The sequence below is a fragment of the Pseudomonas sp. 2848 genome, from assembly GCF_003253945.1.
In the GTDB taxonomy this organism is placed as follows: Bacteria; Pseudomonadota; Gammaproteobacteria; order Pseudomonadales; family Pseudomonadaceae; genus Aquipseudomonas.
In genome coordinates, this window is sequence record NZ_QKZD01000010.1 from 1 (window position 1) to 222,664 (window position 222,664).

Consider the following 222,664-nt stretch of genomic DNA (forward strand, 5'->3'; position numbering starts at 1 on the left):
GTACGCCCCATCCTGGGGCGCAGCGCTCGACGGCCATCCATGGCCGTCGCCCCACTACGCAAGAACTCCACTCGGCCTCCTGAAGTCGCAATTGGCGGCGCCTGGACTATTGCGCGCTTAGAAGCAAGAGCAAGAGCAAGAGCAAGAGCAAGAGCAAGAGCAAGAGCAAGAGCAAGAGCAAGAGCAAGAGCAAGAGCAAGAGCAAGAAGTGCGAAGTTAGTTGTTTTAACATTAGTTATGTATTGGCTGTTCCGACCCTTTCTCGGGGCAAGCCCGCTCCTACAGGGTTGTATATAAAGGCGACTATTGCGTGGGAGCGGGCTTGCCCCGCGATGCGATCTAGAGATTAATTAAGTTTAAACTAGCGACAGCTGCGTCAGTGCAGGCGCCGCCCGTAACTTCGCGACTTCAGGAGGCCGAACGCAGGCCTTGCGGAGGGAGGTGACGGGCATGGATGCCCGCCAAGCGCTGGGGCCCAGGATGGGCCCTGCAGCGCGGTCCTCCCGGGAGGAAGGCCGGAGTGAGGGAACCCCGGAGCGAAGCGCAGGGGCCGTATGAATGGAGCGAGCGGCTTTGCCTACTTTGGCCAAGACCAAAGTAGGCCGCCGTAAGGGCGGAAAGGTGAATAAGCGTCGCCATCGCAAATGAATGCGCATACAACTTTCAAAACTAGCCACCCAACTAAAACCAGCAATCAGCAATCAGCAATCAGGCAGGCAAAACCGGTTCTGGCATCCCCAACCGCCGCGCCACATACAAATCAATCAGATACCGAGCAATCGACCGCCCCGCCGGCAAAGGCGGCAACGCATGCACATTGAACCACCGCGCATCCTCGATCTCATCCGCCTGCATGACAATCTCCCCCCCAGCATACTCAGCATGAAACCCCAGCATGATCGAATGCGGAAACGGCCAGCACTGGCTGCCGACGTACTGGATGTTCTTCACCTCGACCGCCACCTCCTCACGCACCTCGCGCACCAGGCAGTCCTCGGCCGACTCCCCCGGCTCAGCGAAGCCCGCCAGGGTACTGTAGACCCCACTGACGAAACGCGGCGAACGGGCCAGCAGCACCTCGTCCCCCCGAGTGATCAGCACGATCATGCTCGGTGAAATCCGCGGATAGCTGCGCAGGTCGCACGGCTGGCAATACATCGCCCGCTCCCAGCGGATCTGCGCCATCGGCTGGCCACAGCTGCCGCAAAAACGGTGCTCGCGGGCCCAGGTGCCGATCTGCGCGGCATAACCAAGTACCTTGTACGTATCGAAATCGCCTTCGAGCATGAAGCGGCGCAGCCCCTGCCAGCCACACCCCGGCACTTCGCTGGCGCTGCGTAGCTCCAGCAGGAACACCGGCTCGCCGTCCAGGTGTCCGATGCCATGCTCGCACAACACGTCCAGGTCCTGGCGCTTGAGCCAGTCGCGAGGGAACAACGCGCCGTTGGCGTCCATCAGGAACCCGTCCGGGCTGCGGGCGACGGCCAGTCCGCCGGAAATCTGCGGGTCGAGTACTGCGGTTGTCCAGCGTGCTGACATGGTTTCGGGTCCCTAGATGGCGCCCGCCACTGTCAGTCAGTCGGCGAACGTCGGTTGCTGTTTGCTCATGTGGGCGGCCATGGCCACGCGCAGGTCTTCGGACTGCAGCATGGCGGCGTTCCAGGTGGCGATGTACTCCAGGCCATCGTCGATGCGATGGTCGCGCATGTAGCTGATCATCTCCTTGGTGCCGGCCACGGCGATCGGTGATTTTGCGGCGATCTCGCGGGCGATGGCAAAGACCCCGTCGAGCAGCGCCGCCTGGTCATCATAGACGCGGTTGACCAGGCCGATGCGCAACGCTTCCTGGGCGTCGACCATACGGCCGGTGTAGGCCAGCTCACGCATGATGCCGTCACCGATGATCCGCGGCAAACGTTGCAGGGTGCCGACATCGGCGGCCATGCCCATGTCGATCTCCTTGATCGAGAACTGCGCATCACCGGCGCAGTAGCGCATGTCGCAGGCCGAGACCAGGTCGATGGCGCCACCGATGCAGTAGCCCTGGATCGCCGCCAGCACCGGCTTGCGGCAGTTGTCCACGGCGTTGAACGAGCCCTGCAGGCGCAGGATGGTGCGACGCATCATCCGAGCATTGCGGCCGACGTCCTTGCCCAGTTGCTGGGCCAGCGCGGCCAGCATCATCAGGTCGATACCGGAGGAGAAATGCTTGCCGGCGCCGCTGAGTACCACCACCCGCACCGCGTCGGTGTCGTCGATCCACTGGAAGATCTGGACCAGCTCCTCCCAGAAGGCGGCGTTCATCGCGTTGATCTTTTCCGGGCGGTTGATCTGCACGTGGGCGATGTGGTCGGTCAGTTCGACCTTGAACGCGGTGTATTCGGTCACGGACGGCACTCCTGTGGGGAAAGGATTCACAACGGCGGATCTTAGCGCACCCGCAAGGCGGTGCATGTGCCAAAAGCCGGACTGGACAACTTGCACCCTGACGCACGATGCGGCACCGTGCGCCACTGCTGAATCAAAAGGATACAAATTCATGTCCCGTTCCCTGACCGGCGCCCTCGCCCACAGCTTCCTGGGCCAGTCGCCGCGTTGGTACAAGGCCGTCATCTGCCTGTTCCTGCTGCTCAATCCCTTGCTGCTGGCAACCCTCGGTCCGGTGGTCACCGGCTGGGTGCTGGTGATCCAGTTCATCTTCACCTTAGGGATGGCACTCAAATGCTACCCGTTGATGCCCGGTGGCCTGCTGCTGGTCGAGGCGCTGCTGCTGCGCTTGACCACGCCCGAAGCCCTGTACGAGGAGTTGCAGCACAACTTCCCGGTGATCCTGCTGCTGATGTTCATGGTCGCCGGCATCCATTTCATGAAGGAACTGCTGCTGTACCTGTTTTCGCGGATCCTGCTCGGCGTGCGCTCCAAGGCCATGCTGAGCCTGCTGTTCTGCGTGTTGTCGGCGTTCCTCTCGGCGTTCCTCGATGCCCTGACCGTGACCGCGGTGATCATCAGCGCCGCGGTGGGCTTCTATGCCGTCTACCACCGGGTCGCCTCGGGCGCCAATCCTCGGGAGGAATCGGCGCTGGACAGCGACCATCAGGTCGAGCAGTTGCACCGCGAAGACCTCGAGCAGTTCCGCGCCTTCCTGCGCAGCCTGCTGATGCATGGCGCGGTGGGCACGGCGCTGGGTGGCGTGTGCACCTTGGTGGGCGAACCGCAGAACCTGCTGATCGGCCATGAAATGGGCTGGCATTTCGCCGACTTCTTCCTCAAGGTCGCGCCGGTGTCGATGCCGGTGCTGGCGGCGGGCCTGGTGACCTGCGTGCTGCTGGAGAAGCTGCGGCTGTTCGGCTACGGCACGCTGATGCCCGAGCGCGTGCGCCAGGTGCTGGCCAGCTACGCCGCCGAGGACGATGCCCCCCGCACCCAGGCGCAACGGGTGGCGCTGGTGGTACAGGGTCTGGCCGCGCTGATCCTGATCGTCTGCCTTGGCCTGCACATCGCCGAGGTGGGCCTGATCGGCCTGCTGGTCATCGTGTTGATCACCGCCTTCACCGGCATCACCGACGAGCATCGTCTGGGCCGTGCGTTCCAGGATGCCATGCCGTTCACCTCGCTGCTGGTGGTGTTCTTCGCCGTGGTCGCGGTGATCCACCAGCAGCAACTGTTCAGCCCGCTGATCGCCTGGGTGCTGGCGCTGCCCAGCGAGCAGCAGCCGGGCATGCTGTACCTGGCCAACGGCCTGCTCTCGGCAATCAGCGACAACGTGTTCGTCGCCACCATCTACATCACCGAGGTCAAGCAGGCGTTCGTCAATGGCGCGATGAGCCGCGAGCATTTCGAGACCCTGGCGGTGGCGATCAACACCGGCACCAACCTGCCCAGCGTGGCCACGCCCAATGGCCAGGCGGCGTTCCTGTTCCTGCTGACCTCGGCAATCGCACCGCTGATTCGCCTGTCGTATGGGCGCATGGTGTGGATGGCGCTGCCCTATACCGTGGTCATGGGCGGCCTGGGCTGGTGGGCGGTGACCTACTGGCTGTAATCGGACCATCTATAGGAGCGGCTTTAGCCGCGATCACCCGCAAAGCGGGTGCCAGATACAGCGGTGCCTGCATCGCGGCTGAAGCCGCTCCTACAGATGACCGCGTATCCCGCACCTGCTTTCTCTCCTCCTGTGCCCCCATCCGTCGAACCTGACTATCGTTCAGCACTGCTGTCGATTCTCGCCAACCCCGTTCGACTATCCAGCACACACCCGAGGAGGTTCACCCCATGCGCAAGCTCATCGTCGCCGCCTTCGTCACCCTCGACGGCGTCATGCAGGCCCCTGGCGGGCCGGAAGAAGACACCAGCGGCGGCTTCACCTTTGGTGGCTGGATCCCGCCCCTGGCCGACGAGGCCTTCGGCCAGGCCATGCAGACCTTGTTCAGCCAACCGTTCGAACTGCTGCTGGGGCGACGCACCTACGATATCTTCGCCGGGTTCTGGCCAAAGGTCGGGCCCGAGGCGCCGGACCGGCCCTTGGCCGACCTGTTCAATGGCGTGGCCAAGCATGTCGCCACGCACCATCCCGAATCCATCGACTGGCAAAACAGTCACCCGTTGGGCGCTGACGTGCCGGGCGCTGTCCGCGCCCTCAAACAAAAGGATGGCCCGACGCTGCTGACCCAAGGCAGCGGCGAACTGGTACGCCAACTACTGGCGGCCGGCCTGGTGGATGAGCTGCGGTTGCTGATCCACCCCTTGCTGCTTGGTCGTGGCAAGCGCCTGTTCGGTGACGATGCCCAGGCCGCGGCCTTCACATTGGTGGAGTCAAGCAGCACGCCCAAGGGCGTATTGCTCGCCCACTACGTGCGCAGCGGCGAGGTGCAAACGGGATCGTTCTGACCAGTCAGTCGAGCAGGCGCTTGAAGGCGCTGGCGAGGCCTGCGTCCGTTTTCCCCGGCGCCTTGTTATCATCCAGGCCCAACCGGGAGGGAACCCATGCTCGCCATACGCCGCGCCAGCCGTCACGACGCGCTGGACACGTACGCCATCCGCCGCCAGGCGATCCTGTGGCAGTGCACCGAAGCCTACGATGCCACCCTGGCCCAGGCCTGGGCCGACGTACCGTTCACCGAAGGCTACGCGGCCCTGGTCGCCGAGCATTACCACCTCGTCTGCATCGACGACACGATCGTCGCCACCGGCATGCTCGACCTGCACAGCGGTGAACTGGGTGCCCTGTTCGTGCTGCCGGCATTCATGGGCCGTGGCATCGCCCGGGCGATGGTCGAACACCTCGAAGGCATCGCCAGGGCCGAAGGTCTGGAGGCGGTCAACCTGGACTCGACCTTGAACGCAGCGGCGTTCTACCGCCGCTGCGGCTACATCGGCGATGCGCTGTCGGTCTACCAGTCACCATTCGGCCTCGAACTGTCCTGCATCCCCATGCGCAAGGTGCTGGCCGGGGTATAAGATCAAAGCCCCCTGCGCCCCGGAGACTCGCCCCATGCTACCCACCGCCACCTCCCAGCACAGTGCCCGTCGGGTCCGCTTGCAGGCCCTGCGCGGCCGGGTCGGCCTGGGGCTGGTGGCCGGATTGTCGGTGCTGGCCGGCATGACCGACGCCATCGGCCTGCTGGCGTTGGGCGACTTCGTATCATTCATGAGCGGCAACACCACGCGCCTGGCGGTGGCCATCAGCCAGGCGGACCTGGCGCTGATGCTGCGCCTGGCCCTGGCGATCCTCAGTTTCGTGCTGGGCAACACCCTGGGTGTATTGCTGGCCCGCCGCTTGCGCCGCCGCGCCGCGCCCTTGCTGCTGATCACCGCCAGCCTGCTGGCGTTTGCCGCAGCGTGGCCTGCGCCCACCACATTGCCCGCGTTGATCGCGGCCACCCTGGCCATGGGCATGCTCAATGCCGTGGTCGAACAGGTGAACGGCCTGCCGATCGGCCTGACCTACGTCACCGGCGCGCTGTCGCGTTTCGGCCGTGGCCTGGGGCGTTGGTTGCTGGGTGAGCGGCGCCATGGCTGGCGGGTACAGCTGGTGCCCTGGAGCGGCATGCTGCTGGGTGCCGCGCTCGGGGCCTGGCTGCAGCAACGGCTGGGCTTGCAGGCGCTGGTGGCCAGTTGCGCCCTGGCCTGCTTGCTGGCGCTGGTGACGGTGTTCATCCCGCGTGCCTGGCAACTGGGCTACATGCCGCGTTGAGGGCCACGAGCATTCCTTGAACGGCAGGCGCGCAGGCGTCGATAGTCACTATCGAGCACAGCGATTTCCATCGTGCCACTGTGGCCAATAACCTGGGTTCATCGATCCGACAGCCCACGGTATCATCCCGATGAACACCACCGCCCGCCTCCTCCTCGCCACCCTGGCCATCGCCGTGCTGGGCGGTTGCGCCAGCCATCCTGAGCTACGCCCCTACAGCGCCGAGGAAGCCCGTCAGCTGCAACTCGAGGCATTGCAACGCCAGGGTCTGAGCCAGGAAGAGTACGAGCGCCGCAAACTGGCCGTGTTGCGCGCCGATCACCAGCAAGCCGTGACCGACGCCGCCAGGGCCACGACCGCGATCAGCGGTTGACCTCGACCTCTTCCAGGAACGCCAGCAGGTGCTCGTTGAACGACACCGGTGCTTCCTCCATGACGAAGTGTCCGCAACCCGGCAGGATCACCCCGCGCACCGAGTCGGCATGCCCCTGCAGCGTACGCAGCGGCGCATCGCCCGTGGCGTGCTCGGCACCGATCGCCAGTACCGGCATGGGCAGCGGATGCCTGGCCCGCTCGCGGTTCTGCCTGATGGTCTCGGGAATCGCCCGGTAATAGGCGAAGCCCGCCCGCATCCCGCCCGGCGAGGCGTAGGCACGGATATAGACATCCGCCGCCACCGCATGCCGATGGATCGCCCATCGGTCGAACATGAAGTTGAGGTAGCCCTCCTCACGTCCGGCGATCAGGAACTCCGGCAGATCGCGTACCTGGTTGAACAGGAAGTGCCAAAGGAAGATGTTGTCCTGCGGCGCCACGAAGATCGACGGCGCCTCGGCAAGCCCCGGGATCACCGCCTCGGCCACCGTCAGCGAGCGCACCGCCTGTGGCCAATCACTGGCCAGGGCATAGGCCACCCACATGCCCACATCGTGACCGACCAGGTGATAGCGCTCATGCCCCAGATGGGTCATCGCGGCATGCAGCACAGCGGCGACGCTGCCGGTGTCGTAGCCCTGCTCGGGGCGGTCCGAGTCCCCCAGGCCCGGCGGGTCGATGGCGATGGCACGGAACCCGCGCGCGGCCAGGATCGGCAGCACATGGCGCCAGGCGTACCAGGTCTGTGGCCAGCCCGGGACCAGCAGCACCGGTTCGCCCGCGCCGGCCACGACACAGTGGATGCGCTGTCCCTGTACCTGCACATAGACATGCTCGAAGGCGTCAGCCAAAGACTCGATGGCCAGGTTCATACCCGAGCCCCCGTGTCGATGCCCAGCATGCGCTGGATCTGATGGGCGTCGATCGGTGCGCCGGCGAAATCGTCGAACACCTGGTCCGTGACCCGGATGATATGGCGGTTGATGAACTCGACGCCTTCACGGGCACCGTCCTCCTGATGCTTCAGGCAGCATTCCCACTCCAGGGTTGCCCACCCCGCGAAGTCGTACTGCGCCAGCCGCGAGAAGATGGCCTTGAAGTCCACCTGCCCGTCACCCAACGAACGGAAGCGCCCGGCACGTTCGGCCCAATCGCTGTAGCCGCCATACACGCCCTGCCGACCGCTCGGGTTGAACTCGGCGTCCTTGACGTGAAACATGCGGATCAGTGGGTGATAGAGGTCCAGATAGGCCAGGTAGTCGAGTTGCTGCAGCACGAAATGGCTGGGGTCGAAGAGAATGCGGCAACGCACGTGCTCACCCACCAGGGCATGGAAACGTTCGAAGCTGGTGCCGTCATGCAGGTCCTCGGCCGGGTGGATCTCGAAGCACAGGTTGACGCCCTGTTCGTCACAGCAGTCGAGTATCGGCAGCCAGCGCCGCGCCAGCTCTTCGAAGGCAGCCTCGACCAGGCCCTGGGGACGCTGCGGGAACGGGAACAGGTAGGGCCAGGCCAGCGAGCCGGAAAAGGTCCCCATTTCCTCCAGGCCCAGGTTGCGGCTGGCCCGAGCCGCCAGTGTCATCTGCTCGGTCGCCCAGGCGGTGCGTTCTGCCGGCCGCCCGGCCAGCGCGGCCGGGGCGAAGGCGTCGCACATCGAGTCGTAGGCCGGATGGACCGCGACCAATTGGCCGATCATGTGGGTGGTCAGCTCGCTGACCTGCAAGCCGTGCTCGGCCAGCCGCCCCTTGACCTCATCGCAGTAGCCGGTGCTCTGCGCGGCCAGTTCCAGGTCGAACAACCGGGCGTCCCAGGCCGGGACCTGCAACCCCTTGAAGCCCAACTCTCCCGCCCACTCGGCGATCCTGTCGAGGCTGTCGAACGGTGGCTTGTCGGCGCTGAACTGCGCGAGGTGCAGACTGGGGCCTTTGAGTGTTCGCATGATGTCATCCTATTGTTTGTTGATCGACAAACAATAGGATCGAATGGCGCTGCCCGTCAATCGCAAATTGGCTAGAATGCACGTTTCACGTAATCAGGCAGGCGAGCGATGGCAGGGCGACCTCGGGAATTCGACAAGCAACAAGCGCTGCGCAAGGCGATGCGGCTGTTCTGGGAACATGGCTACGAGGGCACCTCGATGTCGGCCCTGGTGTCCGCCCTGGGCATCGCCTCCGCGCGCATCTACGCGGCCTTCGGCAGCAAGCAGCAACTGTTCGAGGAAGCCGTGGCCCTGTACGAGTCGACCGAAGGCGGCTTCGCCGACCGCGCCCTGGCCCTGCCGGATATCCACCAGGCCCTGGCACGGATGCTCGAGGACGCCATCAGCACCTACACCCGCGCCAACGAGCCCAGGGGCTGCCTGGTGGTCAGCGCCGCCAGCGGCGTGGCACCGGACAACCTGGCCGTCCAGCAGTGGTTGTCCGGGCACCGCCGGCAGCGTACCGAGTCGATCATCGAGCGCCTGCGCCAAGCCCGTGACCAGGGGCAGTTGCCGGCCGACACGCAGGCCGAGGCCCTCGGCCACTTCTATGCCACCTTCCTCCACGGTATCTCCGTGCAGGCCCGCGACGGCGTGCCCGGAGAGGACCTGCGCAGCGCCAGCCGCCTAGCACTGACGCTGTTGCCGAGCCGGCAACCTTGACCTTATCGCCGCCCCGGCAAAGCTGTTAGCCTTGCCCTGTTCAGGTCACCACGGACAGCCCATGGCCAACCACAAGATCGAGATCCGCCGGCGCAACGTCGAAAAGATCCTGCAAGCCGCCGAGCAGGTGTTCGCCGACAAGGGCTACGCCGCCACCTCCATGGGCGATATCGCCGAACGGGCGCAACTGCCGCGCTCCAACCTGCACTACTACTTCAGCACCAAGGACGACCTGTACCGCGCCGTGTTGCAGGACCTGCTGGACGTCTGGAAACAGGATGCCCTGTGCTTCGAGCACTTCGACGACCCGCGGGTGGTGCTGACCAGCTACATCCGCGCCAAGATGGGCCATTCGCGCTCGCGGCCGCTGGGCTCGAAGATCTGGGCCGAGGAGATCCTCCACGGCGCCCCGCTGCTGGGCCCCAGCTTGGACGAAATCCTGGTGCCGTGGGCGCAGCTCAAGCAGGCGAAGATCCGCAGTTGGGTCGACGACGGGCGCATCCTGCCGGTGGAACCATCGGCGCTGCTGTACATGATCTGGGCGGCGACCCAGCACTACGCCGACTTCGGTTTCCAGGTCACCCTGCTCAATGACGGTGAGCCGCTGTCGGACATGGCGTTCGAGCAAGCGGTGCAGACCGTGACCGGCGTCATCCTGCGCGGCATCGGCCTGGAGCCGTGAGCAGCGCCCTTAGCGCCCCAGGTGCTCGCACAGAAAATCGATGAACACCCGGGCCTTGTGCGGCACATGGCTGCTGTTCGGGTACACCACGCTGATCGGCTGCCTCGGCAGGCTGTAGTCCGGCAATACCCGCCGCAGGGTGCCGTCGGCCAGGTCCTGTTCGACCAGCCAGGCCGGCAGCACCGCTACGCCCAGGGCGGCGCAGGCCATTGCCCGAATGGCGTGGGACGCATTGGACTGGTAGGCCGCCCGGCCGACAACGCTTGCACTCCCCGCCTGCGCGCTGTGCAAGGTCCAAGCGGTCGGGCTCTGCAGGTTGCTGTTGGCAATCCAGGGTGTATCCGCCAGTTCCTCGGGCCGTTCAATGGCATGGCGAGCAAGAAAGGCCGGAGCAGCCACCAGCACAATGTCGTACTCGGCCAGCTGGCGACTGCGCAGGTTCGAGTCCGGCAACGCGCCAAGGCGCACCACCAGGTCGAGCCGCTCGGCAATCAGGTCGTTCAGCGACGAGTCGGTATCGTAGCTGAGCGACAACGCCGGGTAGCGCTCGGCGAACAGCGGGATCAGCGGCAGGATGAAGCGCTCGCCGTACTCCCCGGTGGTGCTGATGCGCAGCTTGCCCGATAGGCCGTTGTGCCGGCGCAGTACATTGGCGAAGGCGCCTTCGACATCGCTGACGATCACCTTGAAATCTTCATAGAAACTTTGGCCGGTTTCGGTTGGGGCGATAGCACGGGTGCTGCGCGCCAGCAGCGTCACCCCCAGGGCCTGCTCCAGCGCCTTGACGTGCTGGCTGGCCATGGCTTTGCTGATGCCGAGAAAGTCCGCCGCCTTGGTGAAAGAGCCGAAATCGACCACCGCCAGAAACGTCTGCACCCGGTTGAGCTGGGTGTGGAGGGCCGTGCGCGGCATTGTTCACTTCCATCAAACAGAGTTTCAAGGGTAGCGACATCGACAGGGCCAGTCCACGACACCTACTCTGCGCGTCGAAAAGGAGTGGCAATGACGTACCGGTATCGCGTGGCAACGATCTTCCTGATGGGGTTCTTCATCGACTGCATCAACCTGTTCATGCCGACCGTGGCGTTGCCACGGATCGCCGCCGAGTTCGCCATTGGCAACGCCAGCAGCGCCTGGGTCGGCAATGCCTACATGCTCGGGCTGACCCTGGCCGTGCCGGTGAGCACCTGGCTGGCCAATCGCTGGGGCGCGCGGCGGCTGTTGAGCGCAGCCATGCTGACGTTCAGCGTGGCGGTTTGGGGCTGCGGCGAGGCGCAGAGCTTTGCCGCGTTGATTGCCTGGCGCCTGGTTCAGGGCATGGCCGGTGGCTTGCTGATCCCCGTCGGGCAGGCGCTGACCTTCGAACGCTTCAAGGGCCCGGAGCGCGCCCGCGTGTCCACTCTGGTGATGGCGGTGGCGCTGCTGGCGCCGGCGCTGTCACCCACCCTTGGCGGGTTGATCGTCGACCATGGCCGCTGGCCGTGGGTCTTCCACAGCAACATTCCGCTGGCCCTGCTGACGGCGGCGCTGGCCTGGGCCTGGCTTGACCAGGCACCGGCTCCGACAGCGCCACGCCCGGACTTCAAGGGATTGCTGCTGGTCAGCGCCGCCCTCGCCTGCCTGCTGCTGGGCCTGTCGCTGTATGGTGCCGGCCATGGCGCCCTACTGGCCATCGCCTGCCTGCTGGCGGGTGTGTCCTGCGCCTTGCTGTACCGCGCCCATTACCAACGCGCTGCGGCAGGCATCGTCGAGCTGAAGCTGCTCGCCAGCCCCCGCCTGCGAGTCTCGATGCAGGTCTACCATGCGATCCCCGGGGTGTTCACCGGGGTCAACCTGTTGAACATCTTCTATCTGCAGGATGTGCTGCAGCTGAGCGCCCAGGCCACCGGCCTGTTCATGCTGCTCTACGCCGCCGGGGCCTTCGCCGCCATGTTGCTGGCCGGCCGCCTGTACAACCGCGTCGGTGCCGCCCGCCTGTTGCTGCTCGGCATGCTCCTGCACAGCCTGGGTATCTGCCTGCTGGTCATGGTCGATACCCCGACGGACAACGCCGTACTGATGGCGGCCTACGGCCTCATGGGCATCGGCGGCGGCATCGGTGCCAATACCGCCCAGACCACCGCGCTGCTCGACTTCAGCGGCGAGCGGATGCAGCAGGCCAGCGTGCTGTGGAACCTCAATCGACAGATGGCCTTCAGCGTCGGCGCCGCCTTGCTGCTGATGATCTTCAACCTCTTGCTGGTGGGCCTGAGCACGCCGGACGCCTATCACCTGACCTTCACTCTGGCCGCGCTGCTCGGGCTGGCGCCACTGATGACACTGCACACACTACCCCCGGAGACCCCTCGCCATGCCTGACCACGCGATTGCCCGCGCCGAGCGCAGCATTCATCACGTTCATGAGCTGATCCACAGCATCTTCACCCGCCCAGCGGCCGAGACCCAGGCAGTGCTCGGCGGACTGATGGCGGTGTTCGCCGATGATTTCAGCATGGTCGGCACGGCGGGCACGGTGGTGACCCGCGCACAGGTGGAGCAACTGTTCAGCCGGGCGGCCGGCGCACGGCCAGGGCTGGAGATCGTCGTCAGCGACGTCCAGGTGGTATGGCAGGCCGGGGTGAACGTAGCAGTGCGCTACAAGGAAACCCATCGGTTGCAGGGTGTGGTGCAGGCACGCTGGTCGCTGGCATTGCTGGAGTGCAGCAACCACGGCGTGGTGTGGCACTGCCTGCACGAGACCGCAATCAGCTAGCGCGGAGCTCGAGCAGGCATCACCGCTGCCGAGGCGTGTTTATCGACCGCCTCCTCAACCCGCCTCACGATAGGGATTGCGCGGATCCTGCGTCCAGTTCATGTACGGCTTGCCGGTGTCCTGCGCCTGCATGTCGATGCAACCTTCCACCGGGCAGGTGATCTGGCACAGGTTGCAACCCACGCACTCGGCCTCGATCACACTGTAGGCGTGGGTGCCGTCGGCCTTCAGGGTGCTGGCGATGGCCTGGTGCGAGGTGTCCTCGCAGGCGATGTGGCAGCGCCCGCAGCCGATGCAGGCGTCCTGGTCGATCTGCGCCACCGACTTGTAGTTGATATCCAGGTACTTCCAGTCAGTGGTATGCCCCACGGCCTGGCCACGAAACGCCTCGAGGCTGCGGTGGCCGTGCTGGTCCATCCAGCGCGCCAGGCCGTCCTGCATGTCTTCGACGATGCGAAAGCCATGCAGCATCGCTGCGGTGCACACCTGCACCGCGCCACTGCCCAGGGCGATGAACTCGGCGGCGTCGCGCCAGGTGCCGATACCGCCAATGCCACAGATCGGCAGGCCACGGGTCTCGGGGTCGCGGGCGATCTCGGCGACCATGTTCAGGGCGATCGGCTTGACCGCCGACCCGCAGTAGCCGCCATGGGTGCTCTGGTCGCCGACGATGGGGTGGGCGACCATGCGGTCCAGGTCGACACTGGTGATCGAGTTGATGGTGTTGATCAACGACACCGCGTCCGCCCCGCCCCGGTGGGCAGCGCGCGCCGACTGGCGGATGTCGGTGATATTGGGGGTGAGCTTGACGATCACCGGCAGCGTGCAATGGGTCTTGCACCAGCGGGTGACCATTTCCACATACTCGGGCACCTGGCCGACGGCGGCGCCCATGCCGCGCTCGGGCATGCCGTGGGGGCAGCCGAAGTTGAGTTCGATGCCGTCGGCACCGGTGGCTTCCACCAGCGGCAGGATGAACTTCCAGGATTCTTCGAGGCACGGCACCATCAGCGACACGATCAGCGCACGGTCGGGCCAGTCCTTCTTCACCTGGGTGATCTCGCGCAGGTTGATCTCCAGTGAGCGGTCGGTGATCAGCTCGATGTTGTTGATGCCCTGCACCTGGCGGTTGGCGCCGTAATGCGCCGAGTAGCGCGACGACACGTTGACCGCCGCCGGGTCCTCGCCCAGGGTCTTCCACACCACCCCGCCCCAGCCGGCCTCGAAGGCGCGGATTACGTTGTAGGCCTTGTCGGTGGGGGGCGCGGAAGCCAACCAGAATGGATTGGGTGCCTTGATGCCGGCGAATACGATGGACAGGTCGGCCATTTACGCAGCCTCCACGTTGAGCATGAGTTGGGCATGGATGGCTTCGGCGGCCAGCTTGCCATGTTGCACGGCCTGGACGGTGAGGTCCTGGCCCAGCGCGGTACAGTCGCCGCCGGCGTAGATGCCGGGGATGGAGGTACGCATGTGCGCGTCCACCTGTATGCGCTCGCCGTCGCGGGCCAGTTGCGCCGCCAGCGGATCGCCGAGGCTTTGCTCATCGAAGCGCTGGCCGATGGCCTTGAAGATCGCGTCGGCAGCCAGCTCGAAGGTTTCGCCGGTATCGCCCAGGCGTCCGTCGATCAATTGCGTGCGCGCGAAGCGCATGCCACGCACGCGCCCGGCATCATCCAGCAGCACGGCATCGGGCCGGGCCCAGGTGTGCAGGCGCACCTGATTGTGCTTGGCAATTTCCTGCTCATGGCCGGTGGCGCCCATGTCGGCTTCGCCGCGGCGGTACACCAGGTTGACGTCGCGGGCGCCCAGCCGGCTCATCTGCACGGCCATGTCGATGGCGGTGTTGCCGGCGCCGAGCACCAGGCAGCGGTCAGCCAACGGCAGCTGGGTGAGGTCGTCAGCCTGGCGCAGCTCACGGATATAGTCGGTGGCGGCAAGCAGGCCCGGCGCGTCTTCGTCCGCCAGGCCCAGCTGGCGCACGGCCCCCAGGCCCAGGCCGAGGAACACCGCGTCGTACTGGCCATGCAGCTCGGCCAACGACAGGTTGCCGCCCAGGCGCTGGCCATGGCGGATCTCGATTCCGCCGATGCCCAGCAGGAATTCCACTTCGCGCTGGGCGTAGTCGTCCACCAGCTTGTAGCGGGCGATGCCGTATTCGTTGAGACCACCGGCCTTCTCCCGCGCCTCGAAGATCACCACGTCGTGGCCGTGCATGGCCAGCCGGTGCGCGCACGACAATCCGGCGGGGCCGGCGCCGACCACGGCGATGCGTTTGCCACTGGCCGGTGAGCGCTGGAACGGATGCTCGGTGAAGTCGGCGTGGTCCAGGGCGTAGCGCTGCAATTGGCCGATCAGTACCGGGGCGCACTCCTGGGCGTTGTTGCGCACGCAGGCTTGCTGGCAAAGGATCTCCGTGGGGCAAACCCGGGCGCAGCTGCCGCCAAGGATGTTGGCCGAGAGAATGCGTTCGGCGGCGCCCTGCAGGTTCTCGTCGCTGATGCGGTGGATGAACGAGGGGATGTCGATTTCACTGGGGCACGCATTGACGCACGGCGCGTCGTAGCAGTACAGGCAGCGCGCGCTCTCGACAGCGGCCTGCCGGGCGGTGAGCGGGGGCGCGAGGTCGCTGAAGGCCTCGGCCAGCTGGTCGGCGCCGGCGCGGGGGCGCGGCAAGTGGTTCAGGGCATCGATCACGGTTGTAGCCTCTCGCTTTTTTATGGGTTCAGGCGGCGGTCACTCGCCTGTCCGTTCTGGGGGATGGCAGTCAACAGGAGCATGTGTGTTGTTATCAGGGGAGCGCTTTGCGCCCCTATCGCCGGCTTGCCGGCGATAGGGCTGCGCAGCAGCCCCAGCTGCTTCAGCGCTGAACCGGCTTCGGTTTCTGCCGTTCGGCACGCCGTTCCAGCACCTCGTACACCGAGGGATAGGCCGGGCGCTCCACATAACACCCCGCGCCCGGCTCGGCACGCAGGTCGCCATCGGCCCAGAGCACCTTGCCCCGGCTGATGGTGTGGCTGGGGATGCCGCGCACGGTGCGGCCTTCGAAGATGTTGAAATCGACCCGCTGGTGGTGGGTCTGGGCGCTGATGGTACGGGTGCCCTGCGGGTCCCACAGCACCAGGTCGGCATCGGCGCCGACGCGGATCGCGCCTTTGCGCGGGAACAGGTTGAAGATCTTCGCGGTGTTGGTGGAGGTCAGCGCGACGAACTCGTGCATCGACAGGCGCCCGCTGTTCACCCCGGCGTCCCACAGCACCGCCATGCGGTCTTCGATGCCGGCGGTGCCGTTGGGGATCCGGCTGAAGTCGTTGCGGCCCATGGCCTTCTGCTCGGCGCAGAAGCAGCAGTGGTCGGTGGCCGTGGTGTGCAGGTTGCCCGACTGCAGGCCCCCCCATAGCGCCTCCTGGTGCTCGCGCGGGCGGAACGGCGGGCTCATCACGTAGCCGGCGGCGGTGGCCCAGTCCGGATCACGGTAAACGCTGTCGTCGAGCAGCAGATGCCCCGGCAGCACCTCACCGTAAACCGGCTGGCCCTTGGCCCGGGCATAGGTGATCTCGTCCAGCGCCTCGCGGCTGGAGACATGCACCAGATACAGCGGCGTGCCCAGGGTTTCGGCGATGCGGATGGCGCGGCTGGCGGCCTCCCCTTCGACCTGGGATGGACGCGACAGCGGGTGTGCCTCGGGGCCGGTCAGGCCCTGGGCGAGCAACTTTTGCTGCAGGTGATAGACCAGCTCGCCGTTTTCGGCGTGCACCGTGGGTACCGCGCCCAGTTGCAGGCAGCGTTCGAAGCTGGCCACCAGGGTGTCGTCGGCGGCCATGATCGCATTCTTGTAGGCCATGAAGTGCTTGAAGCTGTTCACTCCATGCTGGGCGACCAGTTCACCCATCTCCTCGGCGACCTGCTCGCTCCACCAGGTGATGGCGACGTGGAAACCATAGTCGCTGGCACTCTTCTGCGCCCAGCCGCGCCAGGTATGGAAAGCCTCGAGCAGCGACTGCTGCGGGTTGGGGATGACGAAGTCGATGATCGAGGTGGTGCCCCCGGCCAGACCCGCGGCAGTGCCGCTGAAGAAGTCCTCGCTGGCCACCGTGCCCATGAACGGCAGCTGCATGTGGGTGTGCGGGTCGATGCCGCCGGGCATCAGGTACTGGCCACTGCCGTCGAGGATCTCACAGTCGGTGGGGGCTTCGAGGTCTTTGCCGATGGCGCGGATCAGGCCATCGGCACACAGGACATCGGCGGGGTAGCTCTCTTCATGGGTAACCACGGTGGCGCCACGGATCAACAGGGACATGCCGTTTTCCTCGCAGGCTGACCGGTCTTCTGGCCGGTTCTTGGAATTGTGTTGGCCGGGCGCTGGAGGTGATTTCATTAATCCTGTCAGGCCTGACAAGAATCGAGGCTAGTATCTGATCGGATATTCATCAAGAAAAAATATATGCAACCATAAAAAACAATAACTAATTGATTTTTAACAATTTATTCGTCAGCTCACCAAAAAGTGACACCCCTTCACCATTTTGACGCACTTGACAGGAAGCCAAATTGGTCAAGATTTTCTACGCAAAATCAGGTGTTTGTTTACTGGCTGATGGCGCAGGCCGCGCTGGTGTTTTTCCAGATTGCACCCGTTTGAACCACGCGGGTGCTGGACCGGCCAGACAGACGGCATGCCCAGGAGCTTCCGCTTCGCCTGCCGCCTTGATGAATGCCTTTGCAGGTCAGTGAGTTACCTCCGGTCGGCGGCGGCCCGCCGGGAAGGCGCGGGCTTTCCCGGCACGTTTGTTGAAAACGCAGGCCACAACCGCCTGGCCGGGCCGGAGGTGCAGTACTGGTGGTGTGTGTACTCCGGCCATCGCGTCAGCCCGATGAGCGACAACTACAAGAAAAAAGACCTGGAGAACCCCATGCAACAGAGCAGATCGCAAGTGGTCGAGCAGCATGGCCTGTACGAGCTCGACGCCGGCAGCGACGTCCTCGACAGCCCCCGCTACAACCACGACATCGCACCGACCAAGGTGCACCAGCGCACCTGGAACAAGTGGCACATCACTGCGTTATGGGTGGGCATGTCCATCTGCGTGCCTACCTACACCCTTGGCGGCGTGCTCACCGCCTACTTCGGCCTGAGCGTGGGCGAGGCGCTGCTGGCGATCCTGCTGGCCAACCTCATCGTGCTTGTCCCGCTGACCCTCAACGCCTTCCCCGGGACCAAATACGGCATCCCGTTCCCGGTGCTGCTGCGCGCCTCGTTCGGTATCTTCGGCTCCAACGTGCCGTGCCTGATCCGCGCCGTGGTGGCCTGCGGCTGGTTCGGTATCCAGACGATGTTCGGCGGTCTGGCCATCCACCTGTTCCTGGGTTCATTGTTCCCCGAGTGGAAGGCACTGGGTGGATCCGGCGAGGTGATCGGCTTCATGCTGTTCTGGTCGCTGAACCTGTGGGTGGTGCTGCGCGGCGCCGAGTCGATCAAATGGCTGGAGACGCTGTCGGCGCCGTTGCTGGTGGCGGTCGGTGTCGGCCTGTTGTTCTGGGCGCTGCCGTACATGTCGATGAGCGAGTTGCTGGCGCAGCCGCCCAAACGCCCCGAGGGCGCCAGCGTGGTCGGCTACTTCTGCGCCGGGCTCACCGCCATGGTCGGTTTCTGGGCCACGCTGTCGCTGAACATCCCCGATTTCAGCCGTTACGCGAAAAGCCAGAAGGACCAGATTCTCGGGCAGATCTTCGGCCTGCCGCTGACCATGTTCCTGTTCGCTTCGCTGGGCGTGATCATGACCGCTGCCTCCGCCTCGCTGGTGGGCCAGACGGTGTCCGACCCGGTGAGCCTGATCGGCCATATCCAGAGCCCCGGCTGGGTGGCCCTGGCCATGGCGCTGATCATCGTCGCAACGCTGTCGACCAACACCGCGGCCAACATCGTCTCGCCCACCAACGACTTCCAGAACATCGCCCCGCGCCTGATCGGGCGCAGCCGTGCCGTCTGGCTGACCGGCTTCATCGGCCTGGCGCTGATGGGCCACGAGCTGCTCAAGAAGCTCGGCTGGATCGTCTCCGACCTGAGCCTGGAGAGCGTGTACTCCAACTGGCTGCTGGGCTATTCCAGCCTGCTAGGGCCAATCGCCGGGATCATGGTGGTGGACTACTTCCTGGTCCGCCGCCAGCAACTGGACCTCGTCGGACTGTACCGCGACGACGTGTACCCGGCATGGAACTGGGCCGGGTTCATCGCCTTCGGCGTGCCGGTGGCGCTGACTGTGATAGCCATCGGCAACAGCAGTTTCAGCTGGTTCTACGACTACGGCTGGTTCACCGGTTCGCTGCTCGGCGGCGGGCTCTACTACGCCCTCGGCGGCATCGCGGTGCGCGGCCCGGCGCGGCTGGCCAAACCGATGCCCTGATGCGCCGCATCGCGGGGCAAGCCCGCTCCCACGTGATGGTAAAAATAACAGCCTGAGGAGACACCCCATGACCACCCCCGCCAAGGAAATCCTGCAATCCAGCCAACGCCACATCGACCGTAACCGCCTGTGGCAATCGCTGATGGACCTGGCCCGCCTCGGCGCCACGCCAAAGGGCGGCGTATGCCGCCTGGCGCTGACCGATCTCGATCGCCAGGCTCGCGATCTGTTCGTGCAGTGGTGCGAAGCAGCCGGTTGCACGGTGAGCATTGACGCCGTAGGCAACATCTTCGCACGCCGCCCAGGGCGCAACGCCAAGCTGCCACCAGTGATGACCGGCAGCCATATCGACACCCAGCCCACCGGCGGCAAGTTCGATGGCTGCTTCGGCGTGATGGCCGGGCTGGAGGTGATCCGCACCCTCAATGATCTCGGGGTGGAAACCGAAGCGCCGCTGGAGGTGGTGGTGTGGACCAACGAGGAAGGCTCACGCTTCGCCCCGTGCATGATGGGTTCGGGGGTGTTCGCCAACAAGTTCACCCTCGAGCACACCCTGGCCAAGCGCGATGCCCAGGGCGTGAGCGTCGGCGAGGCATTGAACGCCATCGGCTACGCCGGCAGCCGCGCCGTGTCCGGCCACCCGGTCGGCGCCTACTTCGAGGCGCATATCGAGCAGGGCCCGATCCTCGAGGACCAGCACAAGACCATCGGCGTGGTGCTCGGTGCCCTCGGCCAGAAGTGGTTCGACCTGACCCTGCGCGGCGTCGAGGCCCACGCCGGCCCCACCCCGATGCACCTGCGCAAGGACGCCCTGGTCGGTGCCGCCGCCGTGGTCGAGGCGGTCAACCGCACCGCCCTCGCCCACCAGCCACATGCCTGCGGCACCGTCGGTTGCCTACAGGCCTACCCCGGCTCGCGCAACGTGATCCCCGGCGAAGTGCGCATGACCCTGGACTTCCGTCACCTGGAAGGCCAGCGACTGGAGTCGATGATCGCCGAGGTGCGCCAGGTGATCGAGGCCACCACGGCCAAGCATGGGCTGGAATACGACCTGGTGCCCACCGCCGACTTCCCGGCCTTGTACTTCGACAAAGGCTGCGTCGAGGCGGTACGTGATTCGGCACGCAACCTGGGCCTGGCGCACATGGACATCGTCAGCGGCGCCGGGCACGACGCAATCTTCCTCGCCGAGCTGGGCCCGGCCGGGATGATCTTCGTGCCGTGCGAGGGCGGGATCAGTCACAACGAAATCGAGAACGCCGCCCCCGAGGACCTCGCGGCCGGCTGCGCGGTGCTGCTGCGGGCGATGCTGGCGGCGTCGGAGGCGATTGCCAGCGGGCGGTTGGCGGCGTAGCGATGATCTGCGGGAAACCGCCCAGCCCTTGGGCTGGCAAGCATCACCTGCGTGGGAGCGGCCGGGCGCCGCTGCCACGCAGCTCCACAACAAGGCCACCACCGACGGCAAATCACACCAACCCCTTCCCGACAGACGGCTTATCGCTATATATTCCGCACCATAACGATAATCCCTCAGGAGCCGTCTTCATGCGTATTCGCTTGCCTTATCTGGCCGCCAGCACCCTCGCCAGCCTGATCTGCCTCAACAGTGCCTGGGCCGATGAAGTCCAGGTCGCTGTCGCGGCCAACTTCACAGCGCCCATCCAGGCCATCGCCAAGGATTTCGAGAAGGACACCGGCCACAAGCTGGTCGCTGCCTACGGCGCCACCGGCCAGTTCTACGCACAGATCAAGAACGGCGCGCCATTCGAAGTGTTCCTCGCCGCCGACGACAGCACTCCGGCCAAGCTGGAACAGGAAAAGGAAATCGTTGCAGGCTCGCGCTTCACCTATGCCATCGGCACCCTGGCGCTGTGGTCGGCCAAGCCAGGCTATGTCGACGCCAAGGGTGATGTGCTGAAGAAGAACGAGTACAAGCACCTGTCCATCGCCAATCCCAAGGCCGCGCCCTATGGCCTGGCCGCCACCCAGGTGCTGGACAAGCTGAAGCTGACCGAAGCCACCAAGGCGAAGATCGTCGAGGGCCAGAACATCACCCAAGCCTTCCAGTTCGTTTCCACCGGCAACGCCGAGCTGGGCTTCGTCGCGCTGTCGCAGATCTACAAGGATGGCAAGGTCAGCGAAGGCTCCGCCTGGATCGTGCCCGCCGAGCTGCATGACCCGATCCGCCAGGATGCGGTGATCCTCAACAAAGGCAAGGACAACCCGGCCGCCAAGGCCCTGGTCGATTACCTCAAGGGCCCGAAAGCCGCCGCGGTGATCAAGTCCTACGGCTATGAGCTCTGATGCCTCTCGACGCCAGTGACCTGGGCGCCATCTGGCTGACCATCAAGCTGGCCAGCCTGACCACCGCCATCCTCCTGGTGCTGGGCACGCCCATCGCCTGGTGGCTGGCGCGCACCCGTTCCTGGCTGCGCGGGCCGATCGGCGCGGTAGTGGCCCTGCCCCTGGTGCTGCCGCCAACGGTAATCGGCTTCTACCTGCTGCTGGCCCTCGGCCCCCATGGCTGGATCGGCCAGGCCACACAGGCTCTGGGCCTGGGCAGCGTGGTGTTCAGCTTCACCGGGCTGGTGATCGGCTCGGTGGTGTACTCGATGCCCTTCGTGGTGCAGCCATTGCAGAACGCCTTCGGCGCTATCGGCCAGCGCCCGCTGGAGGTGGCAGCGACACTGCGCGCCAGCCCCTGGGACACCTTCGTCCACGTGGTGCTGCCCCTGGCTCGCCCCGGTTTCATTACCGCCAGCATCCTCGGCTTCGCCCATACCGTCGGCGAGTTCGGCGTGGTGCTGATGATCGGTGGCAACATTCCCGACAAGACCCGTGTGGTCTCGGTGCAGATCTTCGATCACGTCGAGGCCATGGAATATAGCCAGGCCCACTGGCTGGCCGGGGCCATGCTGGTGTTCTCGTTCCTGGTGCTGCTGATGCTCTATGCCGGCCGCCGTGGCAAGGCAGGCTGGAGCTGAAATGAGCGCATCGATACAGGCGCGCCTGAAACTGGCGCGTGACGATTTCACCCTGGACGTCGACCTTGACCTGCCCGGTCGCGGCATCAGCGCCCTGTTCGGTCACTCCGGCTCAGGCAAGACCTCGTGCCTGCGCTGCCTGGCCGGCCTGGAACGGGCCGCCAGCGCCTACATCGAAATCAATGGCGAGGTGTGGGAAGACAGCGCCCGCGGGCACTTCATCCCACCTCACCGGCGCCCGGTCGGCTACGTGTTCCAGGAGGCCAGCCTGTTCCCGCACCTGTCGGTGCAAGGCAACCTCGAGTTCGGCTGGCGCCGTATCGCACCGCAGGCCCGCAAGATCAGCCAGGAACAGGCCTGCCAGCTGCTGGGCATCGGCCACCTGCTGGCGCGCAAGCCGGCGACACTGTCCGGCGGCGAGGCACAACGCGTCGGCATCGCCCGAGCCTTGCTCAGCAGCCCGCGACTGTTGCTAATGGACGAGCCACTGGCTGCCCTCGACAGCGCGCGCAAGCGTGAAATCCTCCCGTACCTGGAGCGCCTGCACGACGAGCTGGATATCCCGCTGATCTACGTCAGCCATGCCCAGGACGAAGTGGCGCGCCTGGCCGACCACCTGGTTCTGCTCGAGCAAGGCAAGGCGGTGGCCAGCGGGCCGATCGGCCAGACCCTGGCCCGCCTCGACCTGCCATTGGCCCAGGGCGAGGATGCCGGGGTGGTGCTCGAAGGCGTGGTGGTGGGCCACGACCCGCATTATGAGCTGTTCGACCTGCGCCTGCCCGGCACGGAGGGGCAATTGCTGCGTATCGCCCACCCCGCCTTGCAGGTGGGCAGCAGCCTGCGCCTGAAGGTCCAGGCCCGGGACGTCAGCCTGACATTGGCCGCCGACGGCGCGTCGAGCATTCTCAACCGCCTGCCGGTGCGGGTCCGCGAATGCCGCCCGGCGGACAACCCGGCCCATGTGCTGGTCAGCCTGGATGCCGCCGGCAGTGCGCTGCTGGCACGCATCACGCGCTATTCGGCGGACCAGCTCGACGTGCGCGCGGGCCAGTTGCTGTGGGCGCAGATCAAGTCGGTGGCACTGTTGGGCTGAGCAATGACGCGGCGGATGCTGTCCATTGCAGCATGAGTGCCCTCGATGGACTGCGCCGATGCCCGACTGCCCGTTGCCTGCTGCCCTGCATTATGTCGATGACAGCCAGCCCGGCCTGACCCGCCGGCGCTGGCGCGACCGCTTCCACTATTTCGACGCCGGCAACCAGCGGGTACGCGATAAAGAGACCCTGGCACGCATCGCCGCCCTGGTGATCCCGCCGGCCTACACCGACGTGTGGATCTGCGCCGACCCGCAAGGGCACTTGCAGGCCACCGGGCGCGACGCCCGGGGGCGCAAGCAGTACCGCTACCATACGCAATGGCGCGAGCTGCGCGACCAGCACAAGTACGCACGCATGCTGGCCTTCGCCGAGGTGCTGCCAAATCTGCGCAAGCAACTGGACACGCACCTGGCCTCCCCTGGGCTGGGCCGGGAGAAGGTCATGGCGCTGGTGATCAGCCTGCTCGACACCACGCTGATCCGCATCGGCAACCGCCAGTACCTGCGCGACAACCGCTCCTACGGGCTGACCACCCTCGACACCCGCCATGTGCAGGTCAAGGGCAGCCGTATCCGCTTCCAGTTCCGCGGCAAACGCGGTGTCGAACACAACGTCACCCTGACCGACCGACGCCTGGCCGGCCTGGTCAAGCGCTGCATGGAACTGCCCGGCCAGGCTTTGTTCCAGTACCTGGACGAACAAGGACAGCGCCATGGCATCGGCTCGACCGAGGTCAACCAGTTCCTCCAGCAGCTGACCGGCGCCGACTTCACCGCCAAGGACTACCGCACCTGGGCCGGCAGCAGCCTGGCACTGAGCCTGCTCAGGCCACAGGCCTGGGAGCCCGACAGCGAGGCGCGCCGGCAGGTCGCCGCCATCGTCCGCCAGGTGGCGACGCGCCTGGGCAACACTCCGGCTGTGTGCCGACGCTGCTACATCCATCCCGCCGTCCTTGAGCACTTCCACCTCGGCCGTCTTTCGGCATTGCCCCGTGTCCGTCCGCGCAAGGGATTGGAAACCGAGGAAGTGGCACTGCTACGTTTCCTGCAGATGCTGGAGCGCCAAGACGATCATTGACGGACACTATTTACTTCATCGAGCAGAGAAATTTCCCATATGGCGCCAAGCACCCTATCCTTGCCACCGAGCACCTTGCCGTGGAGTGGCCTCGCAGCCCTGCCGGCACCTGCAACTAAAGATCGACAACAGAATTTGTCTGTCGGGGAATTACTATCCGCCGAAAGCGTCTTTAATGAGAAGGAAGAGGGACAGGCTCCCACCGCAGAGCACCTGGCTCGGCGGTTTTCTACATCACCAAGGAGAACTACATGCTGATACTCACCCGCAAGGTTGGCGAAAGCATCGTCATCGACGATGACATCAAAGTCACCATTCTGGGCGTCAAGGGGATGCAAGTGAGGATCGGTATCGATGCACCGAAAGATGTCCAGGTGCACCGTGAAGAGATCTACAAGCGGATCCAGGCGGGCAGCCCGGCGCCCGAAAAAAGCAACGACGAGTAACCCGCACGCCAACTGCATCATGCCGCACGGATGCGCCTGATCGATTGCCCGCCCATGCGGGGAGCCTCTCCTGAACCTCAGGTGCCCAGCAGTTCGCGCACCGTGGCGATCATCCGGTCCATGTCGAATGGCTTGTCGAACACCGCCGCGAACCTCCCGGGGCAGGCCCGACCCTGGCTGGCCTGGGCGCCGCTCATGAGGATGACCGGCAGGTCCGCCAGTTGCAGCTCTTTACGTATGGCTTGCAGCAGTTCTTCGCCATTGAGCACCGGCATCATGTAGTCGGTGATCACCAGGTCCACGCGCTTTTCCTTCAAAGCCTCCAGGGCCTTGCGCCCGTTGCTCGCCTTTTCAACCAGGTAGCCTTCGTCCTCCAGGGCAAAACCGAGGATATCGGCAATCAGGTACTCGTCGTCGACGATCAGGATGCTGTTCATCCCATCAACGATCTCCAGGCGGTGTCGCCGAGCCACTGAGCACGCCACTGGCACCGTCGAACGCCCGCGCCAGGCTGATGCCATGAGGCCCCAGATTCAGCGCCTGCAAAGCAGGGTCGTGGTCGCTGTCACGCACCTTGATCACCGACAGTGCGCGGTGCAGTTGCGCGTCGAGCTCGGCGAAGCGCATCAGTATCAGGTTGTCGACGATGCTCGACAGGTCGGGGGCCGGCGCGGTGATCTCCGCGCCGAAGATGTCACGCATCTCCCAGGTCAGCAGCACCGTCACGCCACGGGCGCGCAGCTCACCGGTCAGCGCGCGGAAGAAGGCATTCAGGCGGGCAGGCTCCAGCGCCAGGCGGCCGAAGGCTCCAAGGCTGTCGATTACCACGCGCCTGGCAGCGAGCGCCTCGACCTGTGCCAACAGCTGGGCGCCAAGTTGATCCAGCAAGCCTTCGGTGGTCGATTGCCAGCTCAGTTGCACGCTGCCTTCACGCTCAAGTGCCTGCAGGTCGAAGCCCAGCGCACAGGCCTTCAACCGCAACCGCGCAGGCGTCTCGTAGAAACCGAAATGCAGACCCGGAGCAGCCTGGGTCGAAGCGGCCAGGAACGCGATGCCCAGCGCTGTCTTGCCAACGCCCGATGGCCCCATCAGCAGGGTCACCGACGCCTCGGCCAACCCGCCTCCGAGCATGCCATCGAGGTCGGCGACACCCGTGGCGACCCAGCTCAGGGTTTGCGCTCCTGCCTGGCTGGGGCGACTGTACAGCGACTCCAGGCGCGGGTAGACCTGCAACCCGGCCTCCGTGATCAGGCATTCGTGGCGCCCGGACAACGCGCCACTGCCACGCGTCTTGCGCAACTGGACATGGCGCACCGCCGTGCTGCCGACCAGGTGTTCGCCGAGCTCGATCACGCCATCGACCATGGTGTGCTCGGGGCTGCCTTCATCCAATCGCGCACTGGTCAGCAGCAGCAGCGTGCAGCCGGCGAACGCCGCATGCCCCTGCAGTTCAGAGACGAATTTCTTGGTATCGAGGCTGGTTTCCGCCCTGGAGCGGGCGTTGAGCAGCCCGTCGACGATCAGCAAGGTGGCCTGCTGCCGGGCAATTTCCTGGCGCAACAGCCTGACCACCGCGTCCAGGCCCTCCTGCTCCAGGGTGTCGAATGCGCTGACGAACTGAATGGTGTCGCCCACCAGCGCCGGGTCGAAGAAGCTCAGGGTCGACAGGTACTGGAACAGCCGTTCATGGGACTCGCTGAGCAACGTCGCCACCAGTACCCGACCACCTTCACGCACATGGTTGCACGCCAGCTGGTTGGCCAGGATGGTCTTGCCCGAACCGGGATGCCCTTGAACGATATAGGAGGCGCCAACCACCAACCCCCCTTTGAGCAGCGCATCGAGCCCCGCGATGCCCGTGGCCAGTCGCTTTAGTTGCTCTACCATGGCTGTCTATCCGTCGGTCGAAAGCGAATCGGGGCCCGTCCGGGCTGGTAGGTACAGGCTCATGCAGGTGCCCTCGCCAAGCCGGCTGGACACCTCGATCGCACCATTGCTCTGCCGGGCGAAACCATAGGCCTGACTCAGGCCAAGGCCAGTGCCCTTGCCGAAGGCCTTGGTGGTGAAGAACGGCTCGAAGATCCGTGGCAGCACCTGCGGGTCAATGCCCTGGCCGTCATCACGTACATCAAAGCGCACGAAGCGCCCGCACAGCCCATCCACTTCGCCGGACAACTGCACGCATTCGACCACCAGACGGATCTGCCCGGTGGCGACAATGGCGTCGCGGGCATTGAACACCAGGTTCAGCAAGACCATCTGCAACTGCCCGGCGTCCACCTCGATCAGCGGCAAGTCAGGCTGTACCTGGGGTAGCAATTCGATTTCCCGGGGCAATGCGTGTTCCGCCAGCCCGCAAATGATATTGATCGCCTCGGCAGGCACGATGCGCGTGATGCTCAGTTGCCGGTGCCGGGCAAAGCTCAAAAGTTGCTGGGTCAGCTGGGTGCCGCGCTGGCCAGCATCGAGGATATGCTCGAGCAAGCGCCTCACACGTGCCGGATCCTGGCTGCTGCTGGCCAGCCGGGCTGAGCTGAGGATGATGGTCAGCAGGTTGTTGAAGTCATGGGCCAGGCCTCCGGTGAGTTGTCCCAGGGCCTCGAGCTTTTGCGCTTGGAACAATTGCGCACGCATGGCATCGAGCTGCTGGGCCGACTCGCGGCGATCGGTGATGTCGCGGGTGACCTTGGCCAGGCCGATGACCTCGCCTTGCGCGTCGCGAATCACATCCAGCGCGGCGAGCGCCCAGAACTGTGTGCCGTCCTTGCGCACGCGCCAGCCTTCGTCCTGCGCCTTGCCTTCTTCCAGTGCCTGGCGCAGCAAGCGTTGCGGGCGGCCGTCGGCACAATCCTGGGCGTTGAAGAACAGCGAGAAATGCCGGCCGATCACCTCATCGGCAACGTAGCCCTTGATCCGCTGCGCGCCAGCGTTCCAGGACACCACATGGCCGGTTGGGTCGAGCATATAGATGGCGTAGTCCACCACCGCCTGGACCAACTGCTCGTAGCGTGCCTCGGGCATCACCGAATGGGTGGGGCGGTCTGTCGAAACCATGTGAGCTCCACAAGCACCGCGAAAGGACATATTGAGCGTAGTCAAAAGTCCAGCATGCACTGCACCTTATGCGACGATCGTCAGCGCTCGCGCTCCACCACGGTCGGCACCAGCCTGCGCGGCATCGCCACCTTGAGCAGCCATACCCCCACCAGCAGGATCAGCGCTGCGCCTGCGAAGGCGAGCAAGCGCCTGGGCTGCGCAGCCTCCTGGTCGAAGCCGAGCATCAGCAGGTAACCACCCAGGCTGATGAAGCCTGCGTAAAGAAACGCTGCCAGCAGGCAGACCAGAAGGAACAACAGGCGCCAGAACAACTTTGGGCGAACACGCCGCGTTGCGTCCGGGCCAGGGGGAAGCGATGACATGGCGACAGGCCTGGTTGGATCCAATGCGCGACAGTGGCGCAATGGCGGCATCCTGTCAATTGAACTATAGTGCCCGCGCCCCGGATCCCACAGGAACCATCATGACCTCCAACCTTCGCATGCAAGGGCTGCAGGACGACCTGATGCGCAGCGCCAGCGAACTCGATGAACTGAGCCAGGCGCTGGACGGCCATGTCCGTTACCTGCGTCATTCGATTCATCAGGCCGATGCGCACACCATGGGCGGGCACGTCGATGACCTGCGCCATAGCGCCTGCGAGATGCGCGATATCGCGCGTGCTATCGAATCCTGAACATTAGGCTGGTTGACGCTTCTATAACAATGGGTTATAAAGCGCGCCTGATTGTCTGGTCCAGGCTGCCCTGCGGCGCGCCAGCCAATCGTGCGAGTGTGGTGGAATTGGTATACACAGCAGACTTAAAATCTGTCGGCGTGAGCCTTGCGGGTTCGAGTCCCGCCACTCGCACCATCTTCTGTCGATGAAGGCGCCCTTGCGGCGCCTTTTTCGTACCCGCCGGAAATCCGCCGCGCAGCTGCTAGAGTGGAACCTGTCCCTGTTCACTGGAGCGCCGCCATGCGCTATAGCCTGCTCGATGGTCAACGCGACTTCATTCTGCTGCTCGCCCGCATCCTGTTGATGATCCTGTTCGTGCTCTCCGGCTGGAGCAAGCTGACCGGGTTCGAAGGCACGGTCGGCTACATGACCTCCCTGGGCGCCCCCGCCCCGATGCTGGCTGCGGCCATCGCCGTGATCATGGAACTGCTGGTCGGCCTCCTGTTGATCCTGGGGTTCTACACCCGCCCCCTGGCCTTGCTGTTCGCCCTGTTTGTGCTGGGTACCGCGCTGATCGGGCATCCGTTCTGGAACATGGTCGAACCCGAGCGCAGCGCCAACATGACCCAGTTCCTGAAGAACCTCAGCATCATTGGCGGCTTGCTGCTGCTGGCCGTCAGCGGTGCCGGGCGGTTCTCCCTCGACCGCCGCTGAGCACCCGCGTCGACATCAGTCGTCGCAGTCGTCGTGCCAGGCCGGGTGGTCCTCTTCGTCATCGAAGTCGTCGAGCGACTCTTCGTCCTCCTCGACTTCGTCAAGGGCCCCGTATGCATCCGCCTCGGGGTCGTAGCCCTCGTGGAATTCAGGGTCGAGCAGATGGTCGTGCTCAGGTTCGTGCAGATCGTCTTCGTCGTGCATCACAGGCTCCGGTAACAACGGCAGGCCTATATAGGCGCATCGACGCACAGGGTCAATCCTCATGGCGCTTAACCCCGGCTTAACCGACCAGGCGCACAGTGCAGGCTCTCCCTTCAAAAACGCTCCTTGCCCGCCGCCCTGGCGGGCTTTTTTTGCCTGGACCTCCCTTGCCCGATGAACCGAGCGCCCTTTCAAGGCTCGCATGCGGTGCAGGATCTTTATCATCAAGGAGGTATCCACCATGACCGTGAACATCGACAACCTGATCATCACCACCCCAGTGGCAAAGTCGTCCAGCAACCCAGTGGCGCTGGAACTGACCGGCGCCCAGGCCCTCGCCACCCTGCCCCAGGTTGTCAGCCGCCTGGACGATGGTGCCGTGCGCATGAGCGCCCCAACCCAAGGGGCGGCGAGCAAGAGCACCCACCGCACCCGCTGTGAATGGAAGGAAGCGGTCTACTGGACGCTGGCCAGCGCCGGCCAGCATGTCAATCACCAACGCATGGTGCTGGAGCGGGTCAACTCGGCACAGAAGGTGGTGATCGCGCAGATGCATGTGAAAGATGACGACAGCCCGGTAATCAAGGTGTTCTGGAACAAAGGGAAGGTCACCCTTGGTTTTCGCCAGGACTTCAACCAGGGGATACCGACCAGTAGCACCATCCTGGCCGAGGTGCCGCTGGGCGTGCCTTTCGACATTACCATCGAGGTCACTGCGGCGGGCGCCGCCACGGTGTCGGCCGTTTGCGCCGGCCGCACCGGCAGCAGCGCAATGCTGAACATGACGTCAAGCTGGAATAGCCATACGTTCAACTTCCACGGCGGGGTTTACAACCAGTTGGATTTCAGCTCGACCACCCCGGCCTCGGATGGCTCGACATGCGTGATCAGCCAACTGGAACTCCTGCATGGCTGAGGGGCACGGCTGCATTGAAATCGCCATTTCGGACATCTTTGAGCAAATAGGATGACAGCAATATGGCCAGCATCAGCGCAGCATGTGATCACCTCGCGTCCTACCTTGCGCGAGTAACCGCCTCGCAAGAAAGGATACACAATGCATTACCGCCCCCTACTCATTGCCGCACTCCTCATGCTGACCAGCGGCTGCGCCGCCGGCCTGAACTCCATTCAGCAGGCCGAACTCGACCATTACCGTGCCAACAACCTGGCAGCCGAAGAAAAGAGCCCCACAGCCGCAATGCTATTAGGGCTGTTACCGGGTGGCGGATCGTTCTACGGACGAGCGTATGTTCCTGGTACGGTCAACCTGTTGCTCTGGCCAGTGTCTGTTCTATGGGACCCATTCAGTGGCTACAACGCAGCAGAGTCGATCAATTATCAGGTTACCCGGGCGCACGTCGCACGCCTGAAAAGAAACGAGATGGAGGAACTCGACAGCCAGTTACTGTTGAATGCCATCGACCAAAAGCACTACGCGGTCAAACGCCGCATGGTCAATGAAAAATTCAGTAACGGTTACTGAGCGCCTGCCAGAATGACATTCACGAAATTCTGACATTCTACAAGGCAGACTGGCCTGGCTTCGATACGTTCTGTTCAACCCGCCGATCTGGCGGGTTTTCTTTTTTCTGGGCTTTCCTTCCTGCGCAAGCCTCGGTCGTTGACAACATTTTCACGTCTGCTGTGGCAAGTTGACGACTCATCCGTGAAACACTTGGCCCGCCCTCCCCAGCGGGCCTTTCTTTGCGTGCAGCACAAGCCCTCGCACGATCTATGCTTCACCTGCGTACGCAGGAGAGGCTTACGATGTGCGGAAGGCTCAGCCAGTACCGTGGAATCCATGAATTCGTCGAGACGCTCAGCATGCCGGATGCCTGGCGTAACGCCGTGGGCGACCGGGCATTGCTGCGCTACAACGTCGCCCCCGGCACGCCCGTGGCGGTACTGCGCCGGGAGGCTGCCGGCAGCAGGGCCGACCTGGTGAAATGGGGCTGGCGCCCACATTGGGCCACAGACCCTGTCACGCCGATCAATGCCAGGGCCGAGAAGGTCGCCCATGGGCCCTACTTTCGCTCGATCTGGCCCCACCGCGCCGTCGTGCCCGTGGATGGCTGGTTCGAATGGGTCGATGAGGGCGCGGCGAAGAAACAGCCCTATTTCATCCGCCGCCGCGATGGCCACCCTGCCCTCTGCGCGGCCATAGGCCAATTTTCCGACAATGAACGCGACGGCTTCGTCATCATCACTGCCGACGCTCAAGGCGGCATGGTCGATGTCCACGACCGCAGGCCAGTGGTGCTGTCAGCGCAGCTGGCCGTGGCGTGGATGGCGCCCGACCTGCCCAGCTTAGCTGCCGAGCAGATGGCCCTGAGCCAGGGCGAACCGGCCGAGCGCTTCGAGTGGTATCGGGTCAGCATGGCAGTGGGTAATGCACGCAATCAGGGCGCCGAGCTGATCCAGCCGATACCATGAGCGACCTGAACGCCGCGCTGTGGCTCAGGGAGCGAGGTAATCATCCGGTCGCCAGTCAGCGCAGCGTGCAAGATTTCGTAACACTTACCCACCACCCGTTCCATGAAACCGAATGGGATCGATGCTGTCCGATTGCCATCGGTGGCCACAGAGATCACCTCGAGCTGTCATCGGACACCCCGATGGCGCTCGACAACCCCGGCTCACCGGCGCGCGCCCCCCACCTACGAGGATGCCGCCCTTATTTTTTCAAGGCTGAAAGAGCGAACCATGAAACAGAATATTCTCCTCGTCGCCGTCTGTGCCGCCCTGCTCCAGGCCTGCACCCCGGCGTCCACCTCCCATGAAGGATCGCCCTCCATGCCGGCCACCACCGCGCCTGCCGCAGCCCAGCCTGAGCTCTCGGCCTACTACTGGAACCTGGCATCGGCCAGCGATGCAGCCGGCAAGCCCAACGCAGCCCTGGCCACAGGCAGCGAGCGCAAGTTGCGCCTGAATTTCGGTGACCAGCGCCTGAACATCAGCGGTGGCTGCAACAACCAGTTCGGTGGCTACAGCTATCAGGACGGTGTCCTGAAGGTGCAGCCACTGGCGTCGACCATGATGGCGTGCGACAAGCGCCTGATGGGCCTGGATGCCGAGATCGGACGCCTGTTGAAAGGTGATCTGCGCGCGGCCTTCAGCGGCGAAACCCACGCACCCGTGCTGCAATTGACCACCCAGGACGGCTCGGTGCTGAAATTCCAGGGCGAAGCCACTCCAGAAACCCGCTACGGCAGCAAGGGTGAGACCAAGTTCCTGGAAGTCGCCGCCAACACAGTCAAGTGCAGCCATCCGCTGATCCCCAACTACCAGTGCCTGCAAGTGCGCGAGCGCCGTTATGACGACGCTGGTCTGCAACTGCCGACCCAGGACAACTGGCACCCGCTGTACCAGTCCATCGAGGGCTACGAGCACCGTGACGGCGTGCGCACCGTGCTGCGCGTGAAGCAATACGAATGGAAGAACCCGCCGGCCGACGCCTCGTCGCAGGTCTATGTGCTGGACCTGGTGGTCGAGCAGGACGCTTCGGGCAAGTAATTGCCAGTCGGCGCAGGCCGCCCTGCAGCGGCCTGCGCCTGGAACCGACGGCGACCGTGAAACAGCTCAGGTAAGCGCCGCGTTGACCTGCGCACTGTCGACGTATTGCTCCATGTTGACGATCTTGCCGTTGTTCAGCCGGTACAGATGGGCAAAGGTAGCAGTCATCGCTTTCCCGGTCTTGCGATAGGTGCCCGAGTAGACGCCAAAGGCGGCAACCCGGTCGTCCTCAGCCACATAGGTATGCACCTTGGCCTGGTAGCCATCCCATTCGGTGGCCAGGCGATGGAACACACCCTCCATGATCGCCTGCGGGCCGACATAGGTACCGGCATAAGGGAAGCCAGCCGCCTCGGTCCAGGTCACGTCCGCAGCCAGCGCCGCCAGCAGATTCCGGCCATTCTGTTCGGCTGAGCCTTCGTACGAGGCTCGGATGATGTCCAGGTTGCTCCTGCTCATGGTTTTACCCCCACGTTCAGCTCGCGAATGAAGACCTGAGGATCTGAAAAGATAGCGCTGGCAGGTAACAACTGCATGGCGTCGTCCGCTTGTTGCAGAACGAATGTCGGCACGCCTTGACCGCCCACGCGACGCAACAAGGCACGCCCCTGCCCCACACGATCATCGTTGGCCTGCAGCAAGGCCGAATCCGGACGCGCCAACCGCTGCGCGGCGGCATCCAGACCCAGGTCCACCAGCACTGCTGTCAACGTCTCCAGTCGAGTCACGTCCAGGCCATCGACATAGCGCGCCGCCTGAATCGCCTTGAGCGCTTCGAACTCGTGCTCTGGCGAAGTCAGGTTCACTGCGCTGAGCGCCAGGGTAGACGGACCACTGTCGAACGCCTGGAGACGGTCGGCGAGTACCTGGTCACGATAGCGTTCACTGAAGACCTGCCCGGTCAGGCGCTCGATACGCTGGTCGTTGCTCCAGGCGTAGGCCGCAAACTCATCATCCATGGCGCGAGCACCGCTGCCGGAAAACAGCCCCGTCGGTATCAGGCGCAACGCAAGGCCCGTGGTTTGGAGAACGCGGGGCAGCGGTCCACCTGCACCGTAGCACCAGCCACAGAGTGGATCGAAGAGGTAAACCAGGGTCTTGTTCATAGTGAAACGCCTTGAATGGAATGCCTCGAATCTTATAGACCGCGAATTGACATTTAAACGCATACAAAATAAACACTCTGTATGTTATTTGCATACATTAAGGACATATCAATGACCGGCGCTTCCAGCCTGAACAGGCTTGCTTACTTCACCGCGGTGGTCGAAACCGGATCCTTCACCGCTGCTGGCGAGCGCCTCGGCATCACCAAGGCCGTGGTCAGCCAGCAGGTAGCGCGACTGGAAAGCGACTGTCGCACCACACTGCTGGTTCGCAGCACGCGGAAAGTCCGCACCACCGAGGCGGGCCAACAGTTCTATCACCGCTGTGCATTGATCCTCAAAGAGGCCGAAGAGGCTTTCGAGGAATTGTCCGAAGCCGCCAGCGAGCCGACGGGCACCCTACGCCTGACCGCCCCTTTCGATTACGGCATCGGTGTCGTGGTGCCGGCCATCACCGCATTCTCGCAGCGATATCCGCAGTGCAAGGTCGAGGCACACTTCAGCGACCAGACCCTCGATGTGGGCGCCAACGATCTGGACCTTTCCATTCGCGTTGGCTGGATTACCGAGCAACATCTGCAGGCCCGGCGAATCGGCGAGTTTGCGCAAAGGTTGGTGGCCGGCCCTCAGTGGCAAGCTCGAGTGGACAAACTGCAGGCCCCGGCGGATCTGGCCGAGTTGCCGATCGTGGCGAACCTGGCGCTGCGAGAACCGACCCGTTGGCTATTTGCCAAGGGTGCCTCGCAGCGCGAAACAGTGGAGATGAAAGCCAGCCTGTCGCTCAACGCCACCTTGGCAGTGCGCGAAGCCACGCTACTCGGAGCCGGGCTATCGGTCCTTCCGGACTATGTGGCTGAACCTGACCTGCAGGGAGGCCGGCTGATCGAAGTGCTGCCGCAGTGGTCGCTGCCCCGAGGCGAGATCCATGCGGTCTTTCCACCGGCTCGCTTTCGACCGGTCAAGGTGCGGGCGTTTGTCGAGCTTCTGGCAAGCCGCCTGGCTTAATGAGACGGCGCAGACCATCAGATCAGGCGCGCCTGCGCAGCCGCCGACAATGCTACGCTCCTGGGATCACAGCCAACCAAGGGAATGAAGATGAGCTTCGACTGGCATGCTGGACCGATCACCCGCACTACACCGCTGGACAGGCACTACCGGAACACGCAGAAGGTCCGGTGGTTCTTGGTCGGTGAAAACTGTGCGGACTCCGGATCCTTCAAGTGATAGGCGGCAGCCTTACGCGCCCGATCGATATCGCTAGCCCCGCATCCCGCCAGGACGATTCCGGCCAAGGCCCCAGTGCCAAACGCTTCGTGCGCGCCCTCCGTGTTGATGAGGGCAATCTACCGCCAGCGGCAGGAAGCACCATAGCCCCGAAATTGCGGGCCTTCAGCACCAATGGCAAAATAATAGCCAAGCCCGGTCAAGCGCTGGGCTCCACTCACTCGCCATAGCCACAGCACGGAGCACCCGATGGAAGTCTCTAGAACATCACTTCTGATGAAACGCATAGGGGCATATATCATCGATTACGGAGCAATCGTCCTGCTCGGCCTGTGGCTTGCTAATCAAGAGACCCTGTTGTTCGCAGGGTTTGAACTGGTCTTCGTCCACCTATTCCTATACCCCCTGTGCGAGTGGCTTTTCAACGGTAGAACGCCAGGAAAGTACGTTTTTGGACTGACCGTTATCAACGGAGCAGGCGGGCCGCCAACGATTGTTCAAGCTCTGATCCGAGGGTTCACGAGACACATTGAGGTACCTCTGGGGATCATAACGATCTTCATCTACTCGCAATCCGCGAGGTGCCAGCGGGTCGGTGACATGCTGTCGAGAACCTATGTCATACCGACAAAGGACCTAGCTCTGCTCCGCACAGCGATGCAAGCGGCCATTCGCTAAGTCGTGATTAACCCCAAGCCGGGCTAAGCGCCGCTCATTCTTTAACCCACGATTTTTCGCGGGCTCGTCAATCTCAACTCGCAACGACGCGAACAATGCCCTCACTCAAGAAGCATCTGGTCAGCAGCCTTCTGGCCTTATCCGCTGCAGTCGGAGGCGCGCTCCTCGAAGCCTCCACCGACCTTCTCAAGAAGAATTTCGAGCCGGCCCTGATCAGCACCAGGAACACGTTTGAAGACTGGCTCTCACCGCTACCAGCCAAAGCGCTGATAGGCATCAACCTGATGTTCTACATGCCATCTGCATATGGTGATGAGACTCGTGCAGAAGGGTTTTCAGCGACCATCCCAGCCAAGATCTGTCGCCAGGCTGATAGGCACGACATCGTGCGTGTAGGACCACAATCTACCACAGCCAGGCAGCCGCCGATGCAAGCCGGAGTATGCCCAGCAAGTCGTTGGGCTTAACTGGTTCAGTCCGTTTCGGCCCAGACAGCCAACTCATACCCATCAGGATCAGTGAAGTGGAATCGCTTCCCGCCTGGGAACGAAAATACCTCTCGGCTGATTTTCCCTCCCGCAGCCAACACTCTGACCTGGGCGTCGACGAGGTCGTCCGAATACAAGATGACCAGCGGGCCACCGGGCCTGACAGGCTCACCCGTGGTGAAGCCGCCAGCAAGCCGACTGTCGCTGAACTCGGTGTATGTGGGGCCGTAATCGACGAAGGTCCAACCGAACACAGCGCCGTAGAAAGCCTTGCTGCGGCTGATATCGCTGACATTGAACTCGATGTTGTCGATCTGACGATCTGTTCCTCTGCTGCTCATTGGCACCTCCCTGTTGGAAGTCGGAATCTATCACAGCCAGTCATAGGTCCGCCGACAAGCGCCACCCGCCCACGTCCATTTGTTCTACCCTTACCCTCCCCAACCACTCACATGAAGGGTGCGAAGATGCCCGACGATGAGAAGCGGGGATTTGCCGAGGCGCTGGAGCACTGGGCGGAGGCTGTGGATGCGATCCGCGCCAGGGATCGGGCCGAGGCCATTGCCCAGGTCGAAGAGCTACGGAGCATGCGCCTTATGCGGCTTTCCACACCAGCGCGCTATGGGAGTACGATGCGTGGAAGCGCCGGGGCCTGGGGTGAGCCCAGATGCAAAAAGCCCAGCTCGGGGGCTGGGCTTCTAGGCTCTGTACGAAAAGTCCTGAGACGCAGGTCAGGCAAGGCGAAAACAGCCGAGGAAGCGCAGTGTACTGGAGTACATGAACATTCCGAGGCTGTTTTCAACGCAGCATGAACAAGTATCAAGGCTTTTCGTACAGAGCCTAGCCAGTAGTGCTCGCCTTGAATCAGTGAGCCTTTAGACTTGGCAATTATTCCAGTGGGCGCTCGTGATGGCTATAGCGCTCGGCGTTGGATGCCCGCGATGGGTCCGGCGGACCTTGTCTCTGCCCGCCTCGAAAGGGCCGGTTTTCGATGTAATCGTCGCGATCCTCTGGACGGGCCCTCTTGGCATCCTCGTCTCGACCGGCTGGCCAGCTACCATTACCGGCTGACTTGCCACCCTGTCCGTTATCCCTATCTCTGGTCATACGCACCTCTCAATGCTCAGAAGTTTCTGAGCTACATCGAGTGTGCTCCGACAACGACAAGAGAAGTTTTATATCAGACCGATGGTTGCAAGCGAAAACATCAATTACTCACAGCTATCCACCCTGGACGGAAAGCCAGTAACCAATGATGGCGGGGCAGTAGTAGCCTCCAGATTCCAATCAGCCGAGGAGCACGGCAAGCGCATGAGCTGGGGATGCTTTGCAACCGATAGGCCGAAGCCAGAGAGGCTGCCGGAAAGAAGGCTGAACTGGAGAAAAAAACCGACCTGGCCAACCGGATAGCGCACTTCCAGTTCAGGGACATCCGACCGAAGGCGGCGTCGGAAATCGAGGACACCAGTCAAGCCAGCAGGCTGCTTGGCCACTCCAAGGAGGACATCACAAAGCGGGTGTACCGCCGTGTCGGTGAGGTCGTCAGTCCAACCAAGTAGGAGGCTGATGCGGAAACGATGCCTGATTATGCGGAAACGATCTGCTTTTCTCTGCACAAAGAAAAACCCCGCAGACCTAGATCTGCGGGGTTTCGAATGGTGGAGGCCGAGGTCGGAATCGAACCGGCGTAGACGGATTTGCAATCCGATCTAGGAATTGCCAGCCAATGCGGCCTGCACCACAAAATCAGTTCCAAAACAAAATCGAAATTGGCCAGCTGCAACCCGCATTCTACAAGGGTCGACATTCGAGTTTTGGAACCGATTTTCACCCCTCCTACGGCGTCCTGCCGACCACGATCCGTCCTGGCTCGTCCCTCTCCCACTCCTCTGCAGATTCATACCTGAGCAGGCCTATTGCCCAGGGCTCTTCATGCTCGAGTAGCGCCCAGGTCCTGGCTGCTTCGGTCAGCTCCAACATGTCGGAAAGCACGCCGGCATCTACCTCTCGTCGGCGGCTGGCCGCATAGGCCATTTCTGCCAACACCGCAGCGCGCCCATCTGGATCTGTGACCAGGGCCGACTGGTCGCCCAGCTCATCAAGCCACGGCTGCGGTATCCCGGCCAGGCTACTCAACACGGCACCACCAGGACTGCGCATAGAGCACACCGTCTACATCCTCAACGCCCGTGATGTTCAGTCCAAGGCTCCCCATGCCGTTCACCTTTGCATCCAACAGACGAGGGATGATGTCTGCGCTGGGGGCGGGATTGAACACCCAGGCCTCAATGCAGCAGCGCCCAAGAGCTGCGCTATGGCACTCGTGTAGGTGAACGTCGGCCCTGAGCGGCTTGATCTTGGCGAGCTGTTCGTTGGGGATGGCGACGCCGCGCTCTCGCCGGCGAACAATGAGGAAGTACATACGGCACCAATACTGTATATCGATACAGTATTTGACCATTCAAACGGATTGCCAGGCCAGTACCGACTATCGACAGGCAGAATTTGCCGCTTCCAGCTGCTTCTCGTACCCGATCCGCTGTCGGCGCTCGGCCAGCAGCGCACGCACCTTCACTTCCAGGCTGTCGCTCTTGCGCAGGCCTTCAGCTGCCCAGGGCGGCACCGCGACCTCCGGCGCCCGGCACGGCACCTTCACCGGGACCTCGACGCGCACGTACTGGACCTGCGGCTCAGTACGACCACTGCAGCCGGCCAAAGCCAGCGCTAGCACGAGCACCACCATCCTCATAGGCCAAGCTCCTGGTCGATGATCGAGGTGGCAGCCGCGCACTGGTCGCCGCCGGTCCGCTCCTGCTGCAATCGGTTCGCCGCGGCGAAGTCGCCCTGGGCGCTGGCCGCAGCCTCGCCCACGGCCTGCTTCGCCCTGGCCTGGCGCTCGTTCGCGGCCAGGGTCAGGTCGCCCAATGCCTTGCCCTGCTCCGCTGCCAGCCCGGCGAGGTTGTCGCGGGCTGCCTTACAGGTGGCCACCTGGTCCTGCTCGGTGTCGAGCAGCGGGCGGAAGTGGCTGGTGGTGGCCCAAGTGCCGACGGCCAGGCCGAGCAGGATCAGCAGGCCGGCGCCAGTGAGGCGCAGTGCCCAGGCTTTCACGCCAGCACCCTCCGCACGCCCTCATCGATGACTTGGTCGCTGTACGGGTTGCCGCCGTTCTCGTGCACGATGATGCCCACGATGGTCTCGCGCAGCACCCGGGGGTTGCTGATGTCGATCGAGTCGCGCACGCCGACACCGAGTCGCTTGGCAATGGCCTGGGCGTAGGCGGTGGTGTTGTTCTCGGTCGACGGCGCCCAGCGGCTGATGAACTCGATGGGGGTGTCGATGCCCGGCTTGCCCACACCGGGCATGCCATCCTTGCCCCGGTAGTTGATCAGTAGCTTGCCCAGGGCGCGGATACCATTCTCGGGCGAGTCGAAGCGGGCGAAGCGCGGCTTGGCGACGCCCACCTCGACACCCAGCTGTCCCTGCCAGGCGTTGCGAGGGTTGTAGTCGATGTTGCCGGGGTTGTTGTTGCGCACACCGCGTGCGGTGGATTGGGTCATGGGTTTTCTCCAGGCAAAAAAATACCGCCAGGTGGCGGTCGGTGCATTCGGTTGGTGAGGATCAGGCCGGCGGCGCTGGCCAGTCGATTTCGGTGGGGTAACCAGGCTGGTTCGGGGCGCGGATGAGCGCGATCCGGTACCGCTTCCATTCGAGCAACTTGGCTTCCTCTTCAGGAGTTGCCTCACCCAGGTCCACAGCGTCTTGCAGGGCGCCGATCACACCGTCAGCAGTCAGTCGGCGCGTGGATACTTGAGACTGCGCGGACCGAGTAGCTGCGGAAAGTTCTTCGGCTGCGATCTGTTCGGTGGTTACAAGTTGACTCCAATCAATTGTCGCCATTCTTTCCGTCCTGGGCCGGTTCGCTATCCGGCGATAGTTCAAGTTCGGTGGTGCTGCCAGCGGGGGTATCGTACGGAGGCAGGGGCACGTCACCATCTTGCGTCACTGTCACCGACCCCATGAACCGACGCTCATATGGGGCGTTAGGACCGTGCGGCAATTTGACAGTTAGTTCAATACCGTTAGCGCCACGGGTGACGAAGCTTTTCTCTTGAAAGAAGTTTGGAGAGCACGCTTCGGCCGGTAACTTGTCACCCAGTCCGATAGGCGAAAAGTCGAACTCTTCGCCATCGATATAGATCGTATCGCCTTCGACCGTTATCAAGTAATCGTTACCGTCAACGACACCTATCGGTGAGAAATGTATGATCATGCGTTTCTCCATCTGCCAATTGCGCGCCAGCCAATGTTAACGTTTTGCGCCGATGACGTGTTTCGGATAGCAGCGCTAAAGTACGAAGTTGTACCAGGAGCGCATGCGAGCACCCCGCCAAAACCAGTCCACGTGATGTGCGGCTGAGCCCATGCCATGCCGACAAATGTATTGTCAACGAAGTTGAAAGGTTGAGGTACTGCAATCGTTGCAGGAACAGGATCAGTGCTCAGAGGGCAAGCAAACGTTCCCATACCCCAACATTCTAGCGTACCGTCTGCGTATCGAATCCATTGCCCTTGAACCCCGGAGCCACGTTCAATAATCGCCCCCGTATTTCCGCCACTGAACGAGACAGTTCCGACAGCATTGAACCTAGTGTAGATTTCGGAAACTGCTGGTGCGGCGTTGTTGATGCGCGAACGTATCCACGCCCTCGGCTCCGTCATCGACATCGCCATCTGAGCCCAGTTCTCTGAACTCTTTTCGTACATGGTGTCAACAACAGTACCGTAGTTGAGTCCCGACGGTCTGTTGGTGGTATCCGGTGTAACCCTCCGAATACCACCCCCCGCAACTACGTTGAGGTCGGCAACGGTAACAGCGTTGTTGGTGGCGCCAATACCCCAGTCCCCGTTCTTCAACAAACGGCCTACACCGATGTCGCCTGCGCTGACTGTTACGTTGGATCCTTTTAGGACGGGATCCCAATTTTGCCAAACGTTGTTGACGAGGAAGCGTTCCCAGGTCCGGCCATCTGTGACGTGGCTAAACGTTTGTTTGGTATAGAGCGAGCCCTGTGCGTGGACCAGCAAATAACCGTTGCTTGCAACAGGCAAGTTCTCGCCGCTGTTCGCACTATTGCAATAATAAAACCCGGTGGTCACGAGGCTATTGATAGCGGTTGACAGAACGAGGGCACCATAGCCACCTATACCGAAATCACCTTCTGCCACAAGACCCCGCCACAGACCGGCTGTCTCTGCCGTAGCAGTTATCCCCCGGAAGTAGGCCTTGGCAGATGCGTCTCCCAGTGAAATGGCGAACTGCGCTCGGCGGTTGTTTGCGTAGCCAGAGTCGAAGCCAACAGCAATCTGCGCAGTCGGGGGGCGGTCTGGAGCGCTACCCGCCCACTGCTTGAACCGCGTGCCCAGCCAGGTACCATCTGGTTCCGATGGGACCACCCCGCCCAGTCCGAAATCGCCCTTCTTAAGCAAGCGGTTCGCGGTCTGATCGGTGGCCGAAGTGGTAACGTCGAAAGTCGCTGCCACACCCAACGCAAGCGCACTCCGGCCTTGCGCAGCAGTCTCGGCGGCAATTACCGCACGACCCGCTGTGCCACTTGCCAGGCCGCCGATAGTGTTCTCGCCGGTGGCAATCAGAAGTTGGTTCGCAGCCCACACGCTTGCCGCGATAGCAGACAGTTTGGGGCTTTCCGGCTGGGCGCCACCAACCCCCTGGTACAGCTCGGTGAAGTTGTCGTTGGTTTTCTGAAACGCAGTCCGTGCGTCATCGCCGTCCATGCCATCGGGAGCTGTACCCAGCTCGATTGTCTTCTGAGCCATGCGGCCTCCTGAATAGTCGTTGTGGCACGGTCAGAAAGCCGGCCCCCAGATCGCGCCGTTGTTGCACTCGAACCGCCTGTAGGTCTTGACCCGCACCGATACCGAGGGCGAGAACGACGGGGCAACGCCGGTGACCGAGACGGTGCTCTGTTCGGTCACCAGCTCGTGCTTCTTGAGCAGTTCGTCAGTCGGGCGGCACTCGTGCTTGTCGCGGTACTCCGCCCACCCGCTGGCACATCCGCCCAGGACCAGGGCGCTCGCCAACATCAGCAACTTATGCTTCATCAATACTCTCCGGCTTCGGGTGCCGCTCTTTCACGGCCTTTATGTTTTCGTAGAATCTTTCCGCAATCGGGATTTCGCCGCGATGCATTGCATGCCACAAGTCATCAAGTTGACTTTCGATTGACGGGTACGCCGCAGCGCGCAGCGCCTCATAGTTGGACCGATGTTCGATTTTCATACATCACCTCAAAGTCAGCGTACGGCCAAAGAGAAATCGATATCCGGAACAACCCCGAACGATCAAACCACAACTCAATATCCGTACCGTCGGCCTCGTACTTCTCGCCATCGATAGTGATAGAGGCCCCTGACTTCACGCCTTTGATGTTCGCTCCATCCAGATAAGCGCCCATACTCGGGCGCTCAGCAATCTCTCCCTCTACGACATAGTGCCTGTCCCAGTCGATAACGTAGCCCTGCGGAAGAACAAGTCGGTCGCGATATTCTTCAAGTTCAGAGACAGCCTTATCGCTGGTCGGGTAGTTGATGACAGAAAGGATTCGCCCCGACTCATCATACTCAACGATGTTCAACGTTTGACCTCCATGATTGTCATCGCCCGGTTGTCTGTGTAAAGCACAGCACTCGGACTTAGATCAGGGCTCATTTGGAAGGTAACGGTGCGGCTACCCGATGCCATGTTCAGGATCATGTTCAAGCTGATTGAGCTGGCTGGCACGCCGTTGTAAGCAGAACTTGAAGTTGATGTGCCTAGCCAACGTCCAGAAGTTACAACCACCCCGTCTATCAACAACCGCCAGTAGCCGCCTGGCCAGGAGAACGTCCCGCAGTACTGGTTCGACACGTTCATCAGGGCAGGCTGCCCCGTGCTGATGTAGGTGATGGTCGAGATGGTCGCCCAGTTCGCCGCCCCCGAAATGCCCCCGACCGATTGAACGCCAGCGCTGTAGTAACTGACGGGCAATGTCACCGCCCGGCCGGCGATCTTGAGCGTGTCGACAGCCAGGTCGGCGATCTTGCCGGTGTTCACCGCCAGGTCGGCAATCTTCGCCGTGCTGACCGCTAGGTTCTGGATCTTCGCCTCGGTGATCGCCGCGTTCGCGATGTTGGCCGTACCAATCGTGCTTTCCCCGACGATCTCACTGTTGATGATCGCCTGGCCGTTTTGGAGCGCGAACACGGACTTCGGATTCCCGCCAGGCTGGTGCATGACAGCGAACAGGTCGGCCAGGAAGATGACCGTGGACTGCATCCCTTCCGGCGTGTTCTCCACGCCGATGCCCATGCCAGCACCGTAGTAGCGCCCGTTCACATCGACGCCGACCTTGATGTTGCGCGTCGCCGAGACGTTGCCTTCCAGGTCCACCACCGCGCTGGCCGTGTCCTCAACCAGCGCCTCGGTGTCCCCGACTCGTGCGGTGAGCTGCGTCACCGACGCGGCCAGGGCCTGGTCGGCGGTGGCCCGGGTCTGGGCTTCGCTGGCGATCGCCGCTTCGTTGCCGTCGATGCGGGACTTCTGCGCTGTGATCTGCGCAGTCATCGCTTCGTCGGCCGTTGTGCGCGCCGTGATCTCCTGCTGCAGGCTCGCTTCGTTGTCGTCGGTCTTGGCCGACACCGTGGTGATCTGCGTGGCCAGGGCCTCGTCAGCGGTCACCCTGGCATAGGCCTCCTGCTCGAATCGGGCGTTGAGGTCGTCCCCGACCTGCGCCTCGACAATATCGATGCGGCGGCTGAGCGCCATGTCGGCATTGCTGAAGGCACTGTAGATCGACCGAGCAGCGGCACGCACGCCAGAGTCGCCAGCCTTCCAGCTGGTGGCGCCGGCCATCCGTGGGAACACCTGCGTTTCGACGCCGATCACGCGGGTTGCCATGGCCTGCAGCTCGCCATCGACCTCTTCCACCCGGGTCTCTACCGCGTCGACACGGATCGCCAGCGCGGTCACCAGCTCGCCGAGGGAGGCGTAGTCGCCGATGTACTCCCAGAAGGTCTCGTTCGTCACCGGCGTCCCAGCAGGGACGTCCTGCTTGGCGCGGTACAGCTTGCCTTCGAGCTTGACCAGCGACCCGGAAAGGTAGGCGTCGTTCTCGTTCCAATCCGGCGCGCCAACCACATCGGCCAGCTGCGATTGCAGCGAGTCGATCTGCCCCTGCAGCGCGGTGTCGCCCGCGGTGATTCGGTCGTTGACCGAGCCAGGGCCTTGGCCGCTGATCTTCTCGATCTCCTTCAGCAGGTCCTGGCCAAGCTGCGTCTCGGTGATCTTGCCCGTGATGTAGTCGAGGATCGCGCTGGCGTCCGCGCTCGACTGTCCGTAGATCCATTCCGTCCATGGGCCGACGTTGCCGGAGCGATCCACGAGACGGGCGCGGAAGTAACGCACCACTGCGGCGGCCATGCCTGAGTGCAGGTATGTGTTCGTTGGGTAGCCGAACAGCCCTAGCTCCAGAGGGTTCATACCGGAACTCTCGGAGGACATCTCGACCTGGGTGTAAGCAGTGTCCTCGGCGCCAGCAGGGAAGCCCCACTCGAGACGAATGCCGTAGATTTCAGAGACGGTTCGCAGAAACGAGACAGCGGGTGGCGGCGTCGTTTTTCCTTCAACGTCAGTGAGCATGGAGGCCGTCGGGATCGACGCAACATCCATCGCGTTGACGGCGCGCACTCGGGCCAGGTACTGACCGGCATAGACCCCACGCACATCGACGGCCAACTCTCCGGTACGCGGCACCTTGACCCAGTCCCGCGAATTCCAGCGCCACTCCACATCGTAGGCTACTGCATCAGGTGCAGCATCCCAGCCAATGGTCATCGTGGTGAGCGCGATGCCCTGGTCCACGGCGGAATGGCTGCTGATCAGCACGCGGGCCGGAGGCTCTTGCACGCCTGGCGGCAACACGCTGATTGGCCTGTCGTCGATCATGGTGCCGTGGTCGACGGCGTCGAACTTGCTCGGCTCGTGCTGGATCAGGTCCAGCTGGAACCGAGTCCACTCAGGCCGTGTCACGTTGCGGACGTAGAACTGCATCAACTTGAGGTCGTCATAGTCGATCGCCCAGCCGCACTCCGGCTGCGGGGTTTCGCTGTAATCGGCCATCACGGTGATCTGCCGGCCGGATACGGAGCGCACTTGGCGCGATTCGGTCTTCCCGCTTGGCAGGTTGACCAACAGGCGGGCAGCGGTCGGCACCTCAACATCACGGTCCAGGGTCACGACGCGGCCAGCGACGGCAGCAATGCGGCCGCCGTTGGCCCTGCCCGCCAGCATTGGATCGGAAAGCGCGACCACGGTCCCGGGCTTTGGGATGTAGCCATCGAGGCCGACATTGATCGTCGCGCCGCGAATCTGCAGCTGCTCGGTCAGCAGCGCCCACTTGCCGGCGCGCTGGGCCTGGCCGCGACTGGTGCAGCCCACGGCTTCGACGGACACATCGCGCACCCCGTACTCGGCCATGGCGTCTTCGTCAAAAACCGGCTCCTTGTCAGTCTCGAAGCCCTGGTCGGGGTCATCGAAAGAGACCATGGCCAGGCTGTGTCGGTCGCGCCACTTGCTGCCGGAGTACTTGACTACGCCGTCTCCCAGGATCTGGGAGGTGGTGTAGGTGTACACCGGATCCTGCGGCATGTCGGCGTTCACTGCGATCTGGCTGCCGTCCCAGTAGGCCAGGCCGTGGAAGATCGCAGCCAGGTCTTGCAACACAGCCCAGGCCTCGGCCTGCTTCTGCAGGTACAGGTTGCAGGTGAAGCGCGGTTCCTGACCGCCCTTCCCGTCCGGCACCAGTTGATCGCACCACTGCGCGATCCGGTACAACGACCAGCGGTTGATCATCGATGCGTCGATGCGATCACCCAGGCCATAGTAGGGATGCAGGGCCAGGTCGTAGAACACCCAGGCCGGGTTGTTGGTATAGGCCTCCTTGAACGATCCGTCCCAAACTCCGTTGGTGGTCCCGGCGCCGCCGGTGGCATAGGTGCGCGTCTCGGGATCGTAGTTCATCGGCACCCGAACGATGCGGCCGCGCATGAGGACAGCAATTTTCGGGAAGTCCCCGCCGAACTGCTGAGCGTCGTACTCAACGCAGCCGACTGCGGTGAGCGGGTACTCCTGGTCGCTATCGACCACCTCGGCGATCGCCTCCACGATCATCGCGTCCTGCACCAGCGAGCTGTTCGCTTCCGGCGTCAGGCGACGGGCACGGACTGTCCAGCTGCTACCCTCGGGCAGTTCGACGCGGTGCGATCGCTCGTACTTGGTGACGTTCTTGCGGCTGACGCTCGACGCCAGCACCTGCTGGTACTGGCCGCCATCGGTCGACACATCAATCGCATAGTCGATGTGCACGCCGTCGATGTTGCCGCTGCTGTCCTGCGCTTGCAGTACCGGCCAACTGAACCGCACGCGCACCGCGTCGATCACGGGGTTGTTGATCGAGTAGACCCAGGGCGTTGTGCTGCGCAGCTCCTGGGAAACCTGAATTTCGTTGCTCGACTCGGTCACGCCCTCCAGGCGGTCTTGGTGCAGCTCGCCAGAGCGGAACTGCCACTTAACCCCGGGGTAGTTGATGCTGCCGTCTGCAGCCATGATGGGTGTGCCGTCGAGCTTCACCGAGCGCAAGCCATCAACCGGGCCGACGATTGGCCCCCAGCTCCACAGGTATACCAGGCGCGCCGTGGAGATCGACGGCACGCTGTTCGAGGCAATGCTGGGCTGCTTCGGCTTCTTCGCGCCACCCTTGTGCCCGACGACTTGACGCGGCTTCGCCTGCTTGGCAGGGGCCTTGCGCTTCACTTCTGCGCCCATTCATTCCTCCAGAAACAAAAAGACCTGCCGAAGCAGGTCAGGTAGTCGAGTGGTGGCTAGAGCTTGTCTTGTGGATACACCCCGCCGGACTCGATCGCCCCGCCGATCTCCCGTTCGCCGTACAGGACCGGGTAGGGATTGCCCTGGGCGATGGTGGTCACGGCTGAGCCGAAGCCGTAGCTGGGGTTGTTCCCGTCCTCGTTGCGGTCGAGGCTACCGGTCTTGGCCGTTGGCGAGAGCATCTGCACAACGCCGCCCAGTGCCAGGGCTGCGCCGCCGGCCATCATCGCGATGCCAACCGCGGATGTGGTGCCGAAGGTGAAGTAACCCGCCACCACCAGTACCGCGCCGAGCACCACCTGGAACAGACCGCCCTGCTTGCTGCCCTGAATGATCGGCGCGATGCGGATCTCCTCGGCGTCACTGCCCTGCAGGTCCAGTTCCTCGGGCGCCAGGTTGCGGCGACCGGAGAACACCGTGAACACCAGGCCGCGCTCCTCGCCGGTGGCCAGGAACTTCTCGAAGCCTGGCACCAGGATGCATAGCGCCTGTACGGCGTCCCGCGGGCTTTGCACATCCAGCAGGTACTCACGACCGAAGTGCTTGCGGAGCACGCCGTAGAGCTTCACCGTGCGCTTCATGGCTGGTAGTCCTTGTGTCGGAGGATCAGCCGGCAGCGGCTGGCCATCGACCACCCGTAGATGTCGCGGGTTGAAGCGCGACCGGCCATGTGGTGGTAGATGAATGGACCGGAACCGCCAAGCGCCGGAGCGTCCTCGCTGACCAGGGCGGGCTCGCTGCCGAGGTAGATCGCCGCGTGGTTCGGGTGGAAGCACGGGCGCCCAGGCGACGGCACCATGAACACCAGCATGTCGCCGCGGCGCGGCTCGCTGACCTGGTAGAAGCCGGCGCCCTTGAAGTTGTCCTCGTAGAGGCTCGGGCCGTCGGCCTCCTCCCACCACAGATCCTTGCGTTCGAAGTTCGGCAGCTGCAGGCCGGCCTCGCGGGCGTACCAGTCGCGGCAGGCGCCCCAGCAGTCGAGCAGCCCGTGGGAGAACTCGCGACCCAGCAGCGGCGCGGTGTAGCCGGACGGCTTGAACCACTCCATATCGCCGCCTGGCCACGCCACGATCCCCCACGGCACCTCATGCAGTTCGCAGCTGACGCGGTCGGCCATGCTCGGGCGTGGGCTGGCGTCTGGGTGGCTGTGGATGATCGCCAGCAGTTGGCCCTGCTCCTCGGCGTTGGCCAGGTCCTCGTGATGCAGGGTGAACTGGTCGCGGGGCGTCCTGGCCAGGTTGCGACACGGCACATACTCTCGCCCGGCGGCCGTCTTGATCAGCACGCCGCACGCTTCGGTCGGGTGCTCGCGTTCGGCATGCTCGCGAATCGCGGCCTGCAGCTGTTGGTTGATGCGCATGGTTACCTCGAACTGGCGATCAGGCTTGCGCCCATGGAGCCGCCGAAGCGGCGAGTGTTGCCGCGCAGCTTGCAGCTGTTCCAGCGGCCCGCGCAGCGGTCGAGCGCGGGGTTGTCCGTAGGCTCGTTCTGCTTGGTGAACATTGCCGCGCCGGCATAGGCACAGGCCTCGCCGCGGTACCCGTTGCGCGTGGCCCAGCGGCACAACTTGGTGATCTGCTGGCTGGGTAGTTGCACGCCGCCCAGGTCAAGCGGGCTCGACAGCTGGAACGTCACCTGCTCGCGGTCTTCCTCGGTCTTCTGTTCGATGAACCAGAGGTTTTCCCGCGCCTGGTTCGCAGCGTTGGGGTTGCCGTCTGGGAAGTTGGCGGCGTCCAGGAAGTGCCGGAAGGTCTCAATGACCGTTACCCGTGCGCCCACCAGGTCCTTCAGGGCCAGGCACAACGCCGTGACGGCGCCGCGCACGCCGGCGATCTCGTTGGCCAACTGCAGGGTTGGTGTGGCCGGACGGCCGTCGCCACGGATGTCGAAGCCCTTGGCCTCGATCTGGATTGCCTCGTACAGCTGGCCCTGCCAGATGATGTCGCCTTCCTGGGCGTGGCCGTGGAATCGCATGAGGTTGCCGCTCAAGCTCGTGGCGTCCACCTCGTACAGCCGGATCTGGTTGCCCGGCTCGAGCTTCTGGATATCGGTCTCGAAAGTCATGGAGGCCTCAGAAAAAAGAAACCCCGCCGGTCGGGGTCAGTAGGGGGTGAAGACCTGCTTCATCGTGAAGCTGATCCTGAACAGGCCGGCGCCCTGCGGGTCGAGCTTGTAGTCCTTGACCTTGTACCGACCCTGGTTGCCGCCTGGCGGCGTCCAGAGGAACGACTTGTAGCCTTCGTGGCGGTCGAGGAAATCGCGCATCAGGCGCAGCTCCTGCCCGTCCTCCAGTCCTCCAGTGGCCTGGTGCGACCACTCCTGCGACTTGCCGTTGATCCCGGTGCCACCGGACTGGACGTAGCCGTCCCCGAATTCGTTCTCCCAGGTCCGATGCTTGATCTCGCCTGAGGCACCGACACGGGTGCAAAAGCCGAATGTCTCTGCCATCACCTCCTCCAAAGGATCCCGTTCTGCTGGGTTTCTCGGTACATCACATCACGTACCCGCTCTTCGAATGCCTGCCCCATCATCTCGCCCTGGCGGCGCGCCTCGGCATCGCTCATCCCGGCCTGGGCCTGGACGGTGACCGGTGCGTTGATGGTGATGCCTCCGCCGCCAAGGCCGCCGCCAGCATCGTTCGCATTGCGCAGGTACTGGGTCAGGTCGCGGTTCTGGTTCGGGTTCAACACCCGCTCGCCGCCATCGAGCAGCCAGGTCCCCTCCCGGGGAATGCTGTCGATGCCGTCGTGGGCCATCCCCATCAGCGCGGTGGACGCCACGCCGGCGACCATTGGTGCAGTAGCCGCTGCCGCAGCAGCAGCGGCAGCCGGGGCCATTGCCGGGCCGACGATCGGAATGGCTGCGGTGGAGGCGAACGCGGCCAGGCTGGCTTGAAACGCGGTGGCCTGGGCGTTGGCCACCATTGCGATGCCCGCGCTCGATTGCGTCGCCTTGCCCACCAGCAGTTGCACGGCCTGGTACACCAGCCACTGAGCAGCCATATCAGCAAGCGCCCCTACGAAGGCCTTGCCGAAGCCAGTGATCATGTCCATCAGCGCATCACCCGCATCTGCGGAGCCGGTTGCCACATCGGACAGGAACGTGCTCAGCTCACTCTTTGCACTGCCCAGCACCGAGGTGGTGGCGTCGGCGGCCATGGCCGAGTAGTTTGTGGCGGCGTCGGCGAAGTTCTCCCAGGCACTGGTGACGCCGTCCATCCAGTTGGCTTGTGCCTCATCGAGCCGGCTGTAGTAGTCGTTCTGAAGCTCCAGCCGCTGGGCCAGGGCGTCACTCAGGACCTGCGTTTCTTGGTCGTACAGCTCCTGGCTGATATCGCCGCTGTTGCGCTGCAGCACCAGCTCACGCTGCTGGCGGTTGAAGTCTTCCTCTATCGCCAGGCGCTCTTTCAGCCGCTCCTTGTACTTGTCACCGCGCCCGGCGCCGGCCAACTCGTGATCGAACCCGCTGCGCGCGGTCTGGTAATCCTCGCCAACGTTGGACCGGAAGGCCGCCAGCTTCTTGGCATCTTCGTTCTGCTGCTTGATCTGCTTGAGCTGGTCGAGCTCAGCGGCGAGCCCCTTTAGGCGATCCTGCTGCTGGGCGCTGAGGCCGTGCAGCTTCCCGGATTCCAGCTCGAACTGCAGCTTGGCCACCTCGGTGGCGTCCTTGCGCTTGTCGACCTCGGTGTTGATCAGGGCGATCTGGCGCTGGTAATCCTGCTCTGCGGTGTCGAATTGCCCCTTTAGCTTCTTGGCTGCAGCATCTGCTGCCTTCGCGGCATCCTGCTGGGCCTTGGTGATAGCCCTAAATGCGCCAGGCCCGTTGCTCTTTAGCCTGTCGAGCAGGTTGGCCAGTTCTTTCACCTGGTTCGTGCTACCAGAGCCATCCTGCTTCGAATCGAAGCTGGCCATCAGATCACCGTAGCCGGTGATCAGGCTATCCATCTGCTCCTTTGTTCCGCCGATGACATTGCCCATGGCATCGATGTTTTTAAAGGCGTTGTAGATCCTCACCGGCGGTAGATACCGATCCCACCACTTGGCATCCTCTCCGCCGACCATCGCATTGTCGAAGTCAGACAACGACTTCAAGCCGACGCCAAGCAGGTGAATTCCGGCCACTGTGCCAATAGCGAACTTGGCCAAGGCCTGCAGGCTGGCAGCAAGGTCGTCGGCAACTTTCTTTGCAACAACGCCATGCGTGCTTGATTCGCTGAGCCTTCCCGCGAATTCCGACATGCTCGGCAACAGCGCGGCAGTCAGCTGGTTAGTTACTCCAGCAATGGATTGATCAACAAGCCAGTTTGCGGCTTGCAGTTCTTTCGCGGCTTTAACTGTCTTCTCGTCCATGATCGAGCCGGCCGCTTCAGCCGCCTCGCCAAACTTCTTGAATCCCTCTCCATTGTTTCGAAGCAATGGCAGCAGAAGCGTTGCATCGTTGGCGATTGCCTCCATATAAAAGGTCATATCGCTCTGACTGACCTTTGCCTTTTCCAGACTAGAGACATACAAGCCCAGGGCCTGGCTCCCGCTCAAGTTCCTGAATTGCTCAGCGGTGACGCCAACCTTCGGTGCTATCTGCTCGAAGAAATCCTTCATTTCTCCGCCACCGGTGTTCAGGAAGTCCCCGACCTTGTCATTCACATCCTTGAGAATGTCCGAGAGCTTGTCTTGCTCAACCCCGACCAGCTTTGCGCCGGCGGCGAGCTTTTGAAAGTCAGTCGTGCTGACGTTGGCCACGGCTGCCAGCTTGGCCACTTCAGTAGCAGATTTGATCGCTGATACGGTGATCGCGCCAAGTGCGGTAACGCCAGCAGCCAAACCGGCCCCAACAGCCGCGCCAAGCTTGGTCGCGCTGTCGCTGATCTGCTTCATGCGCTTTTCTGCAGACCGCCCAGCTTTATCGAGCCCCTGCTCGAATCCGCCAACCTTGGCAATCAGGTCCAGCGTCAGCGTCCCTAAAGACCTGCTTGCCATATAGCCTCCAACAAAAAGCCCGCTTTAAGCGGGCTCTGTTTATCGTTCTAGTAACCTGGACTTTTCCGTCTGGTACTCTGCTTCTGTTAAATCTCCAGAAGACTTGAGGCGAGATAACCTCTCAAGATCTTCATACTTGCTGTAACTTGAACTTTCGGCCCTCCTACTTGGCGCACCAAACAAAGCCCAAATCAAGCAGACAACCCACACGACCATTGTCCATCCCAGGAAAAGGTTCAACAGAAAAATGGTCGTGTACTTTTCATGACCCCGATAAAAGGCAATCATCAAAGGCAGACAGTAAATCACCAGCGAAAGAGCAAGACCCAGCAGATACCCGCCATAAACAATTTCCACGATGGTTCCCTCCGGCACAGTCAGCAGCTCAATCTATCATTAAGCGGCGTTATGCCAAAGGTAGAGGATCAGGACCAGTCCTCCATAGCCTGCTCCAGGCTTGTGGCATGGCGATCGTCATGGGGGCAGAAGTCAGCCGGGGTGAACGGCTCCGACCGCCTCTTGGTGTCGCGCCCCTGGTTGGCCAGGATCGACGCCAGGAGCCCCGCAGCGCGCTCCACACGCATACCGATGTGGAGAGAGCCGCGGCGATTCCTGAACTTCACCCAGGAGTGAAACTCGCGCAGGCTCAGGGCTTCTTGGGCTTGCGCGATCGTGCGCCCGCCGACGCCGGCGAGGACGAGCTCGTGCCAGAGCTCGTCGAGCTCGCTGAGTTCGGCATCTTTCCCAGGTTGTTCACCTCGTGGATCGCCGTGAGCAGAGCTACGGTGAGGTTGCCGTCCAGGGCGCCCAGGCGCTTGGTGCTGTTGCGGTCCTTCGCCAGCTCGTCCGGATCGAGCGGGCCATGCGTGATGTCCTGCGCGGTGAACACCGGGTTGCCTTCCTCATCGCAGATGGCCGCAGCGATGCGGCCGGCAATGCTGTCCTGCTTGCCGCCGGCCGCGAGGACGTCGCTGACGGCGCTCTGGTAGCCCAGCGGGCGAACGAACACCGTCGCCGTGAGGGTGTCATCGCCTTGCCGCCAGCTGATCTCCTTCTCAACTGGGCGGCCGGTGAAAGCGCCCGCTTGTCGCAGGCTGTCGATGTTGAGCTTCATTGGCTACCTCAGGTGGTCTTCTTGATCCAGGCGGAACCGCCCGAGCGCTGGATGGATACCGCGGTGCTGACCACGGCGTTGGCGGCGAAGTCGAACGGGAAGTCGGCGACGTAGCCCTCGAACACGAACCAGGTGCGCGACGGTGGCAGGACGAAGTCCTCTTCCAGGTTGACGGTGGCGGTGGCCGCAGCCCCCGAGCCAGCGCCGCCAGTGAAGCCCACGGTCGGCGCGCTGGTGTAGCCGGTCCCTGGGTTGGTGATGTTGATAGCCACCACCTCGTCATCCTCCAGCACGGCCACGGCGGTCGCGCCGCTGCCACCGCCGCCGGTGAGGGTCACGGTAGGCGCGCTGGTGTAGCCGCTGCCGCCGGCGGTAACAGTGATCGTGTCCAGGCTACCAGCCGCGGCAACGGTCGGCACCGCGGTGCCGTCGGACCAGCCCACCGCCCACTTGATGGTGGTGTCGCCGTCGGTCTCGGACAGCTGGTGAAGGCGGACATGGCTCGCGCTGTTCGGGTCGGCGTTGATGGTCAGCGAGGCCTGGCCCGGCGTGCGCAGGCCCTTCTTGTAGGTACGGGAGGTGGAACTGAGGCAGGTGTCCTCGATCTGCTCCGCCGGCGAGCCGCCAGGGTTGAAGGCGGTGGCGCACTCGACCTCAACAACGGTCGAAGGGCCAGTGCCAGTGAGGGGCGGCATCAGGGCAAAAACCTGGGTGCCTTGGGTGAGAATCGACATGGGGGTCTCCTATCGGACAAAGAAAAGCCCGCACTTGGCGGGCTGGGGTGAACTGTTTGGTTAACCAGAGTGGATGGAAACCCAGTAACGGGGCGGCTCAAAGTAGTAGTAGCGTTGTGCCCATTTTCGAAGACAGATGGAAACTGTGATGAGCGACTATGTAGTCCCCGATGGAACGAAATTTGTACAAATACACTTCATGTCTCCGAACGGCGACGTCTATGACCGCCCTCCTGGACGACCTGTCGTCAAGGCCGCGCTTCGCTACGATCCGGACCATGGGAAGGGCCCTCGTGAACTGGTAGGTTTCAAAACAACGTGGGCGCTGATTGATACGGGAGCTGACCACAACTACGCCACACCAGAGCTCATTGCCGAAATCGGCTGCCCGCAGATTGGAACCGTGCAAGCTCGAAGCGCGAGCGGTTCATTTGTCTCCACGCAGCACCTTGCGCACATCTTTCTTCCGGAGGTTGGCAGCCAGTTCGAAACGGATGTGTTCTCATCTCCACTAGCGGATGAGAACAGTGGCGGCCAAAGCCTAATCATTGGAGTGCTGGTCATCAAAACGGGCAGGCTCGTTATGGACTTCCAGGCCGACATTTACCGTTTGTACGTCGCATAAATCTGCCCGCGCCGATGTTTCTGAAAGCACTCGGGCATGACCGAAATCGTCGTGTGCTTGTTGCGTCCGTGGTGTGTTCCGCACGATTTGTATCGAAAACACTCGGGATGTATCAGGACACTTCATGGAACTTCTCCCACTTGTAAGCGGCGAACTATCCAGTCCACGTCGAAGCTGATTCGGTAATTCTTGGTGGTGGGGTCGCGGGTCTCACCGCCCCACCGCGTGACGTAGGCCAGCAGCTCGATGGCGTCACGGATGGCGTCACGGACCGAGCGGGCCGAGACCCCCGTGCTGCCGTACACATCCACCTGCAGGGTGAAGCCATCGACATCTGGGCGGCCCGCCAGGTAGTTCTCCGGGCTGCCGTTGACCAGTTGCCACACGACATAGGGCTTCACCACGTTGTCCGGCGCCTCGCCGAACGAGTACAGGCGCATGCCCGCTCCAGTTCCGAGGAGCGCAGTCACGGCGGTGCTCTGGGAGCAAGCCTCAACAATGGGTGGTGTCATGAAGATGCCCCCTTCTTCGCTGCGCGCCGGATAGCGCGGTCTATCGCCTTCTCGTACTCGGTAACGAAGGTGCTCGTTACCTGGCTGATGCTGTCGGCCAGCGCTGGGCGCATGAACGGAACGGCCGCCATCTTCTCGGTACCGAACTCGATGAGGCGCCAGTGCGGGGTCGGGGAGTTCGGGCTGAGGTCGCCACCGTTCTTCAGCACAGCACCGTGCAGCACGCCGATCCGGAAGCCCAGGTCGCCGGTCTGCTTGAACAACTTGCCATTCCAGCGCAGCGCGATGTTGTCAGCGATCGAGCGGCCAGTCTCCTTGTCGTCGATGCGCTCGGCGCGATCCTTGGCGTTCTGCACCACCACCAGGGCGGCCTTGCGCAGCGCGGCCCGGCCACCCTTGCGCTTCACGTCGTAAGCGACCGCATCGAGCTTGCCGAGAAGGCTGTCCAGTCCGGTGATGGTGAACTCAACGCCATCAGCCATCCTTCACCCCCTTGGAGACCAGAAGCGTCAGGTACTCCAGGCCGGACTTTGGATCCTCCAGCGGCGGGCCTTCGATGCTGTAGATCTCACCGCGGTAGATGATGCGCATGGTTGAGTCGACGCCTGGACGGTATCGAATAACCATGCGCCCCGTTGCCTCCGACTGCTGAGCTTGGGCATCTACCCGGTCCCTGGCCGACATTGGCACCACCTGAGCCCAAACAGCGGCAAAAAGCTGCCACTCGGGCTCGCCGAACTCGCCAGTCACAGGATCGCGAGGCGTGACCTTGTGCTGCAAGTGGATCGGATGCCGAAGATCACCCGCTTTCATCGGCCTGCTCCTGGATGGTCGCGCTGAGGTCGCGTGAAGACCAGAGCTGGGAGGTAACGCCCAAGGGCATTTCATCCCCGCTGGCTCCCACCGCCACTGCTTCGCGGTTCGCGTAGGAGTGGGCGATCAACAGCAGCATGGCTGTCTTGAAGCTGGCCTTGAAGTCGGACACCTGCTTCAGCTTCGGGTTGTCGCAGTACCACAGAGACCAGGCCAGCGCCGACTCGGCATAGAGCTCGATCAGCTCGTCCTCGGTTTCATGGTCGACACGGAGGTGCTGGCGAATCGTGCCGATCGGCAGCAGTTCCAGTGCCGTGACGGTCATTTTTTCTTACCTGCCTTGGCTTCAGCGGCTGGCATTTCGTCCTGCTGGTCCTGCTGGTCCTGCTGGTCCTGCTGGTCCTGCTGGTCCTGCTGGTCCTGCTGGTCCTGCTGGTCCTGCTGGTCCTGCTGGTCCTGCTGGTCAGCAGCTTGTGGGGCATCGGCGTAGACAGCAAGCTGCATGCCTACCAGGGCCTCAGCAATTGCCGGATCTACGCAACGTTCCTCGTTCTGGTCAAAGGTTCCGGCGTGGTAGTGGGAAAACTGACGGAGAGCGCGAATTTTGATCATCGATCCAACCGGAGCGGTTTCCCGCTCCGCCTCCAGTAATTAAGGGGCTGGGGCCGCGAAGGCGCCCTTGATGATGGCGGACGGACGGTAGTGCGTCACAGCCAGGCGCTCTTCGCACAGGATGGTCAGCATGTTCTTCACGAAGTTGTCGCGATCCTGGTTGCTGACCTCAATGGTGGCGTCCATGCGGTCCCAAACCTGGGACGCCAGGTCGAAGCCCCCTACGGTGAAGGTGCCTTGCGCCTGTGCCTTGGTCGCGACCACCGGGAGCCCCCACATGACGCGCGCAGCGAAGGCGGCGGGACCGCCGAAGATGTAGCGGCCCTGCTCATCCTTCAGCAGGGAGATAGCGTGCCAGTCACGCGGGTTAAGGATGATGCCCGACGCCTCGAACTCCGATTCGGTGACCTGGAAGATCGCGTGGGCGATTCGATCAGCCTTGGTATCACCAGTGGCGTCCAGGCCGGTGTCGTAAGCCGTGGCCACCTTGTTCAGGCCGATCAGGTTGTCACCAGTGCCATCGCCATTGAGCAGCTGGCCCTCTTCCACCAGGTCCAACCCGAACAGCAGTCGACCATTCACATACGACTCGAGCATCGGCGCATCGTCCATGATCTGGCGAGACGCCTGGATCCAGTGGGCGATGGTCTTCACGTTCGCAGTTTCCTTGGTGAAGGTGAGCTGCGACTCAGGCTTCAAGGCGCCTTCGGCCACTGGCGCTGCGCTGTTGGTGAAGACGTTCTCGCGAACGTACTCGATCGCATTCGAAGAGGTGCGGCCCTGTGCGAGCAAGTCGCGGATGGTAAGGCGGCGCAGGCCGGGCATCAGAATGCCAGGGAGTTGCTGCGGCTGCACCAGTGCGCCGGCCGAGGCGGAGCCAGAGCCCAGCGCCTTGCTGAAACTCTTCACATCAACCTGGCCAGTGCTCGAACCGTTCCAGCCCTTTTTCAGGTCCTCGGCGGCCTGGGCTGCGAACGATTTCTTGTTCTCAGGGTTGTCGAGGTTGCCGCCGGCGAGCTTCGACTCGATGTCAAACAGACGAGTGCCTGCGGTCTTGAGCTCTTCCTGCACGGTGGTCAGGTCGGTCTGCAGCTGCTTGCTGACAGCGCCGGTCGCTTCGATTTCTTTCTTCTGGGCGTCGAACAGCTCGGTCATGCGAGTCTGTGCGGTTTCGATCGCCTTCTGGACTTGGGCCAGTTCGGACATGGGTAGATCCTCAGTTCAGAGTTTCGGGAAGGTGTTGATGCGCTCGATGAGCGCGGCGATGTCGTCGCCGCCTTCGGACTCGCTCCGAACTGCGGACTTGATGCGGGCGATGAACGCCTGCGCTTCGGACTTGGAGACCCCAGCTACGTCCCGCAGCCAGTGCTCCGCGTCGCGGATGCTGGTGATTGCCTCCAGGCTTTTCAGCGACTCGACCGTAGCCAGCTCGTTGGCCGGCTGAGTGCAGATGCTGATTTCGTTGAGGCTGGCCATGTTCTTGAATGCGCGGCCCGTGGCGATCAGGTCGAAGTCGTCCTTGCGGGCCGAGAAGTTGACCGACATGCCACGCACGGTCTGGTGTTCCATCGCGGCTCGAAGATCAACGGCGCCGGAATGACCCTTCGTCAGCTCACCGCGAACGTGAAGCCCCTTGCTGTCCTCGGCGATATCCAGCCACTTCCCCACCGGGATTTCCCAGGTGCGATGGTTGAAGAACATTCCGACCTGCCGGGTCTGCGTTAGCAGTGCCGACTTGAACGCCCCGGGCAAGATGATGTCGCCGTCGCCGTCGACGACGCTGAACACGCTGGCGTAGCCTTCGAAGGTACCCTGAGTCCCGCCACTGGCGAACTTGATCTCGGCCTGGTCGAAGGCCAGGGTCTTTTTGATGCTTGGCATTTACTGCCTCCAGAATGATCAAGCCCCGCTAGGTGCGGGGCTTGGTTGGCCGAGTTGGGTGATGGGCACGTTCTGCGACTGACGGGTGGCCACGTCGCCGCCGGGCAAGGGCGGCATGTTGTCCAGGCGCCGCAGCTCGTTGATGGTGCGAAGCCCCTTGTCAGCCAGTGTGCCCATGAAGGATGCGCGGGCAGCCGAATCACCGCGAAGCAGGCCGTCAAGGTTGTGTTCGGCGTGGTACCGGCCGAGGTCGGCGGGCTTCACCAGCCACCGCCAAATGGCCTGCTCCCACCAATCGAGATAGGGCGACAGCGTGTACTGCAGGAAGCCCAGGTTCTGCTGCTCGATACCAGAGCCCCAGCTCGTCGACTTCTCCACATCGCCCACCAGATGAGGCGGAACGCCGAAGAAACGGGCCAGCTCACTGACCTGGAACTTGCGAGACGCCATGGTCTCGGCATCTTGCGGGGTCACGCCGATGGACTGAGTGGAGAAACCCGCCTCCAGGATCCAGAGGCGCTTACGAACCGGGCCACCGGCGATCTCCTTGAAGTTCTCCTCCAGCTGGCCGCGCTGCTCCTTGCTGAGCACCTTGTCGCCCGTCATGAGGATCTGCGGCGACTTTGCGCCATTGCCGTAGAAGTCTCGCTGCTGATCCTCCATCGCCACCGCTACGCCCGCAGTCTTGGCCGCGAAGGCGATCGGGGACAAGCCAACCAGGCCGTTGAAGCCGAACCCCTTCAGGTGGAAGATTTCTGCCTGTTTGAAGTCGGCATATTCGGTATCGCGCCGGTAGCGATAGACGATCCGTCCGCTCTCCAGTCGCGGGTCCATGTTCACCGACATCAATGGAATTAGGCTGATCACGTCGCCGGCACCGTTGCGCTCAATCAAGGCGTAGGCGTTGCCGTAGAAGCACAGCTGCATCGTCATGGCCGTGCGGAACTCCACGGCCGTCATGAATCGGTTGGGGCTGTACCGCAGAAGCCTCGCCAAAGGGTTGTCGAGCCCCACCTTGTGCCGGTCGTCGCCCTGGGTTTCATACACATCCAGCGGCAAGCTGGCCGTCACGCTGGAAATCAAGCGGACGCAGGCGAAAACGGTGGAGATCTGCAGCGCTCGCTCGTCCGTTATCACCGAGTCGCCAACGGTGCCGGTTGCTGATACTGGCCCGCCCTGGGAGCCCTTCTCCGGGGTGACCAACCGGCCGCCCACGAAGAAGCTCGCCAGGCGCGCCCAGAACGGGCTCCGGGTGCGCAGGTCAATGCTGTAGTCGGTATCGGCCATTACATGCTCAATGGTTGTGACAAGAAGTCGAGAAAGTCGCCCACGGACGAAGCCGCAGGATTCAGTGCCATCAGCGTTGCCGCGTCGAAAGTCGCCATCAGCGGGTCGATCTTGGCGGTGCCGCTGATCTGCTTGTTGATGGCAATCGCATTGCCGACCTGAACGGTCTTGGCGTTGCCTACGCACCAAGCCATCAGCCGAGAGGCGCCGTGAATGAACTCCCCGCCTGCAACCTTGCGCTCAGTGGTCTTGATCGCACCGTTCAGGCGCCACCCTTGCGATACAGAGGCGATTCGCTCCATGGCGATGCCGCGCTCTTCAGTGGTGAGCTCGTCGATGATGTCGCCAATTCCTGCGGCGTCCACCCCGATCGCCTGGGTCTCTGGTAGCAGGCCTGCATCGCGCACCCTGCAGATGATGTCAGCCACATCCCGAACATCCTCTCCGGGCAGCTGAACGATCGTCAGATCACCATCTGCGGAGAAGTCGCTCAGCACGCTGACGATGTCCTTCCGGCGTTCAAGAACGATCTTGTGCGCCCAGGCATGGGCCCAGTGCAGCCACTTCCTGGTGCCGCGTTCTCGCCCGATCAGGCTCAAGCCCAGCAGGTCGTCCAGGCCGCCACCGTCGATACCGGCCACAACTACTTCGCTTCTGCGTAGCAGCTCGTCGATGGTGAGCAGTTTGTCGCCCTGCCCTTCCCAGTGATCGGCGCCGGCCCAACGGTTCGCCCGCAGGTTCATACCAATCTGGATGTTCAGGTGCTTGGCCAGAAACTTCCGCTGGCTCCCCTCGTCCTTGCGCAGGTTCTTCGCCAGTTCGTCTTCCAGCCACTCCCGGCTCACCGACCGCCCCATGTTGGGGTTGGTGACGTAGAAGTTGTCCGGCTGGAGGTAGGCCTTGCTCTTGACCATGGCCTCGGGGAACTCGTACAGGACGCCCAGCGACTTGCGGTCTTCGACCACGCCATCGCGAACATCGCGGTAATAGCTCAATTTCTCCTCGAAGACCCCGGCCGGCGGTTCGTCGCTCTGCGTAGACAGCAGGATTACAAACCCTTCATCCCGGGAGATCTGGCCGCCAGTGGCCTCCATCAACATGGCATCGGCATTCGCACGCTTGCCGAACACCCACAACTCGTCGATCAGGATCTTGCCGGACTTCTTGCCTGAGACCGTGTCGGTATCGGCAGCCACCACCTTCAACGCCGCATTGTTCACCCGGTGGGTTATGGTGCGGATGTGGTCTTGCACATGCAGCAGCTCGCTGAGCTCAGGATCAGCCCGAACCATGCCAGCAGCAGGCTTGTAGCTGTTCGCCGCAACCTCGATCGTCGGCGCGATGATCAGAAGCTCTTCGTCGTGCCGCCAGTTCAAGATCAACGCCGTCAGCATGATGCCCGCAGCGATCGTTGATTTCGTGTTCTTCTTACTGATCAGCAGGAAGAACTCCCGGATCAGTTGCTTGCCGCTGTCGGCATCGTAGGCGCCAAAGATGGCGGCGACGTAGTCAAACACCCATTCATCGCAGCATTCGCCGAATGTCGGCTGACCCGGCAGGTCGACGACCTTCAGCGCCTTGAACACCTCAAGCGCGGCCTGGGCCTCGTCGGGAAACAGCGGCTTGAAGGGTATAAGCGATTGGCCGGCGACGATCCGGGCCTCCCAATCCGGGCAGGCGGTCGTCCACTCCATGCATCACCCCTTGTTGTTGACCACCAGCTTCGGTGGAGGACGGGCGCCGAAACGCCCCTTGCTAGCCTGGTCGGCCGCGGCGGCCTTCTGCTCTTTTTTGCCCTGGTCTGCGACCTTGCCGTGCTTGTAGGGCAGCAAGGCCTTGGCGGCATCGACGCGCAACTTGGGCTCGGCGGTCTGCTCATTCATGACGGCCTTCAGGAAGTCCATCGGGTCGTCGAAGTCGCCCAGGTCCAACTCGCCGACAGCGGCGTCCTCGGGTGGAGGGCCTTTAACTTTTCGACCTGGCTTAACTTCTGCGGCCTCCGCCTGGCGATCACGCAGATGGCGACCGATTGCGGCGATGACATCCGGATCCTTTGCGAGCTTGGAGCCCGCTTGCGACGCGGTTTTCTCCGAATACCCGGCGACGATGGCAGCGTCTCGGTTTGACGCACCCGACAGCAAAGCGTCAGCAAACCGGCGCTTCTTGTCGGTTAAAGCCATGGTTAACTTTTCCGTGAAAGGGGAAAAAATCTGCGAATGGGAGGGAGCGCGGTTTCCGAGCGTGAAAGGCCGTGAAGTTTCATCCCTCCCCCTGCTTGTAGCACGTCAATACCACCATTGCGGCACGTCATAGCCCCGATTGCGCACCAGATCGGTGCACACCCAGCTCGGCAGCGTCGGACGCCGTCTTCTTCATGTGGCAGCCGTCAGGCCCACAGCAAAGGATCTGGCAGTTCTCGTCGGTGTCGGCGCCGCCTTGATGCAGCGGCACCTGGTGGTCGAGCTCGAAGCCGTGCGGGTAGGCAACGACGCGCCCGCACTCAGCGCATGTTGGTGACGCCTTCCACAGTCGGAGGCGGCGGGCCTGGAGCCTGCTGCCTGTCATGCGGCGCTCGGAGGTGTTGGTGGTGGACAGCTTGCGGCCTTCCACTGGCTTGAGCCTTGTCTTGATCCCCGGGAGCCTAGCCATCACTTCCCGCCACGAACGGGCGCGCCGTTCAGGTACGTCGAAGCAGGCACATCAGTGTCGATGCCCTGGTCATCAGCCAGTGCTTCGATCAGTGCGATCTGGCTCAGTGCGATCTGCTCGAGCAGGCTGGTCTGCTTCTTCAGCTCGGCCAGCATCTGCCCCAGCAATGAGGTCTCTTGCTCGTTCATAGGCAACCCTTGTCCACTTCTTCATCCATTCGCGCCGGGCGGCGCATCCACTACAGGCCACCACCTTCAACTCGACGAGCCGCTGCACGCTCGTAGTAGCCACGCACCTTCTCGACTCCCAGGAAGCCCACGGCTCCGCCTGCGAAGGTGGCCATGCTCTGTGGTAGTCCAAGCCACTCCAGCAGCGGGACCAGCGACAGCGTCACCAAGCCGCACAGAGCACCTTCCAGGTACATCTGTCGGCGGCTACCACCGCCATACATGACGCGCAGCACGGCGATACCGACGGACAGGCCGGCGGCGTAGAGCTGTGGCTGATGTGCAATCAACCACGCGAACACAGCGGCCCACAGGCCCGGGTCCTTTTCTGGCATGTTCGGCATCTCGATTCCTCCCGTTGCGGGGAGCTCAAATGAAAAAGCCCCGGCATTTGCCAGGGCTCATAAACGACGAAGCCCGACACGATGGCCGGGCTTTTGTTGGTCAGTCCTCAACACGCGCAGGAATGACAGGATGGCGATAATTTCTCTCACTCTCTCACTGCTGTCAATAGGCAATTACGCTGCGTCCTTGATCAGCAACCCTTCGGCCTCAAGGATGGCGCGCACCTCAACCAGCGCGTCGTCGATCATTCCGTCGAGCTTGCCATTGATGCCGGACCGCCAGCGGTACCGCGTCGGCTCAGGAGTGGCATCGGTATCCCAGGTGTTCATGTCGTAGAAACTGGCCGGCAGGACAATCAGGTCTTCGGCCAACGCCTCGGCCTTGGCGCGCTCAGCCTGGCCAGCTGCAAGGGCCGCATTAACCAGCCGCTCGCGCCTCCACTCTGGCGCATCCAGCGGGATGTCGACCACGACCGATCGCGGGCCTTGGCGGCGAGCGCCCTTGAGCTTCGGCACAGCCCAGGCAGTAACGGCCTTGTAGATGAACAGTTGCGGCGCCGGGCTGGCGATCAATGGTGCGATGGCCGAGATCCCGTTAAGCCGCTTGGCCTTGTTGGTGGCGTACTTGGCGTTGAGCGCGCTCCAGTGGCGCGGGATCAGCAGGTGGTGAAGCCGCGCTGACAGCCAGTAATCCACCTGAGCGCGGTCAAAGCCGCCGCTACTGCCGCCAAGCGAGGCGAGGCACCCGCCCTCTTCTTCTGCCGACTTGTAGAGCTTCTGCCATGCCTGGCCTTTCGCAGCGCCCTTTTCTCCTGCCGCCAGAGCGGCAACTACTGCACCCGATACGCTGTTGTAGATCATGTCCTTCCCCTCAATCCCCGGTGTAGTTGGTGCCGCCGGCGCCGAGCCGGTTGCTTCCCTGATATCCCGCCTCAGGCCCGCCGGCCTGGGGTCTTTTCAACTGCTCAATTTGCCGCTCTGCGGCCTGTAGACGGAGGCTCAGCTGGGTCACGAGCTCGCCCAGCTCCAGCGCCTGCCCGGTGGAGGCCTCGACCCACCCGGAGGAACTGCACTGCACGCAGGCCATTTCGTAGAAGACGCCCTTCACAACCGCTTTGCCGCGGCACGCGGGGCACTTGCCCAGGTCTATCACGGCCTTCTTGAAGGCTGGGCCGTGGCTTTTCCTCATGCCGGCACCTTGAAGAGGTAACAGATCTCCTCGACCTCAAGCTTCGGCGTAGGCACTCCCTTGCCACGGAGCGGCATGAGCTCGGCATCCCCATACGCGACCTTTGCGGACGTGCCCGCCTGGGTCACGTACCACCCAGCGGTAGGCGCCTTCATTTGACGGTCCTTGCCGATCAAGAGCTGCCCCTTCTGAATGCGCTCAACCAGCTCCACCTGGCTGCCCTGGGGGATTTCGGTATCGAACACGAGGGTCAACGCGAGATCGCCCGATTGGAGGTTTTGGCTCATTTCGAATCCTCGCCTACGGTTGTTCCCGCAATATCGCCGCAACCCGCACGCTGAGCGGCCCGCGCCAGAATCCCGGAATCCATCGATCTATCACCGGTCAAGCCGTGAATCGCGGCGAAACCCTTCTGATCAAGGTGGGCGTGCCACTTTTCCAGGGCCTCGCGCTTGCGCGCCATGACGTCCGACTGGATGTAGACCTTCACGTTGTGACCCATGGCGTGGTTGATCAGCAGTTCACCCACCAGGTGGTCGACGCCAAGGTCAGCCCAGCCGGTGCGGGCCAGCTTGCGCAGGTCGTGGCTGGTCCACTCGCCCTGACCCATCGTGGTGAACACCGCGCAGGCCTTCGCCTCACCCATCGGCAGGCCGCGCCGCCCCGGGAACAGGAACTGGCCGTCATAACCCTGGTTGCGCTGGATCTCGCGATAGGCCAGCAGCAGGAAACGCACCTGGTCGGTCAGCGGCAGGCGATGTTCGACACCGGTCTTTGTATGCTCGGCCGGGATGAACCACTCCCGCTCCGCCAGGCTGATGTGGTTCCAGCGCGCTTGCCGGGTCTCGCCCAGCCGGGTGCCGTGGCACAGCATCAGCAGGGCCAGCACGCCGTGTTGCGGGTTGTGGGCCAGAGTGCTCACCATGCGGCCCATCAGGTCCTCGAGGTGCACGCCACGCAGCCGCGAGGGCTTGACCGTGACCTTGGCCTTCGAGAAGTCGCCGAAGCGGATGCCGTCCATGGGGTTGGTGCTGATCAGTCCGAGCTTATGGGCTTGCCGGAAGGCCAGCGCGAGGAGCTGGAACACCAGGCGCACGTAGTCGATGGACAGCGACTCCTGCAGCGGCCACATCAGCTCGCGGTCGAGTCGCGCCTTGTCGATCTCGGCCAGCGGCACTTCGCCAAGACGCGGCAGCAGGTGCAGCTTGATCACCGACGCCGCCGTGCTCTTGCGCTTGATCGACAGGTTGCGGTCGCGGGCCATCCGATCGGCGAACCAGGCCAGCAGCTGGCCGGCCAGCACCCAGCTCGACAGACCGGAGCCCTCCCCCGCATCAAGTCGAAGCCGGATGTCGGGCAGCGCCGCGGCTACCTTGGCGGCACTCAGGTCGGGGTAGGCGCCAATCAGGTTCCACTTGCCCTTGTGCACCAGGTACCAAGACCCGCGCTCGCGGGACCGATGGAACCGGAAGTACAGGCCTTGATTGCCCAGTGCGCGCAGGTCGCGCACCTTGCCGGTGGCTTGCCGGCGGATCTCTGCATCGCTGATTTTCACAGCTGCGGTGTTGGTCATGCTGAAACCTCCGTTCTCGGCAGCCGCAGGTAGGCCCGCAGCTGCTCCATGGCGTCGAAGTGCCCACGGCACACGATGGCGAGGTAGCCCTGCTCGCTCAGGCGCCGCAGGCAATCACGCTGGCTCGCTGACACGGGGGCAGGCTCTACGGTCGCCTTGAATTCGATGTACAAGCCGAAGTACCCGCCGCGGGCCATCGGCAGTACGAGGTCAGGGATGCCGGCCTTCACGCCTTGGGCCTTGAGCTTGGCGGCAACGGCCTTCACCCGATGCCCACCGTTCGGGACGTGGTAGATCAGCTCGTGCACCTCGGGATAGCGCAGCGCGAGCTCCTGCATCAGCGCAGCCTGTTCCTGCCCTTCCCGGTCGACGGGCTTGGTGCGCTGCAGCTTGGGCCTGAACGGGCGAAGGGCTGGCGAACTCACGCGACCACCACGGATTCAGCCAGCAAAATCGACTGGGTGCGCATCACGCCCTCGGCGTGGTACTGGCGGGCGGTGTCGCGATCCACGGCACGACTGCGCCCGTCACAGGCATCGTGGCAGGCGCTGCATGCCCAGGCGCCCTGCAAGTCGTGGGGCTTGCTGCCCACGCCGCAGGTACCTGCCAGTCGGTAGTGGGCCAGCACGGTGGTTTCGGGGTTGCCGTTGCACACCCCCGGGATGCGTACCTGGCATTCCCGGCCACGAGCAGCCTTGGTCAGTTTGGTTTGCCGCATCAGATCTCCTCCTTCCCGCGGTGTGACTTCCAGTCGAATGGCAAAACGATCCCACCACCCTCGCGCAGACGGTCGGCAGAACGCTCGCCCATTACCGCCGGCAGCTCTTTCGCGCCCAGGTTCGAGATCACGATGGTTGGAAGCATCCGCTCGTAACGGCCGTTGATGATCGAGAACAGCCGGGTCAACTCGAAGTCGCTCGGTGCCTCCTTGCTGGCACCAACCTCATCAAGTACCAGCAGCGCGGGACGCACCAGAGCGTCGAGGATGCTGCCCTCGGTCTGCCCTGAGCCGCCATCGAACGTCCCCCGGATCGTCTGCAGGATGCCGCCAAGGGTTCGGTAGGCCGCCGCGTGCCGCGTGGTGGCCATGACGTGCTGGGCGATCGATACCCCAAGGTGTGTCTTGCCAGTTCCAGGGTTGCCGACCAGGATCAGGCAGCGGCCCTCTTCCAGGTTCTGTCCGAACTCATCCGCGTAGCGGATGCAGCGCGCCTTCACCTTGCGCTGGGCCTCAGTGGCCGCCGCGTAGCTGTCGAAAGTCTTGTCCTTGAACCGCTTCGGGATCAGGGCATCACCCAGCTTGTAGGCCAGTTCGGCGCGCTGTCGCTGGGCGGCTTCGGCCTCGGCCTTGGTCGCCTGTGCGGCTTTGCAAACGGGGCACGGTGAGCGGAACGTGTGACTGAGCACCTGGTGGACGGTGGCCTGATACGGGCCATGCTCATCGCAGACCACAACCGAAGTGACTTGCGGCCCGGCCATGCTGGACAGGTGGACCACGTTTTCAGAACGCATAGGTACCATCCCCCCGGTCGATCAGGCCTTCGCGATAGTCGCGGTCGGCAAACCCGTGATGGCGGCTGGGCTGGCCAGTCGCCTGGCCGCCGATACGCTTGGTGACCCACTCCACCTCAAATCCGCGCCAACCATTCTCGACGGCCACGGCCAGGGCCTGCGCTGGCTGGATACCGAAAGCCTTGCACTGCTCGAGCTTGGCGTTCAGGCCTGACCAGATGCGGGCAGTAACCGGGGCTTTGGCGGCCTTGCGGACAGCCAGGTAGTCCGCGATCAATTCCTCGTCCAGGCCGTGGGGGTTGTCGGCCAGCATGGCGGCCTTACCGAATGGCGCCTTGCGGTCAGCTTTCGCCGGCGGCTCGTCCACTTCGCTGGGGGGGCATGTATTTTCTTCCGAAGGAAGAAATACATAGGGGGTTAGATTCTTAGAATAAAGAAGGGACTCGGCGGTTTTGGTCTGTTTCGACTGATCGCCGATTCGGACCACTTCAGCCGAGTCGGCTGTTTTGGTCTGTTTCGGCTCAACCACGTAGACCCAGTCCGCCGGGTCATTCACGCCGATATCGCCCCGCGCCCCTCCTTCGCGGAACAGCACGCGGCGGCGCAGCAGGCTGGAGACAGCTTTGGATACGGTGTCGGGGTGAACGTTGATGGCTTTTGCGATATCGGTCGCCGGGATGCGCTGAGCGCCTGCGCCGAAGTTGATGGTGGCCTTGGCCACGTACAGCACAATCTTCATCTCCCTGGCCGGGAGATCGATAGCCAACAGGCCATCCATGAGCTGGTTGTCCATCCGGGTGAACCCCCTGGACTTGTCAAGTTGGACGATGTTTGTCATGCTGAATCCCGTTATGAAGCTGTAGAGAAAGCCGCCCTGCCAGGCGGTTTTTTTTCGCCTGCTGTTCGGGCACTGGATGCATGAACAGCGGGGCGGACTCACTACTGGCGCAAGGCCAGGTCACGCATACTTCACCTCATCCAACAGCGCCCTTAACCGACTCTGCGCTTGGCACGTCCTGACGACTGGCCACCAGCCGTCCTCCGGACTCCTTCTCCAACACGCACTGCATCGGGTAAGAGAAGCCACCAGATGACCTGCACTGGGAGACTCGGCTAGTGCTCACACCGAGCGCATCACCGATGGCCTTCCCTGACCCGAAATGCTTCAGGGCCTCGTCGAATGTCATGGGGGGAACCTCCTCCTGTTTGCGGCCAGTTTAGAAAGATAAACACATCATGGCAAGTTATCTAAACTCTGGATTGTTTAGAATCCTAAACATGGAATTTAAAGACAGACTCAAATCACGGATGGAGGCCCTCGGCCTTCGCCCCACCGACATCAGTGAGCGCGCCGGCGTATCCAAGGCGACCGTCACCTTTTGGCTGAACGGGACCAACGGAGCGAAAGGCAAAAACCTGCTCGCTGTCGCAAAAGCACTCAACTGCTCACCGGAATGGCTATCGAGCGGGAAAGGCCTTCCGGATGCGAGTCGGCAGCCTCAGTCAAACGCTGAGCTGCTGGGAGATCTCTCGTTGTGGGAGGACGGCGACCCACTCGAAGATGACGAGTGCGAGGTTCCCTACTATGCCGAGGTGGAGTTCGCTGGCGGAAATGGAATGACGGAAGTGGTAGAAGTGGCTGACCGCAAGCTGCGGTTCAGCAATTCAACGCTGAGAGCGGCGGGCGTGGATTGCAACAGCGCCGCATGCGCTCGCGTGCGGGGGAAGAGTATGGAGCGCCTGATCCTAGATGGCGCCGCAATCGGCTTCGACACGACTGATACCTCGATAATTGATGGCGAGATCTATGCCTTCAACCATGGAGGCTTGCTGCGCGTGAAGTACCTTCACCGACTACCAGCTGGGGCTGTGCGGATCAGGAGCGAGAACAGCGAAGACTACCCGGACGAGGTGATGTCGGCAGAGCAGTTCCACGATGAGATCCGTATGCTTGGCCGCGTGTTCTGGTGGTCAACGGTTAGGCGATCACCCCGCCGAAAGTGATAGATAGCCCGGCTTAGACCGGGCTTTTTTGTGCCCTACCATCCGCTTTCACCTGGCCTGCATCATGCGCCAGGCGACGAACCGCGCCCCAAAAGTTTAGTTTTCTGTACAAAAGCCCTTGACGTTCTTTGTTTAGTTTTCTAAATTTCACCACATGCCGGATCGACACCGGCCGCAGCAAAGGCAGCGATGGACAGGCCTCAACAGTCCAGAGGGGTGGCAACTGCCCCGGGTGTGCAGGGTAAAGCACCGAGATCAGTTATCCGGCGGGAAGGTCCGCGGTCGGAGTCACCAATTCGAAGATTGCCGGAGGCCGACGCCAGTAGCGGGTCCCGGCAGGTTTCACTGGCTGGCCTTGGAGACAGGGCCAGACGGGAAATCAACCGCCCTGGAGGGCAAGAGATGAGCTGCAGCTGCATCAGCGATGCCGTGAAGCTGGTTACGGACCAGCTCGCTCAGGAGGCGCCAGGATCAGGGCCTTTCTACATGCGCGCAGAGGGCCACAACCTGTCACTCAACATTGAGACCGGAAAGGCCACTCGCCGATTCTGCGTAGAAGTCACCGGCCACTACATGGCGCCGAAAAAGGCTGGTGGCATGAAGCGCGTGAACAAAACAGTTTCGGTGGTCGCTAACTACTGCCCGCTCTGCGGCGTGAAATGCGTGGCAGACGATCAGGAAGAGACAACCAGCGCCACGTCAGCCTGACGTTAACTGCCCGATCACCTGGTTCCCCATCACCAGGCTGCATCGGAGAGCCTTCCCGACCCTACATCAACATGTTCAGGGAGACAGGCGGGATCGGCTCTCCAATGCAGCCAACCCGAGAGACATCATGGACACGATCACCATAGGGCAATGGATTGGCCATCTTGGCCGGGGCCTGGCTCCTCGTGAGCTGGAGTGCGTTCTCGATGTTGCCCAGGGCATGACCTCGAAAGAGATCGCCCGGCACTTCGGCATCAGCGAGGGCGGCGTCGAGAAGCGCATCGCCGCGGCAATGTTCAAGCTCGATGTGCCCCGCCGCGCAGCCCTGGTCGCCGAGGCCATGCGCCGCAACATCATCAGCCCCATGTGCTTCCTGCTGGCATCTCTGATCGCCATGCACGCGGTCATCGACGACAGCGACCCCATGCGCCGCGACCGTCGTGTGCCTGAGCGGCGCACCGCCCAGGTTCGAATCGTTCGCAAGGCCGAAACCTTCGAACTCCACGCCTGAATCCCACCAGAGGATCACCCCATGCATCCAGCCATCCGTGAACGGCGGCAAGGCCTTGAGGCCCTGCGCGCTCGATCAGTCATTGCCACAGTTGAGCTCTACGAGATGATTGGTCGCCCTGCCCCGGCGCCCGGCCCGCTCTACAAGGCCGTGACCAAGGGCAACGCCTGGCACATCATCGAGATTGCCACCGGCAAGACCAAGGGCTTCTGCTTCAGCCACAAGGCCGCGATGGTGTTTGTGGATGCGATGGAGGCAGGCGCGGCGACAAAGCGGGGAGTCCTGCAATGATCGGCGAACCCGCTCCCAACCAGCGCGCAGCAGTCCTGGCCCAACTCAATGCGAGCATCGACGCTTTCTTCCAGGCAGGCGGTGCCGTGCAGGAACTGCCGAGCTTCCAGTACGTCCCGCACAGACCTCACCGCGATCTCGAAGTCATCAAGGCGAGTGCAGAGGCTCAACCAGAAACCAGAGGCTCTAAGCGACAGCAGCGCATCGACGAGCTTCGGAAACTCGCCAGGACGATGACCTACGCCCAGGCGATGGCCCACACTGGGATGTCGCAAACTGCCCTTTACCGCGCTGCAGTAGATGGCTGTTTCAGATTCCAGCCAGACCCCAACCGAGGCAAAGGCAACGTCGGCAAAAGCAATACTGACCCAGTGAAGGACAAGGCCCTGGCCGAGCGCATCGTCGCCATGCGCGATGTCGGCATCACCATGGCCCAGGTGTGCAGGCGCCTGGAGATATCGTTCACGGTGGTCCACCGGATCATGCGCCTGTTCGATCTCACCTTCCCCACTACAGCAGAGAAGCGAGCGCAACGCAGAGCATGAAGCGCACCACCACACGCGCCCGGCACGGCCGGCGCCAGCAACACATCAATCTGCCGCCCAGCGGCTTGGGAGGTATCGGCCATGGCCGAGGAGAAGACCGGAGCCGCGAAGCACTCGGCGGACTATCGCGATCGGCAGAAGAAGCAGGCCGCGAAGTTGGGAATCGAGAAGGTGTTTTTCAACATGCCTGCCGGGATCAAGGCAGCGTTGACTGCCGAGGTCGAGCGCCACGGCTACGACCAGGTACAGGAACTTTGGCAGGACCTGGCCTTGTCGTGGGTTGCGCAAGATCCTGAAGAGCGGGCGCGTCGACTTGAACGTCCTGACGCGCCAGCTTTTTTCATCTCGCCAAAACTAGCGCGTCAGTTCGAAGAAGCCAGCATGGCGGAGATTAAGCGAGACCCAGGCGACAATATCTGCAGGCCCGTCAGTCCTTGAAAAGCACCCGACCATTTGCATAAGCGCCAATAGCTCTGAGATCAGAGGTACTTAGCGTCGAAGCACTTTTGAGAATTAGCTGCCCCTCCCCTTCCCCGGCTCGAACTGCCAGCTTGCATAGTTCATCAATCTCTCGACCGGTAACAGGCATTTCAATTGAAACACCCGAATCGATCAGTTCAAGCAACTCGCATAACGGCCTTGCTTCAAATCCCATAATTAATCCTTCATCCGGCCCCATGCCGGTAGCAAGTTATACCGCAAGCGCTAGGACAAATCCGCGCAGAGTGTCAGGCCAATCCCCCATCCCACCCCAAATTGCCACCATGCCGCCAGCCGGCCACGGAGAATCATCCATGCCTATTCGCCACGCAGTGATGCACTTCATCGACAAGAAGCCGGACGGCAGCCCGGCGGTTCTGCACCTGGCTAGCTCGGTCCTGCCGGACAGCGGCGCCATCGAGAACCTGCTCCACGATGTCAACGACGCCTACAACGCCAAGACCGGCAAAGGCTGGGGGTTCTTCCATCCCGCATCCGGGGCTTACCCTTTTAGCGGCTGGCTGTACGACTTCGTAGCCGGCGAAGCCAACTTCATCGACTTCACCCGAGCCGCAGCAGAACACCTGACCAGGCTGATGGAAGAGTCGAACCTGTCAGTCGGCGGTCACGTCCTGTTCGCCCTCTACACCCAAGGCATGACCGACTACCTGACGATCGCGATCCTGCAGCAGATCGAGACGGTAGCAGTTGCCCATGACCTGACTGTCGCAACCTCGCGTCAACTTGACGCGCGCACGCTGCACTTCGCTGCACGAATCAACCTGAGCGAGTGGAAGAACAACCCGGCGTCACGGCAGTACGTGTCGTTCATCAAGCCCAAGGGCGGGCGAAAGGCTACCGCCTACTTCCGCGACTTCATCGGCGCCCAGGAAGGCGTCGATGCCCCGGGCGAGACCCGCACCCTGCTCAAGGCCTTCGCCGACTTCGTGAAGGCTGAAGACCTGGACGCCGAAGACGCAACCGAAAAGAGCCAGGACCTGGTTGATTACGCAAAAGCGAAAGGCAAGCTCGGCGAGCCGGTAACCCTGGATAAAGTGTCCGAGCTGCTTAACGAGGACAGCCCGGCCACTTTCGCCGAGTTCATCCGATCTGGCGGTTACGGGCTCTCCGAGACCTTCGCTGCTGACGAGCGCACGCTCAACCAGTACCGCCGCTTCACCGGTCGGGCTGAGGGTATGTCCATCAGCTTCGAGGCGCACCTGCTGGGCAAGCGCGTTGAGTTCGATCCAGAAAGCGCCAGCCTGACCATCAAGAACCTGCCGACGCAGCTGATCACCCAGCTCAAGCGCAACGCAGCCTGACAAAAATCATTCCACCATGCCGCCACCAGCACGGAGGGCGGCGCATGCATGGAGAAAGCCATGAGCGATACCGAAGCCAGCCCGAGCCTGGCAACCGGGCACCCAATGAACGCCGAGACCTGGGCGGACTTCGTTGCCCGCCTCCGGCACCACTGCAACGGTCAGGGAGTGAAGTGGCACCACACTTCATGCGCACTGTTCACCGTGCAGCAGCAGCGAATCGACTACGGCTTCGACCGTGACTATGCCGAAGGCTTGGTGGTTTGCCTGGAAGACAGGAGATGGTTCAGTCCAGTGGATTACTGGAATGACCTCGACGAGGAAGAACAGCAGGAAATCAACCAGTCCGTTCAGGCCGACCACGAGTGTGATTTCCTCGACCTGGATACGGATGACCAGTGGGAGCTCCTGGCCGAACTCGACGACCACACCGTCACCGGCTGGAACAAGCACTGGGAAATCGTGAACAGCCACTTCACCAAGGAAGCGGCCGAAGCGTTCATTCGCCGCAAGCAGCACGATTACCCAGAGCTGCGAGTTTACGTCGAGTCGCAGTACTACGCCTGGGAGTTCGAAGCGATCAAGGCCGCCATCCTCGACGGCACGCTGGTGTACCAGCCAAAGCCTGCAGCTGACGACACTGCCGCCTGACCCGCGCTGCCCGCCAGCGCCTTCCCCTATTCAACGATAACGCCGACCCGGCGGGGAACTCATGACCACAGCAATCGACCTGTTCGCCGGCCTCGGCGGATGGAGTACCGGTGCGCGCGCCGCAGGCGTCCAGGTTCTCTGGGCGGCAAACCACTGGCCCGAGGCCGTGAAGTGGCACGCAGCCAATCACCAAGACACCGACCACGTATGCCAGGACCTGCACCAGGCTAACTGGGCAGCAGTTCCGCGAACCGATATCGGCATCGCCTCACCCTGCTGCCAGGGTCACGCAAAAGCCCGCGGCAAGAAGAACGGCAACCCGGAGCACGATGCGTCGAGATCCACGGCCTGGGCCGTTCCATCAGCGGCTGAGGTGCTGCAGCAGGACGCCTGGGTTATCGAGAACGTGCCCGAGTTCGTCAACTGGGTGCTCTACCCCAGCTGGGTGGATGCCATGCAGCGGCTCGGGTACCAGGTCGCGCCGCACATTGTGGACTGCGCCGACCTTGGCGTGCCGCAGCACCGGGTGCGCCTGTTCCTGATCTGCACCAAGAGCAAGGCGCCCATCCAGCTGCAGCTGCAACAGTGCGAGCACGTGCCGGCCAGCAGCTTCCTCGACTTCGAAGCCGGGCGCTGGTCGCCAATCGGGAAGCCAGGCCGTGCCCAAGCCACCCTCGACAGGGTGCGCAACGGCCGCCAGCGCTTCGGCGACCGGTTCATCATGCCCTATTACGGAAAAGGCTCCGGCACCACCGGCCGCGACATCAACCGACCGATCGGCACCATCACCACCCTGGACCGCTGGGCCCTAGTGGACGGCGACCGCATGCGGATGCTCAGCGCTGACGAAGCCATGGCTGCGATGTCGTTCCCGGCTGACACCCTGCGCCCGGACAACCACCGGTTGACCATGCACATGGCAGGCAACGCTGTGCCGCCGTTGGCCGGGCAGAGAGTGATTGAGGCCCTACTGAAAGCGGCCTAAATCACCATTTCTCATCAGGATCTTTGGTGTGAAGGTTCTTCACGTCGTACTTATGGACATGCGCAAGCACGGCACCACTCTCATCGAAAAGAACGTAGTCATTCTTAGAGTCCGCAACTCGAACTGCGTTTTCGTACTCGACCGAGCGGCCGTCGTGAAACTCGATTTTTACACCCATAGCGATAACTCCCTGTTGATGGAGGAATGACTATGGCACATAGCCTTCAATCTTCAAGGTATCCCCATGCCCACAGAAAACCGATCCAGCAACACAGAGATGGTCAGCGTGCCGAAAGAGCGCGCCGAGCTGCTCATCAACCTGCTGGCCGAAGTGGCCAGAACTGCGCACTGGCTGGCCGATAACAGCGAGGACTGCGGCGACGAAGGCATCGACTGCCAGCGAGTCGACTTCGAGTCTTTGAGCGACGCCCTGGACAAGTGCGAAGAGCTGCCGGAACTTCCTGATAGTCCGTACGTGCGTGACGGCTGGTTGCGTGCTGCTGACGAGCTGCGCGCCCTCCTGGCCCAGCCAGCCGAGCAGCACCAGGGCGAGTATCCACCGTGCGACTACTGCGGCACCGTCCCTGACTACCACCCATGGCACGGGAGCGGGATGATCAAGGGCGTCGAGAGCATACACATCCATGCCTGCGACGGCTGCCGCTCGCAATTGCCGGCTCACCCTGAGCAGCACCAGGGCGAGCCGGCCAAACACACGAACCGCCTTTGCCATATCGACTACACCGCCCACCCATACCGCTGCGGCTGCCTGAAAGGCGATGAGGAGGCACAGAGGATCTACGACGAGCATTGCAGTGTCGTCAGTGACGAGCCGAGCGCCAAGCAGGCCTTCCGCGACTACTGCGACAGCTGCGCCGAAAAAGTTGCAACGTGGCCGGCGTGGAAGCGCGAATCGATCAAGTCACCTCCTGTGCCTGCTGTCGTGTGCAGGCCTGGCATCAATTGCGGCAAGTGCTGGGGCTGCACCAGCAGGGCGCGGGGCAAGCAGCCCTGACCACAGGAGCACATTTGTACTCAACCCAGCTGTAACCCCTCTCCCCTCTATTCACTGCCGCGATATGGCGGCCAAGGCGAAGCTATGTCTCAAGCAAAGGAACGCCCGATCCTGTTCAGCGGGCCTATGGTCCGCGCCATCCTGGAAGGCCGGAAGACGGTCACTCGCCGGCCAGTGAAAGGCGGCCAGATCCCACGCCTGGAGTATCCGGACAGCCCGGAGCCGTGGGTTGCCGTAGGCCAGCATCACCCGCGCTATGGGTTTGTTGTCCACGGCAGAACTGAGCAGGAGTGCGCGGTAAAGGTGGGTGAGCTTGGTGCTTGCCCATTTGGCGAACCAGGTGACCGCCTATGGGTACGCGAAACCTGGGCGGCTGACGCCCAACTCGATGAGATTGCACCTCGCGATCTCAGCCAGGGCGAGCCAATCATCTACCCGACAGACGGCAGCGTCCGGCAGACAGGATGCGCAATGGTCTCTCAGGGCCGGGGGCGCCCATCGATCCACATGCCCCGCTGGGCCAGCCGCATCCTGCTGGAGATCACCGACGTGCGCGTCGAGCGGCTTCAGGATGGCGAGGGTGAGACGGATTTCGAAAGTCGCTACGTCGCCGAGGGCATAAACCGCATTCACCACGGCGACGGTGAGCACTACTACCACCCATTCAAGAGCGAGCCAGGGCCTGGAAACTGGGCCGACCCGTTCGACGCCTGGCGCGAGCTCTGGGCATCCATCAACGGAGCCGACTCCTGGAACGCCAACCCCTGGGTCTGGGTCGTCGAGTTCAAGAAGGTGGCGCCATGACCTGCACCTGCCCATCCGGCGACGGCTCACTGCGCTGGCCGTGCCCGGTTCATCCGCCGACCGAGGGAAAGTTATGACCAGTCAAACAACCGATGTTCAGGGCCTGATGAAAGCCTGCCAGCGCGGCGTGGCCGGCAAAGGCGCTGCGATCGATGCGGCCAACAACCTGCTGGCCGAGTGCTATGGCCTGCTTGGCAAGCTCTCCGCCGAGAACGAGGCGCTGCGCAAGGACGCCGAGCGCAGCAAGCGCATGCTGCTGGATGCCTGCGTCTCCATCGGCAGCATTGGCGAAGCTCTCGGCCTGGATATGGATGCCGACGCCGACACGATGATCGGCACGGCCCGCGACCTGATCGACGGCCTGAACCGCATCACCAAGGAATGCCCGCTTGGAAGCCCAGGCTTTGCCATCGCTTGCGAGGTGCTTGGGGAGCTTGGGGTGCAGCAGGAGGTGCAGCCATGATCACCCTCGCCTACATGGCCTACCTGATCTGGAAGGCGCCGCGATGAAGTGGCACGAACTGGCAGCGCGCCGGTTCAAGCGGAGATTTCTCGGCACCAGCTACTGCACCATAGAGAACCTCTCCACCCACGACTATGCCGTCGATCATCGCCTAGACGACTGTTGCGTGTTCCTGTGCCGCAAATGCGGTCACCGTGCCTTCATTTTTCCTGGTCTCGGCCTGATCGCAGCCTAACCCCTCCCCCAACTACTCAAGCCCGCCGACATGCGCGGGCATGGAGCCACAATGCCAATCATTACCGTGACCACTACAGTCGTCACCCGCTTCGACGTGCCCGAAGGGCTGAGCATCGACCTTGTACGACACCAAGCGCTTCCTGATCTCAGCGAGGATGAGCAGGGAACAGATGCGGTTTTGGTCCTGCAAGACACCGCAATGAACATGGTGTACCTGGGCTCAGCAGAAGCTCGATCACAGTCAGTCGGGCATTCCATCACCGAAGGCGAGGCCTGACCACAACCTGCCGCCACCGGCGGCGTGGAGACCATCCCATGGAAACCGAGATCCTTTCGGACGAAGAGCTGGTGGTGATCACCGGCTACAAAACCAGGGCGTGGCAGCGCCGCTGGCTAACAGAGAAAGGCTGGCACTTCGTCGAGAGCCGCGGAGGGCGCCCGCTCGTTGGCCGCCAATACGCCCGACAGAAGCTGAGCGGCGTGGTGATCGACACTGTGCCTGTCGCTGCAGCGCCGCCCCCGGCGCCAGCCTGGACCCCTGATTTCTCCCGAGTGAAGTGAAATGCGCCCAAGGAAGACCGAAAATCGCGACCTGCCACCTGGCATGTACCGTCGCAAGAGAAAGAAAGCCAGTGGCAAGGTGTGGGAAGCGCTGTACTACAGGGACAAGTCAGGCAAGGACATCTTCCTGGGGAACGACCTGGTGAAGGCAAAGCTGATGTGGGCAGAGCTTGAGGCCAAGTCGATCCCGAAAGAGCTAACCACGATGAAGGGGATCTTCGACGAGTACCTGGTGAAAATCATCCCAGGCAAGGCCGCCCGCACCCAGAAGGACAACATCTACGAGCTAAAGCAGCTGCGCATCGTGTTTGACTCGGCGCCGATCGACGCAGTAACACCTGCCATGATCGCGCAGTACCGCGACTCGCGGTCAGCGAAGACCAGGGCGAACAGGGAAATTGCCCTGCTCTCCCACGTATTTAACACGGCCAGGGAGTGGGGGCTCACTACCCGGGACAACCCGTGCCTGGGCGTGAGGAAGAACAAGGAGAAACCGCGCGACTTCTACGCCAACGAAACGGTGTGGCGGGCGGTGTATGAGGAAGCTCCACCGGAGCTGAAGGAGGCGATGGACCTGGCGTACCTGACTGGCCAACGGCCATCGGACGTGCTGTCCATGCGTAAAGACGATGTTGAGGGGGGCTACCTGCTGGTTAGCCAAGGCAAGACCGGCAAGCGACTAAGGATCGTCTTGGAGGTGGATGGGGTGAAGAACAGCTTGGGCCTTCTACTCGAGCACATCATCCACAGGACGAGCAAACACCTGTCGCCCTTCTTCATCCTCAATGAGAACGGCAAGCGCATGAGCTGGGGCATGCTACGCAACCGCTGGGCGGAGGCGAGAGAGGAAGCTAGGGTAAAGGCCTTGCTGGAGAAGAAGCCAGACCTGGCCAATCGAATAGCTCAGTTCCAGTTCCGGGACATCCGACCGAAGGCGGCATCGGAGATCAACGATCTGAGTGACGCCAGCGTGCTGCTGGGCCACTCGAAAGAGGGAATTACAGAGCGCGTTTACCGGCGCGTCGGCGCAATCGCCAAGCCTTCCAAGTGATCAAGTTTTGGGACTGCGTGTAATTTGTTTTGGGACTTCGGAAGTTTCCGGCGCACAAAGAAAAACCCCGCAGACCTAGATCTGCGGGGTTTCGAATAGTGGAGGCCGAGGTCGGAATCGAACCGGCGTAGACGGATTTGCAATCCGGAGCATAACCACTTTGCTACTCGGCCTCAAAGTCGGAGCCAGCTTTCGCTATCCCCTTGAAACCGCTGGGCTTTTTCAAGTCAGCTGCGTTTCGATGGACGCCATTATGTCGGCATTCGATGCACCTTGCAACCCCCTTGAAGAAAAAAATCTTCAAGGGGTTCAAGGTGTTAGCGCAGACGCCCGAGTTTGCTCCACAAGCCTACCAGGGTATTCTCCACCGCCCCACTGGCGGCCATGCCGATGCGCTCCGGCAGGCTCTTGCGCTCGGCGAAACGCAGGTGGAACACGTTGGCCTCGCGGGCGCTGCGGCTCAGGTACTCGTCGCTGGTGCCCAGCTCGTCGACCAGTTGGCGATTGAGCGCAGCGATGCCGAGCCAGACTTCGCCGGTCGCGACTTCATCGATGTGCAACTGCGGGCGGTAGCGGGCAACGAAGTCCTTGAACAGCTGGTGGGTGATGTCCAGGTCTTCCTGGAATTTCTCCCGGCCCTTGTCGGTGTTCTCGCCGAAAACGGTCAGGGTGCGCTTGTACTCGCCGGCGGTGAGCACTTCGAAATCGATATTGTGCTTCTTCAGCAAGCGGTTGACGTTGGGCATTTGCGCCACCACGCCGATCGAGCCCAGAACGGCGAACGGCGCGCTGACGATCTTCTCGCCAATGCACGCCATCATGTAGCCGCCGCTGGCGGCGACCTTGTCGATGCAGATGGTCAGCGGGATGCCGGCCTCGCGGATGCGCGCCAGCTGCGAGGCCGCCAGGCCATAGCTGTGCACCAGGCCACCGCCGCTCTCCAGGCGCAGCACCACCTCGTCACGCGGGGTGGCCAGGGTCAGCAGCGCGGTGATCTCGTTGCGCAGGCTCTCGGTGGCCGAGGCCTTGATGTCGCCGTCGAAATCAAGGACGAACACCCGGCGCTTGTCCTCAGGCTTTTTCTTCTGCTGTTTTTCCGCCTTGGCCTGCTGCTTGCGCACGGCCTTGAGCTGGGCCTTGTCGAGCAGGCCCGACTCCAGGCGCTCGCGCAGTTCCTTGTAGAACTCGTTGAGGCGGGTGACCTGCAGTTGCCCGCCCGGCTTGCGCCGCCCTTTGCCACGCAGGCCGGCGATGGCCGACAGCACCACCAGGATGGCGATCACCAGGGTGGCGGTTTTGGCGAGAAAGCTTGCGTATTCGGCAAGAAACTCCACAGTAGTCCTCGAAGCTCGGAATTAAAGGGTCATCGTACCGAAGCTTGTGACTGTTTGGTACGGTCTTGTGACATTCCGAAGCATATGCAGCACGGGTAGCAACGCCCATGGCCCCTGGCTTTCCGGGGTCTTTGTTGTGCGCCTGTTCGTGACTGCGCGGGCCCCACGGGGGGACTTGCGCGGGCTCTTAGTGACAGGTGGTCTCACGGAAATTTCTGTCAGATTCTCAAAGGGCTCCTGACGTATCCGCTACGACCTCTCCGACCAGCTCAGCGATCACCTCGCCATGGGCTGCGCCGTAAAGGACCGCAACGGTGCCTATAAGCTTCCAAGTGGCCTTGGAGGTCAACAGGGCCTTAAGGACGGCCAACCATGGGTTCTTGGTGGCCATAGCGGGCTCCTACGTTAAATGTGAGATTGAATGTGGGTCATTGCCCTGCGCTTCGCGTGCAGGAGCGTGATACAGGATGGGCTCAACTGAAGGTCCACTGTAGAAGTGGGCGCTCAGGTCAGCACACAAGGCCCGTAATGGGCCCTATGGATGCTGCTGGTGTTACGGCTTGACGACCACACGGGTAATCAGCGGGAAGCTTACGACCTCGACTTGCAGGCGCTCGGCAGGGTCTTCAGGGTTGGCCAGCTTGATCTTGACCTTGGCCTGAGCCATTACGTCAGCCACGCCGGTTACCTCGAAGTCCCAGCCCTGCACGCCCGCGTTACGGCTCGCAAGGACCTTCCACACATCGCCTTGTTGGTCATGGCGGAACGACAGCGAGGCGAACCCTTTGGGCAGCATGAAGACACCACGGTCCGACCCCGAGTAGAACTGGGTACGGCAGCCCAAGAGGTCCTCAATGGACTCAACGCCTGCACGCTGGGCAGCACGCTCAAGGGTCGCTTGCTCGGTCATGTGCATCAGCAGCACGAAGTCACCCAGCGAGTTACCGACCGATTGGTTGATGCTCATCGTCAGGGCGTCGATCCAGTCTTCAGCACGGACAGCCGGAGTGGTGCCCGCAATGGTGACCTCCTTGATCTCGGTGCTTGGGGACTTAATGAGGATGTCGGCGATGGTCGAGCCACAAGCCTTCTCGAAGTCGGCCAGCATCTTGTCCATCATCTGCGCCATGCCATTGCCGGTGAAGCCAGCGATAACGTGAGCATCCAGCAGGGTGAAGCGATGCGAGAAGAAGGCAGCGGTATTGGTCGGCTCGGTGAAAATGAAATCGCCCGCTACGGCCTCCCCTTTGGTCACCAGGGAGTGATCGTAGATCGACTGGCGCGGGTCGAACTCCACGTTGCGATTGACCATGTTGACCAGCTGCACAGAGGTCGGCTCGGTGCCCTTGGGTCGGAACTCGCAAGGGATCGCATCGACCGCGTTCTGGGCCCACTCGCCACCGTTGAAGAAGTCGTCGATGCCCTCAGCGATCGCCTGGGCGACCACACTGGAGTCGGTCAGAGGGGCGCTGGTGGATGCCTGGGAGCTGAACTGAACGTTGCCGCCATTACCCCACACGGCAGTCTCATAGCTGGTCGGGGCCTTGTAGCGGTCGCGCTGGTCGCGGTGATCGGTATTACGGTTGATTGCTTCGGACATGGTATTGGTCTCCTGAGATAGAAATTGAAGTGGTTACAGACCGTGGGCCTTAGTGGTTGTCGAGCCAGTTGCCGGTCGAGAAGCTGCTACGGCCATTTGCGGCACGGATCGCTTGACCCATCTCGCGGTGCTTACGCTCACGCTCTTCACGCTTGGCACGACGCCGCGCTACGGTAAGAGCATCCTCGGGCACGTACGATTTGAAGCGCTCGGCATGGGCCTTGGCCTCAGCCTGGAGTCGACTCTGTTCGGCCTTGGCGCGCGCTTGGCTGACCTGCACGGCACGGACCACGACAGGGAACGCATCGGCACTCAGGCCTGCATCGATGTACTGCTTAACGATGACCTCTTGGGCAGCCTTGTTGGTGCCTGCACCTGCGATCAGACCCGAGAGCATCACGCCCTCAGCGAAGGCACGGGTCACGGTCTGACCTTGAACTTCAACGGTCTCAGGGGTGACGTTTTGGATATTCAGTTTCACTGTGTTGGATCTCCTAAAGGGACCCATAGATCAAACCTTGCCGCATAGGCGCGCACGGAGACCAGAGACGAAGGAGTACGTCACTCCGGGGCCTCAAGGTTTGTCTATAGGTTCTGGGTTTCATTTGGGGATGTCAGGTCGGGTCGGCTTGATGAGCCTTGCGGGGACCTGATGCGAGCCGATGGCGGACGGCTACAGCGGTGTTACTACGGGGCTACAACGGTGATCGGTTGACTGCGGGTCAGCGGGATTCGCAAAGGGACCATCAGGACCGCATCGAGATGCATGGTAGTGGACGACACGAGCGACTCCACGAGGGCAGACAGACCGGGATGGCCGGCCTTCAGGTGCTCATATAGGGCCTCTACGTCCACGCCCTCATGACCCTTTGGGGCGATAGCTCGGCGGGCGTAGCGGTCACGCCAGATGGTGCGCAAGGTGACCAGCTTGGTTCGGATTGCCGGGGTCGTGAAGAACGCGTTGAGCTGCTCGGCGAAGGTCATTGCTGGCCCTCCCCTCGACGTGCCTTGCGTGGCAGGTCTGCGACAGTCATGGCTGCACTGCCCTCGCCTGTAATGTCCACGACGAAGCCGTCAGCGTCATGCACTGGGCGGACCATCTTGCGCTCAGCGTCCCACGCAAGGATGACCTCCCGCTTCGTCTTGAGCCATTCAAGGCCCTTGAGGGTCAGCTTGAATCCGTCAGGGTGGCCACCGTGGCTACGGCTGGCGCCTTTCTTGGCGTACCCCTTGTCGATGAACTGAGGGTGCGCCTCAATGATCACCGCTTGGCCTTCGACCGTTACGGGGCCAGTACGGCGCTTGATAGTGACCTTGCGCTCAAGGAACCACTCGCGGGTCACCTTGCACGGGACCTCGGCCATACGGCAGGCCTCATCGACCAGATAGCCGCGACCTGTGGTGCCCTTACGGGTGTGCTCTTTGTAGGCCGGGGCCATCATATCGACACGCGATTGGAGGTCGATCAGAGTGGCGGTAATGGCCTGAGAGGTGAACGCAGGGTTTGCTGCTTGCTCAAGTTCAATCCAGCGACCCACCACGGTATAACGCAGGGTAGTGTCATAGCCGGTGATGAGCGTGAAGACCATATGTCGGTTCAGGACCAGCATTCGGTATTGCTTGCCTCGGCTCTCAAAGGTGGCCTCAGTGGCTCCCTCAATTTGGCTCCTCAGATTTGAGGCGCGAGATTTCGAGACCAGCTCAATTGCTCGGTCAGCGTCACGCAGTACGTTGTCATGGCGCTTGCCTGTCATGGCTGCAATCTCAACGGTGGTCATGGTTACTTCATTGATGTTCATAGGCTGTCTGGTCCTTTTTGAGTGCTCCCTGAGTCTCACCCGTAGTCCGACCTCCAAGACCCAGACAGGGCATCGGACACGGCACAAGGAGCATTCAGAAAGGCTTGGAGTGATGGTGTGTAGGCCGTGAGGTGGCCGTAGAGGGAAGCGCACAGGGTGACGTATCGTCTCTCCCGTTATTGTGAGGGTTTTTAATTCCGTACTAATTGCGACCGGAACAGGTCAGCTGGTCACAACGGGTGGAGCTTCTAGCTGACCTTATTGACCCTCCCTGTTTACGTGAGGGCTTTTGACTAATTCTCATTTGAAGGGACCTAGACGGTGACCTCAAGGCCTCTCTTATGGCCTCACGGTGCGATCATGGTTTTAGGCTGTGGGGTCGGTGAAACCTTATACCTAAAGTCCGACACAAACGTGAGACCATAACAGAGGAACCTATAGCCTACTTAAAGAGGCTTTACGATAACTTAAAGTATTATTTCTTTTAAGATTTAATCTATAAAGAATAATAACTTAGAGTCATCTTTAATCTCTTATAGAGGTCTTTAAGTTAAAAGGCCCCTGTACTGTGCGATCAGTGATAGGAGGCCCAAACCTATCAAGGGTCATCAAGGCATACGCCAATCCGACAGAATCGCTACAGTGGACCCAGATGCTGGTCCCAGAGGTCCCCGTAGGGCTCTGCTTGGTGGTCGTATCGGTCTGGGTATGAGCCACTGTCCGGATACGCCTTGCCCGCAGAGGGCCACCTTTGAGGTGACCTTACGGCATCTTGTGGAGGGAAAGCCACGTTGGTGTGATCTCTCCCCGTTATTGTGAGGGTTTTAAATCTAAGCAGTCGCTGGTGCATCACGATCCTCTATAGCCTTGCGTGCACCCTCAGGTAGACGGTCGTAGAGGGCACTCAAAGCCTTAGGTCGAGCGATTCGGTCTTCGACAATGGCATTGACCAAGTCAAATAGAGAAATAGCTATCTCGGCCATATCTTCATCACTAAGCTTGCCCGGGTGTACAGCATTGTTACCTATGACCCTAACGACATCCAGTGCATTTCGAATGGGAATGGGCAATCCCTTTGCGACCAAGCTTGCAATGTCTGCATTTATATCTTTACCTTTTTCACCAAGCTCCGCGCAGAGCCGCTGCACAGAAAGACGCAACAAAGCTGCGGCCCCCCGGGGCGAGCAGGTTACGATATCCCTCGCCTCCATAAAGTCCTTAGCGACGGATTCTGGCATTTCCTCGTGTGGAAGCGGTGCAATGGATAGACTCGGGACCACCATTCGCCCGGAAATCGGCTCATTCGAATAGTTCCAATCAGTAACTTCCCAATATGTATCACGCCTGCAATGCTTACATCGCGCCAACTGAATCGCCGTTGTATTGCTGCCCTGATCGTCCCAAATGTTGCCCTTTGTAATTGTCCAATCAAAGGTGGCATATGCGTTACAAAAAGGACAATTAAAAGCTGTCACATGAAAAGCAGGAGCCACATACTTATGCACGTCATCACCTCTTAAAATATAGAACCACACCCTTAATTGCGCAATGTAGCTCCAACTTACGGTGAAACGCAACCATAGTGTTCATCGTACTAGGTTAATTGCCTCCGAGAGGCGTACCAAATTGACGCTCGCCGCGCCGCCATATAGGTCATAACTAATAGAACCTGACGAGTGCCCGAGGATCTCCTGAGCAACCCCTAAAGGCACACCGGCAGATTTTAAATCAGACGCCAGGGAGTGCCTCAGTGAATGAAAAGAACGCCCCTCCCCCGCCTTGATCCCCAGCACATCCCTCAGCATCTGATTGACCAACTGTTCGAAGCCGCTCTTGGACTGCGTAAAGAGGCGGCCTTGGGTCTGCGAGAGGACCTCAAGGTGACCCTCAGGAATGCCCAAGACGGGCACTGTACGGCGACTGAATGAGTTCTTCAGGGTCTTACCGTCCTTGTCATTGATATCCATGACCCACTGACCATCGCTCTTGTAAAGGTCAGCCCCAGTCAATTGGTGGATCTCACCGATGCGGGCCCCAGTGGCGACGCCCAGGGCGATTGCCAATGCTTTCCAGTCCGCCCCAAGGTTACCCAAGGCCCATTTGCGCAGGACCTCAAGGTGAGCCGTGGAGAACGCCTCACGGGAACTCTCAGCACCCTTAACGATGGTTAGTTTCTTGGAGTAGTCCGACGCAATCATGCCAGTTGCAACAGCCCAACTCAGGACAGACCCAACGTGTACGAGCAGCTTGTTCACCGTGGACGCCTTGCGGGTCTCCAATAGGGTCTCTCGCATCCCCACGAGGTCGGCCCGTGTATGGCTCCGCATGTCCTTGTCACCAAGGATGCCCGCAATGGTCTTGGTCGATGACCCGAAGTTCTTCAAGGTGGCATGCGCCATGTCAGCGCCACGCTCAGCCAAGTAGGCGCCCGCCAGGGTCTCAAAGGTAAAGCGCTGGGCACTTTCGTGGGTCAACGCGGAGTGACCAGACCCGGCATCAAAAACTACAGATGAGGCGACTTGCAGAGGACCTTCAGGTGATTTACAGATTGAGACAGGGACAGACGGCAAGTCCGCGCTCGGCTGCTTGAGGTCATTGAGTGCCTCCATAAGGCCCGACAGGTTACCGCTCAGTCGCCCCTGAGCGCCCCCCAGTACCTTGTAGGCTGCCGTAATAGCCTGTGCCTGTGGGTAGGTAAGCGGCATGGTCCGTGCGATCTCCTGAAGGTCCTCGCCAAGGTCAGACCATACGAGCCCCATAGAGTCCTCACCAGGCGACCACAAGGCATCCTCAGCGATTTCGACCAGTCGGCCTCTCAGCTCATCCCAAGTAGCCTCAGGGTTGTCGAGATGGAAGGTCTTCAGGGTCTGCATGAGATGCTTAGCGGTGGTCATGGCGTTAGGTCGGTTGGTGGTCTTGAGCGACAGCGTGCAGGAGGTGTGAGAGCCCCTGAGGCGGACCCGGAGATGATAACGACCTGAGCCCCTGCGATACACGTAGGGCAGTGCCAGTTGTGACACGTTGGGACGATTTGTGACAGCTTGATCAGGTAGCAGGATGGTCATTATGGGCTGAAGCCTTGTGTTGCTTGGCTTTACCCGAGATCAAGGACAGTTGGCAAGAAACTCCACATTGACTCCTTGATAAACCAGCGCCGCAAGGACGCGAACTGGATGCAAGCATACCGGGGCGCCAGAGCCGCTGCCAGCGGGTGAAAATGCTGGCAATACAGTTCAAACGACCTTTTCAAACGCTTGTATGTTTTTTCGTTGACAGCCCGCCTGGGGCAACCTAACCTCGCAGCAACCTCCAACCGGGCCGGACTTCAACGTGGGCAATCTCTACCTGATCCGACATGGCCAAGCCTCCTTTGGTGCCGCCGACTACGACGTCCTGTCGCCTGTGGGCGAGCGTCAGAGCCAGGCACTGGGTGAACACCTCGCCCAACTGGGCCTGCGCCTGGACCGCTGCGTGGCCGGCACCTTGCGCCGCCAGCAGGACACCGCCCGCCTGGCCCTGGACGCATTGCATGCCCATGGCAACCCGATCCCGGCCATTGAGACCGACCCGGCCTTCAACGAGTTCGACGCCGATGGCGTGATTCGCGCCCTGCTCCCGCGCCTGCTGCCTGAAGAGCCTGAAGCCCTGCATGTACTGCGCAACGGTGCCCAGCACCGCAGCGAGTTCCAGCGTCTGTTCGCCCTGATGGTGCAGCGCTGGCACGACGGCGACCACGACCACGACGATCGCCTGGAAACCTGGCAGTCTTTCAGCGGCCGGGTCGGCGATGGCCTGGGGCGCCTGCTAGACAGCGCTGCCAGCGGAGACAACATTGCCCTGTTCACTTCCGGCGGCACCATTGCCGCCCTGCTCCACCTGGCGAGCGGAATCACGCCGGCCCAGGCATTTACCCTGAACTGGCAGATCATCAACACGTCGCTAAGCCACCTGAAATTCCGGGGCCGCGACGTCACCCTGGCTTCCTTCAACAGCCAAGCCCATGTGCGGCTGTTGCGGTTGCCGGAGCTCGTCACCTACCGATGAGCCCGGTCTGTTGTGTCCTTGCGGACGCGAATATTACTTAACAAGGAATACACCATGAGCGATGTAGCTAAAGCCGTCGAGTCGATGAAGGCAAAATTCAACCCTGCAGCTGCCGCCGGCCTGGACCTGGTGTTCGGCTTCAACATCACCGACGAAGACAAGCACTACGCCCTGCTGGTCAAGGACGGCACCTGCGAGATCCAGGAAGGCGAGAACGCCGACGCCAACTGCACCCTGGTACTGGACAGCGAAACCCTCAAGGGTATCGTCAGCGGTGAGACCGACGGCATGCAGGCCTTCATGAGCGGCAAGCTGCGCGTCGAAGGCGACATGATGCTGTCGATGAAGCTCAGCGAGCTGTTCCCGGCCTGATCGGCGCGGTAGATCGCCAATGAAAAAGACCGAAGCCTGATGCGCTTCGGTTTTTTTTCGCCCGCGCAAAGCCTGCCCATCAGGGCCATTGATCGGCCGGCAACACCCAGGCCAATAAGCGTCTGGCACGCTTGTACCAGCTTCGACAGGAAATTAGATTAGCCAATAGTCCTTGCTATCGATCATAAGGAAATCGCATGACGCTCACCGACCAGTCCACCCAGGTACGCCCCGGCGAAGAACTCGACGCGGCCGTCATCGATCCGTACCTCAAGGGTCATATCGCCGGGCTGCAGGGTAGCCCGACCATCAGCCAGTTTCCGGGGGGCGCCTCGAACCTGACCTACCTGGTGGCCTACCCGGGCAAGGAATTCGTCCTGCGACGCCCGCCATTCGGCCACAAGGCCAAGTCGGCCCACGACATGGGCCGCGAGTTCCGCATCCTCAACCAGCTCAATGCCGGTTTCCCCTATTGCCCCAAGGCCTACGTGCACTGCACCGATGAAGCACTCATCGGCGGCGAGTTCTATGTGATGGAGCGAGTCAACGGCATCATCCTGCGCTCCGACATCCCCGCCGGACTCGACCTGGACGCCGACCGAACCGAGGCGCTGTGCAAAAGCTTCATCGATCGCCTGGTCGAGCTGCACCAGGTGGACTACCAGGCGTGCGGCCTGGCCGACCTGGGCAAACCGGAAGGTTACGTGCAGCGCCAGATCGAAGGCTGGGCCAGCCGCTATGAAAAAGCCCTGACCCCCGACGCACCTCGCTGGGAGCAGGTGATCGCATGGCTGCGCGAGAAGATGCCCGCCGACCACCCGCGCCCGGGCATCGTGCATAACGACTACCGTTTCGACAATGTCATCCTCGACAGCGCCAACCCGATGCGCATCATCGGCGTACTGGACTGGGAAATGGCCACCATCGGCGACCCGCTGATGGACCTGGGCAACAGCCTGGCCTACTGGATCGAGGCCGGCGACCCGGCGCCGGTGCAACTGATGCGCCGCCAACCGAGCAACGCACCGGGGATGCTGACCCGCAAGCAGTTTGTCGACTACTACGCCGAGCGCGCCGGCATTCGCATCGACAATTTCGACTTCTATTACTGCTATGGCCTGTTCCGCCTGGCAGGTATCGTCCAGCAGATCTACTACCGCTTCTTCCACGGCCAGACCCAGGACAAACGCTTCGCCCAGTTCATCCACATGAACAAGCTGCTGGAGCACATGAGCCTGCAACTGATCGGCAAATCCAGCCTGTAACCCGGCATACAACAAGGAATACCCGAATGTCCAAGACCCACCTGTTCGACCTCGACGGCAAGATCGCCTTCGTTTCCGGTGCCAGCCGTGGCATCGGTGAAGCCATTGCCCACCTGCTGGCCCAGCAGGGCGCCCATGTGATCGTCTCCAGCCGCAAACTCGACGGCTGCCAGCAGGTCGCCGAGGCGATCGTCGCCGCCGGCGGCAAGGCCACCGCGGTGGCCTGCCATATCGGCGAGATGGAGCAGATCCAGCAGGTGTTCGCCGGCATCCGCGAGCAGTTCGGGCGCCTCGACATCCTGGTCAATAACGCCGCCACCAACCCGCAGTTCTGCAACGTGCTGGACACTGACCTGGGCGCATTCCAGAAGACCGTCGACGTCAATATCCGCGGTTACTTCTTCATGTCGGTGGAAGCCGGCAAGCTGATGCGCGAGCACGGCGGTGGCAGCATCATCAATGTGGCCTCGATCAACGGAGTTTCACCGGGGCTGTTCCAGGGCATCTATTCGGTGACCAAGGCGGCCGTGATCAACATGACCAAGGTGTTTGCCAAGGAGTGCGCGCAGTTCGGTATCCGCTGCAACGCCCTGCTGCCCGGCCTGACCGACACCAAGTTCGCCTCGGCGCTGGTGAAGAACGACAGCATCCGCAATGCCGCGTTGCAGCAGATCCCGCTCAAGCGCGTGGCCGACCCGAGCGAAATGGCCGGGGCGGTGCTGTACCTGGCCAGCGACGCCTCCAGCTATACCACCGGCACCGCGCTCAATGTGGATGGCGGATTCCTGTCCTGAGTACACAGGTCCCTGGCTGAAATGGCGCGGATTTCGTGGGAGCGGGCTTGACCCGCGATTGCAATCGCGAACCTGTCGCGGGGCAAGCCCGCTCCCACGGCTCGCGTACGCGCCAAGCCTTTGACCTACCCTTTGACCGCCTGCAACGTATAGCTCAGCGGCAGCCGCCAGGGTGCCTCGATCAGGCGCCACTCGCCGTCATCGCCCAACGTCATCTGCCCAGGCAACGCCTCCCAGGGGATGCTCTGGTGCTCCTCCAGGGCGGTGATGCGCAGGCCATTGCGCAACAGCGCGGTGATCACCTCGCCGAGGCCATGGTTCCATTCATGGGTTTCGGTCTGCGTCAGGGCCTGCTCGGTATCGACGTAGGTCTGGTCGCTGATCCACACGGTCGGTGCCTCGCACTCGAAGTACGGATACTCCAGCTGCAAACGGTCCTCATGGTCTTCGTTGACCGCCATCAGCATCGGGTGGCCATCGCGCAGGAACAGGCGTCCGCCCGGCTTGAGCAATGCCGCCACCGCCTGCGCCCAGCGCTCGATGCTCGGCAGCCAGCACAACGCACCGATACCGGTGTAGACCAGATCGAAACCAGCGGCCGGCAGTACCTGAGCAGCCTGGTAGACGTCCGCCTCGACATAGGCAATGCCAGCGCCGCAACGTTCGGCCAGGTCACGCGCCTGGGCCAGCGAGGCGGCGGAGAAGTCCAGGCCACAGATATCCGCACCCAGGCGCGCCAGCGACAAGGTGTCGGTACCGATATGGCATTGCAGGTGCACCGTGCGCAGGCCATGGATATCGCCCAGGCGTGGCAGGTCGAAACGCACCACTTCGGACAGGTGGCCGGCTTCGGCGACAAAGCGTTCGACCTCGTAGTCCTTCGAAGCGGCGTGCAGCGGCGCCCGTTCATTCCAACTGGCGCGGTTGAGTTCCAATGATCGGCTCATGCGGCGCATCCCTGTCCTTTATAAGTCAGGCGCCACGTTAACCGGCGCCGCCGGGCGCGGCAACCGAGCTGTAAACCTCAAGTTGACAGCTCAGGTATACTGGCTGCCTCGCCCACGCCCAAGGATCCAGCACCCATGATGGAAAACAGCTTCGCCTTTCGCCTCAAGGAACTGCTCGAACACCACAAGCTGACCCTGCAGGCGGTGGGCACGGCCTTGGGGATCTCGCGCACGGCGGTGCACAAGTGGACCCGCGGCGGCGAGATCGACTACGCCAATCTGCGCAAGCTGGCCGACCTGCTCAAGGTCAACTGGATCTGGCTGCGCTATGGCGAAGAGGCCCTGCACAGCGTGCAGCAGGCCGAGGTGGTCGAGCTGCCGATGACCGACGTGCGTCGTCGCTACACCGCCGAGATAATGGAGAGCGAGACGCGCATGAAGCTGGCCCAGGAAGGTGCGCGCATCGTCACCTGGGAATGGAACCTGGTCACCGACGAAGTGACCTACTCGCCCAACGTCGAGGCGGTATATGGCTGGCCACTACGGCGCAATGAGGACTTCTGGGAGCACATCCATCCCGAGGACGCCAGCCACATGCAGGACATGTATGCCCAGGCCGTGGCTGACGGCACCGGTTGCGAGTGCGACTTTCGCATCACCCGCCCCGACGGCGACCAACGCTGGATCGCCTCGCGCGCCACGGTGCTGAGCGACAGTGCCGGGCGCCCGGTAAAGATGGTCGGCATCAGCATGGACAACACCGAGCGCAAGGTGGCCGAAGAGGAATTGCGCCAGAGCGAGGCGCGCTTTCGCACCATCTTCGAACTGGCCTGGGGCGCGCTGGCCTACATCGACCCGGATGGCAGCTGGCAGCGGGTCAACGGCAGCCTCTGCGAACTGCTGGGTTACCGTGAGGACGAGCTGTACGGCACGACGTTCCAGCAGCTCACCCATCCCGACGATCTGCCGGACAACCTGGCACTGCTGAGGCGCATGCTGGCCGGCGAGATCGAGCGCTACGAAGTGCAGAAGCGTGTGCGCCACAAGGACGGGCACTACCTCTGGGTGCGGGCACGCACCTCGCTGGAGCGCCGCGCCGACGGGCAGCCGGAGCATCTGATCAGCGTGTTCGAGGACATCGGCACCGAACGCGAGGCAAGCCCGCGTTCAATCTGATACCTGCCCAGCGTCCAAGCCTGGCAGGTACGGGTGAACGTCAGCGCTGGACGCCGTGCTGGATGACGATCGAGTCGGTGCCCAGCTTGGCCATCACTTCGGCCTTGCGCGCATCGGCCTCGACCTTGGCCGGGAACGGCCCCATCAGCACCACCGGCTTGCCGTCGCGGTATTCGACCCAGGACGGGATGCCCTTTTCGATCAGGCGTGCGGTCATGTCAGTCAGGGCGCCCATGTTCGGCCCCTGGATTACCTCCACGTCCCAGCCTTCCGGTGCCGGCTGGTCGGCCAGCGCCTCGGCGCGGCGCTGCAGGTCGGCGCCACCGCAGACTTCACGGATACGCAGGTTGTTGCCGGTCTCGTCGATGAGGATCTCGTACTGACCGTCGTGCTTGATCGCCACGTAGCTGCGATAAGGCTCGTACTGACCGGCGTCATCCTTGCCGCGCACCTGGCCACAGATGGAACCCTGGGTGTCGAAGCGCACGTTGGCGAACTTGGCCGTCTTGGGGTTGTTCAGGTGTTCGGCCACCTGCTTGTGCACGCCTTCGACCTCGTTGTTACAGCCCGCCAGGGCCAACACCGCCATTACCACCGCCAGTTTGCGCACGCCTGTACCTCCAGATTCGAAGGGGCGGATTCTAGCATGAGCGAACCGCTCGGCCGCAGGGATGAGGCGAAGGTGGAAAGTTGCAGCGTGTGTCAGCGCCCATGGAACGGCGGAAAGCAAAAAGGGCGATCCTTTCGGATCGCCCTCTTCTGATTTGGTAGGCACAATTGGACTCGAACCAACGACCCCCACCATGTCAAGGTGGTGCTCTAACCAACTGAGCTATGTGCCTGTCGTGTGGTGCGCATATTAGTGATCGACTGCGCACCTGTAAAGCGTTTTTTTCAAAAAAATCAAAAACTTTGCGAAATTTATCCGAACCGCCCCAGCGACCTGCGGGCAAGGCTTTCACCGGCCGATCTCGCATGCGGCTCGCCCGCTGGAAGCGACCAAAAGCAAAAAGGGCGATCCTTGCGGATCGCCCTCTTCTGATTTGGTAGGCACAATTGGACTCGAACCAACGACCCCCACCATGTCAAGGTGGTGCTCTAACCAACTGAGCTATGTGCCTGTCGTGTGGGGCGCATTCTACCCGATCCAGATACCCTGTCAACTGTTTTTTTCACGCTAAGCTACTGAATCTTAAACTATTTATAGAAAGGTCGAGCCTCAGGGGGGCGTAAAGGATTTTCACCGGACGACTAGCGGGTGTTTATTATTATTGATAGCATCGGTACATTCGTTAAAAATATAAAACACGAGGTCCCTCGAGCATGGCTAACACCCCCTACCCCCAGTCCTACTACGCCGCCTCGGCCAACCCGGTGCCGCCACGTCCGGCGCTGCAGGGTGAGGTGGAAACCGATGTATGCATCATCGGTGCCGGCTACACCGGCCTGTCCAGCGCCCTGTTCCTGCTGGAGAACGGCTTCAAGGTGAGCATCGTCGAGGCCGCCAAGGTCGGTTTCGGCGCGTCGGGCCGCAACGGTGGCCAGATCGTCAACAGCTATAGCCGCGACATCGATGTCATCGAGCGCACCGTCGGCCCCAAGCAGGCGCAACTGCTCGGTCAGATGGCCTTCGAGGGCGGGCGCATCATCCGTGAGCGCGTGGCCAAGTACGACATCCAGTGCGACCTGAAGGACGGCGGCGTGTTCGCCGCGCTGACCAGCAAGCAGATGGGCCACCTGGAATCGCAAAAACGCCTGTGGGAACGCTTCGGCCACAATCAGCTGGAGCTGATGGACCAGAAGCGCATCCGCGAAGTGGTGGCCTGCGACAGCTATATAGGCGGCATGCTCGACATGAGCGGCGGCCACATCCACCCGCTGAACCTGGCCCTGGGCGAAGCCGCCGCGGTCGAGTCGCTGGGTGGCATCATCTATGAGCAAACCCCGGCCGTGCGCATCGAGCGTGGCGCCAACCCGGTGGTGCACACCCCGCAGGGCAAGGTGCGCGCCAAATTCATCATCGTCGCCGGCAACGCCTACCTGGGCAACCTGGTACCGGAGCTGGCTGCCAAGTCGATGCCCTGCGGCACACAGGTGATCACCACCGAGCCGCTGGGCGAGGAACTGGCCCGCACCCTGCTGCCGCAGGACTACTGCGTCGAGGACTGCAACTACCTGCTCGATTACTACCGCCTGACCAGCGACAAGCGCCTGATCTTCGGCGGTGGCGTGGTGTACGGTGCCCGTGACCCGGCAAATATCGAGGCGATCATCCGCCCGAAGATGCTCAAGGCCTTCCCGCAGCTCAAGGACGTCAAGATCGACTACGCCTGGACCGGCAACTTCCTGCTGACCCTGTCGCGCCTGCCGCAGGTCGGCCGCATCGGCGACAACATCTACTACTCGCAGGGTTGCTCGGGCCACGGCGTCACCTATACCCACCTGGCCGGCAAGGTCTTGGCCGAGGCCCTGCGCGGCCAGGCCGAGCGCTTCGACGCGTTCGCCGGCCTGCCGCACTACCCGTTCCCGGGTGGCCAGATGCTGCGTGTGCCGTTCAGCGCCATCGGTGCCTGGTACTACAGCCTGCGCGATCGCCTGGGCTTCTGATGTAAAGCCATCGCGGGGCAAGCCCGCTCCCACGAGGCCATCTTGTGGGAGCGGGCTTGCCCCGCGATCATTTCAGCCTCACCGTCCGAGGCTGATGACAGCCTGCTTCGCCGCGATCTCCTGTCCCGAACGGGCCAGTTCATCCGCTGCCTGCAGCCAGCGCTGGCGATCCACCTGGGCCGGCAACTGTCGCGGCGATTGCACCAGCACCGCCCAACGACCCTCCTTGCCCCACGCCGACTCGAAATCGTCGAAAGCCATCAACTGGCGCCGGTGCATGCCCGAGCGCAGCAATACCCGCTGCTTGTAGCGGTCATAGCCGATCAGCACGGCATAACGCGGCTCGCTCCACCACGCCGAACCTTCCTGATAACGCAGCAGCACCGGGTAACCGGCCGCCACCTGGGCGAGCAAGGCATCCAGGTGTTTGTCCAGCGGGTAGACGACCCTGCCGTATTCACGGGCAACCCGAGGAATGCCGCTTTCCAGGGACTCGGAGGCAGCAGGCAGGCCCAACGACTTGTCGAGCAGGCCCGGCGTGATCGGTGCGCTTTGCTGCGACAGCACGGCGGCCAGGGCCATCGCGCCACTGTGGTTGGCGTTGCCGCCGTAGAAGGGAACGCTGCTGATCTCGACCCGCTGCGGCAGGCCCTTGAGCGCGGCCGGTGGCGTGCCGGCGCAGCCGGAGAGGGTCGCCGCCACCAGGCAGGCGGCCAGCAGGCGACGTGGGCCCTGGGCCCGAAACTTGGAGAGCTTTTGCAACGTGGACACTCGCTTGTTCCGCGGCCAGGCAGGCAGCGCCCGGCCAAGAAGCCGATCATAGGACGCCGGCGCCTGCGGGTATAGCCCGATGCGGGCTTGGAACGAAACGGCCCAAGGACTAGACCTTCGGTCAATGGAACGTCACAGCCGACAGGCTAGACTAAAGCAGTGTCTGGATGGCGAGCTTGGCTTGCCAGAGAGAAGGAGGCACGCATGAGCCTGACAATGGCGATTCTAATGCTGGTCGGCATGTGGCTGAGCGTCGCAGCCGCCATGCTCTGGGGCGTACTGCGCATCGTGCGCCGGCATGCACACCCACATCACCTGCCCCCTCAGGCCCTGGTCAAACCACAACCTGTGCGCCGTGCGCGTCGGCATGCCGGGGCCCATTGAGCTGAAGCTTTCCTGAAACGCATCGAGGGGCCAGCCCGCCGCCACAAGCAACATGTCTTGTGGCGGCGGGCTGGCCCCTCGATGGTTCACACCAGGTCAGCCCTCGGCAGCCTCACGCTTCAAGCGCGCCCGGCGGGCCATGATGTTGAGGATCTCGATCGCGGTCGAGAACGCCATGGCAGCGTACACGTAGCCCTTCGGCACATGGGCGCCGAAGCCTTCGGCGATCAGGGTCATGCCGATCATGATCAGGAAGCCCAGGGCCAGCATCACCACGGTCGGGTTGTCGTTGATGAACTTGGCCAGCGGATCAGCGGCCACCAGCATCACGATCACGGCGCTGATCACGGCGATGATCATGATCGGCAGGTGCTCGGTCATGCCCACGGCGGTGATGATGCTGTCGATCGAGAAGACGATGTCCAGCAGCAGGATCTGGAAGATCGCCGCAGTGAAACCGATGGTCACGACGTGGCCGGCCTTGGACTCTTCCTTGGCGCCATGTGGGTCGACACTTTCATGGATCTCCTTGGTCGCCTTCCACAGCAGGAACAGGCCACCGGCAATGAGGATCATGTCCTTCCACGAGAACGTGTGGCCGAACACCTCGACCACCGGCTCGGTCAGCTGGACGATCCAGGCCACGGTGCTGAGCAGCGCCAGGCGCATGACCAGGGCCATGCTGATACCGATGCGCCGCGCCTTGGAACGATAGGCCTCGGGCAGCTTGTTGGTGAGGATGGAGATGAAGATCAGGTTGTCGATGCCCAGCACAACCTCCATGGCCACCAGGGTGGCGAGGGCTACCCAGGCGGTGGGGCTTGCGGCGAGTTCCAGCAAATATTCCATTGGTCAGTCCTGCTCTCAGATGTCCTGGGTGTCTTTCTTGTCGTCTTCGGCCTTGGCTTTCTCGCCATCGCCACCGATGGCGTCGCTCAAGGCCTGCTGGGCGGCGTCATTGGTCTTGTCGATGGCCTGCTTGGCCGTTTCAGCCGCCTGGTCAAGCATCTGCTGGGCGGATTTCTCGGCCTGGTCGCAGCCGGACATGGCAAACAGGGCCAGTGCCAGTACCAGCTGTGTGCCAATGGATTTGAGTTGTAGCATGAGGTCCTCGCTTGTCGAATGCCGGGCGGCGCGTCATGCGCCTGATGGGGTGGCATTCTAGAGGGGCTGAAACATCCGGAAAATTCGTATTTTCAGCGTGTATACTTCGGTTTTCCCGAATCGAGGCAGGCATGCTCAACTATCGCCAGCTCCACTATTTCTGGGCGGTGGCCAAGACCGGCAGTATCGCCCGCGCCAGCGAACAGCTCAACCTGACGCCGCAGACCATCAGTGGCCAGATCAGCCTGTTCGAGCAGACCTGGAATCTGGAGCTGTTCCAGCGCGTCGGGCGCCAGCTGGAACTGACCGAGACCGGGCGCCAGGCCCTGGCCTACGCCGAGCAGATGTTCCAGATCGGCGGCGAGCTGGAGGCCATGCTGCGCGCCGGGCCGCAGGAGCAGATCCTGTTTCGCGTGGGGGTGGCCGATGTGGTGCCCAAGTCCATCGTCTATCGCCTGCTGGCACCTACCATGGAGCTGGAGGAGGTATTGCGCATCAATTGCCGCGAGGACAAGCTCGAGCGCCTGCTCGCGGACCTGGCGATCCAGCGCCTGGACCTGGTGATTTCCGACAGCCCCATGCCCAGCCACCTGGGCATCAAGGGCTACAGCCAGAAGCTCGGTGAGTGCGGCCTGAGCTTTTTTGCCACACAGGCATTGGCCGAGCGCCTTGATCGCCCCTTCCCCGCCTGCCTGGACGACGCGCCGCTGTTGATCCCAGGCCAGGAAACCGTGCTGCGCAGCCGCCTGTTGCGCTGGCTGGCCGAGCAGCAGGTACAGCCGCGGATCGTCGGCGAATTCGACGACAGCGCGCTGATGCAGGCCTTCGGCCAATCAGGCAGCGGCATCTTCGTGGCCCCCAGCGTGATCGCCGAGGAGGTCTGCCGCCAGTACGGCGTGCGCCTGATCGGCCAGACCGAGGCGGTGAACGAGTCGTTCTACGCCATATCGGTGGAGCGCAAGGTCAAGCACCCGGGGATCCTGGCGATCACCGAAGGCGCGCGGCGGGAGTTGTTTCACTGGTAGGTCCGCGCCTACAGGAGCCAGCGCGGTCTGTGGTAAAGTCGCGCGCTTTCACGTAACTGGATTGCGCTGCACATGACCCCCATCCTCCGCCTCATCAACCGCACCGGCCTGGTGACGCAGATCTGCATCGGCCTGGTGGCCGGCATTGCCCTGGCCCTGCTCGCCCCCGCCGTGGCCCGCGAGCTGGGGTTCCTCGGCAAGGTCTTCGTCAGCGCCCTGAAGGCCGTGGCGCCGATCCTGGTGTTCATCCTGGTGATGGCCTCGATCGCCAACCATCGCCATGGCCAGGAAACCCATATCCGCCCGATCCTCTGGCTGTACCTGCTGGGCACCTTCGCCGCCGCCGCAGTGGCCGTGGTGGCCAGCATGCTGTTCCCGTCGAACCTGGTGCTGAGCACCGGAGAGGCCACGCTGAGCGCGCCCGGCGGCATCACCGAGGTGCTGCAGAACCTGTTGCTCAGCGCCGTCGACAACCCGATAAACGCACTGCTCAATGCCAACTTCATCGGCGTGCTGACCTGGGCCATCGGCCTGGGCGTGGCCCTACGCCATGCCGGTGACACCACCCGCACCGTGGTCGAGGACCTGTCCAACGGCGTGACCCTGATCGTGCGCGTGGTGATCCGCTTCGCCCCGCTGGGCATCTTCGGCCTGGTCAGCGCCACCCTGGCGCAGTCGGGGCTGGACGCACTGCTTGGCTACCTGCACCTGCTGGCCGTGCTGATCGGCTGCATGCTGTTCGTGGCGCTGGTGATGAACCCGCTGATCGTATTCTGGAAGATCCGCCGCAACCCCTACCCGCTGACCCTGCTGTGCCTGCGCGAGAGCGGTATTACCGCGTTCTTCACCCGCAGTTCAGCGGCAAACATCCCGGTCAACCTGGCACTGTCGGAGAAACTCGGCCTGCACGAGGACACCTATTCGGTGTCGATCCCGCTGGGCGCGACCATCAACATGGCCGGTGCGGCAACCACCATCACCGTGCTCACCCTGGCCGCCGTGCACACCCTGGGCATCCCCGTCGACCTGCCGACCGCAGTGCTGCTCAGCGTGGTGGCCGCGGTCTGCGCCTGCGGTGCCTCGGGCGTGGCCGGTGGCTCGCTGCTGCTGATCCCGCTGGCCTGCAGCCTGTTCGGCATCCCCAGCGAGATCGCCATGCAGGTGGTGGCGGTCGGCTTCATCATCGGCGTGCTGCAGGATTCGGCCGAGACCGCGCTGAACTCCTCGACCGACGTGCTGTTCACCGCCGCGGCCTGCCAGGCCATGGAACGGCCCAGCACCTGAAGCCCCAGCCGTGCCAGCTCCCACGCCGGGGAGCTGGCTTGCCAGCGACGCCAGCGGTGATTGCTTAAGCCTGGCGCTTTACCTAGGCTAGTGGCCTTTTCCTCGCAATGAGACAGGGCCATGTCAGAACACGAAACCACCGGCGAAGGCCGTTTCAACAGCATCGAGATTCGCGTGCTCGGCTCACTGATCGAGAAACAGGCCACCAGCCCGGAAACCTACCCCCTGACCCTCAATGCCCTGGTCCTGGCCTGCAACCAGAAGACCAGCCGTGAACCGGTGATGAACCTCTCCCCCGGCCAGGTCGGCCAGGCCCTGCGCGCCCTGGAGAACCAGGAAATGGCCCGTCTGCAGATGGGCAGCCGCGCCGACCGTTGGGAACAGCGGGTGGACAAGGGCCTGGAGCTGGTGCCGGCGCAGCTGGTGTTGATGGGCTTGATGTTCCTGCGTGGCCCCCAGACCCTCAGCGAACTGCTGACCCGCAGCAACCGCCTGCATGAATTCGAGGATGTCGATCAGGTCCAGCACCAGCTCGAGCGCCTGGTCTCGCGGGGCCTGGCCTTGCACCTGCCACGCCAGGCCGGCCAGCGCGAAGACCGCTACACCCACGCCCTGGGCGACCCGGCCGAGATCGAGGCGATCCTCGCTGCCCGTCAGCAGGAAGGCGGCACGCGCGCCAGCGCGGCAGACGAGCGCATCGAGGCGCTGGAAGCACGGGTGGCGGCGCTGGAGGCGCGCCTGGCCCAGCTCGAAGGTTGAGTCAGGGCTTTTCGGCGTCGGGGAAGTTACGGCAACTCTTGCGTTCGGCCAGCTCCCGCTCACTGGGTCGCTGGTCGACGAATACAGTACGGCCGTCGGCGTAGATTTCCAGGTAGCCCCAGTGCAGGTCCTGCTCGGTCTGCCCGGGCTTGGGCGGGACGAGCCACCAGGGTTCGCGGCTGATCAGGGTCATGGCGGGCTCCAGCGAATGTCTGGGGTAACTATAGACAGGCGTGCCAGGCGAGAATTGTTCCTCCAAGAGCAATTATGAAGTGCCCAGGGTACCGATTCTCCCCGCCAGCCGACCGGACTACTCTCGGTTCTGCAAACAAAGCTCACCGACCTTGAGGATTGACCACGATGTCCCGCCCACCACTGCCCCCGTTCACCCGTGAAACCGCCATCGAGAAAGTCCGCCTTGCCGAAGACGGCTGGAACAGCCGCGACGCCGCCAAGGTGGCCCTGGCCTACACCACCGACACCCATTGGCGCAATCGCGCCGAATTCTGCAGCAGCCGCGAGGAGGCCCAGGCCTTCCTCACCCGCAAGTGGAACCGCGAGCTCGAATACCGCCTGATCAAGGAGCTCTGGGCCTTCACCGACAACCGCATCGCCGTGCGCTACGCCTATGAATACCGCGACGACAGCGGCCAGTGGTACCGCGCCTATGGCAATGAGAACTGGGAGTTCGCCGAGGACGGCCTGATGCGCAATCGCCACGCCAGCATCAACGAACAACCCATCAGCGAAGCCGAGCGCAAGTTCCGCTGGCCACTGGGGCGCCGTCCGGACGATCACCCGGGCCTGAGCGACTTCGGCTTCTGAAGACCGACACCGGATCAGCGGGGCCGCTCCACGGCCCCGTTTCAGGTTTGGGAAACGGACTACGTGGAGCGGGAAGCGCTGTGCCAGACGTTGCGGCGAATCCACTTCAGAACAGCCCGATGACGCTGCCGGAGAGGTCTGCCAACGGTACCTCGATTTCCTTGGACAACAGATCCCCCTGCACGCCAGCGCAGCGTGCTGTGTGTCGATGACGGCGAACTGATGACCAAACGGCTGGCGGGCGTGCGTAGGCTGCGTGTTTTTGCGGGCCCCAACGGCTCGGGCAAAAGTACCATCAAGGGCTGACGTTCCATCTCGACCATCATCTGATTGCATCCCGGCAACTGGCCATGCAGGCCCTGCAACTGCAATTGCTCGACAATCGGATCGACTACCGTGCAGTGCCAGTGGACTCTTACTGCGCTCTCCAGGCAGAGCGCGGTGTGGCTGGCGAAAATCAACGGCGGTGTGCAGTTGGAAGACCGCAACGAAGAAATACCCGGCGGGTTCTTCGACGCCTATGTGGAAGAGGTTGGAACCACCTGAGCGCACTCAGGGTCACGGCCTCGCCCAATCAAATGCTCCATTTGTATTGATTGCCAAAGCGAAAGCCACGACATTCAGTCTCGTCTTGGCGATACTACGCAGCCCTCATCCATGAAAAGGACTTCGCTGATGAAGCGACTGGTTGCCCTCACCCTTCTCACTCTGGCCATGGCCGGCTGCGACAAGGCCGAACAGACTGCCGCCGCGTCGGGCCAATGCGCCAAGGACACCGACTGCAAAGGTGAGCGCATCTGTGAAAGCGGCCAATGCGTCAACCCTCAGCCGCAACCGGCACTGCTGACAAAACCAGCTGCGCCGCTGGCGCCGAGCATCGCCTATGAGCCGCTGCCGATCAGCGACGAAGGCGCCGGTCCGTTCACCGTCCAGAGCATGGAGCTGGGCACCGCGCTCAACTACCAGTCCCGGGCAGGGGTGATGAACGTCATGGAGTCCATCGTAGCCGACGCCGAAGGCACCGGCTACGTCGCCATCGAGAAGGCCTATGCCTTCGGCCCGAGCCGCTATGTGCTGGTGGTGTCCACGGGGGAAGGCGGCAATGCCTGCCCAGCGTCCACCTATGTCTTCAGCTTCGACACCAGCGGCGAGTACGTGGACGGCAAGACCGAGGTGGACGGTTGTTCGGAAATGGTCGAAAGCATGGCCGAGGGCAACAAGCTGACCATCAAGAAGGACGGCGCCGCGACCGTGGTGTACAACGGCCAGGTGAAGTGATCAAGGGCGGTCAGGTGGCCCGGCTCGCGCCAGCCGCAACGCACTGAAGTCGTTGATGATTCCGGCATGGGCCCGGCAGAACTTTTTCCGTTTTGCCGGTCTATTGGGTGAGTGCGCCACGCAGTTGTCCTGGCAATCGCTGGCCACACGCTCAATTGCCCACAGAGGTTGTCTTCACTGATGAAAATCCCTGCCCCATGCATGCTGCTCGCTGGCCTGTTCGCGCTCGCGGCAGCCGGCTCGGCATCCGCCGCACCGATGAAGACGTCGACACCTCCCGCCCAGGTCCTCGACGCGACGAGCCACCACTCGCCTGCAACCCCCTGGCCAAGCCTGGCAACCGCACCAACGGCACCGCTGCTGGCCCATGACGACCGCTACCGCCACGACGAGCGCTGGCATGATCACCGTGACGACTGGCGCCGGGAGCAGTGGCGCCGCGAACAATGGCGCCGGGAGCAGCACCGCCGGGCAATGGAGCGGCAACGCTACTGGGACCGCCATCATGATCGCGCCCTGCACCATCGCTACGACGACGACCGCCGCTACTATCGCCGTTGAGCAGCAGCCCCGTGTATTCAGCCCCGCGCTAAAGCTCCACTGGGGCTGGAGGCCACCGCGACGCTTCGCTAGAACATCTTGAAAAATCCTGCAGGCCCGACCGGTTGGGTGGCAATCTAGGGCGCGCAGCAAACCCTCTTCAGGATATCAAGGGAGTCATGCACTCATGCCTGCAATGGATCGCATTTTTCATGACCTTCACCAGCAAGAGCTGTTGCTGCTGGCCAATGTGGCGGACGCCGGCGGTGCACGCCTGGTCGGGAGCGTTCGAGTAGCCGCCTTCGATATCCACGGTTTCCTCCACGGCGCCATGCGCAGCCTGATCCAGCGCTTCCTGCAGAGCGGGCAGCTCGAGACCAGCGGGTTGAAGGCCCACAGCAATGCAGAACTCAACGCACTGATGGCACCTCCCCAACGGTAGGGAAAGCCTGTAAATGCTGAAAAGCACCTGACCCTCATGGGTTCGTGTGAGCTGGTCAAGGCCTTGCTCTACGTGGACGGTGGCGGATGTTCTAAACGGAAGAGCAAGCGCTCCACTACCGTGGGCTGATCACCATCGGTCCCCTGGACGAATAGCCGGAATCGCCCTAGCATCGGCGCCCCCACGGCTTCACTCACGGACGATCATGCCCCCCATCGCTCACCTGCTTGCCCTGTTCGCACTGTCCGCCCTGGTCAGCGCCTGCAGTATCAATGGCACCTACATCGACAGCACCCGCCCGGATGCCGCCAAGCTGCGTTACATCTCGGGCAATGGCAGCGCCACCCTCGACCTGTTCGATAGCGCGCGCTGTGAAGCCCGAACCACCGGCATGCTCAACAACCTGTTCGTGCCCGACTCGCGTCGGCGGGCCGACATGAGCGTGCCGCCACCGGCAAACAGCAACAGCTACTACGAGATCCGCCTCGAACCCGGCCAGCCGGTACATGTTCGCGCCAACACCCAGGGCGCCACCACGGTCTGCTCGGCCTCGTTCACCCTGACACCGCAGGCAGGCTCCGAATATGAACTGCGCTTCGACCAGTCACCTGGCTACTGCCAGGCGGCACTGGTGCGTCTGCAACGCGTCGAGGGCAAGGACCAGCGCCAGCCCTATCCGATGATCGACACCATCCCAAGCGCCTGCCGGGGTACCTCAGCGTTGTTCCCGAAACAACCCACGCCGCTGCCCGATACCCCTCGGCGCACCGCGTTGATCGATAGCATCATCCACGACAGCGTCACCCCGGAGATGGAGCAACTGACCACGTTGCGCACTGCCGTCGCCATCACTCGTCAAACCTCTCCCGAAGCCCAGGTAGCGGCACGCAAGCGGGAACTGGGCCTCGATCTGCCAGAAGCCTACTGGCAGCAGTACCAGCAGAATCTGCAGAGGCTCGCCGAGGCGCTCGCCAACCTCAAGGCACGTACGCTGGAGCGCTACGACGCCGACAGCCGCGCCTACCTGCGTAGCGTGCGCGACGAGCAGTTGCAGGTCTGGGCCGGTGGCAACAACGACGTAGGCCTGCGCAGCAAGGCCCAGCGCATGCGCGACATGGCGTACTACTACAACTATGTCCTGCAGGAGACGGTCGCGCAGATCAGCCTCGAACACTTGCGCAGCATGGCTGAACTGGATCAACGCGAAGGGGTTTGCAAGCGCTTCGCCGGATGCTGGAGGCTGTAGGCTGTAGGCTGTAGGCAGTCACCCGAGCGCAAGTCTGTCCCATGCTAGTGTGGTGTTTCACAAATAACGACCATAACTCGCGGTGCTTTTTGCGCTCATGCGGCGTTGTCGCTCCTCGCCGTAGCTGGGCTACGACTCGTCGCGACGCCTTGCCTGAGCGCAAAAATCACTCGCGAGTTATTGGTCGTATTTGCAAAACACCACACTAGTGATCGCCGCCCCCTTGAACCTCGGCCTCAGCTCCCTGAGGCCAGCCACCAACCCGCCGGCTCCATCAGCCTAGGCGCAGCCCGGCACCTGCCTGCGCAAAGGCCACGCCCTGCGCCCGGTCACTCTCGCCTTGGGGGACAGGGTACGCGCCGCCAGGCTGCACCATGCAGGCTTTGCTTGCTCACAGGTAGTGTGCCCCGCCCCCGACCCTGTGTATGCTGCACGGGCGCGGCAAGCGGCCCACGGCGGCTTGCAGGACATCGCGCGGCCGCCCTGCGTGATCGGACCATGACCGGGCTACCCGTATCGGATACCCCCGCCCTATGCCCGTCGACCTGCAAGCGCTGTACCCCAGGCTGATCCACCTGATGCTGGACACCGTGTTCGTGGTCGACCAAGACGACACCATCGTGTTCGTGAGCGATGCCTGCGAGGCCTTGCTCGGCTACCGCGCCGACGAGCTGACCGGCACCCCGATCACCCGCTACATGCACCCGGATGATCTGGAGGCCACCCGCGCCTCGATCGTGCGGGTGATGAACGGCAACGCCCACTGTGACTTTCGCAACCGCTATGTGCGCAAGGATGGCGAGATCGTGCACATTCTCTGGGCGGCCTCCTGGTCCGATGAAGTCGGCGCGCGGATCGGCGTGGCCCGCAACATCACCGCCCTCACCCAGGCCGAGCAGGAACTGCGTTTCCTGGCCCATCACGACCCGCTGACCAAGCTGACCAACCGCTCGCTGTTCAACGACCGCCTCGCCACAGCCCTGCGCATGGCTCGCCAGCAGCAGCGGCGGCTCGCCTTGCTGTTTCTCGACGTCAATGATTTCAAGGGTATCAACGATGTGCATGGCCATGCTGCTGGCGACCGCGTGCTGTGCACCATCGCCCGCCGGCTGCAGGACAGCGTGCAGGCGGCGGACACCGTGGCGCGGATCGGCGGCGACGAGTTCATCGTGCTGCTGACTGACGTGCCCTCGGAGGATGACGTGTACGAGATGGTCGAGCAGATCGCCAGGGTCATGGAGCAACCGCTCGGCGCCGAATTCGGTGAGGTCAGGATGCCCTCCTGCAGCATTGGCGTGGCCTGCTACCCCAGCGATGGCGAGGATGCCGACACCTTGCTCAGCCATGCCGATGGCCAGATGTACCTCAAGAAACGGCGGCGCGTACGCGTGGGGTGAGCCGACCTCATCGCGGGGCAAGCCCGCTCCCACGCGTTCGGATAATGGTCCGAGCGATTGCTCAGCCTTGCCAGGCGTCCACCACCACCCGCGTGGCTGCCGCGATCGTCTCGCTGTTCCAGGGTGCATCCGCCTTGGCGCCCCGGCTGAACACCACCAGGATCCATGGCGCCCGGCCTTTGGGCCAGATCACCGCGACATCGTTGGCCACGCCATAGTCACCCGACCCGGTCTTGTCGCCCACCACCCAATCCTTCGGCACGCCGGCGCGGATGCGGGCATCGCCCGTGGTGTTGCCCTTGAGCCAGGCCTGCAGCTGTTGTCGCTCGGCAGCGGCCAAGCCGTCGCCCAGCAACAGACGCTGCAGGGTCACGCCCATGGCCAGGGGCGTGGTGGTGTCACGCGGATCGCCTGGCAAGGCGGTATTGAGCGTCGGTTCGTTGCGGTCGAGGCGGAACGTCGGGTCACCCAGGCTGCGGGCAAACGCCGTAAGCCCCGGCGGGCCACCGACCAGCTCGAGCAACAGGTTGCCGGCGGTGTTGTCGCTGTACTGCACCGCGGCGGCGCAGAGCCCGGCGACGGTCATGCCGGCGCCCACGTGCTTTTCTGTGACCGGGGAATACACCACCAGCTGTTCGGCGCCGTAGGCGATACGCCGCTCCAGCAAGCCGGGCTCGGCCTGGCTGCGGTGCAGGATGGCGCCGGCGAGGACGGCCTTGAAGGTGCTGCAGAACGCGAAGCGCTCCTCGGCGCGCCAGGCCAGTTGCTGGCCGCTGCCGGTGTCCAGGGCCCACAGGCCGATCGTGCTGCCGGTGGTGGCCTCCAGTTGCTGCAATGCTTTGCGCAGCGGGTCATCCGCCCAGGTTGGCAGGGCCAGCAGGGCCGAGCAGCCGAGCGCGCCCTGGAGCACGCGACGGCGGCTGAGGGTGGGAGTCATGCGGGTATTCCTTACGGCAATGAGCAAAACGCGAAGGCTAGAACGTTTTAGCATGCACGCCAAGCAGAGGATGCGTCCAGGCCTGCCTGCGCGGCGCATAGCACGCGCTTCTCCTGCAACCGCGCCCGGACAATTCTTTTCGCGCCACCGCCCTGGCCACCCTTGCGCTGACCGGCAAAAGGCACGAAAGTAACCGGGTATTCCCGCAAAGAAACGGAGATTCGCCTTGACTACCGATCGCCTGAGCCTGCTCGAGTACGAGAAGCTCAGCATGAAGCCCGCCGCCGCCAAGCAGTTTGGTCTCTCGCTGGAGGAGCTTAAACAGCTGACACTCCTCGACAGCTACGCCTCTCGCGCAGCCCACTACCTCGGCGACATGGCCGAAGCGGAGAACAGCCAGCAACTGGCGGTCGCCAAGGACCAGGGCATCGGCTTCGCCCACGGCCTGCTCACCGCCACGGCAATCGAAGACGCACTGGCGAAAAGACTGATCGAGGTCTTCAATAACGCCAGCGAACGCGCCCACAAGCTGTTGCCTCGGTAATACCTTCAAGAGCCCGGCGCCATGCCGGGCTCTGCCCCTGCCCCGATCCTGTCCTACCAGCTTCTGCGTCTCGCCTGGCACAGCCCAAGGAGTCCACATGCCCCTGGTACGCATCGACATCAAGCGCCACCCCGACCCGACTCACCTGCGCACGCTTGGCCAGATCGTCTACGCCTGCCTGCGGCGCACGATCAATGTCCCCGAGCACGACAACTTCCAGGTCCTGACCGAGCACGACGGTGATCGCCTGGTGTTCGACCCGCAGTACCTGGGCATCCAGCGCTCCGACGGCCAGGTGTTCATCCAGATCACCCTCAGCGAGGGCCGCACCCTGGAGCAGAAGAAGGCGCTGTACCAGGCGATCGCCGAAGGCTTCGAACGCGAGGCCGGGGTCCGCCCGCAGGACGTGTTCATCAACCTGGTCGAAGTGCGCAAGGAGAACTGGTCGTTCGGCAACGGTATCGCCCAGTACGCGCTCTGAGGTAAAAACGACCACCTACCGCAGAGGACCTGCGTCCACCCCGGCATGACACGCACTCATTCAAGGAAGAAAAGAGATTGAAAACAGTTTTCGGCGCACTGTTGTCGGCTTGCCTGACGACGCTTGCCTTTGCCGATGAGAACGCCATCGGCTTCCAATCCTCCACACTGCAGGATTCGCACACTGGCCGCCCACTGCAGATGGTTGTCTGGTACCCGACCGCAGCGACCACCACCGCGCAACTGATCGCCGACAATGCGCTGTTTGCCGGTGTCGCTGCCGTTCCTGACGCACCACCATCCAGCGGCGAACACCCCTTAGTGGTGCTCTCTCACGGCTATCGGGGCAACTGGAGCAACCAGGCATGGCTCGCCAGTGCCCTGGCCCACAAGGGCTACATCGTCGCCGCCGTCAATCATCCTGGCAGCACGACCCATGACCGCAGCCCAGAAGCTGCTGCGCAGTTATGGCAGCGGCCGGTTGACCTGCGCCGCGCCATCGATCGGGTCACGGCTCAACCGAATAAGTTCGGCAGGGTCGCCGCTGGCCGCATTGCCGTGGTGGGCCATTCACTCGGTGGCTGGACCGCCCTGGAAATCGCCGGTGCGCGTTTCGATCCAGATCGCTTTGCCCACGACTGCAACGCCCACCCGCAGCTGTCCAGCTGCTCCGTTTATGACCAGATGAAGCCGGCAGGCACGTCAGACGCGAAGGCCGCGCTCGGCGCCAATCTGCGCGATGAACGCGTCAGCGCTGTGGTGAGCCTGGACCTGGGTCTTTCACGGGGCCTCACCGATGAAAGCCTGGCCGCGTTGCCCGTACCTGCGCTGGTGATCGCCGCCGGCGCCCCCTCGCGGGAACTACCCGCCGAGCTTGAGTCCGCCAACCTGGCCAAACGCCTGCCCGCGGCGTCAAGCCGTTACGTCGAAATCGGCGACGCAAGCCATTTCACCTTCATGGCTGCGTGCAAGCCTGGCGCACAGTCATTGCTCGAAGCAGAAGTGCCCGGCGATGGCATCATTTGCCTGGACGGCGATAACGGCCGCGCCCGCGAGGTGATCCAGCAGCAGGTCACTTCACTGATAACAGCATTTCTCGCCCAGCCAGCCGGCGAAACAACAGGCAGTCTTTGAACGTGCGGTATTGACCGCAAGCTCACGCCCGGTAAATACCGACAACTCACCTCACCGCGCAACAAGAGCGTCCTGCTTTGGCATTAGAAACCGAGCGAACAATTCCGATTGTGAACGGACATTCAACTTGGCATAGAGGTTACGCCGATGAACCTTGATGGTCTCCACCGAGAGCGCCAGCTTGCCGGCCACTTCCTTGTTGGAATAGCCACTGAGCAACAACCTGAGCACATCGCTTTCGCGCGAGGTGATCTGCGTGGCCAGCTGCGCAACCGTTTCAGGCCATGACAGTGGCTCGGCGAGGTGTTCATTCGCGTCGACTTCAAAGGCCATGCGCTGGTGCATGAGCGCAGTTACCCAGGGCTTGATGATATCGAGCAGGGTAATTTGCTCCTGGCTGAAACGTACCTTGCTCCCGATGGACATGCACAATGTTCTATCGGGGTCGAGCTGGACATTGTATTGGACTTCATCCGCCGAAATATAATGAGCGAAATACTGCTGATAGTATTCAGTTTCGACGAAGTATTCCGGCGCTATGTCCAGCAGATGAAAGAAGCCACTCTGCGGGTTTTCCCGATTGGCGATATAAAACGGGTCCAGCAGGTAAAGCCCCTTCACATAGCGATGAATGAACGCATCGACCTCCTGCGCATCCGCCACCTCCGGAAGAGCCACCACGTCCACCTGCTGCTGGCTGAAGATCAACACCACCCAGTTGTCGATCTGCACGTACTCATTCAATACCCGCACCAACGAACTCCAGAACGCGGGGCGGTCCAGCTGCATGATCAGCTTGCCGATCGAACGGTGCCACGCCAGGCCATGAAGGTCGAACGGCATTTTCTACCCCTTTTGGGTTAGGAATCAGCAGGTCAGCGCTACGTAATCGGAGGTATTTACTATCCGGGCCTGCCCGGTATAGTCGCTGTCTGGGCCCAGGACGGGCCAGAAGATACATCGTTTCGATAAGGATGTTGCATGAGAACGTCACGTTTGCGAACCCTTTTTGCCGCCTCGCTGCTCGGTGCGGCAATCAGCACCTCGGCGGCCGCGGCCCAGCCCGGCATGCACCTGTACAACTGGTTCGGGCTGCTCGCGCCAGAGACCCCCAAGGCCTTCGAGCAGGCAACCGGCACACGGATGCGCATGGACGCATTCGACAGCGCCGACATCATGCAAAGCAAGGTAATGGCCGGGCGCACGGGGTACGACGTGGTCGTGGCCACCTCCAACGTATTGCCAAGCCTGATCCAGGCGGGCGTGCTGCAGCCCCTGGACCGTGAGCAACTGAGCAACCTGGCGCATATCGACCCGGCGCTGCTGGCCCAGGTCGCGGTCAATGACCCTGGCAATCGTTACGCGGTGCCCTACCTGTGGGGCACCACCGGCATCGGCTATGACGTCGACAAAGTCAAAGCGGCATTGGGTGAACAGGCGCCGGTGGACAGCTGGGACCTGATCTTCAAGGAAGAGAACATCAGCAAGCTGCAATCCTGCGGGGTGGCGATGCTGGATTCCCCGAGCGAGATCATCTCGATTGCCTTGCATTACCTGGGGCTGCCCAGCAACAGCAAGAACCCGGACGACTACCAGAAGGCCCAGGCGCTGCTGTTGAAGATACGCCCCTACGTCCTCTACTTCGATTCCTCGCGAATCGACACCGACCTGGCTGACGGTAATATCTGCGCGGTTGTCGGTTGGGCCAATGGCGCCCTTGCGGCACAGGCCCTGAACGAAAAGACCAACACCGGGCGCCGGATTTCCTACAGCCTGCCGCGCGAGGGCGCGCTGGTCTGGTCGGAGAACCTGGTACTGCTCAAAGACGCCCCTCACCCCAAGGAAGGCATGGCGTTCATCAACTACATGCTGCGGCCAGAAGTCATTGCCAAGACCTCGAACCACACGCTGTATCCCAACGCCAACAAAGATGCCACCGCGTTTGTCGAGCAGAAACTGCGCGACAATCCCTGGATCTACCCGGACGCCACGACGATATCCACGCTGATCCCACTTGAGCCACTGCCGTTGAAACTGGAGCGGATCCGCACCCGGGTCTGGACCAAAGTGAAAAGCGGTGTGTGATCTGAAGTAATGGGGTGTCTGCTACCCCATGCCAGCCCTTGATCGTGTCCATTGGCGTGCAGCGCGCTGCACGCCAATGCCTGTTGCTCAATTGAGTCCGACCTTGAAAAGAGAACAGTGGATGTCCAGCCCAGCCCAACAAACTCGATTCAGTTTGACGATCGACGGTACCGATCACGTTTTCCACGTGCTCGCATTCAAGGGGGAGGAAGCGCTCGGCAGGCCGTACTACTTCAATGTGGATCTGGTCGCCGAGCGGGCTGACCTGGATCTCGAATGCCTTTTCGACCGTGAGGCTTTCCTGTCCTTCGACAACAATGGAAACGGCATTCATGGCCGGGTCTATCACATCGCTCAAAGCGGTAATGCACAAGGCTCGAAGCACTACAGCATGACCCTGGTACCGCACCTGTCCTACTTGCGCCATCGCATCAACCAGAGAATCTATGAACAGTTCTCGGTACCGAACATTGTTGCCTTGATCCTGGAAGAGCACGGGATCGTCGGCGACGCTTATCGGTTTCATCTAGGCTCGAGCTACCCCGAGCGCGACTACTGCACCCAGTACGACGAAACGGATTTGCACTTCATTCAGCGCCTGTGCGAGGAAGAAGGCATCCACTTCCATTTCCAGCACAGTGCCGAGGGCCATGTGCTGGTGTTCGGTGATGACCAGGCGGTGTTCCCCAGGTTGGGGCAACCTGCCGCCTGCAACCAGGACGGCGACAATCCGCTCGATTTTCGTGGTCTGGCAGATCATCAAGCTGAAGGGCAAAGTGTCCAGACCCATTTGGCCAGTGGCCATGTGCTGGACGTTTGCGGGCATCCGCACCAGGCGTGGAACGCCCCGTGGCTCCTGACACGGGTCATTCACCAGGGCAGGCAACCCCGGATAGCCGGTGAGCGCGGCGCCACTGACCACGTGGATGACGTTACTCAGGGATACCGCAACCACTTCATGGCTATTCCCTGGGAAGCGCCCTACCGCCTGCCTTTGACTCACCGCAAACCTGAGCTACCCGGCAACCAGACCGCTGTCGTCATCGCGGTGGAAGACGAGATGTCCCAGCGTGACCGGCGCCTGGCAAAGATACAGGTCAAGTTCCCCTGGGACCGCGAAGACAGGTTCGACGACAAGAGCAGTTGCTGGCTGAGCGCGTCCTCCAGTTGGAGCTGTGCGAGCACGCCACCGCACACGGGCATGGAAGTCATGGTCACCTTTGTGGAAAACGACCCCGATCAACCGCTGATCAGCGGTTGCCTGTGTTGCCGCTGACCGCACGCCTGCCCGAGCCAGCGACGATTGGTGTACCGTTGCCGCGCCGAACCGATGTTCAGCCCCTCCCCTGATCGATGGAGCACGCTCGATGGCCAACGCGCCGTTCTTTCCCCTGCAGCCCCTGGCGGACGAACTGCTGCCCTGCCTGCCCGGCGCCTGTACCGACGGCTCCCACGACCTCGCCCATGTGCAGCGGGTGTGGAGCAACGTCCGGCGTATCCAGGCCAAGGAAGGCGGCGACCTTGAAGTGCTGCTGGCCGCCACTGTGCTGCACGATTGCGTGGCGGTGGAGAAGAACTCGCCTCTGCGTAGCCAGGCCTCGACGCTCTCGGCCAAGCGGGCCGCCGTGATCCTCACCGACATGGGCTGGCCATCGGCACGCGTCGAGCAAGCGGCCCATGCGGTTCAGACCCACAGTTACTCGGCGGGCATCGCGCCGCTAAGCCTGGAGGCGAGGATCCTCCAGGACAGCGACCGCCTCGATGCCCTCGGCGCGGTGGGCGTCGCCCGTTGTTTCTATGTCGCAGGGCGCATGGGCTCGTCACTGTACGACTTCGAGAATCCCACTGCCGAAGGGCGGGACCACCAGGACAACCGGTACGCCATCGAGCATTTCCACACCAAGCTGCTAAAGCTCGCCTCGGGGTTCCAGACCACCGAGGGGGCTCGCCTGGCGACGCTCCGGCATGAACGGCTGGCGTCGTTCCTGGACGACTTCATGGATGAGATCGGCGTGGCCTGAGCTCGTCTCAGGTCGCCGGCACCTGCAACCCGGTCTTCACATTGCTCATCGCCACCAGCGTCTTGAAGCGCTTCACATTGTTGCTCTGGAAGAACAGCTTCCGCGTCAACTGGGTGTACTGCGCCATGTCCCGCACCAGCAGGACCAGCACGAAGTCGCATGCCCCCGCCACGTAATAGCACTGCTGAACCTGCGACGTCATCGTCCAGCACGCCCCGTACCGCGAGCGGCTCGGTGGACTCGTTGATGGCGGCGCCGGAGCTGGCGGCCCAGGTGGGGCTCGGACGCGACTCAAAGGTGCTGCTGATCAGCACCGAAGGGGCTACCGCGCCGGGCCTGTATACCGAGTTGGTGGGGGAAAAGCCGGCATCGGTGCTGGCACGGCAGCAGGCGTGGAATTGAGTATCCCAGGCATGCAAACGTCAGAACCATGAAGGCCGGCGGTCGTCTGGGGTTATCATGCCGACACGCTGAACCCGCCCCAGGACATGGAGTCGCCATGAACATCGAAAAACTGCAGAACCGCCTGGACTTCCTGCGCCAGGCCGAACAACTCAAGAGTGTGCTGCGCAGCGCCCATACCTCCACCGGCCGTGCCGAAAGCACCGCCGAGCACACCTGGCGGCTGTGCCTGATGGCCATCACCTTCGCCGACGAACTGGGCGACCTCGACCTGCTCAAGGTCCTGAAAATGTGCCTGGTCCACGACCTCGGCGAGGCCATCAGCGGCGACGTGCCCGCCGTCAGCAAGCAGGGCTTCCCCGACAAGAGCCAGCAGGAGCGTGATGACCTGCTGCAACTGATGGCGAGCCTGGATACGCCCCTGCGCGAGGAGATCATGGGGCTGTGGGAAGACTACGAAGCCGCGACGTCCGCCGAAGCCCAGGCAGTCAAGGCCCTGGACAAGCTGGAGACCCTGCTGCAGCACAACCAGGGTCGCAATCCGCCGGGCTTCGACTATGCCTTCAACCTGGATTACGGCAAGCGCTACACCGCCGCCACACCGCTGTTCGAGGCCCTGCGCGGCCTGATCGACGCCGATACGCGCATACACCTGGACAATGGCATCGCCCTGCGCGACGAACGCCCTGAAGACAACGACGCCATCGGCCAATTGACCGAAGCCGCCTTCGCCGACGCCGAGCACAGCAGCCACACCGAGCAGTTCATCGTCACGGCGCTGCGTCGGGCGGGACAGCTCACTGTCTCGCTGGTGGCGGTGGAAGCCGGCGCCGTCGTCGGCCATGCGGCGATTTCCCCGGTCACCCTGGCGTCGGGCGCCAGCGGCTGGTTCGGCCTCGGGCCGGTGTCGGTGTCGCCGGCGCGCCAGGGGCAAGGCATCGGCTCGGCGCTGATCAATGCCGCGCTGGCCCGGCTGCATGGGTTGGGCGGCCAGGGCTGCGTGGTGCTGGGCGACCCGCGCTACTACGCCCGCTTCGGCTTCAAGGCCCAGCCGGGCCTGACCTTGCCGGGCGTGCCTGCCGAGTACTTCCAGGCCCTGGCCTTCGCTGGGGGCGTACCGCAAGGCGACGTGCAATACCACGCCGCGTTCGAGGCAACCTCCAACGCGTAAAACGCGGTCACTGCAGGCGCGGGGCAAGCCTGCGCCTGCAGGTCACGCATCATCACAGGAATCAACGCGGGCAGATGTGCTCCGCAGCCAGCGACCATCGTCTACCTGAACGTTTTCGACCGCGTCTTTCCTCCGCACCAGGTTTTCCGATGCAAGCACTCCTGCAAGAGATCCTCGACCACGTCCGCCCCCTGCTCGTCCAGGGCCAGGTGGCGCAGTACATTCCCGCCCTCGCCCAGGTCGACCCCAACCAGCTGGGCATCGCCGTGCAGAGCCTGGACGGCCAGTTGCACTGCGCCGGGGATGCGCGCACGCCGTTCTCGATCCAGAGCATCTCCAAGGTGTTCAGCCTGGTGCAGGCGATCAACCACAGCGGCGAAGACATCTGGTCGCGGCTGGGCTACGAGCCTTCGGGGCAGGCGTTCAACTCGCTGGTGCAGCTGGAGGTGGAAAAGGGCCGGCCGCGCAACCCGTTCATCAATGCCGGGGCGCTGGTGATCTGCGACATCAACCAATCGCGCTATGCCACCCCCACCCTGTCGATGCGCGACTTCGTCCGCCGCCTGGCGGCCAACCCGCGTATCGTCAGCGACACAGTGGTGGCCGAGTCGGAGTACCAGCACCGAGCACGCAATGCGGCCATGGCCTACCTGATGCAGGCCTTCGGCAACTTCCACAACGATGTCGACGCGGTGCTGCGCAGCTATTTCCACCACTGCGCGCTGTCGATGAGCTGCGCCGACGTCGCCCGTGGCTTCGCCTTCCTGGCCAACAGCGGCTACTGCCCGCACAGCGGCGAACAAGTGCTCAGCCCACGCCAAGCGCAGCAGGTGAACGCGATCATGGCCACCAGCGGGCTGTATGACGAGGCCGGCAATTTCGCCTACCGCGTCGGGCTGCCGGGCAAGAGCGGCGTGGGCGGCGGCATCGTCGCGGTGGTGCCGGGGCGCTACAGCATCTGCGTGTGGTCGCCGGCGCTGAATGCCTCGGGCAACTCGCTGGCGGGGTTGCGGGTTCTGGAGCTGTTGAGCGAACGGATTACCGGGTCGGTGTTTTCGGCGGTCTGAGCGAAGTCGTTGCAGGCAGGCGCTTGGTCGCGCACACAACCTGCGATGGCCCCGCCCAGCGCTCTTTCCTAAAAAGCCTAGAGTTCAATGTCCACAAACAGATCGTTAGGCCGAGGAAAGACAGCGTTGAACTTCCAGCTGGACGGCTTATTTTTCCACTTCCCAGGCCAGCCTTCACCATAATTGAAAATGATGTCTGGACCGTTATTTCTGCTCAGCAACAAAGCAATCAGATCAAAATCAGGGTGTTGATGCTTCGCGCCACTCGTGCTGATCAAGAATCGTCGACAGTTGATCCTGTTCAGCAAATCCCGATCTGTGTTGCGCTTGCTGCCATGGTGGGAAACCTTCAAAAGGTCAATAGGTCTTAAATCGGGCAGATGCATCTTAAGACCGCTGGTGACCACTGAAGCTAATGCATCGGCCGCCAGCAATACCCGCTTGTTGTCGAAGGTCAGAAGTAAAGCAATGCTACTACGATTGGGCTTCGACCCATCAGCGGTGAACCCCCCGATGCGATAATCAAGATAGTCTTTCAGCGGCCAGCGATCATTCGGGCCTAACCTATCACGGTGCCCTACGCCTTCATCGGGCGGCGGCGATTGAGGGTTCGTCCATACTTTGGCGAGCGCTTTTAAACCTGGCTCATCGGGAGAAAGCACGCGCACTTCAAGCCCTCCTGGCAGGGTGACTGGCAAGACGCCCTGGTGGATCGCTCCTCCTTCGCCACCCGCCCTGACATTTGGGAAACAAGCATTCCATGGTAATCCAAGGGTTCGAATCAACTTGCTCAACTTATCGCCCTGCGCAGGGCCAAGTTTGTCCGCGGGCTGGAGGTGCTCGTAACCGTTGAACCAGATATCACCGATCTCAAGCCAGGATGGCTTCTGCTGCAACAGGTCGATCACACCTTCGATGTGGTCAAGGTCATAATGCGTGACAACCAGTACCTCAAGGCGAAGCCGGCCATTCACACCTTCCTCCTTGTGTACCTTTTCCAGTACCTTCAACAAGGTCTTAGAGGGATTTTCCGGACCACCGTCCACGAGAAGATGACGAACATGGCCATCGCTCGTGTAGCTGACCAGCAGCGAATCACCGTGGTCAACCTGAATAGACCTGACTCTGAACATGCTCACCTGCCCTCCTTGCCCAGGGCGATATCGGCATCACCGAAGGCGACCACGGCAAGCCCCATCGCCACGCCTTCGATCAACAACTGCCGGCGCAACGCACTGATGATCTCACCGATATGAACGGTGCCCCATGCGCTGGCCGCCTGACGCAAGTGCTTGGCGAGATCACGGGCCACTCGGTTGGCATGGCGGCCGAGTACGCTGGTCATGGCCGCGATCACTACACTCGCACCACAGTTGCGCAAAATTGCCGGCAAGCTGCTCCCGGGCAGTTCGCCCAAGCCAGTCGAACACCCTACTGCTATCACCAGGGGAGCACCGCCTACATGCTGCTCGCTTATGCCGCCAAGAGAGAGAGAATCTTCCGCCCCTGTGTACAGCCAGTTTCTGTCCTTGTGCAGGATCATGAGCAGCATGGAAGGTGATTCCAGTTCCAGCCTGGAAATCCAATCCTCCCACGTTGCAACCCGCTTGACCGCAAGCGCTTTTTCAATTGTCTGGAGCCGCACAACCTCCTGCTCGACATCACCGTCCCAGAACTCATCGGCACGGTCACTGGCCGTGAAGACCACCTTCGACAGGTCATCGATCCGATGCCTTCCCCGCTGTTCAACGGGTGGTCTATCCCATAAGTTCGGCGCTTGTCCCGGCGTCCAGGTATGCCGCTCAATGATGCCCGATATCCCCAGGAATCCCATTGGGCATAGTTGCTCACGGGCCCGTCGGATTTCACAACCCGGCTCGGCACTTCCTCGTTTGAGGCAGGTTACCCGTTGACTACATAGCGGAGCTTTTCTGGACCGAGGGATGGGCCCATCGTAAAGATACTCGATCGGGAAGAACGCGTGATCTTGCGAAACCAGTTGCAAGCATCCCTCATTGCCCGGCCACTGCGGTTCGCGCTCTATCAGAAAACGCTGAAGCAGCGCGCCGTCGTTAGCCAGGTCCATCATCAGCGGGGCCAGATCTGCATCGTCGTTATCCACTGCACTCTGCAGCGTAAATAGCATTTGTTTACGGGCCTCTGCGATTTCATCATCGCCCAACGGAACGAATATCGGTTTCCCTGCCTGGGTAATGATAGAAACGCTGGGCTGATTACCCAGACTGTCGTTGACCAACAAGGCAAGGTCGAACGTTTTCTTTTCACGATGCAGCGGTGTGACCACATTCTCGATGAAGAAGCTGATGGTTTCATTCGGCCTGGCCTGCAACCGTGCGGTTTGAAGGATTTGCGCGCCATCGCTTACCACAAAGCGCAGGTCGACCTCGCCACATCTCCCCTCGCGGGTGAATGTAACGACTTCTGACCCATCAGTCTTTGGCAAGTACAGCGAATGCGTCACTGGTGCTTGCCCAAACTCGAACAAGTGGATCTGGAGCACCTTGTAATCACTTACCCACTCGATTCTGTCCTCAGGAAACGTCAGGGTGCCGGATTGCAACGGCGTCTTCACCACAATCGCAAGATCCAACTCGACCTGGCCTGTTGTCGGCCAGTAATCGACCGGTTGCCGGCCCTGTCGGGCCGATGCCGTCAGCACCCTCTCGATTGGCGGGGACGGTTTCGCTTTTACAGGGCGCCGAGGACGAGAAATGACTTCACGCGAGGTGGAAGGCGATTGAGTATCAGGCATTGGCCGTGGAACAGGAACGCGGTGCTCGTCGAATGGCCGGGTTGTAATCTCAGGCGTCGATACCTTTGGCGCAATCTCCTCGGGCGGCACGCTGGTTGGCGTATCCTTGACGAGCTCCCTGGAAAAAGATTCGACCACCCCAGGCTGAAGTCGCTCCGGGCCTGGGTCGCGACGTACAGGGCCTGGAACCCTCCGTGCCTTGGTCATCGAGTCTTCGGGAAAACCACCACGAACATTCAAGAACGATTGCGTGGAAGAAAGAACGTGGAATTGCAGGCCACGGTCATCCGCCGCCTGCCTCACTGCATGGGCGAATGTCATGCCTGCGTAGGACCATAACCGCAGCACACCATGTAGCCAATGAACGACGTCGTGGTTGTCGGCATCAACCTGCAGCACACACTGGGCACTCAGGTCATCACGCAGACGGCTGACCTGGGCAAGCACGCGACCCAGTGGATTGCCCTGAATGATGACCAGCTTTGCAGCAGTGACCGCGCGCAAAGACTCGAGGTTTCTAACTACCAGAATGTCGACGACATCGTCACGACGCGTAGCTAGTTCCCAGTACAGTTGCTCCGACTCCCCCTCCAATAGATTCTCAAAGGGTAAATCAGGACCAGCGGCCATGTAGGATCGTGGTCGCTCCTTGTGGATCCGCGGAAAGCGAGGTTTGGCATTACGCTGCCATTCTGGAAAGACATAGCCCGGCCCCACCAGCAGGGAAAGCTCGCTTAAAACCGCGGCGATGGTGTCGGCTCCCCCCTCCCAATCCCATACCGATCTTGAAAGCTTGATCGCTGGCATCTCTCGCCCCGGCAAGTTCTCAAAGGCCCGGCCAAGCGTGATGGCCCGCAGAGGATCGACCCACTGCTCTGCATTGAGCACGCTTGCATCGCCCCCCCAACAGACTGGCCCGTTGCGCCGGATAGCCTTCTCCAGTTGGACCGGAATCAGGGCTCGAGCATCCCACCACCCCCACTCACCGCGCTCCAGCAGGATACCCAGCGCCGCGCGTACTGCCGGCCCAAGCGAGGCGTACTCCTCACCCAGCCACAGGATGTCTTTTTCCTTGCGATTCATTCCGGGCGTCCTTCCATTCGACACCACGCCGTGCCGCATCCAGCCGGCGTGGGCCGCAAAAGTAATATTGGAGGGAAGATAACGCTTAACAGTGGCCTAAAGCCATCTCTGCGTTATTGATCGAACCACGGACACCGCACCCAAATGCCGGTCAAAAAAAAAGGGGCGCAAAGCGCCCCGGACCTCATTGGTGTGAGGGCAGATGCTCAGCCATCGACATGGCCTTCGACCGTCACCGGCCCGACCTTCAGCTTGCCGTCATCCAGCGACACGCTGGGCAGGCCGGCTTCAGGCAGCTTGGGCAGGTCGAGGGTGGCCTTGACCTGGTAACCGAGCGGTTTCACCTCGGCCCCGACCGTGTTCCCGCCCTGCTCCACGCCCTTGACCTGCAGCCCCAGCTCGCGCTGCGCCGCGATCTGCGACGTTTCCTGGACCCCGGCCTTGCGCAGGAACTCGCCCTGCGCGTTGAACGACGGCGTGTAGCCGAAGGCGGGCTTGGCTTCGCCCTCCTTGGCCTCACCCGGTTTGCCGACAAGGCCGGCGCCCAGGTCAAGACGCACCGAGGTGGTGGTGTCCTGACGCTCCTGGATGCTGAGTCCGCCGTCGAACTTGCCGCCGATGTGCTGGCCTTCGACACGCGCGCCGCTCAGTTGCGCCGCGCCCGTGCTGTTCAACGCCACCGTGTCGGCGGCGATCCGGCTGTTCTGCTGGGTGGTGCCCTGCAGATGGTCCACGTGCACCTTGCCGCCGAGGTCGAAATCATGGGACGCAGTGGCCTGCTTGTCGGCGTCGGCCGGGGTATTGCGGCTCAGGTTGCCGCCGGCCTTCAGCTCGACGCCCCAGTTGTTGCGGCTCTGGGTGGACTGCGCCGACTCCAGCGCCAGGCCACCCTCGCCTGCACCGACGTTGATGCCCGCAGCAGCGACCTGCGTGCCCTGCAGATGCACCGACTGGCCGGCCAGGTCCACATTGGCGCGGCTGTTCAGCTGGCCGCCGCTGAGGGTCTGCGAGCGTTCGTTGGTCTGGCCCACATTGAAGTTGCCGCCCAGCTTGCCGCTCAGGTCGCGGCCCTGCTCGCCGGTGGCTGCCTTGCCGCCGAGGTTGAGACCGCCGCCCAGGTGGCTGCCGCTAACAGTCCGGGTGTCGCTGGCGGCCTGCAGGTCGAGAGCGCCACCGGCCTTGAGTTCGACCGGGCCCGCCGCGTCGATGCGCGTCCCTTGCAAGGTCTGGTCGCCAGCGCTGCCCAACCGCACCGGGCCGCTGCCGCTGATGCTCGCCACCTGGGCCTTGCTGTCGGCACTGTGTTCGCCGGCATGGTCGAGTTGCAACCCCGCGCCCAGGTCGACCTTGTCGCCCACCGGCAAGGTGCCCACGGTCAGCGAAGCGCTGCCACCGAGGCTGCTGGTGTCGCGACGCTCATGGTTACTGGCCTGCTCCAGGGCCAGCTTGCCGCCGGTGTTGACGGCCACCGCGCCCTGGCCACCGTCGAGGCGGCTGCCTTCGAAGCGGGCATCGCCGCCGACCTGGATGTTCAGGCCCTGATTGCCACTGAAGGTGCCGACCACGGCAGTGGAACGGTCTTCGGCCAGGCTCTTGCTCCCCCCCGAACCACTGGCGGTCACATTCAGGTCCTCGCCGGTCTTGGTGTAGACCCGGGCGGATACATCTGCATTCACCTGCTGCTCGCTGCGGCTGTGGGTGTTGCTGGCGGCCTCGGCCTGCAACTCGCCGGCCTTGATGTTCAGCGCGCCGCCGTTGGCGTTGTACTGGGTGCCCTGGTCCTTCAGCGCACCAGCCACATCCAGCTGGACGCCCTGGCCGTTGAACTGGCTGACCACCGCGGTGCCGGTCTGCTCGCCCTGCTGCTGGCTGGCATGGCCCACGGCCAGGTCGACGCCCAGGTTCGGCGTGCCGAGCTTGCCCAGGGCATCGCTCAGCGAGGTCTTGCCGGCAAGCACGTCCTTGACATCGCCCAGCGGCAACTTGCCGTCGAGCGCGTCCTTCACCGACACCTTGCCGTCCACCACATCCTTGACCACCCCGGCGATCGGCCGGGCGATGTCCTTGTACTCGACATTGACACCGACATCCGCCGTCCAGTTGCTCTGCTGGTGGCTGCTGCTGGTGGTGTCGCGAGCCGCGCGGTTGTCCACCTGGTTGGCGCTGACGCTCAGGGTGCCGGCGCTGTTGACCTGCGCGCCTTCACTGGCCAGGGTGTCGGCCTTGATGGTCAAGTTGCCGGCGCTGTCGATGCCGGTGGTCTTGGCAGTGCTGCTGTTCGAGGTGTCCTGCTGGGTGCCATGGGCGAAGTCGACCCCGGCGCCGGCACGGTCGAGGCCGGCGGTGAGGTAGACGCCACCCCCGGTGTGGCTGCTGTCGCGGGACTCGCTGCGGCTGTCCTGCTCGGCCAGCAACGACACCTGCTTGCCGGCCAGGGTGGTGTCGCCTGCCGTGGACTTCACCGCTGCGCCCTTGACGGTCAGGTCAGCGCCGGCGGTCAGCTGAACCTCGCTGCCGCTGAGGCTGGAACCCTGCTGGCTGACCTGGCTGCCAGTGGCGCTCTGGCGATCGCTCGCATAGCCGACGCCGGCGCGATACTGCCCCGAGCCCGGCGCGGTCTCCTTGGCCGAGGCCACGAAACCACGGCTGCTGCTGGCGCTGCCGTGCTCACGGGTGTCCTGGGCCGAGGCGACCTTCAGGTCGCCCGCCGCGTCGGCGCTCAACGCGCCGGTAGCCTTGACCGTGGAGCCGACCACCTCGATGCCTTCGGCGCTGTTCAGGCCAACGCTGCCACCGGCCACCAGCTCGCTGCGCACGGCGGTGCTTTCCCGGCTGTTCTGCTTGGCTTCGTTGTGGCTGACGCCGAAGAACTTGCTCTGCTGGTTCTGGCTGTCGCGCTGGTCGGTGCGCGAGGCGTTGCTGATCTGCACCTGCTTGCCGGCGATGCGGATGTCCTGGCCGCTGGTCAGCTGGGCACCTTCGGCCAGCACCGAAGCCTTGGCCCGCAGTTCGATATCGCCGCCCTTGAGCTGGCTGGTGACGCTGCGCTGGGTTTCGCTGCGGTTGTCCCAGTCGGCCTTCCAGAAGCCCTTGGTGTGCTTGCCCTGGTCGCTGTTGACCTGGCGTTCGGTGGCAGCGGTCAGGCGCAGGTCGCCACCGCTGTTCAGGCTCAGTTGACCCGGAGCCTCGATGCTGGCGGCATTGGCGGTGAGATCCTGGCCGGCATTCGCCCGAGCATTACGCTGGGCCACGACCTGCACCCCATGCTCGCGGGTATCGCTGTCGATCTGGGTGCGCTGGTAGGTTTCCCAATCGATGCCCAATGCGCCGCTGCGCCAGTTTTCGCGTTTTTCCTGGAGCTTGCGGCTTTGCACGGTGCTCAGGGTGAGGTTGCGCCCGGCGTCGAGCTTGACGTCGCGCCCGGCCACGTCGGCGGCGGCCAGGGTCAGGTCCTGGGCACCATGCAGTTGCACATCGCCCTGGCTGCTGCGCACGCCCGCACGGGTCGCTTGCAGCGAGTCGGCCACGGCGGCGCCGCTGATGTTCAGGTTACCCGCCGAGTCGATGCGCACGCCGTCGCGGCCTTCGATCTGCCCTGGCCCGACCCGCACCCCGGCACCCTGCGCGGTGCTGACGATATTGATGCGCCCGGCCTGCATCGCGCCGAACAGGCTGGCGTCGATCCGCTGCTCGCCGCTGGCCGCGCCGCCGTCGAGCACCTTGACCTGGCCGCTGGCGTAATCCACCTGGTTGCGGCCCACGGTGAGGTTGAGCTGGTCCCGGGCATCCAGGCGGCCCTGGCTGTCGATGCGCGGGGCGATCAGGTTGACCGAACCGCCGTCGTTGCGCAGGCCGGCGCCCTGCACCTGCAACTGGCCGCTGGCGTCCTGGGTGCCCAGGGCCTTGAGCCGGCCCGCTTCCAGCTCGGGGCGGCCCACCACCAGGCTCGCGTTGGGCGCATTGATGAAACTGGCACCATTGACCGAGATGCCGTTGGGGTTGGCTAGCACGTAGTCGGCGGCACGGCCGAAGATTTCCTGGGCGCCATTGATGGCGGAGGCATTGCGGCTGACCACTTCGTTGAGGATCACGCTCGCCGCCTGGCCCTGGAACTGCGGGTTGGCCGCAAGCTCGCCGGCCAGCTGCGAATGCCCGGCCTGCAGGGCGTTGTTCAGTACCAGGCCCTGGCGGTCGACGTTGTAGTCGAGGAACTGGTTATGCGACAGGCCCGCGCCGTTGGGGGCAACGATATTGACGATGGGCACGCCGCCCTGGGTCTGCAGTTGCGCCGTGCCCCCGGGCCCGGGGGCGACCACCACGCCGCCGGCCAGCGCCTGGGGCAGGCTGGTGGCCAGCAGCAGGCTGGCGATCGCCCAGCGCAGCTTGCCTTGCGGGGACAAATTGAAGGTAAAGGGGGTCTTGGGCATAGGTCACTCTCCATGTAGGTACTGCTAAATCGGTGCGCTCAGATCTGCACGGCGGCCCTGAACAGCCAGACTTCAGGCTCGCGCTGGTAACCGCGGGGCGTGTTGAGGCTGCGCTGGTAGTCGAGGTCCAGCTGCAGCGCCTTCCAGCCCAGGTTCAAGCCCAGGCTCGCGCCGCTCAGGCGCTGGCTGGCGGCGCCGTGGTCGGCCTTGATCCAGCCATGGTCCAGCCCCAGGCGCGGGGTGATGGTCAGCGGTCCCTGTGCCCGCAGCGGCAGGCGCAGGGTGTTGCGCCACACCGCCCCACTGGCGCCGGACAGGCTGCTGATGCGGTAGCCGCGCACGGCCGAATCGTCGGTACCGAGCAACTGCTCGATGGCCGGCAGCGGGTCGGGGCTGTACTGCAGGTTGAGCTGGCTCTGCCACTGCCAGGCCTGGCCCAGCAGCTGGCCGTTGCGCCACTGGCCAAGGCCGGCGCGGTACTTGCGAAACTGCGCCATGGGCAGGTCGGGCACCCGGCGATCAGCATCGTCGTCGGCACCGAACCAATGCAGCCCCTGGGCATAGTTGAGGTCCAGGTTCCACACCGCGTGGTCGAGCCAGAACAGGTTGAGCCCGGCCTCGGCCACGGTCAGCGTCGGGCTCTGCACGTCCAAGCGCACCTTGGCGAACTCGCTGTCGACATTCTTGTGCGCCAGTTGCAGGCTGGCGCTCAGTTGATGGCGCTGGTCGCGCCACAGCACACGCTCGCCGCGCAGGCTGAGCTGGTCGGTGATGCCGCGGCTATGCAGGGTCAGCGTGCTGAGCTTGACCGGCGAGCGGTACTCGGCATGGCTGGCGAACAGGCTGAAGGTCCAGTAGCCATAGGGGATCGCGTAGTACAGGCTGGCGTTGCGGCTGTAACGGTCGCCCTGGTTGAGGGTATCGCTGGCCGACAGGCTGAGCAGGTCGTTGAGTGCCAGCGGGTTGTCCAGGCCCAGGCTGAGCACGCGACGGTCGCGCCCGGTGCTGGCGCTGCCGAGGTTGTCCAGGCCCAGGCCCACGGCCACCCGTGGCTGGCCGGCGCTGCGCGGGCGCAGGATGATCCGCGAGGCGCCCGGCTGGCTGCCGGGGGCGATGTCGGCGGTCAGGTCGACCGAGCGCAGGCGGTTGAGCTGGTCCAGGCCCTGCTCCAGGTCACGCAGGTTCAGCGGCTCGCCGAGCATGCCGGGGAAGGCCCCGGCCAGGGACACCGGCAGGCGCTGGTCGGCCAGTTCGATGGCCTCCAGGTAGCCTTCGTCCACCAGGATGTCCAGCGACTGCCCGGCTGCCGGGGCGCTGCTCAGGTAGGGCCGGCTGGCGATATAGCCCTTTTCCAGGTACAGCGCGGTGATACTCGCCAGCAGCTGGTTGATCTGCCCCACGCCCATGCACGCCGCCACCAGCGGGTCGATGCGCGCATCGAGGGTGGCACGGTCGATCAGGGTGACGCCGCCCACCCGCACTCCAGCCAGCGGCCAGCAGTGCGTATCCGGGGCCGCGGCCTGGGGGACCTGCGCGGAAGTATCGGGCCCGGTGAACGCACCGCGCTGCAGTTGGCGGCGTCGTTGCTCCAGTTGCAGTTGCTGCAGGTCCTGTTGTTGCTGTTGCTGTTGGCGCAACACTTCCTGGCCGGGCGTAAATGTCTCGGCATGCAGGTTTCCGGCGCACAGGCAAGCCAGTGCGACAGACAGCATTAATTGGCGACGATCAACAGCAGACAGGTACGGCATACAACACCCATTCGCAGGCAAAGGCACAGCGAGAATCGCAGTACTTGGAACTTCCCAGCACGGTCACCGAGGGTTATCGGCACACGCGCAATAACTTTAGAAAGTTGAGCGTTGTTTGTTGAAACGCTCACGGAAAAGTTAACGACTGCTAATTACCACATGGCGCCGGGCATGACCGCATGGTCACTTGATAGCCCGTGGTAAAGCGGGTACGGGGTGGAGGGATCGAATTGTCCAACAATCGAACTTGATGACTGTCTAGCCCCACGGTACTTGTAGACACGAGCAGCAGACACCGGACTTTAGTCGCATGCCGCCTACGCACAGCAACTTGAAAACACACAAGAGGACTCTACTTCGGTGAAACGCGCCGAAACTAAGCCGAATAATTGGCCCGTGCGGCGACGATTCGTGCTGAACTTTCGACTCTATTGAAGCGACTGTCCTCGAATTTACTTGCAACTCGAGTACGCGTTAGAGGCCTGGTGTATGCTCGCGACATCACAGCCCACCGCACTGAAATGCCCCTCGACAAGGACAACAGCATGCCCCGCCTGGACTGGCTTGAACACCACATGGCCCACAGCGATACCCTCGCCCAGTGGCTGCACCAACAGTTCCACTACGAGTACGCGGACGTGCCGCTTAGCGACTGGCAACGCGAATTCGCCGAAGGCCAGCGCAACGGCCAATGGCGATGCCTGGTCGCCCTCGACGGCGACCGCCTGCTGGGCAGCGCCGCCCTGGCCAGCGACGACCTGCCCGGGCGCAGCGATCTTGGCCCATGGCTGGCCTGCGTGTTCGTCACCCCGCAAGCACGAGGGCAAGGCCTGGCGGAACAACTGATCGAAGGCATCTGCGACCATGCACGCAGCAGCGGAGTCTCCACGCTCTACCTGCACACCCACGACCAGAGCGCCTACTACGCCAAGCGTGGCTGGGCACCGCTGGAACCCTTCGAGGCTTGGGAGCAGCAGCACTGGCTAATGTCACGCGCGCTCTGATCGGTTGCCTGATGGCCTCTGTAGAAGCGGGCTTGCCTCGCGCCAGGGCCATCCGTGCCGCACACAAATGATCCAGCAGGGAATTATTTAGCGCGCCGTTGTATCTGACCCTAGGTACAAGGCTGGCCAAACCATGGCCATGCCCCACAGCCTCCAAGGACAACGGCCCATGAAATCACGCAGGAAACCCGTCAAGCCCATCGGCTTGAAGGACATCACCATCGTCGACGACGCCAAGATGCGCAAGGCCATCACCGCAGCCGCCCTGGGCAACGCGATGGAATGGTTCGACTTCGGCGTCTACGGCTTCGTCGCCTATGCCCTGGGCAAGGTGTTCTTCCCCAACGCCAGCCCCGGCGTGCAGATGATCGCGGCGCTGGCCACCTTCTCCGTGCCCTTCCTGATCCGCCCGCTGGGCGGGCTGTTCTTCGGCGCCCTGGGCGACCGCTACGGGCGCCAGAAAGTGCTGGCCGCGACCATCGTGATCATGTCCCTGAGCACCTTCGCCATCGGCCTGATCCCGTCCTACGCCAGCATCGGCATCTGGGCGCCGATCCTGCTGTTGCTGGCGAAGATGGCCCAGGGCTTCTCGGTGGGCGGTGAATACACCGGCGCCTCGATCTTCGTCGCCGAGTACGCCCCGGACCGCAAGCGCGGCTTCCTCGGCAGCTGGCTGGACTTCGGCTCGATCGCCGGCTTCGTCCTCGGCGCCGGCGTGGTGGTGCTGATCTCGACGCTCCTCGGCGAGGAACAGTTCCTCGAATGGGGCTGGCGCCTGCCGTTCTTCCTGGCCCTGCCGCTGGGCCTGATCGGCCTGTACCTGCGCCACGCGCTGGAAGAAACCCCGGCCTTCCAGCAACACGTCGAAAAACTCGAGCAAGGTGACCGCGAAGGCCTGGCCAGCGGCCCGAAAGTTTCGTTCAAGGAGGTGGCGACCCAGCACTGGCGCAGCCTGCTGACCTGCATCGGCGTGGTGATCGCCACCAACGTCACCTACTACATGCTGCTCACCTACATGCCCAGCTACCTCTCGCACAACCTGCACTACAGCGAAGACCACGGCGTGCTGATCATCATCGCGATCATGGTCGGCATGCTGTTCGTGCAGCCGATCATCGGCCTGCTCAGCGACAAGTGGGGGCGCAAGCCGTTCATCATCATCGGCAGCGTCGGCCTGTTCGCCCTGGCGATCCCGGCGTTCATGCTGATCACCAGCGGCAAGCTGGCGGTGATCTTCGCCGGCCTGTTGATCCTCGCCGTGCTGCTGAACTTCTTCATCGGCGTGATGGCCTCGACCCTGCCGGCGATGTTTCCCACGCATATCCGCTACAGCGCCCTGGCCAGCGCCTTCAACATCTCTGTGCTGATCGCCGGCCTGACCCCGACCCTCGCCGCCTGGCTGGTGGAAACCACCGACAACCTGTACATGCCGGCTTATTACCTGATGGTGATCGCCGTGATCGGCCTGCTCACCGGCCTGACCATGAAGGAGACCGCCAACCGTCCGTTGCGCGGCGCCGCCCCGGCGGCCTCGGATATCGACGAAGCCCGCGAACTGCTGCAGGAGCACCACGACAACATCGAACAGAAGATCGAGGACATCGACGCGCAGATCGCCGAGTTGGAGGCCAAGCGCAAGACCCTGGCCCAGCAGCACCCGCGCATCGATTGAGGGGGCTTGCGCATTCCACCGGATTGCTTGCCTGATCCTCTGGACCTGCGGGGTGCATCGATTGCGCAACGGGGCCATGTGCTAGCGTTTCTGGATTGGGGAACAGCGTATTCCCCGCTTCCAGAACCGATGATCAGCAGGTGAGCCCATGGAACTAAGAATCAACCAGCAGACCTACCAGGTCGAGGCTGACGCCGACACGCCCTTGCTCTGGGTGATCCGTGACGACCTCGGCCTGACCGGCACCAAATACGGTTGCGGCCTGGCCCAATGCGGCGCCTGCTCGGTGCTGGTGGACGGCAATGTGGTGCGCGCCTGCGTCACCCCGGTGGCCGGCGTGGTCGGTCGTGAAGTCACCACCATCGAGGCCATCGAAGCCGACGCCGTGGGCAAGCGCGTGGTCGCCGCCTGGGTCGAGCACCAGGTGGCCCAGTGCGGCTACTGCCAGTCCGGCCAGGTGATGGCGGCCACCGCGCTGCTCAAGCACACCCCCAAACCCAGCACCGAACAGATCGACGCGGCCATGGTCAACCTGTGCCGCTGCGGCACCTACAACGCCATCCATGCCGCCGTGCACGAACTGGCCCAAGGGGAGAACGCCTGATGAACGCGCGTATCGACACCCCTGACGACCTGGCACGGCTGCGCAGCGGCGAAACGGTCAACCTGTCGCGTCGGCGCTTTCTTGCCGGCAGCGCCATCGGCGCACTGGTGCTGGGCTTCGGCCTGCCGCTGGGCTCGGCGCGGGTACAGGCCGCCGCCGCGACCACTGAGCGCGGCACCCAGGTGCCGGCCTTCCTGGAAATCCGCGCGGACGGCAGCGTGCACCTGCTCAGCCCGTTCATGGAGGGCGGGCAAGGGGTCAACACGGCCATGGCGCAGATCATCGGCGAGGAACTGGACGCCGACCCAGCCACCTTCGTGGTCGAAAGCGCGCCAGCGGGCGAGGCCTACGTGGTGATGGAGAACGGCCTGCGCATCACCGGCGGCAGCATGTCGGTGCGCATGAGCTACCCGACCATGCGCCGCCTCGGCGCCCTGGCCCGCGCCATGCTGCTGCAGGCCGGCGCCGAGCAGTTGGGCGTGCCAGTAGGTGAATTGAGCACCGAGCCTGGCAAGGTGGTGCACGCGGCCTCGGGCCGTGCGCTGGGCTACGGCGAACTGGCCGCCAAGGCCATGGACCTGCCGGTACCGGACCCTGCCAGCGTCAAGCTGCGCGACCCCAGCCAGTTCCGCTGGATCGGCAAGCCGGTGCAGCGCCTCGACGCCTACGACAAGTCCACCGGCAAGGCCGTCTACAGCATCGACGTCAAGGTCGACGGCATGCTCCACGCCGCCGTGCAGCATGCCCCGCGCCTGGGCATGACCGTAGGCAACCTGCGCAACGAGGAACAGGTCAAGGCGATGAAGGGCGTGCACTCGGTGCATCAACTGCCCGGTGCGGTCGCCGTGGTCGCCGAACGTTGGTGGCACGCCAAGCGCGCGGTGGAAGCGCTGCAGGTGGACTGGAAGGAAGTGGCCGCCGACAGCCAGGTGCGGCCGATGCCTGCCGACTTTTCCAGCGATGGCTGGCGCGAACACCTGGCCGCCCAGACCGGGCCGAGCCGCGACGAGGAAAACCAGGGCGATGTCGCCGGCGCCTTGGCCGCGGCCAAGACCAAGGTCGAGGCCACCTACCACAACCAGTTCCTCAACCACGCGCAGTTGGAGCCGCCCTCCGCCACCGCCCGTTTCAACCCCGACGGCTCGCTGGAAGTGTGGCTGCCCAACCAGGCCCAGGACATGTTCCGCGCCGACATCGCCAAGCGCACCGGCCTGGACCCGGCGCGGATCACCCTGCATTCGCCCCTGCTCGGTGGTTTCTTCGGCCGGCACTTCCTGTATGACTCGGCCAACCCCTACCCGCAGGCCATCGCCCTGGCCAAGGCGGTCGGCAGGCCGGTGAAACTGATCTGGAGCCGCGAGGAGGAGTTCCTGCGCGATGCCATGCGCCCCATGGCCGTGGTCAAGTTCCGCGCCGCGCTGGACGAGAAAGGCCTGCCGGTGGCCATCGAGGCGATCAGCGCCACCGAAGGCCCGACCGAGGCCATTGCTGGCAAGCAGGGCGACACGGTCGACCCCACCGCCCTCGAAGGGCTGTCGGGCAAGGCCTACGCCATCGCCAACAAGCGCACCGCGCAGATCTATGTCAAAGGCCCGGCCATGCTCGGCTACTGGCGCTCGGTGGGCAATTCGCTGAACGACTTCTTCTACGAGTCGTTCCTCGACGAGCTGGCCGACAAGGGTGGCCACGATCCCTTCGAGCTGCGCCTGCAACTGCTGCGGGACAACCCGCGTCTGACCACCCTGCTGCAGGCGGTGGGCGAGCTGTCCGGCGGCTGGAAGCGCGGCCCGTTCACCGCCGAGGACGGCAGCAAGCGCGCCCGCGGCGTGGCCATGGCCTCGCCGTTCGGCTCGGAGGCGGCGGTCATCGCCGAAGTGTCGCTGGAGGGTAGCCAGGTCAAGGTGCACGATATCTGGCAGGCCATCGACCCGGGCAGCATCGTCAACCCGGCGATCATCGAGGCCCAGGTCAACAGCGCGGTATCCCTGGGCCTGTCCCAGGTGCTGCTGGAAGAATCGGTGTGGCTGAACGGCATGCCACGGGCGCGCAACTACGACCTCTACCCGGTGCTGCCGCCGTCGCGCATGGCCCGGGTGCACGTGCGCATCGTCGAGAGCGGGGCGAAGATGGGCGGCATCGGTGAACCGCCGCTGCCGGCGGTCGCGCCCGCGGTGGCCAACGCCGTAGCGCAGCTCACCGGCCAGCGCGTGCGCAGCATGCCCCTGAGCCGCCATACCTTCAGCTGACACGACAAGGACAGCCCATGAACAACAGCCGATTCGCAAGAACCGCAGGCTGGCTGGCCTTGCCGTGCCTGGTCGCGGCAGGCCTGCTGGCCTGGTACGTCACCCGCGAGCCTGCCTCGCCCTTCAGCGCCTCGGACAGCGCCGACGCAGCCCTGGTCAGCCGCGGCGAATACGTCGCCCGCCTCAGCGACTGCGTGGCCTGCCACAGCGTGCCGGGCAAGGCGCCCTTTGCCGGAGGCCTGGAAATGGCCACGCCGCTGGGGGCCATCCATGCCACCAACATCACCCCGGATCGCGACCACGGCATCGGCGCCTACAGCCTGGCCGACTTCGACCGTGCCGTGCGCCAGGGCGTGGCGCCGGGAGGGCGACGGCTGTACCCGGCCATGCCCTACCCGTCCTATGCCAAGCTCAGCGATGACGATGTGCGGGCGCTCTACGCGTTCTTCATGAAGGGCGTGCAACCGGCAGCCGAAGCCAATATACCCAGCAGCATTCCCTGGCCATTGAACCTGCGCTGGCCCATCGCCCTGTGGAACGGCCTCTTCGCACCGACCACCGCCTATGCGCAGAAACCCGACCAGGATCCGCTGTGGAATCGCGGCGCCTACATCGTCCAGGGCCCCGGCCACTGCGGCAGCTGCCATACGCCTCGGGGCCTGGCCTTCAACGAGAAAGCCCTGGACGAAAGCGGCGCGCCGTTCCTCGCCGGGGCCCTGCTCGATGGCTGGTACGCGCCGAGCCTGCGCCAGGACCACAACACCGGGCTCGGGCGCTGGAGCGAGGCCGAGATCGTGCAGTTCCTCAAGACCGGGCGCAATCGCCATGCAGTGGTGTACGGCTCGATGACCGAGGCGTTCAACAACTCTACGCAGTTCATGAGCGACGACGACCTGGGCGCGATCGCCCGCTACCTCAAGGCATTGCCCGGTGACCCTCGGCGTGATGGTGCGCCCTGGCAGTACCAGGCGACGGCCGCCGCGCCTGATGCGCCCGGCGCGCACACCTACGCGACCCGTTGCGCCAGCTGCCATGGCGCGGATGGCAAGGGCCAGGCCGAGTGGATGCCGCCGCTGGCGGGGGCCACCTCGATGCTGGCCGCAGAGAACGCCTCGGCGATAAACATCACCCTCAACGGCTCGCAGCGCATCGTCGCCGCCGGGGTGCCGGACGCGTACCGCATGCCGGCGTTCCGCGAGCAGCTGTCGGACCGGGAGATCGCCGAGGTGCTGAGTTTCGCCCGCAGTGCCTGGGGCAATCAGGGTGGCGCGGTGCAGGCCAAGGCGGTGGGCGAGCTGCGCGGGCATACCGACCCTGCCAGCAGCAGCCCGATCATCCTGCATATGCGCTGATACCGCCATCGCGGGGCAAGCCCGCTCCCACGTGTGAAGCGTGGAGCACAGACAACCGAGGACACCATGGAAAGCATCGACCTGCTGGTCCTGCGCACCACCCACGACTGGCTTCAGGCCGGGCACCGCGTGCTGCTCGCCACTGTCGCCCGCACCTGGGGCTCCTCCCCTCGCCCGGTCGGCTCGATGATGGCGCTGCGCAACGATGGCCGGGTGGTTGGCAGCGTGTCCGGCGGCTGCATCGAAGACGACCTGATTCATCGCTACACCACTGCCTATGGCGGCCCCGGCCTGCCCCAGGGCAGGCCCGAGGTGATTCGCTATGGCGTCAGCGCCGACGAGGCCCACCGCTTCGGCCTGCCCTGTGGCGGCACCCTGGAGCTGATCCTGGAATTCGAACCGGCCGCGTTGCCCCTGCTGCAACTGCTGGAGCACCTCGACCAGGGCCGGCTGATGCGCCGCCGACTGACCCTGCAAAGCGGCGCGGTGAGCCTGGCAGCCACCGCCACGCCCGAGCAGTTCAGCTTCGACGGCCAGCACATGGTCAACACCCTCGGTCCCGGCTACCGCATGCTGCTGATCGGCGCCGGGGCACTGGCCGAATACCTGGCGACCATGGCCTTGTTCAACGGTTTTCGGGTGGCGGTGTGCGACCCTCGCCCCGAACACATGGCCACCTGGGCGGTGGCCCGCGTCGAGCACCTCAAGGGCATGCCGGACGATGCGGTACGCGCCTTCAACGCAGACCTGCGCACCTGCATCATCGCCGTCAGCCATGACCCCAAGCTCGACGACCTGGCGCTGCTCGAGGCCCTGCACAGCCCGGCGTTCTACATTGGCGCCATCGGCTCGCGGCGCAACAGCCAGCTGCGCCGCGAGCGCTTGATTGAGCATTTCGGCGAGAGCGAGGCCTCGTTGCAACGACTGCATGGCCCCATCGGCATCTACATCGGCAGCAAGACCCCGGCGGAGATCGCGGTGAGCGTGATGGCCGAAGTGCTGGCCGCCAAGAATGCCGTGACACTGCCCGGGGCGGTGAGCGTATCCGGCGCCAAGGCCCTGGAACAGCCAGCCTTGTAAGCGGGCCACACACCAGCCAACTACTGTCTATGCTTGCTCAACGCGAACCACCCATCGGTATCGACCACAAGGAAGACAGGCCAATGAACTCGACTCTCGCCCGCGCCATCGCTTTCACCTCGCTCATCGGCGCGGCCAGCCTCACCGCCCACGCGGCCGAACTGCCCATCGCCAGCGAGGCGCTGGAAAGCCATATCACCACCGAAGTGACCAAGATCGACCTGCCCAACCGCCAGGTCACGGTCGAGGGTCCCCACAACAAGGACGTGACCTTCCAGCTCACCGAACAGGCCAAGGCCCTGCCCCACCTCAAGGAGGGCGACCAGGTCGACATCAAAGTCACCCGTGCCATCGCCTATGTACTGAACACCAATGTCGGCGGCGCGCCCAAGGCCTCCGAGGAATCGGGCACCATCCGCGCCACCGCGGCCAACCCCAACCCTGGTGGCGAGGCTTTCCGCCAGGTCAAGGTCACCTCGCAGATCAAGAAGATCGACCTGAACACTCATGAAGTCACCCTGCTGCCGCCCGAAGGCAAACTGCAGGTGGTCAAGGTCGAGAATCCCGAACTGCAGGCACGGATGAAAAACCTCAAGGTCGACCAGACCGTCGAAGCCATCTTTACCGAAGTACTGAGCGTGGAAACTTCCCGCCCAGCCCAGTAAAACCTTTGGCCGGCCCGCGCATCGAAAGCCATGTAAGCCTTTCCCCCCTTCAGGAGGTTTCCCATGGCGATGCGCCTGGCCGTGCCGTTTTGCTGCTGCCTTACCCTCGCGCTCACGGGCTGCACCAGCGCCCGCGACGAGCAGCCACCGCCCACCACGCAACAGGTCGAGCTCCAGCGCTACCAGGGCACCTGGTATGAACTGGCGCGCCTGCCGATGTTCTTCCAGCGCAATTGCGTGCAGTCCGAGGCCCGTTATGGCCTGCGCGAGGACGGGCGCATCGACGTCTCCAACCGCTGCCTGGAAAAGGACGGCCAATGGAACCAGGCCAATGGCATCGCCGAGGCGCAGGTGCCCGGCCGCACCGACAAGCTCTGGGTGCGCTTCGACAACTGGTTCAGCCGCCTGGCACCGGACCTGACCAAGGGCGAATACTGGGTGCTGTATCACGACGCGGATTACCGCGTGGCCGTGGTCGGCCACCCGAACCGCGAATACCTGTGGCTGCTGTCGCGCACCCCCACTGTCAGTGACCAGACCCGTGACCAGCTACTGGCGCTGGCGCGCAAGCAGGGTTATCCCACCGAGCAATTGATCTGGCGCCAGGCCAAACTCTAGTGTGGTGTTTCACAAATAACGACCATAACTCGCGGCGCTTTTGCGCTCATGCGGCGTTGTCGCTCCTCGCCGTAGCTGGGCTACGACTCGTCGCGACGCCTTGCCTGAGCGCAAAAATCGCTCGCGAGTTATTGGTCGTATTTGCAAAACACCACACTAGCTGCCCACGCCCACGCCCTGTAAGGTGAGCCACCCGGCTCACCCAAAGGATTGCGTGCAATGATCACCTGCCACCTCAAGTACATCATCGACCCCTACCAGGTCCCCGCCTTCGAAGCCTACGGCAAGCTGTGGATCGGCCTGGTCAACCGCATGGGCGGCAGCCACCACGGCTACTTCCTGCCCAGCGAAGGCGCCAACAATGTCGCCTATGCCCTGTTCAGCTTCCCCAGCCTGGCGGCCTACGAGCAGTACCGCAAAGCTTCGGAAACCGACCCCGAGTGCATCGCCGCCTTTGCCCTGGCCACCGAGCAGCGTTTCATCCTCAGCTATGAGCGCAGCTTCCTGCGGCCCGTGCTCGACTGAATTTCCCAGGCAAGACCCAGGCTCCTGCAGGCGCCGGTAAAGCCAACGGCAAACGCCACTGAACTATTGCACCTCGATCACGATCCTCACCTAAGCACCCTCGACCCAGGATCGTCGATCGACAAGGAGCCTAGCCAGTGACCACTACCACCCTCCCCCGTTGCACCCCAGGGCCGCTGCACGCGACCCTGCTCGCCGGCAGCGTGCCGCTGTTCCTCGGCGCCCTGCTCAGCGACATTGCCTACTACCAGAGCTACCAGATCCAGTGGAGCAACTTCGCCGCCTGGCTGATCGCCGGGGCCCTGCTATCCAGTGGCCTGGCGCTGCTGTTTGCCCTGGCCAACCTGATCCGGGCGCCACGCAAGGCCGGTCGCCCGCTGCTGTACGTGCTGTTGCTGCTGGTCACCTGGGTACTGGGCCTGGTCAACGCCTTCGAGCACGCCAAGGACGCCTGGGCCGTGATGCCCGCAGGCCTGGTGCTGTCAGTAGTGGTCACGGTGCTGGCCATGATCGCCACCTGGGCCGGCCTGACCCGCCTGCGCACGGAGGGCGAAGCATGAAGCACGCATTGAGCGCCCTGAGCATGGCCCTGCTGCTCAGCGCCTGTGGCGGCGACGGCGAGAAGACCCAGGCCCATGGTCCGGACCCGAAATTGCCAGCCCCCGAACGCGGGCTGCTGCCAAGCATGAAGATCGCCCAGCCGGCCGCCTGGGGTGAGCAAAAACCCCAGGTGCCCCAGGGCTACCGCATCAGCGCCATCGCCACCGACCTGAAGATCCCGCGCCAGACCCTGGTGTTGCCCAATGGCGACATCCTCGTTGCCGAGGGGCGTGGTGGCAACGCCGCCAAGCTCAAGCCCAAGGACGTGATCGCCAGCCAGATCAAGGCCAAGGGCAACACCCAGGTCAAGGGCGGCAACCGCCTTACCCTGCTGCGCGACGCCGACGGCGATGGCCGCTACGAACTGCAGACGGTATTCGCCGAACACCTCAATGCCCCCTATGGCCTGGCCTATGCCAACGGCAAGCTGTACGTGGCCAACCAGGACGCGCTGGTGCGCTTCGATTACCAGGACGGCCAGACCCAGGCCGGTGGCCCGCCGACCAAGGTCACCGACCTGCCCGCCGAGATCAACCACCACTGGACCAAGTCGCTGGCCATCAGCCCCGACGGCCGCTACCTGTACGTAGGCATCGGCTCCAACAGCAACATCACCGAGCGTGGCATGGAGGCGGAGGTCGACCGCGCCATGGTCTGGCAGGTGGACGCTGCGACCGGTGCCCACCGGCCTTATGCCACCGGCCTGCGCAACCCGACCGCGCTGGCCATCCAACCACGCGACGGCAAACTGTGGGCAGTGGTCAACGAGCGCGACGAACTGGGCCCGGACCTGGTGCCGGACTACCTGACCTCGGTGCAGGAAGGCGCGTTCTATGGCTGGCCATACAGCTACTGGGGCCAGAACGTCGATGACCGCGTGCGGCCGCAGAACCCGGACAAGGTGAAAGCCGCGATCAAGCCCGACTACAGCCTGGGCTCGCATGTGGCGGCGCTGGGCGTGGCCTTCTCCAACCCGGCCATGGGCGACACCTTCGCCGACGGTGTGTTCGTGGGTGAACACGGCAGCTGGAACCGGCCGAACCCGGTGGGCTACAAGGTGATCTTCGTGCCGTTTCGCGACGGCAAGCCGGCCGGCGAGCCGGTGGATTTCGCCACGGGCTTTCTTGGCGGGGACGGCAAGACCCGTGGCCGGCCCGTGGGGGTGACCGTCGACCCGAAGGGGGCGTTGATCATTGCCGACGACCTGGCCAACACCCTGTGGCGGGTGACTCGCGAGCCGTAGGGGCGCCAGGGCTTTTCAGGTGCTCAACACGAGCGTGCAGCGCTCGCGTTGAGCACCTGGCTAGCGCCATGCACATTTTGCAAGGCGCGTTCAGGCCTTGCCTGCAAACGACTCCAAGGCTTTGATGAAATCCTGCAACGGCAGGTGTACGGCCGGCCAGCCTTCGATGTAATAGTGCTCGATCACCACCGTGTCCTCTTCGAACGCAACATGGTAGGCATTGCCACTGTAGGGCTCCACCACTCGGTTGAGGCGCGCGGCAAGGGCCTTTTCCAGCAAATGCTCGCGTGCCACGGCCGTCACCTCATCGTCCAGGAACTGCTGCAGACTGCTGGATGGGATGTTGGACATCAGCAAACTCCTTTGTCGTGCTGACGAAAAGAGCCGGGCATCACGCCCGGCCCTGCAGAGAGTGACGCAGAATCAGTAGTCAGGATAGGCGGTGGTTACCACCGTGCCACTGGCGTTCATATAGCCGACGATGTTGAAGGACGCCGCCGGGTTGCCCGCCTGGCAACTCGCCCCCGACGGCCCGTGGAACTCGCCGTTTACCAGCCCGGTGCGGTTGTTGTACGCGTTCTGGATGGCCGCCACCACGTTGGCTTGTGAGCAAGTGTCAGGAAACATCGTGGAGACGGTCTTGGTGCCGGTCGCGCCATTTTGGGTGATGTTGAAGTTGCGCAGCACGTAGATCCCGGCCGGACCACGCGGGGTATTGGTGGTGGCAGCGGTAAAGGTCACGGTGGCAGGCGACTGGCCGTTCGGCCTGCTGTGGAAGCCCTTGGCCCGGTTGCCGGCAGCCTGCACCTGAACCTCACCACAGAACACATGCTGCTGGTTGACCGCGGGCGCGCCGCCCGAGTTGGGTTGCGGGCATTGCACGGCGGCCTGGGCAGGCGCCATCGGCACCAGGGTGAAGGCCAAGCTGCCGATAATCGCCAGACCAGCCAGCACGGCACGTGCAGGGGTTGCTACGAAAGTCTTTTTCATCTTGAAGCTCCTTTTTGCAGTGACAGGACGTTGTTGTCCTCTGGCTCCGCCGCTGCCGGCGGAAAGCGGGAGTGGGGTCAGCCGAGCAGCAGCCACTTGGCCCGGGCTAGATAAGCGGCACGATCATCGAGGCCGTTGAAGCCGCCGTTGACGCGCCGGGTGACTTCGCGCAGGTCATCCTTGTCGGCCCAGTCGTTGAGCTTGCGGTTGGCCCAGAACCAGCCGGCGACATCCACCGCCAGGGCCGGGTCGCTGCTCACCAGGGCGGGGTCGTCCTTGTTCTCGAAGTCGCGCGTGCAGTACTGGCCGTACTGGCGATAGTTGGCGCGGCCGGTGAGCTGAATCAGGCCACGCCCCTTGAAGCGCGGGCCGTCGCCCGGCTGCAGGTTGCCGAGGTCCTTGCGCCCTTCGTAGGCACTGCCGCTGGCCAGCTCTTCGGTGTATCGAAGGCAGCCACTCTCATGGGCGATCTGGGCGAGGAAGTGAGCAATACGCAGTGGCGTATCGATGCGGTAGCGGGTCAGCACCTCCAGCAACGGCTGATGGAACGCCGTGATGCGTGCGCTGCTGGCGTTGATCAGCGCCAACCACAGCTTGGCCACGCCGAGCCCGCCGGGCAGCCCGACCCGCAAGGCGGCCAGGGTCGTGTCGCCCGGCACTACCGGTTTGCCGGCCGGGCTGCCGATGATCTGCTGGAAGCTCTCAAGGGCGCTGCGCGTGCCTGCGCCCCAGAGGCCATCGGTGCCGAGCGCGCAACTGAAGCCGCGTTGCCCGCTGTTGAGGTTGAGCAGCAGTTGCAGGCTGCGCACATCGGCGGGCGCATTGCTACCGCCGGTTCCTACGGTGTTGGTGATGCACATGGTCTGCTCCTTTTTCGGGCAAGCCGCTCCCCGTGGGGCAGCGGGCAGGCCGTGCCTTGGTGTCGAAGCGAGAGGTGTCGTGGGGGTTGGCGCTACTTACCGGATGGCAAGAGCGTCAGGCTGTAAGCCAGCTTGTTGCGTTGGGTAAACAGTTGCACCTGCAAGCCACCGCCACCCTGGCTGCTCTGCAGGTAGCCCTGCGCCAGTTGCCCGCACAGGCCAGCGCCTGCGCCATCCAGGCCATAGCTGTTGACCTGCCCGTTGGCCCCGCTGTACTCCAGGTCGAAGCCGCATTTCCAATTGCCGTTGAAACGCACCTTGCCGGCGCGATCCCCCAACCCGGCGGCGGGTTCAATGTCCAGGACGACGGGGATGTCGCGGCCATCGTCCTTGAAGGTGCCGCGGTACTCGACGGCCCAGGCCGATGCCAGGCTGGTGAGGGCCAACGCCCCCACCAGTGCAGTTGCCAACTGTTTCATGGTGACTCTCCTTGTTGGTTGAATGCAGGGTTCAGAACGCCAGCACCAGCCCCGCCCACTTGGCGATGCTCAGGGCCAGGTCAGGCTGGATCGCGCCCAGAGCCACCAGCGCAGACAGCACCGCAGCGCCGATGGCGCACAGCACGCGCCTGGTGGTGGACATACGCGCCGGTTGCGCGGTTTTTTTCTTCAGGATCGTGCGCATGGTTCGAGTCTCCTGGGTTGACAGCAGCAGCCGCATCGAGCGGTCAGTTCGCCTGGCCATCAGCGGGCCTCCGGTAGTGCCCGAACAGCTCGCCATCGAGGCGCACGACGATCGCCGCATGGGCGTCGCCGGGCACGACAATGCTCAGTTCATGCAAGGTCTGCTTACCGCGTGGCGGGCGGCCGACCCGCAACGCCAGGCAGCCCGAGACATCGCCTGGCTCGACGGTCGCGGCCAGCGACACCTCCATCTGGGCGATGCGGATGCCCGGCCAACGCGCCCCTGTGACCTGCTGGGCGCCGGCCATGGCACCGCCGAGGGCCTGGACGAATTCTTCGAGGTGGTTCATCACGAGGCCTCCTGCTCGTCAGGCAGCCAGAACGGCCGACGGGCGAAGCCCACGTGGTAGATGAGCGACTGCAGCACCACCTGGTGCTCGCCGATGTTGAGCAGGTTGAAGCTCTTCTCGATGCCGACGATGCGCCCCTTCGGCGGCTCGCAGAGACAGCGGTTGAGCAGCGCGGTCTGCGCCTGGATCACATCCTGCGACGTCAGCTTCTCCGGATCGGTGCTGCCGACGACGATGCGTTTCACATATCCCACGTCCGTTAGATCGAACATCACGGAACTCCTTTCCGGAAAAGACTGACGGCCAACCCCCGGTCAAGGCTCAGGCGAACCCAGGGCTGACGCTGGGCCGCTCACCCTTTACTGCTGGGTGATGGCTTTTGGCGCAACCGACTGCGAGATCATGTCCAGCACCCGGGCCAGCCCTTCCGGCATTCCGTCGTCGGCGGCGTGCACCTCGACGTGGTACTTGGCCGACTGGTCGGTGGAACGGGTGTTCTCCTTGTGCGAGGACACCGAGCCTGAGATGTTGACTTTGGCGCTGAACGGCCCCCAGCCCACACTGGCCTCGGCCGACATCGCCGCCTGGGCGTCGGTGGCTTCGCGCGATTGCTCGGAGTTCTTCACCTCCATGTCGAAGGTGATGTCGACCTTGTTGATCGACAGGTTCGGCACCTTGACCACCGCCAGCAGCGGTACTTCCAACTCGACCCGTTCCATGGGGATGGTGCCGTCGTCGGGCTTGCTGGTGGAGGGACGGTCGAAGCGGAAGCTGACCGTACGCACATCACCCACCCGGTTGGGGTCGGTGTTGTTCGGGTCAGGCGCCGGTGGCAGGAAGCCGATCACCTTGATGAAGTCGGCGGTAGCGTTGGCCAGGCGGACCTGGGCGTCGCAGGCGGCGGTCAGCGGACCACCGATCAGGTCGCCCATGGGCAGGCCGCGGAACTGGTCACCCATCGAGAAGTTAGCCATTTCTGTGTCTCCTAGATCAATTTATCGAGGTTTTGCAGCAGCCGAGCCATCCCCTCCGACGGGGGCTGGGTTTCGACTTTGAGGGTGACGCGCGCCAGTGGCCCGCCTTCACCATTGCGGCGAACGCCCAGGTCGACGTTCAGAGCCTTGTGGTTCTCGCTCGGCCAGCCCGAGCCATCGGCGCCGGCATTGGCCGGTCCGACGTTCGCAGCCGAGCCGTCATCGGCGTTCAGCCCTACCTCGAACGAGATTTCCATGTCCTTGACGGCCATCAGCCGTGCCCCCACCAGCGACAGCAGCGGCACACGCACCACGCGCTCCTCGCCTTCGCGCGCTTCGGGCGAATGGGACGGCAGGCGCACATCGATGCTCACCGGTCGGTTGTCTTCGTCGAAGTACTGGCGCACGGTCGATACCTGAAAACGCTGGATCTTGTCCTGCGCCTCTGCGACCGCGCCGGCGATGCTCTGGATGAGGTGGTGGAGGGATTGATTCGCCACGTCCGACGCTCCTTGTCTGTTGCGGTGCCGATGCCGTCCGGGTGGCTTCGCAGTTCGTGCGTTGCAGGTTCAGGCCCTGACGACGGCACCGGATTGAAGGGTGGTTGGGTTACCCGTTGAATCCAGATTACGGTCAGGGCCACGCTCTGTCCGGGGCTGGGCGTCCCAAAAACCTGGTCAGCCGTCCCAGGATGCGGGGGTTACTGGCCAGCCAGCTCATGCAGCCAACGGGCCAGCGAAGGCGGGGCGTGCGCGCCGCTCGCCGCGGCGTAACTGGCACTCAGCTCACCGCGCTGCAGCGCCCTCCGGGCGGCACGGGGCGACAGGCCGAAGGCCTTGCGAAACGCCTTGCTGAAATGCCCTTCGTCGGTGAACCCGTAGACATAAGCCAGGTCGCCGATACGCCGCCCGGCATTGGCGGGCTCGCCCAACGCCAGCAGGCAACGCCGCAGACGCCGTTGCAGCAGATAGCGCGCTACCCCGCCGAACGGTTCGAACGCCCGGTACAACTGGCTGCGCGAGGTACCCAGTGCCTTGGCCACAACGGCCGGGGTAAGGTCGTCACGCTGCAGGTTGCCCTCGATGTAACGACGGGCGCGCCGCCCCAAGGTCTCGGCGTCCGGTACGACAAGCGCAGGGTCGGTCACCGCGCTGGCCAGGCACGCGGCGATCACATGGAGCAAGGGCTCGGTCAGCCGTGTGCAGTCATCCTCGGTCAGGCGCGGTGCGGCCACCGCCAGCGACGCCAGCAGGCGCCCCAGAAGGCCGCCCATCGTGCTTTGCCGGCACAATCGCAGGCCATGGAGTTGCCCCTTGGCATGGGGCACCACTACGCGCGGGATGACCAGGCTCAGCCCCTCGCCTGCGGCCATGCCGAATGCCGCCGGCTGGGCCAGGTCCAGCACCACTACATCCTGCACGCGCACGCGTAGGCCATTGCCGCCGGCCAGCCCACGTTGCAGCGGCAGGTACAACACATAGTGATCCAGGTCACACCAGGCCAGACGCGCTCGATCACGCACATAGCGGGCAGCGTCCAGGCGACCGCTACACAACAGGAACCGCTTGAAATGAAAGACCGCGAGCGAGGCGTCAACCGAGGTCCCGGCACGGGCCGTGGTGCCGAACAGCACCGAGGGCCAGCCGGGATGATTTTCCTGACCGAGGTGCAGGTGGGGCAGCAGCGTGGCGCGGTCGATTGGCGTTGCGTGAATATCCATGGGATTGGCTCTTCCGTCCGTAGTAGAGCCGGAAAAGTGGTCCACAACTGACCAGTGCGTAGCCAATCGCCATCATCAATGTCAGAGGATGCCTTGCGCTGCCGTAATCACCCATGCGCAGGCTTTCACAAAAGAACAACCACCCGGCCTAAAACCGAGATTTTTTCCGTAACGAAAATGTAATATTCGCTTTCGCATACCTATAACAAGCTGGGAGCTTCACATGTTTGCCTTCTTCCGCCCTGCCGCGCACCAGGCGCCGCTGCCCGACGAGCGTGTCGACAGCACCTATCGCCGCCTGCGCTGGCAAATCTTCGCCGGGATCTTCTTCGGCTATGCCGGCTACTACCTGCTGCGCAAGAACTTCTCCCTGGCCATGCCCTACCTCATCGAGGAAGAGGGCTACACCCGCGGCCAGCTTGGCCTGGCGATCTCCGCCATCGCCATCGCCTACGGTTTGTCCAAGTTCCTCATGGGCCTGGTCTCGGACCGCTCCAACCCACGCTACTTCCTGCCCTTCGGCCTGCTGATCTCGGCCGGGGTGATGTTCATTTTCGGTTTCGCGCATTGGGCCACGTCCAGCGTGACGATCATGTTCGTGCTGCTGTTCATCAACGGCTGGGCCCAGGGCATGGGCTGGCCGCCAAGCGGCCGGACCATGGTGCACTGGTGGTCGCAGAAGGAGCGCGGCAGCGTGGTGTCGGTGTGGAACGTCGCCCATAACGTCGGCGGCGGCCTGATCGGCCCGCTGTTCCTGCTGGGCCTGGCCTGGACCAACGACTGGCATGCGGCTTTCTATGTGCCCGCCACGGTCGCCGTGCTGGTGGCCGTGTTCGCCTTCGCCACCATGCGCGACACCCCCCAATCGGTCGGCCTGCCGCCGGTCGAGCAGTACAAGAACGACTACCCCGAAGGCTACGATGAGAGCCACGAGCAGGAGTTCAGCGCCAAGCAGATCTTCGTCCAGTACGTGCTGTGCAACAAACTGCTGTGGTACATCGCCCTGGCCAACGTGTTCGTCTACCTGCTGCGCTACGGCGTGCTGGACTGGGCGCCGACCTACCTGAAGGAAGCCAAGCACTTCAGCGTCGACACCACCTCGTGGGCCTACTTCTTCTACGAGTGGGCCGGCATCCCCGGCACCCTGCTGTGCGGCTGGATGTCCGACAAGATCTTCCGCGGCAACCGTGGCCTGACCGGCATCGTGTTCATGGCTTTGGTCACCGTGGCCACCCTGGTGTACTGGCTCAACCCGCCGGGCAACCCGACCATCGACATGATCGCTTTGTTCGCCATCGGCTTCCTGATCTACGGTCCGGTGATGCTGATCGGCCTGCAGGCGCTGGAACTGGCGCCGAAGAAAGCCGCCGGTACCGCGGCAGGCTTCACCGGGTTGTTCGGTTACCTGGGCGGCTCGGTCGCGGCCAGCGCGGCGATGGGCTACACCGTCGACCACTTCGGCTGGGACGGTGGCTTCGTGATGCTGGTCAGCGCGTGCGTGCTGGCGATTGCGTTCCTGATTCCGACCTTGCGCCATACCAAGGTGGCCAGTGCCGGTCGTGAGGCAGTGGCCTGACCACAGCGGGACACCTCGTTGAAAAAAGCCCGGGCTCATGGCCCGGGCTTTGCGTTTTCAGGTCACTGAATGACAGATAACCATGATTGATCGCGCTACAGGTTCGAGACGGGCAACTTCTCGATCTCATCCAGGCTTGGGTTGCTCCGCTCGATTTCACCGCGCATCTTGTCGAAGGCCGCTTGCGTGACAGGCGGTTGCACTTCGCGCACTTCGACCACGGCACCTACAACTTCGTCTATCGACTCACGTGTGAATAATCCATCCGAGACAGTTCTGGATATCACTCGACCGTCGCTTATCAACTCAGCTTTTTTACCAGGCGGTAACGTCGCTTTGAATTGGGCGAACTCAGTGGCGAAGGTTGCAGTTCGTGTCCTGGGTATCTTGACGAACTCCGGCTCCGCCCAACGCGGCCCGAAGTGATAGACCGCGCCATACATGACCTTGGCTTGAGTCTCCCCGATTCCAGCGGCCCTCATGCCCGTATAAAAAGCTCTATGGGTATCCTGCCAACTCCGTGTTCGCTTCACGCACGCCACATCATGAATGATGGCTGCCTGCCGATACGGACCATCCAACGGTCCCCCAACAACACTCCAGGCGACTCTGGGTATGGATGCGCCATCGGATATCGTGTTCTTGGGCGCCAGCCAGAATACTTTTCCCGGCCGTGGCCCGGTGTAGGTGAAGTCCTGAAGCAAGCGAATATCGCGCTGAGTCGGTAATAGCTCGACATTGAGGGGGCTGGAGAATTTCCCCCAGTCCTGGGCAACAGCGTTCGAGCTCAGCACGAGCATCACAGCGAGTAGTTCCACTCTCATTTTGATACCTCCCTGTTCATGCGGGTTGACAGACCAATCCAAGAATAGAATCAAAAAGCCATCGGTCCATTTCCAGCAGCAGGCATCCCCTGCGCACGCCCAACCGCGTGATGTCCGGCCTCGCCACCTGGCCGCCCTTGAGCAGGACTCTGCGTTGCTTGGCCTTCAGGATTGCCTTGCTAACTAACGAGGCACATCGAACTTCGCAGCATCTGGCGCCTGCGCTGGCGCGCAGTACAAGCGCTCGGGCGCTACCCATTTTTCCTGTGCTGGGTCACCCAGGTAATGCTGCGTCAGCCCTTCGGCACCACGCAGGGCCTCGTCGACCACCGTCCGGAGCGCTGCACACGCACTGCCGGAGGTTCGCCAAGCACGCTGGCGCGAAAGGTGAAGATTGTGCGGTTGGCAACCGTCAGCTGCGCTGGGGCAGGTTCTGTGCCGTCGCCGTCATTGGCCATGGTGGCGGGCATCAGCAACAGCAGCGACAACAGGAAGTACAGGCATCTCATCAGTCAGCTCCCTGACCTTGCGTGACCTTTAGCACGCATGCGTTGCTGCTCTTTGCAGGAGCTTCAGGCCGCCTGGTGAAGCCGCTTGATCACAGGCTGCTGACGCTGGCGCGCCTGCCAGATGTCGTAGTCGACCTGGACCGTCAGCCACAGCCACGCCGTGCTGATGCCGGCCATTTCCAGGCGTACCGCCAGGTCCGGAGAAACCGCCGCTCGGCCATGAAGGACCCGCGACAGCGCCTCACGCGAGAAACCCAGATGCTCGGCGAACGCCTTGACCGTCAGGCCCAAGGTCGGCAGGACATCTTCACGCAGGGTTTCGCCAGGGTGAGGCGGGTTGCGCATAGCTATGATTTTTGCCCCTTGTCAGTGGTAGTCGAGCTAGTCGACCAGTTCGACATCAAAGCCTGTGATACGGAATACCAGGCGCCAATTGCCGGACACGCTTATCGACCAGAAACTGAGCCGCTCTCCTTTGAGCGGGTGCAACTGCCAGCCAGGCACATTCATGTCCTCGGCGACCACGGCACTGTCGAGGAACTGCAACTGTCGCCGCAGTCGCTGGACATGGGCAGCCTGAATGCCGCGGGTATTACCCGTTTCGTGGAAGAGCCGCAGGCCTTTGTGGCGAAAGCTGATGATCATGGGGCACGCATCCGTTCCATGCGACGAAACCGGAGCGTGACCCCATGCGTCACACCCTGCCGATAAAGATGTCGTGCCCTGCCTACGTGCTTGCCCCGTGATAGTGTCGCTGCCGACATTCCCGCAGGCATGGCCGATCCTCGACAGTCGTTCACACATCAAACGTTGCCTGCCCGCTGGATGCGCCACCTCAATGCCGTGTCTGCGGCTCACCTGGTATCTGTACCTGCGCCAACGCCGAGTCCAGCAGTGCGCGTACGGTTTCCATCTCATGCACCGCCGTCAGCGCCAGTGTTGCTCCGAGCGAATGCGGATGCGAGACCAATACCGACTGATGGGCCACGATAAGGGCGCAGCGCACGTATTCCGCCGCCTGAATCAGGGTGTCTTCGAGGTGATGAGGGGAAGGATTGGTTGGGGGTGGATCGGGGACGATCTTCAACATTTCGACTTCTCCTGCAGTTAAAGATAGGTCGCCATCCTTCCTTTGCAGTGGAGGGGTGGTGACTACGTACAGGCTGCAAAAACCGGGGCAGAAGAAGGTAACCCGGCAGGTCTGAAGACCTCCCGTACGCAGCCACCATGAAACAAACCTCACAGTGCGGTGATGCACCTGAAGCCTGGCAACGGCGTCCTCCTTCTTTGGCACGGGTTTGCAGACCCGGTCGCTGAATTGGCAACGACCAGGGGAGCCTAGGTTGCAAGGAAGACCGTAGCAATGGCTTAAAGGTGGCAAAAGAATGATTCGGAAATGGACTACAAGCAATAAGGAAAAGCTGATAGCCCAGTGTCAGAAATCGCAGGCTCAGTCACCGCATTTCGCCCGATCCCGCACCGGACACTGCGCCCGGTGCAGGTTCAACGCGGTATTGATGATGCCGATATGGCTGAACGCCTGCGGAAAGTTCCCCAACATTCGTTTGCCCACCGGGTCGTACTGTTCGGCCAGCAATCCCACGTCATTGCACAAGGCCGTGAGCCGCTCATAAAGCCCCTGTGCCTCCTCCTGCCGCCCCAGCAGCACGTAGACATCCGCCAACCAGAACGAACACACCAGGAACGTCCCCTCCCCAGGCGTCAGGCCGTCGCTGCAACTATCGCTGTCATAGCGCAGCAGCAGGCCGTTGCGCAGCAGGTGGGTTTCGATCTGTTCGAGGGTGCGCAGGAAACGTGGATCGTCGGCCGGCAGAAAGCCGGTCAGGGCGATCTGCAGCAGGCTCGCGTCCAGCTCGGTCGAACCGTAGGCCTGGACGAAGTGGCGCCCGTCGGCATCCAGCCCGCGGCGGCAGACCTCGTCACGGATCTGGTCCGCCACCTGGCGGTAATGTCGCCCCCGTTCACGCCCTTCCTCGGTGGTGTCGGCCAGGCTCGCCGAGCGGTCGAAGGCAACCCAGGCCATGACCTTGGAGTGCACGAAGTGCTGGCGACCGCCGCGCACCTCCCACAGCCCCTCGTCGGGCTCGCGCCAGATGCTTTCAAGGTACGGCAGGATCGAGCGGGCGATGGCGGCGCTGCGCGGATGCCGCGGCAGCCCGCCCTTGATGGCTTGGGTCATGGCGTCGGCCAGTTCGCCGTAGATATCCAGCTGCAACTGCTCGGAAGCGGCATTGCCGACCCGCACCGGCTGCGAATGCTCGTAACCGGCCAGCCAGGGCAGGCTGAACTCCGGCAGGTCGCGCTCCCCCGCCAGCCCATACATGATCTGCATCTGCTCGGGGTTGCCCGCCACCGAGCGCAGCAACCACTCGCGCCAGGCCTGGGCTTCGTCGAAGTAGCCGAGGTTCATCAGCGCCAGCAAGGTCATGGTCGCGTCGCGCAGCCAGCAGTAGCGATAGTCCCAGTTGCGCTCGCCGCCGACACGCTCGGGCAGCGAGGTGGTGACGGCGGCGACCATGCCCCCGGTGGGCGCGTAGGTCATGGCCTTGAGGGTCAGCAGCGAACGGCGTACCCGCTCGGTGTACGGGCCAACGTCGGGGCAGCGGGCGGCGAAGGCCTGCCATTGGTTGATGGTCTGCTCGAGGTCGTGGTCGACATCGCAACCGGGCTGCACAGGCAGGTGCGAGGGCTGGTGGCAAAGGCTGAACACCTGGCGCTCACCGGCGCGCACGCGAAACCGGGCGACGCTGTGGTGGTCCCGGCCATGGGTCTCGGTGCTGCTGCGCAGGATCAGGCGATCGGGGCCGGCAACCGCGCTAAGGGTCAGCGGGTCGAGCTTCTCCACCCAGGGCACGCTGCGGCCATAGTCGAAGCGCAGCACCAGGTCCATCTCGAACGCCGTCTCGCCGGCCAGGCCCTCGACAATGCGCAACACAGCATTGGATTCGCCCAGGGGCATGCAGTCGAGCACACGGGCGCGGCCGCTGGCGGTGGTCCAGGTGGTTTCCAGTACCAGGGTGTCGTCGAGGTAGCGGCGGGCGCTGTGTTCGACCGGGTCGCTGGGGGCGATGCGCCAACGGCCGTTTTCCTCGTTGCCCAGCAATGCGGCGAACACCGCGGGAGCGTCGAAGCGTGGCAGGCACAGCCAGTCGAGGGCGCCGTCGCGGTTGATCAGGGCGGCACTGCGACAGTTGCCGATGAGGGCGTAGTCTTCGATCAGGGCGGGCATCTCGGATCCTCAGGCGGTGGGCGTGAGTTTGGATGCCGAAGCGGGATTGCAGGTTCCGTTGAGCTGCACTCTGTGCAGGTTACCGAGGCGGTCGAATCGATGCGCAAGAACATTGATCCACGGCACAGACCCACTGTTGCGCTGTGTTAGAAATACTGGGCCAGTGGTTGCTTTTCAGGATGAATAAGCTTCTACCCCTGCGCAACCAGTGCGCTGAGTCTCTACTTTCAACAAGGACGTTATATGAAGATTGTCGGTTTATCCGGAATACTGCCCTCACGCTGCGTCAGCAACCAGGACGTGATCAACCTGGTGGAAGAACACTCCCGGGACACCTTCCAGGAAGACTTGCCGAAAACACTGAAGACCATCGGCAAGTTGCTGGAAAAAAGCGGCAGCGACACACGCCATTGGCTGGCGGCTGACGAGACGCCGATGCAATTGATGGAGGCGGCGTTCGATGCGGCGCTGGCCCAGGCCAATATCGGCAAGGCCGACCTGGACCTGCTGATCTATCCCAATGTCACCCGTGGCTTCATCGAGCCGGCCAACAGTACCTTCATCGCCAAGGCGCTGGGCCTGAACTGCCGCAACTTCGATGTGGTCGACGCCTGCAACGGCTGGGTGACGGCCATGGACGTCATCAACAGCAAGATGCAAGCGGGTGAAATCCGCTACGCCGCCATCGTCAACATGGAGTTCGGCATGTCGGCGGGCGGGCCGGTGATGCCCAAGAACTTCTCGCTGCAATCGCCGGCCGAACTGGCCTACAAATTCCCGAGCTTTACCATCGGTGAAGCCGCCGTTGTCACCATCCTCAGTAACGAGGCAGCGGATAACTTCAAGTTCTCGTACATCAACCGACCTGACCTGAGTGACTTGTCGACGATCTCGTTGCCGGACTGGAAACTGTTCTGCAACGAGGAGGATATTGCCAGGATCGAACCTACCGGCGGCCAGTATCAGTTCAACTCCTATGCCGCCGCCTTGCACGAAGACGGTCGCAACGAAGCGATAAAAGTCTTCAACCTGCAGAAGCTTACTGCGGACGACGTGCACAAAGTGTTCATCCATACCGGTTCGCCAAAGATGTGGGAACATATTGGCCAGATGATCGGCGTCGATCACAAGTTGCATCACGTCGGGCACAAGACCGGCAACATCATTACCGCATCGATTCCCTTCGGCATCTTTGATGCGATGAGCCGGGGCGAAGCCGAGCAAGGTCAGTTCTGCATGGGCTGGGCGGGCAGTGGCGGGATGGTGTTCTCGGCCCTGTCGTTCACCTTGTAGGGCACACCTGCGCACCTACCGCCAACGGCGGTAGGTCGCTGCAGGCTCACCCCAGCTTATGCCACTCGCGCTTGTCCCGCGCCAGCAGCTCGTCGCCGGCCTCGGGGCCATCCTCTCCCGCCGCATACTCATGCACCTCGCCCCCCTCGGCCGCCCAGGCATCGAGGAACGGCTGCACGGCACGCCAACCGTTCTCTATATTGTCGGCGCGCTGGAACAGGGTCTGGTCACCGGTAAGGCAGTCGTAGATCAATGTCTCGTAGCCGGTCGCCGGGGTCATCTTGAAGAAGTCCTTGTAGGCGAAACCCAGCTCGACATTCTCCATCACCAGCTCCGGCCCCGGGCGCTTGGCCTGCAGGTCGAACCACATGCCTTCGTTGGGCTGGATCTGGATCTTCAGGTAGTTGGGCTTGGGCCGCTCCAGTTCGCTTTCGCGGAACTGCGCGTAGGGCGCCGGCTTGAAGCAGATGGCGATCTCGGTGTCGCGCACGCTCATGCGCTTGCCGGTACGCAGGTAGAACGGCACCCCCGCCCAGCGCCAGTTATCGATCATCACCTTGAGGGCGACATAGGTCTCGGTCTGGCTGTGCGGGGCGACATTGGCCTCCTCGCGGTAGCCGAGGAGTTTCTTGCGGCCCTGCTTGCCGGCGCCGTACTGGCCACGCACGGAATTGCGCAGGGCAATTTTCTGCGACCAAGGGCGAATGGCGCCGATCACCTTGGCCTTTTCACCGCGTACCGCATCGGCGCCGAAGGCCGCCGGCGGCTCCATGGCGACCATCGCCAGCAGCTGGAACAGGTGGTTGGGCACCATGTCGCGCAGGGCGCCGGTATTGTCGTAGAACGCCCCGCGCGTCTCGACGCCGACGGTTTCGGCGGCGGTGATCTGCACGTGGTCGATGTAATGATTGTTCCAGAACGATTCGAACAGGCCGTTGGAGAAACGGCTGACCAGGATGTTCTGCACGGTTTCCTTGCCCAGGTAATGGTCGATGCGGTAGATCTGCCGCTCGTTCATCACCTTGAGCAGGCAAGCGTTGAGCGCTTCGGCGCTGGCAAGGTCAGTGCCGAAGGGTTTCTCCACCACCACCCGGCGAAAGCCGCCGCCCGACTCGTCGAGCAGGCCGGCGTCGCCCAGGCGCTGGGCCACCTCGGGGAAGAAGCGTGGCGAGGTGGCCAGGTAGAAAATGGCATTGCCATGGCCGGTTTTAGCGATGCGCCGAGCCAGGGCCTGGTAAGTCTCGGGGTCGAGGAAGTCGCCGGTCTGATAGTCCAGGCGCTTGGCCAGGCGCGCCCAGCGCTTTTCGTCCAGGCACTTGGCACTCCCTTCCGCGCCCTTGTCCCGCGCCTGCATGGAAGCATGCAGGCGCGCGGCAAAGTCCTCGGCCGTGGCCGGGTTGTGGTCGACCCCGACGATACGCAGGTTGCGGTCGAGCAGGCCGTCACGGCTGAGGTTGTACAGCGCCGGCATCAGCAGGCGCTTGACCAGGTCGCCGTTGGCGCCGAACAGGAACAAGGTGCATGGCGGCGCCGCGGGGATGGTCGGTTTAGTCATCTAGTCCTTCTTTTTCTCGACGTGGCCGCCGAAGCCCAGGCGCATGGCGGAGAGGATCTTGTCACCGTAGGTGCCCTGCTGCTGGCGCGAGCGGAAGCGGGCGAACAGCGCGCTGGACAGCACCGGCACCGGCACAGCCTGTTCGACCGCGGCATCGATGGTCCAGCGCCCTTCGCCGCTGTCGGAAACCGAGCCGCTGAATTCGGTCAGTTGCGGGTCGGCGACCAGTGCGTCGGCGGTCAGGTCCAGCAGCCAGGAAGTGACCACGCTGCCGCGGCGCCACACTTCGGCGATCTCGGCCACATTGAGGTCAAAGCGCTGCTCTTCCGGCAACTCCGGACCACCCTTGCTGCGCAGCAGGTCGAAACCTTCGGCGTAGGCCTGCATCAGGCCGTACTCGATGCCGTTGTGCACCATCTTCACGTAGTGACCGGCGCCGGGCGGACCAGCGTGGATGTAACCATGCTCGGCGCGCTCGTGCTCACCGCTGCGGCCCTGGGTGCGCGGAATGTCGCCGACGCCCGGGGCGAGGGCCTTGAACAGCGGTTCCAGGCGCTCGAACACAGCCTTCTCGCCGCCGATCATCATGCAGTAGCCACGGTCCAGGCCCCAGACGCCGCCGGAGGTGCCGACGTCGAGGTAGTGCAGGCCACGCTTGCCCAGCTCGGCGGCGCGGCGCACGTCGTCCTTGTAGAAGGTATTGCCACCATCGATGATGGCGTCGCCCGGCTCGAGCAGGTCGGCCAGTTGCGCGATGGTCTGCTCGGTAATTTCGCCGGCGGGCAGCATGACCCACACCGCGCGCGGCGCCTTGAGTTTCTGCACCAGCGCACCGAGGTCGTGGGCGCCGACGGCCCCCTCGCCTTCCAGGGTGGTGATGGCTTCGCGGTTGCGATCGTGGACCACAGTGCTGTGACCTGCGCGCATCAGGCGCCTTGCGATATTGCCGCCCATGCGGCCAAGCCCGATGATTCCCAGTTGCATGTGCCGACGCTCCCGTTGGTTTTGCTTTACAACAATTGAAGATTTCAGATTAGTCCAGCGTTCTGGCGTAGGGTTCACCGACGAACGGGGCGACAACGATAAACAAAAAAGTTCCCAAGGACCTGCAAAGAATTCAGAATGCGCGCCGCGTGAAGCGTCTACGCTTCAAAATGTCACCAGCCATGCGAGGTGTGCCCATGGGAACCCTGATGCCTGCCACTCCCACCCAGACCCTCTATGTCACCGTGCGCCGCGATGAGCTGCGCCAGTTGAAGGATGAGCGCGATCACCTGCGCCAGCAGGTCGCCCAGCTGAACCTGCTGCTCGAGCAGGCCCGTGTGCAAGGCAAGGCCGCCGGCCTCTGATACACCGCCCCTCTGTGTGGGAGCTGCCAGGCTCCCACCTCGCCTCAGCTTCCCTTCCTGATTGCGTTGTGCCGCGTCTGTCGCGAATCCGCTACGCCTACGCTGGCTAGCCTCATATTTTGCAACAACTCGCCAACGTTTGCGCGGGTAAACCGTCGCGACAAAAATGACCAACGGGTCACTTTACTTGCGTTTCGTCTCCTACACTCCAGTTTCGGCCCGCGTTTTGCTCGGAAAAAGTGACGTAAAAAAGTCGAACTTTCCAAAACACGGGCAGGTCAGGACTTAAGTAGGGCCGACGCAAAGGACTGCCTGACGCCAGGCCCGCACACCCCAACCAGTCCATACGTCTTTCGGCGGGAATGCCGAGCGTGCCGTGCCTGCGCGCACGAATCTGGGGCAAGGAACGCACTACGAAGATGCAACAACGATCAGAGAGCAGACCCACGAGCCAACGCCAAGCAAACAGAACAAGGGACGGAGAGAAGTATGATCAGTGCCGCTGTCGAACCTCACGTAGAGTCATTCAACCCGGATAACCGCGAGCCGCTGCCATCGGCACTCGCCCCGACAGTCAAGGCACCCGGCGCGCAGCGCCAGCACAATCCGAACAAGCGCAAGATCCTGTTCGTCACCTCGGAGATCGCCGACCTGGTCAAGACCGGCGGCCTGGGCGACGTCTCCGCCGCCCTGCCTCGTGCCCTGGCGCACCTGCACGATGTGCGCGTGTTGATCCCCGGCTACCGCCAGGTGGTCGAGAGCGACAACCCCATTCACATCGTTGGCGAGCTGGGCGGCCACGCCGCGCTGCCGCCGTGCAAGATCGGCCGCATGGATCTGGCCGACGGCCTGGTGATCTATGTGCTGATCTGCCCCGAGCTGTACCAGCGCGACGGCACGCCCTACGGCGCCAACAACGGTCGCGACTGGCCCGACAATCATATCCGCTTCGCCCGACTGGGCCTGGCCGCCGCGGAAATCGCCGCCGGCGAAGGCATGGCCCACTGGCGCCCCGACCTGGTGCACGCCCACGACTGGCCGGCCGGGCTGGCCCCGGCCTACATGCACTGGCGCGGCCTGAGCACCCCGACCTTGTTCACCATCCACAACCTGGCCTACCAGGGCGTGTACAGCCGCGGCTGCAGCCCGGAACTGGCGATCCCCGACCACGCCATGCAGCAGGAAGGCATGGAGTTCTACGGCAAGCTTTCGTTCCTCAAGGCCGGGCTTGCGTACGCCAGCCATATCACCACGGTCAGCGCCACCTACGCCCGGGAGATCACCACCCCTGAGTTCGGCTGCGGCCTGGATGGTTTCCTCGCCAGCAAGGCCCAGCAGGGACTGCTCGGCGGCATCCCCAACGGTATCGACGAAAGCTGGGACTCGGCCACCGACCAGCACCTGGACCACAACTTCAGCATCAACGACTGGGAGGGCAAGGCGCGCAATGCCGACCAGGTACGCGCGCTGTTCGGCCTGCAAGCAAGCGAGGGGCCGCTGTTCGCCGTGGTTTCGCGGCTGGTCTACCAGAAAGGCCTGGACCTGACCCTGGGGGTGGCCGACTACATCGTCGAACAAGGCGGCCAGATCGCCATCATCGGCCGTGGCGAACCGGAGGAAGAGCAGGCCATGCGCGAACTGGCCCTGCGTCACCCCGGCCGCATCGGCGTGCGCATCGGTTTCAACGAGACCGACGCCCGGCGCATGTTCGCAGGCAGCGACTTCCTGCTGATGCCGTCGCGCTACGAGCCCTGCGGCCTGAGCCAGATGTACGCCCAACGCTTCGGCTCGCTGCCGGTGGCGCGCAACACCGGCGGGCTGGCCGACACCATCGAGAACGGCGTGACCGGTTTCCTGTTCAACGACTCCACCGAGGACAGCTATCGCGAGGCCCTGGGCCGCGCCTTCTATGTGTACGGCAAGAAGCACCTGCTCAATGCCATGCGCTGCCTGTCGATGACCCAGCCATTCAACTGGTGCCAGGCGGTGGAACCCTATGCGCGCCTGTACGAAGACCTGGTGAAGCAGACGCAGCACGCCCATTACTGAGCGGAGAGCCGACGATGCACAAGCATGGCGCACAGTTGCTGGACGCCACGTCGGCGCGCTTCGCCCTGTGGGCGCCGGATGCGCGCAGCGTGAGCGTGGCGATCGGCCAACAGCCGCCCGTGGCACTGCTGCCCGACGACGATGGCTGGTACACAGGCGTCGCCCCCTGCCAGGCGGGCGAGCGCTATCAGTTCGTGATCGACGATGAGCTGCGGGTGGCCGACCCGGCCTCGCGCTGCCAGCCCGAGGGCGTGCATGGGCCCAGCGAGCTGGTGGACATCAGCCACTACCCGTGGCGCCACGCGTGGCAAGGCCGTCCGTGGCACGAAGCGGTGATCCAGGAGCTGCACGTGGGCCTGTTTGATGGCTACCACGGCGTGGCCCAGGTGCTGCCACGCCTGGCCGGGCTGGGCATCAGCGCCATCGAGCTGATGCCGCTGGGGCAGTTCCCCGGTGAGCGCAACTGGGGCTATGACGGCGTGCTGCCGTTTGCCCCCCAGCACAGCTATGGCCGCCCCCAGGACCTATGCGCGCTGGTCGACACCGCCCATGGCCAGCAGCTGATGGTGCTGGTGGACGTGGTCTACAACCACTTCGGCCCGGACGGCAACTACCTGCACCGCTACGCCAGCCCGTTCTTCCGTGAAGACCGCCAGACCCCGTGGGGCGCGGCCATCGACTTCCGCCGCGCCGAGGTGCGCGAGTTCTTCATCCAGAACGCCCTGATGTGGCTGTGCGACTACCGCTGCGACGGCCTGCGCCTGGACGCCGTGCACGCCATCGACCAGCCGGACTTTCTCGTCGAACTGGCCCAGCGGGTACGCGCCACGGTCGAGCCCGGGCGGCAGGTCTGGCTGGTGCTGGAGAACGAGCACAATCAGGCCATGCTGCTCGAGCAAGGCTTCGACGCACAATGGAACGACGACGGCCACAACGCCCTGCACGTATTGCTGACCGGCGAAACCGAAGGCTACTACGCCGACTACAAGGACCGGCCGATCGAACAATTAGCGCGCTGCCTGGCCGAGGGTTTCGTGTTCCAGGGCCAGCCCGACCGCCACGGCAGGCCCCGCGGCGAGCCCAGCGGCCATCTGCCGCCCAGCGCCTTCGTGCTGTTCCTGCAAAACCACGACCAGGTCGGCAACCGCGCCCTGGGCGAGCGGCTGTCCCGGCTCTGCCCGCCGCAGGCGCTGAAGGCCGCCACTACCCTGCTGCTGCTGGCACCGATGATCCCGCTGCTGTTCATGGGCGACGACGACGGCAGCCGCAAGCCGTTCCTGTTCTTCACCGACTTCCACGACGCGCTGGCCGACGCCGTGCGCGAAGGTCGCCGGGGTGAGTTCGCTCATTTCGAGGCCTTCGCCGACCCGCAGAAGCGCGAGCAGATACCCGACCCCAATGCCGAGGCCACCTTCGAGACCTCCCGGCCGCGGCAACAGGAGGTGCTGGCCGGCTGGCACGGCCTATACCAGCAACTTCTCGAACTGCGCAGGCGTCACGTCACCCCACATCTGCCCGGCACTCGCGCCGAGGGCTGCGAGGTACTCGGCGCCAAGGCGCTGACCGCCCGCTGGCGCCTGGGCGACGGCCAGCAGTTGCGCATCGACCTGAATCTCGATGCCCAACCCCAGCCGGTCACCTTGCCGGCACTGCCCCGCCGCCTGTTCGACAGCAGCGACAACGCCCACCCCGACTCTAGCCTCGCCGCGCACAGCTGCGTGGTGAGCCTGCTGCCCCCTGACCAGGAGACGCCATGAGCGCAGAGCCCCTTCACCGCCTGGCCGCCCGGGCAGGCCTGGCCCGCGACTGGATAGACGCCAATAACCGCCTGCAGCAGGTCAGCGATGACGTGCTGCGCCAGGTGCTCGCCGGCCTTGGCCACCCGGCCGGCAACGCCGCCGACATCGACGCCAGCCTGCGCGCCGTGGAGCAGGCCGAAGACAGCGAGCACCTGCCACCGCTGCTGACCGTTGACATCGACCAGCCCCTCGACCTGCAGCGTTACTTCAGCGCCGCCAGCCAGGTGCGCTGCAGCCTGGAAGACGGCAGCCAGCGCAACCTCACCCTGGACGCCCAGGCGCGGCTGCCGGCCGGGTTGCCCCTGGGCTACCACCGCCTGGATATCGATGGCCGGACCTGCACCGTGGCCGTGGCACCGGCGCGTTGCCATGCCCTGCAAGACTGCGTGGAGCAACCCCCGCCCCGTTGCTGGGGCCTGGCCGTGCAGCTGTACAGCCTGCGGCGCCCCGGCGATGGCGGCTTTGGCGACTGCCTGGCACTGGAACAACTGGCACGCCACGCCGCCGAGCGCGGCGCCGATGCCCTGGCCATCAGCCCGATCCACACCCTGTCGGCCTTCGACCAACACCACTACAGCCCCTATTCGCCGTCCAGCCGCCTGCTGCTCAATGTGCTCTATGCCAGCCCCGGCGTGGTCTTCGGCGAACGCGAAGTGCGCATGGCCATCGAGGCCTGTGGCCTGGAGGCGACCCTCGAAGCGCTGGAGCAGCATACGCTGGTGGACTGGCCCAGAGCCGCCGATGCCCGTCTGCGTCTGCTCGAAGCGCTCTACCGGCACTTCAGCCAGGGCGAGCACCCCTTGCGCGCGGACTTCGACAGTTTCCGCGCCAGTGCCGGCGAGCAACTGGAACACCACTGCCGCTTCGAAGTACTGCAGGCCGAAGCGGTGAGCAGCGGCCTGGGCGCGGACTGGCGCAACTGGCCCAAGGCCTGGCACACCCCCTACGACCCCGAGGTCGAGGCCTTCGCCAACGCCTACCCGGCCCGGGTCGAGTTCCATGCCTTCTGCCAGTGGCTGGCCGAGCGCAGCCTGCAACGGGCCCAGGACGCGGCGCGCGGCAACGGCATGGCCGTGGGCCTGATCGCCGACCTGGCAGTGGGCGCCGACGGTGCCGGCAGCCAGGCCTGGAGCCGCCAGGACGAACTGCTGGCCGAACTCAACGTCGGCGCCCCGCCCGATATCCTCAACCGCGCCGGGCAAGACTGGGGCATCTGCGCGTTCTCTCCCGAAGGCCTGCGGCGCAACGGCTACCGCGCCTTCATCGAAATGCTGCGGGCCAACCTGGCCCATGCCGGCGGCCTGCGCATCGATCATGTGATGGGCCTGCGCCGCCTGTGGCTGATCCCCCGTGGTGCCCGGCCCAGTGAAGGCGCCTACCTGAATTACCCGCTGGACGACCTGCTGCGCCTGCTGGCGCTGGAGTCAGCGCGACACCAGGCGATCATCCTTGGCGAGGACCTGGGCACCGTGCCCGAGGGCCTGCGCGAGCGCCTGGCCGACAAGGCCGTGCTGGGCATGCGCGTGCTGCCGTTCGAGCAGCAGCCGCCCGGACGCTTCACGCCGATCCTCGACTGGCCGGACAACGCCCTGGCCACCACCGGCACCCATGACCTGGCCCCACTCGCCGGCTGGCTGGCCAGCCGTGACATCGACTGGAGCCATCGCCTGCAACTGATCGACGCCGCCACAGAGCTGCACTGGCGCCATACCCGGGCCCTGGAGCGCGACGGCCTGCGCCGTACCCTGGAGCAGAACTACGGGCCACTGCGCGACGATTCGGCGCTGATCGACGCGGCGATCCGCTACGTCGGCCATACCCGCGCACCGTTGGTGCTGGTGCCGCTGGAGGACCTGCTGGGCAGCGACGAGCAACCCAACCTGCCCGGCACCACCACCGGCCATCCCAACTGGCGCCGCCGCTTCAAGGCGCCGGTACGCGAGCTGCTGGACGACGAGGACGCCGCCCGGCGCCTGGAACTGCTGGCCCAGGCCCGCGAACAAGCCTGGGAGCGTGACCGATGAAACCCTTGACCGCGACCCTGCGCCTGCAACTGCACAGCGACTTCACCCTCGACCACGCGGTACCGCTGGTGCCTTATTTCGCCCGGCTGGGTATCAGCCACCTCTACGCCTCGCCCATCCTCACCGCCCGCGCAGGCTCGCGCCACGGCTATGACGTGGTCGACCCGACCCGGGTCAGTCCCGAACTCGGCGGCGAGGCGGCGCTCGAACGCCTGGTGGCCGCCTTGCGCCAGCATGGCATGGGGCTGATCGTCGACACTGTGTCCAACCACATGGCCGTGGGCGGCGCCGACAACCCCTGGTGGCAGAGCCTGCTGGCCTGGGGCCGGCGCAGCCCCTACGCGGAATTCTTCGATATCCAGTGGCATTCCAGCGACCCGTTGCTGGCCGGCCAGCTGTTGCTGCCGTTCCTCGGTAGCGACTATGGCGCCGCCCTGCACAACGGCGAGATCCCGCTGACCTTCGACGCACAACACGGGCGCTTCGAAGTCGCTCACCATGAGCACCGTTTCCCGATCTGCCCACTGGACTATCCACGCATCCTTGGCCAGGCCAAGGACCCGCGCCTGCAGGCGCTGGCCGCGCATTTCAGCGCCCTCGGCGAGGCGGCCGACCCTCTGGCCGAGGCCCAGCCGCTACACCACGAACTGGTACGCCTGGCCGCCGCCGGCGCGGATCCGCAACCTGCCCTCTCTGCCTTCGACAGCCGCGGCGAAGCAGGCTTCAAGCGCCTGCACCTGCTGCTCGAGCGCCAGACCTACCGCCTGGCCAGCTGGCGCACCGCCGCCGACGACATCAACTGGCGGCGCTTCTTCGACATCAACGAACTCGGCGGCCTGCGCGTGGAGCGTGCCGTGGTGTTCGAGGCCACCCACGCCAAGCTGTTCGAGCTGATCCAGCGCGGCCTGGTCGATGGCCTGCGCATCGACCACATCGACGGCCTCGCCGATCCGCGCCGCTACTGCCGCAACCTGCGCCGCCGGGTCGATTCGCTGCTGGCTCGACGCCCCGTCGATGCCGCGCTGGCGCACTTCCCGATCTACGTGGAAAAGATCCTCGGCGCGGGCGAACACCTGCACCGCGACTGGCTCACCGACGGCACCACCGGCTACGAGTTCATGAACCAAGTGTCGCTGCTGCAGCACGACCCTGCGGGCCAGCCCGCCTTGGACGAACTATGGCGCAACACCAGCGAGCGTCCCGAATTCCCCGAGGAGGTGCGCATTGCCCGGCACCTGGTGCTCAACGCCAGCCTGGCCGGCGACTGCGAATCGGTGGCCCAGGCCCTGCTGCAGGTGGCCCGCGACGACCTGATGACCCGCGACCTCACCCTCGGCGCCATTCGCCGGGCGCTGCAGGCGCTGGTCGCGCACTACCCGGTGTACCGCACCTACATCAATGTCTGCGGCCGGCCCGCCGAGGACGAGGCGTTCTTCCAGCAGGCGCTGGCCGGGGCGCGGCAGTCGCTGGGGGAGGCCGACTGGCCACTGCTCGATCAGCTCGAACGCTGGCTCGGTGGCCAATCCTGGCGGCACCTGCCGCCGGGCCGGCCGCGCAAGCACCTGCGCCACGCCTGCGTGCGCTTCCAGCAACTGACCGCTCCCAGCGCCGCCAAGGCCGTGGAGGACACCGCCTTCTATCGATCCGCCCGGCTGCTGTCGCGCAACGACGTGGGCTTCGACGCCGAGCGTTTCGGCGCCGATACGGCCTGGTTCCACAACGAAGCCCAGCGCCGCCTGCGCGACTTCCCCGACAACCTGCTGGCCACCGCCACCCACGACCACAAACGCGGCGAGGACTGCCGCGCGCGGCTGGCCGTGCTCAGCGAACGCGCGCCCTGGCTGGCCAGCCGTGTCGAGCACTGGCGCGAGCTGGCAGCGCCGTTGCGTGAGGAACTGGACGATGGGCAGGCGCCAAGCCCCGGCGACGAGCTGCTGCTGTTGCAGACGCTGCTCGGCAGCTGGCCGCTGGACCTCGACCTACATGACCCGCAAGCCCTGAAACGCTACGCCGAACGCCTTCGCCAATGGCAATGCAAGGCCCTGCGCGAAGCCAAGCTGCGCAGTAGCTGGGCGGCCCCCAACGAACGCTACGAGCGTGCTTGCGCGGCCTACGTCGACGGCCTGCTGCTGGACGAGGAAAACCAGCAGCTGCGCCAGTCCCTGCATGAGACCGCGCAGCGGCTGGCCTGCCCCGGCGCCTTGAACGGCCTGGCGCAGTGCCTGCTGCGCATGACCACCCCCGGCGTGCCGGACCTGTACCAGGGCAACGAGTACTGGGACCTCTCGCTGGTCGACCCGGACAACCGCCGCCCGGTGGACTACCCGGCCAGGCGCGCCAGCCTCGACGACGGCACGCCCCTGGCCGAGCTGCTCGCCCACTGGCGCGATGGCCGCATCAAGCAGGCCCTGGTGGCCCGCGTGCTGGACGCCCGCCAGGCCCATCCCGAGCTGTTCCAGCGCGGCGCCTACCTGCCGCTAAGCGTACAGGGCCGCCACGCCGACCAGGTGCTGGCCTTTGCCCGCCTGGGCCAGGGCGAACGCGCCATCATTGTCGTGCCACGGTTGGCCAGCGCCCTGCTGGGCCCGGCCGCCACCCCGTTGATCCCGGCACAGACCTGGGACGATACCCGGCTTGTACTGCCGTTTGCCTTGTCGCCTGCCAACTGTTCGGGACTTTTCGGCGGCGGTGCTGTCACCCCTTCAAGGGAGCTGATGTTGAGCACCGTGCTGGCCGAGTTTCCGGTCAATGTGTTGATTGATCATGCCTAACTGTATTCAGGAGCGTCGTGATGAGTGTCGATGAAAAGCGTATTCGCGAGTTCGCGTATCAGATCTGGGAGTCGGAGGGTAAGCCTGAGGGGCGCGAGGCGGAACATTGGGACAAGGCGCGCAAGCTGGCCGAGGCCGAAGCGCTGGCCCCCAAGGCGCCACCACGCAAGAAGACAGCGGCCAAGCCCAAGCCACCGGCAGACCCCAAGGTGGCGGCGTTGCCGGGCGTGAAGCCGGCTGCGGCGGCTAAAAAACCGCGAGCGGCGAAGAAACCTGCCGCTGGTTGAGCCTTTTGCAAGCCTGTACCGGCCTCATCGCCGGGCAAGTCGCATCGGCGCACCGCCGCTCCCACGCCTCAGTCACTGAGTGCACGTGCGTGTGAGCGGGCTTGCCCCGCGATGGCCACCTCCCCCCGGACCATGAGGACCGCCATGAGCCCCCGCACCCCGAAGAAAACCCGCTCCGTCGCCCCGTCGCGCATCCGCGAAGGCCTGCCCTTCCCCCTCGGCGCCACCTGGGACGGCCTTGGGGTCAACTTCGCCCTGTTCTCGGCCAACGCCACCAAGGTCGAGCTGTGCCTGTTCGACGCCACGGGCGAAACCGAAATCGAGCGCATCGAGCTGCCCGAGTACACCGACGAGATCTACCACGGCTACCTGCCCGACGCCCACCCGGGCCTGGTCTACGGCTACCGGGTGCACGGCCCCTACGAACCGGAGAACGGCCACCGCTTCAACCCCAACAAGCTGCTGATCGACCCCTATGCCAAGCAATTGGTGGGCACGCTGAAATGGTCCGAGGCGCTGTTCGGCTACACCATCGGCCACCCCGACGGCGACCTGTCGTTCGACGAGCGTGACAGCGCGGCGTTCGTGCCCAAGTGCAAGGTCATCGACCCGGCCTTCACCTGGGGCCGCGACCAGCGCGTGTCGATCCCGTGGGAGCGCACCATCCTCTACGAGGCCCACACCCGCGGCATCAGCATGCGCCACCCGGCGGTGCCCGAGCACCTGCGCGGCACCTTCGCGGGCCTGGCCAACGACGAGCTGCTGGGCCACATCAAGGAGCTGGGCGTGTCGAGCATCGAGTTGCTGCCGATCCACGCCTTCGTCAACGACCAGCACCTGCTGGACAAGGGCCTGAACAATTACTGGGGCTACAACAGCATCGCCTTCTTCGCCCCCCACCCGCGCTACCTGGCCAGCGGCAAGATCGCCGAGTTCAAGGAGATGGTCGCCCACCTGCACGACGCAGGGCTCGAAGTGATCCTCGACGTGGTCTACAACCACACCGCCGAAGGCAACGAACGCGGCCCGACCCTGTCGATGCGCGGCATCGACAATGCCTCGTACTACCGCCTGATGCCCGACGACCGGCGCTTCTACATCAACGATTCCGGCACTGGCAATACCCTCGACATGAGCCATCCACGGGTACTGCAACTGGTCACCGATTCGCTGCGCTACTGGGCCGGCGAGATGCACGTGGATGGCTTTCGCTTCGACCTGGCGACCATCCTCGGCCGCTATCACGATGGCTACAGCGAGCGCCACGGCTTCCTCGTCGCCTGTCGCCAGGACCCGATGCTCAGCCAGACCAAGCTGATCGCCGAACCCTGGGACTGCGGCCCCGGCGGCTACCAGGTGGGCAACTTCGCCCCGGGCTGGGCGGAGTGGAACGACCGCTTCCGCGACACCGTGCGCAGCTTCTGGAAAGGCGACGAAGGCATGCTCGCCGACTTCGCCGCGCGCATCACCGCCTCGGGCGATCTGTTCAACAACCGCGGCCGGCGCCCCTACGCCTCGGTCAACTTCATCACCGCCCACGACGGTTTCACGTTGCGCGATCTGGTGTCGTACAACGACAAGCACAACGAGGACAACGACGAGAACAACCAGGACGGCACCGACAACAACCTGTCATGGAACTGCGGCGTCGAAGGCCCCACCGACGATCCGGCGATCAATTCGCTGCGCATGCGCCAGATGCGCAACTTCTTCGCCACCCTGCTGCTGGCCCAGGGCACGCCGATGATCGTCGCCGGCGACGAGTTCAGCCGCACCCAGCACGGCAACAACAACGCCTACTGCCAGGACAGCGAGATCGGCTGGGTGAACTGGGATCTGGACGAGGACGGCCAGGCGCTGATGGCCTTCGTCAAGCGCCTGACCCGGCTGCGCCTGGCCTATCCGATCCTGCGGCGCTCGCGCTTTTTGGTCGGCGACTACAACGAGGCGATCGGGGTCAAGGACGTCACCTGGCTGGCCCCGGACGCCAGAGAGATGACCGTCGAGCAGTGGGAAGATCCGCACGGGCGTTGCCTGGGCATGCTGATGGATGGCCGCGCCCAGGTCAGCGGCATCGCCCGGCCCGGCGCCGAGGCGACCATGCTGCTGATCGTCAACGCCTACCACGACGTGGTGCCCTTCACCCTGCCGGCGGTGCCGGAGGGCGACTACTGGAGCTGCCTGGTCGACACCGACCGGCCCGAGCTGCGCAAGGCGCAGCATCTGGCGTTCGATACGGTGTTCGAGGTCAAGGGGCGGTCGTTGCTGCTGATGGTGTTGCAGCGGGAGGAGGACTGAACCCAGGAGCGGACGTCCGGTCCTAATTTGTACCGTGGGAGCGGGCTTGCCCCGCGATAGGGCCTCTGCCGTCATCGCGGGGCAAGCCCGCTCCCACGACGTCACACGTTGCCCAGAGGAGCACCCGTGAACCTCGAAGCCGGCAGTCCAGGTTTCGCCAGCGTCAGCCAGGCCCCGGCCGTGCACCGGGTCAAGGTGCTGACGGTCAACACCCACAAGGGCTTCACCGCCTTCAACCGACGCTTCATCCTGCCGGAGCTGCGCGAGGCGGTGCGCAGCACCGGGGCCGATGTCGTGTTCCTCCAGGAGGTGCTCGGCAGCCACGACCGCCACGCCGCGCGCTACCCCGGCTGGCCCCAGACTTCGCAGTACGAATTCCTCGCCGACAGCATGTGGAGCGACTTCGCCTACGGCCGCAACGCGGTCTACCCCGACGGCCACCACGGCAACGCGCTGCTGTCCAAATACCCGATCATCGAGCACCGCAACCTCGACGTGTCGATCACCGGCCCCGAGCGCCGCGGCCTGTTGCACTGCGTACTGGACGTCCCCGGCCAGCAGCAGGTGCATGCCATCTGCGTGCACCTGTCATTGCTCGAGCGGCACCGGCAGCAGCAGCTGCACCTGCTGCGTCAGTTGCTCGACGCCCTGCCCGCCGACGCCCCGGTGATCATCGCCGGCGACTTCAACGACTGGCGGCTGCGCGGCAACCGCACCCTACGCCTGCACCGCGACCTGCACGAGGCCTTCGAGCGCCATCATGGCTTGCTCGCCCGCACCTACCCTGCCCGCCTGCCCCTGTTGCGCCTGGACCGCGTGTACCTGCGCAATGCCGACAGCCACGCGCCGAGAATCCTCGGCAACAAACCCTGGACCCACCTGTCCGATCACTTGCCGCTGGCGGTGGAGGTACGCTTGTAGCAACGATTCGGCATAGCGGCGTGGCGGCAAATCACCATTGTCGATATGCGTGAATCAATTTTCAATTGATTCAATAACTTGTGTAGCCAAACAGGCATTTCGCGATCATTTCACGCTTTCTTGACGCAAGCGCCGTCCTCTCCTTAGCTGAACAGTAATCACCAGATGGAAAATCTCGTGCCGGGCCTCTAGCTCGCGCCCTCGTGCGCGTTCCAAGAGGCTGGCGCGCTGGTTTGGGTCGCCCCTGTTCTTGCCGTACAGCTCGTGACATCAGGCCAGGTATCGGGCTGTTCACTTCACACACAACAGGAGATCCGCCATGAAAAGCACCTCGAATCCCTCGCGCTTCGACGCTTTTTTCTGTGCGGTTTCCACGTCGCTGCTCCTGGCAACCCCGGTGGAAACCTTCGCGTTCGAACTGCAGGAGGGCGAGCCCTTCGCCCCCTTCCTGGCGCAACCCGAGGTGCCGCGACTATCGCTCGATCCGGTCAGCGCCAGCGGCCTGAGCCAGGGCATGCTGAACGCCTTTTCCGAACGCATGGGCGAGCGCCACGGCCAACTCGACAACGAACACATCGCCAGCCAGTGGGCGCAGTTCTTCCCCGGCACGCCTCGCCAGGGCGCCCAGCCACCGGCACAGGTGGAGGCACCCAGCCAGCAGATGGTGATCGGCCCGGACCTGTTCGTGCGTGAAACCAACGCGGGCAATGTGCACCGCGCGGGCATCTTCGTCGGCCACAACAACCTGCAGAGCACCTTCAACGGCATGCGCCCGCTGCTTGGCGACAAGCAGCGCAACGCGGTCAATCTCAGTGGCGAAAGCCTCGGCGTGTACTGGAGCATGACCCACGAGCAGGGCTGGCACGTGGACGCCGTGGCCATGGGCACGCGCATCGACGTCAACGGCCGTTCCCAGGCGGGCCAGCGCCTTGACGACAGTGGCCACGCGATGACCTTCTCGGTGGAGGGCGGCTACCCCATTGGCCTGGGCGCCGGCTGGGTGATCGAGCCCCAGGCGCAGTTGATCAACCAGCAGTTCTTCCCCGGCAGCCAGGTGCAGGAAGAGACCCTGCAGGCCTTTGACAGCCAACCCAGCTGGAGCGGCCGGGTCGGCGCCAAGCTGTCGGCGCGCTACGAGGTGCGTGGCATGCCCATCGAACCCTATGTGCGCACCAACGTCTGGTACGACTTCAGCAACGCCGACCCGGTGAAACTGGACCAGGTGGACAAGATCTCCAGCTCGCGCAGTGCCGCCACGGTGGAACTGGGGTTGGGTCTGGTGGCCCGGGTGACGCCGAACGTGGCGCTGTTCGTCAGCGCCGACTACAGCTCCGATGTGGATGACAATGACCTCAATGGGCTGATCGGCAGCCTGGGGGTCAGGATGCGCTGGTAAGCAGGCTCGGCCTTATCGCCGGCAAGCCGGCTCCTACAGGTGCTATCCCTGTGGGAGCCGGCTTGCCGGCGATGAGGCCAGGACAGTCGACACATCAGGCCGGCTTCATCACCAGCACCCCCAGCGGCGGCAGGTTCAGCGCCAGCGACAATGGCTGGCCATGGCTGGCCACCTGATCGGCCACCACCGCCCCGAGATTGCCCACGTTCGACCCGGCATACAGCTCGGCGTCGCTGTTGAGCAGTTCCACCCAGTGCTCGCCGAACGGCACGCCGATGCGGTAGCCCTCCCGCGGCACCGGGGTGAAGTTGGCCACCACCAGCAGCGGCTCGCCCTGGCTGCTCCAGCGCAACCAGGCATACACGCTGTTGTGCGCATCGTCGCCGATCAGCCACTGGAAACCCTGGGGCTGGCAGTCCTGCTCGTGCAGCGCGGGCAGTTCGCGGTACAGGCGGTTGAGGTCGGCGACCAGCTTCTGCACGCCCTGGTGCTCGGAGTACTGCAGCAGGTACCAGTCCAGCTGCTGGTCGTGGTTCCACTCGCGCCACTGGCCGAACTCGCAGCCCATGAATAGCAACTTCTTGCCCGGATGGGTCCACATGAACGCCAGGTAGGCGCGCAGGTTGGCGAACTTCTGCCAGCGATCGCCGGGCATCTTGTCGATAAGCGAATGCTTGCCGTGCACCACTTCGTCGTGGGAAATGGGCAGGATGAAATGCTCGGAATAGGCGTAGATCAGCCCGAAGCTCATCTCGTTATGGTGATAGGTGCGGTGGATCGGGTCGTTCTGGATGTAGTGCAGGGTGTCGTGCATCCAGCCCATGTTCCACTTGTAGGCAAAGCCCAGGCCGCCCTGCTGTACCGGCTGGCTGACGCCGGGCCAAGCGGTGGACTCCTCGGCGATGATCAGCGCGCCCGGCGCTTCATGTGCGGCGACGTTGTTGAGATGGCGTATGAAGTCGATGGCCTCGAGGTTCTCGCGCCCGCCGTGGCGGTTGGGCACCCATTCACCGGCCTTGCGCGAATAGTCGCGGTAGAGCATCGAGGCCACCGCGTCCACGCGCAGGCCATCGATGTGGAAGTGCTTGAGCCAGTGCAGCGCCGAGGCCAGCATGAATCCGCGCACCTCGTTGCGCCCGAGGTTGTAGATCAGCGTGTTCCAGTCCTGGTGAAAGCCTTCCAGCGGGTTTTCGTATTCGTACAGGGCAGTGCCGTCGAAACGCGCCAGGCCATGCTCGTCGGTGGGGAAGTGCGCCGGCACCCAGTCCAGCAGCACGCCGATGCCGCCCTGGTGGCAGGCATCGACGAAGAAGGCGAAGTCCTCGGCGCTGCCATAGCGTGAGGTCGGCGCGAACAGCGACAGCGGCTGGTAGCCCCACGAGCCGCCGAAGGGGTGCTCCATGATCGGCATCAGCTCGATATGGGTGAAACCCAGCTCCTGCACATATGGCACCAGGCGCTCGGCCAGTTCGCGCCAGTTGTAGTAACGGGCGACTTCGCCGGCATCGTCCAGCTCGCAGCGCCAGGAGCCGACGTGCAGCTCGTAGATCGACAGCGGCGCGCTGTAGGCGTGGCGCTGGGCCCTGTGTTCCAGCCACTGGCCATCGCGCCATTCATGGGCCAGGGCGCCGGCCACCTTGGAGGCGGTGCTCGGCGGCAGTTCGGTGGCGCGGGCCAGGGGGTCGGCCTTGAGGGGCAGCACGCCATCATGGCCGAGCACTTCGAACTTGTAGGTCTCGCCCACGCCAAGGCGCGGCACGAACAGCTCCCACACCCCGGCGCCATGGCGCAGGCGCATGGGGTGGCGGCGGCCATCCCAGTTGTTGAATTCGCCCACCACTGACACCCGCCGGGCATTCGGCGCCCATACCGAAAAGCACACGCCGGCGACCCCATCCACCTCGGTCGGCTGGGCGCCGAAACGCCCGGGCAGGTCGCGGTGGTTGCCCTCGGCAAACAGGTACATGTCCATCTCGCCCAACTGCGGGCCGAAGCTGTAGGGGTCCTCGGTGACCTGCTCGCCACCGGCCCAGCCGATCTGCAGCAGGTAGGGGACCGCCTGGTTCAGGTGCGCGGTGTACAGACCGGGCACGCCGCCCTGGCGCATCTCGGCGAGTACCCTGCCGTCGTCGCGGGCCAGCACGCGCACGCTCAGGGCACTGGGCAGGAAGGCCCGGATGAACTGGCCGCCCGCACCATCGGGGTGCGGGCCGAGTACGGCGAACGGGTCGGCGTGCTCGGCGCGGGCCAGGGCATCGAGGTCCCTTTGCCGAAGGCCGCCGTTATCACGCGTGGTTGCATTCATCTCTCTGTCCCTTTCCAAGTGTTCAAGAAATGTTTCACCGCCTCATCGGCTTGTGGCTTGTGGGAGCGGGCTTGCCCCGCGATGGCGGCTATGGCCCTATCGCGGGGCAAGCCCGCTCCCACGAAGCCTGATTTCACGAAGGCCGTTACAACAACCTCGCAAACCTTCAGCCCTCCCCCCAGGTGCTGATCAGCCCATGCAAACCATGCAAAGGCACGGCCAGCCAACTTGGCCGGTTCTCGGCTTCATAGGTAATTTCGTAGGCGGCCTTCTCCAGGCAGAACAGCTCCAGCGCGGCGCGCTCGCCCTCGGCCTGCTGCCAGGCGTGGGGCATGGCGGCGGTGGCCAACCCATAGGCTTCGACGAAGGCATGGCGCGACTGGTGCAGGTACTGCCGGGCGACCCGCTGCCGGGCCTGGCGCGCCGCCTCGGAGAGGTCTACCGCCGAGGCGCTGCGCAGGATCATCGCAGCAGCATAGTCGAAGGATCGCAGCACGCCGCTGACATCCTTGTACGGGCTGTGCCTGGCCCTGCGTTCATCCAGCGGTCGCGCCGGCTCGCCCTCGAAATCGATCAGGTAGGCGTCGCCCTGCACCACCAGCACCTGGCCCAGGTGCAGGTCGCCGTGGACCCGCATCAGCAGCCCGCCCTGGGCCTGGTGTGCGAGATTGTCGACATGCTGCTGCAGGCCTTCGCGCTGTTGCTGCAGGTCGTCGACCAGGGCCTGGCTGTCGCTGTCCAGGGTGTCACGGTGCTGGGCGAGCAAGTCGAGGGCATGGCTCAGTTCGGCACTGATCTGGCGGCTCCAACGCTCGCTGTCGCGGGCGTCGCTCGGGCGTGAACGGAACGCTTCATCGTCACTCGGCGCGGCCAGCAACAGGTGCATCTCGCCCAGGCGCTGGCCAAGCAAGGCGGCAAAGCCGGTCAGCTCGGCCAGGGCATCGGTGTGCGCCTCCTGCTCGACGCTGGTGGGCTCCATCTGGTCGCGGATCGCCCGCTCCAGGGTGTTCTGCGTCCAGTCCCAGGCATCGCCCTGATTGCTCAGGTAGCCCTGGGCAATCATCAGCAAGTGCGGCTGCTCGCTGTCGTCCACGCGGCTGACCCAGGCCAGCAACGGGGAAATATTGGCAAAGCCGGCGGCGGTCAGGTAGGCGCTCATCTCCAACTCCGGGTGAATGCCCGGATTGACCCGGCGAATCAATTTGAGCACCAGGCTGCCGCCCACCACCACCGAGCTGTTGGACTGCTCGGCGCTCAGGTAGCGCACCTCGCTGTGCTCATCGAGCTGCAACGCAGCCAACTGTTCGGTGCTGTGGAAGCGCAACTCGCCCAGGCCATCGCCACAGGCCAACCGCAGGCCGTCCTGGCAGCCCTGGAGCACGGCGCGAATGAAGGGCTCGAGCACGAAAGCATCGGTGATCAACCCCACCTGACGGCCACGGCGCACCCGCGACAGCGCCAGCTGCTGGGGCAGCGCGGCATTGATCTGCTCCTCCGGCAACAATCCGAAGGGCAGCTGGTAGTGGGTGACCACGCCTTCGCTATGCACCTCCAGCTCGCCAAGCAGCACCGGCAACGCCGGGGTGGCCATGCGCACGCCATAGCGCAGGCGGACCTGGTCGATCGGACCTTCCTTGCCGGCGAACCAGCGGCGCTTGGGCAGGTACTGCGGCAGGATCGCCGCCTGCAACGTCTCGCGGGCCGGTGATTCGAGCAGTTCCTCCATGCGCTTGCGCAACACCAGGGTGGTCAGCTCGGGCAGGCCCTCGCTGGGCTGGATATGCCAGCTGGGCATGCGGTCGTGGCTGGCCAGCAGGAACCAGTAGAAGCCATAGGGCGGCAACGTCAGCAGGAACGGCAACTGGCCGATGGGCGGGAAGGCACTGCCGCCAAGCATCTCCACCGGCACCTTGTCGGCATACTGCGACAGCTCCAGCTCGGCGGCCTGGGCGGCCCGCGAGACGTTGGCCACGCACAGCACGATCTCGACGTTGCCCTCGGCATCGGTGTATTCGCGGATATAGGCCAGCACCCGCCGGTTGCTCGGCGTGAGCATCTTCAGGCTGCCGCGACCGAAGGCCTTCTGCTGCTTGCGCACCGCCAGCAGCCGGCGGTTCCAGTTGAGCAGCGAATGCGGGTCGTGGGCCTGGGCCTCGACGTTGATCGTCTGGTAGCCGTACAGCGGATCCATGATCGGCGGCAACACCAGGCGCTGCGGGTCGGCGCGGGAAAAGCCGCCATTGCGGTCCGGCGACCACTGCATGGGAGTGCGCACGCCATCGCGGTCACCCAGGTAGATGTTGTCGCCCATGCCCAGTTCGTCGCCGTAGTACAGCGTCGGCGTGCCGGGCATCGACAGCAGCAGGCTGGTGAGCAGCTCGATACGCCGCCGGTCGCGCTGCAGCAGCGGCGCCAGGCGCCGGCGAATCCCCAGGTTGATGCGGGCGCGGCGGTCCTCGGCGTAGTAGTTCCACAGATAGTCGCGCTCGCGGTCGGTGACCATCTCCAGGGTCAGCTCATCGTGGTTGCGCAGGAAGATCGCCCATTGGCAGTTGGCCGGGATCTCCGGGGTCTGGCGCAGGATGTCGGTGATCGGGAAGCGGTCTTCCATGGCCAGGGCCATGTACATGCGCGGCATCAGCGGGAAGTGGAAGGCCATGTGGCATTCGTCGCCGTCGCCCTCGCCGAAGTACGGGCGGGTGTCCTCGGGCCACTGGTTGGCCTCGGCCAGGAGCATGCGGTCGGGGTAGTTGGCATCGATTTCGGCGCGGATCGCCTTGAGCACCACATGGGTCTCGGGGAGGTTCTCGTTGTTGGTGCCGTCGCGCTCGATCAGGTAGGGAATGGCGTCCAGGCGCAGGCCGTCGACGCCGATGTCGAGCCAGAAGCGCATCACCCCGATGACGGCCTTGAGCACCTGCGGGTTGTCGAAGTTGAGGTCCGGCTGGTGCGAGTAGAAGCGGTGCCAGAAGTACTGGCCGGCCACCGGGTCCCAGGTCCAGTTGGACTTCTCGGTGTCGAGGAAGATGATGCGCGTGCCGTCGTACTTCTGGTCATCGTCCGACCACACGTAGAAGTCCCGGGCCTTGCTGCCGCGCTTGGCATGCCGGGCGCGCTGGAACCAGGGGTGCTGGTCGGAGGTGTGGTTGATGACCAGCTCGGTGATCACCCGCAGGCCGCGCTTGTGCGCCTCGGCGATGAAGCGCCTGGCGTCGGCCATGCTGCCGTAGTCCGGGTGCACGGCCTTGTACTCGGCGATGTCGTAGCCGTCATCGCGCCGTGGCGAGGGGTAGAACGGCAGCAGCCAGAGGGTGTTGACGCCCAGTTCGGCGATGTAGTCGAGCTTGCCGATCAGGCCTGCGAAATCGCCGATGCCGTCGTTGTTCGCGTCGAAGAACGATTTCACGTGCAGTTGGTAGATCACCGCGTCCTTGTACCACAGCGGATCGTCGATGAAGGCTGCCGGGCGGGAACGCTTGGCCATTGGGGACTCCTTTGTGTCCGAGGGTTCAGCTTGAAGCCCATCGCGGGGCTAGCGCGATTTCTCGATGCGCCAGATACCGAACGGCTGGTGCCACGGCTCGATGCGCATCCACTGGGTCTTGCCATGCCAGGTCCAGCGCTGGCCGTTCATCAGGTCCTCGCCTTGCGTATCGGCGCTGTCGTCCAACCCCAGCTCCCACAGTGGCAACTCGAAGCTGGCCTCCTGGGCGTTGTGCGGGTCGAGGCTGATGGCCACGAGGATGAAGTTGTCGCGCTCGGGGGTGCGCTTGGCGAAGTAGAGAATGTTGTCGTTCCAGCAGTTGAGGAACACCACCCCCAGGTGGGTCTGCAGGGCTCGGTTGTGCCGGCGGATGCGGTTGAGCTGGGCGATCTCGGCGACGATGTTGCCAGGCTGGGTGAAGTCCCGGGGGCGGATCTCGTATTTCTCCGAGTCCAGGTACTCCTCCTTGCCCGGCAGCGGCGTGCCCTCGCACAGTTCGAAGCCCGAGTACATGCCCCACAATCCCGAACCCATGGTCGCCAGCGCCGCACGGATCAGAAAGCCCGCCCTTCCGGAGGTCTGCAGGAAGAAGGGGTTGATGTCCGGCGTGTTGACGAAGAAGTTGGGTCGGTAGCACTGGCTCCACGGCGGCTGGTTGAGCTCCTCGAAGTAGTCGCGCAGCTCCTGCTTGGTATTGCGCCAGGTGAAGTACGTGTAGCTCTGCGCGTAGCCGACCTTGCCCAGGCGCGCCATCATCGCCGGGCGGGTGAACGCTTCGGCGAGGAAGATCACCTCGGGGTGCTGGCTGCGCACATTGCCGATCAGCCATTGCCAGAACGGCAGCGGCTTGGTGTGCGGGTTGTCGACGCGGAAGGTCTTCACCCCCTCCTCGACCCAGCCGACCACCACGTCGCGCAGCGCCAGCCACAGGCTCGGCACCGCCTCGGGGGCGTAGAAGTCGACGTTGACGATGTCCTGGTATTTCTTCGGCGGGTTTTCCGCGTAGCGGATGGTGCCGTCGGGGCGCCAGCTGAACCAGCCGGGGTGCTCCTGCAGCCAGGGGTGGTCCTGGGAGCACTGGATGGCGAAGTCCAGGGCGATCTCCAGGCCATGCTCGGCGGCGGCGGCGACCAGTCGGCGGAAGTCCTCGCGGCTGCCCAGCTGCGGGTGGATGGCGTCGTGCCCGCCTTCGGGGCTGCCGATGGCATAAGGGCTGCCGGGGTCGCCGGGCTCGGCCTGCAAAGCGTTGTTGCGGCCTTTGCGGTGCTTCATGCCGATGGGGTGGATCGGCGGGAAGTACAGCACGTCGAAGCCCATGTCGCGGATCATCGGCAGGCGCTGGTGCACGTCATCGAAGGTGCCGTGGCGTTCGGGGTCGTCGGTGACCGAGCGCGGGAACAGCTCATACCAGCTGGCAAACTGGGCCGCCTCGCGGTCCACGTCCAGCGGGAATTCGCGGCTGCGGGTGAGGTAGCTGCGGTGCTCGGCCTCCCCCATCAAACGGGCGGCCTCAGGGTGCAGCAACGTCTTCACCTGTTCTTCCACCGGCAATCCCGGCAAGCGCTGCTGCAGCTGCGCCAGTTGCTCGCGCAGCAGTCCGTCGCTGCGTTCGATGCCCTTGCCCAGCAGCAGGCGGCCCTCCTCCAGCTCCAGCTTCACCTCCACGCCGGCGGCGTACTTCTTCTCCAGGTCGTGGCAATAGGTGGCCCACGGGTCGATCCAGGCCTCGATGCTGAACAGATGGAGGCCCAGCTCGGCAGGTGTGAATTCGGCCAGCCACAGGTCGTTGCCCGGCGAATGCATGGCCACGCAGTGCCAGCGCCGGCTGTGGGCCTGGCGCCAGTGCAGGGTCACGGCCAGGCGGTCATGACCGTCGGTGTAGACCTTGGCGCCCACTTCGACCGTGTGACCGCGCACGGCCTTGGCGGCGAAGGTGCCGCCGTCGAGCACCGGGCTTGCGTCCTCGATCACGATGCGCGGCGCCAGCAGGGCCTGGGACAGGCTGATGGCCTGGTCCGGGTGATCACCTGCCATCGGCACGCTTTCGAACGGCTCGTTACCAGACATCGACCTTGCTCCCCTGGGCTGGTGGCGGTAAGGGTTCAGAGCCGTGCGCAAGCGCGAGGGTTCAAAAAAAATGAGCGCAGGGCGCAGGCTTGGGTCAAAGCCTGCGACACCTCTTCATTCATCCCGCGAGGCCAGGCCCATGAACATTCCCATTCCACCGGAGACACCCGACCCGAACATCGACGACCCGACCTTGCCGCCGCCAGTGCCCGAGGAGGACCCGGACGAGCTGCCGATCAAGCCGACCGTGCCGCCGACGGTGGGCGACCCGCCGAGCCAGGAGCCGCCGGTGAAAGCTTGAGGATAGACAAGGCTGCGCAAATCTGACCGCCTTGGCCGGCCTCGTCGCGGGGCCGGCACTGACAGCACAAAGCTGACGAAACCGCACCTGGCATTTCTACCAGTAGCACCTGCCCGCAAAGCCACGTACAGAGAAGCCTCACTCTCTGACGATCCTTCCGGCATGCATTCACGCCTCTACATCGCCTTCCACGTGCAATGGATCCTCGCAAGCTTCCTGGAACAGAGCCTGCACCAGATCCGCCCCGACATCACCCTGGACGAGCTGGGCGCCGACAGCTTCGACCTCGTGGAGCTGCAGGCGATCATGGAGGAAACCTTCGGCATCTTCATCGCCGAGCCCCTGCGGGCCTACGTCACCTTCGCCGAACTGGTCGACCTGATCTACAAGACCATGGCTAACCCCCCAGCTCCTCCACACTGATCTCGCGCATCCGAAACTTCTGCACCTTCCCTGTCACCGTCATCGGGAATTCATCGACAAAGCGGAAATGCCTTGGCGCCTTGAAATGCGCCAGCCTAGCCTTGCACCACTGCTGCAGCTCATCCGCCGTGGCGCTGTGTCCCGGATGCAGACGGATCCACGCCACCACTTCCTCGCCGTACTTGCTGCACGGGATCCCCACCACCTGCGCCTCGGCCACCGCCGGGTGGGTGTGGAAGAACTCCTCCAGCTCGCGCGGATAGATGTTCTCGCCGCCGCGAATGATCATGTCCTTGTTGCGCCCGACGATGCGCACGTAACCGGCTTCGTCCATCACCGCCAGGTCGCCGCTGTGCATCCAGCCGGCCGGGTCGATGGCGTCATGGGTGGCCTGCAGGTTGTCCCAGTAACCAAGCATCACGCTGTAGCCGCGAGTGCACAGCTCGCCGATCTCACCCTGTGCGACGATGCGCCCGTCGGCGTCCACCAGCTTGGTCTCCAGGTGCGGCTGGGTACGGCCCACGGTGGTCACGCGCAGCTCCAGGCCATCGTCGGGACCGGTCTGCAGCGACACCGGGCTGGTCTCGGTCATGCCGTAGGCGATCTGCACCTCGGCCATGTGCAACTGGTCGATCACCTTGCGCATCACCTCGATCGGGCAGGTGGCGCCGGCCATGATGCCGCTGCGCAGGGTGGACAGGTCCAGTTGCGTGCGTGCGGGGTGGTCGAGCATGGCGATGAACATGGTCGGCACCCCATACAGGATGCTGGCGCGCTCCTCGGCCACGGCGCGCAGGGTGAGCTCCGGGTCGAAGGCATCGCTGGGGTAGATCATGGTGCTGCCGTGGGTGATGCAGCCGAGGTTGGCCATGACCATGCCGAAGCAGTGGTACAGCGGCACCGGGATCACCATGCGGTCGCGCTCGCTCAGGCCCAGGCTCTGGCCGACCATGTAGCCGTTGTTGAGGATGTTGTAGTGGCTCAGGGTCGCGCCCTTGGGCGCGCCGGTGGTGCCGGAGGTGTATTGGATGTTCACCGGCTGGTCGAACTGCAGGCCCTGTTGCCGCGCCTGGTAGGACTCAACCTCGACCGCCGCTGCCCGCCCGGCCAGCGCGGCCCAGGGCAGGAAACCCGAGGGCGGCTCGGCGGCCAGGCTGATCACGCCACGCAGGTCGGGCAGGCGTTCGCTGGCCAGTTCGCCCAATGCGTGGGTCGCCAGCTCCGGCACCAGCGCCTGCACCATCGCGTGGTAGTCGGAAGTCTTGAAGGCATCGGCGCACACCAGCCAGCGGCAGCCGGACTGGCGCAGCACGTACTCCAGCTCGCCCACCCGGTAGGCCGGGTTGATGTTGACCAGGATCGCGCCGACCTTGGCCGTGGCCAGTTGCAGGATGCACCACTGGGCGCAGTTGGGCGCCCAGATGCCAACCCGCTCGCCCACCTCCACCCCCAGCGCCATCAAGGCCTGGGCCTGCACATCGACCTCGGCGGCGAGCTCGCGCCAGCTGTAGCGCAGCCCCTGGTGGCGCACCACCAGCGCCTCGCGCTCGCCGTGGCGGGCGACGGTGGCATCGAAGGCCTGGCCGATGGTCAGGGTCAGCAAGGGGTGGTCTTGACGGCCGCGGGTATAGCTTGGTTGAGGCATGGTGATCCCTTCTTGTGGTTGTTCTGGGCATGACTGAAGCAGGCGGCGAATACTCTGGCGCAGATTTACGTTTACGTAAAGGTGATGATCCGATTGACAGCCCCGGAAGGCAGGTTTACGTTAACGTCAACCACGCATCACGACGACCGGACGGGAGCGCGGTTGTGGGAGCGGGCTTGCCCCGCGATGAGGCCGGACCAGGCAACACAGCTGGCCGTTCTGACGGGCATCGCGGGGCAAGCCCGCTCCCACAACCCCGTTTCCGCAAGGTCGCCGTGGTACCCAAATTTCAAGAACAAGAAGGTGCCCACATGCATTACCCCAGCCTGAACTTCGCCCTGGGCGAGACCATCGACATGCTCCGCGACCAGGTGCGCACCTTCGTCGCCGCCGAGCTGGCGCCGCGCGCCGCGCAGATCGACCACGACAACCTGTTCCCCGCCGACATGTGGCGCAAGTTCGGCGACATGGGCCTGCTGGGCATCACCGTGCCCGAAGAATACGGCGGCGCCGGCCTGGGCTACCTGGCCCACGTGGTGTCGATGGAAGAGATCAGCCGGGGCTCGGCGTCAGTGGCCCTGTCCTACGGCGCCCACTCCAACCTGTGCGTCAACCAGATCAACCGCAACGGCAGCCACGAGCAGAAGCTCAAGTACCTGCCCAAGCTGATCAGCGGCGAGCACATCGGCGCCCTGGCCATGAGCGAGCCCAACGCCGGCTCCGACGTGGTGTCGATGAAACTGCGCGCCGAAAAACGCGGCGACCGCTACGTGCTCAACGGCAGCAAGACCTGGATCACCAACGGCCCCGACGCCAACACCTACGTGATCTACGCCAAGACCGACCTGGACAAGGGCCCCCACGGCATCACCGCGTTCATCGTCGAGCGCGACTGGAAAGGCTTCAGCCGCAGCAACAAGTTCGACAAGCTCGGCATGCGCGGCTCCAACACCTGCGAGCTGTTCTTCGACGGCGTCGAAGTGCCGGAAGAAAACATCCTCGGCCAGCTCAACGGCGGCGTGCGCGTGCTGATGAGCGGCCTGGACTACGAGCGCGTGGTGCTGTCCGGCGGCCCGACCGGCATCATGCAGAGCTGCATGGACCTGGTGGTGCCGTACATCCACGACCGCAAGCAGTTCGGCCAGAGCATCGGCGAGTTCCAGCTGATCCAGGGCAAGATCGCCGACATGTACACCCAGCTCAACGCCAGCCGCGCCTACCTGTACGCCGTGGCCCAGGCCTGCGACCGCGCCGAGACCACCCGCAAGGACGCCGCCGGGGTCATCCTCTACACCGCCGAACGCGCCACGCAGATGGCCCTGGAAGCGATCCAGATCCTCGGCGGCAACGGCTACATCAATGAATTCCCGGCTGGCCGCCTGTTGCGCGACGCCAAGCTGTACGAGATTGGCGCCGGCACCAGCGAAATCCGCCGGATGCTGATCGGCCGCGAACTGTTCAACGAAACCCGCTGAGCACAAGGAACGGGCGCACATGGCTACCCTGCATACCCAGATCAACCCGCGCTCGGCGGAGTTCGCCGCCAACAGCGCGGCCATGCTCGAACAGGTCCAGGCCCTGCGCGGCCTGCTCGCCCAGGTCAGCCAGGGCGGCGGGCCGAAGGCCCAGGAGCGGCATACCTCGCGGGGCAAGCTGCTGCCCCGCGAGCGTATCGACCGCCTGCTCGACCCGGGCTCGGCGTTCCTCGAGATCGGCCAGCTGGCCGCCCATGAGGTGTACGGCGAAGACGTGCCCGCCGCGGGCGTGATCGCCGGCATCGGCCGCGTCGAAGGCGTGGAATGCATGATCGTGGCCAACGACGCCACGGTCAAAGGCGGCTCCTACTACCCGCTGACCGTGAAGAAGCACCTGCGCGCCCAGACCATCGCCCTGCAGAACCGTCTGCCATGCATCTACCTGGTGGACTCCGGCGGCGCCAACCTGCCACGCCAGGACGAGGTGTTCCCCGACCGCGAGCACTTCGGGCGGATCTTCTTCAACCAGGCCAACATGAGCGCCCTGGGGATACCGCAGATCGCCGTGGTGATGGGCTCGTGCACCGCCGGTGGCGCCTACGTGCCAGCCATGGCCGACGAAGCGATCATGGTGCGCCAGCAGGCGACCATCTTCCTCGCCGGCCCCCCTTTGGTAAAAGCCGCGACCGGCGAGGTAGTCAGTGCCGAGGACCTCGGCGGCGCCGACGTGCACTGCCGCACCAGCGGCGTGGCCGACCACTATGCCGACAACGACGAGCACGCCCTGGCCATCGCCCGGCGCAGCGTCGCCAACCTCAACTGGCACAAGCAGGGCAAGCTGCAATGCCAGGCGCCGATTGCACCGTTGTATGGCGCAGAGGAGCTATACGGCGTGGTTCCGGCCGACGCCAAGCAGCCGTTCGATGTGCGCGAGGTGATTGCGCGGCTGGTCGATGGTTCGGTGTTCGATGAATTCAAGGCGCTGTTCGGCACCACCCTGGTGTGCGGCTTCGCCCACCTGCACGGCTACCCGGTGGCGATCCTGGCCAACAACGGCATCCTCTTCGCCGAGGCCGCGCAAAAAGGCGCGCACTTCATCGAACTGGCCTGCCAGCGCGGCATCCCGCTGCTGTTCCTGCAGAACATCACCGGTTTCATGGTCGGGAAAAAATACGAGGAAGGCGGCATCGCCAAGCACGGCGCCAAGCTGGTGACGGCAGTGGCCTGCGCCCAGGTACCGAAGTTCACGGTGATCATCGGCGGCAGCTTCGGCGCCGGCAACTACGGCATGTGCGGCCGCGCCTACGACCCGCGCTTCCTGTGGATGTGGCCCAACGCACGCATCGGCGTGATGGGCGCCGAACAGGCGGCCGGCGTGCTGGCCCAGGTCAAGCGCGAGCAGAGCGAGCGCAGCGGCGAGGTGTTCAGCGCCGATGACGAGAAGAAGCTCAAGCAGCCGATCCTCGACCAGTATGAGCGCCAGGGCCACCCCTACTACTCAAGCGCCCGACTGTGGGACGACGGTGTCATCGACCCGGCGCAGACCCGCGACGTGCTCGGCCTGGCGCTGTCCGCCGCGCTGAACGCCCCGATCGAACAGAGCCGCTTCGGCATATTCCGGATGTGACCCATGAGCGAATTCGCCACCCTTGAACTGGTCAAGGACCCTCGCGGTTTCGCCACCCTGTGGCTGAGCCGGGAAGACAAGAACAACGCCTTCAACGCGCAGATGATCCGCGAACTGATCGTCGCCCTCGACCAGCTGGGCGAGGATAGCGGCCTGCGCTTCGTGGTGCTGCGCGGCCGTGGCCGGCACTTCAGCGCCGGCGCCGACCTGGCATGGATGCAGCAGTCGGCGCAACTGGACTTCAACACCAACCTGGACGACGCCCATGAGCTGGGCGAGCTGATGTACGCCCTGCACCGGCTCAAGGCGCCGACCCTGGCCGTGGTACAAGGCGCGGCCTTCGGCGGCGCGCTGGGGCTGATCAGTTGCTGCGACATGGCCATCGGCGCCGAGGACGCCCAACTGTGCCTGTCGGAGGTGCGCATCGGCCTGGCTCCGGCGGTGATCAGCCCGTTCGTGGTCAAGGCCATCGGCGAGCGCGCCGCCCGCCGCTACGCCCTCACCGCCGAGCGCTTCAGCGGCGTGCGCGCCCGCGACCTGGGCCTGCTGGCCGAGGTGTACCCGGCCGCCGAACTGGACGCCCAGGTCGAGGCCTGGGTCGACAACCTGCTGCAGAACAGCCCGCAGGCGCTGCGCGCCACCAAGGACCTGCTGCGCGAAGTGGATGACGGTGAGCTGAGCCCGGCCCTGCGCCGCTACTGCGAGAACACCATCGCCCGCATCCGCGTCAGCGCCGAAGGCCAGGAGGGCCTGCGCGCCTTCCTGGAAAAACGCCGCCCTGCCTGGCAAGACAACAAGGAACCGCGCCCATGAGCCGACCCACGCTGACCACCCTGCTGGTCGCCAACCGCGGCGAAATCGCCTGCCGGGTGATGCGCACCGCCAAGGCCATGGGCCTGACCACCGTGGCCGTGCACAGCGCCACCGACCGCGACGCGCGGCACAGCCGCGAGGCCGACATCCGTGTCGACCTCGGTGGCAGCAAGGCCGCCGACAGCTACCTGGTGATCGACAAGCTGCTCGCCGCCGCCAAGGCCAGCGGCGCCCAAGCCATCCACCCAGGCTATGGCTTCCTCTCGGAGAACGCCGGTTTTGCCCGCGCCATCGAACAGGCCGGGCTGATCTTCCTTGGCCCACCGGCCAGCGCCATCGATGCGATGGGCAGCAAGTCGGCGGCCAAGGCGCTGATGGAGGCCGCCGGCGTGCCGCTGGTGCCGGGCTACCACGGCGAGGCCCAAGACCTGGAGACCTTCCGCGCCGCCGCCGAGCGCATCGGCTACCCGGTGCTGCTCAAGGCCAGCGCCGGGGGCGGCGGCAAGGGCATGAAGGTGGTCGAGGAGGAAAGCCAGCTGGCCGACGCCCTGGCCTCGGCGCAACGTGAAGCGCAGTCTTCGTTCGGCGATGCGCGCATGTTGGTCGAGAAGTACGTGCTCAAGCCGCGCCACGTGGAGATCCAGGTGTTCGCCGACCAGCACGGCCACTGCCTGTACCTCAACGAGCGCGACTGCTCGATCCAGCGTCGCCACCAGAAGGTGGTCGAGGAAGCCCCGGCACCGGGCCTCTCCCCCGAGCTGCGCAAGGCCATGGGCGAGGCCGCGGTGCGCGCTGCCCAGGCCATCGGCTACGTGGGGGCCGGCACTGTCGAGTTCCTGCTCGATGCCCGTGGCGAGTTCTTCTTCATGGAAATGAACACCCGCCTGCAGGTGGAGCATCCGGTCACCGAGGCCATCACCGGGCTCGACCTGGTGGCCTGGCAGATCCGCGTGGCCTGCGGCGAGCCGCTGCCTTTGACTCAAGAGCAGGTGCCGCTGATCGGCCACGCCATCGAGGTACGGCTATACGCAGAGGATCCGGCCAACGAATTCCTCCCGGCCACCGGCACCCTGGCGCTGTACCGCGAGTCGGCGCCGGGCGAAGGCCGCCGGGTGGACAGCGGCGTCAGCGAGGGCGATGTGGTATCGCCGTTCTACGACCCGATGTTGGGCAAGCTGATCGCCTGGGGCCAGGACCGCGAACAGGCGCGCCTGCGACTGCTGGCGATGCTCGATGAGTTCGCCATTGGCGGGCTGAAAACCAACATTGCCTTCCTGCGCCGCATCCTGGCGCACCCAGCGTTTGCCGAGGCGGAGCTGGACACCGGGTTCATCCCGCGCCATCAGGATGTGCTGCTGCCCCCGCCCCAGGCACTGCCGGCGCAGTTCTGGGAGGCCGCCGCCGAAGCCTGGCTGCAAGGTGAGCCGGCGCAACACCGCCAGGACGACCCCGCCTCGCCCTGGACCTTGCGCGACGGTCTGCGCCTGGGGCTCCCGGCACGTAGCAGCCTGCACCTGCAATGCGACGGGCATGAGCAGGCGGTGGCGCTGGAGCGTAGTGCGCCTTCGACTTATTGCCTGGAGGGGGAGCAGCTGTGCCATGACCACGACGGTCTGCGCCGTCGTTACTTGGCGGTTCGCCGGGGTGGCACGCTGTACCTGCAGTGGCAGGGCGAGTTGCATGCCGTCAGTGCCCATGATCCGATCGCTGCGGCCGAGGCCAGCCACAGCCACCAGGGCGGGCTGGGGGCGCCGATGAACGGCAGTATCGTGCGGGTGCTGGTGGAGCCGGGGCAGGTGGTAGAGGCCGGTACTGCGCTGGTGGTGCTTGAGGCGATGAAGATGGAGCACAGCATCCGGGCGCCCCATGATGGGACGGTGAAGGCGCTGTTCTGTCAGGAGGGGGATATGGTCAGCGAGGGGACAGTGTTGGTCGAGCTGGAGGAGGCGTAACGGCGGCAATGTGTTCGTCGAAAGGGTTGTTTCGCCTCTGAGATCGAGCGCCGCGCGGGCGGCGCTCGATCTAGAGAGCGCTGCAAGACCCCCGCCTGGCACCTCGCAGCCCCAACACGGTCTGTGCGCGAACCTAGAGCACCCCGTGCATCCGCACCACAACACCAAGGAACTCGCACCCCTCCTCGCACAGCACCGTCGGATACAAGGTATTGAGCGGCCTGAGCATCCGCTGCCCGCCCTCCTCGATCAACTCACGCAGCACTGCCGGCTTACCGGGCTGCCGAGCCACAACCAGCCTGCCCGGCGTCACCTCGATCCCTGCATCCACCAGCACCCGCATGCCCATCGGCACGCTCCTGCCGCTGGCAGCATTCATCGAATCATTCTCGACCGGCAACCAGAACGCATTGCCCGCAGGCATGTAGTCGGTCAACTCGTGGATTTCACAGGATTGCGGCAAAGGCCCGTCCAGGTCGGACCAGCTCAGCACTGGAAAGCGGAAACTGGCATGGCGCAAGGCATTGACCGAAAGCGGTCGTTCCACGGCATAGACACCCCTGGTCTCGCGGACCGTGGCGTCACGCTCGACCACCATCACCCGCGCTTCGAGATACACCAGCCCGAGCTTCTCCAGCTTCTCGTTGACTGTCACCAGGGTGGGCCTGCGCGTGCCACGCAGCCAATGGCCGACACCGCCTTGGGTCATGCCCAGGCGTTCGGCCAATTGGTGCTGCTTGAGGTTGTGCTCGCGCTGGTAGCGCGACAGAAATTCGATCCAGTTTTCCATGGCTGTGAACGATACGGACTGGATGAACGGCATCAATACACATTCTGAATTATCTCAGAACTCAAAAATAATACAATTTGACCTAACATCAGTGCTCATTGTCCTCGAAGGGATTTCACAGGAGCAGTCATGAGTAATTCGACAAAAGAAGAAACAGATCTCGACGAAGAAGCAGCCCGCCGCGCCCTCGATTTCTACCTCAACCCCACCCCCACGCCCCGCGACCTGGAGCGTTCGCTGTGGACCCTGCGCGAAGGCGTCAGCGACGCCCAGGCCAGCGAGCACGCCATGGCCCTGCTGCGCTGCGCCTCGGCCACGGCACAGGAAACCGGCAACCATCTGCAGGGCACGACACGGGAAGTGGTGTTTGCGCTGATGCACATGATCAACATGGCCCGCGCCCTGCTTGAGCAGTGCCACGCCACGGAAAAGGCATCGATCTGAAGGGAGAACTGTGAGCAGGCGCCGGATTTGGCACCAACGCGATATTTGGCACTCCTGATAAATCAGAGCGAAATCAATATGTTGCGCTATTTTTCGGTGCCAAAGGCTGCGCTAAGGAAAATGGGGATTTTCTTCATTCTTACGCATTTTTGCAGGCTATTTGGCATTCAAAATCGTCTCTAGCCCGCATGTTTGCTGGCGATGCCAAAGACAGCGCTTCACAGTGCCAAATCCACCGCCTCCTCACACTGGAGCAGCGCCACACCACGGAAAAGGCATTGATCTGAGTGGAGAACGTGATAGCCGACGAACGGCAAAAGCCCCGATTGCCGGGGACGAGGAGTGCGTCAGGAATATTTTTTTAGCCGATCGCTGAAAAATCATTTGACTGGCAAATGATAACGATTATTATTGCACTCAGCAGGTCGTGAGACCCGCTGGATAACCTGCAACGTCCTCAGGTCGGACGCTCAGATTATCTCCTCATCAGGCTAATCACGGTTTTTGACCCGGCTTTTTGCCGGGTCATTTTTTTTGGCTCTTCAGGCTAATGAAGATCGTTTAATGGCCGCGATGATAGCAAAAGTGTGTCAGCACGTGAATGCTCATTACAAATCTTTGCGGAATCAGCACTTGAGAATCAATCTCGTTTAGCCTAAGCTGGCTCCGCATCAAGGAAGATGCCCCCACCCCTTTCCTTATGAGCAAGGAGCTGTCCATGACCCGCCTGCTGCTGCCTCTCGAGCACGACCCGCGCCCTGCCAAACTGCACGCTGAGGACGCGCTGCTGCATGCACTCAAGCGCTTGCCGCGCCGGGTCCAGCAAGTCTTCCTGCTCAACCGCCTCGACCAACAGGGCTTTGCCGCCATCGCCGAGCGCCTGGACCTGCCACTGATCAGTATCGAGCGCCACATGAACCAGGCCCTGCAGACCGCCCGCGCGCCCGGCGACGCGCTGGCCAGCATCGCCGGCCAATGGTACGTGCGCCTGCAAAGCCCGCAGGTGACCGCCAGCGAACGCATCGATTTCCGCCGCTGGCTGGATGCCGACCCCGACCACCTGCGCGCCTTCCACGAAACCGAACTGCGCTGGCGCAGCCTGCTCGCCCCGGCGCGGCAATTAGGCCATGACGGCTGGTACCGGCAAGGACGCGCGGCGCTGTCGCTGGGTGGCTGCTCGATTGCCGTCGGGCTTGGTGTTGCTGCGCTTGTGGCGCTGGGGCTGCTGACCTGAACCTGGGGCACGGCCACTGAAACCCCGGTCCCAATCCGATCCAACCGATGATTTGAAGTCATAACAGCCCTTCAAAGAGAACTTTCCTACAGCAATGCAGGAAGCCGTTGGCAAGACTTCCTTCCACACTCCCCCTACGGTCCTAGCCTTGTGCCACGCATCGAGCGCGCTTCTCCACGTAGAAGCGCCCGACAACAATGGACAGGGACCGCCATGCTTAGTCACTCCGACCTGCGCTACAGGTCTACCCCCTTCATCGGTAAAACCGACCGCGAGATTGCACATCCAAGCCATCCGCGCCAGCGACTCACACCGCCCCAACGATTTGCAAAGGGGGCACGCCCATGAGCCTCAGCAACAGAATCGCCCACGCCATCGCCGAATCCGCGCTGCCCCACGACCAGTGCCAGGCCTGCGAACGCAAGGGCCTGCCTATCCTCCCCCTGCGCCGCGCACTGGTCCCGGACCCGCGCCCGGCCTACCGCTATCCCCTGGCCGGCGGCGACCAGGTGGCCACCCGCATGGGCTTGCGCACCCTGCGCGAGGGGTACCTGTATGTCCTGCTCGACCAGCGCATCTGGTACGCCTACGAGGTCACCGAGGAAGGCCACCTGCGCCGCTTCAACCCCATCGAACCGCCGCCGGCACCACCGCGCCTGCTCGCCCGCCAATGCCTGGGCGAAAACCACGACATCCCCTCTTCCTTTCTCACCCTCGACACCGAGGCCTTCTCCACCGCCTGGATCGCCTTCAGCAGCGATGCTTGGCCGCGCAGCGTGCTGAACGCCTACCGCGACGCCAGGACGCCGCCCGAGCGTTTCCAGGTGCTGGACCTCGGCCTCGCGCGCAACGCCCCCGCCCAGCTGGGCCTGGCCATGACCCTCAGCGAGCTGCAGGTGGACCGCCAGGTCTTCGAGTACAACCAGCAACTGCCCGGCGCCTTCGACAGTGTCCATGGCTTTCACAGCCGCCTCCTGCGCCAGACCGCCACCCGCGGCTACCTGCTCAACGCCATCGCCCGCCACCAGCTCGAACATGGCGTGCTCGCCCTGGTGCTCGACGACACCGTCGGCCTGGTCCAGGAGTACAACCACCAGCGTCTCGGCTGGATCACCCGGCGCCAGCAATGGCGCGAGGACCCACTGCGCGCCTATCAGCTGCAGACCTCGCAGATCCTGCAGACCCTGCGCGCCATGCAATGGCCCTGGGCCGAGCAGCAGACCCCGTCCTTCGAACCCCACAGCGGCGATGGCCCGCCCGTGTTCGTCGACCCGCAGGTCGAGCGCCAGCGCGAGGTCGAACGGCGCGCCCTCAACGGCGTTGCCCGGCTCGAGGAGCGCTACCACGAACCTAAGCGCGCCAGCTTCCAGGCCGAGTACGAGCGCCAGGAAGCCGAGTACCAGCGCTACATCGACCTGAACACCCAGGCCTACGCCCAACTCTGCGACAGCAGCCTGTTCCACTGCATCGAGGAGCACGATTATGACGGCGACGACCGCGAGTCCGGCATCGCCTACAGCAAGACCATGGCCCTGTGCGTGGCCGGCGGCGTCACCGAGGCCGCCGCCGTGGACAGCGAACCCCACGCGCCCGCCCCAGGCAGCAGCGCGGCGCTCTGGCAGCGCTGGCTGCAGGACCCCAACAGCCCACCCTACCGCGCCGTGCTCCTGCGCGACCGGGCCTTGCTCGCCGCGCTGCTGCCCAGTTTCTCCAGCACCAACGCCACCGACTGGGGCGACAGCGACAAGCTCTACGGCGCGCTGAGCAAGGTCATTGCCAGTGACGATGCCGGCCTGGGCATCCGCGACACCCTGCGCCAGGCCATTGCCGATACCCAAGGGGCGATCAATGGCGCCAGTCTGCGCCTGAAACCCCTGCTGCCGCCCGGCGTGCAGCGCGCTGTGCTGCGCCTGAACACCGCCAGCCAATGGCTGTACAACGGCGTTCAGTTGATCGAGCTGCAGGTGCAAATGAAGCTCAGCGAGTACTACGCCCTGCAGAGCGCGCACCTGCGCGAGCTGCAGCACAAGGCCAGCGTGCAGGCCGCCAAGGCCCGCGAGCGCATGCTCCTGGGCCTGCGTGAACTCGATGACGATGTGCGGGCAGCCAGGGCTCGGGTGCAGCCAATCATCCAGAACGGCCTGCTGAGTCTGGCGGTGCTCGACCCGAAGCTGGCGCACAGCGTCATCACCGTCAGCGTCTGGGTCGAAGGCACCGCCGACGTGCTGCACGAGCGCCTGGCCCAGGAGGCAAGCCTGCGCGTCAACCAGCTCAGCGACGCCGCGCAGATCAGCCTGGTCAACCTCTCGGTCGCCGCGGGAACCCTCGACGCCAGCACCCGCCAACTGCTCCACGGCATGCGCATTACCTCGAAACAGGCCAGCCAGCTGGTACGCACCAGCTTTACCGGCTTGCGCGGGGTGGCGAGCAGCTGGGAACTGCTGCTGGCACTGGGCGGCTTGTACCTGACCCATGACAGCCTGGCGAAGAATCTGGAAAAGGCGGAAGTCGAGATCGGCGACAAATCCAGGGAAGCGGTGATGGCGTTACATGGGTCCAAGCTGGCGATCCTGGGCGGCGGCATAGAAGCGCTGGGTCTGATCATCAGGACCGGCGCCACGCAGATCAACAGCAGGGTGCCCCTGACGCCTGCGGGGACGGCACGGATGGCCACGACCATCAGGGTGGGGCGAGCACTGGTCAGGGTGGGGGCCGTGATGGGGGCCGTGGCCGGGGTTTACGATACGGCACAGGCAGTGTTTGCCTTAAGGCGAACGTCTGTAAGCGGAGATAATACCGCTATGCATGCTTATGTCCTATCAGCTATGGGATTTGGCCTAGGGACAGTGGCCTCGGTATACGCAGTATTCGTTCCCACCTTTTGGGGGCCGCTAGGAATAGCAATCATCCTTGCTGCTATCTCTTACGGTGCTAAAAAGATTGCAGAAAGCCTTGAGTCAAGTCCCTTAGAGCGCTGGGCAAGGCGTTGTTACTTCGGCAAGGCAAATGCCCCCCCCGCCATCCACTGGGAATTCCCTGAGCATGCTGATATCGCTTTTGCAGAGCTAAACGCTGCTACATTGGGTGTTGAGGCAGGCCTGAAATTCGAATCTCAAAGAGCCGACCCCACGCTCACGGCTAAAATAGGATGGATTGCCCAGGCAGCCACCGAGCAAAAACTAACATTCAAGATATTGCTACCCAATATCAATGCTTCAAGCTACAGCTATCACTGGTCCCTGACCGTTCACCGACATGGCGATGGGGTTCCGTCCAACTACACGAGCGGCGAGATCATCGCCACAGGATCCCATGCAGTTTTACATCCATTGCCAACCTCGCAGAAAAAGCAGTCGTCGCGCCCCTCTCGTAAAGTGAAAGACTACAGAGCGGATACCCTCATCCAAAACACCAGCAAAAAATCCGCAGTGTTGCACTCCGGTGGTTCCACTACCACCGAGTTCATAACCGGCCACATAGAACTCACCCCAAGCCTTGGCAGGCACAGCATTCAGGCTGCAACTTTAAACGTCACGTACTGGCCAGACCGAGACTCTCCTGAGGCCTACGCACACTTAGAAATCCAGGCGGTCAACGAATGACTAAAATCAATGAATATCTACCTCGCCACCCCCTAGGTTGGAAATATGATCTAGCTCCTCCCCACGAAGAGCCAACCCAACGATTAAATTCACTCCTACTACCACCCACACCAAGCAAAATAAACAACACTTATATGGAGATCCCCAGATCAAGCGTGAGCATTAGAGGCATTGCCTCAATTGGCGGAAGCATCGCCTTATCATCCGGACTTATATTATATTTATACACTATACTCAGCACAATAACAGAAATCGGCATCAGCGAAGCGAAAATCATAGCCATAGGCCTAATAATAACCACAGCCGCATACTGGGCAATGATACCGTTCGTGCGCTTAGACATAGAACTCCCACGCAACGAACCAATCCGCTTCAACCGACTCAGGCAAAAAGTTTATTTTTATGAATATCGATTTGATCGCATCTACATATTCAGCCGAAAGAAATGGGGGGTACGACCCGTAGCCTATGATTGGAAAGACCTTATCGCCGAAGTCTGTAGTGTCTACGCTCCCATGGGCAATGGCGGGCTCGTCGAAAACGTCCTTATTGCAGTCCGCAAGCCAGGCACCGACGAAATCATCGACCGCCTTTTCTTCACCCATAGCATCGAGGATGGCAAGCGATACTGGGAGATCATCAGACTGTTCATGCAACAGGGCCCAGACGCCCTTCCCACCTTCGTTCGCCCGCCCCGCGATTGGGACAATGACTTCGAACTCACCCCCATTCGCCGATTGGCCCCCAGGGTGCAATGGCCGGAAGCCATAGACCACGAATCCCGCACCGCCCCTGAGCCCTCCACCGACTCACAGGCCACGAACAAAGTGACACCCTGAACACCTTTCGCGGTGTAGAGTACCTCCCACAACAACGCCAACAGGAGGCTGGCAATGACCGTGACGCTCTCCCCGCTGCACATCGACTGCGATTTCGACTCCGGCAACATCCTGGTCCTGGACGCCAGCAACCCTGCGCACGTCCACCTGAACATCCGCAAGGACAGCCACAGCGACCACTTCCAGTGGTTCCATTTCAAGGCTAGCGGCCTGACTCCGGGCCAGGTCCATCGCTTCAGCCTGGACAACGCCCACCAGTCCTCCTACAAGAACGCCTGGACCGGCTACCACGCCGTGGCCTCCTACGACCAGCAGACCTGGTTCCGCGTGCCCAGCCAGTTCGACGGCAAGGCCCTGAGCTTCGACTTCAAGGCCGAACAGCCACAAGCCTGGTTCGCCTACTTCGAGCCCTACCCCCGCGTCCGCCACAACCAGCTGATCGAGCGCGCCAAGCAGATCCCCGGCGTCGAGCTGCTGGCCAGCGGGCGCAGCGTGCAAGGTCGGGATATCCCGCTGCTGCGCGCAGGCAACGGCGCGGCCGGCAAGCGCAAGCTGTGGCTCATCGCCCAGCAGCACCCGGGCGAGCACATGGCCGAGTGGTTCATGGAAGGTGTGATCGACGCCCTCGAAGCCAACGCCCCGGTCATCCAGCAACTGCTGGCCGAGGCCGACCTGTACCTGATCCCCAACATGAACCCGGATGGCGCCTTCCTCGGCCACCTGCGCACCAACTTCAAGGGCAAGGACCTCAACCGCGCCTGGCAGGACGCCAGCGTCGAGTTGAGCCCCGAGGTGTTCTTCGCCCAGAGCCAGATGAAGCTGCATGGCGTGGACGCGTTCATCGATGCCCATGGCGACGAGGAGATCCCCCATGTGTTCACCGCGGCCTGCGAGGGCAACCCCGGCTATACGCCACGCATCGCCAAGCTGGAAGAGCAGTTCCGCAGTACCCTGTGCAGCCTGACCCCGGACTTCCAGACGAAGTACGGCTATACCCGCGACGAGCCGGGCCAAGCCAACATGACCCTGGCCTGCAATGCCGTGGGCCAGGCTCACGACTGCCTGTCACTGACCCTGGAGATGCCGTTCAAGGACCACGACGATGCGCCGAACCCGCGCACCGGCTGGTCGGGTGAGCGCTCCAAGGCGCTGGCCGGAGCGGTGCTTGAGACGTTGCTGAAGATGGTTGGCGATCTGCGCTGAGCAACGCCAGCACTCAAAACTGCACATCCAGAATCACGCTGTCGGTATAGGTCGCCGCCGGCGGCGTGGCCTGGTCGGTGTACACCTTGGCGTTGTAGTTGAACACCTGGCTGCCCGTGCCGGTCCCCGCCCCGGGGTTCACCTCGGCATCGCTGCTCGAACGCCGCGCCGCGCCCACCGAGCCCCAGCGCACCACGCCTGCGCTCTTGAAGATGTCGTAGGCCAGGTAGTTGTTGGCACTGGATTTCATCCGCCGCCGTCCGCCCGAGACGTTCTGCCCGTCGTCCAACCCGACCGTGTAGTTGCTGCCCTTGGTGCACGACACGCTCAGGCTCTGGTTCACCGTGCCGAACCCGGCCACCACCGGTGCGCTGGCGAAGCTGATGTTGGGCGTGGTGATCTGGCAGTCGTTGCTTACCGTCAGGCTGACGTTCAGGGTCTTGCTGCCACTGCCGATATCGCGCCCCAGGCAGATATTGCCGATGCCAATGCCCGAGCAGTAGTTCCAGCTCCAGGCAACGGTCAGCGTCTCCTGGTACAGGCCCGCGGCGACATTGCTGCCGATCTGTGTACGCAGATAAATCGGTACCGCCTTGGGCGTCGGACCATTGAGCAGGCCCAGCAAGTCGATGATGCCATTGCGGGCAAAGTCGAAGGCAACGCCCCGGGTGATCGGGTAGTTGACACTGTTGTCGGCATACAGGGTGTAGTTGATGACATCGCCGGTCGGGCCCACCAGGCCACCGGAGGCGGGCGTGATGGTTGCGTAGAAGTGGTCATTGCTGGACAGCAGGCTGAGCAGCGAGCCGGTGCACTGCAAGCCGGAATTGGTGGTCGAGGCAGTCTGCACGGTGGTACGTACCAGCGTCGAGTTGACGGTGCCGAACGCCGCTGGCGTGGTGGCCACCGACGAACACAGTGCCCAGGCCGGGCATGGCGCCAGCAACAGGCCAAACAGCAGGCCGTGTCGTCGAACATTCACTGGCACACCAGCGGACCAATCAACGGGATCGGCCCCTCCCCTTCAGGCAGGTCGAACGCCACCTGGCACTGCCCGCCATCGGCCTTGTCCACCTGCAGGCGGTTGTGCGGCGCCAGGTTCTCCAGGTAGACCAGCCCATCCCAGCCCACCACCGCCTCGCCGCCGCTTTCCCGGTGGCGTACCCGGCTGCCCAGCTTGAGCTCCCGCTGATTGCCGTCGACCAGCACCAGGCTTGCCGCCAGGACACGCTTGAGCGGGAACTCCAACAGGTAGCCGCTGCCACGGCGCACGGCCACGCGCTGCTCCACCTGCGGCGCCAGCACATCGGCGGGCAGGTCCATGGGGTCGATCTCGTATTTGCCGCGGTAATAGCCGCTGCTGTAGGGCACCAACAAATGGCCGTTGCGATCGGTGCGGCCGATCTGCTGGTTCTCGTAGCGCACCGGCACGTCGGCGTAGCCGCTGGTACTGACCACCACAAAGGCGTCGTCGATGCGGTTGGCGGCGAACAGCCCCGCATCCATCAGCACCAGCGAACCGCTGGCGTCGGCCCAGCGGGTCATCTCGCCGCTGCTGCCGTAGGCGCCCACCTGCAACTGCACCGATTGCAGGCGCCAGGTCAGGTCGGCCTGGCGGTAGTCGTCACGATTACCGCCGGTGGCGTAGCCCAGGTTGTAGCCCACCCCGCCGCCCACCGGCACCGCCTGGCTGTAGTTGACCCGCTGCAGGTCCTGGCCGTCCTTGCTGCGCTCGGCGCTGAAGGCCAGGGTGCCGCGCAGGTCGAAGGGGATCACCAGTTGCGCCTGCACCGCCCACTGGCTGTCACCAACCTCGCGGTTGGCAGACAGGTACAGGCTGCTGTTGCGCCACAGCGGCTTGCTCCAGCTAAGGTTGATCAGCCGCGTGCGCGTGCCGTCACCGGCGCGCACATCGAAGTAACCGGCACCGAGGCTGCCGTAGCTGTCCAGGTTGAGGCTCAGGGTCGCCTGCTCACTGCGCTGGCTCAGACGCGTGTAGGGGCTGTCGACCCGCGACAGGTCGGCGTAGTCGCCATGACGCTGCACACGCTGGTAGTTGAAGCCGATCCGCCGGCTGTTGTACTGGTAGCCCAGCGCCAGCTGCTGGCCTGTATCGCCTTCAAAGCGGCTCTGGGTCACTGCCGCATTGAGCACGCCGAAGGTGCCCAGGCGCAGGTTGCCGCCCAGGCCGCCGAGCATCAGCGACTCGGCGCTCTCGGCATGGGTTTCCACGGTGAAGTAGTCGGATACACCGTGGCGCAGGGTCGCCGAGGCCACACCCGGACCATAGGCGAAATCGCGCACGGCGTAGTCGCGGCGCAGGCTGCCGGCGGCCACCGAGAAGTCCGACAGGCCCTTGGCCAACAGGCTGCTGGTGACATAGAACGGCAAGGTGGTCGACACCTGCCGGCCCAGGGCATCGGTGGTGACCACCACCGCTTCGCCGGCGCCGTTGATGAACGGCACGTTGGTCAGGGTGTAGGGGCCAGGCTGCAACTCGGTACTGCTGCTCTTGTAGCCGTTGATGAACAGGTCCAGCGAGGTCGGCACAGCGGCTTCGCCGGCAAAGGCCGGCAGCGGATAGGTGACCAGGTCGGGACGGGCGCCGAAGTCGCGGGACAGTTGCAGGCCGCCCACGCGCACCGAGGTGGTCCACGGCAGCGCGCCTGTCACCAGGTCGCCTGCCTCATAGGTGAGCAGGCGCTGCTCGTCGGTGTAGCGGAAGGTGGTGTCGTAGCGCAGGAAGCCCTGGCGGCCCTGGGCCAGGGCGCCATTGAACGACTGGCGCCATTGCCCGGTGGTGGAAAAGGTGCCCCAGTCGTCGAACAGGCGCAGCTCGTTCCAGGCGGCCAGGTAGCTGCCGCCCTCATCGGTGTCGTTGAGGTAGGCGTCGTAGTTGAGCAAGGCGCCGAAGCTGCTGCGCGCGTCGCTGGCCGGGTACAGGTTGCGCTCACCGACCTGCTGGTCGGGTAGCCAGGCCGGCGGCACCTGCAGCAGCAGGCGCTGGTTCTGGCTGTCGTAGTCGCTGTGCAGGCCGGAGATGTCGTCCAGGGCCACCTCGCCTTGAGGCTCGCCCGGCAGCCTGACGCCCGCCTCGCGCAGCACCTCGCTGGCCAGGTACAGGCGCCCGGCGCGCTGCTGCACCGGCACCAGCTCAGCCTTGGCCACCTGGTTCACCAGCAGGTCGAGGTACAGCGTGGCGTCGGCGATGGCGGCATGCTCCGAGGGCGGCGGCGGCAGCTCGTCGGCCACGCCCAGGCCGGGCCCCAGCACCGCCAGGCCCAGCCACAACCGGTGCGTTGTCACCCGCACCCAGCTCACACACGATTTCCAACCATTGCCGGGTCCTCCCTGGCCCCTGTGATCCGTTCAAGCGCGGCTCATTGCCCCTGTTTGATGGCCTGTGCCACCTCCTGGCCGTTGACTCGCCCTTTCAGCACGCTGGCGGCGCCCGGCGTGGCCGGTGCCGGCCAGCGCATGCTGGCGCCGGGCAACACATAACCGAGCAGCCCTTCGACCAATGGCCTGTCCTGACCGGCTTGCTGCAGCACCACGTCGGTCAGCCGCGCATGCACAGGCCCCGTGTTGCGCAGCTCGACATAGGGTTTGCCCTGCACTGTCACCGCGCGCCAGCTCAACTGCGGCTTGCCCACGCCTTCGGCGCTGCGCTTGCCCGCTGGGTCGGGTTTGCCCCACAGCCCCTCGCCGTAGACGAACAGCGGCACCGAGTAGCGCATCTGCAAACGGATCGCTGCCTTCGGCCCTTCACTGGCGGCATCGGTCGGCAGCGGCGACGGGATCTCATCGATGATGATGCGGTACGCCTGTTCCTGACCTGCGGGCGAACCGCCGGTGCGGGTCAGGCGGATCAGTTGTTTCTGCCCCGGCGCAATGTTGGCCACCGGCGGGCTGCCGATGATCTCGCGCTGGGCCTGGAACTGCTCCTGGTACTCGCCCTGGCGCCAGGCGAACACCCGCACCTGCAGGCTGGTCGGCGCCGAGCCACGGTTTTCCAGCCACAGCGCGCCGGCCTTCTGGTCGGCCTCCAGCACTGGGTCGATCGGCCAGATCAGCACCGAGGTGGCCGCGAAGGCCGGTGCGCTGGCCAACAGCAGCACCCCGATGATTCCTCGCGCCCATTTCGCGCCTGCCCCCATGCCCCTCTCCTTTTCTGTTATCCGCGGTGGCCTTTCACCAGGTCACCGTCACTTGCACGACATCGGTGTAGGTCCCCGCCGGCAAGGTGCCGGTCAGGGTGGTACGGCCATAGACCGGCAGCTTGATCGCGGTCGGGTCGCTGTAGCTCACCGCCACGCTGCTGCCGATGCCCAGGCTCTGGCTGAAACCGGCGTCGCGGTAAAGCTGGTAGGCCAGCAATTGCGTACCGCCCGAACGCTTGAGGTTGCGCGTGCCGCTGGCGCTGTTCTGGCCACCGTCCAGGCTCATGCTCAGGGCCACGCCGGGGGTGCACTGGAACGTCACCGTGCTGCCGCCGAGCGAGGTGCTCAGGGTGGCCGTGGACAGTGCCGAGCTGGTGCCGTAGTCGAGCACGCCATAGGCGGTCACGCCGCCCACAACCAGGCAGCCCGCGACGATCTGCGCCGTCACCTGGAAGGTGCTGGTGGTGACCGCGTGGGCACCCGGGGTCAACGTCAGGCACACGCCGACCGCCAGCAGCCGCGCAGTGCCTGGCATGGCTCAGAAACTCAGCTCGACCGCCACCGTGTCGGTGTACACCCCGGCCGGCAGGCCGGCTTTACCCCGGGCCTGGCCATACAGGTTGACGGTCTGCGCCACGCCGGTACTGGTCGGCAGGGTAATGGTGCCGTCGATCGCCAGCAGCTGGGTGTGCCCGGCGTCGGTGTAGAAGTCGTAGGGCACGAAATTGCCCGCGCCATCGGCCAAGGCCCGGGTCCCGCCGGCGGACTGCGAGTCATGGGCGCCGGCACGCACCTTGATCGTCGGCACCGTGCCTGCCGAGCAGAGAATACTCATGGCCCCGCCTCCGCCGCCGAGCACCTGGCCATTGGCGGTGGTGAACAGTGAATCCTGGGTGCCAAAGTTGAGGCTGCCGAAATTCAGCCCGGAGGTGCCGCCGCTGCCGTTGACCTGACAGGCGGCGGTCAGGGTCAGGGTCGAGCTGATGGTGCCGGTCACGGTGGCGGCCTGGGCCTGGGCCGCCAGGGCGAGGCCAAGGCCGGCGAGCATGCAGCGGGTGAGGTGCTTGGGCATCGGAATCTCCTTGCGTGTTACCAGTCCAGGGTCACCCTGAGGGTGTCGCGATACAGCCCGGCGGGCAGCGCGCGCGGTTGCGCGACCACTACGCCGTAGATGGGCACGGGCACTTGCTGGGTACTGCTGATGGTGAAGGTACGGGCCTGGCCGATGCCGTAGCGGCTGTTGCCGCCCGGGTCGATGGCCAGTTGGTAGGGAATGAGCTCGCGGCCATTGCTCAGGCGGCGCACGCCGTCGCTGCCGTTCTGGCCACCGTTGATGCGCACGCTGAAAGCGCGCACCTGGGGCGAACAGCTGATCTGCAGGCTACCCTCGCCGCCGGCCTCGTCGACCCGGCTGGTCAAAGGCTGGTCCCAGGTCGGCCCCCGCGCACCGAAGTCCATCAACCCCGGGTTGCCCAGGGTGGCCGGTTGCGGGTCGCTGCTGATCTGGCAGGCGGCGCTGATCACCAGGCGCGCCTGGATGAAGCCGGTGGTGGTGCCGTTGGCCGCGCCAGTGGGCAACAGCAGCGGGCCGAGGGTCAGCAGCAGGATCGATCCACGGTGCAACACTTCCATGAGCATGAAGCCTCCCTACCAGGTGACCGTGACTTTGAGCAGGTCGGTATACAGGCCGGCGCGGGGTACCCAGGCCAGCTTGTCGATCCGTGCGTAGAGGGGAAGCTGCGCCGAACCGCTGTCCGGCACCCGCGCCGATTGCGCAGCGTCCACCGCCAACGGCTGGCGCCAGGCGGCGTCGCGGTAGAGACGATAGGGAATCGGCCGGGCCTGGACATCGCGGTTCGCCAGGTAGCGCAGTTCGCCGATGCCGCCGTGCTGGCCGCCATCGACACGTACCTGGTACGGGGTATCGGGGTTGCACTCCAACCGCGGCGGGCGCTGGGCCAGCAGAGCGCCACTCAACGGCGCACCAGGGCCATCCAGGCGCGCCGCGCTGCCCAAGTCGATGCGCCCCAGCGCCTGCGGGCCGGCATCGCGCTGCTGGTTGACTAGCATGCACCCGCGCTGTACGCGCACCTGCACTTCAACGAGAAAATCCGCTGCCATGGCGTTGCCACTCAACCACAGGCCCAACAGCATGGCCACAAAGCGCTCCGTCACCTGACAATCCTTCCTGTATAGGTTGAACTTGAGCGTAGCAGCGCGATTGGATCCGGGCCGGGCAAGCCCTACCCCTCTTTGGCATTAATGAAAATGGCGGGGCTGGGGCTGTGCAGTCCATTGCGGACCTGACAAACGTGACACGATTGAATTTTCTCGCCTGGTAACGAAACCCCAGCGCCTGGCGCCTTTCAAAACAACCAGATCCCGGCAAAGCGGCCGGCATTCTGATACCGTTCACCAACAACATCCTGTGCAATACGCATGCGCCATGCGTGGACGGACCCTACAGGAGAGTCCCGTGACGACCGAACCGACCTCGCTCGAGCAGGCCATCGAGCGCTGTGCCCAGGAACCGATCCAGGTTCCGGGCAGTATTCAGCCACAGGGTTTCCTGTTGGTGCTGGACGAGACCGACCTGCGTATTCTCCAGGCCAGCGAGAATACCGAGCGTTGGCTGGGCGTACCTGCCCGCGCGCTGGCGGGCCAAGCCTTCGCCGAGCTGGTCAGCACCAGCTTCGACCTGCGCACCCGCCTGGCCAACCTGCCCGACGACGAAATCTTCCCGTTTCACATCGGCGATATACACCTGCACCATGGTGCGCCCTGGCAAGCGCCGCTGCGGGTGCTGGCACACCGTCACGACCAGGTGCTGATCCTCGAACTGGAACCCCGCCGCAGTGCTGCGCAGGGTGGCGAAAAGGACAACTACTACCCGCTGGTCCGCGCCTTCGTCAGCACCCTGCACCAGGTCAGCAGCATCGACGAGTTGCTGCTGCAATCAGTACGCCAGATCAAACGCATCACCGGCTTCGGCCGGGTCAAGGCCTACCGCTTCGACAGCGAGGGCACCGGCACGGTCCTGGCCGAGGATGCCGACCCCGGCTACCCGAGCTACCTGGGGCTGTGCTTCCCGGCTTCGGACATCCCGCGCCAGGCCCGCGAGCTGTACCGGATCAACCGCATCCGGGTGATCGAGGACGCCAACTACCAACCCTCGCCCCTGGTGCCGGCCAGCAATCCGCGTACCGGCAAGGCCCTGGACATGAGCTTCGCCTCGCTGCGCAGTGTGTCGCCGGTGCACCTGCAGTACATGCGCAACATGGGCACACTGGCGTCGATGTCGTTGTCCATCGTGGTCGATGACCAGCTATGGGGCCTGGTGTCCTGCCACCATGACCAGCCAAGGCCGGTGGATTTCCAGACCCGCACCGCCTGCGAACTGCTGGCCAATGTGCTGTCGTTGCAGATCGAGGCCATCGAGTCCCACGACAGCACACGCCAGCTGCTCGACTTGCGCCAGCGCATCGTGCGCATGCTCGGCTCGATGGCCGACCATGACAGTGTCAGCGATGGCCTGCTCGCCCAACCCGAGGTGATGCTGCAGTTCGCCGGAGCCTCGGGGGCGGCGATCATCAGCGCCGAGCGCTGCGACCTGATCGGCGCCACCCCGCCAGCGTCGCTGGTCAATGCCCTGGCGCACTGGCTGGCGCGGCGTGACGGCCAGGCGGTGTTCCACACCGACAACGTACAGCGTGACATCGATGAACTGCCTGAATTGGCCCGACATGCCGCCGGGGTGCTGGCAGTCGCGATCTCGCAGATTCATTCGCACTATCTTGTATGGTTCCGGCCCGAGCAGGCCCATACGGTGAACTGGGCGGGCCGACCGGAGAAGTCTGTCGGTCCGCAGGGCAATCTCAACCCACGGCACAGCTTCGAGCGTTGGCAACAGGAAATACGCGGCTTCAGCGCGCCTTGGCACCCGCTGATCATCGAAGGCGTGATGGAGTTGCGCGGCGCGGTGCTCGGCATCGTCTTGCGCAAGGCCGAGGAACTGGCACAGCTGGCCGGCGAACTGAAGCGCTCGAACAAGGAACTTGAAGCGTTTTCCTACAGCGTGTCCCACGACCTGCGTGCTCCGCTGCGACACATCGCCGGCTACAGTGAGCTGCTCGGCGAAATAGAGGGAGAGCAGCTCTCCGAACGCGGCAAGCGCTTCCTCAGCCATATCGAGGATGCCGCGCAATTCGCCGGTACCCTGGTGGACAACCTGCTCAACTTCTCGCAGATGGGCCGTTCGGCGCTGCGCCTGTCCGACGTCGACCTCAATACCCTGGCCGACACCATCCGCTCGGAGCTGGCGCCGGACTACGCGGGGCGTGACATCGTCTGGGAAATCGCCGACCTGCCCAAGGTGATCGCCGACCCGGCCTTCATCAACATGGTCCTGCACAACCTGATCGCCAATGCCATCAAGTACACCCGCGGCCGCGCCCCCGCGCGCATCGAGATCGGCTCGGTGCGTCACCGGCACGAACTCGAGTTCTATGTGCGCGACAATGGCGTGGGCTTCGACATGGCCTATGTCGACAAGCTGTTCGGCGTGTTCCAGCGCCTGCACCGTATGGAAGAGTTCGAAGGCACCGGGATCGGCCTGGCCAGCGTGCGCCGCATCATCGAGCGCCACGATGGCCGGGTGTGGGCCGAGGGCCGAGTCAACCAGGGCGCCAGCTTCCACTTCACCCTGCCACTAAACCCAAAGTCTGCCTGAGGCCGGACATCATGCTCAAACCTATCCTGCTGGTCGAAGACAACCCCAGAGACCTCGAACTGACCCTGCTCGCCCTTGAGCGCAGCCAGCTGGCCAACGAGGTGGTCGTCGTGCGCGACGGCGCCGATGCGCTGGACTACCTGCTGCGGCGCAACGCCTTTGCCGGACGCGACGGCGGCAATCCGGCGGTGATGCTGCTGGACCTGAAGCTGCCCAAGGTCGATGGCCTGGAAGTCCTCAAGGTGGTGCGCGAAACCGCCGAGTTGCGCAGCATCCCCATCGTCATGCTGACGTCCTCGCGCGAGGGGCCGGACCTGAGCCGGGCCTATGAGCTCGGGGTCAATGCCTATGTGGTCAAGCCTGTGGAGTTCAAGGAGTTCGTCACCGCCATCTCCGACCTGGGCATGTTCTGGGCGGTGCTCAACGAACCACCACCCGGTTCGCTGCGCCTGAACCGTCGCGGCAGCAACTGAGGCGGACACGATGCAGCTTACTCCACTGAAACTGCTGATGGTCGAAGACAGCGCCATGGATGCCGAGCTGATCCTGATGCGCCTTGAGCGCAGCGGGTTTCAGGTGCAATCACGGCTGGTATTCGACCATGTCGGTGCCGAGCATGCCCTGGGCGAGTCTTCCTACGACCTGATCCTGTGCGATTGCGTGCTGCCGAGCTCCTCCGGCGCCGACGTGCTGGCCATCGCCCAACGCCTGGCGCCTCAGATACCGTTCATCTTCCTCTCCGGCATCTACGGCGAAGAACACGCGGTGGAGATGATCCGCCTCGGCGCCACCGACTACGTCCTGAAGAAGAACCTGCCGCTGCTGCCCAAGGCCGTGCGCCGGGCGCTGACCGAAGTGCAGGAACGCCAACGCCGACGCCGCGCTGAAGAGGCCCTGGCCGAGGCGGAGGCGCGCGCCCGCATCGCCATCGATGCCGCCGGCATGGGCACTTGGGACTACCGCCCGCAGGACGGACAGCTGGTCTGGGACGACCGCTGCAAGATGCTGTTCGGCCTGCCCAGCGACACTCGAATGACGATCGAGGTCTTCTACGCCGGCATCCACCCCGACGACCAATCCCGTGTGCGCAACGCCGTCGAGCAGGCCATGCGCCCTGACAGCGATGGCCATTACCGGGCCGAGTTCCGTATCGCTCAACCCGGCGCACTGGAGCCGCGCTGGCTGCTCTCCACCGGCCAGACCCAACTCATCGACGGCCTGTGCGTGCGCTTTTCCGGGGTGCTGCAGGACATCCACCAGCAGCGCCAGGCCACCCGGGCGCTGGAGCAGCTCAACGAGATGCTCGGCGAGCGGGTCGAGCGCCGCACCCGCGAGCGCGACCGTGCCTGGGAACTGTCCCAGGACCTGCTGGCGGTACTCAACAAGGACCTGACCCCGGTAGCCCTCAACCCGGCCTGGGAAGCCGCGCTGGGCTTTCCCCGTGAGCGGTTGGCGCAGATTTCGCTGCTGCAGCTGCTACCGGAAGCCGACCAGGAAACCTTCCTCACCGAGCTGGCCGCGCTCTCTCAGGGACGCACCAGCGCCCGCTTCGTCGGCCGCATCCGGCATGCCGAAGGCCAGCAGCGCTGGCTGTCGTGGGTGGTGGTGCCGGACGACAACCTGCTGCATGTGGTCGCCCGCGACATCTCCAGCGAACGCGAAGCGGTGCTGGACCTGGCCGAGGCCAACGAGCGCCTGCGCGAACAGATCGCCGAGCGCGAACGCATCGAGGCCGCGCTGCAGCAGATGCAGCGCCTGGAAGCGGTCGGCCAGCTCACGGCCGGCGTGGCGCACGATTTCAACAACCTGCTGACGGTGATCCTCACCGGTGCCAGCTTCCTGCAGAACGACTTGGACAAAGGCCTGCTGGACAAGGCACACAAGCGCCTGCAGCACATTCGTGAGGCGGGCGAGCGCGGGGCCAAGCTGACCTCCCAGTTGCTGGCGTTTTCGCGCAAGCAACGGTTGGAGCCGGTGCCGCTGAACCTCAACCGCACATTGGCAGGGCTGGAAGAACTGCTGCGCCGCACCCTGGGTGGCAGCGTCGCAGTGCGCCTGGAGCTCGATGCTGGGCTATGGCAAGCCCTGACCGACCCGACCCAGACCGAAATGATCATCCTCAACCTGGCGATCAACGCCCGCGACGCCATGCCCGAGGGCGGCCAACTCACCCTGGCCACGCGCAACACCCGGGTCAATACCCGTCCACAACGCCCGGAGGACCCGGAACCCGGTGAGTACGTGGTGCTGAGTATCCGCGACAGCGGCTGCGGCATGAGCGAGGAAGTACTGGCCAAAGCCTTCGAACCGTTCTTCACCACCAAGGATATCGGCAAGGGCTCGGGCCTGGGGCTGGCGCAGGTGTTCGGCTTCGCCAAACAGATCGGCGGTGGCGTGCGCATCGATACAACGCCAGGCCGCGGCACCCTGGTCAGTGTCTACCTGCCAGCGGTAAAGGCCCGTGCCGATTCACTCACTACAGGCGAGGACGATGTGCGCCCGCATTTCGCCCAAGGGGCCGAGCGTCACATCCTGCTGGTGGACGACGACCATCTGGTGCGCGAAATGATTGGCGACCTGCTGCAGCGCCAGGGCTACGAGGTACACCAGGCACACAATGGTACCCAGGCCATGGCCCTGCTCGATGAACGCATAGACCTGCTGCTTACCGACTTCGCCATGCCAGAGTTCAATGGTGCCCAACTGGCCCTGGCGGCCCGCGAGCGCTTTCCGCGCCTGCCCGTGGTGTTCCTCACCGGCTATGCCCAGCTGCAAGGGCTGGAGCTACAGGGGTGCCAGGTGGTGCAGAAACCGGTGCACGAACACATCCTCGCCCAGGTGCTGGCCGAGTCGCTGGAAAACAGGTAGGCAGAAACGAAAAAATCGCCGAAAGGCGATTGGGAAGAGGATACAATTTTAAAATGGCAGGGGCGGCTGGATTCGAACCAACGCATGGCAGGATCAAAACCTGCTGCCTTACCGCTTGGCGACGCCCCTGTATCGGATCTGCGAATGACTGATCACCGCCTCACTGACAACCCCCTGACAGCTCCGTGTGTTGCTGCTCGGGAATGGCCGGCACTTTAACAACCTTTTTTCGAAGTGGGAAGCTTTTTTTTGAAAAAGACGCACGAAAACAGCAAGTTAGTTGTATCAGCTACCTTTCGAGAGGGTTCTCGCGCCGCCTACGACAACCGCTCGTCGCAATTCCACCGGCTCGCCTCAACACAATCGCATTCCTCCATTCCAATCAGATAGAGCCCATCGGCGCATCACAAGGAGGACGCCATGCCCGTTTCCCATGACCTCTACCAGGACCTGCACTACCCACGCGAAATCGTCCAGCAGCGCCGTCAGCAGGACCCGCAGCTCGACCGCCTGCTGGACGAGTACTTGGACATCGACAACCAGGTGCTGGCCGCAGAGTCGATCTCGGCAGGCAACTTTGTGGACGAAGACCTGCGCCATCTCAAGGAGCGCCGTCTGGCGGTCAAGTACATGATCGAGCGCCGACTCGAGCGCAGGACCTGACCTATCGCTTTTCGCGATCATTGCCCGGCACATTCTCGATTGGTCAAAATGCCCGGCTTCGCGCAAGCTGCGCCCTGCCCCAGACTCGGCCCGAGGAGCCTGCCACTTGTCCACCTGGATTCCCCCGTCCTTGCGCCAGATTGGCCAGCGCCTGCGCAGTGCCCCGGACAAGGTTCCCACCTTGTTGGACCACTTCCAGAAAATGGCAACCGAGCGTGGCTATGCCCTGAGCGATGGGCAGCTTCAGGTGATAGAGGCGATGGCCATGCTGTTGGGCAGCTTCGACGCGGGTCCGACGCGCAGCCTGTACCTGCACGGCGCGGTCGGACGCGGCAAGAGCTGGCTGCTCGATGGCTTCTTCCAGGCCGTGCCGACGGCGGCCAAGCGCCGCCTGCATTTTCACGATTTCTTCGCCCGCCTGCACCAAGGCATGCATCACAACCGGGCGCAGGACGATGCCCTGGGGGCGACCCTCGACGCGCTGCTTGGCCACTGCCAAGTGCTGTGCTTCGACGAGTTCCACGTCCATGACATCGGCGACGCCATGCTGCTCACCCGGCTGTTCGATGCCCTGTTTGCACGAGGCGTTTTCCTGCTGGTCACGTCCAACTACGCGCCTGAGGGGCTGCTGCCCAACCCGCTGTACCACGCGCGCTTCCTGCCGGTGATCCGCCTGATCAACAGCCGCATGCAAGTGCTTGAGGTAGGGGGAGAGACCGACTTTCGCAGCCTGCCAGCCAATCGCCAACACCAGCGCTTCACCCGGGGTTGCTACGTCTGGCCAGGAGATGCAGGGCAACGCCGAGCTCTGCAGGTGCCCGCGCCGCAGCCGGTAGGGCTGGAGGTCAACAAACGTTCCCTGAGGGCCCTGGCCAGCGAGGGGCGCCAGGTAATGTTCAGCTTCGACGATCTGTGCGAACAACCGACAGCAGTGATCGATTACCTGGCCCTGGCCGAGCGCTATGATCGCTGGATCATAGACGGCCTGGACGATCTGGCCGAGTGCTCGCTGGCGGCGCAGCAGCGCTTCGTCAACCTGATGGATGTGCTGTACGACCAGGACCGGGAGGTGCTGGTGATCGGCAAGCAGGCCCTGGAAAAAAGCCTGGGCGGCGCCATCGCCGATCTGATGCGTACACGCAGCCGCCTGGGGCAGCTGCATCAGCAGGGGCCAGCCTGAGCGCCCCTGCTAGTGTGGTGTTTCACAAATAACGACCATAACTCGCGGCGCTTTTTGCGCTCATGCGGCGTTGAGGCCGCTATTGTCTAGAGTGAAATCGGAGCAACGCCGAGATCACCCATGAACAGTGTTCCGCACTCGCGCCGTCGCCACAGCCTCGCGCTGATCCCCCGCAGCGTCTGGGCCCTGGGTTTTGTCTCGCTACTGATGGATGTCTCTTCGGAGATGATCCACGCCCTCCTCCCGCTGTACATGGTCAGCGTGCTCGGCACCTTAGTGCTGGCCGTCGGCCTGATCAAGCCGATTGCGCAAGACCGAGGTGCCGGCATAGCAATAAGCATCCTGCCCTACCCCGTACTTATCCAACGTCAACGCTGCTTGCGGTATTTATGCAGCAGTTCCTCCCGGGTCGGGAGTTCACGCTCGGCCGCGTCCCGAGACACGCTGAACCCCTCTAGCCTCAGGCTGGCCAGGTAGTTGGAACGACGCGTCTTGGCGCAATAAGCCTTCTTGGTTTCCAGGCTGATCCCTTTCACCTTTACACACCTTGCTGGGTGAACACACCGCGATTATAGCGGATCGCAAGCAATGCCGTGCTATGTTCCCCTACGCCCTATGCTGGCACGGCCGGCTGTTGCTCCAGGAGCGACCAGCCCCCCTGCCCGTCCACCTCCAGGCGATGGGAATGGAACGCCGCCAGGGTGCTGCGGTGCCCGACGCTGACCAGCAGCGTCGCCGGCAACGCCTCACGCAGCAGCGAATACAAGGCATGCTCCAACCCTTCGTCCATGGCCGAAGTCGACTCGTCGAGGAACACCACCTGCGGCCGGTTGAACAGCACCCGGGAAAACGCCAGGCGCTGCTGTTCGCCAAGCGACAGGATGCGCGACCAGTCACGCGGCTCGTCCAGTCGCTCGGCCAAGTGGGCAAGATTGACCTGGCGCAGGGCCTGTTGCATGCGCGCATCGTCCCCAGGCTCGCCCTGCGCCGGATAGGCGATGGCGGTACGCAGGTCACCCAATGGCAGGTACGGACGTTGCGAGAGAAACAGCGCCTGAGTTCCCAACGGCCGCCTGACCTCACCGTCGGCATGGGGCCACAGGCCCGCCAGGGCGCGCAGCAAGGTGGTCTTGCCGCTGCCCGAAGGTCCCTTGATCAGCAGCGCCTGGCCGCTGTGCAGGTTCAGGTCGAGATCGGTGATCAGCGCGTGGCCGTCGGGCCGACGCACCTGCAAGCCATGAATGCCCAGCGCATGCGCCTGGTCCACAGTGGTCACCCGTGGCAACTCACTGGCCTGCTGATTGGCATCGAGAAACCCGGTCAGACGGTCGAGGGTGGCGCGATACTGGGCGAAGGTGTCGTAGGACTCCCGGAAGAACGACAGTGAATCCTGCACCTGACCGAAGGCCTGGGCGGTCTGCATCACGTCGCCGAGCTTGATCGCACCACTGAAAAAGCGCGGCGCCTGGAGGATGAACGGGAACACCACCGCCACCTGGCTTACACCCAGGTTGAACCCGCTGAACTTGAGGTTCCGGAATACCAGGGCCCAGGCGTTGCCGATCAAGGCGAAGAAACGCCCAAGCAAGGTGCCGCGCTCCACCTGCGCGCCCTGGTAGAAGGCGATGTTCTCGGCGTTCTCGCGCAAGCGCATGAGCGCGTAGCGGAAGTTGGCGGTAAGTTTTTCGTTGAGGAAATTCAGGCGGATCAGCGGCTGGCCGAGGCGAAAGGCGATCCAGGTGGCGATCAGCACATAGATGTAGACAGCAAACACCATCGCCCGGGGGATTTCGACGCCGGCCACGGCCAGTGGCGCCGACAGGCCCCAGAGAATGCCGGTGAACGCCACCAACGACACCACCGCGCCAACCGCCCCCAACGCCAGGGAAACGGAACCTGTGACAAAGTTGTTCACGTCCAGCTCGATACGCTGGTCGGGGTTATCCACGGGCTCTGCGAGAAACTGCCCACGGTAGTAGGCATCGCCGTGCATCCAGTCGGCGGTCAGGCGCTCGGTGAGCCACACCCGCCAGCGGATGTTAAACGCCTGGGTCACATAGAAGGTGAACAGCGAACGCAGTACATGGATGGTCGCCAGCACCGCGAACACCCCGAGCATGTACCAGAACGCCGTCTGGTCCAGGGCCTGCAAGGCACTGTAGAAACCGTTGTACCAGAACGAGAACAGCACGTTCAGGCGCACCGCGAACAACGTCAGCACCAGCAGCAGGGCGAAGGCCAGCAGCGGGCGCCAGCTGCGGCGCCAACTGAAATAAGGTCCGGCCAGGTGCCAGAACTGAGCACCCCAGCGGGTGCAGCGCACCGCCAGGAAGGCGGCGACGATGAAGCAGCCAAAGGTGACCAACGAGGCGATCGCCAGCCAGCTCAGGCTCGCTTGCAGGGCCTGGTGCCAGTTCATGTCCATGGTGGGCTTCCGTCAGGGTGTTTTTGCGAGCGTAGCACCGGCTATTCGTTAACCCTGCGAACATGACGGACATTTCATCCAAGCCATGCGCTGCGCCAACATTCTAATGCTGGCGATTGGATCAGGGCGGGAGCCCGCCGGCGGTCACAGGGCACCGCTGACGCGGCGCATCGCCGGCAAGCCGGCTCCCACAACGACCGCATCAGCCTCAAGCCATGCGCCATCCTGCGGGAGCAGGCGTGCTACGCCAGTGCCTCCCGTACCTTGGGGTCGAGCCCCTCCCCCGCGTGGGCCTCGTTCCACTCCAGTAACTGCCGGCGCATGGCCGGCGTCCAGAAGCTCTGCAGATGCTGCCTCACCCCCTGCACCGCCTTGGCATGATCCGGCTCACTGTCGAAGTAATGAGCGATCTGGTTGGCCATCTTGACCAGATTGTCGCTGCTCATGGGCGCACCTTCGCCTTTTCCGACTGACGCCGCTCCTTGAGCAAGCGCCGCTGCTCGTCACTGAAACTCTGATAGCGCTTCTGCCATTCCGACGGCTGGAACACCTTCACCACTTCCACTGCGGTGACCTTGTATTCCGGGCAGTTGGTGGCCCAGTCGGAGTTGTCGGTGGTGATCACGTTGGCCCCGGACTCGGGGAAGTGGAACGTTGTGTACACCACCCCCGGCGCCACCCGGCTGCTGACCCTGGCGCGCAGCACGCTCTGCCCGGAGCGGCTGCCCACGCCCACCCAATCGCCGTCGGCGATGCCGCGGCTCTCGGCGTCGCTGGGGTGGATCTCCAGGCGGTCCTCGTTGTGCCAGGCGACGTTGCCGGTACGCCGGGTCTGCGCGCCGACGTTGTACTGGCTGAGGATGCGCCCGGTGGTCAGCAGCAGCGGGTAGCGGCTGTTGACCTTCTCGTCGGTGGGCACATAACCGGTGAGCATGAAGCGCCCCCTGCCGCGCACGAACTGCTCGATGTGCATGGTCGGCGTGCCGTCGGGAGCGGCGTCGTTACATGGCCACTGCAGGCTGCCGTGGCGGTCGAGTTCGGCATAGCTGACCCGGCGGAACGTCGGGGTCAGGCGGGCGATCTCGTCCATGATCTGCGATGGATGCTGGTAGTCCATGTGATAGCCCAGGGCATCGGCCAAGGCCAGGGTCGCCTCCCAGTCGGCCTTGCCGGCCAGCGGTTCCATGACCTTGCGCACCCGCGAGATACGCCGCTCGGCATTGGTGAAGGTGCCGTCCTTCTCGAGGAACGAGCTGCCGGGCAGGAACACATGGGCGAACTTGGCCGTCTCGTTGAGGAAAATGTCCTGTACCACCACGCACTCCATCGCCAACAGCGCGGCGGTGACGTGCTGGGTATTGGGGTCGCTCTGGGCGATATCCTCGCCCTGGCAGTACAGCGCCTTGAAGCTGCCATCCAGCGCAGCCTCGAACATGTTGGGTATGCGCAGGCCCGGGTCGGGCTGCAGGGTCACGCCCCAGGCCTGCTCGAACTCGGCGCGCACGCTTTCGTTGGAGATGTGCCGGTAGCCGGGCAACTCGTGGGGGAACGAACCCATGTCGCACGAGCCCTGCACGTTGTTCTGCCCGCGCAGTGGGTTCACCCCCACCCCTTCGCGGCCGATGTTGCCGGTGGCCATGGCCAGGTTGGCGATGCCCATCACCGCAGTGCTGCCCTGGCTGTGCTCGGTCACGCCCAGGCCATAGTAGATCGCAGCATTGCCGCCGGTGGCGTACAGCCGGGCGGCGGCGCGGATCTGCTCGGCGGGCACGCCGCACACCGGGCCGAGCACTTCAGGGGCATTGTCGGGCTGGGCGACAAAATCGCGCCAGCGCGCGAAGTCCTCGGTTTCGCAGCGGGCATCGATGAAGCGCTGGTCGAGCAGGCCCTCGCTGACGATCACATGAGCCAGGGCGTTGAGCATGGCCACGTTGGTACCCGGACGCAGTTGCAGGTGCAGTTCGGCGCGGGCATGGGGTGAATCGACCAGATCGATGCGCCGTGGGTCGATGACGATCAGCCGCGCGCCCTGGCGCAGGCGGCGCTTGAGCTGCGAGCCGAACACCGGGTGGGCGTCGGTGGGGTTGGCGCCGATCACCAGCACCACGTCGGCCTGCATCACCGAGTCGAAGCTCTGGGTACCGGCGGACTCGCCCAGGGTCTGCTTGAGGCCATAGCCGGTAGGTGAATGGCAAACCCGCGCGCAGGTGTCGACGTTATTGTTGCCGAAGGCCGTGCGCACCATTTTCTGCACCAGGTACGCCTCTTCGTTGGTGCAGCGGCTGGAGGTGATCCCACCGATGGAATCACGCCCGTACTTGAGCTGGATGCGTCGCAACTCGCTGGCGGCATAAGTGACTGCCTCATCCCAGCTGACCTCTTGCCACGGATCCTCCAGGCGTTTGCGGATCATCGGCCTGGTGATGCGGTCCGGGTGCGTGGCATAGCCCCAGGCGAAGCGGCCCTTGACGCAGGCATGGCCGTGGTTGGCGCCGCCATTCTTGTCCGGGACCATGCGCACCAGCTGGTCGCCCTTCATCTCGGCGCGGAACGAGCAGCCCACGCCGCAATAGGCACAGGTGGTGATCACCGCGCGCTCGGGCTGGCCGAGCTGGATGAGGCTTTTCTCGCTCAGGGTCGCCGTCGGGCAGGCCTGCACGCAGGCGCCGCAGGACACGCATTCGGAGCTGAGGAAATCGTCACCGCCGGCCGCCGCCACCCGCGACTCGAAACCACGCCCGGTGATGGTCAGGGCGAAGGTGCCCTGGATGTCTTCGCAGGCACGCACGCAGCGACTGCAGACAATGCACTTGCTCGGCTCGTAGTCGAAGTACGGGTTGGACATATCCTTGTGTTCGTCCAGGTGATTGGCGCCGTCGTAGCCATAACGCACCTCGCGCAGCCCGACCTGGCCGGCGACGGTCTGTAGCTCGCAGTTGCCGTTGGCCGAACAGGTCAGGCAGTCCAGCGGATGGTCGGAGATATACAGTTCCATCACGTTGCGGCGCAGGTCGGCCAGGCGTGGCGTCTGCGTGCGCACCACCATGCCCTCTCCTACCGGGGTGGTGCAGGAGGCCGGGTAGCCGCGCATGCCATCGATCTCGACCATGCACATGCGGCACGAGCCGAAGGCCTCGAGGCTGTCGGTGGCGCACAGTTTGGGGATGCTGGCGCCGAGCATGGCCGCGGCGCGCATCACCGAGGTGCCGGCGGGCACACTGATCGAACGGCCGTCGATGACCAGGCTGACCTGCACCTCGCTGATGCGTTGCGGGGTACCCAGGTCGAGGTCGCTGCTGGGGTCGAAGTAATTGATCATTGCGCGGCCTCCAGGCCGAAATCGGCGGGGAAGTGCTTGAGGGCGCTGGCCACCGGGTACGGGGTCATCCCACCCATGGCGCACAGCGAGCCGTATTGCATCGTGTCGCACAGGTCGCGCAGCAACCCCGCCTGGCTTTCGCGGTAGGCCGGGTCGGTGCTGGCGATCAGCCGGTCGACCACTTCCACGCCTCGGGTCGAACCGATCCGGCACGGCGTGCACTTGCCGCAGGATTCTTCGGCGCAGAACTGCAGGGCGAAGCGGGCCATGCCGGCCATGTTCAGGGTGTCGTCGGCCAGTACCACGCCGCCATGGCCGAGCATCGCGCCAATGGCAGCGAAGGCCTCGTAGTCCAGCGGCGTGTCGAACTGTTCGGGCGGCACCCAGGCACCCAGCGGGCCGCCGACCTGCGCTGCCTTGATCGGCCGGCCACTGGCGGTGCCGCCACCGTAGCCATCCACCAGCTCGCGCAGGGTCAGGCCGAAAGCGCGCTCCACCAGCCCGCCATGGCGGATATTGCCGGCCAGCTGGAACGGCAGGGTGCCGAGCGAGCGGCCCATGCCGAAATCGCGGTAATAGGCCGCGCCCTTGGCCAGGATGATCGGTACCGAGGCCAGGGTGAGCACGTTGTGCACCAGCGTCGGTTGACCGAACAGGCCCTCCAGCGCCGGCAACGGGGGTTTTGCGCGGACGATGCCGCGCTTGCCCTCCAGGGATTCGAGCAGCGCGGTTTCCTCGCCACAGATATAGGCTCCCGCGCCGACCCGCACCTCCAGGTCGAAGGCCACGCCGCTGCCGGCGACATCCAGGTAACCGGCCTCGCGGGCCAGCAGGATCGCCTCGTTGAGCGCGCGCACGGCATCGGGGTACTCCGAGCGCACATAGATGTAGCCCTTGCTCGCCCCCACGGCGAGGCCGGCGATGATCATGCCCTCGATCAGCAGGAACGGGTCGCCCTCCATCAGCATGCGGTCGGCGAAGGTACCGGAGTCACCCTCGTCGGCGTTGCACACCACGTACTTCTGCCCGGCCGGCGCCTGGCGCACGGTGCGCCACTTGATGCCCGCCGGGAAGGCCGCGCCACCTCGGCCACGCAGGCCCGAATCGAGCACTGCCGCGACCACTTCGTCGCCGTCCAGCAGGGTGGCCTGGCGCAGCCCCTCGAAGCCACCGTTGGCGTGATAGTCATCCAGCGACAGCGGCCGGGTGATGCCGGCGCGAGCGAACAACAGGCGCTGCTGGGTTTTCAGGTAGGGAATGTCCTCGACCGGCCCCAGCGCCAGCGCATGGCCGGCGTGGTCGCCCGCCAGGGCATCGAGCAAACCGGGGACATCCTCGGGCGCTACCGGCCCGAAGCCCAGCCGGCCTTGCGCGGTGTCCAGTTCCACCAGCGGCTCCAGCCAATACAGGCCACGGGAGCTGGTGCGCTTGATGCGTATCGGCAGGTTGCGCTGCCCCGCCTCGCGGACCACCGCATCGGCCACTTGGTCGGCACCGACTGCACGGGCCAGCGAATCACAGGAGATGCACAGGTTCAACATGCCTTCACCTCCTCTCGGCAGCTCGCCACCAGCGCCCGCAGGCGCTCCGGGGTAACGCGGGCGTGGAGCTGGCCATCGAGCTCCAACGCCGGCGAGCAGGCACAGGCACCCAGGCAGTACACCGGGCGCAGGTCGAGCGCACCGTCTTCGCTGCGGCCGTGATCATCCAGCCCGAGCTGCTCGCGCAATTGCGCGGCCAGCGCCTCCGCGCCACGGCTCTGGCAGGACTCGGCGCGGCACAGGCGCAGGGTATGGCGGGCCGGCGGCGAGGTACGGAAATCGTGGTAGAAGCTGAGCACCCCGCGCACCTCGGCCTGGCTGAGGTTGAGGGCATGGGCGATCTCGGCGACGGCGATGTCAGGGATGTAGCCGGCGCCGGTCTGGATGGCGTGGAGAATCGGCAACAAGGCGCCGGGGGTGTCCTTTTCACGGGCCAGGACACGCTGGATCAACGGCAAGTGGTTCAACTCATCAGGCATACAGCAGACCTCGGCAACCCGGCCCGACCCTGATCGCGGGCCAGTGTCCGGCGGTGTTCAGCTGCGGTGCGCCTGCCGTGTCACGGTGGCGGCAAGCCAGGCACCCTCCTTGCCTGTGGCCATGCGTCTTGCTGCGCGCGGTCCACGGGCATCCTCAGAGCATGGCAGCTATTGCGCGAAGAGGTTGTGCGCGGGCGACCCGGCGCGTCCTGAAACCGACCAGTGGGAGATGCCATCATCGGTGGAGCGATCGTAACGTTGTGATCAGCCCGCTGCCACGCTGACGACGCTTGCTACGTCGCTGTCGCGACAGCGCAGCCGGTCAGTCCACGACCACATGCGGCAGGAACCGCGAGCTGTCCTTGGTAATCAAGGTGTCGTCTTCACGAATGCCGATCCCCGAGGCCAGATCACCGACCACCCACGAGCCGATCAAGGTGTAGCTGTCACCGAACTTCGGCAAAGGCGCGAAACCTTGCAGGATATACGGCGCATCGTCGTAGGGTCCGTCCTCGAACACCCGCTGGTCATCGGTGGTGCGGATATCCACGTTGGCCCCCTCGCGGGAGAAGTACGGCTTGCGCACCCAGCCCTTGGGCACCGGCCGCCGGGGGTCTTCGTCGAGGAAGGCCGGCAACAGGTTCGGGTGGCCCTCATGCCATTCCCACAACAACGGCAAGATGCCCTTGTTGGAGATCAGCGATTTCCACGCTGGCTCGACGAACTGGGTATCGCAACCGGCGATGGCCTGGCCGAAGTCCTCGTGGAAGATATGCTCCCAGGCGTGCAGCTTGAACAGGCGCGGGATCGGTCGGCCCTCGAGGTCGACGAAACGCCCCTCGTCGTTCAGACCGATATCCTCCAGGTCGATATGCCGGGTACTGATACCCACGTGCCCAGCCATCTTGCGCAGGAAATCAGTGGTGCCGCGGTCCTCGATCGAACCGCCGATGGCCGAGAAGTAGAACGGGCTTTCACGTTCGAAGGCGGCAAAAGCCCGCACCAGGTCTTCAGCCAGGGTGTTGAACTGGCTGGCATGGGCCGGCAGCACGCCGCGCTCGATCTGCTGCTCAAGCCAGATCAGCTGGAACGCCGCGGCTTCGTACAGCGAGGTCGGCGTGTCGTAGTTGGCCTCGATCAGCTTGGCTGGGCCCGTGCCGTCGTAACTGAAGTCGAAACGCCCGTAGAGGTGTGGATGCCCCTCCTTCCATGAACGACGCACCAGGTCGAAGAACGCCGGCGGAATCGCCAGGCGGGTCATCAGCGCTTCGCTGTCGACGATGCGCGCCACCGCGTCCAGGCACATCGCGTGCAGCTCCTGGGTGGGCGCCTCCAGGTCACGGCTGACCTGGGCCTCACTGAACTGGTAGTAACCGCGCTCATCCCAGTAGCGCTCACCGTCGATGGTGTGGAAGGCGAAGCCCTCACGCTCGGCGGTGGCGCACCAGTCCGGGCGTTCGTCGCAGTGGACCTTGCGCATGTTCAACCGCCGAAGCTGAAGCCGCCGCTGCTCTTGCCGCCCCAGCCGCTGCGCGCAGTGGCCTGGCTGCCGAAGCCGCCACGGGAGATCGACGAGGACACGCTGGAGCGGGTCGAGGTGCTGGACTTGTAGCTGCGGCCGCTGGAACTGCCGGAGTAGTAGCTGGAGTAGCTGCCACCGCTCTGCTGGGCCTGGTCTGAGCGCTCGAAGCGCTTGCCCTGGTCGATCTGCTGGCCGAGTGTGGTGCTGCGGTAGCCACCGCTGCTGTCACGGTACTGGTAGACCGGCTGCGAGTAGTACTGGCGATTGCCGCCGCTGAGTACCTGGCCAAGCAGCAGGCCGGTAAGCAGGCCGTTGAAATTGCTGCCGCCGCTGCTGGCCTGGCCGCTGTTCTCGACCTGGGCGCGGGCCGCATCGACCTGGGACTGGCTGACCTCGCCCGACACCGCCAGCTCGAAACCACCGAGGCGCGGCATGTAGCGGTTATCGCTGGTGACCTGGCAGTAGTCCGGCACGAAGTCAGCCTCGCAGGCAGCCTTGTCACCATAGGTCGGGGCGATGCGGCGGTGGTCGGCCAACGCCTGCATGTAGGCGTCGGAACACACGTCCACCGGCATCTTGTCATCGACACAGGCCTGGACGGTGGTGTAGTTGCTGCGCTTGCTGACCGTGTAGGTCTCCTCGGGCGCGCTGCACGCGGTGAGCGCCAGCGGCAGGGAACTGGCCAGCACCAGCTTGACGGAACTGCGTCTCATGTATGGCTCCTTGCGCGCAAACGGCTCAGACCGACGGGGTCATGCAGGCCGAATTGAGGAAGCCCACGCTGATCGCCACGGCGGCGGCGTAGATCGCGGCGGCCATCTCGCCCTTGGCGATGCGGCTGGCCAAGCCCTTGAGCACCAGGCTTGTGATCCCGAAGGCGAGCAGTTGCACCACGGCGGCGATCACCACCCAGACCACGAAGTCGAGCAGGCTGACGCTGTAGGCGATGATGTTGCTGGCCGGCAGCGAGAAACCGATCAGCGCACCGCCCAGGGCGATGGCCGCAGCGCTGTTGTTGTCGCGGATCAGGGCGAATTCGCGGTGCGGGGTAAGGTGCGTATAGATGAACTGGAACAGCCAGAACAGCACCAGCGCCACGCTGATGTAGAGAATGAAGCCGATCACTGCCTGGGCGTTGAGCGACATGCGAAGTGCGTCGAGCATGGTGAATCCTTGTCAGATGACGTTGAAGTCCGTTGATTGCAGGGTGACACCCACCGAAGTGGTCAGGCTGACATTGCCGTCCTCGTCTTCCTCCACCGACAGCAGGAGGAATTCGCGGCGGTCGGTCAGGCCGGTTTCGCGGGCATACAGCATCGACAGGTGCTGGATGCGGTAGCTGGTCTCGGGGCTGGTGACCCACTCGCTGATCGGCGTGAGCTCGGTCTGTCCCTCTTCGCTGCCCCACTGGCGAACGAACTCGTAGCCTTCGTGCTCGTAGTACGGCAGGCCGATGTTCGACTCGGGGCCGACCAGGCGCTTGAGTTCGGCGTCGCTGGTGACCGGCACCACGCTGTAATAACCGAACAGGATGATGTCACGGACATCGTCAGCGGACGCGCCGTTCATCACCACCTGCAGCCAGTAGTCCTCGTCTTCCATATAGAAGCGCGCCAGGCGCACCGACTGGCCTAGGTCGACTTCACCGACCGCCCAGACCACTTCCTGCTCGGGGACCTCCAGCTCGGAATGCCCGTCGAGCAGCAGTTTGAGCGAGCGATCGAGCTTGAGCATGCGCCCGCTACCCAGGCCAAATGGCTGGTTGCCTTGGGCCTGGCTACCGGCGGCAGGTTTGGGGGCTTCGAAGCCCATGAAGCGTTTCAACCAACCCACGGGGCATCTCCTGGGTGAAAGGGGGACGGAACAGGAGCCAATCGCGGAGCTGTAGCGAACAGGCTGGGCCTGTCGGGAGAAGGCGACATTGAAAATCCCTTGGGTCGCGGCAGTCCTTTGGCGGGGGCGACACGATACTGCTTTTCGTGCGCCCCGCCAACGGGTCTGGCGCGGGTTTCACGCCAGTGGACCAAGCCCGGTCAACGAATCACTCCGCCGGCTTGGCCGCCTTGGCCTTCAAGCGTGCCAGCACATCGTCGGCACCACTGTTACTGGCGCCGATCCCGGCCGACTTCAGGCGTGCTTCCAGATCGCTGCCGTCAGCCTTGCCTGCCAGTTCCGCCGCCGCTTCCAGCTCGGCGGCACGCTCCGTCTGACGCTTCTTGATGCGGTCCAGCGAGCCGACCGCCGTTTCCAGGCTGCCATTGGCACCACCGGTGGCCGAGGCCGCACTGACCTGGGCACGCTGCACGCTCTCGCGGGCCTTGACCAGGTCTACCTGCTGCTTGAGGCCCTTGATCTGCGCCTCGGTCTTGCTCACGGTTGCGGTCAGGGTCGTCACCGACGCACCGAACTGGTCGGCCAGCGCCTGCTCGCTGTCACGCTGGTTGGTCAGGTCGGCGATGCGCGCCGCGCACTCGTGGGCCAGGCCCTCCTCGCCCTTGTCCAGCGCGGCAATGGCCTTCTGCTCCCAGTCGCCGATGGTCTTGTCGAACTCGGTGATGCGCTGCTGCGCGGTCTTGTGCTTGGCCATGATCTTGACCAGCTGGTTGCGCGCATCGATCAGGTTGTTGTCCGCGTCGCGGATCTCCTGGTCGAGGATGCGCAGGGCCTGGGAGTCGACGATCGCCTCACCGACTTCCGAAGCGCCGCCACGCAGGGCGGTGACGATCTTTCTCAACAAACTCATGGTGCAATCTCCGGAATCAGTGGGTGAAGTAGTCTTCAAAATCTTCGGCGGCGGTGATGACGTTGTCGGCCAGGGTGTGGATCTCCTGGACGATATTGTCCAGCGACGAGGCCGCGCTCAGGGCGCCGAACATGGTGTACACCGACTCGCCCGAAGGCAGTGTGTGCAGGCCGATCGACGACAGCGGGAACACGTCGCGGGTGCGCAGCACCGCATCGTTGAATGCTGCGCGGTCTTTCACTTGGCTGGCTTCCACCAGCAGCGTATCGACCAGGATCTGCTCACCGGCCACGGCGATGTACAGCGGCAGGCCGTCCAGTTCGTTCATCACCAGCTTGAGGCTGGGCTCGGCGCCCTGTTGCAGGGACAGGCCGATCGACTCGTCACGCACCTCGTCCAGGCCTTGCAGGGCGCCGTGCAGCGTTTCGATCGTCCAGTGGGTGTGCTCGGTCATGAAATCCTCCGTTCTGACCTGTTTGCCCGCGTGGGGCTGACGTAAAGCCTTCTCGATGCCGCGCAGGGCGGCGGCGTGCTCGGGCAGGATCCACAGCTCACGCTTGACCAGGCCCGCGGCCTTGAGCCGGGCGCGCATGTCACGCATGTAGTCGGTGGAGCTTTTCTTGCCTGCCATCGAAGGGGTGTCCTTGTCTCACATGTGATGCACGTTACGCCTGGATCACGAGCTGCGCAAGCATCACATGTGAGGAGCGATGCCGGCGCGGTGCGCTCGCCCCAACTTATCCCGCCACTCGCGTCAGCCGCTGCAGCGCCTCGATCACCTGCGGATCACGCGTCTCGAGCACATCCATCTGGATCCTTGCGATCACCGCCTTGAGTAGCTCGGTTTGGCTCATCCGGGTTTGCCCCAGCAGCGTCAGGAAATCCTCGGCCATGTGCGCGTTGACCTTCATCGACAGCCGCCGCGTGGCTCCAGACGCCGGCAGCCCCCTCTGACGCCGCTGCGCGTCGAGTGCCTGGACGAAGGCCTCGTGGCCGGGTTGCAGACCCGCCCCCTGGCGGGCCTGCACCAGCCAATGGAAATAATGGGCGAGGAACAGCTTGCGCAAGTGTGCCCCCGCCTCGCTGCTGACCGCTTGCATCGCCGCGTCGAGCACATCGAGATACACCGCCGGCAGCCGCGCCTCGATGGACTTGAGCTGCTGCTTGCGCGCCTCGCGGATAGCCGGGGTGGACTGCGGCGGGATGGCCACCACCGTATCGCAGCCGTCGCACACGCCCACCAGGATGTCCCGTGCCACGCCCAGGCCATCACTGAAAGGCACGTCGCGCCGGGTGTAATGCATGGCGACCAATGCCTGGCAACGCTCGCACAGGGCCTGGCCGGTGTCGCCCTCGAACAGGATATTCATGCTTGGGTTACTCATTGGTGAACACTGATGAACCACGTCTGCGGCTCGATGAAATAGAACTTGATGTACCAGCCGGAGCGCCTGAGCACATGGACTTCGATGGCTGGCACGGCATGGTGTGGGCTGCAGCTGTAGTGAGTGCCATTGCAAGCACGGATGACATCGATGACATCGCCCGCACTGACCGCGCCAAGGGCCAACAGGTTCTTTACCTCGATATCGCCCCGCGCTGCATGCAGGTACCTCCCGGATTCGAGCGCGGCAATCACCGCGCTCCTGGCTGCCTTGAAGCCTTTTGGCATGACCCCTCCCTGGCATTACGAAAATCATCGTACATTTTTCCAGCCAAATCCAGCTTGCGCTTCGACTCAGCCGACCAACGGCGCTGTCACACACCGATGAAACCTGGGCATGAACTATGGCCGCGGGCGCGAAAGTGTGTGGCCTGGATATGTAACCGGCGCTTTCGGGGAAATACAGCGTGTTTCGCACGATCCTTGCCGACTCGATGATGGCCCGCTGATCCGTGCGCCTCGATTGCCAGTTAATGCACTGCGATAGCTAGGGCTGGCTGTCAAACGGCGATCCCGGAAACAGCATTGACGCCTTCCAGCGTCGCGAAGGACATATCCTTTGCCGTGAGCAGGAAGTCGCTGACATAAGGCACTTCGAGCATGTCGCTGCGGACCGCCGCATACAGTTTTGCCTGCAGCCCCTTCTCTCCCAGGCGCTTGGTGGTCACGTATCCACGCGAGCTGTATTCATGCACGGCCCAGTTTGGCAGGCAGCACACACCGCGGCCGCTGGCCACCAGTTGCATCATCATGATCGTCAGCTCCGAGGTGCGTACTTGCGCCGGCTCGACGTCGGCCGGGTCAAGGAAGCGGGTGAAGATGTCCAGCCTGTTGCGCTCGATCGGGTAGGTGATCAGCGTCTGGCTACCAATATCGGCGGGCTCGAGGTACGGCTTTGCACACAAGGCGTGATGATTATCGATGGCCAGCAGTGCCTCATAGCCGAACAGTGGCACGTAGGTGATCCCCGGCAACTTTACCGGGTCGGACGTCACCACCAGGTCCAGATCGCCCCGCTCCAACGCCGGCAGTGGCGCGAATGAAAACCCCGACGCCAGGTCCAGCTCGACCTCCGGCCAGGCACCGCGAAATTCGTCCACCGACGGCATCAGCCATTGATAGCAGCTGTGGCACTCGATCGCGATGTGTAGCCGCCCGGCCGTACCGCCCGCCAGCTTGCCCAGGTCCCGCTCGGTGGCGCGGATCTGCGGCAGCACCTGCTCGGCCAGTTCCAGCAGCTTGAGACCGGCGCTGGTAAAGCGCACCGGCTTGGACTTGCGCACGAACAGCGGCATGCCAATCCGGTCTTCCAGCTCACGGAACTGGTGCGACAGCGCCGACTGGGTCAGGTGCAGCCGCTCGGCGGCTTCGTACAGGCTGTCGGTTTCGCGCAAGGCATGGATGGTGCGCAGGTGCCTCAGATCGATCATGAGAAAAACTACACTTGTATGCAAAAAAAATGAGTTTGTCTCATGACACCTTGATCTTTGACAATCCCCCCATCGATTTTGCGTAAGCGAGAAAGGCAGCCTGGCATGGCGCGTGCGTCTTGGCGGCAGCCATGCATCTCAACCCTGGCCTTTCTTGCCTCGCTTCAGACATCAGGGCACACGACCACCATGAATAACGAGATTGCATTCACCCTCAAGCGTATTTGTTTCGATGAGCACTACCAGCCTTCGGACAAGACCCGCACCACCACCAACTTTGCCAACCTGGCCAGGGGCAAGAGCCGCCAGGAGAATCTGCGCAATACCTTGAGGATGATCGACAACCGCTTCAATGCCTTGGCGCACTGGGATAACCCCAAAGGCGACCGCTACACGGTCGAGCTCGACATCATTTCAGTGGAAATGGATATCGGCCTCTCGGGCACTGCCCCTGCCCTGCCCTTGATTGAAATATTGAAAACGACGGTGGTCGATCGACAAACCAACGAGCGTATCGACGGCATGGTCGGCAATAATTTTTCCTCGTACGTGCGCGATTACGATTTCAGCGTGCTGTTGCAGGGGCATAACAAGGACCGGCAAACCTTCAGCACACCCGAAGATTTCGGAGACCTGCACGGAAAACTGTTCAAGTGCTTCGTGAGTTCGAGCGCCTACAAGGAGCATTTCAGCAAGCCCCCCGTCATCTGCCTGAGCGTCTCGAGCAGCAAGGTTTATCACCGCACGGAAAACCAGCACCCGGTCCTGGGCGTGGAATACCTGCAGGCTGAATACTCGCTGACCGATGAGTACTTCAAGAAGATGGGTTTGAAGGTGCGCTACTTCATGCCGCCCAACAGTGCCGCGCCGCTGGCGTTCTATTTTGCCGGCGATTTGCTGGGCGACTACACCAACCTGGAACTGATCAGCACCATCAGCACGATGGACACCTTCCAGAAAATCTACCGGCCTGAAATCTACAACGCGAACTCCGCCGCCGGCAAAACCTACCAGCCCAGCTTGCACCACCAGGACTACTCGCTGACGCGCATCGTTTACGACCGCGAAGAGCGCAGCCGGCTGGCTGTCGAACAGGGGAAGTTTGCGCAAGAGCATTTCATCAAGCCCTACCAGGCGATCCTCGAGCAGTGGTCCGCCCGTTGCGCGCTTTGACTCAACAAGACACAAGGTTTTCCAGTATGAAAAAGCTGTTACCCACCTCCACTGCCGGCAGCCTGCCCAAACCCGCCTGGCTCGCTGAACCTGAGAAGCTCTGGTCGCCCTGGAAGCTGGAGGGTGATGAACTGGTCGAGGGCAAGCAAGACGCGCTGCGCTTGTCCTTGCAAGAGCAACAGCACGCCGGTATCGATATCGTCAGCGATGGCGAACAGACACGTCAGCATTTCGTCACGACCTTCATCGAACACCTCGACGGTGTCGATTTCGAGAAGCGCGAGACGGTCAGAATCCGCGATCGCTACGATGCGAGCGTGCCGACGGTCGTAGGCGCTGTTGCGCGCCGCAAGCCTGTGTTCGTCGATGACGCCAGGTTCTTGCGTCAGCAAACCTCGCAACCCATCAAGTGGGCGTTGCCAGGCCCCATGACGATGATTGACACACTGTATGACGCCCACTACAAAAGCCGCGAAAAACTGGCCTGGGAATTCGCCAAGATCCTCAACCAGGAAGCCCGCGAACTCGAAGCGGCGGGTGTCGACATCATCCAGTTCGACGAACCCGCCTTCAACGTGTTCTTCGACGAGGTCAATGACTGGGGCGTGGCCACCCTGGAGCGCGCCATCGAAGGGCTCAAGTGCGAAACCGCCGTGCACATTTGCTACGGCTACGGCATCAAGGCCAACACCGACTGGAAAAAGACCCTCGGCTCGGAATGGCGCCAATACGAAGAAGCCTTCCCCAAGCTGCAGAAATCCAGCATCGATATCGTCTCGCTGGAGTGCCACAACTCCCACGTGCCGATGGACCTGATCGAGCTTATCCGTGGCAAGAAAGTGATGGTTGGCGCCATCGATGTCGCCAACCACGCCATTGAAACCCCCGAGGAAGTTGCCAATACCCTGCGCAAGGCCCTGCAGTTCGTCGACGCCGACAAGCTCTACCCTTGCACCAACTGCGGGATGGCGCCCCTGCCGCGCCAGGTGGCAAGAGGCAAGCTCAATGCGTTGAGCGTGGGCGCGGAGATTGTTCGCAGAGAACTGGCAAACCAGCGCTGAGCCCAGGTCGGAGGTAACAGGCGAAGGCCCGGACAGATGCGGGCCTTCCCACACCTTCGAGCGGCACCCACACCCAGGACCTACTATGTCACTCCCTATCGAGCCATCGAGCTTTCGCGAAGCGCTCGGGCACTACGCCTCCGGTATCACGGTCATTACATCGCACACCGATGACGAGCCGATCGGCTTCACTTGCCAGTCGTTCTACAGCGTGTCGATGAACCCGCCACTGGTGTCATTCAGCGTGATGGCCAGTTCGGCCAGCTACCCCAGGATTCGCCAGGCCGGTCGCTTCGCGGTCAACATCCTGGCGGGTGAGCAGATCGAGATTTCCAACCAGTTCGCGCGGCGCGGCACGGACAAGTGGCACAAGGTGCAATGGCAACCGTCACCGCTGGGCAATCCGATCATTACCGGTAGCCTGCACTGGATCGATTGCGAGATTCACGCTGAACACGCCGCGGGCGATCACCTGATCGTCATCGGTGAAGTGAAGGCGTTGAACCTGCAGCAAACCACGTCCTCGCAGCCTTTGCTGTATTTCAAGGGGCAGTATTGCAACCTCGCGGCGCAGGGTGCGACGAGCGCCTGACGCTATCGCCAACAAGCCATGGCCATCAGAACAGCCCACCCATGGTCAACGCCAGGCCACCGCCCGCCTGCACGCCGATGTTGAACCCGGCGGAGAAGATCACGCCCTTGGCCGAGCGCAGCAGGCGCGGCAAGGTTTCCTGCGGCAGGAACGCGCCGCCGCCACCAATCGCGGCGGTACCCAGGACCAATAGCTTGGGATCCAGGCCGAACAGCACGCCCGAGCCGCTGCCACCGCCAACCAGGCCCAGCCCGCCTTCGAGGAACAC

Annotated in this window: 231 protein-coding genes, 5 tRNA genes and 7 pseudogenes (1 of these 243 cut by a window edge); 114 read left to right on the forward strand and 129 right to left on the reverse strand. The window is 63.7% G+C overall.

The genetic code is table 11. The annotated features are described in order from the left end of the window. Positions 1-708: 708 nt before the first annotated feature. Together nudC and DFS21_RS19390 are read right to left on the reverse strand one after the other, a co-directional pair. Positions 709-1,539 (reverse strand): NAD(+) diphosphatase, encoded by an 831-nt coding sequence (gene nudC, locus DFS21_RS19385; RefSeq protein WP_111532892.1) that lies wholly within the window; start codon positions 1,537-1,539, stop codon positions 709-711. A 36-nt stretch (positions 1,540-1,575) separates the two neighbouring features. Beyond that, positions 1,576-2,388, reverse strand: coding sequence for a crotonase/enoyl-CoA hydratase family protein (locus DFS21_RS19390; RefSeq protein ID WP_102683290.1), 813 nt, complete (start codon positions 2,386-2,388; stop codon positions 1,576-1,578). Between the two features lie 151 nt (positions 2,389-2,539). Between DFS21_RS19390 and nhaB the strand changes: the two genes are divergently transcribed. From nhaB to DFS21_RS19420, 5 genes are all read left to right on the forward strand, one after another. Beyond that, positions 2,540-4,042 (forward strand): sodium/proton antiporter NhaB, encoded by a 1,503-nt coding sequence (gene nhaB / locus DFS21_RS19395; RefSeq protein ID WP_111532893.1) that lies wholly within the window; start codon positions 2,540-2,542, stop codon positions 4,040-4,042. 230 nt (positions 4,043-4,272) lie between these two features. Then, positions 4,273-4,887 carry a dihydrofolate reductase family protein gene (locus tag DFS21_RS19405; protein WP_102683293.1) on the forward strand — a complete coding sequence of 205 codons (615 nt, stop codon included), beginning with the start codon at positions 4,273-4,275 and terminating at the stop codon, positions 4,885-4,887. A gap of 96 nt (positions 4,888-4,983) precedes the next feature. Next, positions 4,984-5,457: a GNAT family N-acetyltransferase gene (locus DFS21_RS19410; protein WP_110698446.1), complete on the forward strand. Its 474-nt coding sequence runs from the start codon at positions 4,984-4,986 to the stop codon at positions 5,455-5,457. Positions 5,458-5,491: 34 nt separating this feature from the next. Continuing rightward, positions 5,492-6,193 (forward strand): YoaK family protein, encoded by a 702-nt coding sequence (locus DFS21_RS19415; protein WP_110698448.1) that lies wholly within the window; start codon positions 5,492-5,494, stop codon positions 6,191-6,193. Positions 6,194-6,323: 130 nt separating this feature from the next. Then, on the forward strand, positions 6,324-6,566 hold the full coding sequence (locus DFS21_RS19420; RefSeq protein ID WP_102683296.1) for a hypothetical protein: 243 nt from the start codon (positions 6,324-6,326) through the stop codon (positions 6,564-6,566). On the opposite strand, the gene DFS21_RS19425 is transcribed toward DFS21_RS19420, so the two are convergent. Together DFS21_RS19425 and DFS21_RS19430 are read right to left on the reverse strand one after the other, a co-directional pair. Next, a complete protein-coding gene (locus DFS21_RS19425; protein ID WP_111532894.1) occupies positions 6,556-7,440 on the reverse strand; it encodes an alpha/beta fold hydrolase in 885 nt (294 codons plus the stop codon). The two genes, DFS21_RS19420 and DFS21_RS19425, sit on opposite strands and share 11 nt — an antisense overlap. Then, the gene (locus DFS21_RS19430) at positions 7,437-8,507 is read right to left on the reverse strand and encodes a sugar phosphate isomerase/epimerase (RefSeq protein ID WP_111532895.1); all 1,071 of its coding nucleotides are present in this window, start codon (positions 8,505-8,507) and stop codon (positions 7,437-7,439) included. Before DFS21_RS19430 ends, DFS21_RS19425 begins: the two co-directional genes overlap by 4 nt. A gap of 108 nt (positions 8,508-8,615) precedes the next feature. Between DFS21_RS19430 and DFS21_RS19435 the strand changes: the two genes are divergently transcribed. Continuing rightward, complete coding sequence (locus DFS21_RS19435) at positions 8,616-9,209, forward strand: TetR/AcrR family transcriptional regulator (protein ID WP_110698454.1); 594 nt, start codon at positions 8,616-8,618, stop codon at positions 9,207-9,209. A gap of 61 nt (positions 9,210-9,270) precedes the next feature. Beyond that, positions 9,271-9,891, forward strand: a complete 621-nt coding sequence (locus tag DFS21_RS19440; RefSeq protein WP_110698456.1) for a TetR/AcrR family transcriptional regulator — start codon at positions 9,271-9,273, stop codon at positions 9,889-9,891. Between the two features lie 9 nt (positions 9,892-9,900). On the opposite strand, the gene DFS21_RS19445 is transcribed toward DFS21_RS19440, so the two are convergent. Continuing rightward, the gene (locus DFS21_RS19445; RefSeq protein ID WP_110698458.1) at positions 9,901-10,803 is read right to left on the reverse strand and encodes a LysR family transcriptional regulator; all 903 of its coding nucleotides are present in this window, start codon (positions 10,801-10,803) and stop codon (positions 9,901-9,903) included. A gap of 90 nt (positions 10,804-10,893) precedes the next feature. On the opposite strand from DFS21_RS19445, the gene DFS21_RS19450 reads away from it, so the two are divergent. Further along, positions 10,894-12,249, forward strand: a complete 1,356-nt coding sequence (locus DFS21_RS19450; RefSeq protein WP_111532896.1) for an MFS transporter — start codon at positions 10,894-10,896, stop codon at positions 12,247-12,249. Further along, the gene (locus tag DFS21_RS19455) at positions 12,242-12,643 is read left to right on the forward strand and encodes a DUF4440 domain-containing protein (protein WP_111532897.1); all 402 of its coding nucleotides are present in this window, start codon (positions 12,242-12,244) and stop codon (positions 12,641-12,643) included. The genes DFS21_RS19450 and DFS21_RS19455 overlap by 8 nt, the downstream gene beginning before the upstream one ends. 54 nt (positions 12,644-12,697) lie before the next feature. Here DFS21_RS19455 and preA read toward each other — a convergent pair whose 3' ends face one another. The 3 genes from preA to hydA all read right to left on the reverse strand — a co-directional run bounded on the left by preA (position 12,698) and on the right by hydA (position 16,943). After that, complete coding sequence (gene preA / locus DFS21_RS19460) at positions 12,698-13,972, reverse strand: NAD-dependent dihydropyrimidine dehydrogenase subunit PreA (protein ID WP_110698464.1); 1,275 nt, start codon at positions 13,970-13,972, stop codon at positions 12,698-12,700. Then, positions 13,973-15,340, reverse strand: a complete 1,368-nt coding sequence (locus DFS21_RS19465) for an NAD(P)-dependent oxidoreductase (protein WP_111532898.1) — start codon at positions 15,338-15,340, stop codon at positions 13,973-13,975. A gap of 163 nt (positions 15,341-15,503) precedes the next feature. Further along, positions 15,504-16,943: a dihydropyrimidinase gene (hydA, locus tag DFS21_RS19470; RefSeq protein ID WP_110698468.1), complete on the reverse strand. Its 1,440-nt coding sequence runs from the start codon at positions 16,941-16,943 to the stop codon at positions 15,504-15,506. A gap of 613 nt (positions 16,944-17,556) precedes the next feature. Here hydA and DFS21_RS19475 point away from each other — a divergent pair. From DFS21_RS19475 to csrA, 7 genes are all read left to right on the forward strand, one after another. Beyond that, a complete protein-coding gene (locus DFS21_RS19475; protein WP_110699135.1) occupies positions 17,557-19,047 on the forward strand; it encodes an NCS1 family nucleobase:cation symporter-1 in 1,491 nt (496 codons plus the stop codon). Positions 19,048-19,114: 67 nt separating this feature from the next. Continuing rightward, positions 19,115-20,401: a Zn-dependent hydrolase gene (locus tag DFS21_RS19480; protein WP_111532899.1), complete on the forward strand. Its 1,287-nt coding sequence runs from the start codon at positions 19,115-19,117 to the stop codon at positions 20,399-20,401. 191 nt (positions 20,402-20,592) lie between these two features. Beyond that, positions 20,593-21,351 (forward strand): molybdate ABC transporter substrate-binding protein, encoded by a 759-nt coding sequence (modA, locus tag DFS21_RS19485; protein ID WP_110698472.1) that lies wholly within the window; start codon positions 20,593-20,595, stop codon positions 21,349-21,351. Then, positions 21,351-22,031, forward strand: coding sequence for a molybdate ABC transporter permease subunit (modB, locus tag DFS21_RS19490; protein WP_102683308.1), 681 nt, complete (start codon positions 21,351-21,353; stop codon positions 22,029-22,031). Before modA ends, modB begins: the two co-directional genes overlap by 1 nt. Before the next feature lies 1 nt (position 22,032). Continuing rightward, positions 22,033-23,124 (forward strand): molybdenum ABC transporter ATP-binding protein, encoded by a 1,092-nt coding sequence (gene modC / locus DFS21_RS19495; protein ID WP_111532900.1) that lies wholly within the window; start codon positions 22,033-22,035, stop codon positions 23,122-23,124. 58 nt (positions 23,125-23,182) lie between these two features. Continuing rightward, positions 23,183-24,205, forward strand: a complete 1,023-nt coding sequence (locus tag DFS21_RS19500) for a DNA topoisomerase IB (protein WP_111532901.1) — start codon at positions 23,183-23,185, stop codon at positions 24,203-24,205. A gap of 251 nt (positions 24,206-24,456) precedes the next feature. Then, positions 24,457-24,651, forward strand: coding sequence for a carbon storage regulator CsrA (gene csrA, locus DFS21_RS19505; RefSeq protein ID WP_023628788.1), 195 nt, complete (start codon positions 24,457-24,459; stop codon positions 24,649-24,651). 77 nt (positions 24,652-24,728) lie between these two features. On the opposite strand, the gene DFS21_RS19510 is transcribed toward csrA, so the two are convergent. The 4 genes from DFS21_RS19510 to DFS21_RS19525 form a co-directional block, all read right to left on the reverse strand. Then, complete coding sequence (locus tag DFS21_RS19510) at positions 24,729-25,088, reverse strand: response regulator (protein WP_110698476.1); 360 nt, start codon at positions 25,086-25,088, stop codon at positions 24,729-24,731. Positions 25,089-25,092: 4 nt separating this feature from the next. Further along, positions 25,093-26,538, reverse strand: coding sequence for an ATPase domain-containing protein (locus DFS21_RS19515; protein WP_111532902.1), 1,446 nt, complete (start codon positions 26,536-26,538; stop codon positions 25,093-25,095). Positions 26,539-26,544: 6 nt separating this feature from the next. Then, positions 26,545-27,705 carry a nitrogen regulation protein NR(II) gene (locus tag DFS21_RS19520; protein ID WP_110698481.1) on the reverse strand — a complete coding sequence of 387 codons (1,161 nt, stop codon included), beginning with the start codon at positions 27,703-27,705 and terminating at the stop codon, positions 26,545-26,547. Positions 27,706-27,785: 80 nt separating this feature from the next. Next, on the reverse strand, positions 27,786-28,070 hold the full coding sequence (locus tag DFS21_RS19525; RefSeq protein ID WP_173862438.1) for a hypothetical protein: 285 nt from the start codon (positions 28,068-28,070) through the stop codon (positions 27,786-27,788). Positions 28,071-28,171: 101 nt separating this feature from the next. Here DFS21_RS19525 and DFS21_RS19530 point away from each other — a divergent pair, with 101 nt between their 5' ends. The 3 genes from DFS21_RS19530 (at position 28,172) to DFS21_RS19540 (ending at position 29,080) form a co-directional block, all read left to right on the forward strand. After that, positions 28,172-28,384, forward strand: a complete 213-nt coding sequence (locus tag DFS21_RS19530) for a hypothetical protein (protein ID WP_110698483.1) — start codon at positions 28,172-28,174, stop codon at positions 28,382-28,384. A gap of 92 nt (positions 28,385-28,476) precedes the next feature. Further along, positions 28,477-28,561: transfer RNA gene (locus tag DFS21_RS19535), tRNA-Leu, on the forward strand. Positions 28,562-28,666: 105 nt separating this feature from the next. Beyond that, complete coding sequence (locus DFS21_RS19540) at positions 28,667-29,080, forward strand: DoxX family protein (RefSeq protein ID WP_110698485.1); 414 nt, start codon at positions 28,667-28,669, stop codon at positions 29,078-29,080. A gap of 15 nt (positions 29,081-29,095) precedes the next feature. Here the strand turns inward: DFS21_RS19540 and DFS21_RS19545 are convergent, their stop codons facing one another. Further along, positions 29,096-29,284: a hypothetical protein gene (locus DFS21_RS19545; protein WP_046857840.1), complete on the reverse strand. Its 189-nt coding sequence runs from the start codon at positions 29,282-29,284 to the stop codon at positions 29,096-29,098. A gap of 241 nt (positions 29,285-29,525) precedes the next feature. Between DFS21_RS19545 and DFS21_RS19550 the strand changes: the two genes are divergently transcribed. From DFS21_RS19550 to DFS21_RS19565, 4 genes are all read left to right on the forward strand, one after another. Then, on the forward strand, positions 29,526-30,200 hold the full coding sequence (locus DFS21_RS19550; protein WP_111532903.1) for a polysaccharide lyase family 7 protein: 675 nt from the start codon (positions 29,526-29,528) through the stop codon (positions 30,198-30,200). A 141-nt stretch (positions 30,201-30,341) separates the two neighbouring features. After that, positions 30,342-30,770 (forward strand): hypothetical protein, encoded by a 429-nt coding sequence (locus DFS21_RS19555; protein ID WP_111532904.1) that lies wholly within the window; start codon positions 30,342-30,344, stop codon positions 30,768-30,770. 284 nt (positions 30,771-31,054) lie between these two features. Further along, positions 31,055-31,720 carry an SOS response-associated peptidase gene (locus DFS21_RS19560; protein ID WP_111532905.1) on the forward strand — a complete coding sequence of 222 codons (666 nt, stop codon included), beginning with the start codon at positions 31,055-31,057 and terminating at the stop codon, positions 31,718-31,720. A gap of 270 nt (positions 31,721-31,990) precedes the next feature. Continuing rightward, positions 31,991-32,800 (forward strand): META and DUF4377 domain-containing protein, encoded by an 810-nt coding sequence (locus tag DFS21_RS19565; protein ID WP_111532906.1) that lies wholly within the window; start codon positions 31,991-31,993, stop codon positions 32,798-32,800. 66 nt (positions 32,801-32,866) lie between these two features. Here the strand turns inward: DFS21_RS19565 and DFS21_RS19570 are convergent, their stop codons facing one another. After that, the gene (locus tag DFS21_RS19570; RefSeq protein WP_111532907.1) at positions 32,867-33,259 is read right to left on the reverse strand and encodes a nuclear transport factor 2 family protein; all 393 of its coding nucleotides are present in this window, start codon (positions 33,257-33,259) and stop codon (positions 32,867-32,869) included. Further along, on the reverse strand, positions 33,256-33,906 hold the full coding sequence (locus tag DFS21_RS19575) for a DsbA family protein (protein WP_111532908.1): 651 nt from the start codon (positions 33,904-33,906) through the stop codon (positions 33,256-33,258). The genes DFS21_RS19570 and DFS21_RS19575 overlap by 4 nt, the downstream gene beginning before the upstream one ends. Before the next feature lie 111 nt (positions 33,907-34,017). Here DFS21_RS19575 and DFS21_RS19580 point away from each other — a divergent pair, with 111 nt between their 5' ends. The 4 genes and pseudogenes from DFS21_RS19580 (at position 34,018) to DFS21_RS26530 (ending at position 36,275) form a co-directional block, all read left to right on the forward strand. Further along, complete coding sequence (locus tag DFS21_RS19580) at positions 34,018-34,911, forward strand: LysR family transcriptional regulator (protein WP_214501342.1); 894 nt, start codon at positions 34,018-34,020, stop codon at positions 34,909-34,911. A 90-nt stretch (positions 34,912-35,001) separates the two neighbouring features. Next, a pseudogene (locus DFS21_RS27010) lies at positions 35,002-35,100 on the forward strand (DUF6434 domain-containing protein); the annotation flags it as partial. 306 nt (positions 35,101-35,406) lie between these two features. Then, the gene (locus tag DFS21_RS27360) at positions 35,407-35,808 is read left to right on the forward strand and encodes an RDD family protein (RefSeq protein ID WP_371926892.1); all 402 of its coding nucleotides are present in this window, start codon (positions 35,407-35,409) and stop codon (positions 35,806-35,808) included. 95 nt (positions 35,809-35,903) lie between these two features. Then, complete coding sequence (locus DFS21_RS26530; protein WP_146603156.1) at positions 35,904-36,275, forward strand: hypothetical protein; 372 nt, start codon at positions 35,904-35,906, stop codon at positions 36,273-36,275. Positions 36,276-36,280: 5 nt separating this feature from the next. On the opposite strand, the gene DFS21_RS19590 is transcribed toward DFS21_RS26530, so the two are convergent. Further along, positions 36,281-36,637: a VOC family protein gene (locus DFS21_RS19590; RefSeq protein WP_110698502.1), complete on the reverse strand. Its 357-nt coding sequence runs from the start codon at positions 36,635-36,637 to the stop codon at positions 36,281-36,283. 955 nt (positions 36,638-37,592) lie between these two features. Here DFS21_RS19590 and DFS21_RS27015 point away from each other — a divergent pair. Next, positions 37,593-37,855, forward strand: a pseudogene (locus tag DFS21_RS27015) (integrase); the annotation flags it as partial. 277 nt (positions 37,856-38,132) lie between these two features. Here DFS21_RS27015 and DFS21_RS27020 read toward each other — a convergent pair. From DFS21_RS27020 to DFS21_RS27365, 19 genes are all read right to left on the reverse strand, one after another. After that, positions 38,133-38,456 (reverse strand): hypothetical protein, encoded by a 324-nt coding sequence (locus tag DFS21_RS27020; protein ID WP_111532910.1) that lies wholly within the window; start codon positions 38,454-38,456, stop codon positions 38,133-38,135. Further along, the gene (locus tag DFS21_RS19610) at positions 38,425-38,718 is read right to left on the reverse strand and encodes a hypothetical protein (RefSeq protein WP_111533009.1); all 294 of its coding nucleotides are present in this window, start codon (positions 38,716-38,718) and stop codon (positions 38,425-38,427) included. The genes DFS21_RS27020 and DFS21_RS19610 overlap by 32 nt, the downstream gene beginning before the upstream one ends. 66 nt (positions 38,719-38,784) lie before the next feature. After that, positions 38,785-39,045 carry a hypothetical protein gene (locus DFS21_RS19615; protein ID WP_111532911.1) on the reverse strand — a complete coding sequence of 87 codons (261 nt, stop codon included), beginning with the start codon at positions 39,043-39,045 and terminating at the stop codon, positions 38,785-38,787. Continuing rightward, positions 39,042-39,404, reverse strand: a complete 363-nt coding sequence (locus tag DFS21_RS19620) for a hypothetical protein (RefSeq protein WP_111532912.1) — start codon at positions 39,402-39,404, stop codon at positions 39,042-39,044. Before DFS21_RS19620 ends, DFS21_RS19615 begins: the two co-directional genes overlap by 4 nt. Then, positions 39,401-39,853 carry a structural protein P5 gene (locus tag DFS21_RS19625; protein WP_111532913.1) on the reverse strand — a complete coding sequence of 151 codons (453 nt, stop codon included), beginning with the start codon at positions 39,851-39,853 and terminating at the stop codon, positions 39,401-39,403. Before DFS21_RS19625 ends, DFS21_RS19620 begins: the two co-directional genes overlap by 4 nt. 61 nt (positions 39,854-39,914) lie before the next feature. Continuing rightward, a complete protein-coding gene (locus DFS21_RS19630; RefSeq protein ID WP_256591448.1) occupies positions 39,915-40,193 on the reverse strand; it encodes a tail fiber assembly protein in 279 nt (92 codons plus the stop codon). Beyond that, positions 40,180-40,566 (reverse strand): hypothetical protein, encoded by a 387-nt coding sequence (locus DFS21_RS26770; protein WP_146603157.1) that lies wholly within the window; start codon positions 40,564-40,566, stop codon positions 40,180-40,182. The genes DFS21_RS19630 and DFS21_RS26770 overlap by 14 nt, the downstream gene beginning before the upstream one ends. Then, positions 40,563-42,131, reverse strand: a complete 1,569-nt coding sequence (locus DFS21_RS19635; RefSeq protein ID WP_111532915.1) for a pyocin knob domain-containing protein — start codon at positions 42,129-42,131, stop codon at positions 40,563-40,565. Before DFS21_RS19635 ends, DFS21_RS26770 begins: the two co-directional genes overlap by 4 nt. A 30-nt stretch (positions 42,132-42,161) precedes the next feature. After that, the gene (locus tag DFS21_RS19640) at positions 42,162-42,416 is read right to left on the reverse strand and encodes a hypothetical protein (protein ID WP_111532916.1); all 255 of its coding nucleotides are present in this window, start codon (positions 42,414-42,416) and stop codon (positions 42,162-42,164) included. Between the two features lie 149 nt (positions 42,417-42,565). Beyond that, the gene (locus DFS21_RS19650) at positions 42,566-42,949 is read right to left on the reverse strand and encodes a hypothetical protein (RefSeq protein ID WP_111532918.1); all 384 of its coding nucleotides are present in this window, start codon (positions 42,947-42,949) and stop codon (positions 42,566-42,568) included. After that, positions 42,946-47,175, reverse strand: coding sequence for a DUF1983 domain-containing protein (locus tag DFS21_RS19655; RefSeq protein WP_111532919.1), 4,230 nt, complete (start codon positions 47,173-47,175; stop codon positions 42,946-42,948). Before DFS21_RS19655 ends, DFS21_RS19650 begins: the two co-directional genes overlap by 4 nt. Positions 47,176-47,231: 56 nt before the next feature. After that, the gene (locus DFS21_RS19660; RefSeq protein WP_111532920.1) at positions 47,232-47,816 is read right to left on the reverse strand and encodes a tail assembly protein; all 585 of its coding nucleotides are present in this window, start codon (positions 47,814-47,816) and stop codon (positions 47,232-47,234) included. Further along, complete coding sequence (locus DFS21_RS19665) at positions 47,813-48,595, reverse strand: C40 family peptidase (protein ID WP_111532921.1); 783 nt, start codon at positions 48,593-48,595, stop codon at positions 47,813-47,815. The genes DFS21_RS19660 and DFS21_RS19665 overlap by 4 nt, the downstream gene beginning before the upstream one ends. Positions 48,596-48,597: 2 nt before the next feature. After that, positions 48,598-49,299, reverse strand: coding sequence for a phage minor tail protein L (locus DFS21_RS19670; RefSeq protein ID WP_111532922.1), 702 nt, complete (start codon positions 49,297-49,299; stop codon positions 48,598-48,600). Between the two features lie 36 nt (positions 49,300-49,335). Beyond that, complete coding sequence (locus tag DFS21_RS19675; protein WP_111532923.1) at positions 49,336-49,683, reverse strand: phage tail protein; 348 nt, start codon at positions 49,681-49,683, stop codon at positions 49,336-49,338. Continuing rightward, positions 49,683-52,211, reverse strand: a complete 2,529-nt coding sequence (locus DFS21_RS19680) for a phage tail tape measure protein (RefSeq protein WP_111532924.1) — start codon at positions 52,209-52,211, stop codon at positions 49,683-49,685. The genes DFS21_RS19675 and DFS21_RS19680 overlap by 1 nt, the downstream gene beginning before the upstream one ends. Before the next feature lie 39 nt (positions 52,212-52,250). Then, a complete protein-coding gene (locus tag DFS21_RS19685; protein ID WP_111533010.1) occupies positions 52,251-52,568 on the reverse strand; it encodes a superinfection immunity protein in 318 nt (105 codons plus the stop codon). Positions 52,569-52,857: 289 nt separating this feature from the next. Further along, complete coding sequence (locus DFS21_RS19695) at positions 52,858-53,325, reverse strand: phage tail assembly chaperone family protein, TAC (protein WP_111532926.1); 468 nt, start codon at positions 53,323-53,325, stop codon at positions 52,858-52,860. An 8-nt stretch (positions 53,326-53,333) separates the two neighbouring features. Further along, positions 53,334-54,059, reverse strand: coding sequence for a phage tail tube protein (locus DFS21_RS27365; protein ID WP_111532927.1), 726 nt, complete (start codon positions 54,057-54,059; stop codon positions 53,334-53,336). Positions 54,060-54,207: 148 nt separating this feature from the next. Here DFS21_RS27365 and DFS21_RS19705 point away from each other — a divergent pair, with 148 nt between their 5' ends. Next, positions 54,208-54,684 (forward strand): hypothetical protein, encoded by a 477-nt coding sequence (locus DFS21_RS19705; protein WP_111532928.1) that lies wholly within the window; start codon positions 54,208-54,210, stop codon positions 54,682-54,684. Positions 54,685-54,806: 122 nt separating this feature from the next. Here the strand turns inward: DFS21_RS19705 and DFS21_RS19710 are convergent, their stop codons facing one another. The 21 genes from DFS21_RS19710 to DFS21_RS19810 form a co-directional block, all read right to left on the reverse strand. Continuing rightward, positions 54,807-55,196, reverse strand: a complete 390-nt coding sequence (locus tag DFS21_RS19710; protein ID WP_111532929.1) for a DUF3168 domain-containing protein — start codon at positions 55,194-55,196, stop codon at positions 54,807-54,809. After that, a complete protein-coding gene (locus DFS21_RS19715; RefSeq protein ID WP_111532930.1) occupies positions 55,193-55,678 on the reverse strand; it encodes an HK97-gp10 family putative phage morphogenesis protein in 486 nt (161 codons plus the stop codon). The genes DFS21_RS19710 and DFS21_RS19715 overlap by 4 nt, the downstream gene beginning before the upstream one ends. Then, complete coding sequence (locus DFS21_RS19720; RefSeq protein WP_111532931.1) at positions 55,671-56,009, reverse strand: phage head closure protein; 339 nt, start codon at positions 56,007-56,009, stop codon at positions 55,671-55,673. The genes DFS21_RS19715 and DFS21_RS19720 overlap by 8 nt, the downstream gene beginning before the upstream one ends. Further along, positions 55,996-56,334, reverse strand: a complete 339-nt coding sequence (locus tag DFS21_RS19725) for a head-tail connector protein (protein WP_111532932.1) — start codon at positions 56,332-56,334, stop codon at positions 55,996-55,998. Before DFS21_RS19725 ends, DFS21_RS19720 begins: the two co-directional genes overlap by 14 nt. Beyond that, on the reverse strand, positions 56,331-56,621 hold the full coding sequence (locus DFS21_RS26540; RefSeq protein ID WP_146603158.1) for a hypothetical protein: 291 nt from the start codon (positions 56,619-56,621) through the stop codon (positions 56,331-56,333). The genes DFS21_RS19725 and DFS21_RS26540 overlap by 4 nt, the downstream gene beginning before the upstream one ends. A gap of 39 nt (positions 56,622-56,660) precedes the next feature. After that, positions 56,661-57,827: a phage major capsid protein gene (locus DFS21_RS19735; RefSeq protein WP_111532933.1), complete on the reverse strand. Its 1,167-nt coding sequence runs from the start codon at positions 57,825-57,827 to the stop codon at positions 56,661-56,663. Between the two features lie 15 nt (positions 57,828-57,842). Next, the gene (locus DFS21_RS19740) at positions 57,843-58,502 is read right to left on the reverse strand and encodes an HK97 family phage prohead protease (RefSeq protein WP_111532934.1); all 660 of its coding nucleotides are present in this window, start codon (positions 58,500-58,502) and stop codon (positions 57,843-57,845) included. A gap of 18 nt (positions 58,503-58,520) precedes the next feature. Next, the gene (locus tag DFS21_RS19745; RefSeq protein WP_111532935.1) at positions 58,521-59,789 is read right to left on the reverse strand and encodes a phage portal protein; all 1,269 of its coding nucleotides are present in this window, start codon (positions 59,787-59,789) and stop codon (positions 58,521-58,523) included. Continuing rightward, on the reverse strand, positions 59,789-61,483 hold the full coding sequence (locus DFS21_RS19750) for a terminase large subunit (protein WP_111532936.1): 1,695 nt from the start codon (positions 61,481-61,483) through the stop codon (positions 59,789-59,791). The genes DFS21_RS19745 and DFS21_RS19750 overlap by 1 nt, the downstream gene beginning before the upstream one ends. Before the next feature lie 3 nt (positions 61,484-61,486). Next, positions 61,487-61,969 carry a terminase small subunit gene (locus DFS21_RS19755; protein WP_111532937.1) on the reverse strand — a complete coding sequence of 161 codons (483 nt, stop codon included), beginning with the start codon at positions 61,967-61,969 and terminating at the stop codon, positions 61,487-61,489. A 127-nt stretch (positions 61,970-62,096) separates the two neighbouring features. Next, positions 62,097-62,399 carry an HNH endonuclease gene (locus DFS21_RS19760; protein ID WP_256591454.1) on the reverse strand — a complete coding sequence of 101 codons (303 nt, stop codon included), beginning with the start codon at positions 62,397-62,399 and terminating at the stop codon, positions 62,097-62,099. Between the two features lie 38 nt (positions 62,400-62,437). Beyond that, positions 62,438-62,626 (reverse strand): hypothetical protein, encoded by a 189-nt coding sequence (locus DFS21_RS26650; protein WP_158539560.1) that lies wholly within the window; start codon positions 62,624-62,626, stop codon positions 62,438-62,440. A 50-nt stretch (positions 62,627-62,676) separates the two neighbouring features. Further along, positions 62,677-63,009, reverse strand: a complete 333-nt coding sequence (locus tag DFS21_RS19770) for a phage holin, lambda family (protein WP_023629059.1) — start codon at positions 63,007-63,009, stop codon at positions 62,677-62,679. Positions 63,010-63,183: 174 nt separating this feature from the next. Continuing rightward, a complete protein-coding gene (locus DFS21_RS19775; RefSeq protein WP_111532940.1) occupies positions 63,184-63,870 on the reverse strand; it encodes a hypothetical protein in 687 nt (228 codons plus the stop codon). A gap of 10 nt (positions 63,871-63,880) precedes the next feature. Then, positions 63,881-64,198 carry a hypothetical protein gene (locus tag DFS21_RS19780; protein ID WP_111532941.1) on the reverse strand — a complete coding sequence of 106 codons (318 nt, stop codon included), beginning with the start codon at positions 64,196-64,198 and terminating at the stop codon, positions 63,881-63,883. Then, complete coding sequence (locus tag DFS21_RS19785; RefSeq protein ID WP_111532942.1) at positions 64,195-64,485, reverse strand: hypothetical protein; 291 nt, start codon at positions 64,483-64,485, stop codon at positions 64,195-64,197. The genes DFS21_RS19780 and DFS21_RS19785 overlap by 4 nt, the downstream gene beginning before the upstream one ends. Beyond that, positions 64,482-65,771, reverse strand: a complete 1,290-nt coding sequence (locus DFS21_RS19790) for a site-specific integrase (RefSeq protein ID WP_111532943.1) — start codon at positions 65,769-65,771, stop codon at positions 64,482-64,484. The genes DFS21_RS19785 and DFS21_RS19790 overlap by 4 nt, the downstream gene beginning before the upstream one ends. After that, entirely contained in the window at positions 65,768-66,196 is a 429-nt protein-coding gene (locus tag DFS21_RS19795; protein ID WP_111532944.1) for a VRR-NUC domain-containing protein, read from the reverse strand. The genes DFS21_RS19790 and DFS21_RS19795 overlap by 4 nt, the downstream gene beginning before the upstream one ends. Then, positions 66,193-66,489, reverse strand: a complete 297-nt coding sequence (locus DFS21_RS19800) for a DUF1364 domain-containing protein (RefSeq protein WP_023629054.1) — start codon at positions 66,487-66,489, stop codon at positions 66,193-66,195. The genes DFS21_RS19795 and DFS21_RS19800 overlap by 4 nt, the downstream gene beginning before the upstream one ends. Further along, positions 66,489-67,283: an ATP-binding protein gene (locus DFS21_RS19805; RefSeq protein WP_111532945.1), complete on the reverse strand. Its 795-nt coding sequence runs from the start codon at positions 67,281-67,283 to the stop codon at positions 66,489-66,491. The genes DFS21_RS19800 and DFS21_RS19805 overlap by 1 nt, the downstream gene beginning before the upstream one ends. Next, the gene (locus DFS21_RS19810; RefSeq protein ID WP_111532946.1) at positions 67,273-68,121 is read right to left on the reverse strand and encodes a replication protein; all 849 of its coding nucleotides are present in this window, start codon (positions 68,119-68,121) and stop codon (positions 67,273-67,275) included. Before DFS21_RS19810 ends, DFS21_RS19805 begins: the two co-directional genes overlap by 11 nt. A gap of 440 nt (positions 68,122-68,561) precedes the next feature. Between DFS21_RS19810 and DFS21_RS19820 the strand changes: the two genes are divergently transcribed. The 6 genes from DFS21_RS19820 (at position 68,562) to DFS21_RS19845 (ending at position 71,780) form a co-directional block, all read left to right on the forward strand. Next, the gene (locus tag DFS21_RS19820; RefSeq protein ID WP_158539561.1) at positions 68,562-69,287 is read left to right on the forward strand and encodes a S24 family peptidase; all 726 of its coding nucleotides are present in this window, start codon (positions 68,562-68,564) and stop codon (positions 69,285-69,287) included. Positions 69,288-69,689: 402 nt separating this feature from the next. Then, a complete protein-coding gene (locus DFS21_RS19825; RefSeq protein ID WP_111532949.1) occupies positions 69,690-69,995 on the forward strand; it encodes a hypothetical protein in 306 nt (101 codons plus the stop codon). Between the two features lie 127 nt (positions 69,996-70,122). Further along, positions 70,123-70,506 (forward strand): response regulator transcription factor, encoded by a 384-nt coding sequence (locus tag DFS21_RS19830; protein ID WP_111532950.1) that lies wholly within the window; start codon positions 70,123-70,125, stop codon positions 70,504-70,506. A gap of 21 nt (positions 70,507-70,527) precedes the next feature. Then, positions 70,528-70,797: a hypothetical protein gene (locus DFS21_RS19835; RefSeq protein WP_111532951.1), complete on the forward strand. Its 270-nt coding sequence runs from the start codon at positions 70,528-70,530 to the stop codon at positions 70,795-70,797. Further along, on the forward strand, positions 70,794-71,342 hold the full coding sequence (locus DFS21_RS19840) for a hypothetical protein (protein ID WP_111532952.1): 549 nt from the start codon (positions 70,794-70,796) through the stop codon (positions 71,340-71,342). The genes DFS21_RS19835 and DFS21_RS19840 overlap by 4 nt, the downstream gene beginning before the upstream one ends. A gap of 81 nt (positions 71,343-71,423) precedes the next feature. Continuing rightward, on the forward strand, positions 71,424-71,780 hold the full coding sequence (locus DFS21_RS19845; protein WP_111532953.1) for a hypothetical protein: 357 nt from the start codon (positions 71,424-71,426) through the stop codon (positions 71,778-71,780). Here DFS21_RS19845 and DFS21_RS26545 read toward each other — a convergent pair. Beyond that, on the reverse strand, positions 71,770-71,997 hold the full coding sequence (locus tag DFS21_RS26545) for a hypothetical protein (protein WP_146603159.1): 228 nt from the start codon (positions 71,995-71,997) through the stop codon (positions 71,770-71,772). The two genes, DFS21_RS19845 and DFS21_RS26545, sit on opposite strands and share 11 nt — an antisense overlap. 139 nt (positions 71,998-72,136) lie before the next feature. Here DFS21_RS26545 and yejK point away from each other — a divergent pair, with 139 nt between their 5' ends. The 3 genes from yejK (at position 72,137) to DFS21_RS19860 (ending at position 74,780) form a co-directional block, all read left to right on the forward strand. Next, a complete protein-coding gene (gene yejK / locus DFS21_RS19850) occupies positions 72,137-73,144 on the forward strand; it encodes a nucleoid-associated protein YejK (protein ID WP_111532954.1) in 1,008 nt (335 codons plus the stop codon). A gap of 60 nt (positions 73,145-73,204) precedes the next feature. After that, on the forward strand, positions 73,205-73,795 hold the full coding sequence (locus DFS21_RS19855; RefSeq protein WP_111532955.1) for a hypothetical protein: 591 nt from the start codon (positions 73,205-73,207) through the stop codon (positions 73,793-73,795). A 61-nt stretch (positions 73,796-73,856) separates the two neighbouring features. Further along, complete coding sequence (locus tag DFS21_RS19860; RefSeq protein ID WP_111532956.1) at positions 73,857-74,780, forward strand: DNA cytosine methyltransferase; 924 nt, start codon at positions 73,857-73,859, stop codon at positions 74,778-74,780. Between the two features lies 1 nt (position 74,781). Here DFS21_RS19860 and DFS21_RS26655 read toward each other — a convergent pair whose 3' ends face one another. Next, positions 74,782-74,958, reverse strand: a complete 177-nt coding sequence (locus DFS21_RS26655) for a hypothetical protein (RefSeq protein ID WP_158539562.1) — start codon at positions 74,956-74,958, stop codon at positions 74,782-74,784. 66 nt (positions 74,959-75,024) lie between these two features. Here DFS21_RS26655 and DFS21_RS19870 point away from each other — a divergent pair, with 66 nt between their 5' ends. From DFS21_RS19870 to DFS21_RS19900, 7 genes are all read left to right on the forward strand, one after another. Then, the gene (locus tag DFS21_RS19870) at positions 75,025-75,795 is read left to right on the forward strand and encodes a hypothetical protein (RefSeq protein ID WP_146603160.1); all 771 of its coding nucleotides are present in this window, start codon (positions 75,025-75,027) and stop codon (positions 75,793-75,795) included. An 84-nt stretch (positions 75,796-75,879) separates the two neighbouring features. Beyond that, on the forward strand, positions 75,880-76,599 hold the full coding sequence (locus DFS21_RS19875; protein ID WP_111532959.1) for a hypothetical protein: 720 nt from the start codon (positions 75,880-75,882) through the stop codon (positions 76,597-76,599). A 73-nt stretch (positions 76,600-76,672) separates the two neighbouring features. Then, positions 76,673-77,062, forward strand: coding sequence for a hypothetical protein (locus DFS21_RS19880; RefSeq protein WP_256591456.1), 390 nt, complete (start codon positions 76,673-76,675; stop codon positions 77,060-77,062). Between the two features lie 43 nt (positions 77,063-77,105). Next, positions 77,106-77,297 carry a hypothetical protein gene (locus DFS21_RS19885; protein ID WP_111532960.1) on the forward strand — a complete coding sequence of 64 codons (192 nt, stop codon included), beginning with the start codon at positions 77,106-77,108 and terminating at the stop codon, positions 77,295-77,297. Positions 77,298-77,348: 51 nt separating this feature from the next. Continuing rightward, on the forward strand, positions 77,349-77,576 hold the full coding sequence (locus DFS21_RS19890) for a hypothetical protein (RefSeq protein ID WP_111532961.1): 228 nt from the start codon (positions 77,349-77,351) through the stop codon (positions 77,574-77,576). Positions 77,577-77,614: 38 nt separating this feature from the next. After that, complete coding sequence (locus tag DFS21_RS19895; protein ID WP_111532962.1) at positions 77,615-77,860, forward strand: DUF4224 domain-containing protein; 246 nt, start codon at positions 77,615-77,617, stop codon at positions 77,858-77,860. 1 nt (position 77,861) lies between these two features. Then, a complete protein-coding gene (locus DFS21_RS19900) occupies positions 77,862-78,911 on the forward strand; it encodes a site-specific integrase (RefSeq protein WP_111532963.1) in 1,050 nt (349 codons plus the stop codon). 99 nt (positions 78,912-79,010) lie between these two features. On the opposite strand, the gene DFS21_RS19905 is transcribed toward DFS21_RS19900, so the two are convergent. The 8 genes from DFS21_RS19905 to DFS21_RS19940 all read right to left on the reverse strand — a co-directional run bounded on the left by DFS21_RS19905 (position 79,011) and on the right by DFS21_RS19940 (position 86,538). After that, positions 79,011-79,084 (reverse strand) — tRNA-Cys (locus DFS21_RS19905). A gap of 144 nt (positions 79,085-79,228) precedes the next feature. After that, positions 79,229-80,245 carry a protease SohB gene (gene sohB, locus DFS21_RS19910; RefSeq protein ID WP_110698510.1) on the reverse strand — a complete coding sequence of 339 codons (1,017 nt, stop codon included), beginning with the start codon at positions 80,243-80,245 and terminating at the stop codon, positions 79,229-79,231. Between the two features lie 553 nt (positions 80,246-80,798). Further along, a complete protein-coding gene (locus DFS21_RS19915; protein WP_111532964.1) occupies positions 80,799-81,845 on the reverse strand; it encodes a hypothetical protein in 1,047 nt (348 codons plus the stop codon). A 49-nt stretch (positions 81,846-81,894) separates the two neighbouring features. Then, entirely contained in the window at positions 81,895-82,326 is a 432-nt protein-coding gene (locus DFS21_RS19920; protein WP_111532965.1) for a hypothetical protein, read from the reverse strand. Positions 82,327-82,532: 206 nt separating this feature from the next. Next, the gene (locus DFS21_RS19925) at positions 82,533-82,829 is read right to left on the reverse strand and encodes a hypothetical protein (protein ID WP_111532966.1); all 297 of its coding nucleotides are present in this window, start codon (positions 82,827-82,829) and stop codon (positions 82,533-82,535) included. Continuing rightward, a complete protein-coding gene (locus DFS21_RS19930; RefSeq protein ID WP_111532967.1) occupies positions 82,826-83,644 on the reverse strand; it encodes a Rha family transcriptional regulator in 819 nt (272 codons plus the stop codon). Before DFS21_RS19930 ends, DFS21_RS19925 begins: the two co-directional genes overlap by 4 nt. A gap of 830 nt (positions 83,645-84,474) precedes the next feature. Further along, a complete protein-coding gene (locus DFS21_RS27035) occupies positions 84,475-85,221 on the reverse strand; it encodes a DUF4145 domain-containing protein (RefSeq protein ID WP_256591457.1) in 747 nt (248 codons plus the stop codon). A 9-nt stretch (positions 85,222-85,230) separates the two neighbouring features. Further along, entirely contained in the window at positions 85,231-86,538 is a 1,308-nt protein-coding gene (locus tag DFS21_RS19940; protein ID WP_111532969.1) for a tyrosine-type recombinase/integrase, read from the reverse strand. 436 nt (positions 86,539-86,974) lie between these two features. On the opposite strand from DFS21_RS19940, the gene DFS21_RS19945 reads away from it, so the two are divergent. The 4 genes from DFS21_RS19945 (at position 86,975) to DFS21_RS19960 (ending at position 90,119) form a co-directional block, all read left to right on the forward strand. Beyond that, positions 86,975-87,688: a histidine phosphatase family protein gene (locus DFS21_RS19945; protein ID WP_111532970.1), complete on the forward strand. Its 714-nt coding sequence runs from the start codon at positions 86,975-86,977 to the stop codon at positions 87,686-87,688. A 54-nt stretch (positions 87,689-87,742) separates the two neighbouring features. Continuing rightward, positions 87,743-88,060: an SCP2 sterol-binding domain-containing protein gene (locus DFS21_RS19950; RefSeq protein WP_111532971.1), complete on the forward strand. Its 318-nt coding sequence runs from the start codon at positions 87,743-87,745 to the stop codon at positions 88,058-88,060. 197 nt (positions 88,061-88,257) lie between these two features. Then, positions 88,258-89,325, forward strand: coding sequence for a phosphotransferase family protein (locus tag DFS21_RS19955; RefSeq protein WP_111532972.1), 1,068 nt, complete (start codon positions 88,258-88,260; stop codon positions 89,323-89,325). Between the two features lie 26 nt (positions 89,326-89,351). Next, a complete protein-coding gene (locus tag DFS21_RS19960; protein WP_046856224.1) occupies positions 89,352-90,119 on the forward strand; it encodes an SDR family oxidoreductase in 768 nt (255 codons plus the stop codon). 125 nt (positions 90,120-90,244) lie between these two features. Here DFS21_RS19960 and DFS21_RS19965 read toward each other — a convergent pair whose 3' ends face one another. Next, the gene (locus DFS21_RS19965; RefSeq protein ID WP_110699137.1) at positions 90,245-91,066 is read right to left on the reverse strand and encodes a bifunctional 2-polyprenyl-6-hydroxyphenol methylase/3-demethylubiquinol 3-O-methyltransferase UbiG; all 822 of its coding nucleotides are present in this window, start codon (positions 91,064-91,066) and stop codon (positions 90,245-90,247) included. Positions 91,067-91,201: 135 nt separating this feature from the next. Between DFS21_RS19965 and DFS21_RS19970 the strand changes: the two genes are divergently transcribed. Continuing rightward, positions 91,202-92,242 (forward strand): helix-turn-helix transcriptional regulator, encoded by a 1,041-nt coding sequence (locus tag DFS21_RS19970; RefSeq protein WP_102683327.1) that lies wholly within the window; start codon positions 91,202-91,204, stop codon positions 92,240-92,242. A 40-nt stretch (positions 92,243-92,282) separates the two neighbouring features. Here DFS21_RS19970 and DFS21_RS19975 read toward each other — a convergent pair whose 3' ends face one another. The 3 genes from DFS21_RS19975 to DFS21_RS19985 form a co-directional block, all read right to left on the reverse strand. Then, complete coding sequence (locus tag DFS21_RS19975; RefSeq protein ID WP_102683328.1) at positions 92,283-92,852, reverse strand: SPOR domain-containing protein; 570 nt, start codon at positions 92,850-92,852, stop codon at positions 92,283-92,285. A 155-nt stretch (positions 92,853-93,007) separates the two neighbouring features. Then, a tRNA-Val gene (locus DFS21_RS19980) sits at positions 93,008-93,084 on the reverse strand. A 202-nt stretch (positions 93,085-93,286) separates the two neighbouring features. Continuing rightward, positions 93,287-93,363 (reverse strand) — tRNA-Val (locus DFS21_RS19985). A gap of 202 nt (positions 93,364-93,565) precedes the next feature. On the opposite strand from DFS21_RS19985, the gene DFS21_RS19990 reads away from it, so the two are divergent. Beyond that, positions 93,566-94,849, forward strand: coding sequence for an FAD-binding oxidoreductase (locus DFS21_RS19990; protein ID WP_046856227.1), 1,284 nt, complete (start codon positions 93,566-93,568; stop codon positions 94,847-94,849). Positions 94,850-94,927: 78 nt separating this feature from the next. On the opposite strand, the gene DFS21_RS19995 is transcribed toward DFS21_RS19990, so the two are convergent. After that, entirely contained in the window at positions 94,928-95,620 is a 693-nt protein-coding gene (locus DFS21_RS19995; protein WP_178082043.1) for a peptidase C39 family protein, read from the reverse strand. Between the two features lie 204 nt (positions 95,621-95,824). On the opposite strand from DFS21_RS19995, the gene DFS21_RS20000 reads away from it, so the two are divergent. Continuing rightward, positions 95,825-96,004 (forward strand): hypothetical protein, encoded by a 180-nt coding sequence (locus tag DFS21_RS20000; protein ID WP_081941225.1) that lies wholly within the window; start codon positions 95,825-95,827, stop codon positions 96,002-96,004. 96 nt (positions 96,005-96,100) lie between these two features. Here the strand turns inward: DFS21_RS20000 and DFS21_RS20005 are convergent, their stop codons facing one another. Further along, positions 96,101-96,853, reverse strand: a complete 753-nt coding sequence (locus DFS21_RS20005) for a TerC family protein (protein WP_102683332.1) — start codon at positions 96,851-96,853, stop codon at positions 96,101-96,103. A 15-nt stretch (positions 96,854-96,868) separates the two neighbouring features. Next, on the reverse strand, positions 96,869-97,108 hold the full coding sequence (locus DFS21_RS20010; protein WP_111532974.1) for a hypothetical protein: 240 nt from the start codon (positions 97,106-97,108) through the stop codon (positions 96,869-96,871). 131 nt (positions 97,109-97,239) lie between these two features. Between DFS21_RS20010 and nhaR the strand changes: the two genes are divergently transcribed. The 3 genes from nhaR to DFS21_RS20025 all read left to right on the forward strand — a co-directional run bounded on the left by nhaR (position 97,240) and on the right by DFS21_RS20025 (position 100,176). Beyond that, positions 97,240-98,133, forward strand: coding sequence for a transcriptional activator NhaR (gene nhaR / locus DFS21_RS20015; protein WP_110698522.1), 894 nt, complete (start codon positions 97,240-97,242; stop codon positions 98,131-98,133). A gap of 72 nt (positions 98,134-98,205) precedes the next feature. Further along, complete coding sequence (gene sstT, locus DFS21_RS20020) at positions 98,206-99,417, forward strand: serine/threonine transporter SstT (protein ID WP_110698525.1); 1,212 nt, start codon at positions 98,206-98,208, stop codon at positions 99,415-99,417. A 120-nt stretch (positions 99,418-99,537) separates the two neighbouring features. Continuing rightward, on the forward strand, positions 99,538-100,176 hold the full coding sequence (locus DFS21_RS20025) for a YceH family protein (protein ID WP_110698527.1): 639 nt from the start codon (positions 99,538-99,540) through the stop codon (positions 100,174-100,176). Position 100,177: 1 nt separating this feature from the next. Here the strand turns inward: DFS21_RS20025 and DFS21_RS20030 are convergent, their stop codons facing one another. Next, positions 100,178-100,369, reverse strand: coding sequence for a hypothetical protein (locus tag DFS21_RS20030; protein ID WP_023631521.1), 192 nt, complete (start codon positions 100,367-100,369; stop codon positions 100,178-100,180). 167 nt (positions 100,370-100,536) lie between these two features. Here DFS21_RS20030 and DFS21_RS20035 point away from each other — a divergent pair, with 167 nt between their 5' ends. The 7 genes and pseudogenes from DFS21_RS20035 (at position 100,537) to DFS21_RS20060 (ending at position 105,904) form a co-directional block, all read left to right on the forward strand. After that, the gene (locus tag DFS21_RS20035) at positions 100,537-101,001 is read left to right on the forward strand and encodes a DUF1348 family protein (protein WP_046856235.1); all 465 of its coding nucleotides are present in this window, start codon (positions 100,537-100,539) and stop codon (positions 100,999-101,001) included. 396 nt (positions 101,002-101,397) lie between these two features. After that, positions 101,398-101,547: a hypothetical protein gene (locus DFS21_RS26660; protein ID WP_158539563.1), complete on the forward strand. Its 150-nt coding sequence runs from the start codon at positions 101,398-101,400 to the stop codon at positions 101,545-101,547. A 129-nt stretch (positions 101,548-101,676) separates the two neighbouring features. Continuing rightward, the gene (locus DFS21_RS20040; protein WP_110698529.1) at positions 101,677-102,279 is read left to right on the forward strand and encodes a hypothetical protein; all 603 of its coding nucleotides are present in this window, start codon (positions 101,677-101,679) and stop codon (positions 102,277-102,279) included. A gap of 180 nt (positions 102,280-102,459) precedes the next feature. Beyond that, positions 102,460-102,840, forward strand: a complete 381-nt coding sequence (locus DFS21_RS20045) for a hypothetical protein (RefSeq protein WP_110698531.1) — start codon at positions 102,460-102,462, stop codon at positions 102,838-102,840. Positions 102,841-103,006: 166 nt separating this feature from the next. Further along, positions 103,007-103,099: pseudogene (locus DFS21_RS27370) on the forward strand (isocitrate lyase/phosphoenolpyruvate mutase family protein); the annotation flags it as partial. Between the two features lie 367 nt (positions 103,100-103,466). Next, positions 103,467-104,507, forward strand: coding sequence for a hypothetical protein (locus DFS21_RS20055; protein WP_111532975.1), 1,041 nt, complete (start codon positions 103,467-103,469; stop codon positions 104,505-104,507). A gap of 533 nt (positions 104,508-105,040) precedes the next feature. After that, positions 105,041-105,904 carry a sensor domain-containing diguanylate cyclase gene (locus tag DFS21_RS20060; RefSeq protein WP_110698535.1) on the forward strand — a complete coding sequence of 288 codons (864 nt, stop codon included), beginning with the start codon at positions 105,041-105,043 and terminating at the stop codon, positions 105,902-105,904. Positions 105,905-105,965: 61 nt separating this feature from the next. Here DFS21_RS20060 and bla read toward each other — a convergent pair whose 3' ends face one another. Next, the gene (gene bla, locus DFS21_RS20065; RefSeq protein ID WP_110698537.1) at positions 105,966-106,841 is read right to left on the reverse strand and encodes a class A beta-lactamase; all 876 of its coding nucleotides are present in this window, start codon (positions 106,839-106,841) and stop codon (positions 105,966-105,968) included. Positions 106,842-107,067: 226 nt separating this feature from the next. Here bla and DFS21_RS20070 point away from each other — a divergent pair, with 226 nt between their 5' ends. From DFS21_RS20070 to DFS21_RS20080, 3 genes are all read left to right on the forward strand, one after another. After that, a complete protein-coding gene (locus tag DFS21_RS20070; protein ID WP_110698539.1) occupies positions 107,068-107,385 on the forward strand; it encodes a hypothetical protein in 318 nt (105 codons plus the stop codon). 97 nt (positions 107,386-107,482) lie between these two features. Beyond that, positions 107,483-107,866, forward strand: coding sequence for a tautomerase family protein (locus DFS21_RS20075; protein ID WP_023632461.1), 384 nt, complete (start codon positions 107,483-107,485; stop codon positions 107,864-107,866). A 77-nt stretch (positions 107,867-107,943) separates the two neighbouring features. Then, positions 107,944-108,999: an alpha/beta fold hydrolase gene (locus DFS21_RS20080; protein WP_110698541.1), complete on the forward strand. Its 1,056-nt coding sequence runs from the start codon at positions 107,944-107,946 to the stop codon at positions 108,997-108,999. A gap of 51 nt (positions 109,000-109,050) precedes the next feature. Here the strand turns inward: DFS21_RS20080 and DFS21_RS20085 are convergent, their stop codons facing one another. Further along, positions 109,051-109,842 carry a response regulator transcription factor gene (locus DFS21_RS20085; protein ID WP_110698543.1) on the reverse strand — a complete coding sequence of 264 codons (792 nt, stop codon included), beginning with the start codon at positions 109,840-109,842 and terminating at the stop codon, positions 109,051-109,053. Positions 109,843-109,980: 138 nt separating this feature from the next. Between DFS21_RS20085 and DFS21_RS20090 the strand changes: the two genes are divergently transcribed. The 3 genes from DFS21_RS20090 (at position 109,981) to DFS21_RS20100 (ending at position 113,105) form a co-directional block, all read left to right on the forward strand. After that, entirely contained in the window at positions 109,981-111,084 is a 1,104-nt protein-coding gene (locus DFS21_RS20090; RefSeq protein ID WP_110698544.1) for a polyamine ABC transporter substrate-binding protein, read from the forward strand. A gap of 121 nt (positions 111,085-111,205) precedes the next feature. Beyond that, complete coding sequence (tssI, locus tag DFS21_RS20095; protein WP_111532976.1) at positions 111,206-112,360, forward strand: type VI secretion system tip protein TssI/VgrG; 1,155 nt, start codon at positions 111,206-111,208, stop codon at positions 112,358-112,360. A 91-nt stretch (positions 112,361-112,451) separates the two neighbouring features. Further along, positions 112,452-113,105 carry an HD domain-containing protein gene (locus tag DFS21_RS20100; protein ID WP_110698548.1) on the forward strand — a complete coding sequence of 218 codons (654 nt, stop codon included), beginning with the start codon at positions 112,452-112,454 and terminating at the stop codon, positions 113,103-113,105. A gap of 7 nt (positions 113,106-113,112) precedes the next feature. On the opposite strand, the pseudogene DFS21_RS20105 reads toward DFS21_RS20100, so the two are convergent. Further along, positions 113,113-113,298, reverse strand: a pseudogene (locus DFS21_RS20105) (Lrp/AsnC ligand binding domain-containing protein); the annotation flags it as partial. A 41-nt stretch (positions 113,299-113,339) separates the two neighbouring features. Between DFS21_RS20105 and DFS21_RS20110 the strand changes: the two are divergent. From DFS21_RS20110 to glsB, 4 genes and pseudogenes are all read left to right on the forward strand, one after another. Further along, complete coding sequence (locus DFS21_RS20110; RefSeq protein ID WP_178082044.1) at positions 113,340-113,507, forward strand: hypothetical protein; 168 nt, start codon at positions 113,340-113,342, stop codon at positions 113,505-113,507. Between the two features lie 97 nt (positions 113,508-113,604). Next, positions 113,605-114,162: pseudogene (locus DFS21_RS27045) on the forward strand (HD domain-containing protein); the annotation flags it as partial. Positions 114,163-114,171: 9 nt separating this feature from the next. Beyond that, positions 114,172-114,678, forward strand: a complete 507-nt coding sequence (locus tag DFS21_RS27050; protein ID WP_256591470.1) for a GNAT family N-acetyltransferase — start codon at positions 114,172-114,174, stop codon at positions 114,676-114,678. A gap of 149 nt (positions 114,679-114,827) precedes the next feature. After that, positions 114,828-115,745, forward strand: coding sequence for a glutaminase B (glsB, locus tag DFS21_RS20120; protein ID WP_038705799.1), 918 nt, complete (start codon positions 114,828-114,830; stop codon positions 115,743-115,745). A gap of 77 nt (positions 115,746-115,822) precedes the next feature. On the opposite strand, the gene DFS21_RS20125 is transcribed toward glsB, so the two are convergent. From DFS21_RS20125 to DFS21_RS20140, 4 genes are all read right to left on the reverse strand, one after another. After that, a complete protein-coding gene (locus DFS21_RS20125; RefSeq protein ID WP_146603161.1) occupies positions 115,823-116,884 on the reverse strand; it encodes a ComEC/Rec2 family competence protein in 1,062 nt (353 codons plus the stop codon). Further along, positions 116,881-119,601 (reverse strand): hypothetical protein, encoded by a 2,721-nt coding sequence (locus tag DFS21_RS20130; protein ID WP_111532979.1) that lies wholly within the window; start codon positions 119,599-119,601, stop codon positions 116,881-116,883. The genes DFS21_RS20125 and DFS21_RS20130 overlap by 4 nt, the downstream gene beginning before the upstream one ends. Positions 119,602-119,807: 206 nt before the next feature. Further along, positions 119,808-124,028, reverse strand: a complete 4,221-nt coding sequence (locus DFS21_RS20135) for a hemagglutinin repeat-containing protein (protein WP_111532980.1) — start codon at positions 124,026-124,028, stop codon at positions 119,808-119,810. 38 nt (positions 124,029-124,066) lie between these two features. Next, the gene (locus DFS21_RS20140; protein ID WP_111532981.1) at positions 124,067-125,776 is read right to left on the reverse strand and encodes a ShlB/FhaC/HecB family hemolysin secretion/activation protein; all 1,710 of its coding nucleotides are present in this window, start codon (positions 125,774-125,776) and stop codon (positions 124,067-124,069) included. A gap of 545 nt (positions 125,777-126,321) precedes the next feature. Between DFS21_RS20140 and DFS21_RS20145 the strand changes: the two genes are divergently transcribed. The 11 genes from DFS21_RS20145 to DFS21_RS20195 all read left to right on the forward strand — a co-directional run bounded on the left by DFS21_RS20145 (position 126,322) and on the right by DFS21_RS20195 (position 137,385). Beyond that, on the forward strand, positions 126,322-126,780 hold the full coding sequence (locus tag DFS21_RS20145) for a GNAT family N-acetyltransferase (RefSeq protein WP_110699139.1): 459 nt from the start codon (positions 126,322-126,324) through the stop codon (positions 126,778-126,780). A 169-nt stretch (positions 126,781-126,949) separates the two neighbouring features. Continuing rightward, the gene (proP, locus tag DFS21_RS20150; RefSeq protein WP_023631310.1) at positions 126,950-128,452 is read left to right on the forward strand and encodes a glycine betaine/L-proline transporter ProP; all 1,503 of its coding nucleotides are present in this window, start codon (positions 126,950-126,952) and stop codon (positions 128,450-128,452) included. Between the two features lie 148 nt (positions 128,453-128,600). Beyond that, positions 128,601-129,056, forward strand: a complete 456-nt coding sequence (locus DFS21_RS20155; protein WP_023631311.1) for a (2Fe-2S)-binding protein — start codon at positions 128,601-128,603, stop codon at positions 129,054-129,056. Then, positions 129,056-131,302 (forward strand): molybdopterin cofactor-binding domain-containing protein, encoded by a 2,247-nt coding sequence (locus DFS21_RS20160; RefSeq protein ID WP_110698560.1) that lies wholly within the window; start codon positions 129,056-129,058, stop codon positions 131,300-131,302. Before DFS21_RS20155 ends, DFS21_RS20160 begins: the two co-directional genes overlap by 1 nt. Before the next feature lie 17 nt (positions 131,303-131,319). Further along, positions 131,320-132,654, forward strand: a complete 1,335-nt coding sequence (locus DFS21_RS20165) for a cytochrome c (RefSeq protein WP_110698562.1) — start codon at positions 131,320-131,322, stop codon at positions 132,652-132,654. A gap of 66 nt (positions 132,655-132,720) precedes the next feature. Beyond that, positions 132,721-133,734, forward strand: a complete 1,014-nt coding sequence (locus DFS21_RS20170) for an XdhC family protein (protein WP_111532982.1) — start codon at positions 132,721-132,723, stop codon at positions 133,732-133,734. An 83-nt stretch (positions 133,735-133,817) separates the two neighbouring features. Then, the gene (locus tag DFS21_RS20175; RefSeq protein ID WP_110698567.1) at positions 133,818-134,399 is read left to right on the forward strand and encodes a hypothetical protein; all 582 of its coding nucleotides are present in this window, start codon (positions 133,818-133,820) and stop codon (positions 134,397-134,399) included. Positions 134,400-134,462: 63 nt separating this feature from the next. Beyond that, positions 134,463-135,017, forward strand: a complete 555-nt coding sequence (locus DFS21_RS20180) for a lipocalin family protein (protein ID WP_110698569.1) — start codon at positions 134,463-134,465, stop codon at positions 135,015-135,017. Positions 135,018-135,236: 219 nt separating this feature from the next. Beyond that, on the forward strand, positions 135,237-135,542 hold the full coding sequence (locus tag DFS21_RS20185; protein WP_110698570.1) for an NIPSNAP family protein: 306 nt from the start codon (positions 135,237-135,239) through the stop codon (positions 135,540-135,542). Positions 135,543-135,679: 137 nt separating this feature from the next. Next, the gene (locus DFS21_RS20190; protein WP_102684433.1) at positions 135,680-136,102 is read left to right on the forward strand and encodes a DUF2231 domain-containing protein; all 423 of its coding nucleotides are present in this window, start codon (positions 135,680-135,682) and stop codon (positions 136,100-136,102) included. Next, the gene (locus DFS21_RS20195; RefSeq protein ID WP_110698572.1) at positions 136,099-137,385 is read left to right on the forward strand and encodes a sorbosone dehydrogenase family protein; all 1,287 of its coding nucleotides are present in this window, start codon (positions 136,099-136,101) and stop codon (positions 137,383-137,385) included. Before DFS21_RS20190 ends, DFS21_RS20195 begins: the two co-directional genes overlap by 4 nt. 90 nt (positions 137,386-137,475) lie before the next feature. On the opposite strand, the gene DFS21_RS20200 is transcribed toward DFS21_RS20195, so the two are convergent. The 10 genes from DFS21_RS20200 to DFS21_RS20245 form a co-directional block, all read right to left on the reverse strand. Further along, the gene (locus tag DFS21_RS20200; protein WP_110698574.1) at positions 137,476-137,736 is read right to left on the reverse strand and encodes a hypothetical protein; all 261 of its coding nucleotides are present in this window, start codon (positions 137,734-137,736) and stop codon (positions 137,476-137,478) included. A 72-nt stretch (positions 137,737-137,808) separates the two neighbouring features. Then, positions 137,809-138,375 (reverse strand): EndoU domain-containing protein, encoded by a 567-nt coding sequence (locus DFS21_RS20205; protein WP_110698576.1) that lies wholly within the window; start codon positions 138,373-138,375, stop codon positions 137,809-137,811. Positions 138,376-138,452: 77 nt separating this feature from the next. Then, on the reverse strand, positions 138,453-139,235 hold the full coding sequence (locus tag DFS21_RS20210) for a glycoside hydrolase family 19 protein (RefSeq protein WP_110698578.1): 783 nt from the start codon (positions 139,233-139,235) through the stop codon (positions 138,453-138,455). Between the two features lie 92 nt (positions 139,236-139,327). After that, positions 139,328-139,714: a hypothetical protein gene (locus tag DFS21_RS20215; protein WP_110698580.1), complete on the reverse strand. Its 387-nt coding sequence runs from the start codon at positions 139,712-139,714 to the stop codon at positions 139,328-139,330. Positions 139,715-139,745: 31 nt separating this feature from the next. Continuing rightward, positions 139,746-139,919, reverse strand: a complete 174-nt coding sequence (locus DFS21_RS20220; RefSeq protein ID WP_250888410.1) for a hypothetical protein — start codon at positions 139,917-139,919, stop codon at positions 139,746-139,748. A 43-nt stretch (positions 139,920-139,962) separates the two neighbouring features. After that, positions 139,963-140,268, reverse strand: coding sequence for a hypothetical protein (locus tag DFS21_RS20225; RefSeq protein ID WP_110698584.1), 306 nt, complete (start codon positions 140,266-140,268; stop codon positions 139,963-139,965). After that, the gene (locus DFS21_RS20230) at positions 140,268-140,540 is read right to left on the reverse strand and encodes a hypothetical protein (RefSeq protein ID WP_110698586.1); all 273 of its coding nucleotides are present in this window, start codon (positions 140,538-140,540) and stop codon (positions 140,268-140,270) included. Before DFS21_RS20230 ends, DFS21_RS20225 begins: the two co-directional genes overlap by 1 nt. Before the next feature lie 87 nt (positions 140,541-140,627). After that, positions 140,628-141,242, reverse strand: coding sequence for a DUF2589 domain-containing protein (locus DFS21_RS20235; RefSeq protein WP_110698588.1), 615 nt, complete (start codon positions 141,240-141,242; stop codon positions 140,628-140,630). A gap of 11 nt (positions 141,243-141,253) precedes the next feature. After that, positions 141,254-141,742 (reverse strand): DUF2589 domain-containing protein, encoded by a 489-nt coding sequence (locus tag DFS21_RS20240; RefSeq protein ID WP_110698590.1) that lies wholly within the window; start codon positions 141,740-141,742, stop codon positions 141,254-141,256. Between the two features lie 200 nt (positions 141,743-141,942). Beyond that, positions 141,943-142,962, reverse strand: coding sequence for a helix-turn-helix domain-containing protein (locus tag DFS21_RS20245; RefSeq protein ID WP_110698592.1), 1,020 nt, complete (start codon positions 142,960-142,962; stop codon positions 141,943-141,945). A 223-nt stretch (positions 142,963-143,185) separates the two neighbouring features. Between DFS21_RS20245 and glpT the strand changes: the two genes are divergently transcribed. Beyond that, complete coding sequence (glpT, locus tag DFS21_RS20250; RefSeq protein ID WP_046856272.1) at positions 143,186-144,538, forward strand: glycerol-3-phosphate transporter; 1,353 nt, start codon at positions 143,186-143,188, stop codon at positions 144,536-144,538. A gap of 95 nt (positions 144,539-144,633) precedes the next feature. Here glpT and DFS21_RS20255 read toward each other — a convergent pair whose 3' ends face one another. From DFS21_RS20255 to DFS21_RS20280, 6 genes are all read right to left on the reverse strand, one after another. Continuing rightward, positions 144,634-145,362 (reverse strand): DUF1353 domain-containing protein, encoded by a 729-nt coding sequence (locus DFS21_RS20255; protein ID WP_110698594.1) that lies wholly within the window; start codon positions 145,360-145,362, stop codon positions 144,634-144,636. 293 nt (positions 145,363-145,655) lie between these two features. Beyond that, complete coding sequence (locus DFS21_RS20260; protein WP_110698596.1) at positions 145,656-145,871, reverse strand: hypothetical protein; 216 nt, start codon at positions 145,869-145,871, stop codon at positions 145,656-145,658. Positions 145,872-145,934: 63 nt separating this feature from the next. Next, entirely contained in the window at positions 145,935-146,222 is a 288-nt protein-coding gene (locus DFS21_RS20265) for a HigA family addiction module antitoxin (RefSeq protein ID WP_110698598.1), read from the reverse strand. 30 nt (positions 146,223-146,252) lie between these two features. Beyond that, on the reverse strand, positions 146,253-146,516 hold the full coding sequence (locus DFS21_RS20270) for a type II toxin-antitoxin system RelE/ParE family toxin (protein ID WP_110698600.1): 264 nt from the start codon (positions 146,514-146,516) through the stop codon (positions 146,253-146,255). A 190-nt stretch (positions 146,517-146,706) separates the two neighbouring features. Then, positions 146,707-146,961, reverse strand: a complete 255-nt coding sequence (locus DFS21_RS20275) for a hypothetical protein (RefSeq protein WP_110698602.1) — start codon at positions 146,959-146,961, stop codon at positions 146,707-146,709. Between the two features lie 360 nt (positions 146,962-147,321). Further along, a complete protein-coding gene (locus tag DFS21_RS20280) occupies positions 147,322-149,121 on the reverse strand; it encodes a glycoside hydrolase family 15 protein (RefSeq protein WP_111532983.1) in 1,800 nt (599 codons plus the stop codon). 243 nt (positions 149,122-149,364) lie between these two features. Between DFS21_RS20280 and DFS21_RS20285 the strand changes: the two genes are divergently transcribed. Beyond that, on the forward strand, positions 149,365-150,414 hold the full coding sequence (locus tag DFS21_RS20285; RefSeq protein ID WP_102684440.1) for a 3-oxoacyl-[acyl-carrier-protein] synthase III C-terminal domain-containing protein: 1,050 nt from the start codon (positions 149,365-149,367) through the stop codon (positions 150,412-150,414). Positions 150,415-150,460: 46 nt separating this feature from the next. On the opposite strand, the gene zwf is transcribed toward DFS21_RS20285, so the two are convergent. Both zwf and gnd read right to left on the reverse strand, forming a co-directional pair. Continuing rightward, positions 150,461-151,969, reverse strand: a complete 1,509-nt coding sequence (gene zwf / locus DFS21_RS20290; RefSeq protein WP_111532984.1) for a glucose-6-phosphate dehydrogenase — start codon at positions 151,967-151,969, stop codon at positions 150,461-150,463. Further along, positions 151,970-152,989, reverse strand: coding sequence for a phosphogluconate dehydrogenase (NAD(+)-dependent, decarboxylating) (gene gnd, locus DFS21_RS20295; protein ID WP_256591471.1), 1,020 nt, complete (start codon positions 152,987-152,989; stop codon positions 151,970-151,972). Between the two features lie 161 nt (positions 152,990-153,150). Here gnd and DFS21_RS26775 point away from each other — a divergent pair, with 161 nt between their 5' ends. The 9 genes from DFS21_RS26775 to DFS21_RS20335 all read left to right on the forward strand — a co-directional run bounded on the left by DFS21_RS26775 (position 153,151) and on the right by DFS21_RS20335 (position 166,863). Further along, positions 153,151-153,318 carry a DUF6026 family protein gene (locus DFS21_RS26775; protein WP_220036851.1) on the forward strand — a complete coding sequence of 56 codons (168 nt, stop codon included), beginning with the start codon at positions 153,151-153,153 and terminating at the stop codon, positions 153,316-153,318. A 489-nt stretch (positions 153,319-153,807) separates the two neighbouring features. Beyond that, positions 153,808-155,367 (forward strand): glycogen synthase GlgA, encoded by a 1,560-nt coding sequence (glgA, locus tag DFS21_RS20300; protein WP_102684443.1) that lies wholly within the window; start codon positions 153,808-153,810, stop codon positions 155,365-155,367. A 14-nt stretch (positions 155,368-155,381) separates the two neighbouring features. Then, positions 155,382-157,124, forward strand: coding sequence for a malto-oligosyltrehalose trehalohydrolase (gene treZ / locus DFS21_RS20305; protein WP_111532985.1), 1,743 nt, complete (start codon positions 155,382-155,384; stop codon positions 157,122-157,124). Further along, positions 157,121-159,190 (forward strand): 4-alpha-glucanotransferase, encoded by a 2,070-nt coding sequence (gene malQ, locus DFS21_RS20310; protein WP_111532986.1) that lies wholly within the window; start codon positions 157,121-157,123, stop codon positions 159,188-159,190. The genes treZ and malQ overlap by 4 nt, the downstream gene beginning before the upstream one ends. Then, the gene (locus DFS21_RS20315) at positions 159,187-161,961 is read left to right on the forward strand and encodes a malto-oligosyltrehalose synthase (RefSeq protein ID WP_110698614.1); all 2,775 of its coding nucleotides are present in this window, start codon (positions 159,187-159,189) and stop codon (positions 161,959-161,961) included. Before malQ ends, DFS21_RS20315 begins: the two co-directional genes overlap by 4 nt. Before the next feature lie 17 nt (positions 161,962-161,978). Continuing rightward, positions 161,979-162,248 (forward strand): DUF2934 domain-containing protein, encoded by a 270-nt coding sequence (locus tag DFS21_RS20320; protein WP_110698616.1) that lies wholly within the window; start codon positions 161,979-161,981, stop codon positions 162,246-162,248. Between the two features lie 144 nt (positions 162,249-162,392). Then, positions 162,393-164,546, forward strand: a complete 2,154-nt coding sequence (gene glgX, locus DFS21_RS20325) for a glycogen debranching protein GlgX (RefSeq protein ID WP_111532987.1) — start codon at positions 162,393-162,395, stop codon at positions 164,544-164,546. A gap of 126 nt (positions 164,547-164,672) precedes the next feature. Continuing rightward, positions 164,673-165,467 carry an endonuclease/exonuclease/phosphatase family protein gene (locus DFS21_RS20330; protein WP_110698620.1) on the forward strand — a complete coding sequence of 265 codons (795 nt, stop codon included), beginning with the start codon at positions 164,673-164,675 and terminating at the stop codon, positions 165,465-165,467. 319 nt (positions 165,468-165,786) lie between these two features. Continuing rightward, complete coding sequence (locus DFS21_RS20335) at positions 165,787-166,863, forward strand: autotransporter outer membrane beta-barrel domain-containing protein (protein WP_110698622.1); 1,077 nt, start codon at positions 165,787-165,789, stop codon at positions 166,861-166,863. A gap of 94 nt (positions 166,864-166,957) precedes the next feature. Here the strand turns inward: DFS21_RS20335 and glgB are convergent, their stop codons facing one another. The 3 genes from glgB to DFS21_RS20355 form a co-directional block, all read right to left on the reverse strand. After that, positions 166,958-169,168, reverse strand: coding sequence for a 1,4-alpha-glucan branching protein GlgB (glgB, locus tag DFS21_RS20345; RefSeq protein ID WP_111532988.1), 2,211 nt, complete (start codon positions 169,166-169,168; stop codon positions 166,958-166,960). A 166-nt stretch (positions 169,169-169,334) separates the two neighbouring features. Beyond that, positions 169,335-172,652: a maltose alpha-D-glucosyltransferase gene (treS, locus tag DFS21_RS20350; RefSeq protein WP_111532989.1), complete on the reverse strand. Its 3,318-nt coding sequence runs from the start codon at positions 172,650-172,652 to the stop codon at positions 169,335-169,337. Between the two features lie 48 nt (positions 172,653-172,700). Further along, the gene (locus DFS21_RS20355; protein WP_111532990.1) at positions 172,701-174,719 is read right to left on the reverse strand and encodes an alpha-1,4-glucan--maltose-1-phosphate maltosyltransferase; all 2,019 of its coding nucleotides are present in this window, start codon (positions 174,717-174,719) and stop codon (positions 172,701-172,703) included. Between the two features lie 139 nt (positions 174,720-174,858). Between DFS21_RS20355 and DFS21_RS26780 the strand changes: the two genes are divergently transcribed. Both DFS21_RS26780 and DFS21_RS20360 read left to right on the forward strand, forming a co-directional pair. Beyond that, on the forward strand, positions 174,859-175,020 hold the full coding sequence (locus tag DFS21_RS26780; RefSeq protein WP_167388392.1) for a hypothetical protein: 162 nt from the start codon (positions 174,859-174,861) through the stop codon (positions 175,018-175,020). A gap of 162 nt (positions 175,021-175,182) precedes the next feature. Further along, positions 175,183-175,443: an acyl carrier protein gene (locus DFS21_RS20360; protein ID WP_111532991.1), complete on the forward strand. Its 261-nt coding sequence runs from the start codon at positions 175,183-175,185 to the stop codon at positions 175,441-175,443. Here DFS21_RS20360 and DFS21_RS20365 read toward each other — a convergent pair. Further along, positions 175,418-177,088 (reverse strand): AMP-binding protein, encoded by a 1,671-nt coding sequence (locus DFS21_RS20365; protein WP_111532992.1) that lies wholly within the window; start codon positions 177,086-177,088, stop codon positions 175,418-175,420. The two genes, DFS21_RS20360 and DFS21_RS20365, sit on opposite strands and share 26 nt — an antisense overlap. 311 nt (positions 177,089-177,399) lie before the next feature. Between DFS21_RS20365 and DFS21_RS20375 the strand changes: the two genes are divergently transcribed. The 4 genes from DFS21_RS20375 to DFS21_RS20390 are packed head-to-tail and all read left to right on the forward strand — an operon-like array spanning position 177,400 to position 182,955. Continuing rightward, a complete protein-coding gene (locus DFS21_RS20375; protein WP_102684456.1) occupies positions 177,400-178,563 on the forward strand; it encodes an isovaleryl-CoA dehydrogenase in 1,164 nt (387 codons plus the stop codon). A 19-nt stretch (positions 178,564-178,582) separates the two neighbouring features. Continuing rightward, positions 178,583-180,190, forward strand: coding sequence for a carboxyl transferase domain-containing protein (locus tag DFS21_RS20380; RefSeq protein WP_110698639.1), 1,608 nt, complete (start codon positions 178,583-178,585; stop codon positions 180,188-180,190). 3 nt (positions 180,191-180,193) lie between these two features. After that, a complete protein-coding gene (locus DFS21_RS20385; RefSeq protein WP_102684458.1) occupies positions 180,194-181,003 on the forward strand; it encodes a gamma-carboxygeranoyl-CoA hydratase in 810 nt (269 codons plus the stop codon). Next, positions 181,000-182,955, forward strand: a complete 1,956-nt coding sequence (locus tag DFS21_RS20390; protein WP_110698641.1) for an acetyl/propionyl/methylcrotonyl-CoA carboxylase subunit alpha — start codon at positions 181,000-181,002, stop codon at positions 182,953-182,955. Before DFS21_RS20385 ends, DFS21_RS20390 begins: the two co-directional genes overlap by 4 nt. A gap of 133 nt (positions 182,956-183,088) precedes the next feature. Here DFS21_RS20390 and DFS21_RS20395 read toward each other — a convergent pair whose 3' ends face one another. Then, positions 183,089-183,745, reverse strand: a complete 657-nt coding sequence (locus tag DFS21_RS20395; protein ID WP_110699141.1) for a LexA family transcriptional regulator — start codon at positions 183,743-183,745, stop codon at positions 183,089-183,091. Positions 183,746-183,874: 129 nt separating this feature from the next. Here DFS21_RS20395 and DFS21_RS20400 point away from each other — a divergent pair, with 129 nt between their 5' ends. The 5 genes from DFS21_RS20400 to DFS21_RS20420 all read left to right on the forward strand — a co-directional run bounded on the left by DFS21_RS20400 (position 183,875) and on the right by DFS21_RS20420 (position 191,067). Continuing rightward, positions 183,875-184,189, forward strand: a complete 315-nt coding sequence (locus DFS21_RS20400) for a DUF6124 family protein (RefSeq protein ID WP_110698643.1) — start codon at positions 183,875-183,877, stop codon at positions 184,187-184,189. 718 nt (positions 184,190-184,907) lie between these two features. After that, positions 184,908-185,423, forward strand: coding sequence for a DUF4880 domain-containing protein (locus tag DFS21_RS20405; protein ID WP_111533011.1), 516 nt, complete (start codon positions 184,908-184,910; stop codon positions 185,421-185,423). A gap of 344 nt (positions 185,424-185,767) precedes the next feature. Continuing rightward, positions 185,768-189,025 (forward strand): T6SS effector BTH_I2691 family protein, encoded by a 3,258-nt coding sequence (locus DFS21_RS20410; protein ID WP_111532993.1) that lies wholly within the window; start codon positions 185,768-185,770, stop codon positions 189,023-189,025. Between the two features lie 155 nt (positions 189,026-189,180). Further along, on the forward strand, positions 189,181-189,864 hold the full coding sequence (locus DFS21_RS20415; protein ID WP_371926893.1) for a DUF6708 domain-containing protein: 684 nt from the start codon (positions 189,181-189,183) through the stop codon (positions 189,862-189,864). A 54-nt stretch (positions 189,865-189,918) separates the two neighbouring features. Beyond that, entirely contained in the window at positions 189,919-191,067 is a 1,149-nt protein-coding gene (locus DFS21_RS20420) for a M14-type cytosolic carboxypeptidase (protein ID WP_111532994.1), read from the forward strand. A 13-nt stretch (positions 191,068-191,080) separates the two neighbouring features. Here the strand turns inward: DFS21_RS20420 and DFS21_RS20425 are convergent, their stop codons facing one another. The 7 genes from DFS21_RS20425 to DFS21_RS20455 all read right to left on the reverse strand — a co-directional run bounded on the left by DFS21_RS20425 (position 191,081) and on the right by DFS21_RS20455 (position 197,402). Then, the gene (locus tag DFS21_RS20425) at positions 191,081-192,049 is read right to left on the reverse strand and encodes a spore coat U domain-containing protein (protein WP_046856300.1); all 969 of its coding nucleotides are present in this window, start codon (positions 192,047-192,049) and stop codon (positions 191,081-191,083) included. Further along, complete coding sequence (locus tag DFS21_RS20430; RefSeq protein ID WP_181427695.1) at positions 192,046-194,379, reverse strand: fimbria/pilus outer membrane usher protein; 2,334 nt, start codon at positions 194,377-194,379, stop codon at positions 192,046-192,048. Before DFS21_RS20430 ends, DFS21_RS20425 begins: the two co-directional genes overlap by 4 nt. Positions 194,380-194,447: 68 nt before the next feature. Then, positions 194,448-195,224, reverse strand: coding sequence for a molecular chaperone (locus DFS21_RS20435; protein WP_110698651.1), 777 nt, complete (start codon positions 195,222-195,224; stop codon positions 194,448-194,450). Positions 195,225-195,258: 34 nt separating this feature from the next. Beyond that, positions 195,259-195,762 (reverse strand): spore coat U domain-containing protein, encoded by a 504-nt coding sequence (locus tag DFS21_RS20440; protein ID WP_111532995.1) that lies wholly within the window; start codon positions 195,760-195,762, stop codon positions 195,259-195,261. 3 nt (positions 195,763-195,765) lie between these two features. Next, entirely contained in the window at positions 195,766-196,299 is a 534-nt protein-coding gene (locus DFS21_RS20445) for a spore coat U domain-containing protein (RefSeq protein WP_111532996.1), read from the reverse strand. A gap of 17 nt (positions 196,300-196,316) precedes the next feature. Next, entirely contained in the window at positions 196,317-196,850 is a 534-nt protein-coding gene (locus tag DFS21_RS20450) for a spore coat U domain-containing protein (protein ID WP_110699145.1), read from the reverse strand. 24 nt (positions 196,851-196,874) lie between these two features. Further along, entirely contained in the window at positions 196,875-197,402 is a 528-nt protein-coding gene (locus tag DFS21_RS20455) for a spore coat U domain-containing protein (protein ID WP_111532997.1), read from the reverse strand. A gap of 271 nt (positions 197,403-197,673) precedes the next feature. Here DFS21_RS20455 and DFS21_RS20460 point away from each other — a divergent pair, with 271 nt between their 5' ends. From DFS21_RS20460 to DFS21_RS20470, 3 genes are read left to right on the forward strand one after another with little or no spacing between them, the layout of a single operon-like run. Further along, entirely contained in the window at positions 197,674-199,956 is a 2,283-nt protein-coding gene (locus DFS21_RS20460; RefSeq protein ID WP_111532998.1) for an ATP-binding protein, read from the forward strand. A gap of 11 nt (positions 199,957-199,967) precedes the next feature. Continuing rightward, on the forward strand, positions 199,968-200,429 hold the full coding sequence (locus tag DFS21_RS20465) for a response regulator (RefSeq protein WP_102684529.1): 462 nt from the start codon (positions 199,968-199,970) through the stop codon (positions 200,427-200,429). Positions 200,430-200,439: 10 nt separating this feature from the next. Then, positions 200,440-202,824, forward strand: coding sequence for a response regulator (locus tag DFS21_RS20470; RefSeq protein ID WP_110698662.1), 2,385 nt, complete (start codon positions 200,440-200,442; stop codon positions 202,822-202,824). Positions 202,825-202,878: 54 nt separating this feature from the next. Here DFS21_RS20470 and DFS21_RS20475 read toward each other — a convergent pair. Then, positions 202,879-202,953 (reverse strand) — tRNA-Gln (locus tag DFS21_RS20475). Positions 202,954-203,244: 291 nt separating this feature from the next. Between DFS21_RS20475 and DFS21_RS20480 the strand changes: the two genes are divergently transcribed. The 3 genes and pseudogenes from DFS21_RS20480 to DFS21_RS27055 form a co-directional block, all read left to right on the forward strand. Beyond that, positions 203,245-203,487: a hypothetical protein gene (locus DFS21_RS20480; RefSeq protein ID WP_110698664.1), complete on the forward strand. Its 243-nt coding sequence runs from the start codon at positions 203,245-203,247 to the stop codon at positions 203,485-203,487. A gap of 106 nt (positions 203,488-203,593) precedes the next feature. Next, positions 203,594-204,667, forward strand: a complete 1,074-nt coding sequence (gene zapE / locus DFS21_RS20485; protein ID WP_110698665.1) for a cell division protein ZapE — start codon at positions 203,594-203,596, stop codon at positions 204,665-204,667. 120 nt (positions 204,668-204,787) lie between these two features. Beyond that, a pseudogene (locus DFS21_RS27055) lies at positions 204,788-204,979 on the forward strand (MFS transporter); the annotation flags it as partial. Here the strand turns inward: DFS21_RS27055 and DFS21_RS27060 are convergent. The 16 genes and pseudogenes from DFS21_RS27060 to DFS21_RS20570 all read right to left on the reverse strand — a co-directional run. Then, positions 204,953-205,033, reverse strand: a pseudogene (locus tag DFS21_RS27060) (cell filamentation protein Fic); the annotation flags it as partial. The pseudogenes DFS21_RS27055 and DFS21_RS27060 sit on opposite strands and share 27 nt — an antisense overlap. Before the next feature lie 2 nt (positions 205,034-205,035). Beyond that, positions 205,036-205,203, reverse strand: coding sequence for a YhfG family protein (locus tag DFS21_RS20500; RefSeq protein ID WP_102684523.1), 168 nt, complete (start codon positions 205,201-205,203; stop codon positions 205,036-205,038). Between the two features lie 77 nt (positions 205,204-205,280). Continuing rightward, complete coding sequence (locus DFS21_RS20505) at positions 205,281-207,092, reverse strand: ABC transporter ATP-binding protein/permease (protein WP_111532999.1); 1,812 nt, start codon at positions 207,090-207,092, stop codon at positions 205,281-205,283. A 242-nt stretch (positions 207,093-207,334) separates the two neighbouring features. Next, the gene (locus DFS21_RS20510) at positions 207,335-207,538 is read right to left on the reverse strand and encodes a formate dehydrogenase subunit delta (RefSeq protein ID WP_110698669.1); all 204 of its coding nucleotides are present in this window, start codon (positions 207,536-207,538) and stop codon (positions 207,335-207,337) included. Next, a complete protein-coding gene (gene fdhF / locus DFS21_RS20515; RefSeq protein ID WP_111533000.1) occupies positions 207,535-210,411 on the reverse strand; it encodes a formate dehydrogenase subunit alpha in 2,877 nt (958 codons plus the stop codon). Before fdhF ends, DFS21_RS20510 begins: the two co-directional genes overlap by 4 nt. Further along, the gene (locus tag DFS21_RS20520) at positions 210,408-211,952 is read right to left on the reverse strand and encodes an NADH-quinone oxidoreductase subunit NuoF (protein WP_111533001.1); all 1,545 of its coding nucleotides are present in this window, start codon (positions 211,950-211,952) and stop codon (positions 210,408-210,410) included. The genes fdhF and DFS21_RS20520 overlap by 4 nt, the downstream gene beginning before the upstream one ends. Further along, positions 211,946-212,431, reverse strand: a complete 486-nt coding sequence (locus DFS21_RS20525; protein ID WP_110698675.1) for a formate dehydrogenase subunit gamma — start codon at positions 212,429-212,431, stop codon at positions 211,946-211,948. Before DFS21_RS20525 ends, DFS21_RS20520 begins: the two co-directional genes overlap by 7 nt. Before the next feature lie 322 nt (positions 212,432-212,753). Beyond that, positions 212,754-213,911 carry a glutathionylspermidine synthase family protein gene (locus DFS21_RS20530; protein WP_110698677.1) on the reverse strand — a complete coding sequence of 386 codons (1,158 nt, stop codon included), beginning with the start codon at positions 213,909-213,911 and terminating at the stop codon, positions 212,754-212,756. A 2-nt stretch (positions 213,912-213,913) separates the two neighbouring features. After that, on the reverse strand, positions 213,914-214,666 hold the full coding sequence (locus tag DFS21_RS20535; protein WP_062359546.1) for a DUF1190 domain-containing protein: 753 nt from the start codon (positions 214,664-214,666) through the stop codon (positions 213,914-213,916). Positions 214,667-214,691: 25 nt separating this feature from the next. Then, entirely contained in the window at positions 214,692-215,117 is a 426-nt protein-coding gene (locus DFS21_RS20540; RefSeq protein ID WP_023631082.1) for a DUF350 domain-containing protein, read from the reverse strand. A 12-nt stretch (positions 215,118-215,129) separates the two neighbouring features. Next, entirely contained in the window at positions 215,130-215,786 is a 657-nt protein-coding gene (locus DFS21_RS20545; protein WP_178082045.1) for a DUF2491 family protein, read from the reverse strand. Between the two features lie 208 nt (positions 215,787-215,994). After that, complete coding sequence (locus tag DFS21_RS20550; RefSeq protein WP_046856319.1) at positions 215,995-216,696, reverse strand: PspA/IM30 family protein; 702 nt, start codon at positions 216,694-216,696, stop codon at positions 215,995-215,997. A gap of 16 nt (positions 216,697-216,712) precedes the next feature. Further along, a complete protein-coding gene (locus DFS21_RS20555; RefSeq protein WP_110698679.1) occupies positions 216,713-217,327 on the reverse strand; it encodes a YjfI family protein in 615 nt (204 codons plus the stop codon). A gap of 106 nt (positions 217,328-217,433) precedes the next feature. After that, on the reverse strand, positions 217,434-218,066 hold the full coding sequence (locus DFS21_RS20560; RefSeq protein ID WP_110698681.1) for a hypothetical protein: 633 nt from the start codon (positions 218,064-218,066) through the stop codon (positions 217,434-217,436). A gap of 11 nt (positions 218,067-218,077) precedes the next feature. Continuing rightward, positions 218,078-218,368: a hypothetical protein gene (locus tag DFS21_RS20565; RefSeq protein ID WP_110698683.1), complete on the reverse strand. Its 291-nt coding sequence runs from the start codon at positions 218,366-218,368 to the stop codon at positions 218,078-218,080. Positions 218,369-218,640: 272 nt separating this feature from the next. After that, the gene (locus DFS21_RS20570; RefSeq protein WP_110698685.1) at positions 218,641-219,570 is read right to left on the reverse strand and encodes a LysR family transcriptional regulator; all 930 of its coding nucleotides are present in this window, start codon (positions 219,568-219,570) and stop codon (positions 218,641-218,643) included. A gap of 189 nt (positions 219,571-219,759) precedes the next feature. Between DFS21_RS20570 and DFS21_RS20575 the strand changes: the two genes are divergently transcribed. From DFS21_RS20575 to DFS21_RS20585, 3 genes are all read left to right on the forward strand, one after another. After that, entirely contained in the window at positions 219,760-220,743 is a 984-nt protein-coding gene (locus tag DFS21_RS20575; RefSeq protein ID WP_110698687.1) for a DUF1852 domain-containing protein, read from the forward strand. A gap of 26 nt (positions 220,744-220,769) precedes the next feature. Then, positions 220,770-221,804 (forward strand): methionine synthase, encoded by a 1,035-nt coding sequence (locus DFS21_RS20580; protein ID WP_111533002.1) that lies wholly within the window; start codon positions 220,770-220,772, stop codon positions 221,802-221,804. 85 nt (positions 221,805-221,889) lie between these two features. Next, the gene (locus DFS21_RS20585) at positions 221,890-222,396 is read left to right on the forward strand and encodes a flavin reductase family protein (protein ID WP_111533003.1); all 507 of its coding nucleotides are present in this window, start codon (positions 221,890-221,892) and stop codon (positions 222,394-222,396) included. A gap of 25 nt (positions 222,397-222,421) precedes the next feature. Here the strand turns inward: DFS21_RS20585 and DFS21_RS20590 are convergent, their stop codons facing one another. Continuing rightward, positions 222,422-222,664, reverse strand: the 3' end of a protein-coding gene (locus DFS21_RS20590) for a hypothetical protein (RefSeq protein WP_111533013.1). 333 nt of this gene lie beyond the right edge of the window; only the last 243 of its 576 coding nucleotides appear in the window; its start codon lies off the right edge, out of view — the gene reads right to left on this strand; its stop codon occupies positions 222,422-222,424.

Coding starts and splice junctions, on each gene's coding strand:
- modB (WP_102683308.1), top strand. CDS start 21,351: ATGCCTCTCGACGCCAGTGACCTGGGCGCCATCTGGCTGACCATCAAG.
- DFS21_RS20530 (WP_110698677.1), bottom strand. CDS start 213,911: ATGCGCAAGGTCCACTGCGACGAACGCCCGGACTGGTGCGCCACCGCC.
- DFS21_RS19955 (WP_111532972.1), top strand. CDS start 88,258: ATGACGCTCACCGACCAGTCCACCCAGGTACGCCCCGGCGAAGAACTC.
- DFS21_RS19745 (WP_111532935.1), bottom strand. CDS start 59,789: ATGGCCGATACCGACTACAGCATTGACCTGCGCACCCGGAGCCCGTTC.
- DFS21_RS20100 (WP_110698548.1), top strand. CDS start 112,452: ATGGCCAACGCGCCGTTCTTTCCCCTGCAGCCCCTGGCGGACGAACTG.
- DFS21_RS20235 (WP_110698588.1), bottom strand. CDS start 141,242: ATGGCTAACTTCTCGATGGGTGACCAGTTCCGCGGCCTGCCCATGGGC.
- DFS21_RS20180 (WP_110698569.1), top strand. CDS start 134,463: ATGGCGATGCGCCTGGCCGTGCCGTTTTGCTGCTGCCTTACCCTCGCG.
- DFS21_RS20570 (WP_110698685.1), bottom strand. CDS start 219,570: ATGATCGATCTGAGGCACCTGCGCACCATCCATGCCTTGCGCGAAACC.
- DFS21_RS19805 (WP_111532945.1), bottom strand. CDS start 67,283: ATGCGTTCTGAAAACGTGGTCCACCTGTCCAGCATGGCCGGGCCGCAA.
- DFS21_RS19610 (WP_111533009.1), bottom strand. CDS start 38,718: ATGTACTTCCTCATTGTTCGCCGGCGAGAGCGCGGCGTCGCCATCCCC.
- DFS21_RS19950 (WP_111532971.1), top strand. CDS start 87,743: ATGAGCGATGTAGCTAAAGCCGTCGAGTCGATGAAGGCAAAATTCAAC.
- DFS21_RS20270 (WP_110698600.1), bottom strand. CDS start 146,516: ATGATCATCAGCTTTCGCCACAAAGGCCTGCGGCTCTTCCACGAAACG.
- DFS21_RS20090 (WP_110698544.1), top strand. CDS start 109,981: ATGAGAACGTCACGTTTGCGAACCCTTTTTGCCGCCTCGCTGCTCGGT.
- DFS21_RS20465 (WP_102684529.1), top strand. CDS start 199,968: ATGCTCAAACCTATCCTGCTGGTCGAAGACAACCCCAGAGACCTCGAA.
- DFS21_RS19710 (WP_111532929.1), bottom strand. CDS start 55,196: ATGACACCACCCATTGTTGAGGCTTGCTCCCAGAGCACCGCCGTGACT.
- DFS21_RS19415 (WP_110698448.1), top strand. CDS start 5,492: ATGCTACCCACCGCCACCTCCCAGCACAGTGCCCGTCGGGTCCGCTTG.
- DFS21_RS26655 (WP_158539562.1), bottom strand. CDS start 74,958: ATGGGTGTAAAAATCGAGTTTCACGACGGCCGCTCGGTCGAGTACGAA.
- DFS21_RS19540 (WP_110698485.1), top strand. CDS start 28,667: ATGCGCTATAGCCTGCTCGATGGTCAACGCGACTTCATTCTGCTGCTC.
- glgB (WP_111532988.1), bottom strand. CDS start 169,168: ATGAATGCAACCACGCGTGATAACGGCGGCCTTCGGCAAAGGGACCTC.
- DFS21_RS20055 (WP_111532975.1), top strand. CDS start 103,467: ATGCCCCCCATCGCTCACCTGCTTGCCCTGTTCGCACTGTCCGCCCTG.
- DFS21_RS19515 (WP_111532902.1), bottom strand. CDS start 26,538: ATGGTAGAGCAACTAAAGCGACTGGCCACGGGCATCGCGGGGCTCGAT.
- DFS21_RS20355 (WP_111532990.1), bottom strand. CDS start 174,719: ATGTCTGGTAACGAGCCGTTCGAAAGCGTGCCGATGGCAGGTGATCAC.
- DFS21_RS20400 (WP_110698643.1), top strand. CDS start 183,875: ATGAGTAATTCGACAAAAGAAGAAACAGATCTCGACGAAGAAGCAGCC.
- DFS21_RS19580 (WP_214501342.1), top strand. CDS start 34,018: ATGACCGGCGCTTCCAGCCTGAACAGGCTTGCTTACTTCACCGCGGTG.
- DFS21_RS26770 (WP_146603157.1), bottom strand. CDS start 40,566: ATGATCATACATTTCTCACCGATAGGTGTCGTTGACGGTAACGATTAC.
- DFS21_RS19970 (WP_102683327.1), top strand. CDS start 91,202: ATGATGGAAAACAGCTTCGCCTTTCGCCTCAAGGAACTGCTCGAACAC.
- DFS21_RS19915 (WP_111532964.1), bottom strand. CDS start 81,845: ATGTCCGAAGCAATCAACCGTAATACCGATCACCGCGACCAGCGCGAC.
- DFS21_RS20405 (WP_111533011.1), top strand. CDS start 184,908: ATGACCCGCCTGCTGCTGCCTCTCGAGCACGACCCGCGCCCTGCCAAA.
- DFS21_RS20135 (WP_111532980.1), bottom strand. CDS start 124,028: ATGCCCAAGACCCCCTTTACCTTCAATTTGTCCCCGCAAGGCAAGCTG.
- DFS21_RS19990 (WP_046856227.1), top strand. CDS start 93,566: ATGGCTAACACCCCCTACCCCCAGTCCTACTACGCCGCCTCGGCCAAC.
- DFS21_RS26540 (WP_146603158.1), bottom strand. CDS start 56,621: ATGATCAAAATTCGCGCTCTCCGTCAGTTTTCCCACTACCACGCCGGA.
- DFS21_RS20170 (WP_111532982.1), top strand. CDS start 132,721: ATGGAAAGCATCGACCTGCTGGTCCTGCGCACCACCCACGACTGGCTT.
- DFS21_RS19510 (WP_110698476.1), bottom strand. CDS start 25,088: ATGAACAGCATCCTGATCGTCGACGACGAGTACCTGATTGCCGATATC.
- DFS21_RS20365 (WP_111532992.1), bottom strand. CDS start 177,088: ATGCCTCAACCAAGCTATACCCGCGGCCGTCAAGACCACCCCTTGCTG.
- DFS21_RS19735 (WP_111532933.1), bottom strand. CDS start 57,827: ATGTCCGAACTGGCCCAAGTCCAGAAGGCGATCGAAACCGCACAGACT.
- DFS21_RS19555 (WP_111532904.1), top strand. CDS start 30,342: ATGCATTACCGCCCCCTACTCATTGCCGCACTCCTCATGCTGACCAGC.
- DFS21_RS20140 (WP_111532981.1), bottom strand. CDS start 125,776: ATGCCGTACCTGTCTGCTGTTGATCGTCGCCAATTAATGCTGTCTGTC.
- DFS21_RS20255 (WP_110698594.1), bottom strand. CDS start 145,362: ATGAGAGTGGAACTACTCGCTGTGATGCTCGTGCTGAGCTCGAACGCT.
- DFS21_RS19575 (WP_111532908.1), bottom strand. CDS start 33,906: ATGAACAAGACCCTGGTTTACCTCTTCGATCCACTCTGTGGCTGGTGC.
- DFS21_RS20075 (WP_023632461.1), top strand. CDS start 107,483: ATGCCCCTGGTACGCATCGACATCAAGCGCCACCCCGACCCGACTCAC.
- DFS21_RS19725 (WP_111532932.1), bottom strand. CDS start 56,334: ATGACCGTCACGGCACTGGAACTGCTGCCGATCGGCACGATTCGCCAG.
- DFS21_RS20030 (WP_023631521.1), bottom strand. CDS start 100,369: ATGACCCTGATCAGCCGCGAACCCTGGTGGCTCGTCCCGCCCAAGCCC.
- DFS21_RS20145 (WP_110699139.1), top strand. CDS start 126,322: ATGCCCCGCCTGGACTGGCTTGAACACCACATGGCCCACAGCGATACC.
- DFS21_RS19870 (WP_146603160.1), top strand. CDS start 75,025: ATGCCCACAGAAAACCGATCCAGCAACACAGAGATGGTCAGCGTGCCG.
- DFS21_RS19475 (WP_110699135.1), top strand. CDS start 17,557: ATGCAACAGAGCAGATCGCAAGTGGTCGAGCAGCATGGCCTGTACGAG.
- DFS21_RS20000 (WP_081941225.1), top strand. CDS start 95,825: ATGAGCCTGACAATGGCGATTCTAATGCTGGTCGGCATGTGGCTGAGC.
- DFS21_RS19790 (WP_111532943.1), bottom strand. CDS start 65,771: ATGACCAACACCGCAGCTGTGAAAATCAGCGATGCAGAGATCCGCCGG.
- DFS21_RS20375 (WP_102684456.1), top strand. CDS start 177,400: ATGCATTACCCCAGCCTGAACTTCGCCCTGGGCGAGACCATCGACATG.
- DFS21_RS20165 (WP_110698562.1), top strand. CDS start 131,320: ATGAACAACAGCCGATTCGCAAGAACCGCAGGCTGGCTGGCCTTGCCG.
- yejK (WP_111532954.1), top strand. CDS start 72,137: ATGCCTATTCGCCACGCAGTGATGCACTTCATCGACAAGAAGCCGGAC.
- glsB (WP_038705799.1), top strand. CDS start 114,828: ATGCAAGCACTCCTGCAAGAGATCCTCGACCACGTCCGCCCCCTGCTC.
- DFS21_RS19840 (WP_111532952.1), top strand. CDS start 70,794: ATGATCGGCGAACCCGCTCCCAACCAGCGCGCAGCAGTCCTGGCCCAA.
- DFS21_RS19825 (WP_111532949.1), top strand. CDS start 69,690: ATGAGCTGCAGCTGCATCAGCGATGCCGTGAAGCTGGTTACGGACCAG.
- DFS21_RS20010 (WP_111532974.1), bottom strand. CDS start 97,108: ATGCTACAACTCAAATCCATTGGCACACAGCTGGTACTGGCACTGGCC.
- DFS21_RS20480 (WP_110698664.1), top strand. CDS start 203,245: ATGCCCGTTTCCCATGACCTCTACCAGGACCTGCACTACCCACGCGAA.
- DFS21_RS19655 (WP_111532919.1), bottom strand. CDS start 47,175: ATGGGCGCAGAAGTGAAGCGCAAGGCCCCTGCCAAGCAGGCGAAGCCG.
- DFS21_RS19845 (WP_111532953.1), top strand. CDS start 71,424: ATGGCCGAGGAGAAGACCGGAGCCGCGAAGCACTCGGCGGACTATCGC.
- bla (WP_110698537.1), bottom strand. CDS start 106,841: ATGACTCCCACCCTCAGCCGCCGTCGCGTGCTCCAGGGCGCGCTCGGC.
- DFS21_RS20410 (WP_111532993.1), top strand. CDS start 185,768: ATGAGCCTCAGCAACAGAATCGCCCACGCCATCGCCGAATCCGCGCTG.
- DFS21_RS20035 (WP_046856235.1), top strand. CDS start 100,537: ATGTCCCGCCCACCACTGCCCCCGTTCACCCGTGAAACCGCCATCGAG.
- DFS21_RS20380 (WP_110698639.1), top strand. CDS start 178,583: ATGGCTACCCTGCATACCCAGATCAACCCGCGCTCGGCGGAGTTCGCC.
- DFS21_RS20160 (WP_110698560.1), top strand. CDS start 129,056: ATGAACGCGCGTATCGACACCCCTGACGACCTGGCACGGCTGCGCAGC.
- DFS21_RS20385 (WP_102684458.1), top strand. CDS start 180,194: ATGAGCGAATTCGCCACCCTTGAACTGGTCAAGGACCCTCGCGGTTTC.
- DFS21_RS20230 (WP_110698586.1), bottom strand. CDS start 140,540: ATGTTCGATCTAACGGACGTGGGATATGTGAAACGCATCGTCGTCGGC.
- DFS21_RS27360 (WP_371926892.1), top strand. CDS start 35,407: ATGAAACGCATAGGGGCATATATCATCGATTACGGAGCAATCGTCCTG.
- DFS21_RS19550 (WP_111532903.1), top strand. CDS start 29,526: ATGACCGTGAACATCGACAACCTGATCATCACCACCCCAGTGGCAAAG.
- DFS21_RS19500 (WP_111532901.1), top strand. CDS start 23,183: ATGCCCGACTGCCCGTTGCCTGCTGCCCTGCATTATGTCGATGACAGC.
- nhaB (WP_111532893.1), top strand. CDS start 2,540: ATGTCCCGTTCCCTGACCGGCGCCCTCGCCCACAGCTTCCTGGGCCAG.
- DFS21_RS20315 (WP_110698614.1), top strand. CDS start 159,187: ATGAAACCCTTGACCGCGACCCTGCGCCTGCAACTGCACAGCGACTTC.
- DFS21_RS19750 (WP_111532936.1), bottom strand. CDS start 61,483: ATGGAGTGGACGACCGCCTGCCCGGATTGGGAGGCCCGGATCGTCGCC.
- DFS21_RS19440 (WP_110698456.1), top strand. CDS start 9,271: ATGGCCAACCACAAGATCGAGATCCGCCGGCGCAACGTCGAAAAGATC.
- DFS21_RS20585 (WP_111533003.1), top strand. CDS start 221,890: ATGTCACTCCCTATCGAGCCATCGAGCTTTCGCGAAGCGCTCGGGCAC.
- DFS21_RS26780 (WP_167388392.1), top strand. CDS start 174,859: ATGAACATTCCCATTCCACCGGAGACACCCGACCCGAACATCGACGAC.
- DFS21_RS19755 (WP_111532937.1), bottom strand. CDS start 61,969: ATGGCTTTAACCGACAAGAAGCGCCGGTTTGCTGACGCTTTGCTGTCG.
- DFS21_RS20085 (WP_110698543.1), bottom strand. CDS start 109,842: ATGCCGTTCGACCTTCATGGCCTGGCGTGGCACCGTTCGATCGGCAAG.
- DFS21_RS19925 (WP_111532966.1), bottom strand. CDS start 82,829: ATGACCTTCGCCGAGCAGCTCAACGCGTTCTTCACGACCCCGGCAATC.
- DFS21_RS19800 (WP_023629054.1), bottom strand. CDS start 66,489: ATGCGGCAAACCAAACTGACCAAGGCTGCTCGTGGCCGGGAATGCCAG.
- DFS21_RS20245 (WP_110698592.1), bottom strand. CDS start 142,962: ATGGATATTCACGCAACGCCAATCGACCGCGCCACGCTGCTGCCCCAC.
- DFS21_RS19480 (WP_111532899.1), top strand. CDS start 19,115: ATGACCACCCCCGCCAAGGAAATCCTGCAATCCAGCCAACGCCACATC.
- DFS21_RS19625 (WP_111532913.1), bottom strand. CDS start 39,853: ATGACCCAATCCACCGCACGCGGTGTGCGCAACAACAACCCCGGCAAC.
- DFS21_RS20260 (WP_110698596.1), bottom strand. CDS start 145,871: ATGAGATGCCTGTACTTCCTGTTGTCGCTGCTGTTGCTGATGCCCGCC.
- DFS21_RS20130 (WP_111532979.1), bottom strand. CDS start 119,601: ATGAATCGCAAGGAAAAAGACATCCTGTGGCTGGGTGAGGAGTACGCC.
- DFS21_RS19410 (WP_110698446.1), top strand. CDS start 4,984: ATGCTCGCCATACGCCGCGCCAGCCGTCACGACGCGCTGGACACGTAC.
- DFS21_RS19695 (WP_111532926.1), bottom strand. CDS start 53,325: ATGAAGCTCAACATCGACAGCCTGCGACAAGCGGGCGCTTTCACCGGC.
- DFS21_RS20215 (WP_110698580.1), bottom strand. CDS start 139,714: ATGAAACAGTTGGCAACTGCACTGGTGGGGGCGTTGGCCCTCACCAGC.
- DFS21_RS20505 (WP_111532999.1), bottom strand. CDS start 207,092: ATGGACATGAACTGGCACCAGGCCCTGCAAGCGAGCCTGAGCTGGCTG.
- DFS21_RS20390 (WP_110698641.1), top strand. CDS start 181,000: ATGAGCCGACCCACGCTGACCACCCTGCTGGTCGCCAACCGCGGCGAA.
- proP (WP_023631310.1), top strand. CDS start 126,950: ATGAAATCACGCAGGAAACCCGTCAAGCCCATCGGCTTGAAGGACATC.
- DFS21_RS20005 (WP_102683332.1), bottom strand. CDS start 96,853: ATGGAATATTTGCTGGAACTCGCCGCAAGCCCCACCGCCTGGGTAGCC.
- csrA (WP_023628788.1), top strand. CDS start 24,457: ATGCTGATACTCACCCGCAAGGTTGGCGAAAGCATCGTCATCGACGAT.
- DFS21_RS19455 (WP_111532897.1), top strand. CDS start 12,242: ATGCCTGACCACGCGATTGCCCGCGCCGAGCGCAGCATTCATCACGTT.
- DFS21_RS19705 (WP_111532928.1), top strand. CDS start 54,208: ATGAGCGACTATGTAGTCCCCGATGGAACGAAATTTGTACAAATACAC.
- DFS21_RS20040 (WP_110698529.1), top strand. CDS start 101,677: ATGAAGCGACTGGTTGCCCTCACCCTTCTCACTCTGGCCATGGCCGGC.
- DFS21_RS19630 (WP_256591448.1), bottom strand. CDS start 40,193: ATGGCGACAATTGATTGGAGTCAACTTGTAACCACCGAACAGATCGCA.
- DFS21_RS27365 (WP_111532927.1), bottom strand. CDS start 54,059: ATGTCGATTCTCACCCAAGGCACCCAGGTTTTTGCCCTGATGCCGCCC.
- DFS21_RS20395 (WP_110699141.1), bottom strand. CDS start 183,745: ATGGAAAACTGGATCGAATTTCTGTCGCGCTACCAGCGCGAGCACAAC.
- DFS21_RS20575 (WP_110698687.1), top strand. CDS start 219,760: ATGAATAACGAGATTGCATTCACCCTCAAGCGTATTTGTTTCGATGAG.
- DFS21_RS19670 (WP_111532922.1), bottom strand. CDS start 49,299: ATGACTTTCGAGACCGATATCCAGAAGCTCGAGCCGGGCAACCAGATC.
- DFS21_RS19855 (WP_111532955.1), top strand. CDS start 73,205: ATGAGCGATACCGAAGCCAGCCCGAGCCTGGCAACCGGGCACCCAATG.
- DFS21_RS20560 (WP_110698681.1), bottom strand. CDS start 218,066: ATGAATATCCTGTTCGAGGGCGACACCGGCCAGGCCCTGTGCGAGCGT.
- DFS21_RS19900 (WP_111532963.1), top strand. CDS start 77,862: ATGCGCCCAAGGAAGACCGAAAATCGCGACCTGCCACCTGGCATGTAC.
- DFS21_RS19775 (WP_111532940.1), bottom strand. CDS start 63,870: ATGATCTACAACAGCGTATCGGGTGCAGTAGTTGCCGCTCTGGCGGCA.
- DFS21_RS19590 (WP_110698502.1), bottom strand. CDS start 36,637: ATGAGCAGCAGAGGAACAGATCGTCAGATCGACAACATCGAGTTCAAT.
- DFS21_RS26545 (WP_146603159.1), bottom strand. CDS start 71,997: ATGGGATTTGAAGCAAGGCCGTTATGCGAGTTGCTTGAACTGATCGAT.
- DFS21_RS20440 (WP_111532995.1), bottom strand. CDS start 195,762: ATGCCAGGCACTGCGCGGCTGCTGGCGGTCGGCGTGTGCCTGACGTTG.
- DFS21_RS26530 (WP_146603156.1), top strand. CDS start 35,904: ATGCCCTCACTCAAGAAGCATCTGGTCAGCAGCCTTCTGGCCTTATCC.
- DFS21_RS19530 (WP_110698483.1), top strand. CDS start 28,172: ATGACCTCCAACCTTCGCATGCAAGGGCTGCAGGACGACCTGATGCGC.
- DFS21_RS20155 (WP_023631311.1), top strand. CDS start 128,601: ATGGAACTAAGAATCAACCAGCAGACCTACCAGGTCGAGGCTGACGCC.
- DFS21_RS20445 (WP_111532996.1), bottom strand. CDS start 196,299: ATGCCCAAGCACCTCACCCGCTGCATGCTCGCCGGCCTTGGCCTCGCC.
- DFS21_RS19810 (WP_111532946.1), bottom strand. CDS start 68,121: ATGACAAACATCGTCCAACTTGACAAGTCCAGGGGGTTCACCCGGATG.
- DFS21_RS19680 (WP_111532924.1), bottom strand. CDS start 52,211: ATGGCAAGCAGGTCTTTAGGGACGCTGACGCTGGACCTGATTGCCAAG.
- DFS21_RS19895 (WP_111532962.1), top strand. CDS start 77,615: ATGGAAACCGAGATCCTTTCGGACGAAGAGCTGGTGGTGATCACCGGC.
- malQ (WP_111532986.1), top strand. CDS start 157,121: ATGAGCGCAGAGCCCCTTCACCGCCTGGCCGCCCGGGCAGGCCTGGCC.
- zwf (WP_111532984.1), bottom strand. CDS start 151,969: ATGACTAAACCGACCATCCCCGCGGCGCCGCCATGCACCTTGTTCCTG.
- DFS21_RS20205 (WP_110698576.1), bottom strand. CDS start 138,375: ATGAAAAAGACTTTCGTAGCAACCCCTGCACGTGCCGTGCTGGCTGGT.
- DFS21_RS20195 (WP_110698572.1), top strand. CDS start 136,099: ATGAAGCACGCATTGAGCGCCCTGAGCATGGCCCTGCTGCTCAGCGCC.
- DFS21_RS20555 (WP_110698679.1), bottom strand. CDS start 217,327: ATGGCAGGCAAGAAAAGCTCCACCGACTACATGCGTGACATGCGCGCC.
- DFS21_RS19835 (WP_111532951.1), top strand. CDS start 70,528: ATGCATCCAGCCATCCGTGAACGGCGGCAAGGCCTTGAGGCCCTGCGC.
- DFS21_RS20435 (WP_110698651.1), bottom strand. CDS start 195,224: ATGGGGGCAGGCGCGAAATGGGCGCGAGGAATCATCGGGGTGCTGCTG.
- DFS21_RS19880 (WP_256591456.1), top strand. CDS start 76,673: ATGACCAGTCAAACAACCGATGTTCAGGGCCTGATGAAAGCCTGCCAG.
- DFS21_RS19675 (WP_111532923.1), bottom strand. CDS start 49,683: ATGGCAGAGACATTCGGCTTTTGCACCCGTGTCGGTGCCTCAGGCGAG.
- DFS21_RS19875 (WP_111532959.1), top strand. CDS start 75,880: ATGTCTCAAGCAAAGGAACGCCCGATCCTGTTCAGCGGGCCTATGGTC.
- DFS21_RS19520 (WP_110698481.1), bottom strand. CDS start 27,705: ATGGTTTCGACAGACCGCCCCACCCATTCGGTGATGCCCGAGGCACGC.
- DFS21_RS19785 (WP_111532942.1), bottom strand. CDS start 64,485: ATGAGCCAAAACCTCCAATCGGGCGATCTCGCGTTGACCCTCGTGTTC.
- DFS21_RS20540 (WP_023631082.1), bottom strand. CDS start 215,117: ATGCTCGACGCACTTCGCATGTCGCTCAACGCCCAGGCAGTGATCGGC.
- DFS21_RS20510 (WP_110698669.1), bottom strand. CDS start 207,538: ATGAGCAGCGACAATCTGGTCAAGATGGCCAACCAGATCGCTCATTAC.
- glgA (WP_102684443.1), top strand. CDS start 153,808: ATGATCAGTGCCGCTGTCGAACCTCACGTAGAGTCATTCAACCCGGAT.
- DFS21_RS19940 (WP_111532969.1), bottom strand. CDS start 86,538: ATGACCACCGCTAAGCATCTCATGCAGACCCTGAAGACCTTCCATCTC.
- preA (WP_110698464.1), bottom strand. CDS start 13,972: ATGGCCGACCTGTCCATCGTATTCGCCGGCATCAAGGCACCCAATCCA.
- DFS21_RS19860 (WP_111532956.1), top strand. CDS start 73,857: ATGACCACAGCAATCGACCTGTTCGCCGGCCTCGGCGGATGGAGTACC.
- DFS21_RS19720 (WP_111532931.1), bottom strand. CDS start 56,009: ATGAAAGCGGGTGATCTTCGGCATCCGATCCACTTGCAGCACAAGGTC.
- DFS21_RS19525 (WP_173862438.1), bottom strand. CDS start 28,070: ATGTCATCGCTTCCCCCTGGCCCGGACGCAACGCGGCGTGTTCGCCCA.
- DFS21_RS20210 (WP_110698578.1), bottom strand. CDS start 139,235: ATGTGCATCACCAACACCGTAGGAACCGGCGGTAGCAATGCGCCCGCC.
- DFS21_RS19635 (WP_111532915.1), bottom strand. CDS start 42,131: ATGGCTCAGAAGACAATCGAGCTGGGTACAGCTCCCGATGGCATGGAC.
- DFS21_RS19545 (WP_046857840.1), bottom strand. CDS start 29,284: ATGCACGACGAAGACGATCTGCACGAACCTGAGCACGACCATCTGCTC.
- fdhF (WP_111533000.1), bottom strand. CDS start 210,411: ATGATCAATTACTTCGACCCCAGCAGCGACCTCGACCTGGGTACCCCG.
- DFS21_RS20220 (WP_250888410.1), bottom strand. CDS start 139,919: ATGCGCACGATCCTGAAGAAAAAAACCGCGCAACCGGCGCGTATGTCC.
- DFS21_RS19885 (WP_111532960.1), top strand. CDS start 77,106: ATGAAGTGGCACGAACTGGCAGCGCGCCGGTTCAAGCGGAGATTTCTC.
- DFS21_RS26775 (WP_220036851.1), top strand. CDS start 153,151: ATGGGAACCCTGATGCCTGCCACTCCCACCCAGACCCTCTATGTCACC.
- DFS21_RS19665 (WP_111532921.1), bottom strand. CDS start 48,595: ATGCGCATCAACCAACAGCTGCAGGCCGCGATTCGCGAGCATGCCGAA.
- DFS21_RS20550 (WP_046856319.1), bottom strand. CDS start 216,696: ATGAGTTTGTTGAGAAAGATCGTCACCGCCCTGCGTGGCGGCGCTTCG.
- DFS21_RS19715 (WP_111532930.1), bottom strand. CDS start 55,678: ATGGCTGATGGCGTTGAGTTCACCATCACCGGACTGGACAGCCTTCTC.
- DFS21_RS20420 (WP_111532994.1), top strand. CDS start 189,919: ATGACCGTGACGCTCTCCCCGCTGCACATCGACTGCGATTTCGACTCC.
- DFS21_RS19640 (WP_111532916.1), bottom strand. CDS start 42,416: ATGAAGCATAAGTTGCTGATGTTGGCGAGCGCCCTGGTCCTGGGCGGA.
- DFS21_RS19615 (WP_111532911.1), bottom strand. CDS start 39,045: ATGAGGATGGTGGTGCTCGTGCTAGCGCTGGCTTTGGCCGGCTGCAGT.
- DFS21_RS19560 (WP_111532905.1), top strand. CDS start 31,055: ATGTGCGGAAGGCTCAGCCAGTACCGTGGAATCCATGAATTCGTCGAG.
- DFS21_RS20200 (WP_110698574.1), bottom strand. CDS start 137,736: ATGTCCAACATCCCATCCAGCAGTCTGCAGCAGTTCCTGGACGATGAG.
- DFS21_RS20460 (WP_111532998.1), top strand. CDS start 197,674: ATGCGTGGACGGACCCTACAGGAGAGTCCCGTGACGACCGAACCGACC.
- DFS21_RS20045 (WP_110698531.1), top strand. CDS start 102,460: ATGAAAATCCCTGCCCCATGCATGCTGCTCGCTGGCCTGTTCGCGCTC.
- DFS21_RS19435 (WP_110698454.1), top strand. CDS start 8,616: ATGGCAGGGCGACCTCGGGAATTCGACAAGCAACAAGCGCTGCGCAAG.
- DFS21_RS20525 (WP_110698675.1), bottom strand. CDS start 212,431: ATGCCTGATGAGTTGAACCACTTGCCGTTGATCCAGCGTGTCCTGGCC.
- DFS21_RS20185 (WP_110698570.1), top strand. CDS start 135,237: ATGATCACCTGCCACCTCAAGTACATCATCGACCCCTACCAGGTCCCC.
- nudC (WP_111532892.1), bottom strand. CDS start 1,539: ATGTCAGCACGCTGGACAACCGCAGTACTCGACCCGCAGATTTCCGGC.
- tssI (WP_111532976.1), top strand. CDS start 111,206: ATGTCCAGCCCAGCCCAACAAACTCGATTCAGTTTGACGATCGACGGT.
- DFS21_RS20565 (WP_110698683.1), bottom strand. CDS start 218,368: ATGCCAAAAGGCTTCAAGGCAGCCAGGAGCGCGGTGATTGCCGCGCTC.
- DFS21_RS26650 (WP_158539560.1), bottom strand. CDS start 62,626: ATGAACGAGCAAGAGACCTCATTGCTGGGGCAGATGCTGGCCGAGCTG.
- DFS21_RS20535 (WP_062359546.1), bottom strand. CDS start 214,666: ATGAGACGCAGTTCCGTCAAGCTGGTGCTGGCCAGTTCCCTGCCGCTG.
- DFS21_RS19450 (WP_111532896.1), top strand. CDS start 10,894: ATGACGTACCGGTATCGCGTGGCAACGATCTTCCTGATGGGGTTCTTC.
- glpT (WP_046856272.1), top strand. CDS start 143,186: ATGTTTGCCTTCTTCCGCCCTGCCGCGCACCAGGCGCCGCTGCCCGAC.
- DFS21_RS19420 (WP_102683296.1), top strand. CDS start 6,324: ATGAACACCACCGCCCGCCTCCTCCTCGCCACCCTGGCCATCGCCGTG.
- treS (WP_111532989.1), bottom strand. CDS start 172,652: ATGGCCAAGCGTTCCCGCCCGGCAGCCTTCATCGACGATCCGCTGTGG.
- hydA (WP_110698468.1), bottom strand. CDS start 16,943: ATGTCCCTGTTGATCCGTGGCGCCACCGTGGTTACCCATGAAGAGAGC.
- DFS21_RS20060 (WP_110698535.1), top strand. CDS start 105,041: ATGCCCGTCGACCTGCAAGCGCTGTACCCCAGGCTGATCCACCTGATG.
- DFS21_RS20175 (WP_110698567.1), top strand. CDS start 133,818: ATGAACTCGACTCTCGCCCGCGCCATCGCTTTCACCTCGCTCATCGGC.
- DFS21_RS19445 (WP_110698458.1), bottom strand. CDS start 10,803: ATGCCGCGCACGGCCCTCCACACCCAGCTCAACCGGGTGCAGACGTTT.
- DFS21_RS19740 (WP_111532934.1), bottom strand. CDS start 58,502: ATGCCAAGCATCAAAAAGACCCTGGCCTTCGACCAGGCCGAGATCAAG.
- DFS21_RS19960 (WP_046856224.1), top strand. CDS start 89,352: ATGTCCAAGACCCACCTGTTCGACCTCGACGGCAAGATCGCCTTCGTT.
- DFS21_RS19780 (WP_111532941.1), bottom strand. CDS start 64,198: ATGAGGAAAAGCCACGGCCCAGCCTTCAAGAAGGCCGTGATAGACCTG.
- DFS21_RS27020 (WP_111532910.1), bottom strand. CDS start 38,456: ATGCGCAGTCCTGGTGGTGCCGTGTTGAGTAGCCTGGCCGGGATACCG.
- nhaR (WP_110698522.1), top strand. CDS start 97,240: ATGCTCAACTATCGCCAGCTCCACTATTTCTGGGCGGTGGCCAAGACC.
- DFS21_RS19565 (WP_111532906.1), top strand. CDS start 31,991: ATGAAACAGAATATTCTCCTCGTCGCCGTCTGTGCCGCCCTGCTCCAG.
- DFS21_RS20470 (WP_110698662.1), top strand. CDS start 200,440: ATGCAGCTTACTCCACTGAAACTGCTGATGGTCGAAGACAGCGCCATG.
- DFS21_RS20025 (WP_110698527.1), top strand. CDS start 99,538: ATGTCAGAACACGAAACCACCGGCGAAGGCCGTTTCAACAGCATCGAG.
- DFS21_RS19425 (WP_111532894.1), bottom strand. CDS start 7,440: ATGAACCTGGCCATCGAGTCTTTGGCTGACGCCTTCGAGCATGTCTAT.
- modA (WP_110698472.1), top strand. CDS start 20,593: ATGCGTATTCGCTTGCCTTATCTGGCCGCCAGCACCCTCGCCAGCCTG.
- DFS21_RS19820 (WP_158539561.1), top strand. CDS start 68,562: ATGGAATTTAAAGACAGACTCAAATCACGGATGGAGGCCCTCGGCCTT.
- DFS21_RS20580 (WP_111533002.1), top strand. CDS start 220,770: ATGAAAAAGCTGTTACCCACCTCCACTGCCGGCAGCCTGCCCAAACCC.
- DFS21_RS19890 (WP_111532961.1), top strand. CDS start 77,349: ATGCCAATCATTACCGTGACCACTACAGTCGTCACCCGCTTCGACGTG.
- DFS21_RS19430 (WP_111532895.1), bottom strand. CDS start 8,507: ATGCGAACACTCAAAGGCCCCAGTCTGCACCTCGCGCAGTTCAGCGCC.
- DFS21_RS19570 (WP_111532907.1), bottom strand. CDS start 33,259: ATGAGCAGGAGCAACCTGGACATCATCCGAGCCTCGTACGAAGGCTCA.
- DFS21_RS20275 (WP_110698602.1), bottom strand. CDS start 146,961: ATGTTGAAGATCGTCCCCGATCCACCCCCAACCAATCCTTCCCCTCAT.
- DFS21_RS20280 (WP_111532983.1), bottom strand. CDS start 149,121: ATGCCCGCCCTGATCGAAGACTACGCCCTCATCGGCAACTGTCGCAGT.
- DFS21_RS19965 (WP_110699137.1), bottom strand. CDS start 91,066: ATGAGCCGATCATTGGAACTCAACCGCGCCAGTTGGAATGAACGGGCG.
- DFS21_RS20335 (WP_110698622.1), top strand. CDS start 165,787: ATGAAAAGCACCTCGAATCCCTCGCGCTTCGACGCTTTTTTCTGTGCG.
- DFS21_RS20285 (WP_102684440.1), top strand. CDS start 149,365: ATGAAGATTGTCGGTTTATCCGGAATACTGCCCTCACGCTGCGTCAGC.
- DFS21_RS19770 (WP_023629059.1), bottom strand. CDS start 63,009: ATGCCGAACATGCCAGAAAAGGACCCGGGCCTGTGGGCCGCTGTGTTC.
- sstT (WP_110698525.1), top strand. CDS start 98,206: ATGACCCCCATCCTCCGCCTCATCAACCGCACCGGCCTGGTGACGCAG.
- DFS21_RS20225 (WP_110698584.1), bottom strand. CDS start 140,268: ATGAACCACCTCGAAGAATTCGTCCAGGCCCTCGGCGGTGCCATGGCC.
- DFS21_RS20520 (WP_111533001.1), bottom strand. CDS start 211,952: ATGTTGAACCTGTGCATCTCCTGTGATTCGCTGGCCCGTGCAGTCGGT.
- treZ (WP_111532985.1), top strand. CDS start 155,382: ATGCACAAGCATGGCGCACAGTTGCTGGACGCCACGTCGGCGCGCTTC.
- DFS21_RS20360 (WP_111532991.1), top strand. CDS start 175,183: ATGCATTCACGCCTCTACATCGCCTTCCACGTGCAATGGATCCTCGCA.
- DFS21_RS19930 (WP_111532967.1), bottom strand. CDS start 83,644: ATGAACATCAATGAAGTAACCATGACCACCGTTGAGATTGCAGCCATG.
- DFS21_RS19830 (WP_111532950.1), top strand. CDS start 70,123: ATGGACACGATCACCATAGGGCAATGGATTGGCCATCTTGGCCGGGGC.
- glgX (WP_111532987.1), top strand. CDS start 162,393: ATGAGCCCCCGCACCCCGAAGAAAACCCGCTCCGTCGCCCCGTCGCGC.
- DFS21_RS19660 (WP_111532920.1), bottom strand. CDS start 47,816: ATGAAGCGCACGGTGAAGCTCTACGGCGTGCTCCGCAAGCACTTCGGT.
- DFS21_RS19405 (WP_102683293.1), top strand. CDS start 4,273: ATGCGCAAGCTCATCGTCGCCGCCTTCGTCACCCTCGACGGCGTCATG.
- modC (WP_111532900.1), top strand. CDS start 22,033: ATGAGCGCATCGATACAGGCGCGCCTGAAACTGGCGCGTGACGATTTC.